170 protein-coding genes and 3 tRNA genes (2 of these 173 only partly in view) are annotated in these 230,686 nt (G+C 46.4%); 85 read left to right on the top strand and 88 right to left on the bottom strand.

Going from position 1 to position 230,686, the window contains the following annotated elements; translation table 11 throughout:
• The 4 genes in view from proB to KOD92_RS13735 are tightly spaced (at most 39 nt apart) and all read left to right on the top strand, a layout consistent with a single transcriptional unit that may run on beyond the window.
• Window positions 1-340, top strand: partial view of a glutamate 5-kinase gene (gene proB / locus KOD92_RS13750; protein ID WP_215234139.1) — the final stretch only. Its footprint begins 692 nt before the window's first position; only the last 340 of its 1,032 coding nucleotides appear in the window; the start codon falls outside the window, past its left edge; its stop codon occupies window positions 338-340.
• Window positions 340-1,587 (top strand): glutamate-5-semialdehyde dehydrogenase, encoded by a 1,248-nt coding sequence (locus KOD92_RS13745; RefSeq protein ID WP_215234138.1) that lies wholly within the window; start codon window positions 340-342, stop codon window positions 1,585-1,587. The genes proB and KOD92_RS13745 overlap by 1 nt, the downstream gene beginning before the upstream one ends.
• Window positions 1,584-2,666 (top strand): M20 family metallo-hydrolase, encoded by a 1,083-nt coding sequence (locus KOD92_RS13740; RefSeq protein WP_215234137.1) that lies wholly within the window; start codon window positions 1,584-1,586, stop codon window positions 2,664-2,666. Before KOD92_RS13745 ends, KOD92_RS13740 begins: the two co-directional genes overlap by 4 nt.
• A 39-nt stretch (window positions 2,667-2,705) precedes the next feature.
• Entirely contained in the window at window positions 2,706-3,533 is an 828-nt protein-coding gene (locus tag KOD92_RS13735) for an enoyl-CoA hydratase/isomerase family protein (protein ID WP_215234136.1), read from the top strand.
• Between the two features lie 50 nt (window positions 3,534-3,583).
• Here the strand turns inward: KOD92_RS13735 and KOD92_RS13730 are convergent, their stop codons facing one another.
• The 3 genes from KOD92_RS13730 to KOD92_RS13720 all read right to left on the bottom strand — a co-directional run bounded on the left by KOD92_RS13730 (window position 3,584) and on the right by KOD92_RS13720 (window position 6,593).
• Window positions 3,584-5,146 (bottom strand): Rne/Rng family ribonuclease, encoded by a 1,563-nt coding sequence (locus KOD92_RS13730; protein ID WP_215234135.1) that lies wholly within the window; start codon window positions 5,144-5,146, stop codon window positions 3,584-3,586.
• A 274-nt stretch (window positions 5,147-5,420) separates the two neighbouring features.
• Window positions 5,421-6,260 carry a tetratricopeptide repeat protein gene (locus KOD92_RS13725; RefSeq protein ID WP_215234134.1) on the bottom strand — a complete coding sequence of 280 codons (840 nt, stop codon included), beginning with the start codon at window positions 6,258-6,260 and terminating at the stop codon, window positions 5,421-5,423.
• Between the two features lie 27 nt (window positions 6,261-6,287).
• Window positions 6,288-6,593, bottom strand: coding sequence for an HU family DNA-binding protein (locus KOD92_RS13720; protein ID WP_026631310.1), 306 nt, complete (start codon window positions 6,591-6,593; stop codon window positions 6,288-6,290).
• Window positions 6,594-6,752: 159 nt separating this feature from the next.
• On the opposite strand from KOD92_RS13720, the gene mutY reads away from it, so the two are divergent.
• The 5 genes from mutY to KOD92_RS13695 all read left to right on the top strand — a co-directional run bounded on the left by mutY (window position 6,753) and on the right by KOD92_RS13695 (window position 12,032).
• Entirely contained in the window at window positions 6,753-7,832 is a 1,080-nt protein-coding gene (gene mutY / locus KOD92_RS13715; protein WP_229254668.1) for an A/G-specific adenine glycosylase, read from the top strand.
• Between the two features lie 19 nt (window positions 7,833-7,851).
• Window positions 7,852-8,709, top strand: coding sequence for a phytanoyl-CoA dioxygenase family protein (locus KOD92_RS13710; protein WP_215234133.1), 858 nt, complete (start codon window positions 7,852-7,854; stop codon window positions 8,707-8,709).
• Window positions 8,710-8,843: 134 nt separating this feature from the next.
• Window positions 8,844-10,049: a Gfo/Idh/MocA family protein gene (locus KOD92_RS13705; RefSeq protein ID WP_215234132.1), complete on the top strand. Its 1,206-nt coding sequence runs from the start codon at window positions 8,844-8,846 to the stop codon at window positions 10,047-10,049.
• 60 nt (window positions 10,050-10,109) lie between these two features.
• Window positions 10,110-10,589, top strand: a complete 480-nt coding sequence (locus KOD92_RS13700; protein WP_215234131.1) for a single-stranded DNA-binding protein — start codon at window positions 10,110-10,112, stop codon at window positions 10,587-10,589.
• 126 nt (window positions 10,590-10,715) lie between these two features.
• Complete coding sequence (locus KOD92_RS13695; protein WP_215234130.1) at window positions 10,716-12,032, top strand: transporter associated domain-containing protein; 1,317 nt, start codon at window positions 10,716-10,718, stop codon at window positions 12,030-12,032.
• Between the two features lie 8 nt (window positions 12,033-12,040).
• Here KOD92_RS13695 and KOD92_RS13690 read toward each other — a convergent pair whose 3' ends face one another.
• From KOD92_RS13690 to KOD92_RS13670, 5 genes are read right to left on the bottom strand one after another with little or no spacing between them, the layout of a single operon-like run.
• A complete protein-coding gene (locus KOD92_RS13690; protein WP_215234129.1) occupies window positions 12,041-12,466 on the bottom strand; it encodes a hypothetical protein in 426 nt (141 codons plus the stop codon).
• A gap of 31 nt (window positions 12,467-12,497) precedes the next feature.
• Complete coding sequence (locus KOD92_RS13685) at window positions 12,498-13,937, bottom strand: RagB/SusD family nutrient uptake outer membrane protein (protein WP_215234128.1); 1,440 nt, start codon at window positions 13,935-13,937, stop codon at window positions 12,498-12,500.
• Between the two features lie 38 nt (window positions 13,938-13,975).
• Window positions 13,976-17,413 carry a TonB-dependent receptor gene (locus KOD92_RS13680; RefSeq protein WP_215234127.1) on the bottom strand — a complete coding sequence of 1,146 codons (3,438 nt, stop codon included), beginning with the start codon at window positions 17,411-17,413 and terminating at the stop codon, window positions 13,976-13,978.
• Between the two features lie 22 nt (window positions 17,414-17,435).
• Window positions 17,436-18,437, bottom strand: a complete 1,002-nt coding sequence (locus tag KOD92_RS13675; RefSeq protein ID WP_215234126.1) for a FecR family protein — start codon at window positions 18,435-18,437, stop codon at window positions 17,436-17,438.
• 15 nt (window positions 18,438-18,452) lie between these two features.
• Window positions 18,453-19,007: an RNA polymerase sigma factor gene (locus KOD92_RS13670; protein WP_215234125.1), complete on the bottom strand. Its 555-nt coding sequence runs from the start codon at window positions 19,005-19,007 to the stop codon at window positions 18,453-18,455.
• Between the two features lie 173 nt (window positions 19,008-19,180).
• Here KOD92_RS13670 and guaB point away from each other — a divergent pair, with 173 nt between their 5' ends.
• Window positions 19,181-20,653, top strand: a complete 1,473-nt coding sequence (gene guaB / locus KOD92_RS13665) for an IMP dehydrogenase (protein ID WP_215234124.1) — start codon at window positions 19,181-19,183, stop codon at window positions 20,651-20,653.
• A 120-nt stretch (window positions 20,654-20,773) separates the two neighbouring features.
• On the opposite strand, the gene KOD92_RS13660 is transcribed toward guaB, so the two are convergent.
• The gene (locus KOD92_RS13660; RefSeq protein ID WP_215234123.1) at window positions 20,774-21,430 is read right to left on the bottom strand and encodes a DedA family protein; all 657 of its coding nucleotides are present in this window, start codon (window positions 21,428-21,430) and stop codon (window positions 20,774-20,776) included.
• Between the two features lie 30 nt (window positions 21,431-21,460).
• Complete coding sequence (locus KOD92_RS13655; protein ID WP_215234122.1) at window positions 21,461-22,258, bottom strand: phosphosulfolactate synthase; 798 nt, start codon at window positions 22,256-22,258, stop codon at window positions 21,461-21,463.
• 165 nt (window positions 22,259-22,423) lie between these two features.
• Between KOD92_RS13655 and KOD92_RS13650 the strand changes: the two genes are divergently transcribed.
• A complete protein-coding gene (locus KOD92_RS13650) occupies window positions 22,424-22,894 on the top strand; it encodes a PaaI family thioesterase (protein WP_229254667.1) in 471 nt (156 codons plus the stop codon).
• Here the strand turns inward: KOD92_RS13650 and KOD92_RS13645 are convergent, their stop codons facing one another.
• On the bottom strand, window positions 22,895-24,742 hold the full coding sequence (locus KOD92_RS13645) for an ABC transporter ATP-binding protein (RefSeq protein WP_215234121.1): 1,848 nt from the start codon (window positions 24,740-24,742) through the stop codon (window positions 22,895-22,897).
• 132 nt (window positions 24,743-24,874) lie between these two features.
• On the opposite strand from KOD92_RS13645, the gene mazG reads away from it, so the two are divergent.
• From mazG to KOD92_RS13630, 3 genes are all read left to right on the top strand, one after another.
• Window positions 24,875-25,708: a nucleoside triphosphate pyrophosphohydrolase gene (gene mazG, locus KOD92_RS13640; protein WP_215234120.1), complete on the top strand. Its 834-nt coding sequence runs from the start codon at window positions 24,875-24,877 to the stop codon at window positions 25,706-25,708.
• A gap of 95 nt (window positions 25,709-25,803) precedes the next feature.
• A complete protein-coding gene (locus KOD92_RS13635; RefSeq protein ID WP_215234119.1) occupies window positions 25,804-26,313 on the top strand; it encodes a coiled-coil domain-containing protein in 510 nt (169 codons plus the stop codon).
• 7 nt (window positions 26,314-26,320) lie between these two features.
• Window positions 26,321-26,983, top strand: a complete 663-nt coding sequence (locus tag KOD92_RS13630; protein WP_215234118.1) for a thiamine diphosphokinase — start codon at window positions 26,321-26,323, stop codon at window positions 26,981-26,983.
• Here the strand turns inward: KOD92_RS13630 and KOD92_RS13625 are convergent, their stop codons facing one another.
• The 7 genes from KOD92_RS13625 to KOD92_RS13595 form a co-directional block, all read right to left on the bottom strand.
• Window positions 26,984-28,627, bottom strand: a complete 1,644-nt coding sequence (locus KOD92_RS13625) for a M1 family metallopeptidase (protein WP_215234117.1) — start codon at window positions 28,625-28,627, stop codon at window positions 26,984-26,986.
• 21 nt (window positions 28,628-28,648) lie between these two features.
• Window positions 28,649-29,629 (bottom strand): Kelch repeat-containing protein, encoded by a 981-nt coding sequence (locus tag KOD92_RS13620; RefSeq protein ID WP_215234116.1) that lies wholly within the window; start codon window positions 29,627-29,629, stop codon window positions 28,649-28,651.
• Between the two features lie 141 nt (window positions 29,630-29,770).
• Window positions 29,771-31,147: a glucoamylase family protein gene (locus KOD92_RS13615; RefSeq protein WP_215234115.1), complete on the bottom strand. Its 1,377-nt coding sequence runs from the start codon at window positions 31,145-31,147 to the stop codon at window positions 29,771-29,773.
• Between the two features lie 21 nt (window positions 31,148-31,168).
• On the bottom strand, window positions 31,169-32,521 hold the full coding sequence (locus KOD92_RS13610; RefSeq protein ID WP_215234114.1) for a glucoamylase family protein: 1,353 nt from the start codon (window positions 32,519-32,521) through the stop codon (window positions 31,169-31,171).
• A 41-nt stretch (window positions 32,522-32,562) separates the two neighbouring features.
• On the bottom strand, window positions 32,563-34,056 hold the full coding sequence (locus KOD92_RS13605; protein ID WP_215234113.1) for a RagB/SusD family nutrient uptake outer membrane protein: 1,494 nt from the start codon (window positions 34,054-34,056) through the stop codon (window positions 32,563-32,565).
• 13 nt (window positions 34,057-34,069) lie between these two features.
• Window positions 34,070-37,102, bottom strand: a complete 3,033-nt coding sequence (locus KOD92_RS13600) for a SusC/RagA family TonB-linked outer membrane protein (RefSeq protein WP_215234112.1) — start codon at window positions 37,100-37,102, stop codon at window positions 34,070-34,072.
• A gap of 167 nt (window positions 37,103-37,269) precedes the next feature.
• Window positions 37,270-40,125, bottom strand: coding sequence for a triple tyrosine motif-containing protein (locus KOD92_RS13595; protein ID WP_215234111.1), 2,856 nt, complete (start codon window positions 40,123-40,125; stop codon window positions 37,270-37,272).
• A gap of 82 nt (window positions 40,126-40,207) precedes the next feature.
• Here KOD92_RS13595 and KOD92_RS13590 point away from each other — a divergent pair, with 82 nt between their 5' ends.
• On the top strand, window positions 40,208-41,584 hold the full coding sequence (locus KOD92_RS13590; RefSeq protein ID WP_215234110.1) for a hypothetical protein: 1,377 nt from the start codon (window positions 40,208-40,210) through the stop codon (window positions 41,582-41,584).
• Window positions 41,585-41,638: 54 nt separating this feature from the next.
• Here the strand turns inward: KOD92_RS13590 and KOD92_RS13585 are convergent, their stop codons facing one another.
• Window positions 41,639-44,431 (bottom strand): TonB-dependent receptor, encoded by a 2,793-nt coding sequence (locus KOD92_RS13585; RefSeq protein ID WP_215234109.1) that lies wholly within the window; start codon window positions 44,429-44,431, stop codon window positions 41,639-41,641.
• A 168-nt stretch (window positions 44,432-44,599) separates the two neighbouring features.
• Entirely contained in the window at window positions 44,600-45,526 is a 927-nt protein-coding gene (mdh, locus tag KOD92_RS13580; protein ID WP_215234108.1) for a malate dehydrogenase, read from the bottom strand.
• A 209-nt stretch (window positions 45,527-45,735) separates the two neighbouring features.
• Here mdh and KOD92_RS13575 point away from each other — a divergent pair, with 209 nt between their 5' ends.
• The 14 genes from KOD92_RS13575 (at window position 45,736) to KOD92_RS13510 (ending at window position 64,745) form a co-directional block, all read left to right on the top strand.
• On the top strand, window positions 45,736-46,152 hold the full coding sequence (locus tag KOD92_RS13575; protein WP_215234107.1) for a YkvA family protein: 417 nt from the start codon (window positions 45,736-45,738) through the stop codon (window positions 46,150-46,152).
• 69 nt (window positions 46,153-46,221) lie between these two features.
• Window positions 46,222-46,422: a Sec-independent protein translocase subunit TatA/TatB gene (locus KOD92_RS13570; RefSeq protein WP_215234106.1), complete on the top strand. Its 201-nt coding sequence runs from the start codon at window positions 46,222-46,224 to the stop codon at window positions 46,420-46,422.
• Between the two features lie 50 nt (window positions 46,423-46,472).
• Window positions 46,473-47,978, top strand: a complete 1,506-nt coding sequence (gene gatA / locus KOD92_RS13565) for an Asp-tRNA(Asn)/Glu-tRNA(Gln) amidotransferase subunit GatA (protein WP_229254666.1) — start codon at window positions 46,473-46,475, stop codon at window positions 47,976-47,978.
• A gap of 220 nt (window positions 47,979-48,198) precedes the next feature.
• Window positions 48,199-49,749: a lytic transglycosylase domain-containing protein gene (locus KOD92_RS13560; protein ID WP_229254665.1), complete on the top strand. Its 1,551-nt coding sequence runs from the start codon at window positions 48,199-48,201 to the stop codon at window positions 49,747-49,749.
• 33 nt (window positions 49,750-49,782) lie between these two features.
• Window positions 49,783-50,373 (top strand): Holliday junction branch migration protein RuvA, encoded by a 591-nt coding sequence (gene ruvA / locus KOD92_RS13555; RefSeq protein WP_215234105.1) that lies wholly within the window; start codon window positions 49,783-49,785, stop codon window positions 50,371-50,373.
• A gap of 99 nt (window positions 50,374-50,472) precedes the next feature.
• The gene (sov, locus tag KOD92_RS13550) at window positions 50,473-57,636 is read left to right on the top strand and encodes a T9SS outer membrane translocon Sov/SprA (protein ID WP_215234104.1); all 7,164 of its coding nucleotides are present in this window, start codon (window positions 50,473-50,475) and stop codon (window positions 57,634-57,636) included.
• Between the two features lie 75 nt (window positions 57,637-57,711).
• Entirely contained in the window at window positions 57,712-58,092 is a 381-nt protein-coding gene (gene gcvH / locus KOD92_RS13545) for a glycine cleavage system protein GcvH (protein ID WP_215234103.1), read from the top strand.
• Window positions 58,093-58,171: 79 nt separating this feature from the next.
• Window positions 58,172-59,455 carry a dihydroorotase gene (locus KOD92_RS13540; RefSeq protein WP_215234102.1) on the top strand — a complete coding sequence of 428 codons (1,284 nt, stop codon included), beginning with the start codon at window positions 58,172-58,174 and terminating at the stop codon, window positions 59,453-59,455.
• The gene (locus KOD92_RS13535; RefSeq protein ID WP_215234101.1) at window positions 59,452-60,015 is read left to right on the top strand and encodes a DUF4199 domain-containing protein; all 564 of its coding nucleotides are present in this window, start codon (window positions 59,452-59,454) and stop codon (window positions 60,013-60,015) included. Before KOD92_RS13540 ends, KOD92_RS13535 begins: the two co-directional genes overlap by 4 nt.
• A gap of 38 nt (window positions 60,016-60,053) precedes the next feature.
• Window positions 60,054-60,569: a DUF4199 domain-containing protein gene (locus tag KOD92_RS13530; protein ID WP_215234100.1), complete on the top strand. Its 516-nt coding sequence runs from the start codon at window positions 60,054-60,056 to the stop codon at window positions 60,567-60,569.
• A gap of 33 nt (window positions 60,570-60,602) precedes the next feature.
• The gene (gene gldF / locus KOD92_RS13525; RefSeq protein ID WP_215234099.1) at window positions 60,603-61,331 is read left to right on the top strand and encodes a gliding motility-associated ABC transporter permease subunit GldF; all 729 of its coding nucleotides are present in this window, start codon (window positions 60,603-60,605) and stop codon (window positions 61,329-61,331) included.
• 240 nt (window positions 61,332-61,571) lie between these two features.
• On the top strand, window positions 61,572-62,117 hold the full coding sequence (locus KOD92_RS13520) for an RNA polymerase sigma factor (protein ID WP_229254664.1): 546 nt from the start codon (window positions 61,572-61,574) through the stop codon (window positions 62,115-62,117).
• Window positions 62,114-63,028 (top strand): anti-sigma factor, encoded by a 915-nt coding sequence (locus KOD92_RS13515; protein WP_215234097.1) that lies wholly within the window; start codon window positions 62,114-62,116, stop codon window positions 63,026-63,028. The genes KOD92_RS13520 and KOD92_RS13515 overlap by 4 nt, the downstream gene beginning before the upstream one ends.
• 16 nt (window positions 63,029-63,044) lie before the next feature.
• Complete coding sequence (locus tag KOD92_RS13510) at window positions 63,045-64,745, top strand: FAD-dependent oxidoreductase (protein WP_215234096.1); 1,701 nt, start codon at window positions 63,045-63,047, stop codon at window positions 64,743-64,745.
• 2 nt (window positions 64,746-64,747) lie between these two features.
• Here the strand turns inward: KOD92_RS13510 and KOD92_RS13505 are convergent, their stop codons facing one another.
• From KOD92_RS13505 to KOD92_RS13490, 4 genes are all read right to left on the bottom strand, one after another.
• Window positions 64,748-65,434: a hypothetical protein gene (locus tag KOD92_RS13505; RefSeq protein WP_215234095.1), complete on the bottom strand. Its 687-nt coding sequence runs from the start codon at window positions 65,432-65,434 to the stop codon at window positions 64,748-64,750.
• On the bottom strand, window positions 65,431-66,351 hold the full coding sequence (locus KOD92_RS13500) for a restriction endonuclease (RefSeq protein WP_215234094.1): 921 nt from the start codon (window positions 66,349-66,351) through the stop codon (window positions 65,431-65,433). The genes KOD92_RS13505 and KOD92_RS13500 overlap by 4 nt, the downstream gene beginning before the upstream one ends.
• A gap of 25 nt (window positions 66,352-66,376) precedes the next feature.
• Window positions 66,377-67,675: a hypothetical protein gene (locus KOD92_RS13495; protein WP_215234093.1), complete on the bottom strand. Its 1,299-nt coding sequence runs from the start codon at window positions 67,673-67,675 to the stop codon at window positions 66,377-66,379.
• A 280-nt stretch (window positions 67,676-67,955) separates the two neighbouring features.
• Window positions 67,956-68,378 (bottom strand): helix-turn-helix domain-containing protein, encoded by a 423-nt coding sequence (locus KOD92_RS13490; RefSeq protein WP_215234092.1) that lies wholly within the window; start codon window positions 68,376-68,378, stop codon window positions 67,956-67,958.
• 172 nt (window positions 68,379-68,550) lie between these two features.
• Between KOD92_RS13490 and KOD92_RS13485 the strand changes: the two genes are divergently transcribed.
• The 3 genes from KOD92_RS13485 (at window position 68,551) to KOD92_RS13475 (ending at window position 70,149) form a co-directional block, all read left to right on the top strand.
• Window positions 68,551-68,808 carry a hypothetical protein gene (locus tag KOD92_RS13485; protein ID WP_215234091.1) on the top strand — a complete coding sequence of 86 codons (258 nt, stop codon included), beginning with the start codon at window positions 68,551-68,553 and terminating at the stop codon, window positions 68,806-68,808.
• A 205-nt stretch (window positions 68,809-69,013) separates the two neighbouring features.
• Entirely contained in the window at window positions 69,014-69,685 is a 672-nt protein-coding gene (locus KOD92_RS13480) for a hypothetical protein (RefSeq protein ID WP_215234090.1), read from the top strand.
• Between the two features lie 29 nt (window positions 69,686-69,714).
• Window positions 69,715-70,149: a DUF7684 family protein gene (locus tag KOD92_RS13475; protein WP_215234089.1), complete on the top strand. Its 435-nt coding sequence runs from the start codon at window positions 69,715-69,717 to the stop codon at window positions 70,147-70,149.
• Window positions 70,150-70,299: 150 nt separating this feature from the next.
• On the opposite strand, the gene KOD92_RS13470 is transcribed toward KOD92_RS13475, so the two are convergent.
• The 12 genes from KOD92_RS13470 to KOD92_RS13415 form a co-directional block, all read right to left on the bottom strand.
• Window positions 70,300-71,682: a putative oxidoreductase C-terminal domain-containing protein gene (locus KOD92_RS13470; protein WP_215234088.1), complete on the bottom strand. Its 1,383-nt coding sequence runs from the start codon at window positions 71,680-71,682 to the stop codon at window positions 70,300-70,302.
• 45 nt (window positions 71,683-71,727) lie between these two features.
• Window positions 71,728-72,504: a glucosamine-6-phosphate deaminase gene (locus tag KOD92_RS13465; protein WP_215234087.1), complete on the bottom strand. Its 777-nt coding sequence runs from the start codon at window positions 72,502-72,504 to the stop codon at window positions 71,728-71,730.
• Between the two features lie 18 nt (window positions 72,505-72,522).
• On the bottom strand, window positions 72,523-73,704 hold the full coding sequence (gene nagA / locus KOD92_RS13460; protein WP_215234086.1) for an N-acetylglucosamine-6-phosphate deacetylase: 1,182 nt from the start codon (window positions 73,702-73,704) through the stop codon (window positions 72,523-72,525).
• A gap of 185 nt (window positions 73,705-73,889) precedes the next feature.
• On the bottom strand, window positions 73,890-75,209 hold the full coding sequence (locus KOD92_RS13455; RefSeq protein WP_215234085.1) for a sugar MFS transporter: 1,320 nt from the start codon (window positions 75,207-75,209) through the stop codon (window positions 73,890-73,892).
• A 200-nt stretch (window positions 75,210-75,409) separates the two neighbouring features.
• Window positions 75,410-76,807 carry a Gfo/Idh/MocA family protein gene (locus KOD92_RS13450; protein ID WP_229254663.1) on the bottom strand — a complete coding sequence of 466 codons (1,398 nt, stop codon included), beginning with the start codon at window positions 76,805-76,807 and terminating at the stop codon, window positions 75,410-75,412.
• A gap of 78 nt (window positions 76,808-76,885) precedes the next feature.
• Window positions 76,886-78,190, bottom strand: coding sequence for a hypothetical protein (locus KOD92_RS13445; protein ID WP_215234084.1), 1,305 nt, complete (start codon window positions 78,188-78,190; stop codon window positions 76,886-76,888).
• Window positions 78,191-78,207: 17 nt separating this feature from the next.
• A complete protein-coding gene (locus KOD92_RS13440) occupies window positions 78,208-79,587 on the bottom strand; it encodes a neutral/alkaline non-lysosomal ceramidase N-terminal domain-containing protein (protein ID WP_215234083.1) in 1,380 nt (459 codons plus the stop codon).
• Window positions 79,584-80,975, bottom strand: coding sequence for a DegT/DnrJ/EryC1/StrS family aminotransferase (locus KOD92_RS13435; RefSeq protein ID WP_215234082.1), 1,392 nt, complete (start codon window positions 80,973-80,975; stop codon window positions 79,584-79,586). Before KOD92_RS13435 ends, KOD92_RS13440 begins: the two co-directional genes overlap by 4 nt.
• A 33-nt stretch (window positions 80,976-81,008) precedes the next feature.
• A complete protein-coding gene (locus tag KOD92_RS13430; RefSeq protein ID WP_215234081.1) occupies window positions 81,009-82,013 on the bottom strand; it encodes a Gfo/Idh/MocA family protein in 1,005 nt (334 codons plus the stop codon).
• 94 nt (window positions 82,014-82,107) lie between these two features.
• Window positions 82,108-83,163 (bottom strand): LacI family DNA-binding transcriptional regulator, encoded by a 1,056-nt coding sequence (locus tag KOD92_RS13425; protein WP_215234080.1) that lies wholly within the window; start codon window positions 83,161-83,163, stop codon window positions 82,108-82,110.
• Between the two features lie 139 nt (window positions 83,164-83,302).
• Window positions 83,303-85,060 carry a RagB/SusD family nutrient uptake outer membrane protein gene (locus KOD92_RS13420; protein WP_215234079.1) on the bottom strand — a complete coding sequence of 586 codons (1,758 nt, stop codon included), beginning with the start codon at window positions 85,058-85,060 and terminating at the stop codon, window positions 83,303-83,305.
• A 27-nt stretch (window positions 85,061-85,087) separates the two neighbouring features.
• Window positions 85,088-88,189 (bottom strand): SusC/RagA family TonB-linked outer membrane protein, encoded by a 3,102-nt coding sequence (locus KOD92_RS13415; protein WP_215234078.1) that lies wholly within the window; start codon window positions 88,187-88,189, stop codon window positions 85,088-85,090.
• Window positions 88,190-88,559: 370 nt separating this feature from the next.
• On the opposite strand from KOD92_RS13415, the gene KOD92_RS13410 reads away from it, so the two are divergent.
• The 5 genes from KOD92_RS13410 to KOD92_RS13390 all read left to right on the top strand — a co-directional run bounded on the left by KOD92_RS13410 (window position 88,560) and on the right by KOD92_RS13390 (window position 92,333).
• A complete protein-coding gene (locus KOD92_RS13410) occupies window positions 88,560-89,996 on the top strand; it encodes a sulfatase family protein (protein WP_215234077.1) in 1,437 nt (478 codons plus the stop codon).
• A 68-nt stretch (window positions 89,997-90,064) separates the two neighbouring features.
• The gene (locus KOD92_RS13405; protein ID WP_215234076.1) at window positions 90,065-91,507 is read left to right on the top strand and encodes an arylsulfatase; all 1,443 of its coding nucleotides are present in this window, start codon (window positions 90,065-90,067) and stop codon (window positions 91,505-91,507) included.
• Between the two features lie 96 nt (window positions 91,508-91,603).
• Entirely contained in the window at window positions 91,604-91,798 is a 195-nt protein-coding gene (locus KOD92_RS13400; RefSeq protein ID WP_215234075.1) for a hypothetical protein, read from the top strand.
• A 5-nt stretch (window positions 91,799-91,803) separates the two neighbouring features.
• Window positions 91,804-92,109 carry a hypothetical protein gene (locus tag KOD92_RS13395; protein WP_215234074.1) on the top strand — a complete coding sequence of 102 codons (306 nt, stop codon included), beginning with the start codon at window positions 91,804-91,806 and terminating at the stop codon, window positions 92,107-92,109.
• A 41-nt stretch (window positions 92,110-92,150) separates the two neighbouring features.
• The gene (locus KOD92_RS13390) at window positions 92,151-92,333 is read left to right on the top strand and encodes a hypothetical protein (protein WP_215234073.1); all 183 of its coding nucleotides are present in this window, start codon (window positions 92,151-92,153) and stop codon (window positions 92,331-92,333) included.
• Between the two features lie 70 nt (window positions 92,334-92,403).
• On the opposite strand, the gene KOD92_RS13385 is transcribed toward KOD92_RS13390, so the two are convergent.
• The 3 genes from KOD92_RS13385 to KOD92_RS13375 form a co-directional block, all read right to left on the bottom strand.
• On the bottom strand, window positions 92,404-93,021 hold the full coding sequence (locus KOD92_RS13385; RefSeq protein WP_215234072.1) for a response regulator: 618 nt from the start codon (window positions 93,019-93,021) through the stop codon (window positions 92,404-92,406).
• 19 nt (window positions 93,022-93,040) lie between these two features.
• On the bottom strand, window positions 93,041-94,969 hold the full coding sequence (locus KOD92_RS13380; RefSeq protein ID WP_215234071.1) for a tetratricopeptide repeat-containing sensor histidine kinase: 1,929 nt from the start codon (window positions 94,967-94,969) through the stop codon (window positions 93,041-93,043).
• A gap of 173 nt (window positions 94,970-95,142) precedes the next feature.
• A complete protein-coding gene (locus tag KOD92_RS13375; protein WP_229254662.1) occupies window positions 95,143-96,330 on the bottom strand; it encodes a M23 family metallopeptidase in 1,188 nt (395 codons plus the stop codon).
• Between the two features lie 225 nt (window positions 96,331-96,555).
• Between KOD92_RS13375 and KOD92_RS13370 the strand changes: the two genes are divergently transcribed.
• Entirely contained in the window at window positions 96,556-97,569 is a 1,014-nt protein-coding gene (locus KOD92_RS13370; protein ID WP_215234070.1) for a GlxA family transcriptional regulator, read from the top strand.
• A 35-nt stretch (window positions 97,570-97,604) separates the two neighbouring features.
• Here the strand turns inward: KOD92_RS13370 and KOD92_RS13365 are convergent, their stop codons facing one another.
• Both KOD92_RS13365 and KOD92_RS13360 read right to left on the bottom strand, forming a co-directional pair.
• A complete protein-coding gene (locus tag KOD92_RS13365; protein WP_229254661.1) occupies window positions 97,605-101,381 on the bottom strand; it encodes a carbohydrate-binding protein in 3,777 nt (1,258 codons plus the stop codon).
• Between the two features lie 251 nt (window positions 101,382-101,632).
• On the bottom strand, window positions 101,633-101,902 hold the full coding sequence (locus KOD92_RS13360; RefSeq protein WP_215234069.1) for a filamentous hemagglutinin: 270 nt from the start codon (window positions 101,900-101,902) through the stop codon (window positions 101,633-101,635).
• 149 nt (window positions 101,903-102,051) lie between these two features.
• Between KOD92_RS13360 and KOD92_RS13355 the strand changes: the two genes are divergently transcribed.
• Both KOD92_RS13355 and KOD92_RS13350 read left to right on the top strand, forming a co-directional pair.
• Window positions 102,052-103,131 carry a M48 family metallopeptidase gene (locus KOD92_RS13355; RefSeq protein WP_215234068.1) on the top strand — a complete coding sequence of 360 codons (1,080 nt, stop codon included), beginning with the start codon at window positions 102,052-102,054 and terminating at the stop codon, window positions 103,129-103,131.
• Between the two features lie 51 nt (window positions 103,132-103,182).
• Window positions 103,183-103,995, top strand: coding sequence for an SHOCT domain-containing protein (locus tag KOD92_RS13350; protein WP_215234067.1), 813 nt, complete (start codon window positions 103,183-103,185; stop codon window positions 103,993-103,995).
• A 108-nt stretch (window positions 103,996-104,103) separates the two neighbouring features.
• Here KOD92_RS13350 and KOD92_RS13345 read toward each other — a convergent pair whose 3' ends face one another.
• Both KOD92_RS13345 and ahcY read right to left on the bottom strand, forming a co-directional pair.
• Window positions 104,104-108,309, bottom strand: a complete 4,206-nt coding sequence (locus KOD92_RS13345) for a M4 family metallopeptidase (RefSeq protein ID WP_215234066.1) — start codon at window positions 108,307-108,309, stop codon at window positions 104,104-104,106.
• A gap of 198 nt (window positions 108,310-108,507) precedes the next feature.
• Complete coding sequence (ahcY, locus tag KOD92_RS13340; protein ID WP_215234065.1) at window positions 108,508-109,824, bottom strand: adenosylhomocysteinase; 1,317 nt, start codon at window positions 109,822-109,824, stop codon at window positions 108,508-108,510.
• A 300-nt stretch (window positions 109,825-110,124) separates the two neighbouring features.
• Between ahcY and KOD92_RS13335 the strand changes: the two genes are divergently transcribed.
• Together KOD92_RS13335 and KOD92_RS13330 are read left to right on the top strand one after the other, a co-directional pair.
• Entirely contained in the window at window positions 110,125-111,222 is a 1,098-nt protein-coding gene (locus KOD92_RS13335; RefSeq protein ID WP_215234064.1) for a sensor histidine kinase, read from the top strand.
• Between the two features lie 6 nt (window positions 111,223-111,228).
• Window positions 111,229-111,951, top strand: a complete 723-nt coding sequence (locus KOD92_RS13330) for a LytR/AlgR family response regulator transcription factor (protein ID WP_215234063.1) — start codon at window positions 111,229-111,231, stop codon at window positions 111,949-111,951.
• A gap of 63 nt (window positions 111,952-112,014) precedes the next feature.
• On the opposite strand, the gene KOD92_RS13325 is transcribed toward KOD92_RS13330, so the two are convergent.
• The gene (locus tag KOD92_RS13325; protein ID WP_215234062.1) at window positions 112,015-112,227 is read right to left on the bottom strand and encodes a hypothetical protein; all 213 of its coding nucleotides are present in this window, start codon (window positions 112,225-112,227) and stop codon (window positions 112,015-112,017) included.
• A 197-nt stretch (window positions 112,228-112,424) separates the two neighbouring features.
• On the opposite strand from KOD92_RS13325, the gene KOD92_RS13320 reads away from it, so the two are divergent.
• The 5 genes from KOD92_RS13320 to KOD92_RS13300 all read left to right on the top strand — a co-directional run bounded on the left by KOD92_RS13320 (window position 112,425) and on the right by KOD92_RS13300 (window position 116,401).
• Window positions 112,425-113,894, top strand: a complete 1,470-nt coding sequence (locus KOD92_RS13320) for a PKD domain-containing protein (protein ID WP_215234061.1) — start codon at window positions 112,425-112,427, stop codon at window positions 113,892-113,894.
• Window positions 113,895-113,961: 67 nt separating this feature from the next.
• Window positions 113,962-114,279 carry a hypothetical protein gene (locus KOD92_RS13315; RefSeq protein WP_215234060.1) on the top strand — a complete coding sequence of 106 codons (318 nt, stop codon included), beginning with the start codon at window positions 113,962-113,964 and terminating at the stop codon, window positions 114,277-114,279.
• Complete coding sequence (locus KOD92_RS13310) at window positions 114,266-114,745, top strand: hypothetical protein (protein WP_215234059.1); 480 nt, start codon at window positions 114,266-114,268, stop codon at window positions 114,743-114,745. Before KOD92_RS13315 ends, KOD92_RS13310 begins: the two co-directional genes overlap by 14 nt.
• A 65-nt stretch (window positions 114,746-114,810) precedes the next feature.
• Complete coding sequence (locus KOD92_RS13305; RefSeq protein WP_215234058.1) at window positions 114,811-115,632, top strand: TapB family protein; 822 nt, start codon at window positions 114,811-114,813, stop codon at window positions 115,630-115,632.
• A 13-nt stretch (window positions 115,633-115,645) separates the two neighbouring features.
• Window positions 115,646-116,401, top strand: coding sequence for a carboxypeptidase-like regulatory domain-containing protein (locus tag KOD92_RS13300; protein WP_215234057.1), 756 nt, complete (start codon window positions 115,646-115,648; stop codon window positions 116,399-116,401).
• 666 nt (window positions 116,402-117,067) lie between these two features.
• Here the strand turns inward: KOD92_RS13300 and KOD92_RS13295 are convergent.
• From KOD92_RS13295 to KOD92_RS13285, 3 genes are all read right to left on the bottom strand, one after another.
• Window positions 117,068-117,658, bottom strand: coding sequence for a carboxymuconolactone decarboxylase family protein (locus KOD92_RS13295; RefSeq protein WP_215234056.1), 591 nt, complete (start codon window positions 117,656-117,658; stop codon window positions 117,068-117,070).
• A 100-nt stretch (window positions 117,659-117,758) separates the two neighbouring features.
• Entirely contained in the window at window positions 117,759-118,310 is a 552-nt protein-coding gene (locus KOD92_RS13290) for a peroxiredoxin (protein WP_215234055.1), read from the bottom strand.
• A 218-nt stretch (window positions 118,311-118,528) separates the two neighbouring features.
• A complete protein-coding gene (locus KOD92_RS13285; RefSeq protein WP_215234054.1) occupies window positions 118,529-119,833 on the bottom strand; it encodes a UDP-N-acetylmuramoyl-tripeptide--D-alanyl-D-alanine ligase in 1,305 nt (434 codons plus the stop codon).
• Window positions 119,834-119,953: 120 nt separating this feature from the next.
• On the opposite strand from KOD92_RS13285, the gene KOD92_RS13280 reads away from it, so the two are divergent.
• The 15 genes from KOD92_RS13280 (at window position 119,954) to KOD92_RS27425 (ending at window position 146,531) form a co-directional block, all read left to right on the top strand.
• On the top strand, window positions 119,954-122,200 hold the full coding sequence (locus KOD92_RS13280) for an FG-GAP-like repeat-containing protein (protein ID WP_215234053.1): 2,247 nt from the start codon (window positions 119,954-119,956) through the stop codon (window positions 122,198-122,200).
• Between the two features lie 41 nt (window positions 122,201-122,241).
• Window positions 122,242-123,324 carry an L-rhamnose/proton symporter RhaT gene (gene rhaT / locus KOD92_RS13275; RefSeq protein WP_215234052.1) on the top strand — a complete coding sequence of 361 codons (1,083 nt, stop codon included), beginning with the start codon at window positions 122,242-122,244 and terminating at the stop codon, window positions 123,322-123,324.
• A 2-nt stretch (window positions 123,325-123,326) separates the two neighbouring features.
• On the top strand, window positions 123,327-124,562 hold the full coding sequence (locus KOD92_RS13270; protein ID WP_215234051.1) for a DUF6786 family protein: 1,236 nt from the start codon (window positions 123,327-123,329) through the stop codon (window positions 124,560-124,562).
• Between the two features lie 120 nt (window positions 124,563-124,682).
• Window positions 124,683-125,282 (top strand): RNA polymerase sigma factor, encoded by a 600-nt coding sequence (locus tag KOD92_RS13265; RefSeq protein WP_215234050.1) that lies wholly within the window; start codon window positions 124,683-124,685, stop codon window positions 125,280-125,282.
• An 86-nt stretch (window positions 125,283-125,368) separates the two neighbouring features.
• Complete coding sequence (locus KOD92_RS13260; protein ID WP_215234049.1) at window positions 125,369-126,451, top strand: FecR family protein; 1,083 nt, start codon at window positions 125,369-125,371, stop codon at window positions 126,449-126,451.
• A 21-nt stretch (window positions 126,452-126,472) separates the two neighbouring features.
• A complete protein-coding gene (locus KOD92_RS13255; protein ID WP_215234048.1) occupies window positions 126,473-129,991 on the top strand; it encodes a TonB-dependent receptor in 3,519 nt (1,172 codons plus the stop codon).
• Window positions 129,992-130,004: 13 nt separating this feature from the next.
• Window positions 130,005-131,894, top strand: coding sequence for a RagB/SusD family nutrient uptake outer membrane protein (locus KOD92_RS13250; protein WP_215234047.1), 1,890 nt, complete (start codon window positions 130,005-130,007; stop codon window positions 131,892-131,894).
• A 36-nt stretch (window positions 131,895-131,930) separates the two neighbouring features.
• Entirely contained in the window at window positions 131,931-135,044 is a 3,114-nt protein-coding gene (locus KOD92_RS13245; protein WP_215234046.1) for a SusC/RagA family TonB-linked outer membrane protein, read from the top strand.
• Between the two features lie 18 nt (window positions 135,045-135,062).
• Entirely contained in the window at window positions 135,063-136,832 is a 1,770-nt protein-coding gene (locus KOD92_RS13240; RefSeq protein WP_215234045.1) for a RagB/SusD family nutrient uptake outer membrane protein, read from the top strand.
• Between the two features lie 62 nt (window positions 136,833-136,894).
• Window positions 136,895-138,616, top strand: a complete 1,722-nt coding sequence (locus tag KOD92_RS13235; protein WP_215234044.1) for a hypothetical protein — start codon at window positions 136,895-136,897, stop codon at window positions 138,614-138,616.
• Window positions 138,617-138,915: 299 nt separating this feature from the next.
• Window positions 138,916-140,691 (top strand): glycoside hydrolase family 71/99 protein, encoded by a 1,776-nt coding sequence (locus tag KOD92_RS13230; RefSeq protein ID WP_215234043.1) that lies wholly within the window; start codon window positions 138,916-138,918, stop codon window positions 140,689-140,691.
• 165 nt (window positions 140,692-140,856) lie between these two features.
• Window positions 140,857-144,441 (top strand): PVC-type heme-binding CxxCH protein, encoded by a 3,585-nt coding sequence (locus KOD92_RS13225; protein ID WP_215234042.1) that lies wholly within the window; start codon window positions 140,857-140,859, stop codon window positions 144,439-144,441.
• 42 nt (window positions 144,442-144,483) lie between these two features.
• The gene (locus KOD92_RS13220) at window positions 144,484-145,680 is read left to right on the top strand and encodes an FG-GAP repeat domain-containing protein (protein WP_215234041.1); all 1,197 of its coding nucleotides are present in this window, start codon (window positions 144,484-144,486) and stop codon (window positions 145,678-145,680) included.
• Window positions 145,681-145,686: 6 nt separating this feature from the next.
• Window positions 145,687-146,268 (top strand): sugar phosphate isomerase/epimerase family protein, encoded by a 582-nt coding sequence (locus KOD92_RS13215; RefSeq protein WP_229254660.1) that lies wholly within the window; start codon window positions 145,687-145,689, stop codon window positions 146,266-146,268.
• A 23-nt stretch (window positions 146,269-146,291) separates the two neighbouring features.
• Window positions 146,292-146,531, top strand: coding sequence for a hypothetical protein (locus KOD92_RS27425; RefSeq protein WP_229254659.1), 240 nt, complete (start codon window positions 146,292-146,294; stop codon window positions 146,529-146,531).
• Window positions 146,532-146,602: 71 nt separating this feature from the next.
• Here the strand turns inward: KOD92_RS27425 and KOD92_RS13210 are convergent, their stop codons facing one another.
• Both KOD92_RS13210 and KOD92_RS13205 read right to left on the bottom strand, forming a co-directional pair.
• Complete coding sequence (locus tag KOD92_RS13210) at window positions 146,603-148,180, bottom strand: malate:quinone oxidoreductase (RefSeq protein WP_255567386.1); 1,578 nt, start codon at window positions 148,178-148,180, stop codon at window positions 146,603-146,605.
• 237 nt (window positions 148,181-148,417) lie between these two features.
• Complete coding sequence (locus KOD92_RS13205; RefSeq protein WP_215234039.1) at window positions 148,418-148,972, bottom strand: collagen-like triple helix repeat-containing protein; 555 nt, start codon at window positions 148,970-148,972, stop codon at window positions 148,418-148,420.
• A 353-nt stretch (window positions 148,973-149,325) separates the two neighbouring features.
• Here KOD92_RS13205 and porU2 (KOD92_RS13200) point away from each other — a divergent pair, with 353 nt between their 5' ends.
• Window positions 149,326-152,301 (top strand): putative type IX secretion system sortase PorU2, encoded by a 2,976-nt coding sequence (gene porU2 / locus KOD92_RS13200; protein ID WP_215234038.1) that lies wholly within the window; start codon window positions 149,326-149,328, stop codon window positions 152,299-152,301.
• Window positions 152,302-152,371: 70 nt separating this feature from the next.
• Window positions 152,372-155,695 (top strand): putative type IX secretion system sortase PorU2, encoded by a 3,324-nt coding sequence (porU2, locus tag KOD92_RS13195; protein ID WP_215234037.1) that lies wholly within the window; start codon window positions 152,372-152,374, stop codon window positions 155,693-155,695.
• A 3-nt stretch (window positions 155,696-155,698) separates the two neighbouring features.
• On the opposite strand, the gene KOD92_RS13190 is transcribed toward porU2 (KOD92_RS13195), so the two are convergent.
• The 8 genes from KOD92_RS13190 to gcvT all read right to left on the bottom strand — a co-directional run bounded on the left by KOD92_RS13190 (window position 155,699) and on the right by gcvT (window position 165,106).
• Entirely contained in the window at window positions 155,699-157,648 is a 1,950-nt protein-coding gene (locus KOD92_RS13190; protein WP_215234036.1) for an asparagine synthase-related protein, read from the bottom strand.
• Window positions 157,649-157,681: 33 nt separating this feature from the next.
• Window positions 157,682-157,834, bottom strand: a complete 153-nt coding sequence (locus KOD92_RS27730) for a lasso RiPP family leader peptide-containing protein (protein ID WP_215234035.1) — start codon at window positions 157,832-157,834, stop codon at window positions 157,682-157,684.
• A gap of 133 nt (window positions 157,835-157,967) precedes the next feature.
• Window positions 157,968-158,684: a hypothetical protein gene (locus tag KOD92_RS13180; RefSeq protein WP_215234034.1), complete on the bottom strand. Its 717-nt coding sequence runs from the start codon at window positions 158,682-158,684 to the stop codon at window positions 157,968-157,970.
• A 42-nt stretch (window positions 158,685-158,726) separates the two neighbouring features.
• Window positions 158,727-159,368, bottom strand: a complete 642-nt coding sequence (locus KOD92_RS13175; RefSeq protein WP_215234033.1) for a uridine kinase family protein — start codon at window positions 159,366-159,368, stop codon at window positions 158,727-158,729.
• A gap of 49 nt (window positions 159,369-159,417) precedes the next feature.
• Window positions 159,418-161,235 carry a PorZ beta-propeller-like domain-containing protein gene (locus tag KOD92_RS13170; protein ID WP_215234032.1) on the bottom strand — a complete coding sequence of 606 codons (1,818 nt, stop codon included), beginning with the start codon at window positions 161,233-161,235 and terminating at the stop codon, window positions 159,418-159,420.
• Between the two features lie 50 nt (window positions 161,236-161,285).
• Window positions 161,286-163,235, bottom strand: coding sequence for a hypothetical protein (locus KOD92_RS13165; RefSeq protein ID WP_229254658.1), 1,950 nt, complete (start codon window positions 163,233-163,235; stop codon window positions 161,286-161,288).
• A gap of 50 nt (window positions 163,236-163,285) precedes the next feature.
• A complete protein-coding gene (locus KOD92_RS13160; protein WP_215234030.1) occupies window positions 163,286-163,996 on the bottom strand; it encodes a 2-phosphosulfolactate phosphatase in 711 nt (236 codons plus the stop codon).
• A 27-nt stretch (window positions 163,997-164,023) separates the two neighbouring features.
• On the bottom strand, window positions 164,024-165,106 hold the full coding sequence (gene gcvT, locus KOD92_RS13155; RefSeq protein WP_215234029.1) for a glycine cleavage system aminomethyltransferase GcvT: 1,083 nt from the start codon (window positions 165,104-165,106) through the stop codon (window positions 164,024-164,026).
• Window positions 165,107-165,265: 159 nt separating this feature from the next.
• Here gcvT and KOD92_RS13150 point away from each other — a divergent pair, with 159 nt between their 5' ends.
• Window positions 165,266-166,435: an FG-GAP repeat domain-containing protein gene (locus tag KOD92_RS13150; RefSeq protein ID WP_215234028.1), complete on the top strand. Its 1,170-nt coding sequence runs from the start codon at window positions 165,266-165,268 to the stop codon at window positions 166,433-166,435.
• Window positions 166,436-166,516: 81 nt separating this feature from the next.
• On the opposite strand, the gene KOD92_RS13145 is transcribed toward KOD92_RS13150, so the two are convergent.
• Genes KOD92_RS13145 through panD form a run of 4 tightly spaced genes read right to left on the bottom strand, consistent with a single transcriptional unit; the run spans window position 166,517 to window position 169,161 of the window.
• Window positions 166,517-167,197 (bottom strand): zinc metallopeptidase, encoded by a 681-nt coding sequence (locus KOD92_RS13145; RefSeq protein ID WP_215234027.1) that lies wholly within the window; start codon window positions 167,195-167,197, stop codon window positions 166,517-166,519.
• Window positions 167,198-167,206: 9 nt separating this feature from the next.
• Window positions 167,207-167,695, bottom strand: coding sequence for a D-glycero-beta-D-manno-heptose 1-phosphate adenylyltransferase (gene rfaE2, locus KOD92_RS13140; protein ID WP_215234026.1), 489 nt, complete (start codon window positions 167,693-167,695; stop codon window positions 167,207-167,209).
• A 47-nt stretch (window positions 167,696-167,742) separates the two neighbouring features.
• Complete coding sequence (locus KOD92_RS13135) at window positions 167,743-168,777, bottom strand: lysylphosphatidylglycerol synthase transmembrane domain-containing protein (RefSeq protein WP_215234025.1); 1,035 nt, start codon at window positions 168,775-168,777, stop codon at window positions 167,743-167,745.
• Window positions 168,778-168,810: 33 nt separating this feature from the next.
• Window positions 168,811-169,161, bottom strand: coding sequence for an aspartate 1-decarboxylase (gene panD / locus KOD92_RS13130; RefSeq protein WP_215234024.1), 351 nt, complete (start codon window positions 169,159-169,161; stop codon window positions 168,811-168,813).
• Between the two features lie 209 nt (window positions 169,162-169,370).
• Between panD and KOD92_RS13125 the strand changes: the two genes are divergently transcribed.
• A complete protein-coding gene (locus KOD92_RS13125) occupies window positions 169,371-170,846 on the top strand; it encodes a Gfo/Idh/MocA family protein (protein ID WP_215234023.1) in 1,476 nt (491 codons plus the stop codon).
• 72 nt (window positions 170,847-170,918) lie between these two features.
• On the opposite strand, the gene panC is transcribed toward KOD92_RS13125, so the two are convergent.
• Window positions 170,919-171,761, bottom strand: a complete 843-nt coding sequence (gene panC, locus KOD92_RS13120) for a pantoate--beta-alanine ligase (protein ID WP_215234022.1) — start codon at window positions 171,759-171,761, stop codon at window positions 170,919-170,921.
• A gap of 209 nt (window positions 171,762-171,970) precedes the next feature.
• On the opposite strand from panC, the gene KOD92_RS13115 reads away from it, so the two are divergent.
• The 4 genes from KOD92_RS13115 (at window position 171,971) to KOD92_RS13100 (ending at window position 176,369) form a co-directional block, all read left to right on the top strand.
• Window positions 171,971-172,777: a glycogen/starch synthase gene (locus KOD92_RS13115; protein ID WP_215234021.1), complete on the top strand. Its 807-nt coding sequence runs from the start codon at window positions 171,971-171,973 to the stop codon at window positions 172,775-172,777.
• A 231-nt stretch (window positions 172,778-173,008) separates the two neighbouring features.
• Window positions 173,009-174,847: a glutamine--fructose-6-phosphate transaminase (isomerizing) gene (gene glmS / locus KOD92_RS13110; RefSeq protein ID WP_215234020.1), complete on the top strand. Its 1,839-nt coding sequence runs from the start codon at window positions 173,009-173,011 to the stop codon at window positions 174,845-174,847.
• Between the two features lie 133 nt (window positions 174,848-174,980).
• Window positions 174,981-175,580: a gliding motility lipoprotein GldD gene (gene gldD, locus KOD92_RS13105; RefSeq protein WP_215234019.1), complete on the top strand. Its 600-nt coding sequence runs from the start codon at window positions 174,981-174,983 to the stop codon at window positions 175,578-175,580.
• Between the two features lie 72 nt (window positions 175,581-175,652).
• On the top strand, window positions 175,653-176,369 hold the full coding sequence (locus tag KOD92_RS13100; RefSeq protein ID WP_215234018.1) for a hypothetical protein: 717 nt from the start codon (window positions 175,653-175,655) through the stop codon (window positions 176,367-176,369).
• A gap of 3 nt (window positions 176,370-176,372) precedes the next feature.
• Here KOD92_RS13100 and KOD92_RS13095 read toward each other — a convergent pair whose 3' ends face one another.
• Together KOD92_RS13095 and KOD92_RS13090 are read right to left on the bottom strand one after the other, a co-directional pair.
• Window positions 176,373-177,170, bottom strand: a complete 798-nt coding sequence (locus KOD92_RS13095) for an SDR family NAD(P)-dependent oxidoreductase (protein WP_215234017.1) — start codon at window positions 177,168-177,170, stop codon at window positions 176,373-176,375.
• Window positions 177,171-177,199: 29 nt separating this feature from the next.
• Window positions 177,200-178,918, bottom strand: coding sequence for an IlvD/Edd family dehydratase (locus KOD92_RS13090; protein ID WP_215234016.1), 1,719 nt, complete (start codon window positions 178,916-178,918; stop codon window positions 177,200-177,202).
• A gap of 149 nt (window positions 178,919-179,067) precedes the next feature.
• Here KOD92_RS13090 and KOD92_RS13085 point away from each other — a divergent pair, with 149 nt between their 5' ends.
• Window positions 179,068-180,282, top strand: a complete 1,215-nt coding sequence (locus KOD92_RS13085) for a serine hydrolase (RefSeq protein ID WP_229254657.1) — start codon at window positions 179,068-179,070, stop codon at window positions 180,280-180,282.
• A 3-nt stretch (window positions 180,283-180,285) separates the two neighbouring features.
• Here KOD92_RS13085 and KOD92_RS13080 read toward each other — a convergent pair whose 3' ends face one another.
• Window positions 180,286-180,678, bottom strand: coding sequence for a MerC domain-containing protein (locus tag KOD92_RS13080; RefSeq protein ID WP_215234014.1), 393 nt, complete (start codon window positions 180,676-180,678; stop codon window positions 180,286-180,288).
• 189 nt (window positions 180,679-180,867) lie between these two features.
• Between KOD92_RS13080 and KOD92_RS13075 the strand changes: the two genes are divergently transcribed.
• On the top strand, window positions 180,868-181,278 hold the full coding sequence (locus tag KOD92_RS13075) for a Fur family transcriptional regulator (protein ID WP_215234013.1): 411 nt from the start codon (window positions 180,868-180,870) through the stop codon (window positions 181,276-181,278).
• Here the strand turns inward: KOD92_RS13075 and KOD92_RS13070 are convergent, their stop codons facing one another.
• The gene (locus KOD92_RS13070) at window positions 181,279-183,609 is read right to left on the bottom strand and encodes a TonB-dependent receptor (protein ID WP_215234012.1); all 2,331 of its coding nucleotides are present in this window, start codon (window positions 183,607-183,609) and stop codon (window positions 181,279-181,281) included.
• Window positions 183,610-183,759: 150 nt separating this feature from the next.
• On the opposite strand from KOD92_RS13070, the gene KOD92_RS13065 reads away from it, so the two are divergent.
• On the top strand, window positions 183,760-184,518 hold the full coding sequence (locus tag KOD92_RS13065; RefSeq protein ID WP_229254656.1) for a hypothetical protein: 759 nt from the start codon (window positions 183,760-183,762) through the stop codon (window positions 184,516-184,518).
• Window positions 184,519-184,539: 21 nt separating this feature from the next.
• On the opposite strand, the gene KOD92_RS13060 is transcribed toward KOD92_RS13065, so the two are convergent.
• The 5 genes from KOD92_RS13060 to KOD92_RS13040 form a co-directional block, all read right to left on the bottom strand.
• On the bottom strand, window positions 184,540-185,601 hold the full coding sequence (locus KOD92_RS13060; RefSeq protein ID WP_215234011.1) for an NHL repeat-containing protein: 1,062 nt from the start codon (window positions 185,599-185,601) through the stop codon (window positions 184,540-184,542).
• 71 nt (window positions 185,602-185,672) lie between these two features.
• Window positions 185,673-186,632, bottom strand: coding sequence for a 1-phosphofructokinase family hexose kinase (locus tag KOD92_RS13055; protein WP_215234010.1), 960 nt, complete (start codon window positions 186,630-186,632; stop codon window positions 185,673-185,675).
• Between the two features lie 105 nt (window positions 186,633-186,737).
• Window positions 186,738-187,511, bottom strand: a complete 774-nt coding sequence (locus KOD92_RS13050; RefSeq protein WP_215234009.1) for an SDR family NAD(P)-dependent oxidoreductase — start codon at window positions 187,509-187,511, stop codon at window positions 186,738-186,740.
• Window positions 187,512-187,613: 102 nt separating this feature from the next.
• Window positions 187,614-188,858 (bottom strand): ATP-dependent Clp protease ATP-binding subunit ClpX, encoded by a 1,245-nt coding sequence (clpX, locus tag KOD92_RS13045; protein WP_215234008.1) that lies wholly within the window; start codon window positions 188,856-188,858, stop codon window positions 187,614-187,616.
• A gap of 132 nt (window positions 188,859-188,990) precedes the next feature.
• Entirely contained in the window at window positions 188,991-189,665 is a 675-nt protein-coding gene (locus KOD92_RS13040; protein ID WP_215234007.1) for a ClpP family protease, read from the bottom strand.
• 249 nt (window positions 189,666-189,914) lie between these two features.
• Between KOD92_RS13040 and KOD92_RS13035 the strand changes: the two genes are divergently transcribed.
• A complete protein-coding gene (locus tag KOD92_RS13035; protein WP_215234006.1) occupies window positions 189,915-190,292 on the top strand; it encodes a helix-turn-helix transcriptional regulator in 378 nt (125 codons plus the stop codon).
• Between the two features lie 60 nt (window positions 190,293-190,352).
• Here the strand turns inward: KOD92_RS13035 and tig are convergent, their stop codons facing one another.
• The gene (gene tig / locus KOD92_RS13030; protein WP_215234005.1) at window positions 190,353-191,702 is read right to left on the bottom strand and encodes a trigger factor; all 1,350 of its coding nucleotides are present in this window, start codon (window positions 191,700-191,702) and stop codon (window positions 190,353-190,355) included.
• A gap of 164 nt (window positions 191,703-191,866) precedes the next feature.
• Window positions 191,867-191,948, bottom strand: a tRNA-Leu gene (locus KOD92_RS13025).
• A gap of 183 nt (window positions 191,949-192,131) precedes the next feature.
• Between KOD92_RS13025 and KOD92_RS13020 the strand changes: the two genes are divergently transcribed.
• The 3 genes from KOD92_RS13020 (at window position 192,132) to KOD92_RS13010 (ending at window position 196,412) form a co-directional block, all read left to right on the top strand.
• A complete protein-coding gene (locus KOD92_RS13020; RefSeq protein ID WP_215234004.1) occupies window positions 192,132-194,417 on the top strand; it encodes a RelA/SpoT family protein in 2,286 nt (761 codons plus the stop codon).
• 122 nt (window positions 194,418-194,539) lie between these two features.
• Complete coding sequence (locus KOD92_RS13015) at window positions 194,540-195,043, top strand: Fur family transcriptional regulator (RefSeq protein ID WP_215234003.1); 504 nt, start codon at window positions 194,540-194,542, stop codon at window positions 195,041-195,043.
• 73 nt (window positions 195,044-195,116) lie between these two features.
• Window positions 195,117-196,412 (top strand): adenylosuccinate synthase, encoded by a 1,296-nt coding sequence (locus KOD92_RS13010; RefSeq protein WP_215234002.1) that lies wholly within the window; start codon window positions 195,117-195,119, stop codon window positions 196,410-196,412.
• A gap of 72 nt (window positions 196,413-196,484) precedes the next feature.
• Here the strand turns inward: KOD92_RS13010 and KOD92_RS13005 are convergent, their stop codons facing one another.
• From KOD92_RS13005 to nirB, 5 genes are all read right to left on the bottom strand, one after another.
• The gene (locus KOD92_RS13005) at window positions 196,485-199,427 is read right to left on the bottom strand and encodes a DEAD/DEAH box helicase (protein ID WP_215234001.1); all 2,943 of its coding nucleotides are present in this window, start codon (window positions 199,425-199,427) and stop codon (window positions 196,485-196,487) included.
• 110 nt (window positions 199,428-199,537) lie between these two features.
• Window positions 199,538-200,203 carry a response regulator gene (locus KOD92_RS13000; RefSeq protein ID WP_215234000.1) on the bottom strand — a complete coding sequence of 222 codons (666 nt, stop codon included), beginning with the start codon at window positions 200,201-200,203 and terminating at the stop codon, window positions 199,538-199,540.
• 18 nt (window positions 200,204-200,221) lie between these two features.
• A complete protein-coding gene (locus KOD92_RS12995; RefSeq protein ID WP_215233999.1) occupies window positions 200,222-201,652 on the bottom strand; it encodes an ATP-binding protein in 1,431 nt (476 codons plus the stop codon).
• Between the two features lie 4 nt (window positions 201,653-201,656).
• Window positions 201,657-202,016: a nitrite reductase small subunit NirD gene (gene nirD / locus KOD92_RS12990; RefSeq protein WP_215233998.1), complete on the bottom strand. Its 360-nt coding sequence runs from the start codon at window positions 202,014-202,016 to the stop codon at window positions 201,657-201,659.
• 197 nt (window positions 202,017-202,213) lie between these two features.
• Window positions 202,214-204,730 carry a nitrite reductase large subunit NirB gene (nirB, locus tag KOD92_RS12985; RefSeq protein WP_215233997.1) on the bottom strand — a complete coding sequence of 839 codons (2,517 nt, stop codon included), beginning with the start codon at window positions 204,728-204,730 and terminating at the stop codon, window positions 202,214-202,216.
• A 276-nt stretch (window positions 204,731-205,006) separates the two neighbouring features.
• Between nirB and cobA the strand changes: the two genes are divergently transcribed.
• The 5 genes from cobA to KOD92_RS12960 all read left to right on the top strand — a co-directional run bounded on the left by cobA (window position 205,007) and on the right by KOD92_RS12960 (window position 213,892).
• Window positions 205,007-205,765 (top strand): uroporphyrinogen-III C-methyltransferase, encoded by a 759-nt coding sequence (gene cobA / locus KOD92_RS12980; RefSeq protein ID WP_215233996.1) that lies wholly within the window; start codon window positions 205,007-205,009, stop codon window positions 205,763-205,765.
• A 23-nt stretch (window positions 205,766-205,788) separates the two neighbouring features.
• Window positions 205,789-207,141 (top strand): alginate export family protein, encoded by a 1,353-nt coding sequence (locus KOD92_RS12975; protein WP_215233995.1) that lies wholly within the window; start codon window positions 205,789-205,791, stop codon window positions 207,139-207,141.
• Window positions 207,142-207,180: 39 nt separating this feature from the next.
• On the top strand, window positions 207,181-208,497 hold the full coding sequence (locus tag KOD92_RS12970) for a NarK family nitrate/nitrite MFS transporter (protein ID WP_215233994.1): 1,317 nt from the start codon (window positions 207,181-207,183) through the stop codon (window positions 208,495-208,497).
• Window positions 208,498-208,871: 374 nt separating this feature from the next.
• Window positions 208,872-212,399, top strand: coding sequence for a nitrate reductase (locus tag KOD92_RS12965; protein WP_215233993.1), 3,528 nt, complete (start codon window positions 208,872-208,874; stop codon window positions 212,397-212,399).
• Between the two features lie 29 nt (window positions 212,400-212,428).
• Window positions 212,429-213,892 (top strand): rubredoxin, encoded by a 1,464-nt coding sequence (locus KOD92_RS12960; RefSeq protein WP_215233992.1) that lies wholly within the window; start codon window positions 212,429-212,431, stop codon window positions 213,890-213,892.
• Window positions 213,893-213,945: 53 nt separating this feature from the next.
• Here KOD92_RS12960 and KOD92_RS12955 read toward each other — a convergent pair.
• Together KOD92_RS12955 and KOD92_RS12950 are read right to left on the bottom strand one after the other, a co-directional pair.
• Window positions 213,946-214,031 (bottom strand) — tRNA-Leu (locus KOD92_RS12955).
• A 70-nt stretch (window positions 214,032-214,101) separates the two neighbouring features.
• Window positions 214,102-214,174 (bottom strand) — tRNA-Gly (locus tag KOD92_RS12950).
• Window positions 214,175-214,530: 356 nt separating this feature from the next.
• Between KOD92_RS12950 and KOD92_RS12945 the strand changes: the two genes are divergently transcribed.
• Window positions 214,531-215,607 carry a TerC/Alx family metal homeostasis membrane protein gene (locus tag KOD92_RS12945; RefSeq protein ID WP_215233991.1) on the top strand — a complete coding sequence of 359 codons (1,077 nt, stop codon included), beginning with the start codon at window positions 214,531-214,533 and terminating at the stop codon, window positions 215,605-215,607.
• A 23-nt stretch (window positions 215,608-215,630) separates the two neighbouring features.
• Window positions 215,631-219,611 (top strand): AAA domain-containing protein, encoded by a 3,981-nt coding sequence (locus KOD92_RS12940; protein ID WP_215233990.1) that lies wholly within the window; start codon window positions 215,631-215,633, stop codon window positions 219,609-219,611.
• On the opposite strand, the gene KOD92_RS12935 is transcribed toward KOD92_RS12940, so the two are convergent.
• A complete protein-coding gene (locus tag KOD92_RS12935) occupies window positions 219,606-220,313 on the bottom strand; it encodes a 3-keto-disaccharide hydrolase (RefSeq protein WP_215233989.1) in 708 nt (235 codons plus the stop codon). The genes KOD92_RS12940 and KOD92_RS12935 overlap by 6 nt on opposite strands.
• 122 nt (window positions 220,314-220,435) lie before the next feature.
• Between KOD92_RS12935 and KOD92_RS12930 the strand changes: the two genes are divergently transcribed.
• The gene (locus tag KOD92_RS12930; protein WP_215233988.1) at window positions 220,436-220,834 is read left to right on the top strand and encodes an HIT family protein; all 399 of its coding nucleotides are present in this window, start codon (window positions 220,436-220,438) and stop codon (window positions 220,832-220,834) included.
• On the opposite strand, the gene KOD92_RS12925 is transcribed toward KOD92_RS12930, so the two are convergent.
• The 7 genes from KOD92_RS12925 to KOD92_RS12895 form a co-directional block, all read right to left on the bottom strand.
• On the bottom strand, window positions 220,828-222,306 hold the full coding sequence (locus KOD92_RS12925; protein ID WP_215233987.1) for a capsule assembly Wzi family protein: 1,479 nt from the start codon (window positions 222,304-222,306) through the stop codon (window positions 220,828-220,830). The two genes, KOD92_RS12930 and KOD92_RS12925, sit on opposite strands and share 7 nt — an antisense overlap.
• A 105-nt stretch (window positions 222,307-222,411) precedes the next feature.
• Complete coding sequence (locus tag KOD92_RS12920; protein ID WP_215233986.1) at window positions 222,412-223,854, bottom strand: capsule assembly Wzi family protein; 1,443 nt, start codon at window positions 223,852-223,854, stop codon at window positions 222,412-222,414.
• Between the two features lie 51 nt (window positions 223,855-223,905).
• Window positions 223,906-225,327: a capsule assembly Wzi family protein gene (locus KOD92_RS12915; RefSeq protein ID WP_215233985.1), complete on the bottom strand. Its 1,422-nt coding sequence runs from the start codon at window positions 225,325-225,327 to the stop codon at window positions 223,906-223,908.
• Between the two features lie 41 nt (window positions 225,328-225,368).
• A complete protein-coding gene (locus KOD92_RS12910; protein ID WP_215233984.1) occupies window positions 225,369-226,370 on the bottom strand; it encodes a sugar transferase in 1,002 nt (333 codons plus the stop codon).
• Window positions 226,371-226,607: 237 nt separating this feature from the next.
• Window positions 226,608-227,630, bottom strand: a complete 1,023-nt coding sequence (locus tag KOD92_RS12905) for an NAD-dependent epimerase/dehydratase family protein (protein WP_215233983.1) — start codon at window positions 227,628-227,630, stop codon at window positions 226,608-226,610.
• The gene (locus KOD92_RS12900) at window positions 227,627-228,754 is read right to left on the bottom strand and encodes a glycosyltransferase family 4 protein (RefSeq protein ID WP_215233982.1); all 1,128 of its coding nucleotides are present in this window, start codon (window positions 228,752-228,754) and stop codon (window positions 227,627-227,629) included. The genes KOD92_RS12905 and KOD92_RS12900 overlap by 4 nt, the downstream gene beginning before the upstream one ends.
• 279 nt (window positions 228,755-229,033) lie before the next feature.
• Window positions 229,034-230,686, bottom strand: the 3' portion of a protein-coding gene (locus KOD92_RS12895) for a glycoside hydrolase family protein (RefSeq protein WP_215233981.1). Its footprint extends 543 nt past the window's final position; the window shows 1,653 of its 2,196 coding nt (coding positions 544-2,196); the start codon falls outside the window, past its right edge; it ends in the stop codon at window positions 229,034-229,036.

Genomic DNA, 230,686 nt, shown 5'->3' with positions numbered 1-230,686 from the left:
GCTGCGGGCTTTGAATGGAGACGCTGGAACTTTAATCACACCTGGAAAAAGCACACTTTCAGCACGGAACAGATGGCTTGGAAGCGGAGGACTTGTTTCGGGACGGTTGCAGATCGATGAAGGTGCATCGAAAGCACTTTCGAAAAGGAAAAGTCTGCTGGCTGTGGGGGTAACCGAAGTTACAGGTGATTTTGAGTCTGGCGAAATCATTGAAATATACTCGGCGGCCGAAGAAATGATCGCCGTGGCGCGCGCCAGAGAAACCTCTACCGCGATTCGCCAGAACCTGAAAACAATGAATTTTGAAGTGGCTCACGCTAACGATATCGTATTGCTCTAATGGACTCGATTTTACCTTTATTACAAGAAACTCAGAAAGCAGCGACGCAAATCCGTAACCTGGAAGATGCGCGCAAATCTGAAATGCTGGAAGATCTGGCGGCGAGAGTACTTGAAAATACTGCCCGGATCATCGCTGAAAATAAAAAGGATCTGGATGTAATGGACGATGCGGATCCTAAAAAGGACCGGCTTTTGCTCAACGAAAAACGCATTCAGGGACTTGCACAAAGTCTTCGTGATGTGGCAGCACTGCCAGACCCGGCCGGGGAGGTATTGTTGGAGCGGACGATCGAGCAGGGGCTTTCTTTGCAAAAAATCGCAGTTCCGCTTGGTGTTGTGGGTGTGATATATGAATCGCGGCCGAATGTGACCCTGGATGTAGCGGCGCTGTGTTTGCGTTCGGGAAATGCGTGCGTGCTGAAAGGTGGAAAGGAAGCCCACTATTCTAATGTACTTCTGGTCGGACTGATACATGAAAGTCTGGCCAAATTTGGCGTACCGACGCCGGCTGTAATGTTGCTGCCAACGGACCGGAAGTTTGTGAGCGAATTGCTGACTGCTACCAAGTACGTTGATATTATTATCCCGAGAGGCTCAGAAGGTCTGATTAAGTTCGTTCGTGAAAATTCGTTGGTACCTACTATCGAAACCGGCGCGGGGGTTTGTCATACTTACGTGGAGAAAACAGGCGACCTCGAAAAAGCCGCTGCGATCGTGGTAAATGCAAAAGTTTCTCGGCCTTCGGTTTGTAATTCGCTGGATACGATTTTGGTGGATCAGGAAGTTGCAAAAGAATTCTTACCGAAACTAAAACAAGAATTCATCAAATGGAATGTTGAAGTTTTCGCTGATGAAATTTCTTATCCCATTTTTGCTGAAATAGAATACCCATTACTGCAACACGCGACTCAGGAGGATTTTGGAAGGGAATTTCTTGACTATAAATGTTCGGTAAAAGTAGTAAATGGGCTGGATGAAGCTCTGGAACATATCCGGGAGCATTCTTCCAGGCACTCAGAAGCTATTATTTCGAAAGACGAAGCTGCGATCAATCGGTTTTTAAAAGAAGTGGACGCTGCTGCGGTTTATGCAAATGCATCGACGCGCTTTACTGACGGTGGCGTATTCGCATTGGGAGCAGAAATTGGTATATCTACACAAAAATTACACGCCCGAGGTCCATTTGCATTGGAAAAGCTGGTGACAGAAAAATGGATCGTGAAAGGGGACGGACAAGTAAGATGATAAATTCAGTGGAACAAATACAAGTGCTGAGCGGCGAAGCGATTGAATTGCTTAAACGCCTGATCGAAACGCCCTCATTTAGTAAAGAAGAAACAAATACGGCACAGTTGCTGGAAGATTTTTTTAACAAAAAGAGCATTCCATTTGAGCGCCTGAAAAATAATATCTGGGCTAAAAACCTGCATTTCGATGAAGCGAAGCCTACTATTCTTCTGAATTCGCATCACGATACTGTCAAGCCAAACAAGTCGTGGACACTGGATCCTTTTAAGGCGATTGAGGAAGACGGTAAGCTTTTTGGATTGGGAAGTAATGATGCCGGCGGTTGTCTGGTTTCCCTCATCGCGACTTTCTGCTACTTTTACGATCGGCAGGATTTGAAATACAACATTATTATTGCGACTACGGCGGAGGAGGAGATTTCCGGTAAAGAAGGTCTTGAAATCGTCGCGCCGCTACTTCCTGAAATCGCCTTCGCGATAGTCGGTGAACCAACGGAAATGCATTTGGCGGTGGCCGAAAAAGGGCTGCTTGTGCTGGATTGTACGGCAAAAGGAAAGTCGGGGCATGCGGCGAGAGAGGAGGGGGACAATGCGATTTACAAGGCACTCAAAGATATTGAATGGATTATCGGGTATCAGTTTCCGAAAGTATCGCCTTCACTGGGACCGATTAAAATGTCGGTTACCATTATCAATGCAGGAACACAGCATAATGTGGTGCCGGATAGTTGTGTGTTTACGGTGGATGTGCGGGTTACCGATCAATATACACTGGAAGAAATTATCAACGAAATTCAGCAGAACATTCATTCTGAGGTAGTTCCAAGATCAATAAGGCTGCGTCCGTCAAGTATTCCGGTCGATCATCCTATCGTATTGGAAGGGCTGAAACTGGGAAGAAATACCTACGGTTCTCCTACGACTTCCGACCAGGCTTTGCTCGATTGTCCCTCACTCAAAATGGGGCCAGGGCACTCTGCAAGGTCCCACAGCGCTGACGAATTTATTTACTTGCACGAAATTGAAGAGGGCATTACGCAATACATTCAAATGCTGGAAGGCGTTGTGACCCAATAATTTGCTATCATTGTCAGGCGAACTTAACCCGCTCAGGCAATGCAATTCTACTCCAAAGAAGATATTCAGGCTTTCGATACCGTCCGGTTTATGTACATCCAAACTACATTGACCGGACATATTTTTACCATCACCCTCAATAGGCCCGAAAAACGGAATGCATTCACGCCGACGATGGCCGAAGAGATCATTTATGCGATCGCTTATGCGCATTACAATCCGGAAGTCAGATGTGTAATTGTCCAGGCAGCCGGTCCTGTTTTCTGTGCAGGCGCCGATTTAAATGCTTTTCACGATTCGTCTGCAAACCAAACAAACGATACTTTACCACAAAGCCGCGAAGAAGCGCGATTAGGTGATGCATTTGAACAGTTGCTAAAACCAAGTATTGCAAAAGTAGAAGGTCCGGTATTAGCCGGTGGTTTCCTGATTATCTGCGGCTGCAATTTCGTGGTTAGCACTCCGAATGCCAATTTCAGTTTACCGGAAGTAAAAAGAGGCATCTGGCCCATGCAGGTAATGGCGTCACTGTCGAAGGTAGTATCTGACAGAAAAGCGCTGGAAATGGCGATTAGCGGGCGCAACTATACAGCCAAAGAAGTCTTAGATTTTGGATTGGTTACCTTTATTGTGGAAAAGGAAAGTATTCATTCCGAGGTAGATAAACTTGCCGATATGATCTGTGAAAACGCTCCGCTGGCAATTACAGCCGGAATGTCAGCATTTCAGCAAATCAAAAATCTTGCTGAACATGAGCAGCATGCTTTTCTAAAAGCTCAATTAGATCATCTACTCCAAAGCGAGGATGCAAAGGAAGGTGTACTGGCTTTCAAAGAAAAGAGGAATCCCGACTGGAAAAACAAATAGCCAGAACTAAAAAACCTAACAGCCAATAGCTAAAAGCTGATAGCTTCCTCTCAATTCACCGGCACAATCTCAATTTCCTCTCCGTAACGGTTATGGAATTTAAAATCTACAACTCCCAAAGAGCTGTCCTTGATAAGCTTAACCCAGGTTTTGTAATGGAAGAACCATTTCATCTGCTCGGACATCAAGCCTTTTGTGAAATAAGAATGCAGGAACGGATGCAGCGAAATAGTAATGCCGCGTTCGTTTTGTTTTGTGAGAATGTAATCCAGGTTATTTGCGATCACATCTGAAACCAGGATACTGGCCTGGATCGTACCGGTACCGCCGCAGGTTGGGCAGGTTTCCCTGGTTACGATATTCATTTCCGGCCGCACGCGCTGACGCGTAATTTGCAGCAAGCCGAATTTTGAAAGTGGAAGAATGGTGTATTTCGACCTATCTCCCTTCATTTCGTCTCGCATCACATCAAAAAGCGTTCTTTTATTTTCCGCTTTTTTCATGTCGATGAAATCGACGACGATAATGCCGCCCATATCACGAAGTCGCAGTTGCCGGGCTATTTCTTTGGCAGCCTCGAGGTTGACACTCAGTGCAGTAGCTTCCTGATCCTCTTCGGAGTTGGATTTGTTACCGCTATTGACGTCGATTACGTGGAGTGCCTCGGTATGCTCAATGATTAGGTAACCTCCGTTCGGCAAACTTACAGATCTCCCGAACAGTGACTTGATCTGCTTTTCAAGACCAAATTGTTCAAAAAGCTTATTCTTGCCGTTGTGCAGCTTGAGTATATTCTCTTTGTCCGGCGCGATATTATGAATATAGGCTTTGATATCCTCGTAAACTTCCTTGGAATCAACCGTAATGCTGTCAAAAGATTCGTTCAGCATGTCACGGATAATAGAGGAAGCACGGTTCATTTCACCGATAATCCGATCGCGGGGTTTAGCGTCGCGCAGTGCTTTGATACCATTTTCCCATTTGTCAAGACAATCTTGTAAATCCCTGTTAAGTTCGTCAACATCTTTACCTGTCGCCACTGTCCGGATAATCACACCGAAGTTGGCGGGCTTAATAGACGACATCAGACGCTGCAGACGATTTCTCTCCTGCTTGTCAGTGATCTTTTTAGATAAATTGACTGAATTAGAAAACGGGACCAGAACGATATACCTGCCTGCTATTGAAATGTCGCAGGACAGACGCGGGCCTTTCGTAGAAATAGGCTCTTTAACGATCTGAACAAGGATGGGCTGATTTTTAGAAAGTACCTTATCAATTTTACCAAGTTTCTCAATTTCAGGCTCCATCTTGAAATTATTGAGCTTGCCTGAATTGGCCTTCTTGGAAATAACTTCCTTGGTGAGCTTATTGAGAGAATTGATATTAGGACCCAGATCAAGGTAATGCAGAAATGCATCCTTTTCAAAACCGACATCTACAAAAGCGGCATTGAGGCCTGCTACCAGTTTTCTGACAGTACCGAGGTAAATATCCCCAACGGTAAAGCTTTGATCCGGTGTTTCGACGTGGTATTCTAAAAGACGTTTATCCTGCAAAAGGGCTATACGTTCTCCCTTTTGAGTAGAATTGATTAGTAATTCGTTACTCAATGTTCAACCAACCAAGTGGCTATATAATGTTGATACTTAACCGCCCGCTTATTTTGAATATAAAAATGAAATAAGGGGTATTGCAAATGTAGCGAAGAAAGTATGACCGGGTCTTATAAAAACCCGGTCATATTAATTATTTCTTCTTATGTCTGTTCTTTCTAAGTCTTTTCTTTCTCTTGTGAGTTGAAATCTTATGTCTCTTTCTTTTCTTTCCGCAAGGCATAATTATGTCGTTTATGAATAAAAATTAATTCCTTTAATCGTTTGTCTGTCAATTGTTCAGGCGGGTTTCCAATTCGCCGATAGCTTGCTGGATCACCGGATCTTTCTCCTCTTTCTTCACTTCTGCCAGTACTTTACGAGCCTGCTCCTTGTCTCCCAGCTCCACTAGTGTAAGACCAAGATAAAACTTTGCCTTGGTGTTTGCCGGGTTATTGGTCAGGATCTGCCTGAACCGGTCAGAGGCCTTCGAGTATTGATTTGATCTCATTGACAGGATCCCCAAATTGAACAGTGCGAGTTCGTTCGTAGGATCTGTGTCTATCACTTCCCTTAACATGAGAATACCCGCCATCGGGTTCTCGGTGTTGACGTAGGTCATAGCCATATTGGCTTTTGCTGCCAGCAGGCCAGGGTTCAGTTTCAGCGCTTTTTCGTAGTATTCGCGGGTTTTAGTGCCCAGGTTTTTTGCTTTCTCATCGTTAACTGCAAATCCATACGCCTCGTAATACCGGTCACCCGTGCGGAGTATGTTTTCAACAGTTGGCGCAAGTATTGCAACCTGTTCAGCGTAAAATCCGGCGCTGTCAAATTTTTGAAGCTCGGCGAATTTGTTCGAAAGCTCAATTCCAGCCGAAGCCTTGTCTTTCGCATTTGCCTGATTGAAGCCGCTTCTCAGCCGATCTATCGTTTTCAATTGATCGGGTGTCAAAGCGGCTCCATCGTGCTTGGTAGCAGCTTCTGGTGCAGCTTCGGTAGAGGCTGCGGCAGGTTGACTACGCTCCTGATCCACTTCCTTACCCTTTGTATTAACAACTACCTTGGGTAAGCTGAATAGCGTTCCAACAAGTGCAACTGCAAGTACGCAAGAAAGAAGAATGGACTTTTTCATAAATTATAACCCGAAGTGGCAGGCAAATTACTTTTCAGCAACCGCCTTAAGTTTGTCACTTTCCTTAACCTGTTCAACAAATACCTTGGCAGGTTTGAAGCTAGGTACAAAGTGCTCGTCAATGATCATTGAAGTTCCCTTCGAGATATTGCGGGCAACTTTACGCGCACGTTTTTTATTAATAAAACTACCAAACCCTCTAACATAAAGGTTCTCGCCCTCAGAAAGGGAATCCTTTACCACGGTGAAAAACGATTCCAGCGTTTGCTGAACGTCGCCTTTGTCAACACCTGTTTTTTCAGAAATCTGTGCGATTACGTCTGCCTTAGTCACTTTGATTGTTTACTTTAAGTGGATATTATTTCATTTATTTACTTACTCCTCTGAATTTTGGGAACACAAAGGTACGGTAATTTTAACAGAATTTAAAAGGATGGCGTTTTCATTTTTTTTCTAATTGATTAAATAACAGTGTTTAATGACGGAAATATATTGATACCAGATACAGAACTGATCGCAGAGTTTAACAAAAAATTAAAATTCTGGTATATAAAAAATCATAGAAAGCTTCTTTGGCGTGAGACGACTGATCCATACAAAATCTGGCTGTCGGAAATCATATTACAACAGACCCGCGTTGCGCAGGGAACCCCCTATTACGAGAAGTTTCTACTGAATTATCCCACCGTTTTTGATCTGGCTGCGGCCGACGAACGCGACGTACTTCGCCTCTGGCAGGGGCTCGGTTATTATTCCAGGGCCCGGAATATGCATTATACGGCCAGACAGGTTGTCAATGAATATGGCGGGAAGTTTCCCGAAACCGCAGCCGGACTTTCAAAGTTGAAAGGCTTGGGAAATTATACGGCGGCTGCGATAGCGTCATTTTCATTTGGAGAAGCTGTCGCTGCAATCGATGGGAATGTGTACCGGGTAATGTCGCGGATTTTTGGCATTCAGTCAGATATGCTGAGTAATCAGGGTAAAAAGGAGTTTGCGTTGATGGCTGGGCAGCTGGTACCGTCCGATGATCCGGCTACCTATAATCAGGCGATGATCGAATTTGGCGCATTACAGTGTGTGCCGGTTTCTCCCGCCTGTCATATTTGTCCTGTTACAGATATGTGTTTTGCCTTCGCTCATAATATGCAGAACCAGCTGCCTGTGAAGGTGAAAAAGTTGAAGGTCAAGCAACGGTTCTTTAATTACATCGTAGTCGAATCAAACGGTCAGCTGGCGATGAAAGAGCGCCCGTCGAAGGATATCTGGCAGGGATTGTATGATTTTTATTTGCTGGAATCCACTGCGCCCATTGAAGATCCCGACGATTTGCAAAGCTTGATTTCTTCGGCCGGTTTGCTGCAACAGGGCATACTGAAAATGACTTCCAAAATTTATACACATATATTAACCCACCAACGATTGCATGTCAGTTTCTGGTGGCTGGAAATTTCGGAAACCAATACAATAGATTTGCCCGCAGGGTTGACTTTTTACACAAAGGAACAGATTGAATCGCTTCCGAAGCCGATTTTGATCGATACCTTTTTAAAAGAAGAGAAATACCTGTAAACGCTTAAAACTGAAAGCTATGGCAAGTTTTAATTTAAATTCCACTCAGGTTGAGGATTATCACCGCGACGGTTATGTCGTAGTAAAGGGCCTCTTTTCCGAAGAAGAAATAGCCAAATTGTATAATACAGCGCTGGAAAATTCGGTCATGCAAAAGAATGCAATGGATCTGAATGATCAGTCTGGAAAGAAGACGAAGCTTTCGCTGTGGTTTACTCCGGGAGATGACGTTTTTGGTTATTTGATAAGAAGCGAGAGAATGGTCAATTCCGTGTGGCAGTTGCTGGGCGAGGAAAGTCAGGTTTGCCATTTCCATACCAAACTCATGCAAAAGGAGCCGAAAGTGGGCGGTGCGTGGGAGTGGCACCAGGATTACGGATATTGGTATAAAAATCAATTCATTTTTCCGGACCAGCTGATGAGCGTGATGATCGCATTGACGTCCGCAAACAAAGAAAATGGCTGTTTGCAGGTAATCAAAGGTTCGCACAAAATGGGCCGAGTCAATCACGGTTTTGCCGGCGAGCAGGTTGGGGCCGATATGGAAATGGTTAACCACGCTTTGAAAACGATGGATCTGGTATACTGCGAAATCGAGCCGGGCGATGCCTTGTTTTTTCATAGTAACCTCTTGCACAGATCGGAAGCTAATTTGTCCGATCACCCGCGCTGGTCGCTGATTTCTTGCTACAACTCTCAATCGAATATAGCCTACGCCGAAACATCCCCATCCTGGAAAGTCCCAGTCTCCATAGTCCCGGACAGGGCACTATTAGAATGGGAAGCCAATTCATTCGGCAATGCCGATTTTCTCAAAAAAGAAGACGACCCGGCTTTGAAAACGACGGGGTGGGAGGCGGAGGTGAAAACTCATTAGGGAAATAGTTGTGTATTGTTCGGTGTTGTTCGGTATTGTCATTCTTGGTTTGATAAGAATTAGAAGCAATCCCGAACAATCCTGACCAATAATAACCACCCTGACCAATTGAACACGATAATGACCAAAATTTTATGCAAAAAATAGCAATGCTAGGCTCCGGCTTTATTGGGCGGTTTTATGCTGAATCTATTCACGGGCAGCGTGGCCGCGACAGGGTTGTGGCTATTTATGCCCGCCGCGACGAAAGTGCTCAAAAGTTTGCTGCCGATTACGGTTGCGACTTCTGGTCTTCCAATATGGAGGAAGTGATCGCACATCCTGATGTGAATATGGTATGTATTGCATTGCCGAATAACATTCACGAGCAGGCGGTAATGCTTTGCGCCAAACATAAAAAGGCGGTTGTTTCGACCAAACCCTTGGGCAGAAATGGCGAAGAGGCTCTGCGCATGATGAAAGCTGTTGAAGAAGCAGGCATTTTTGCAGGTTACCTGGAAGATCTCTGTTATACCCCAAAATTCCTGAAATCGCTGGAAAGTGTCAAAAACGGTTCGCTGGGCCGCATTATTTGGGCGAAGTCGCGCGAGGCGCATCCGGGGCCGCATAGTGAGTGGTTTTGGGATATTGAACAGGCGGGTGGCGGCTGCATCCTGGATCTGGGCTGCCACTGCATTGAGATTTCACGCAATTTTATTGGAAAAGATATCCGGCCGGTGGAAGTAATGTGCTGGGCAGATACGCAGGTGAAACCGATCGATGCGGAAGACCATGCCATTGCATTGGTGAGATATGAAAACGGCGCGATCGGGCAGTTTGAGGTAAGTTGGACTTTCCGTGGGGGAATGGATTTACGCGACGAAGTGATGGGAACTGAAGGCACGATCTGGATCAATAATTTCCTGAGAACGGGTTTTGAAATGTTTACCACCGGGCAAAACTCGGAAGGTTCAGGAGAAGAATATGTAGCTGAAAAGGCTGAAAGCAATACAGGCTGGCTATTCCCGGTGGGAGATGAAGTGAATGATCTGGGCTATAATCACATGTTTACGGATATGTTCAACTCCGCCGAAAAAGGTACCGAGCCGGCTGAGACTTTTTATGACGGATACGTGGTGAATGCGGTGATCGACGCGGCTTATAAATCGGCCAAAACCAAACTATGGGAGAAAGTTGAGCTGCCTGTATGGCGCGGTAAAGAGGGTGTTACAAAACCTTCGAACTACGTTTCCTACAATGAAGATTACTATTTAATTAAAAAAGAAGTAACCCACGACGGGCGCAATAAATTGATTTTGAAAGATAAGATCAGCGGCAGGATAACTGAGCGGGACATTTAGCGGCGCATTTGTTTTTATATTTTTATCTTTAAATCATCATTCAATCCACAACTAAGAATCATGGCAGGAAGTGTTAATAAAGTAATTTTGATCGGTAATCTGGGCAGTGACCCGGAAGTTCGTTACCTGGAAAGCGGCTCGGCAGTTGCCAAATTCAATATCGCTACCACCGAGAGCTATACCAATAAAAGCGGCGAGCGCGTGGACAATACCGAGTGGCACCGCATTGAACTCTGGGAAGGTCTTGCCAAAGTAGCAGAGAAATATCTCAAAAAAGGAAATCAGGTTTATATCGAAGGACGTATCCGCACCGACAGCTGGACGGACAAAGAGGGCCAGCAGCGCACAGGCGTTACCATCCGTGCCAATAGCATGACTTTACTCGGCGGGCCTTCAGGCTCAACGCCAGGCGGGGAAAGCAGCGGTGGATATCAGCAGCAAAACCAGCAGCCACGGGCCGCACAAGCACCACGATCTTCCGACCCAATCCCGCCATCGCTGGCATCAGGCAGTAACGACGACGACGATCTGCCATTCTGATTTTTTTGAGGATTAAATCGTTGGTTCAGCAGAGATAGTGTAATTATTGGGCTGGAAGTACCTTTTTCGAACCATAATAGCTACATTTATCTTATTGAAATTTAAATCAACAATTTACTATATTCCGTGAAGGAGACCGCAGACAGTGACGACCCGCTTGCCCGAACGCGTACGGGGATTTCAATTCCCCAAAAATGTACGCAATCCGTTCTGGCAGGGGCATTTGTACCCGTTGATTTCTTAGCTCCCTACGATTTAATCCTCGTAATTTTTCTATTCCTCTTCTCATTATCCCTTTCCGGAATCCGCGCCGCTTATGCCGCCGCCGGCGCAATGGAAAATCCCTGGGACCGAAAGCCCGACGAAGAAAATCAACTTCCTACCCGCATTCAGCAAACCGCATTATCGCTCGTTCAGCGCGCAATCACACTTTTTGCGTTGTTACTGGCTGTCCGGCTTGTCTGGATTTTTCTGGAAAACCCACAAAACGAGAATTTCCGCTGGCTCGGATTGGCCCTGCTTGCTTTCTGGATCTGGGTTGATGCGATCGTGCGCTATAATGCAGCCCGGCGCGCAAATGAGATTATTCCCCGCATTTCGGGATTGACTCGGTTTTTGATCAAAATCTGTCAGCCGCTCACGCAGCCCGTTTTGAAACTGGGTTACTTCTTCGGCATATTCACGCCGGAAGGCGCGCAGATCACGACCGAAATGCTGGAAGCGAAAGCGGAAAGTGAGGAAGAAACCGACCTGCTCCGCGGCCTGGCCAATTTCAGACAGACGATCGCGAGAAAAGCAATGCAAGCCCGGTTGCATATCACCGCCTTCGATATTGACCTGGATTTCCATGAATTAATGGACAAGATCAATAAGTCGGGCTACTCGCGGGTTCCTATATTCCGCGACGATCTGGATCATGTGGAAGGTATTCTGAATGTAAAAGACCTGCTGCCGCATATTCATCTCGACGAACATTTCAACTGGCAAAAGTTAATCCGGCCAGTCTACTTCATCCCGGAAAGCAAGCGACTGGACGATCTGATGAAGGATTTTCAAAGCAGGCGGGTACATATGGCGATCGTGGTGGACGAATATGGCGGAACCAGCGGGCTGATCACGCTGGAAGATATTATTGAGGAAATATTCGGGGATATTAATGACGAATATGATGAAGACGACGAGGTTAACTACACCCAGGTAGACGAAAATACCTACGTTTTTGAAGCCAAAGTACTGATCAATGACCTGTGCAGATTACTTGGTCTGGAAAGCGACTATTTTGAGGAAGTAAGAGGCAATAGTGAATCGCTGGCCGGTTTGCTGCTCGAATTGTTTTCGAGATTACCGAGAACCGGCGAAGTTGTTACCCACAGAAAAGTGACTTTTAAAGTACAGTCTGCGGATAAGAAGCGGATCAAAAAAGTGAGGGTATTGGTTGGCTAAAAAGCCTGTTATTGATCAGCTGGGAGGTTTTTAGGAGAAGCTTTGGAAAAATACCTGATTTGATACAATTCTTGATTTTTACCGGAAAGATAGGGAGCCTGCGCTTTTTTTAGCACAAGGCTCCTTTCATTTAAATCCAATATCTGATATCCATTGATCACTTTTCCAGTCGAATCCAGGTACACGAGTGAATCTTTTGAGATCAGTTTGTAAGCAGATTTTCTGTATTCTCCTTTGCGCCGCTCGAACAAAGATCCGTCCTTTCTGTATTCAAAATAAGACCAATGCGCGTCTTTGGTATCATTGGTAAAACTGAATCCATTTACAAAATTCGAAATGGAATCAGTTCTCCACAAGCCCACAATATTCTCTTCATGCGACGAGCAACCGCTCAATATCCATGAGAACGCAAGAATGATCAGTGAATTTTTCAATATCCGGCTTGACTTATTTTTTTCTAAAATATCAATAATTGCTATTCTGGACCAAAGTACCATTACTCAAATCCACTTCGCGTTGCGGTAGCGGGAAATAGTAATGTTTTGGTTTTACAAAGTTACGCGCCGGCTTGCTAGGTCCGCGGTCGATCTTGTAATGTGCCGAAATATCGATCAAACCTGCTTTGTCCCAGCGCATCAAATCCTGATGGCGCTCGTTTTCACCCGCCAGTTCCACGCGCCTTTCGTGCATGATATTCTTCATCGTCGCATTCGTGATTGCCGCCAATCCTGCGCGTTTTCTAACTGCATTCAACTCCGCATCGCCATTTGCACCAGAGCGGATCTTCGCTTCTGCCGCCAGCAGGTATACATCGGCAGTTCTCAAAAACGGTGCATTCAGACTTTGGCTCATATCCCCGTTTTCAGCGAACTGAGTGTACTTTTTGAATGCATAGCCCGTTACCCGCGTCATATTTTTTGCAAAAACTTCTTCGCCCTGCGCATTGCGGTCAACCTTGTCGCCCGGACTGAAAATCGAAGAAGACTTACGCGTATCGCCGGTTTCAAATTCTTTAACCAAATCCTCAATAGGCTCATGAAATCCCCAGCCGCCGAAAGCCTGCGGCGTGTGGTAAAAAGTAGGGGAGTTATCTGTTGTCCAGCCGGTTTCGTATTGAAGTGAGAATAATATCTCAGGATTGTTTTCGGTAGCCAGCTCGAAATTCTGGTTAAATCCGGTCGCCAGTTTGTAGGCAGCATTGGAAGTTACCTTCGTGCTCGCTTCGATCGCTTTGGCCCATTGTTCTTCGTAAACATACAATTTGGCCAAAAAACCATTTGCTGAACCTTGCGTTACCCTGCCCGCCTCTGTGGCCGCGTGCGACACGGGAAGCAGAGAAGCTGCTTTCAAAAAGTCCGATTCAGCTTGGGCGCGTACTTCTGCCAAAGTGGATTTCGGTTTATTGAAATTCAATGCCAATGCATCTTCTTCCAATAAAATGGGTACTTCGCCGTAAATCAGCGAAAGTCTCCAATACACAAAGCCACGCAGGAAATAGGCTTCACCCAAGCTGCGGTTTTTCAAAGTTTCGTCCATTTCAACCTTCGGCGCATTGATCAAAACTGCATTGGCCCGCGAGATAACCTCGTATTTCGTTTTCCACGTAGCCAGGATATGCGAGTTGGAAGCGTCGAAAGTGAACATTTCGAGCGAAGTCTCATCCGAGTGGTCGCCGGCGCGGTTCATATCGTCCGAGCAATTGTCGAAAGTATATTCGGTGTGCGCAAAACCGTCTTCGTCGAGCAGCGGCGCGTAAACCGCATTCACGGCAGCAACTACATCGTCGCCATTTCGCCAGTATTGCTGGGAAGTGACCTGTCCGTAAGGTGTGGTTTCAAGCAGATCGTCGCAGCTGGTGAGCATGGCGAGAGCGATGTATGCAGATAGTATTGTTATTTTTTTCATTGTTCTGAAAGTCTTGGGTGTAAATCGAACTTGGGATTTTAGAAACTCAGCGTAGCTCCGACTGTCCACGTGCGGGCTTGCGGATATTGCGCATAATCCACATTCAGCTGGTTGTACGATCCATTGCCAACGTTCCCTACGTAGCCCAGTTCAGGGTTAAGGCCCGAATATTTGGTGAAAGTCAGGATATTCTGGCCGGTTACATAAATCCTCGCCTGCGACATTTTCAGTTTACCGATCGCATCTTTTGGAATTGTGTATCCCAGCGTCAGGTTTTTCAATCGCAGGTAATCGCCTTTTTCAACAAAAAGATCAGAAGGGCGGAAGTTGCGGTTTGCGTTGTCAATGCTCACCCGCGGTACCGTATTGCCGGTTCCAGCTCCGTGCCACCGCTCATTTGCCTCCGCATACAGATTGAAAGAATAGCTCGCGTCGAGTCCCTGCATTCTGTCTGCATTGAAAATCTTAGAACCACCAACCCCTACAAAAAACAGGTTAAGGTCAAATCCTTTCCAATTTGCGCCTGCCGAAAATCCGTAATTTACCTTCGGTTGCGGGCTTCCGATGATCGTGCGGTCGTCGTCGTCGACAATCCCGTCACCATTCAGATCCTGAAATCTGACATCGCCTGGCTTGATCAGCCCGTCGGTGCGGCGCGAATCGTTTGCGATATTCGCATCGGAATCGATTTCTCCCTGGCTTTGGTAAATCCCGTCGGTTTTGTAACCATAGAAAGTACCGTAAGGCTGGCCTTCATATGTTCTTACAATTTCCTGCTGGCCGCGACCGTAAAGCTGCGTCGCCAGGAAACCTCCCGGAGTAGCAAGTCTTGTGATTCTGTTTTGGATAAAAGTGGCATTGCCGCTCAGATTGAACGTAACTGCACCAACTGTGTGGCGGTAGGAAGCTTCCAATTCCAATCCTTTATTTTGCAACTGACCAATATTCTGGTCCGGAATAGTAGCTGACCCGATCGTGCCTATTGAAGGCGGTGCGAGCAGCATATCCTTGGTATTTTTGATGAAATAATTGGCAGAGAAGAACAGGCTGTTTTTAAAAAGCTCCATTTCTAAACCAAAATTGCTCATTTCAGCAGTTTCCCAACCAATATGCAGGTTAGCCAACCTGCTTTGCGCCGCACCTGAAACCTGATTCTGAACACCACCGTTACCAAATGCATAACGGTACGTAGAGTTGATCAATGCGAGATATTGCAGGGAAGCTACATTCTGGTTACCCAGTCTGCCCCAACCGCCGGTCAGCTTGAAGTTGCCAAACATCGGTAATGCATTTTTGAAAAAATCCTCTTCGGAAATCCGCCAGCCTGCCGAGAATGCCGGGAAGTAGCCCCATTGATTTCCGGGAGCAAATTTGGAAGAACCGTCGCTGCGGACTGTTGCAGTAAGTAAATAGCGATCTTTGAACGAATAATTAACCCTCCCGAAAAAGGAAGCAAGTGCATCGTAGCTCCTGCCGCCGTTTCCGCCATTAGCCAGCGGTACTGCCACAATCGTTCCTGCATACTGCATGTATCGCAGCGAAGGATCTTCACTTGGAAAGTCGCGTCCCCACTGATTCGAGAAAATATCATTGAATGTCTGCGAAGTGTAGCCGCCTGTCAATCCAAGAGAATGTTGGCCAAAACGCTTATCATACGAAAGAAAATATTCCTGCAAAAAAGACCAGTTTTTATCATTTCCTACACTTAGCTGGTTGTAAGAATTGGTCCTGAACTGGTCGTTGATCTTCACATCAAAAGTGTGGCTTTGTGAGAAAGTAGCGTCGGTAGCCAGGTTTGCACGCAGTTTCAAACCGTCTGCTATTTCAATCTCACCAAAAACACTACCTAAAAAACGGTTACGCGCATTGTCTTTATCCTGCGTATCTACCGTGAAAACCGGGTTGTTAATATCTCCGAATGCACCCAATCCCTGCGTAGAACCATACGAGCCGTCTGCATTTCTGACCGGCAAACCCGGATGAAAACGGATCGCGCTCCACAGCAGACCTGTTTGAGAAGATTGTGTATCAGGGCCGGTATTATGTGTATTTGTAAACTGGAAATTCTGTCCGATCTTGATTCTCGAACCTATTTTGTGATCCGAATTGATGCGGAATGTGAGTCGCTTGTAGCTAGATTTCCCGACGATCCCGGTTTCTTTATAGTAACCTCCTGAAATCGAAAATGTCGAATACTTGCTTCCGCCACGGATCGACGCGTCGTAATTCTGGGTGGAACCTCGTTGCAAGATCTCGTCCTGCCAGTTGGTAAGTTGGGTTTGGTACTTCGTGTCGTTCCAGATTTCAGGAATCGCGAGTCCGTCGTTGGTGTAAGCTTCCTGCTTCAAAACTGCCAATTCGCGGGCAGTGAGCACGTCCAGTGTTTTAATGCGGTTGGAAACCCCGGCGTATCCGTTTAAAGTAACCGAAAGCGGATTATCGAACTTGCCCCTTTTGGTAGTGACAATGATCACCCCGTTTGCCGCGCGCGTCCCATAAATAGCCGAAGCCGAGGCATCTTTAAGAATTTCAATCGATTCGATATCGTTCGGGTTTACATCATTCATCGTCCCTGAAGGAATTCCATCGATAACAACGAGCGGGGAGGAGTTGTTGACCGTACCAAAACCCCGGATCTGAATAGAGCCTGCATCGCCCGGTGCGCCGCCATTTCTGACAACATTCACACCGGCAGCTCTTCCCTGCAAAGCCTGCTGCGCGCCGCCGGAAGGAAGGTTTTGAAAATCAGCGCCTTTTACAGACGAAACTGCGCCGGTAATATCCTTTTTCTCCTGCGTACCGTAGCCCACTACGACCACTTCCTTCAATGCACTCACGTCGGGAGCCAGCGATATATTGATAATATCCTTATCCACAGCGATTTCCTGACTTACATAACCGATGAAAGAGAATTTCAAAGTCGCGTTCTGATCCGGCACCGTGATGCGGTATTCGCCGTTTTCGTTGGTGGAAGTCCCCTGCTGCGTTCCTACCAGCAGAATATTCACTCCCGGCAATCCGTCGCCTTTTTCGTCGGTCACTTTTCCCGTGATATTCCGGTCAGCTGCATTGGATTGAATGCCACTATCACCGATAGCAGTTTTTAAAACGGGCTTTTTCCGAAGTAGTATCCTCGAAGTGCCCACGACCTCGTAGGAAACGTTGAGTGGCGTGAGAAGTTGATCAAGTACCTTACTCAAAGGGCCTTTCACTTCCTTAACCGTAACGTTCTGTACTTTCTGAATGCTCGATGTACTATATACGAACTTCACATCGGCCTGCTTTTCGATCATTTGCAGGACCTTTTTGATTTCAAGAGACTCCGTTTTCAGGAAAATCTCCTTGTTGAGCAGTTCCTGACCGTAAATAGCATGCGCGAACGATATGCCGCAGCATAATACGGAGATCAGCAGTTGTTTGGCCGTGATTTTCATGGCGCTGTAAACAACCCGGTTGAGGGGTATTTTTTTATGCATAGTTATTTGAGGTTTATCTTTTTTATTCATTAATACATCCGGCTCCCTGAACAAATAGCGCAGTACCGCGTCTTTCATAAGAAATGTTGGCCGACTTACATATCAGGTCAAGTTGCTGGAATAGGGTCAATCCGTTTAAATCACCGGTGAAAAGGCACGAATCCGCAGTGTCGTTTTCGAGTACAATATCAATTCCGTAAGATTTTTCAAGGGAGGCGAATACACTTTTGACAGGTATTTCGGAGAATGTAAAACCGTGATCTGTTTCGCGCGCAGGAATGAGCAGCGATGGATTTTCAACGATCGAGAATTCCATTTTCCTTGATTTTTTGTCAAATATGATCTTCTGGTTCGGCGTGAGTATTACCCCATTTTTGGTTTTGGATCTGGATTCATTTCCTTCATAAACCGAAACGCGCCCGGTTTTCACCCGAACTTCCACTGATGCTGACTTGTCGTAAGATTTTATATTAAAGCTTGTTCCTAAAACCTTGGTTACCAGGTCGCCGGCGTGCACGATAAATGGTTTGGCGGTATTTCTTTTGATCTCAAAAAAAGCTTCTCCGTGGAGGTAAACCTGTCTGTTTTTCTCACCGAAATGCCCAGGAAAGCTCAGGCTGCTATTTTTTTTCAGTGTAACAATACTCCCGTCTTCGAGTGTCACATGTTGTGGTTTATCCGAAGTATTCCTGAATTCCATCAAACCTTTACCCGTGATCAGATCTGCATTAGCTGCTATTTCCGCAGGGTCATTTTGAACAAAAACCCACACACCGATCGCAATTAAAACCGAAGCCGCAGCAGCCAGCCATGGTATTGATCTCAAAATAAGAAGCTTACCGAATGTAGTCCTGAATAGTTTCGCCTGAATGCGCTTTCCGATAACCTCTTTTTCATTTTCAAAAACAGCCGAATCTTCCATCGGATTGTTTTTAAAATATTCCAGAACAAAATCCTCCTCCTCCTGCGTGTGCTGGCCGGAAAGATATTTGTTGAGGGTCTGCTGAAAATCGTACTGGTTCATGGCTTGTTGAAATACTTAATTATCGCTTTGGTAGATCGACAGATTGTCTTTCAAAATTTTGAGGGATCGGGTAATATGGTATTCCACAGCTTTTTCGGAAATGTGAAGTTCTTTGGCAATGTTCTTAACTGATTGATTTTCAAAGCGGCTCAGCTGAAAAACGCGGCTGGTCTTCTCCGGAAGTTTTTTCATCGCCTTGTCGATCGCCTCCGAAAGATCATTAAACTCGATGTTTTCTTCCGTAGAAGATATTTCTTGCATTTTGTTGAGCAGCACATATTCCTGATACCTCCGCCACGTAATTTTTGACTTTACATGATTGGTAATCAGGTACTTCATCGAAATGACCAGGTAGGAACTGAGATGCTTGATATTGCTTTCCGCACGTCTGTTCCATAGACTTTCAAACAGGTCGTGGACCAGTTCTTCGGCTTCTTCTTTGGAAGCTGTCTGGTGGTAGGCAATGCAAAACAACTTATACCAATACCGATTATAGACTTCCTCAAAAGCGCGTTTGCTGCTTTCAGAAAGCTGAATAACCAGTTGCTCATCGGTAAATATTGGCTTCATCAAATGCCAGCAGAAAATGGAATACAAAGGTATAGTCAAACAACAGCTTAATACCCCTAAACCGTTTTACCATTATTTTAATAATTTTTAAAAACGACTTGTTTTCACCTTTTTTTGGTCGACTCCTAACTTATAGCTAATTTTGCCCGGCAAATAACAATCGTTTATTTGCTATGAGCACAGACCCATCCAAAGTCCTCTTCGAGGCCCTCACTTACGACGACGTTCTTCTAATACCAGGTTATTCAGAAATTCTTCCTCGCAACACAACAACTAAAACCAAGCTTACCCGTAACATCGAACTGAACATTCCATTGGTGTCAGCGGCGATGGATACGGTTACCGAATTTGATCTGGCTATTGCGATGGCCCAGGAAGGCGGCATTGGAATAATCCATAAAAACATGAGCCTGGAAGCGCAGGCGGAGCAGGTAAGAAAGGTAAAACGGTCTGAAAGCGGCATGATCCTTGATCCGATAACGCTCAACGATACTGCTACCCTCGGCGATGCGCATCAGATCATGCGTGAGTTCAAAATCGGCGGTATTCCCGTAATTGACAAGGATCACAAGCTGATTGGTATCCTTACTAACCGCGATCTTCGTTTCGAAAGAGAAATGTTGAAGCCGGTTACGGAGATCATGACCAAGGATAAGCTGATCACAGCGACCGACGGTCTGTCACTCGACGATGCAGAGAAGATCTTGCAGGAATACAAAATCGAAAAGCTTCCTATTGTAGATTCAGCATACCGTTTGACAGGTTTGATTACCTACAAAGATATCCTGAAACGCAAATCTCACCCGAATGCATGTAAAGACGAATACGGCCGCCTGCGTGTAGGCGCGGCAGTTGGCGTAACAGCCGATCTTTTGAAAAGGGTAGAGGCATTGGTGAAGGCCGGTGTGGACGTGATCAGTCTGGATACGGCGCACGGTCACTCACTAGGTGTAATTGAAGCATTGAAATCTGTTAAAGCGCAGTTCCCGAAACTGGACGTGATTGCAGGGAATGTAGCCACCGGCGAAGGCGCGAAGGCATTGGCGGATGCAGGTGCGGATGCAGTGAAAGTGGGCGTTGGGCCAGGAAGTATCTGTACTACCCGTATCATTGCAGGTATAGGCGTTCCTCAGCTTACCGCAGTAATGTGGGCAGCGGAGGCATTGAAAGGCACAGATGTTCCGGTGATCGCCGATGGCGGTATCCGTTTCTCAGGTGATATGACCAAAGCACTGGCTGGCGGCGCAAGTACGATCATGATCGGTTCCATGCTCGCAGGTAGCGACGAGGCTCCTGGGGAAATCGTGATTTACGAAGGCCGGAAATTCAAAGCTTATCGTGGAATGGGATCGGTGGAAGCGATGGAGGACGGTTCAAAAGACCGTTATTTCCAGGATGCAGAAGACGATGTTAAAAAGCTGGTTCCGGAAGGTATTGTTGGTCGGGTACCTTTTAAAGGTAAAGTTTCAGAGATCGTTTACCAGATGGTGGGCGGATTGAAAGCGGGAATGGGCTACTGCGGCGCTGGCGACATTGCCGCTCTGCAAAAAGCACAGTTCGTTAAAATCACATCAGCAGGTGTCAAAGAAAGCCACCCGCACGATATCATGATCCAAAAAGAAGCACCGAATTATTCGAGGAGTTGAGTATTGGCTGTTAGCTATTGGCTGTTAGCCTTTAGCTGTTAGCGTAACGAAAAATGCCTTGCGACTTGCAAGGCATTTTTTGTAAAAATATTTTACCAACAGCTAATAGCCAACACCTCTCTACACCACCGTCGGTTTCGCAAACTTGCTTTTGAAATATCCGAAAACCATCGGCAGGACGGACAATCCTATAATTCCGAAAATAACGAGTTCGAAGTTCTTTTTTACGATCTCCATATTTCCGAAGAAGAAACCAAGTAATGTCAGTGCAGGTACCCACAGAAGTGCCCCTGCGATGCAGTAAATGATGTATTTGGAATAATTCATACTACCAGCGCCGGCTACGAAAGGCGCTACGGTGCGCACGATCGGAATGAAACGCGCCATAATTACCGTGCTTCCGCCGTGTTTTTCATAGAATGCTTCTGTTTTTTCAAGATATTCTCTTTTCAAGAATAATATCCTTTCCCTTTTTTTGATCTCTCCGCCCAGTTTTTTTCCTACGAAATAATTGAGGTTATCTCCCAATAATGCGGCAATGATCAGAAGAACGATGATCAGCCAGACATTGAGTCCGGTGGTTTCATTGGCGGCTATTGCGCCTGCTGCAAACAAAAGTGAATCTCCCGGTAGCAGCGGCATGATTACCAGACCGGTTTCGGTGAAAACGATCAGAAACAGGATTAGGTAGGTAAGCGTACCGTACTCCTGCACAATGTCAAAAAGATGCTTGTCGAGGTGGAGGAAAATGTCAATAAACTGCCTTAGGAATTCCATAGCTAATATTAGGTGAGTGATAATGCGTTATTACGATTTCGAATCGATCTTCCATTTCTGCTTGGTTTTAGCATTGAGGAAGTGGTTGAAAGTATCTCCGCGCAGACCGAGGCGGATCGTTTCAAGAGGAATAAGCTCAGTAGGGGCAATATTTCCAAGATTTACATTGGCACCGAGCAGTTTCACAAACCAAACCTGCTGCGATTTCTGGGGTGCTTCCCAAAGCATATCTTCAAATGCAATTTCGGTCAAAATTTCTTCCACCAGTCCCTGGCGCACTTCCCCGCTTGCACGAAACAAACCCACGTTACCAGATTCGCGCGCCTCACCGATCACTTTCCAGGCTCCTGCCTGCAATTCAGATTTGATCAGCTGGATCCATTTGTAGGGAGGAATGATTTTGTTTTCATCCTTAGAACCCACTTCGGATAAAACGGTCACCTGCTGGGCAAGCGTCCTGATATACTCGCACTTAACGTCCTGGTTCATTTCGATAGAACCGTCGGACACTTCTGCGTGTTTGAGGTCGTATTTGTCGAGCAGCTTGCGGTAATCGTCAAATTGATTTCTTACAACAAATGCTTCGAAGAGCGTACCACCGAAATAAACCGGTATGTTGGCATTCTTATAAACCGCAAGTTTTTCGTTGAGATTCGGGCTGACATATGAGGTAGCCCAGCCCAGCTTTACGATATCAATATAATCGGATGAAATCGATAACATATCCTCTGTCTCTCTGATACTGAGCCCTTTATCCATCACCATGGTGATTCCCTTCTGGCGGGGTTTCTGGGAGCGATCAGGAACCTGCGATAACGTAAAATTCATATATGAGTATGCTTTTATCTCTGGCAAAAACTGCGGTAAAGGTAGTAATAACCTTCAAAACATAGCAATTAAATCCACAATAATGACTGTGATTCCTAGATATTTCTACGATAATTACTATTTTTCGTCTTACGTTTCCAATGTTTATTTTATCAGATTTTTGCCATGAGTGAGTCGACAAAACCGGGGATTGACGGAGAAAACCAGCGCCTCGCTTTTTTACAAGCGCACATTGGAAAGCCGATGAGTAAAAGCAAATCGCCGGTCGGGCGGTGGCTCAACGGGAAGCTGACCGGTGTGCGGGAAGGCAGTATGGAAGTTGAATTTACGGTGCGCGAAGACATGACAAATCCGATGGGCAGCCTGCACGGCGGTATTGCCGCGACCATTCTTGACGAAGTAGTAGGAACAATGGTGTACGCGTTAGGGCGGGAATTCGCATGCGTGTCAGTCAACCTGAACTGTGATTTTCTGCATTCCGCCAGGATCGGCGACGTGATCACTGCCAAATCCTGGGTCGTCAGATCGGGCAAGAATATCATTCACGTGGAAGGTAAGATAGTTGACCTGGAAGGCAAGATCATCGCCAAATGTACCAGCAATATGATCCAGACTAACTTCCGGATCCCTTTTTGATCACAAATAGCCCTGCGCTTGAATATTGAACAATTCGGCATATTTGCCGTTCTGCGCAATCAGCTCGCCGTGGGAGCCGAACTCGATCAGTTTTCCTTTTTCCAAAAACAAAATCCGGTCGGCCATTCTCACGGTTGAAAACCGGTGGGAAATGAGCACGGCCATTTTTCCCTCGATCAGGTTAGTAAACCTTTTGAACACCTCGTGTTCTGCGCGAGCATCCAGCGCAGAAGTAGGTTCGTCCAAAACGATGATCTGGGCATCGCGCATGTAAGCCCGCGCGAGTGCGATTTTCTGCCACTGACCGCCCGAAAGTTCCGTGCCGTCTTTAAATCGTTTTCCCAAAACCTGCTCGTAATGATTAGGCAGCCTGTCGATCAGCTCGTGCGCCATACTTTTGTTGGCAGCACTTTCAATTGCATTTTTATCATCAATATGCGCAATGTCCCCGACTGCAATATTATCTGAAACGGTCATTTCGTACCGGATGTAATCCTGAAAAATGATACCAATATTAGCCCTCAGATCGGCGAGCTGGTAGTCCTGAATATCCACTCCGTCGATCAGAATGCGGCCTTCGGTTGGTTTGTAAAGTGAAGCCAGAAGTTTTACCAAAGTCGTTTTTCCCGCTCCGTTTTCTCCCACCAACGCAAGTTTTTCACCTGGCTTAATAGAAAAAGAAAGATTGCGCAATGCCCAAAAATCGTTGTCAGGATATTTGAAACCCACATTTTCGAATATGATCCCTTTCTGGATAGGATGCGGAATGATCTGGCCGTTTTCGTTGGCGGGTATGGTAGGTTGTATTGCAAAAAAGTCAAACAGATCCTGCAAGTACAGCGCATTTTCAGCAATACTCGAAAACCTTCCCATGATATTTTGGAGCATAGCGTGCATTCGCTGGAAAGACCCAGAAAGAAATGTCATGGTGCCGATCGTAATCATGCCGCTGAGCGTTTGCGCAAGCACAAAAACATATGCACCGTAATAGGCCAGCGTCCCAATCGCAGCGAGGACATACCCCCAGCCTGCCCGGGCGACTGCGATCTTTTTATTGGCATTATAATATTTGTCCGAAAGCGATTTGAACTGATTCGCGAGGTAATTTTCCAGCCCGAAAACCTTCACTTCCTTCGCTGTTTCGGCACTTGAACCCAGGTAACGCAGGTAATCCAGCTCGCGCCGCTCTGGCGTCCAACTCCTGGTAAGTGAATAGGTGCGTTCATTAAAATGAGTCTCTCCGATAAAGGAAGGAATCACGGCGACGATCAGAATCAATATCAGCCACGGGTTAAAAATAACCAGCCCAGCCCCCAACGACACCAATGTAAGCACATCCTGCATCTGCGTGAGCGTTTGTGAAAGCAGTACGGTACGCCCGGAAGTTTGTCGCCGCGCACGTTCCAGCTTGTCGTAAAATACCGGATTTTCAAACTGATACAGATCGAGCCGGGCCGCGTGGTGTACCAGATCTACCGAGGTTTTATTGGCTACCAGGTCGCCTAGCAAGCTGTCGAACAGGTTGATACAGCGATTCAGCAGATCAGAAATGATAGTAAGTCCAAGCTCGGCGGCTACCAGAAGCCAGAGATATTGCTGCGAACTCTCGCGGTGATCGATCAGATAGACAACCTGGTCAATGATTTCTTTACCTATATATAAGATAAGGAGCGGAAGTGCCGATTTCAGCAAACGGAACCCAATGTTCGCGATCGTGAGGGTTTTGTTTGTTTGCCAGACCAGTGAAAAAAATCTTGGCAGGTTTTGCAGCGCGGAGAAACGCTTTTTGAAGGATTGGTTAGTTGCGGTAGTCGGATTATCGGGACGTGGCCCGCGGGTTTTGCTCAATGATGAAGTTTTTGGTTAACGTTTTGAATAACATTTTAATAGTGAAAAAGTTCGCTGATCAGACTGTACTCAAAAGCGGGTTAATACACTCCAAAACAAGCCTGAGAAACTTGCATTGCCTATCTTTGTTTTATGGAAAAACACTTTGATTCGCTTCCAAAAGATCGTCAGGACCAACTGATGGCGTTTGATCGCTTGCTTACGATTATGGACGAGCTGCGCGAAAAATGCCCGTGGGACCGGAAGCAAACCCTGGAAAGTCTTCGGCATCTGACGATAGAGGAAACTTACGAACTGTCCGACGCGATCATCGAAAACGACCTGCCCGAAATCAGGAAGGAGTTGGGTGACATCATGCTGCATTTAGTATTTTATGCCAAAATAGCTTCTGAACCTTTGCCTAATAAAACATATCAATTTGATATTCAGGACGTATTAAATGGAGTTTGTGATAAGCTGATTTCCCGTCACCCGCATATTTACGGCGACGCTGTTGCAGATTCGGAGGAGGCAGTGAAGCAAAATTGGGAGAAACTGAAACTGAAAGAGGGAAATAAATCGGTATTGTCGGGCGTGCCGGCTTCGCTGCCTGCCTTGGTAAAAGCAATGCGGATCCAGGAAAAGGCCCGGGGCGCAGGTTTTGACTGGGATGAAAAGCAGCAGGTTTGGGAAAAAGTGCAGGAAGAGCTCGAAGAGTTCAAGCAGAATTTTGATATAGAAACCGGTAATGCAATCGACCAGAGGGAAGCGGAAGGAGAGTTTGGCGACCTTTTATTCTCACTCGTAAACTATTCCAGATTCGTCGATATTAACCCTGAAACTGCGCTCGAACGAACCAATAAAAAATTCATCCGCCGCTTCCAATATCTCGAAGAAGCGTCAAAGGCTGACGGAAAATCATTGTCAGATATGACGCTATCGGAAATGGATACATACTGGAACAAAGCCAAAGAATTGGGAGTCTGACCTGCAAATAAATACTCCTTTTTGGGGTATTGCGCTTGATGGTTTTCGTGAACATATTGCGGACGATTTATTACACATTAATAACACGCACGAGTATGTTTATCGAACAAAGAATTGATCAATTGGAGAATATATGTGTTGAACATGGAAAGCAGATTGATATGATAGCAACAGGACTGGCATCGCTGACAACACTGGTACATACTGGATTTGCAAGTGTCCATAAAGAATTGAACGTGATCAATGATCGACTCGACGATCACGCTATCAGATTTGACAGTCTCGAAGCAAAACTGGAGGTAAGGTTCGAAAAGCTGGAAGACAAGTTCGACCGGCTGGTAATTCGCGTTGACCGGATCGAGGTAAGGCTGGACAAACTTGAAACTCGAATGGATCAGAAATTCGAGGAAATGGATCAAAAATTTGCTGAAATAGATAAGAAATTCGACAAAGTCAATCAGCGCTTTGATGAAATGGATCAGCGATTTGACAAAATGGATCAGCGGTTTAACAAAATGGATCAGCGATTTGACAAAATGGATCAGCGATTCGATGAGATGACTCAGCAATTTAAGGAGCTGGTTACGCTGATAAAAAGTAGATAACTAAATAATGTCATCACACCATATTGTAAGAGAGAAGCAGGAGCCGGCGCTGATTATTGCTAACGGAGAAGCTTGCAGTGAAGAGCTACTCGGGCAGTTGCTCGAATGGAGCCCATTCATTGTCGTACTCGATAATGCAATTTACCGTGTACTGGAACTGGGCATTAAAGTGGATGTCTGGTTGGGCGATTTTGACGATCCGCACGATTTCGACGCAATACTTGCCCGCCAGCAACCCTTAGAAATTGTAAATGCGCCTGATACCGAAAAGACTGACCTTGAAAAAGGGATCGATTTTTTGATAGAAAGAGGATTTCCCGCAGCCAATATCGTGTGGGCAACCGGCCGCCGCGCCGATCATGCAGTGACCAATATCACAAACATGGTGCGGTATAAAGACCAGATCAGGCTCGTAATGTTCGATGATTACTCCAAAATATTCCCGCTTACCGGGACTTTCGAAAAATGGTATGCTGCCGGTACGCCCATTTCACTTGTTCCGATCGGAGCTGTGGAAGGTATTGAAACTTCCGGATTGAAATACAACTTAAAAAACGAAACCCTGACCTTGGGTCACCGCACCGGCAACAGTAATGAAGCCGAGGTGGATGGAATGGTCAGGATTTCTGCTAAAAACGGGGATATGCTGATTATGGAATGCTGGGACTAATTACGAAGTCTTGCTTTCCTTCGCCTCTACGTAAAAATTAGGATCGACGGTCAGTCTCTTTTCTGACTTTGCTTTGATCGTTTTCCACTCGGTAGTAGGGTAAATAAATTCCTCTTTCCCTGCGCCGATCTGCACCTTGACCGGCATTTCAAAACCCGCTACCACATTCGTCCAGCGGTATTGCAGCCCTTTTCCTCCAAAACTATATTCAAGAACCGGAATGCGCGTGTCGCGAAGGTATTGGTCGAAAACCTTGCTCAGATCCTTGCCGGACTCTTTACTTACATATTCTTCAATTTGTGATCCGTCAACTGTCTGGTGGTAAAATGTTTTATTCAAGCCCCGCAGAACCTGCCTCCACTTTTCGTCATCATTCACAACCTGGCGGATCGTGTGCAGCATATTTCCGCCCTTGTAATACATATCTTTCGAGCCTTCCTGATTCACACCGTAAATTCCTACGATCGGTGCTTTATTCTCAATTAGTTTGCGGGTGCCGATCACATACTCAGAACCTGCTTTTTTACCAAAATAATACTCAGTATATAGGTTTTCAGAATAGTTGGTAAAACTCTCATGAACCCACATGTCAGCCACATCTTTGTAAGTGATATTGTTCGCAAACCATTCGTGGCCACTTTCGTGAATGATAATAAAATCCCATTTCAGGCCCCAGCCTGTATTCGAAAGATCGCGGCCGCGGTAACCCATTTTGTAATCATTTCCGTAAGTCACCGAGCTCTGATGCTCCATGCCGAGGTATGGCACTTCCACCAGTTTGTAACCATCTTCATAAAAGGGGTAGGGACCAAACCAATGCTCAAATGCTTTCAGCATCATCGGGACCTGTTTAAAATGTTCTTTCGCTTTATCGAGGTTTTTAGGCAAAACGTAATAGCTAACCGGCAAATCGCCTTTTTCACCCTTGTAAGTTTCGTCCCAGCTCACATAATTCGCCACGTTCATATTCACACCGTAATTATTGATCGGGTTTTTTACCACCCAATTGAAAGTGCGGGTGTTATCGCCGTTTTCAACCATAGAAAGGAGCTTTCCGTTAGAAACGTCAGTCATTTTCTGAGGTACGGTAATGCTGATCTGCATACTGTCGGGCTCGTCGTACATATGGTCTTTGCAAGGCCACCACACACTCGATCCTAAACCCTGGCACGACGTTGAAATGATCGTATTCCCCTGGCCATCAGGTATCCACTGCACGCCACCATCCCATGGCGGGTTCTTCGCAAGCCTCGGTTTACCAGAATAAAACACCTCGATACTCTCTGCCTTTCCTGTTTCCTGTTTCTTTTTCAGGTCAATAAAAAATGCATTGCCGTCGCGCTTAAATTCGAGCGATTCGCCGTCCTGGATCACTTTACTGACCAGCAGCGGCTGCTGCAAATCCACTTGGATACGCTGATTTGGCTGCAATACCTTGTAAATGATCGTGGTACTGCCGCTCAGAGTGCTGTCCTGCGCATTGGGCTTTACCTTCAAATGATAGTAAGTAAGGTCCCACCACGCGCGTTCGGGTGTAATGGAGCCGCGGAGGGTATCGGCGCGGGTGAATTTGTGTTCCTGGGCAAAACCGGAAACCGAAATAGCCGATAGTATCGCGCAAAAAACGGATTGGCGTAAATTCATTCGTGTGTTTTGATAATTCGATTACTTATTAAGGACTTCCATATCGTTCAGCTCCGGCCCGCCGCCGCGATTGGCCGAGCCAGCTGCGATAAATATCTTTTTGTTCAGAGACACAGCCTGCGTTCCATGCCGGCCCTGGTACAGCGAAGGCATTTTCTCCCACTTATTAGTTTGAGGGTCAAATGCTTCTACTTCATTGTGCGCCTCCACATGCGCGTCACTTTCGCCACCTATCACCAGAATTTTATTGTTGTAAACGACAGTCGTATTTCCCGCGCGCAAGGTTGGCAAGTTGTTTTCGGCAGGTAGCGTAGTCCATTTACTAGTTTTAAAGTCAAAAACGTCCACTTCCTTGATCACTGTATTCAAAACCTGATTAATGCGCGCCGTCGAAAGCCGGCCGCCTGCCACATATAATTTGTTGTTTAAAACAGCTACTTGCACGTGATCTCTCGGTCGCGGCGCGTCGGGAAGTGTTTTCCAGGTTTCAGTTGCCGGGTCAAATTCATCGAACCACGTCACCTGTCCGTCCCAGTGCCCATCCTGAATGCCGCAGACAAGATAAATTTTATCATTCATCACAAATGCACCCGCTGCGCCCCTTCTTCGGTTTTCAGGAATGGAAGCACCTTTTCGCCACTCGTTTTTAATCGGATTGAATATATAAATGTCGGGGATCGGTACTTCGTGCGGGTAGCTGCCGGTAAAAGCGCCCAGCACATAAATTTCGTTTTTGTAAGTGACCGCCTGAAAATGGCTCATTTCAAGCGGTGTTTGCGCCAGACTTGTCCATGAGTCTTTCTTGAAATCATATTCGTCGACCGCTTTCAAGCCGCGGCCACCCAGGAGGTACAGCTTACCATTAGCGGTCGCCATCGCATTTTCATGTCTCTTTTGAGGAAGGTTTTCAGGCTCGGACACCTGCCACATCTGCGCCGGGGCAGTCAGGGAAAGCAGGTTGAAAAGCAGGATCGGAAATATTGATTTGTAGTATCTATTCATGATTTTAATGTTTAAATGAGCCGGTAGGGCACTATTTGAGCGTGCCATTTCAAGAAAACACTATCAAGGTACAATTATATTTTATAAAACCGAAAGACCAGCGGCTGGCTGGTCTTTCGGTTAATTTAGGTCAAAAAGTGGTCAATTTTTACTGCTTGTTTCCAGCGCCGGACTTTCAAAACCCAGCTTTTTTAGCCCGGTCTGAACATCCTTATCTTTCATAAACAGGTTCCATAGCAAACCTGTGCGATAGTTCTCGATCATTACGATAATCGGTCCCTGGTCAATAGCAAGATGCGACTTAGCATACCAGTTCTGGGATTCATTGAATGCATCTACAAACCCATATTCACTCCAAATCTTGTCACCCAGGTCGTCATAAAAGTGGCGTAATGCTTTCATGGATTCTCTGGGTGTATAAGGGAAGGAAGAAAGCGCTGCGGTGGGGGTTATCGTGCCGAAATCATTGGTTGGGGAATGCGCATTGTAGCCATTGTAGGTGTCGCTTGCAGTCAGTCCCCAGCTATTTTCTCCGTAGCCTTTAAATTTCCCGGGGTTTGCGACGCAGTGTTTATAGTTGATCAGAGTATGATTAACATTTTGCTCCCAATAGTCTACATACTGGTCTTTCAAATTGCGCGGGTCAAGTCCTACGAATGAATAATGCGCAAAGAAAAGCGGGCCGCCGTAGTCAAAACCAAGCGGCAGTTTGACTCCATGAAATTCTCTTCCATTCTTGAAATGATCACTTTGTGCCCAGCATTTGTGGTAAACTTGCGGAGCGATCGGATAGCGCGGAGAAGATGCTGCCAGAATGTAAGTGATCAGCGTTTCGTTGTAACCCCGCAGTTCGAAGTTCATCGCCCAGCCGTGATTCGGACTCCAATGCCAGTACAGCTGATTCGGGTTTCCCTGCGTGTACCAATCCCACTCCGCCTCGTTCCAGATCCATTGAATGCGGTTTCGCAAATCTCTTTCCAGGTCATTATCCTTATCGAAATACTGGCGTGCGGCCAGTAGGCCCTGGAATAAAAAGGAAGATTCAACCAGATCGCCGCCATCGTCTTTTCGACCAAACGGGATCGTTTTACCCGTTGCGCCATTTAGCCAGTGTGGGAAAATACCGTGGTAGTGATCGGCTTTCGAGAGAAATTTGACCATCTTCAATAAACGCGCCGCAACAGAATCGCGCGGCTGCCACTTTCTTTCAGCGGCAACGATCATCGCCATAATCCCAAAACCAGTACCGCCGGTGGTAACTACCTCGTCACCATAATCGAAAGCTATATTGCTACGCTCGCGTGACATGCCGCTTACCGGGTGCCCAAATTCCCAGAAATAGCGGAAAGTTTGTTTTTGCACCAGTTCCAGCAAGGCAGTATCGGACAGATTTTTCGGCCGATCCGCTGCGTTGAAAGTCGCTGGCTTAGTAGTGGTTGCTTTCTTCTTTTGCGCCTGGCTATCCACTTTTGCAAATAGCAATAGTATTCCCAGGATATAATAGAAGGAAATTTTCATGATTGAGTTTTTAGGTACTACTTAATTAATGTTCGGACTCGAAAATCCGAGCTTTTTCAAACCGATCTTCACTTCGGGGGCGCTCATAAAAAGATTCCACGGCAGCCCGCTGCGGTGATTTTCGATCATAATCACAATCGGTCCCTGGTCGATCGCGAGGTAGGAATCTGCAAACCAGAACTGATCGATAGAGAATGCGTCATGAAATCCGTATTCTCCCCAGAGTTTGTCGCCGAGCTTGTAATAGAAGAATTTTAACGCCTTCATGGATTCAGCCGGCGTGTAAGGAAATGCAGATAAAGCCGCGGTCGGCGTAATCACGCCTTTGTCGTTTGTGGGAGAATTCGCATTGTAACCGTCAGGAATATCGCTCGCCGTCAGTCCCCAGCATTGGTCACTATAACCTTCAAATCCCTGCGGGTTGGCAATACAGTAGTTATAGTTAATTAATGTATGATTTTTGTTTTGGGTAAAATAATCAGTGTACTGATCTGTAAGTCCCGTGGGATTCAATCCTAAAAAAGAATAATGCGAGAAAAACAACGGACCTCCGTAAGCTTCTCCGAGTGGCAGGTTAATGCCGTAATAGCTATTCCCATTTTTCAAATCGCCCGATCTTGCCCAGCCATTATCGTAAACGGCCTTTGAAATACCGTGCGTTGGCGATGAGGCCGCGAGCGCATAAGTGATCAGACATTCGTTCCAGCCACGGATCTGGTGGTTCATTTCCCAGCCAAAATTCGGGCTCCAATGCCAGTAGAGCACATTCTCTTTGTCTTTCTGAAACCAATCCCATTCAACACCTTCCCAAATCGCGTTGATATCAGCACGTAATGCAGTTTCAGCCGGTGTATTCGCGTTAAAATATTGCCTCGCCGTCAGTAATCCCTGCACCAGAAATGCAGTTTCCACCAGATCAGCCCCATTGTCTTTTTCACTAAAAGGGACAACCGCGCCGGTAGCGCCATTCAGCCAGTGTGGAAATGCGCCGTGAAATTTCTGCGTATTGCTTTTCAGAAATCCGGCAATCTTCTGCATTCTTTCCAAACCCTGAGCACGCGTAATGAATTTTCTTTCTACCGCGATAGGGATCGTCATCATGCCAAATCCACTGCCGCCGCTCGTCACTACATCGCCGGAGGTATTACGTTCCCGCGCGAGTCCGCTCACCGGATGCGCAAAATCCCAGAAGTATTTGAAGGTTTGTTGCTGAACCAGGGTAAGCAGCGCTTCATCAGATATAATCGGAAACTTGTTTGTAGTGGTATCCACCTTCGCCGGGGCGGCTGGATTGGGGTCGCTCTCCGTTTTACAGGAAACCCCAAACCAAACCAAAACCCAGAAAAGAAGAATGTCTCTAAAACGCAATATCATTCATTCAATCATTCAGTCATTCAGTCATTCAGTCATTAACCTCAATACCCCGGATTCTGAACCAGAATACCTCCGCTTAGCTCGATCTCATTCTGAGGTATCGGCCAAACTTCATTTTTGTTAGGCTTCCAACCCTTTGGACCAAAAATCTGTTCAGCTCTTCCCTGGCGGATCACATCGAAATAACGGTCGTTTTCCATGGCAAGCTCAACGTGTCTTTCATGCCAGATTGCATTCCGTAAAGCTGCTTTATTTGTCGTTGTAACCTTTGGAAGCACATTTTTCGAAGTACCTCTTGCGCGGGCACGTACCATTTCAAGTGAAGCAAGCGCCTGCGTTGTGTTACCCAGTTCGTTGGCCGCTTCTGCATTCATCAATAAAACGTCTGCATAACGGATCACCCTGATATTCTGCTGGACTCCCTCGTTAAAACCAGAGACGAACATGCTGAACGGAACGTACGATTTTTGATTGTACATCGGGTTGTCACCAATTTTTGGGATCACGTCACCGGAAGGCGTGGTTTCGCCGCGGAAGATAATGGTCGCATCTCTTCTCGGGTCTCCGGTTTCAAAGGAATCAGCCAATGCTTCGGTAGGTACATTAAAACCCCAGCCACCTCCGACTACACCTCTTACCCCTTGAACCTGAGAGTACTGCGAGTTCGATGCGTCTTTATTTGCGGTGAACAGCTCATTTTGGATTTCGAAAATAGATTCGACAGAGTTCTCATTTGGAACCCGGAACAACGCATCATATTGAGGAAACAGCGAATATTGTCCCGACGTCATTACCGCATTAGTCAAATCAAAAACCTGCTGCCACTTAGCCTGGTACATTGCCACTTTTGCATGGAGCGACTGTGCCGCTCCTTTGGTTGCACGACCTACATCAGCTGCGCCGTAGTTCACTGGCAGCGTAGCAGCTGCTTCCGTCAAATCCTGTTCAATCGCAGCGTAAACTTCCGCTTTCGGCGTGCGTGGTAGGTTATATTCAGTCGCATCTTTTGGAATAGCCAATCGAAGCGGTACATCGCCGAATGCTCTCACCAGACGGAAATAGGAATAAGCCCGGACAAATTTTGCCTCCGCGATATAGCGGGCTTTAAGCGTTTCATCCATGCTGATCGCAGGAATGTTTGTAATTACCTGGTTTGCATAGTTGATATTCTGGTATTGACCTTGCCAGAAACCACCCAACTGCGCGTCGTTGGAGCTAACTACAAACCTGTCATAATCATTGAAAAACGTCGCATCAGATGCAGTTGAGCCTTTTTCAGCATCGTCAGAACCGATATTTTCGACTGCGATTGCAGCGAACGCGGTGTTGTTCCAGCCGCGGAGGTTAGCGTACATAGCATTCACAGCCTTGGTCGCGTCGCCTTCATTTTGCCAAAAAACTGCTCCCGCCTGCTTTCCCTGCGGATCAGTGTCCAGGAAGCTTTCGTCACAAGCCGAAGGGATAATCAGCATACCGGCCAGGCCAAGGTATAAGCTGGTTTTCCTGAGATGATTTCTAAAATTTATATAGTTCATGTTGATTCTGATATTAGAAAGTAACATTGATACCGAAGTTATAAGTAGCCGAAAGCGGATAAACGTTCGCGTCAATACCTGCCTGTGTAGGCTTGTTTTCGTTCGCTCTCACTTCCGGTGATAAGCCTTTGTATTTGAAGAAGTTCAAAGCGTTTTGCGCATTTGCATACAACCTTAATTTCCTGATTTTCAACTTCTCATTAAAAGCTTGTGGGAAAGTATAACCTAGCTGGGCATTTCTAACCCGGAAATAGCTGCCGCTCTGAACAAAGAATGTATTCGGGAAATAGTTGGAGCCTCCACCAATGTTTGCAGAAGGATAAGTATTCGAAGTACCTTCTCCGTGCCAGCGGTTATCGAAATAGTCTTTGGTAAAGTTTTCGTTACCATATCTCCATCCCAGGTTCGCATTGTAAACATCTACCCCCGAAACGCCTTGGAAATCGAGCATTAAGTCAAATGCCTTGTAGTTCCAGTTGGTGTTGATACCATAAGTGAATTTAGGGTTTGGATTTCCGATCACCTGCCTGTCAAGCCCTGATATTGCACCGTCGGGTACGCCCGCTGTTCCGCTGATATCTCGGTAGCGGAAGTCGCCGGGTTTAGCAGTTGGCTGCGCTGAGGCAGCGATCTCGTCCTGATTCTGGAAAATACCGTCTACAATATATCCGTAAAATGAACCGATCGGATCACCCACTCTGGTACGGGTAGCCAATGCACCGCCAGTCAATCCAACTCCGCCATCGTAAATCGGATTTGCGCCGGAGGTTACAGCAAGTACCTTGTTATTGTTGATGCCGCCATTGAACCCAATGCTGTAAGTCAGGTCTTTACCGATCTCGTCTCTCCAACTCAATGCGAATTCAAAACCTTTATTCTCAAAAGTAGCCTGGTTACCTACGATCCGACCTGACTCGGTTCCGATTGAGGTAAGTACCGGAATGTCGAAAATAGCGCGTTCTGTTTTCTTGATATAATAATCCAGCTCAACAGTCAATCTAGATTTCAAGAATGCAGCTTCCAGACCTACATCAGTACCAACTCCGCGTTCCCAAAAGGTAGTAGGGGGGATAATGGTATTGATGCTCGCTCCTGTATTCAGCTGTCCCCCGAAAAATGCTGCCAGATTACCGCCAGCCGCAACCGTGAGTGTCGACAAATTAGACGGAACAGATGCATTACCGATCTTACCCCAACTTCCTCTTATTTTCAAGTTATCAACGAAATTCTGGTTCTTCATAAAAGCCTCATTGCTGATCACCCAGCCAGCACCTACCGAAGGGAAGTAGCCCCAGGCATTTCCGCCCTGGAAAAATTTGGAAGAACCATCGGCGCGAAGAGATGCATTAAGTAAATAGCGGTCGCCGAAAGAGTAGTTAACACGACCAAAATAAGAAGCATAAGTGCCCAAATCGCCTTCATCCACTACATTCCGTCCCTCTGTATTTCCAAGCGCCAGGTACAAATCGCCCTCACTAGTGTAAGGCACATTTAATGCAGAAGCAGTTAGCTTGTAAGATTGGTCACGTTGGGCAGACTGGCCCAAAAGTGCTGTGAAGTTATGCTGGCCAAATTCTTTGGTATAAGTCAAGGTATTTTCAAAAATCCAGTAGCGACTTTGCGGACGCGTGAAGCTCAGCTGGCTGGTGTTATTGCGTTGCTTCAAAGTGGCAACGTATTCAGGATTGTAGAAGCGCGTTTCGTCCTGCGAGTACCTTCCACCCAGACTTGTTTTAAAGGTAAGCCCGTCGAAAATTGAAAGTTCGGCGTATGCATTACCTGTCAGCAGCGTTCTTTTGGTGTTTTGATTGAAATAATCAATGGTAACCTGTGGGTTGAAATTGTTCGCGTCACCCAGGTTAAAATCGTTTGGATCTCCGTAAGTACCGTCTGCATTGTAAACAGGAACAACTGGCCCGGCTGCATACAATTGGCGGAAAATGCCGCCCGCTTCATCTTTCGATTTGCTGAAAGAACCAGTTGCAGTATAACCTACTTTCAGGCTTTTCAGAACCTGGAAATCATTTTGCAGACGGGCTGTGTAACGTTTGAAGTTATTTTTTTGAACAACTCCCTCCTGATCCAGATAGCCCAGTGAGAAGTTGAAAGTAGATTTTTCACCGCCGCCGCTGATCGAAAGCTGGTGGTTGGTCACTTTCGCAGTACGCAAAATCTGATCGTACCAGTCGGTACCTTCGCCGAACTGGTTCGGGTCAAGGATATTTTCTTTACCGTTGATATTGCTCAGCTCGTTTACCATGGTAGCGTATTCTTTCGCATTCGCCATTTTAACCTGGTTAGTCACTTTCTGGAAGCCTACAAACCCATTGTAATCCACAACCGCTTTCCCTGACTTCCCTTTTTTGGTGGTGATCAAAACCACACCATTTGCGGCGCGTACCCCGTAAATAGACTGGCTTGAAGCATCTTTCAGAATGTTCATGCTTTCAATATCACCTGAGTTCAAAAAGCTGATATCGTCAAACCAAACACCATCAACCACATAAAGTGGATTGGCACTACCATAGGCGGTACCTACACCACGGATACGTATTTGTGGAGCTTCGCCTGGTTTTCCCGAGTTGTTGATCTGAACACCGGCTACTTTTCCCTGCAAACCGCTTACAGCATTCATAGAGGGCTGTTTGGAAATATCCTCACCTTTGATCTGCACCACTGAGCCAGTCACATCGAGCTTGCGCTGGGTACCATAACCCACCACAACCACTTCATTCAAAGCGCGGGCGTCCTCCTGCAAACCTGCATTGATGACCGTTTGCGTGCCCACCGGAATTTCCTGGGCCACCATACCGATCATTGAGAATACAAGCACAGATTGCCCGGAAGGGACTTTGATCGCATAATTTCCTTCGGCATCGGTCGGGACACCGTTTGTAGTCCCTTTTATCAGAACACTGGCCCCCGGCAATGGTGAGCCGTCTGTCGCAGATGTTACTTTCCCTGTTACATCAATTTCCTGCGCATAGGATAGTGTTCCAAATGCCAGAAACAAGAGCATGTACAGAAGCCGTACAGTAGTTTTCATTTGGTATCAATTAGTTGATTGAACTATTAAAAGAATTAATTGTCTTCAAATTTAAATCCTAAGAATAGCGGAAATCAAAAAATAGACTACATCACCATTACATCACTGAGAATAATGCAAGGAAACTAGACAGCCAATGCTGTTTTGATACGGATTAGTACAATGGGTCAAACGTCCATCATGAACTCGACGAGATTGGCATCCATACCCAATCCCAGTTTTTTGCGAAGCCGGTAGCGCTTTATTTCTACACCACGGACGGAAATTCCCAGCACTGGTGCCATTTCTTTCGTGGATAAATTCATACGCAGACAGGCTGCAAGTCTGAGCTCCGAAGGAGAAATGGTTGGAGAAATTTGTCTTAACCTTTTGAAGAATTGCTCGTGGACTTCATCGAAATTTTGCTCGAATAAAAGCCAGTCATCTTTGCCGGCGACATTGCGTTCAATACTATGAAGGAGTTTCTGATAGTGAATATTTGGAAGTTGTTGTCCGAGTTCTGCTTTCACCTGTTTCAGTTCACTGCTGATCTCTTCCAATATTTCGTTTTTCCTGACCACATTGATCGCGACGTTGCTCAGCTGCTGGCTTTTGCTCTGGATCTCACTTTGCAACTTTTCATTTTGAATCTGCATGATCTGCCTCTCGCTGGACAGCCGCTGTTGCCGCAGTTTCTCTTCCTGCTCTGCAATGAGCCTCCTGCGATGTCTGGCGAGTCTTTTTTCCTGATAAAAAATGAGGCCGATCAGGGCGACTGCGATCAGGAAAGCAAAGAGTATACGGGCAAAGATGGTTTCCCGCCACCGTGGCTGCACACTGAATTGGTAAGAGGTAACCAGGTCATTCAGGCTGCTGCGCACCTCAAACACGTAATCGGCAGATTCCAGATTGGTAAATTCAACAAAACTTTGGTCCGTCCATTCCGACCATTGGTCGGTTAGCCCGCGCAGCCGGTACCGGTATTGCACGCTACGACCATATTCGGGCAATGCATAATTGATCCGCAATGCACGGAATTCGGCAGGTAATGCAGGATTTCCCGAAATGCGAAACGTTTCGCCAAGGTTTCTCAGATTGGATACTTTCCTGACAATAGGGGCCGAGTCGATTGCGCCTGCATCTATGTCGGAGGAACGATCGTAAAGTGCGTAACCATTGTCAAGGCAAAAGAAGTAATGATTATTCGTGAGCGGAATGATCGTTTCAGTGTTCCTGATCAGCTTTAACGACAGCTGTTTTGGGCTTTGGCCTGAGGAATATAGCGTTACCCGGTTCATAAATACCTTAAACCAATCGTCGCCAATGCCTGTGCGGACTTTAAAAGGTTCGTCTTCCGGGGTAAAATCGATACTGTTTTTGAGCGACTGGGCGGGGCCGGGTTCCAGGAATTTATTTCCCGACCGGATATGTATCTTGTTTTTCCATTTGAATATCTCCACTGAAAATTCGCTCGGAATATGATCCGGCGACTTGAATTCCTTCCAGGTCAGGGCCGAATCCAGCCGGGGCGTGAGCTCTGCTGAAAAAAGTCCTTTATATGCATGCGCAAGCCAGAATAGCCCGTTTTCATCGCGAACGATCTGCCGGATAGGTGTAGGCGGCACGCCGCGGACACGATGTGCATAAGTCCAGAGTCCATCCTTATTTTTTTTATAAGCGTGCAAACCGTTGTAGGCGCCTTGCAATAGCAAAGTGTCATTTCCGCTGGCGATCGGCAACATAACCCAGCCGCCGGTGATATTCGAAATCTTGCGTGCACCTTGTTCGTCAATCCTGAAAGTGGCATCGTTGTGCCCGCAGAGGAGCTGGTCGTTGAAAACTTTCAACATCCAAGTCTGGCCTTCGAGTCCCGGCACTGCGCGAAACGGTTCCGAAGACGGCCATTTTTTAACAAAAACACCCTTATTGGAGCCCACATACAGTTTTCCGTGCCAGAGCGCCGCTGCATAAGTTGAACCAAGCGGATTATCATTGGTCTGATAGGAGATAATCGGCGAGGACATTTCGGCCAAACTGATCCCCTGGTCCATTCCAATCCAGAGTTTTTTACGGCTATCCTCCGCAAGTGCGATAACAGTGTTGTTTTGCAGACCGGTTTCTTTGTTAAACTGATATTTGAAGTCACCGTGTTTCGAGATAATGTAAACACCATTTTGAATCGTCCCAATGGCAATACTGCTGTCGCGCGAGAGGATAATGGCCTTGTTGATGATATTCTTTTTGAGCTCCTCCGCCTGGGGAATATTCCAAGGTTGCAGCTCGCCGTTTTCCCAGATCAGCAATCCGTTTTTGGTGGTAGTAATTAAAATTCTCTCGCGCGAAAGTGGCAGTAGGGAAGTGACAATAGTGGAAGAAAGTGCGTCAGTGCCTGGCAAATTCACAAATTTCTCTCCTTTCAATTCATATAGTCCGCGGTCGATCACGTGGATTAGAAGTCTGTTGTGGACATATCTCAGGAACATGAAGTTTCCTTCCGCTTCCATTTCAATCAGGTTTTTCCCGTCGTACCGGTAAATTTTGGCAAAAGACTGGAAGTAGATATAGTCGGGTGTTTTCAATATGTGCCAGATCTCTTCTGTTTTCAAACTTTTGAAATTGGCGCTTTTGCTCAGTGAATAGTATTTAAGCTGCCCGTCGGCTTCTTTTCGCCAGTAGCCGAATTCAGCAAAACCGCCTACATAAATTCGCTGTTCTTTGGCTGATCCGTCGCATAATACTGCCCGCACGATCTGTCCGTCGGGCAATGGATACAGCTTCCAGGATGCACCGTCATATTCCATCAGTCCATCGGAATTGGCTGCATAAATGACTCCGTCGGAGCTTTGGCTGATTGCCCAGTTCTGGTTATGAGCCTTATATTCGGAGGAAAAAAAGTTGATAAGCGGAGGTGTTTCCTGAGCGAATGCCGGGAAGAAAAATAACAGGAATGCAAGTATAGCCCAACCAGAACCTGCCTTATGATTTAGGTTACGGATAGAAAAAGAATAGCGTGCGTAACGGTTTGAAGCCGTGCTTGAAATCATTTTAACTAACTTTTAATATTGTTTTAAGTCTTAGCTGCAAGCTGAAAGCGCTATTCGCCAGTGAAAACAATAACATTTTTAAATGAAAAAAGTACTCTCTTTAATTTTGCTAAGTTCGTCTGTTGCATGGGCGCAGGTTAAACCGTCGGATGATAACACGCGGTCGGATCTCCGCTACAATCTTAACGAATCGGGTTCACATTATGTAAAGGCAACTTTTACAAACCAGGCCTGGTTCCGGTTCAACGAAAACAACCCCGGAACTACTGTTACCGGCGACCCGAAGACTAACACTTTTGACATCGGATTGCGCCGGACGCGCATGCAATTATTTGGCCAGATCACCGACCGGATATTCTTTTATACGCAGTTTGGGATGAATAACTTCAACAAGGTCAGCGCATTTCCTGCTTACAATACGACCGGCACGCCCAGTAACAGAAAAGTGGCTGCTTTTTTTCATGATGCATTAGGTGAATATGAAGTCCAGCGGAAAGGCACCAACTTTATCCGTTTCGGTGGTGGCCTGACGATCATGAACGGTTTGTCGCGTTTTTCACAACCCAGCATCGGTTCGATCATGACACTCGATGTGCCCGTTTTTGCGCAGGCGACTGTCGATCAAACCGATCAGTTTTCGAGAAAACTTGCAGTTTACAGCCGCGGACAGATCGGGAAAATCAACTATCGCGTGGCAGTGGCTGATCCTTTTCCATTGGAAACCAGCGGCTCTGTTCCTCCGGCAATCAATCAGAATGCAGCATTTTCACAGCGAAAAAATCATAAGCAGTTCGACGCATTACTGGTATATAACATTTTTGACACGGAGGATAATACCACGCCCGGCTACATGACCGGTACTTATCTCGGAAAACGCAAGGTGTTCAATATAGAAGCCGGGATTATTACCCAAAAGAATGCGACGTGGCGAAGGGAAGCGACCGATACACTTTACAGCAATATGAATCTCTGGTCGGTGGCCGCTTACCTGGATATGCCGCTCAATACACAAACGGGAAGTGCTGTTTCTGCTTATATGGGCTACTTCGGCACTGATTATGGGAAAGGTTATCTGCGGTACAATGGAATCATGAACCCTGCTACGGGTACTGCCCAGCCAATTGCCGGGGTAGGAGGTACGCATGGAAATGCATATCCGATGTTTGGGACCGGAAGTGTGATCTATTCGCAGGCCGGCTATAAATTTAAAGACGGATTACTGGGTAGTCAGGGGACATTAATGCCTTACGCTTCCTTGCAATATGCAGATTACGAGCGCCTTCGTGACGGTATGAGTGTGTATAATGTCGGTGTAAACTGGCTGATCAAAGGTCACACTGGTAAAATGTCGCTTAACTACGAAAACCGGCCGGTGTACCGCAATAGCAGCAATGCGAATGAGCTGGAAGCGAATGGAAGGCGCGGCGCGTTTACTTTGCAATACCAGATTTCGATATAGTTTTTGTGAAAAACAGGGAGCCGGTTTGTCAGCAGACCGGCTCCTTGTTTTTTGCTAGAAATAAAAATTTAATCTTGCAAAAACATACCGGCCATTTACCCCCATTTGCTGCACGCGGCGAGAGTACACAAAACGGCCCAGACTCACATTTCCGGAATGTAAATGTTTGTCCTGATACACATCAAATACATTATTAGAGCCCAGCGAAATGTTAATTCCCTTGGTCAGATTGTAATTCACTGCAATATCAGTGACGATTTTCGCACCGAAAGTCTGGTCTAACGTTTCCTTTTGTCCGGTTAACGTATTGACAGGCCAGGTGTCCGGCTTGGTCGGATCGATCGTCGGGTCCCAATAAGTTACCTCGCCAAAACGCACTGCACGGAGCATCACGCCCAGTTTTCCAACATTGTAATTAATAGTAAGGCTCTGTTTGTTTTTCGGGCTCGCTATCTCGAAGCGGCTCATATCTTCCCGGTTGAAATACGTATTCACCTGATTGGTTTGTACCAGAATATCGGAAGCATGGATAATCGGCTTTCCGCTCGCGTCTTTCTTTACCTTATTCTGAATGAATGTGCCTGCCAAAACGGCCCGCAAAGATTGGGTTCCGCCGAATTTGGTATTGTAGGATAGCACAGCCTCGATACCTCTTGACCGCGTGTCTACCGCATTCGAGAAGAAATTGGCAGTAGTTGCATTTGCGGCGGTGAGTTGTGCTTTTAATGTCGCATTACCGCCGTCGTTGAAGTTATTTGTTAAAACGATCCTGTTGTCAATATCAATCTGATACGCGTCGATAGTCAGTTCAAACGCATTTGCCAGCTGGATCGTAGTGCCGACTGTAAAGCTCTGCGAAGTTTCCTGTTTAAGTTTAGGTATTCCCAGGATTTCTGCTGGCCGGCTGTCATTTGTGAAAGTTCCGCTTTCCTGTGCGACCTGCTGACCATTTTGGGTTACAAAAAGGGTATTGGTCTTGGCATAATACCGCTGCTGCAAAGAAGGTGCACGAAAACCGCTGCTGGCGGAGGCGCGCAATGCAATCCCGTCGGTAAACTTGTAGCGCGACGAAAGCTTGTAATTGAGGGTATTTCCAAAATCAGAATAATTCTCGAAACGCAGCGCGCCGCTCACGACCCACGCTTTTGTAATGTCCTGTTCCAGATCAAGATAGCCTGCGATACTGCTGCGGGAATGCGAGCCCGCATTTTGAGGAAAAAAACCTGAGAATACCTGCGCGCCCGCGGCTACTCCCGCTGCAACATCGTAGTTTTTATAAGAAGCCTCTTCGCCTGCGGTAATCGTATATTTTTCAGTCCGCTGCTCTGCACCGATCGCCACATTTAAGCCTTCTAAAACCTCAAATTTCCTCCCCAGATCCAGGTTGACAGTATTTTGTGAAAAGCCATTTCCACCTGCATTGAACTCTTTCCGAATGTTCAACGCGGTATTGACCTGGGTATAATTTATGGAATTCGAAATTGTGTAATCGAAGTCGTTCTTCCCAAAGGTATTGCTGAGATCAAACTTCCATTGCCCGAACTTCCCTCTCAAACCGCCCGACGCGGAAATATCGGTGACGTCGCTGTTGATTTCGGGGAGGAAGCCATTTGGATACAATGCAAGAACGTTCGTCCGGACTGCCGCAGGTACCGAATTAGGATACCGGTAAAAGCCGGCCGCGTTCCCTTTCTTGTTGTTATAACCTCCAAATGCATAGAATTCGATATTTGGAGAAAGTGGGATATTTGCATTGAGTACCGCCCCGCCGCCATTTACTTTTGAGTTTCCAATACGCATATCAAAGTCGTTTCGGGTTAACCCTTTCTCGCCAAGTAGTTGATCATCGACCACTTTTCCGTCGACTGCCGGGAAAATCTGTCCGGTGTAAGTGCCTGTCCGGTTGGTAGCTTCCCGGTTGACGTATTCGCCGGTTATATTCAAGAAACCTTTCTGGCCGATTTTCAAGCCATAATTCAAACCTACCTGTGCTGTACCTCCGTCGGAAATATTAACGGATTCATCCTTTCCGTAATTGATCACATAATCTTTATCATAACTCGTTACATTCTGTCCGTAAGAAACATTTCCACTTAATCCTGTCCTCGATTTAAGGATGATATTGATCACGCCGGCGATGGCGTCGGAACCGTATTGTGCGGCCGCACCGTCACGAAGGATCTCGATTTTGTCAACAGCCGTGGCGGGAATTGCATTTAAATCGGTACCTACTGTTCCGCGGTTGACCGTGCCATTTACATTGACAAGTGAAGATTGGTGCCTTCTTTTTCCATTTATCAAAACCAAAACCTGATCCGGCCCTAGTCCGCGCAATTGGGCGGGGTCAATATGGTCGGAACCGTCGGAAATAGTCTGTCTTGAAGATTGGAAGGAGGGCGCGACGTAGGTCAGGATCTGGTTGATATCAACTTGTCCCACGTTATTTGTGATTTGCGAAACGGGAATAATATCCACCGGCACGGGCGAGTCGATGCGGGAGCGGCCACCGCTTCGCGATCCTGTAACCACGATCTCGCTAAGTAGTTCTGACGATTCACTTAGTGTGATTTTCAGGTCAGGTGATTTGCCAGATGTTACCTCGATCGGGACGATTTTCGTTGTGTAGCCGATAAATGAAATCACGAGCTTATAAGAACCGTCGGCTGCATCGAACGAAAAACTTCCATCCGAATCGGTGACTGTACCCATATTGGTTCCCTGGATGAGCAGTGAAACGCCGGGTAGTCCGGTGCCGTTCTTTTCCTCGAAAACAGTCCCCTTTATTGACTGGGAAAATGCGGTGAACGAAGCGAGAAAAGTGAATAATACAAGTAGTGCTGTTTTCATGCGAAAGTGTGTTTAATGTCAAGAAATGAGATAATAGTGTAATTTTATATATAATATTTTATATTATTTGAATTAATTGGTTAGAGAAGAAATAATTTTAAAAAACAAAAAGACAGAAAAAAGCCGGCTCGCAAGGACGGGCCGGCTGGTATGCTAAATCAAGTCTTTTTATAAACTCAAAGCACCATTCATTGAGCGAACGGCTTCTGCTGACTTTTCAAAGGCTGCTTTCTCTGCATCGCTCAAACGGAGGTTGATGATTTTTTCCCAACCGCTTCTGCCCAATACAACAGGTACACCCATACAAATGTCTTTCTGGCCATATTCACCATTCAGGTAAACACTGCATGGCACAATGCGTTTCTGGTTGCGAACGATACTCTCAACCAACATCATGGTAGCCGCTCCCGGTGCATACCAGGCCGAAGTTCCGATCAGTTTAGTCAAAGTCGCTCCGCCCACCATCGTGTCAGCAGCCACTTTTTCAAGTTGTTCCGCATTCAGGAAACGGCTTACCGGGATACCATTGTACGTCGCAAGGCGGGTAAGCGGGATCATGGTCGTGTCGCCGTGGCCACCGATCACCATTCCGTGGATATCAAGCGGGGAAACGTCCATTGTCATTGCCAGATAGGTTTTGAAACGAGCGCTATCCAGCGCGCCGCCCATTCCGATCAGTCTTTTCTTTGGAATACCCGACTCTTTCAATGCGAGGTAAGTCATCGTGTCCATTGGATTCGAAACTACGATGATGATTGCTTTGGGCGAATATTTAAGGATATTTTCAGTAACTCCTTTTACGATTCCCGCATTGATGCCGATCAATTCTTCCCTCGTCATACCCGGCTTACGAGGCAGGCCGGACGTGATCACCACTACATCCGATCCCTTTGTTTTTTCGTAATCGTTTGTTGAGCCGATAGGTTTGGTATTGAACCCGAGTAAAGCTGCTGTTTGATAGATATCCAGGGATTTACCTTCACTCACGCCTTCCTTGATATCGAGCAGTACGACCTCTTCTGCCAGTTCACGACGAATAATATTATCGGCAGTAGTTGCACCGACGGCGCCTGCACCTACAACAGTGATCTTCATAGGGAAATATGGTTAATTGAATAGAAACTAATGCTTTTTAAATTTTCTCCTAAAAGTAGAACACATAATTTGTTAATACCAAGGGGAATGGGATTTTTTGGCAGATAAAGTAAGCGGGGTGATCCAAAATGCAATTTTTTACGTATTTTGATAGTTATATTGCCACAACGAACCACTTTTTTCTGCTTAATATAACGAATGACCAACCCATGATTTCACGTATTTTACAGTCGATTTTCTTTAAAAGTGCAACAGGAAAAGCCGGGCGTTATGCTAAAAATTCCGGCCGTTTATTTCAACTGGCCAAGGAAGTAGTAGGCAAGTTGCAGCGGGTAGGAGTAAAGGGGAACTTGTCCGAATTCCAAAACAGTGTGCAGTTACTGATCAGAATGGTCAGGGCATATGCCTCGGGACAGTACCGTCACCTTCCCTGGAAAAGTTTGCTTTCGGTCGTCGCGGTACTCATCTATTTTGTGTCGCCGCTTGACCTTATACCCGATTTTTTACCGTTTGTTGGTGTCACTGACGACATTGCTTTAGTGGTTTGGCTGATGAAAACTTTGAGTGACGATATCAGCAAATTCGGGGCGTGGGAAAAGCAGGAAAAAACGATTAACATAGGATAAAACAGAACCTTTTAGTAGTTTCTGTAGAAAAGAATTTTTATTTTTGTAAACATTATAAAAGAAACAGATATGGAATCAGCAACCGTTTTGGCATTTATGGGATTAGGTGGACAGGAAATATTTTTCGTTGCCTTGTTCGTTCTACTCTTCTTCGGTGCGAAGAAAATTCCTGAATTGATGCGCGGTTTGGGGCAGGGTATCAATGAATTCAAAAACGCTTCAAAAGACGTTAAGGAGAATATTGAAAAAAGCATGGAAGACCCCAAATAACGCTTCCATCATATCGAAGGTATAACCAGAGCCTTTAAGCTAATCCCTTAATGGCTCTGATTATTTATTTACAACCCCACAAATATTTTACATTGAAAGAGTATCTGACGCTAGCCGAGATTCAGGAAGATTTGCGTGAAGACGGTTTGACCTGCGTCAAGTTAGTGGAGCATTATTTACAGAAGATAGAGTCCAGTTCCCACCTGAATGCTTTCGTCGAAGTGTACGCGGACGAGGCAAGATCAACAGCCGCCGTTGTAGATGCTAAACTGGTTAACGGAACCGCCGGCAGATTGGCAGGAATGGTAATCGGGATCAAGGATGTCCTTTCTCATAAAGGTCACGGTTTACAGGCCGCAAGTCAGATTCTCGACTCTTATCAGGCGCCATTTACAGCAACCGCTGTGCAAAGGCTCATCGATGAAGACGCAATTATAATAGGGCGTCAGAACTGCGATGAGTTTGCGATGGGTTCTTCCAATGAAAATTCATCTTTCGGTCCGGCTTTGAATGCGGCTGATAATTCCAAAGTCCCCGGTGGATCTTCGGGTGGCTCTGCAGTTGCGGTTCAGGCTGGATTGTGCCACGCTTCATTGGGAAGCGATACCGGCGGATCTGTCCGTCAGCCAGCAGCATTTTGCGGCGTGGTCGGAGTTAAACCTTCGTATGGAAGAATATCGCGATACGGACTAATCGCCTATGCATCTTCATTCGATTGCATCGGCCCGATCACAAAAAGCGTTTCAGATGCAGCATTGTTACTGGAAATTATGTCCGGCGACGATGATTATGATAGTACAGTTTCTACAAAAGAAGTGCCTGCCTATTCAGCATCATTGAATTGGGAAGGGAAAGCCAGAATCGGATATATTCAGGATACGCTTGAAAATGAGGCTATTTCTGTTGATATTCGCCAGCGGACAAAAGCTGTTCTCGATCGCCTGCGGGCAGAGGGGCATGAAGTTGTGCCGGTGGAAATTCCGCTGCTTGATTCTCTTTTACCAACTTATTATATCCTGACCACCGCTGAGGCAAGTTCTAACTTGTCAAGGTTCGACGGGGTAAGATATGGTCACAGGAGCGCAGAATCGACGGATTTGGAAAGCATGTACAAGAAAACGCGTACAGAAGCTTTCGGGCCGGAAGTGAGGAGAAGGATTTTGCTGGGTACATTTGTATTGAGCGCAAATTACTACGACGCATACTATACCAAGGCGCAACGCGTTAGAAGATTGGTGCGGGAGGAAACGAACAGGTTTTTTGAGCAGTTCGATTTCTTTATTTCCCCGGTCACTCCTACAACAGCTTTTACAATAGGTGAGAAAACAGAAGATCCGTTACAAATGTATCTTGCTGACGTTTTCACTGTGCAGGCGAATGTGGTGGGGAATCCGGCAATTGCCGTTCCAAATGGTTTCGATCAACAGGGAATGCCAATTGGAATTCAAATAATGGCTCCTTATTTTGGTGAGGAAAAAATGCTGGCTTTCGCCGACTACCTGACCAGGCTAAATCAAAAGGTTGCCAAAAAATACAGTGAGAACCAGGAAGTTTAGTTTTTTTAAACCGTTGCCTGAGCAGTAAAGGCTGTATTTCATCAAGTGTTACAAGAAAATAATCGTGCCAGAATAAGAGGCGGTTACCCGAAATTATTCTGATGAGTGAATTTTTGTGATTATATAATAGAATGTATTAAAGATTATTCCGATTCATCAGGAAAACAGGTAATAGCCATTGAAACCGTGAATTGATTAACCTTCAAAAAACATTTAATTAATGAGGCTTTCTAAAAAAGTATTATGGCTCGGAGCCATGTGTGCAGGATTCTGGAATACGCCTTCCAAGGCTGAAAATCCACAGGAGAAATCATTCGAGCCAGATACACTTAAGACAGAGACCGCGGCGGAAGCGACGCTTTTGCCCTACCTGCCGGAAGTAGAGGAAATCGGACCCAACCCGTCGGTTCCTCAGGAGTTGCTCAAAAAACGTTTTGCCAAGCTGGAAAAGTCGATTCCGCTTACTTATCATAAGTCTTCCCACGAGTTCGTAGAGTATTTTATCTACCGCAAAGCTGAGTTTACGCAGACCATGATGGAGAAAATGCCTTTGTATTTTCCCATGTTTGAGAAAGCACTCGCGAAGCACGGACTTCCTACCGAACTGAAATACCTTTCCATGATAGAGTCGGGCCTAAATCCGACCGTAATTTCCCACGCAAGAGCAGGTGGCTTGTGGCAGTTTATGCCGGCTACCGGACGTGAGTTTGGGTTATATCAGGATAAATATATTGACGAGCGCTTCGAGCCGGTGAAAGCTACCGAGGCCGCTTGTATGTATCTCAAACAACTTTACCGCATATTTGGAGATTGGGAACTTGCATTAGCTTCCTATAATACCGGCCCGGGAAATGTAAAGCGCGCAATGCGCCGGTCGAGAGGTACCACTTTCTGGACTATTTATAATGTACTGCCAAGAGAAACAAGGTCTTACGTGCCGCAATATGTAGCGATGAACTACATGATGAACTACGGGAACGATCACGGCATTTTCCCTAAAAACACCGAGTTCCAGATCCCAAATGATACGATACATGTAAACGGCTATCTTGATCTGGTAGCGCTTTGCGAGCAAAGCAATATGAGATTCGAGGAACTCAAAAAGCTTAATCCGCAAATCACTAAAACTTCATTGCCTCAGCAAACGCGCGATTTTGTGCTTAAAGTGCCGAGTGTACAATATACCTACTTCCTCAGCAACAGGGATTCTATCATGGTTGCCTGCACAGGCGGAAAAGTTCTGGATGGTACCCTGCTTGCAAAAGCGGATAGCAACAGAACCGATTCATTGGGAGTTAATAAAACTTTCCCGTATGCACTGGTAAGCAACGATACTTCTTCGGATGAAGAGGAAGAGGCGGAAGCAGAACAGACTGTGTCGAGGAACAAAACCCGGAAAACCACACATACCGTTCGTCGGGGAGAAACTTTGTCTACTATCTCCCGCAAATACCGGGTGAGCGTGGCTGATCTGAGAAAATGGAACCACATCCGGAGATCTGCGATCGGAAGAGGACAGCGCCTGGTGGTTTACAAGACCATGAAGGAAACTGCTCCCGCAGCAAAAGTCGCAGTTGCTACTTACCGTGCGGAAGAGCAGGCTGCAAATCCGGCACGGCATACCAGAAAGCGTTACCATACAGTTCAAAGAGGGGATACGCTCTGGATCATATCTCAGCGTTACGGACTGGAAATCGGCCAGCTTAAAAAACGTAACAATATTCGCGGAAACTCCATTAAGCCTGGTCAAAAACTGATCATTTCGACCTAAAAATCAACACTACCAAGTACACATACTATTTCTATGATTGCCTACGTTAACGGAACTGTAGTTTACAAAGATCCAGCATATGCTATTATTGATGTGAATGGATTAGGCTACGAGGTTCGAATATCCTTACAAACCTATACCTCACTTCCCGATCTGGGCGAACGTTGCAAACTTGTGACGTTTTTGAGTATACGGGAGGATGCGCACCTTTTATACGGGTTTTGGGGAAGTGATGAAAAAAAGCTGTTTCTTGATTTGATTACGATCTCAGGAATAGGGCCTTCGACAGCCCTGGTAATGCTTTCGTCCCTTTCATCGTCCGAAATCCGGCAAGGTATCATAGATGAAGATCTCCGATTGATCCAATCTATCAAGGGAATAGGATCTAAAACTGCTCAACGCGTAATTCTGGAATTAAAAGATAAGATACGCAAGGAAGAGCTGGTAACAACAGGTCCGAAATCATCAGACACGTCTTCCGGAACTTTAAGAAGTGAGGCACTCGCAGCATTGGTTACTTTAGGAATACCGAAGGCAACCGCCGAGAAAAGTGTCGACACGATCATGAAAAGGGAAGGGTCTGAAATTACTGTTGAAAACTTGATAAAACTGGCGCTTCGATAATAGGAACCGCAATGCTATTTGGTAAAAAATTTTACGCTGGTAAAATCGTCTTGATGGATTTGTTTATAGGTATAACCTTCTCTAAATAAGTATATTACCTTGTCATCAACGATTTACTCTCTTTTATTCAAAATACTTAGTATCTCAGCTGCAGGCGCCTTAATGGCCAACTTGTCGGTTGACAGGGACGAGCCATATTCGCAGCCAGAGCAGGAATGGACAGTCGAGGCAGATACGATTCCTGAAGATACCAGCAGGCGGGCATTGGACAGGTCGGGAAGCCAGCTGATCATGCGCTGGAAAGACTTCTATTCCAACCGCGTTGCCGAGCCAAGACCGCGGTCGCCGTTCTACCTGCGCGACCCGGGCAATATCTCTACCAATATTACTCTCGATAGTGCAGGGAAAATAGCCGTAACCGAAAAGGTTAAAACACCGGCTGGCGACCTCAATTTCCGTGCGCCGGAACGAATGGATCTCGATGCTTATGACAAGATCCAGGAAGACCGTGCATTCAAAAGTCTGTTACGCGAATATGCGGGCAGACAGGATGGAAACAGTGCGATGGGCGCGCGCGGACTCTTACCCAAACTGGATATCCCGCCGGCACTTTCCAAGTTACTGGGCGACGATTTTATCAACTTCAAACCAACCGGTTTCGTTTCGCTGGATCTGGGGTTAATGCACCAGTTTTTAGACAATCCCGCTATTCCGATCCGTCAGCGGAGGAATACCCAATTTATTTTCAACGAACAGATCAGTATCAATTTTGATGCAAAACTGGGCGATCAGCTGGGTTTTCAAACGAATTTTGATACAAAGGCAAACTTCAATTTCGAGAATGCGATCAAGCTGAACTATAAAAATCCGGAGGAAAGCTTTATCCGGAAACTAGAAGCGGGAAATATCAACTGGGCGATCAATAGTCAGCTCATTCCGGGTGTTCAAAATCTTTTCGGTTTGAAAACGGATTTCCAGTTCGGCAGGTTGAGCGCGACTTTTGTGGCTTCACAGCAAAAATCAAGCAAGGAAAGAATCGTATTGCGCGGCGGTGCTCAGAATCGGGATTTCGAGCTGCGTGCCGATACTTATGACGAAAACCGTAACTTTTTCCTTTCCCAGTATTTCAGGAATATTTACGAAAGTTCACTTCGAAACACGCCCACGATCACTTCGGGCGTCACTGTAACCCGGATCGAGGTATATGTGACCAACCGTACAACCACCACGGAATCACTCAGGAATGTGGTCGGTTTTGCCGATCTGGGCGAACCTGCTCCTTACAAATCTGCCAACCCCAGCTTACAACCGATCCGCTCTACTTCGCCCGCCGATAATGCAGCAAATGGGCTTTATAACACATTAAAAAACAATGCGGGATTCAGGCAGGTAGATAATACCAACAGCTCGATCACTTCACTTGGACTGGAAAAAACGATCGATTATGAGTTGCTGCGCGGCGCAAAACGACTTGCCGCTGACCGCGATTATACGTTTCATCCCCAACTCGGATATATATCCCTGACGAATGCACTCAGAAACGACGAAGTGCTGGCCGTTTCCTATGAATACACCCTCAACGGACGTTCCTTCAAAGTAGGGGAGCTGACTGAGGATTATCAGGCGAGGAGGGACAATGAAGTAATTGCATTGAAACTCTTGAAATCATCGACTATCCGGAACAATACCAAGCTTCCGATGTGGGACCTGATGATGAAAAACATCTATTCCCTCGGAACAAGCCAGATCGACAAGCAGGGATTTCAGTTGCGGGTTATTTATAAAGATGACCAAACTGGTATTGATAACCCCAATTTACAGGAAAGCAGCATTGCCAATGTGCCTCTGATCCGACTTTCAGGACTTGACAGGTTGAACCCGGTCAACGATCTGCAACCCGACGGAAATTTTGACTTTGTGGAAGGTATTACGGTGGACAGCAAGTCGGGGCGCATTATTTTCCCGGTGCTGGAACCGTTTGGTACCAACCTTTCGCGCAAGTTTGGTGCGGGCGAAGATGCATTCAGAAACAAATATGTTTTCAACGAACTGTACCGCACGACGATGATCGACGCGCAGCAGGTTACGGAGCGAAACAAATTCTTTATTAAAGGTTCATATCAGTCGAGTGGTGGCGCTGAGGTGCAGCTGCCTTTTGGTGTGCTCGAAACTTCAGTTACCGTGACTTCCGGTGGCGTTCCGCTTTCTCCGGGCTCCGATTATATTGTGGAAGCTCAGATAGGTCGCGTCAGGCTGATCAATAGCAGCGTACTGAATTCGGGCAGGGAGATTGTGATCGAATATGAGAGACCGGATATGTTCCAAAACCAGGTTCGTTCACTGCTGGGTACCAGGCTGGATTATGTGGTGAACCGGGATATGAGTATTGGTTTGACAGCGATCAAATACCGCGAGCGGCCAGCGGGCTTTTTGTCGCGGGTCTCGATCGGGAACGAGCCTGTAAATAATACCATGCTTGGTTTTGATATCAAATTCCGTAAAGATGTTCCGTTCCTGACCAAGCTCCTCGATGCATTGCCTTTGATCCAGACCAAGGAAATGTCAACCATTCAGTTCAAAGGGGAGTTTGCCAAATTATTGCCGGGTGTTTCAAAGGATGTGAATAACCGTTCGCTGGTCGATGATTTTGAAGCCGCGAGAACGATTTACGACCTTGCCCGCCAGCCACAGAAATGGCGGCTTGCGTCGGTACCCGCCAAATTCAGGCAGGGACTGGACGGAAAAACGCTGAACTACGGATATAAGCGGGCTAAAATCTCAGCTTATACCGTCGATAATATTTTCGGTGGTGACCAGGGACTTGGTGGAGGATACCAGCCGCCAGCCAATATCACGGAGGAAGACAGAGCCAATTTTTACGAAAGGTTATTCCTCCCAAGAGACATATTCCCTAACCGCGCGATCGCCGGGCTGGTAACTTACCCGCAGCAGGTGCTGGATATTGCCTATTACCCCAGCGAAAGGGGAATGTATAACTACAATACCGATCTGGCGACGGACGGTCGGTTGAAAACGCCGCGCCAGAATTTTGGTGCGATCAGCCGGGCGATTACTTCTGACAATGATTTTGATAATGCGAATATTGAAAGCATTGAGTTCTGGATGTTGGATCCATTTATAAACGATCCTGTGAAAGGTGCTGTGCGCGATGGTTTTGAGGGTAGACCCAATACAACAGGCGGAAAACTGGTTTTCAATCTGGGTGATATTTCGGAAGACGTAATTCCTGACGAGCGATACAATTTTGAGAACGGGCTGCCGATCGTTCCAAAGCAGGTAGGAGTGAATGTAGATTCAACTGCCTGGGGCTATGCTACGAAATCACAATATCTGATCAATGCATTCAGCAACGAAGATGGTGCGCGTGAGAAGCAGGATGTTGGTTTGGATGGTTTGACAAACCAGGAAGAACAGGCTTTTTTCAAACAATACATTGATCGTCTGCCTGCCAACCTTTCCGCAGCTGCGCGGCAGCAAATTATAGCTGACCCTTCTGGTGATGACTTCAAGTTTTTCCTCGGCGCCGAACAGGATAGCGCCGATCTGAAAATCCTTCAACGCTACAAAAATTACCTGGGGATGGAGAATAACTCTCCTGAAAGCGTGGGCAGAACCGCAGACGTGACACCAGCTTCTACCAACGTTCCGGACGGGGAGGATATGAATGTCGACAACACGATCAACGACAACGAATCTTTTTACGAATATGAAATCGACCTGAAACCCAATCAGCTCGCAGTTGGTAAGGGTTATGTCGTTGATAAAACGGAAACCGAGGATGGTCAGAATTGGTATCTGTTCCGGGTTCCGATTAAAGAGTTTTCTGGGATCGTCGGTAATATGAGCGGTTTCAAATCGATTCGTTTTATGCGGATGTACCTGACTGACTTCCAGCAGCCTGTTGTATTGCGTTTTGCACAGCTGCAAATGGTTGGTCAGCAATACCGGAAATATACTTCTAACCTGGACGCACCAGGTTTACAGGAAGTACCTGAACCTTACGACGCGAAATTTACGGTCGGAACGGTGAGTATTGAAGAGAATAGCAACCGCTCTGCCGGTGCTGATAAATACCAATATGCCATTCCGCCGGGCTGGAAACGCGACCAGGACAATACCCAGCGGCCTCCGCTTTTGCTGAACGAACAATCGATGAGCTTGTGTGTGACGGACTTGCGCGACGGCGATTCCAGGGCTGTTTTCAAAAATGTCAATCTTGATCTGTTGTTCCGCAAAAGGCTCCGAATGTATGTACACATGCAAAACGAGCAGAACGAGAGCGGGATGGTCGGTACTTTCATGCGGATCGGGACCGATTTGACACAAAACTATTATGAAATTGATCTGTCGGGATTACAGGCAACGCCGCCTTCGGCTTCGCAACCGCAAGAGGTCTGGCCGGAAGGAAATGAATTAAACATTGCGCTGGCGGATTTGGTAGAAGCAAAAGCGCAGCGGAATCGTCAGATTGATAAAAATCTGAGTGTACCTTATACAATTTTGACTGCCGACGGAAGATATCGTTTATCGGTTGTAGGTAACCCCGACCTGAGCTCGGTGCGGGTTATGATGATCGGAATGCGAAATCCAAAGTCTAGCGACGAGCGCCCGAAATCGTTCTGTTTGTGGGTAGACGAAATGCACGTGGAAGGTTTCGACGACCGGGGAGGTGTAGCTGCGATTGCGCAACTCGATGCCAAGCTGGCAGATTTTGCTACCCTGACTGCTTCCGGCCGGGTTGAGACTTTCGGCTTCGGAAGTGTACAGCAAAGGATCGGAGAGCGTTCCCGGAACCTGACGCAGGAATATGGATTTTCTTCCAATATTGCATTGGATAAATTGCTGCCTGCAAACTGGGGTTTCAGTATCCCGCTGTTCTTAAGCTACGACAGGCGAAATGTAAAACCACACTTCAATCCGCTCGACCCGGATACACCGCTGAATACCTCGCTCGGGAATTTGCAGACCGATGAAGAACGCGACGGCTACCGGCGCATGGTGGAAGAAAATGCAGTTAGGCGGGGTATCAACTTCTCCAATGTCAGGAAAATTAAAACGAAACCTGGGGCCAGGAATCATTTTTATGATTTCGAGAATTTCTCATTCACCTATGCTTTCAGCGACGACCAGCGGCGCAATGTACTGACTCAGGAATATAACCAGCGGATGTACAAAGGCGGTATTTCCTATGTGTACAGCAGCCAGCCGAAGGCGATAGAGCCGTTTAAAAAGTGGACAGCGACCAACAGGTGGGCGGAGTTTATCAAGGATTTCAACCTAACACTTCTTCCAAACATGGTACAGTTGCGTACCGACGTGGACAGGCGTTTCCTGAAAACACAGTTGCGCAATGCAGATCTGACCACAGAAGGAATACAGCCGCTATTTGAAAAGTATTTCTGGTTTAACAGATATTACGATTTCGGCTGGAACCTGACCCGGAACGCGACCCTTACTTACCGCTCGTCGGCAAGCTCGATCATTGACGAACCGATGGGAGATATTAATACAGCTGCGAAGAAGGATTCACTTTGGTCTAACTTCAAAAAGCTGGGCAGGATCAAGAATTTTGATCAGGCAATTGACTTTACTTACCGTTTGCCGCTGGATAAAATCCCGCTGACAGACTGGCTGAGCGCGGATTATAAACACTCGGTAGCGTATCAATATCAGGCAAATGCATTGGGGTTGAGAGATACCACGGGTCTTCCTTTTGGTGATATTATCCGAAACAGCCGCGAAAGAGGCGTGACGGGGAAAGTGGATTTTGTGCTGCTTTACAACAAGCTTCGCTATCTGAAATTTGCAAATACACCTTCGGCCGGTAGAAAGAATTTTGCGCGCAGCCCGGGTGATATCGAGGATATCGATATGCGGACAACCGATGTGCTCAAGAACCTGACTCGCGTTCTGATGACGGTGAGGGGTATTAATGTAAGTTATAGTGTTCTGGAAACAACTGCTTTGCCTGGCTACCTGCGGGCACCGAAATATTTTGGTATTGATAATGCAAATGCGCCGGGACTACCTTTCGTACTCGGCCAGCAGGACAGGAATTTTCAGAAAAAGGCGGCGGAAAAAGGATGGATCACGACGAGCCAGCAGCAGAATATGCCTTTCCAGCAAACTATTGCAAAGAATTTCTCGGCTAATACCACACTTGAACCTTTTAAGGATTTCAGGCTGATCATTGAAGCGCGGCTTACGCGCCAGGATGCTTATCAGGAATTTTATCGTCCTGATTCGAGCGGCGCATTCGCTTCCCAGAGTCCATTGCGTAACGGGCAATTCAGTATGTCATTTATGTCTTTCCGGACTGCATTCGCGAAAATGAGAAGGGATAACTCATCGCCGGTATTCGATAAATTTCGGGCGTACCGCGCCATTATCCGTGACAGGTTGAACCAGGAAAATAACAGCGGAGGCGAATACAACGAAACTTCGCAGGATGTACTGATTTCTTCATTCTTTGCAGCTTATACCGGCAAAGATCCGAATACGGTGCGGACGAATCCATTCCTGAAATTCCCGATGCCAAACTGGGATTTCAGCTATAATGGATTGTCTCAATTGCCTTCGTTTAAAAGGCTGTTCAGCTCATTTACATTGCGGCACAAGTATATGTCCAATTACAGCGTAGGTAACTTCACTTCTTCATTGGATTACGAGGCGCTTTATGTGAATTTAGCTGTGACTGGATATCCATTGTCGTCGCGGCTGAATGATCTGGGGCAATATGTGCCTGTTTTCGCGATGAGCACGATCACTATGTCCGAGAAATTCCAGCCGCTGGTGGGTGTCGAGTTCAGGACGCAGAGCCGCATTACGGCGAGAATGGAATATAACCGAGACAGGACGATCGCATTGAACCTTTCAAATTCACAGGTTGCGGAGTTGTTCAATCAGGATGTGACGGTTAATATTGGTTTTACCAAAAACAATGTACCGCTGCCGTTTAAGATCAACGGGGTGAAAAGGAAGCTGAAAAATGATATGACGATGCAGCTCGGTCTTACTTTCCGGGATACGCGTTCTATCCAGCGCAAGTTTGACGGTGAGAATATCCCGATTGCGGGTAATATCAACTTCCAGCTACGCCCGACTGTCAACTATATGGTAAATAACCGGTTGAGTCTGCAATTTTACTTCGACCGTACATTCAACGACCCGCTTGTTTCCAACTCGTTTTACCGGGCCAGCACTTCGGGCGGTGTGCAGTTGAAGTTCAATTTGGCTGAATAAATTTTTGATTTGGAAAATACACGCCACATCATGTAATTTGCGGCACAAAGTCATTCAAAACTTACCTATTTAATCATGAATTTCCCGTCAGAACTTAAGTATACAGAGGATCACGAATGGATTCTAATAGAAGGCGATACGGCAACAATTGGGATCACGGAACATGCGCAGAATGAATTGGGTGATATCGTATACGTGGACATCAACACAGTAGGGGATGCACTTGAAAAAGGGGAGGTTTTTGGCTCTGTGGAAGCGGTAAAAACGGTCTCGGATTTGTTTATACCCGTTGCAGGTACTGTACTTGAAGTGAACGAAGAACTGGACGGAGAACCTGAGCTTGTAAATACTGACCCTTACGGCCGCGGCTGGATGGTGAAAATAAGCTTGTCGGGCCCCGCTGATGGAGAGGGGTTACTTTCCGCAGAAGACTACCAGAAATTTATAGGTGCCTGATAACAGGTTTAAGCTCCATTCAGGAGCTTTTTTTTTGAAACCGGATTAGCAAATAACGTCCGGCTACCAGATTACGAATATGAAATTGTTGATCAAATCAGTCCGTATTGTTGATAAAAAATCACCTGCAAATGGTCAGGTGAGAGATATATTGATCGAGGACGGGAAAATTAAGGAAATAGGAGAAAACCTTTCTTCAAATGACATTGAGGTAAAAGACCTGAGCGGGCTCTGCGTTTCTGCCGGCTGGGTAGATATGCGGGTTGGGTCACGCGATCCGGGTTTTGAGCATAAGGAAGATCTCTATTCGGTAAGCGCAGCTGCGGCTCACGGTGGCTTTACGGAAATTGTGCTGTTGCCCAATACCAATCCTGTTGTCCACAGCAAGGATACTTTAAACTATATAAGACAATCGGCTGCGGGCGGAGTGGTAACGCTGCACCCGGCGGCGGCGGTCACAAAAAAAGCGGAGGGCGTTGACTTCACCGAAATGATCGACCTGCACCACGCAGGAGCGATTGCATTTACGGACGGCGAACACGCGGTGCAGAGTGCCGATCTTTTACTAAAAACGATCCTGTACCTGCGCCCACTTAATGCATTGCTGATGAACCGCCCGGAAGAAGCACAGCTGTCGCTTTACGGACAAATGCATGAAGGGATCACAAGTACCCTCACCGGAATGAAGGGAATACCGTCGCTGGCAGAAGAAATGATGCTAACGCGCGACCTGAAATTGCTGGAATATGCATTGGAAAAAAGCATGTATGATACATCTGATCCGGTGTTACATATTTCGCTGCTTTCTACGGCAATAGGCGTGGAGATTGTGCGGGAGGCGAAGCAAAAAGGACTACCGATTTCCTGCGACGTCGCAGTGCATCAGCTGGTGTTTGAAGATTCAGACCTCATCAATTTTGACACTAATCTGAAAGTAAATCCGCCATTCCGCTCCCAGGCGGACCAGGAAGCTTTGCGGCAGGGACTGGCCGACGGTACTATCGACGCGATCGTTTCTGACCACAACCCGCAGGATGAAGAAAGTAAGAACCTTGAATTCGATCACGCGGATTTCGGTATCACGGGACTGGAAACGGTATTTTCGCTCGCTGTAATGCACAGCGGCTTGTCTCTCGAAACGATCGTTGAGAAAATCACAACTGCGCCGCGGGCTATATTAAGACTTCCGGAAATCAGCATTGAGCAGGGCGCAATAGCCAATCTAACTTTCTTCGATCCGGAAGCAGATTGGACATTTGGAAAAAGCTACTCCAAATCAAAAAATACGCCGTTTTTGGGACAGCAGCTGAAAGGAAAAGTGAGAGGGGTAATCAACAACGGAAAACAGGAGTGGTACGCATGAAATCGATTTTAGCATATTTTGACAAACCTCTTTTAAAAGTCTCACTGGTTTTCGGGCTGGTGACGGGGATATTGGTTTTTATATTTTTCCTGGGCTTGTATATGATCGGCATTGTGCCGCTGGGAAATAACAAGGTGATGGATTTCGGTATCCACATTATCATGATAGCTGGTGCGTGCTGGTATTTCAGGAAAAAGGTGGGAAACGGGTTTTTACACCTTTGGGAAGCATTGACGATCGGGTATGTCGTGAATACGATCGGTGCGCTGATCGCTGGCTGGTTGATCTATTTTTTTGTAACCTATGTCGATCCGGCAGTATTTACCAATTACATCGCGGAAATGAAGTCGCTGATGATGGAAGGGAAGGCGGAACTGGTCAAGAATATCGGTGAGGCGGAATTTATGAAAATGTATAATGGGGTAGGGAGCATGCAAACCTCTGAAATTATCATGGACGAGGTAAGCAAGAAAACGGTAATGGGCATTATCCCGATCCTGATCATTTCCCTCATCTTCAGAAAGCAGGATTACGGTGTATTTCATAATAATAAATCTTAAATTTATTGACTTACCTGAAACGATAAAACGCTATCTAAATGGAAGAACAAACCTCTACTGCCCGTGTTGCCTTGAAGTATGGTGTACTTGGTTCGGTTGTGATCATGGTCTATACAACGATCATCAATGTTTCGGGGCTGTCGCAGAACAAGCTTTTGTCTTCGCTTTCCTTTGTGTTGATGATCGTGGCTATTGTATTGGCTATGAAGAACTTCCGGGAGCAGAATAAGGGTTTTATGAGCTACGGGGAAGGGCTGGCTGTCGGCTCGCTGGCTTCGGCGATCATGGGGCTGCTCAGTTCTGCGTTCACGATGTTCTATATCCAGTTTATCGACAATACTTTACTGACCCAGGGAATGGACCAGGTGCGGGAGGATATGGAACGCAGAGGGATGGACGATTCTCAAATTGATCAGGCGATGGAGCTTTCCCAAAAATTTATGTCGCCCGGCGTCGTTTTTATTATGGGCGTGCTGGGATACCTGTTGACCGGCTTTATCATTTCACTGATCGTAGCTGCGGTTATTCGCCGCGAAAAGCCTGTTTTTGAGTGATTTGTCAATTGTTGAGTTTATAAAAATTACATTGTGTTTGCAATCTTCCGGAAAGAAATTGGCAGCTTTTTTAATTCACTGATCGCCTATATGGTGATGGTCGTATTTCTGACCGCGATCGGGCTGATCGTCTGGGTTTTCCCGGATTCCAATATCCTTGACTACGGTTATGCAGATATGGGCTCATTCTTTCGTTTGGCCCCCTACGTGCTTATATTTCTGATCCCGGCAATTACCATGCGTTCCCTTGCGGAGGAAACAAGGACAGGGACACTGGAACTGCTGCTTACCAAGCCGATTACCAATATTGATCTGGTACTGGGTAAGTTTTTTGCAAACTGGAGCCTGGTGTTGCTTACCCTGCTGCCGACCCTGATCTACTATTACAGCATTTACCAGCTTGGTAACCCCGTCGGGAATATCGACTCAGCTGCGGTTGCCGGCTCTTACGTTGGTCTGCTGCTGTTCAGCGGGGCTGTTGTATCAATGGGGCTATTTGCTTCCTCCCTGAACGAAAACCAGATCGTTGCATTTATTCTGGGTGTTTTCTTTGCCTTTATATGGTACGTCGGCTTCGGCGCGCTGTCACAATTACTGGGTACCGGAACCGGCTCACAGCTGCTTCTCTGGATCGCGCTCGACGAGCAATATATCTCCCTCGGCAAAGGGCTGGTGGATTCAAGGAACATCGTTTACCTGCTGAGCCTCATTGCCTTTTTCCTGATTTTGACCCTTTTGAAAGTCGAAAAGCTCAGAAAATGAACACTTTGCAATTCAGGTAGATAGATTTGATCTAATACAGTGTGTTTGGTCGTATATGCATTAAAACACACTAAGATGGTAGCCTTCTATATCAGATCGGATTTTCCTTTGATTCAAAGGAACTTAGGAAATACAAGAGAGCGGAACAGAGGGGCAATAATTTATGCACCTGCTGACTGGTTCTTGGGAAATTTCGCTAGATTGCCAGTACGTAATTTACAATTAACTGTTAAGCGACTCTTGGCGACAAGCAAGGTAAAATACTCGGAAGAGGAACTCGTGCTGGCTCTCAAAAGGAATGAGCGGGTGGCATTTGATTTCCTGTACGACCATTACTCAGGAGCTTTGTTTAATATCATTTCAAAAACGTTGAGGGACGAGGAGAAAGCCGCAGATGTGTTGCAGGAATCTTTTTTGAAAATCTGGAAAAATATAGCTTCATATAATCCGGAAAAAGGAAGATTGTTTACCTGGATCATGAATATTGCGCGGAACGGCGCAATTGATGCGGTGAGAGTGGAAGGAAGAAAACCAATAATGGGTGATATAGACGACATGGCGGTCCGGAATGAGAAAGACTCGTACGAAGATTTGCAGACGACCAGCTCGGATATGAAAGCGATCATTGATATGCTTCGCCCCGAACGGAAGATTTTGATTGATATGGCTTATTTCCAGGGTTATACGCACGAAGAGATCTCCGAAGAGTTAAGCATACCGTTGGGTACCGTGAAATCCAGGATCCGCACGGCGTTACAAGAGTTAAAACAATACTTTGCAGTATGAACATCCAAGCATACATAGAGTCCGGCATATTGGAAGAATATGTATTGGGCACTGTCTCTCCTCAGGAAAAACAGGAGGTTGAGTGTATGTCTCATATTTACCCGGAGATCAAGGAAGAGTTGCTGAGAACTGAGAATGCTTTGGAAGAATATGCATTAAAACATCAGACTCCTCCTCCGGCTTCATTGAAAGAATCGATTTTCGCAAGATTGGAATTTGATTCTGAGATTGAAACAAATCATGAAACGAATAGCGCGCAAGCAGCTGGCACTCAGGAAGAAATAAGATTAAACGATGGTGTTGAACACGTTAGGCCGGTTAACACAGATAACGGAAAGGTAATAGCCGACGTTTTTGAGCGGCCGGAGGTAGAAACCCGTGAGGTAACCCCGATCTGGGCGAAAATTGCAGTCGCTGCCGCTATATTGCTGGCAGTGTTTGCAGGCTGGTCTGCTATGCAGATGAGCGAATACAGGCGGGGCAACGAACAGCTGGCTGCTGAGCTAGGTAGCTTGAAAGGCGAGGTTGCCGGGATGAAAAGCAGTCTTGCGTATAGTGAGGCACTTGCAGGAATGTACCGCGACCCAAGTTATAAAGTGGTAAAACTAGCCGGAATGCCGAAATCGCCTGAAAGCGCAGTAGCTGCATTCTGGAACCAGCAAACGAATGAGGTAATGCTCGACGTACAAAACCTTCCGGCACCTCCGGCAGGCAAGCAATACCAGCTTTGGACGATTGTAGATAACAAGCCGGTGGATGTAGGAGTACTGGATAATGAATTTTCAGGTAAAGTTTTGAGAATGAAAAACACCAAACCCGGCGCAGTAGCATTCGCGATTACATTGGAAAAAGAAGGTGGGGTACCAAGTCCTACGATGGAGGAGATGTATGTAATGGGAAAGGTGAGTTGAGAAGAACTATTTAAATATGAAGCGTAGAAATTTTCTAGCAAACATCGCCGTTACAGGCGCATTAATCAATACCACAACAGAAGGTCCGGCTGCAAAGTCCGGGCCTTTTTTGCGTGAAGACAAATCCAAAGAAACCCTCAAAGCCGACCTGGTAATCGCAGGTGGTGGGCTTGGCGGCTGTGCAGCTGCATTGGCTGCATTGCGAAATGGACTTACAGTAATCCTCACCGAAGAAACCGACTGGATCGGCGGACAGATATCGCAGCAAGGCGTGCCGCCCGACGAGCATCAATGGATAGAAACCCACGGCGCTCCGAAGGCTTACCGCGATTTCCGCAATGCGATCCGCGAGTACTATATCAAAAATTACCCGCTTACCGACGAAGCCAAGAGCCGCAAGCACCTCAATCCCGGCGATGGCGCAGTTTCGCGCATTTGCTGCGAGCCTATGGTTGCAGTAGCGATTTTGAATGATATGTTCGCCCCTTACCTCAGTACCGGAAAATTGACTTTACTTACTGAGCACAAGGCTGTGTCCGCCGAAGTGCAGGGTAACCGCGTGACTTCGCTGGAAGTGAAAAGTAGCCGCTCTGGTAAGCATTTCACATTGACTGCTCCCTATTTTGTGGACGCTACCGAGTTAGGTGACTTGCTGCCGATGACAGGCACGGAGTTCGTCACAGGTACCGAATCCAAAGCTGAAACCAATGAGCTGCACGCTCCTGAAAAAGGCAATCCCGACAATGTGCAGGCATTTACGATGTGCTTCGCGATCGACTACCAGCCGGGCGAAAACCACGTGATCGAAAAGCCTGCCGAATATGATTTTTGGAAAAACCATGTTCCGAAGATGAACAAACCGTGGTCGGGCAGGCTGCTTGACTTGTCGTATTCCAATCCCAAAACGCTGGAACCTAAAATACTCGGTTTCCACCCGGAAGGCATTAAAACTGGTGACGCACTCAACCTCTGGGTGTACCGCCGCATCATCAGCCGCCAGAACTTTGTGCCCGGAACTTACGCAGGCGACATTACGATTGTCAACTGGCCGCAAAATGATTATATGCTCGGCAACCTAATCGGTACCAGCGAAAAGGATTTCAAAAAGCACGTCGACCGCGCCAAGCAGCTCAGCCTTTCGCTACTCTACTGGCTGCAAACCGAAGCTCCACGCCCCGACGGCGGCAAAGGCTGGCGCGGCATCCGCCTCAGGAAAGACATTATGGGCACCGAAGACGGCCTCGCCAAATACCCCTACGTCCGCGAATCCCGCCGCATTAAGGCACTATTCACGATCAAAGAAGAACACGTAGGAGCAGAAAACAGGGCAAATGCAGCGAATGGCAGTAAAAGCGCGGCCACTTTCCCGGACAGCGTCGGAATAGGCTACTACCACATCGACCTACACCCGAGCAGCGCCGGCGACAATTACATAGATTTCGCATCCCTCCCATTCCAGATCCCACTAGGCGCCCTCATCCCCATACGCATGGAAAATCTGCTTCCCGCAAACAAGAACATTGGCACCACGCACATCACAAACGGCTGCTACCGACTACATCCGGTAGAATGGAGCATCGGGGAGGCTGTGGGGTTGCTGGTGAAGTTTGCTTCTGGGAAAAATGTTACTCCGCGGGTTGTTCGGGAGAGGAAGGAGTTGTTGGCGGGGTTTCAGGAGTTTTTGAAGGGGGAAGGGGTTGAGTTGGCGTGGCGGTGATGTTAAGGATTCAGCTGTAGAGGTTCTAACAATTTGAAATCGTCCTTATACAAACAAGCCAGATTTTCTACTTCATACATTTTTAGCCCTTCTTGAAACTGTATAGGCAATTCGTCTTTACGCAGATATTTTTTTCTAGACATACCAGTTTTTAAATATCCTTTGCTTTCTAATATTTCAAAGCCAGTCCTAGCACCGGCATGTAGATATACTTTATCTGGCTCCAAGCTCCTAAATGATGCTATTCGTAGAGATGTATCATAAACCGACAATTCGCCAAATCCTGGAATTTTGCATTCGTTAACAATCTGTAATATTTCATCAAAGTTACCTGTACTTGCCAAATCGTTTATCCTCATAATCAGGTTGTTCCTAACTTGGCGGCTAATGCTTTTGGATATTCCGCGAATGTTTCCATTCCGATCTTCAAAGACATCTTGATGATTGTGCCTAATAAAATACGCAATACCATTGTTCGTTACCTTAAAAGTGCCATCAGAAGCCAAAACAATTAGTTCGGTAAAATTAGGTAAGCTTTTGTAAAATGATAGGTATTTGTCTAGATAGTCTGCCTGCGAATCAAAGACAAATGCAACTTTTATAGAGTTTCCTTCGCTATCGTTATACTTAAATAACTTATAGGCGGTTCCTTTATATTTGGAAATAATATCTTCTAAAAGCATAATCATATAATTCCTGTTGTCCTGTAAAATATTTCGCCGGTATCTGACGCATGTCGCCGTTTGATAAATATTAAATCATCAAGCCGCATTCTTCCATCCAGAACAGTCATTAGGTCTTGACCATCCATAAGAATCATAGAATTTGCTATTGGACTTTTTGTTTCGGTACACTCGGAAGAAAATCCATCCATTGAGATGAAGAGACCTAGGGTGTTTTTTAGTTTTCCAGAAATTTTACCCCCAAACGCATACAAGTCAGCGGCATTTACGAGAGATTTCTGCCATTTTGCTTCAAGTAAATAATCAATACTCTGGAATGTGAATGACCCATCTATTTGCTCGCCGACGATTTTAAAGGATGCCTTCGGTAGTAAATCAAAAAGATGAAACAATTCGTTTAAAAGTTTCTCTAATTCAAAGCCCCTTTTCTGAGGGTTTGTTTCCATTGCGATGTTAAAAAACTTTTCTTTTAGTCCATTCAGTTTTTCAGAAAATGATATCGTCTGCTTAATTTTTTCAATATTTTCAGCCCTTTTCTCAGCTGCGATATTTAACTCATTTAGTGCGTCAAAATATCCTGATGTTTGAAGCCGCAGCTTTTTAACACTTTCCTTCGCTCGTTCAATGATATCACCTTTCTTATCCCAATATTTCAAATGACTAAAATCTTGAAAATTGGATGTCTCTTGAAGTAATTTCAACAGATCATTTTGATAAATATCTGGCCTAGCATTCATTCTGTCAATGAGTTGAGATATACTTTCGTACTTAACATTCTCCTCCCAATTGATAGTGGAAACGATTAGCGAATTTTCGATAGTCAATTCTAAGAACTGCCTTAAATCCTTTTTTCGCCAATAAATATTTGAAAGAGCATCTTTAAGAGCTATAAGGGCCTGTGTCGAAATTTTTTGAAGTTTCATATTGATTATTAGTTTTCTTCATGCATTACTTTAATATACTATATGCAAGATTATTCCACTTTGTCAAATCACTGGAAGTTTTGCTGCCAGATAAACCTTTGAAAAGCTCGTCATAGTCTTGATCATTAACATATATTAATCGACGATAGTTGGCTCCTATTCCAGAGAAAGCAATGGGGAAGAAATTGTGCCAATTAATTGAGGTATTTGGGATTTTAAAAAACCAACCATTTTGTTTTGGAAATAATTTATTGAATGCGTTAAATGCGTTTGGAATTTCTGCTTCTGGAATGCCAGTTTTTTTAGCAAGTAGAGCGTATTCTTTTGATTCAATATCTGTTAGTATAAATCCGCCAAATACATATGTGAAAAACTGCCAGAATCTTGGATAAAGAAAAAAGTAGGAATCGTTACTTATTTCTAATAACCCCGACTTAATTGTTCCTGGTAAGGATAGATAGTTTAATATATTTGTGATATCCGTCGCGTTATAATTACCTTTTGATTTCTCTATGATATGCTCGATGGCGCATTTTAAAATGGTAACTCGCGCTAAATGCTCAATGTAAAGTGATACTTGTATAATAGTATTTGAAGGATTATAGAAGGTCTCTTCAAAACATTTTTTTGACAGGTCTACAATCTCATCATCATAAAAGTCACCTCCGTTCAGCTCGTGACATATTTTTGCTGTAATGTTTCTATATTCTATAAAGTAGTTGAATAGCTGATTAATACGTTTTATCGGATTTCTAACAAAGAATGACCCAGAATTAATTTTGTAAAAGTAGTCGTCTAGCCGATGGTAACTAACAATAGCAGGATCGCTTTTCTTCAATTTCTTTATAAGTGCAAGTTGTTTCCTTTCCAATAGGTATGAAAAGCGGATAGTTTCTATATCTTCCTTGGTTGGATTTATATGAAGAAATGATTGCAATGTTTCGTGAGTGTTAGACAGATCCGAATTATCGATTAGATCGATTTTCAGTTCTTTGGCTTTGTCTCTAAAGAATGTTATGCTAGGCCTAGTCTTTTGCACTATGAAGCATGCTTTCTCATAATTTAGATATGTCATCCATCCACAAATTTTGAACAGGTCACTAAATCCCCAATCGCCACCTTTAATTTCAACTAGATTATTTGCGGCAGAATCAGTCTGGAAGTCCGTAGTTAGTATATCAAGTTCTAATAGTTCCTCTACCTCTCTGTGGATAATACTCCTCTCGACATATAATCCTCCGGCTTGCATAAATGCACAAACATAATCTTCATAATCCTTGTCTTTCGGGATTGCTGGTAACTCTATCGCGGTTGATTTACTCATTTATATAGTCGCTGAGTAGTAATAATATTTTTATGCGAATGAAGTGTTAGTACTCGCATAAAAATATAAGTAACTCTTGGAATTATTCAAGCTTATGGAAGAATAACTTAGTTAACGGTCGACTTCTGTGTTAAGGAAGTTAACGATTAAATCTATATAACTCTCATCGCTGATTTTTTGGTCAGAACTGACCCTAATGCATATAGGCTCTTTACTTTGTAAGTTTCACAAAGCGTTTCAATTTCGGCTCGATACTTTTCCAGCCGTTCCACATTTTACATTATTTCCCCCCAATCAACCGCTCCAACCGCCCCATCATCTCATCCTTCTCCTTCAACATCCGCTCATAAAGCTCCATTTTCTCATCGTGTAATCTTCTTATTTCGGTAATTGAATTGACGGTGAAAGTTGAATGCGGATTTCCAAGATATGCCTGATCGTGGAATGTATTGGAGATAATGTTAATGGCTTGATCCTCATCAAAATTCCGAATCGCCTCAGCCGGGATTTTAAGTATCGCCGAAACCTGCTCCAAAATATCGGAATCGATCTTTTCTTTTTGTTCTAGGAGTGAAATCTTTTGCTGGTTCCATTCTTCGCCGAGCTCGAAGGCGAGAAAATCTTGTTTGATCCCGAGCATTTCGCGGAAGCGTTTCAGGTTGCGGCCCTCGTGGATCTTCGGGTTGGAGGTAGTGGGTGTCATGCGGAGTGGTGTTTGGTTAAAGAGGCAATTTATATAAATCCGGCGGTAAATTTTTGGGTAAGTTACATGCATTTCGGCGTAAGTCACGAGTTGCAAATGTTGGGTATGTTTTGAGAGAATGTGAGGTTTGTGACGAGGTACAAGCTAGTTTCACACATTAACCAACAAACAAATGGACACAAGGACACACATTAGCGAGCCTTCGGAGGCGGTTTTGCTGGCTTATGGTAGGGAGGTAGAGACATTGCTGAGCAGCAGCACCCCTGAGCGTTGGAGGATGCATGTTTGGGATATGTTCGGGGGCTACATCCTCGCACAGAAGGATTTAGGTTACACGCCGGAGCTGAGCAATACTTTTTGGTCTTTTAAAGAATTGGTGGAGTTTTTTGAGGTGGTAGAGCGGGTTCGGGATGGAAATATGGTGGGGTAACTGGTTGTGATTTGGAATTGGTTTTGAGAGTGTTCCATCGACTGAAGTCGGCGGGAATGGATTGGGTTGGTAATCTATGTCAGTCTGCTCCAACCCCCAGCATCTATAGCCGTCGGTTTCAACCGACGGGAAAAGATTTTATTTAATAATTTTGATTATATAGCATTCAAAATCAATGTGTTTAGCCATATTTTAATAAATGTATATGAAAAAGTATTTTACGATTTTGGCAGCGGCGCTTGTTAGCCTTTCATTTTCCGCAAAAGCCCAGAAAGTGGCAGGTTGGGAAATCGGCATTCAGGGCGAGTTTGGGCGCGATTGGTATCATAAAAGTTATGCGCCCGAAGTAATCTATGGAGATGAAATCCTAAACTTTTCTTCAAATCGCTCGTGGGGTGCGGGGTTCTATTTTGAAAAGCCGCTGAATACACGCTTGTCGCTGCTGGCGCAGGGGGGCTACGCGCAGAAGAAAATTCACCCGCAGCTTTTTTATTATCCCAGCCAAACAGCGGCGCAATCCTATACGAGAGAATTGCATCACAGGGTTGAGGCGGATGCTGGCATGCGGCTTTATCTGAATCCTGAGAGTCGGTTGAAGTTTTTTGTAGAAGGCAAACTAGGCGGAAATATCTTCCTCTCGATCGTTCAGCACGAAACCACCTATGGTGATATAGTGGTCAAAGATGTCTTTGGCTTTCAGCGCGTCGCGCCGGTTGCATCAGCCTCAGCCGGTCTCAAATGGTCAAGACTCACGATTTCGGCAGAGTACAGGGACGATCTGATGGTTTCGAAACGAAGCGATGAAATGAGCGGGGTTGCTGGAAAGGGGTTGTTTGGGAAGGTTGGTTTTGCGTTTTTGGGGGGGAAGGGTAGGTAGGAGTTTATATCACACTAAACTATAAGCAGATGCCAGATTTGCATCTAAACAACCGACGAATCGATATAATTGAATATAACACGTATACGAACTGGGCAAGTCAGTTGCCAAATTCGAATTGGTTGTGCATCCTTGTGAGTGATGATCGGGAACGGCGCTATTTAGACGAAGTAATCAATAAGATTATTGCAAGGGATGTCTGTTGGGTAGCCGCGATCGGTAACCAGTGCGAACTTTTACATGATCTGGTCGATGAAGAAGTTGCTTTCCGTGGGGTTGATATAGACTCCTTATATCTCCCGAAACATGATATTATGACAACCTTTCATCGGGATTTTCAAGAGGGAATTTGGTTTTCTATTTACGCTGCCCACGATGAAGAATTCGAGATAGAGACAATAACTATTTTGGATTTGACGAGTGGCAAGAGGAAGAAGGAAATAGAACTTGCTCTTGAAAACTAGTGTGTAAACCTTTCTGGCAGACGTTTGTCCATGATTAATTCATAAAAAAAGCGAGCAGCGTCCAGCGCTACTCGCTCCAATAAATCCATTTCCGTCGGTTTCAACCGACGGGCACCGGGCATAGGGCAAGGGCATGGAATATCGCCAGCCCTACCTCTTCGCGCTCTTCAGCGCCTCCGTTGTCAGCCAGTACTTCGCAATAATATTCGGTACCTCCCACTCTGGCAACTTACCCGCTTTCAAATACTCCATATATTTATTCGCAACCTGCGCAAAATGCGCTTCGTGGCCGTTGTCGTATTTTTGCGGGATTGTTACTTCCCAGCCCGCTGCATTCTTTTTCAATTCAATGCCAGGATATTTGTCCTGGGCAGCTTTGAAACCTGCTGTAACTGCGTCTTCGTAAGCTTTGCTTTTGTCCTTGGTTTCAACGTAAAGCACCGGCTTGTATTTCTGGTCTTTACCCTGACGAACAATCAAGTTCGCCTTTGAACCTTTCATGATCGAGTAATGCGTATCGCCTGTTCCTTCCGGCGCCTGGAAATTCCATAGTACCGAAACTTTCGCGTGCACACCTTTCAAAGTATAAGTCATTTCTCCATTCGAATACACATTCAAAAGGCTGTCTTTCACATCTTTGCCCAAAAAGTCAGGATACTTTTCACTTTTGGTAACCAGCTTGAATTGCGATGGCGTAAGTTGTGTCGCAGTACGTTTTGCATTCAGCAGCTTCATATCTTTTTGATAATCCAGAGTCACATCCGGGAAAGCGCTCCATTGAACCAGATCTACCAAATGCGTCGTCACATCCACCATTCCTTCACCTTGCTGGTTCACGTCAAAAAACCATGTCGGACGAACAAGCGGCTCACCGGAAATGTATTTGAAAAAGTGATGCACACTTTCCTTCATCACAGCCGGGTCAGACGCAGTTCCTTTTTGTAACTCTCCAAAAATCTCAGGAACCGCAGCCAGCTCGCGCTGCAAGGCATTGGTGATCTCATAACGCTCCGTCATGATATCATAAAGCAACACCTTATTTTTATCCGCACTCGCAAAAGCTTCTTTCAGCTTGTCAAAACCAGCTGCGTCGATCGCCATTGGTTTGTCGGCCAACACGTTCAGACCTGCGTCCACAGAACGTTTGATATAATCGGTTTTCTTCTGGTTATTTCCAGCCAAAACCACCACGTTACCCTTTTTCTCAGACAGCATTTTGTCCATGAAATCGGTGCCCGTGTACACTTCCTCTTTCCATTTCGTAGGATCCTCGGCGCGGGTGTTGTACTTCTCAACCTTGTCCAGGTAAGCTTTCACATCCGGACCTTCGGACGCATACACATGCACCACAGAGTCAACATCTGCGTACATGGATTTCTGAACAAGCGCCGCGTGGAAGTGACCGGGCTCCACCACGATCAGGCTCAACGGTTTTTTCGACGTCTCATCCTTAGCCTCTTCCTTTTTCGTATTACATGCCTGATTTAATGCCATTGCGCTCAATAAAGCGGTAGTCAAGAGTTGTTTTCTCATTTGAATGGGTTGATGTAACAGGTGCAAGATAGTCCCAAAACGAAACTATGCCTGACTGTAAGACGAAATTTCTTTGAGCATCCCTGAACTCGCTTTATCGATAAAAAGAATTGCATTCGGGTGGGTGCGCAGGATCGTCGACGGGTACAATTCCTGAACATCTTCCTCAACGGTATGGGCAATCGCCTCCGCCTTTTTCTCTCCCGGAACAATGCAAAACGCATAAGTCGCCTTCATCAAAGTAGGGATCGTGAGCGTCAATGCAGTGGCCGGTACCTCGTCGAAAGAATCAAAGCATGCATCATTAACCTGCTGCTGGCGGCAAGCATCGTCGAGCTCAACCTGCTTTACCACCAAAGGATCATCAAAAAACGCCACGTGCGGATCATTAAATGCCAAATGCCCGTTTTCACCAATTCCCAGACAAACGATATCAGTCGGGTTATCGAGTAATAACTGCGTGTAGCGTGCACATTCCGCATCAAGATCAGCCGCATTTCCGTCGAGGTAATTGACAGAATTCAATGGTTTGAAATCGAATAACCGCACTTTCAGAAAGTTGCCGAAATTCTGTGGTGCATCGGCCGGGATACCCACATATTCGTCCATGTGAAATGCATTGATCTTCTCCCAGGCAATCCCTTTTTCTTCTTTCAAAACTTCCAAAAACTCGTTTTGCGAAGGCGCGGAGGCAAAAATGATATTGATGAACTCTTTTGAATCCTGCAATTCACGGATCTTGTCGGCCACAGCCTGCGCTGCATTTGCACCCATTTCCTGTCTTGTATTGAAGATCTGTATTTCCAAATTGTCGACTTTCATCTTTCGTGTTTTTAATACTTATATAGCGTTATTGTAAATTACTTTTCCTTTCACGATGGTTTTTTGTACTGATATATTTTGGTCAAAAATCACAATATCAGCATCTTTCCCAGCCACTAGGGAGCCTTTTCGCTGGTCAACTCCCATGATTCTCGCAGGTGTCAAACTCGCCATTCTCACCGCGTCGAGCAGCGAAACGTCTGCGATTTGTACCATCGTCCGCACCAGTCTGTCGGCTGTGGAAACACTTCCTGCAAACGAAGTACGATCGGGCAGCTTGGCCACGCCGTCTTCCACGATTACTTTCAACCCGTTTTTGAGCGAACCCAGCGTACTTTCTCCTTCGGGCATTCCGGCGGCGCGCATGGCGTCGGTAATCAATGCAATGCGATCGGCTCCTTTTATTTTATAGATCAGCTTTAAAAGCGGCGCAGGCAAATGCACCCCGTCGGCGATAATCTCCACATCCATATCCAGCAAAAAAGCACTTTCAATGGTCCCCGCATATCTAAATGCATTCCGCCGCGTCACACCCGACATCGCCGAATACAAATGCGTGGCCAGGGTATAACCATTTTCAAATGCATCCAAAACCTCCTCGTAAATAGCGTCAGTATGCGCCACTGCTGCCAGAATGCCTTTTTGTCTTAATCTTTTACCAAAATCAATAGCCCCCGGCAACTCCGGCGCCGCACTCCATCGCGTGATCGACGAAGAGTAGGCGAGTACTGCCTCATACTCCGCCGGATCAGGATTCCGGATATAACGCGGGTCCTGGGCACCCCGCTGGCTCAATGCAAAATAGGGACCTTCCAAATGCATCCCGAGAAACTGCGCACCGTTTGCATTCAATGCATTCGCTTTTTCATACAGATCTAAAGTTTCCAGCAAATCAGCCTTTTCACTCGTCAAAGTGGTCGGTACCAAAGCAGTAGTACCATATTTCGCATGCGTTTCCGCAATCCCCAAAAACGCCTCCACACTCCCATCCATAAAATCATGGCCGCCACCACCGTGAATGTGAATGTCAATGAAGCCAGGCGCCACATAATGTCCACCAGCGTCGATCACCTCCGCATCCGGAAAATCCACATCCCGAGCCTCAATCCCAACAATGATTCCATTCTCAATCAATATAGTCCCATTGCGGATGTAGCGGTAAGGAGTTAGAAGTGTGCCGTTTATGATTTTAAGTTTCATTTGTTTTTAGTTGTATGTCACATTGCTTCTTGTATTGTCATGCTGAGCGGAGTCGAAGCACGTTACTGCTCGTGAGTAGCGCCCTTCGACTCCGCTCAGGTTGACAAAGGTCGCCTTCCCTTGGACTGCGCTCAGGGTGACAAAAGTTATTCACTCATTCAGTCATTCAATCATTCAATCATTCCCTAACTCCACCTCCTAAACCGATGCCCCTTCACCGCATAAAACACCAGGTACAAATAACAAGGAATCAATACCCAGTACGCCTGCCGCACGTCAAACTGATCGGCGAAGTAGCCATAGAAAAGGGGCATGATCGCGTTTCCGCATAGTCCCATGATCATGATCGAGGCGCCTAGTTTGGTGAAACGGCCGAGGTCGTCGAGTGCCAGCGGCCATATTCCGGCCCAAACGAGCGAGTTGGCCAAACCGAGCAAAACCACAAACCAGATCGATATGTCAGCTTCGTGACCGAGGAAGTTAACCTGGCCTTTTGTGAAAATAATGAGTAGTGAAAAGACAGTTCCGAGAACCGTGCAAACGCGCAATGCATTCACCTGACTGATAAATTTCGGAATCAATGTGATCCCGATCAGGTACCCGCAAATCGTACAAAACAGCGTATAGGAAGGAAAAACCTTCGCTTCCAGCAGATCAATGCCCATTGAATTGGCATAACCAATAATGGTATCGATTGCGATCACCTGCGTTCCTACATGCAGGAAGATCGCCAGTGCGCCAAGGATCAGGTGCGGGAATTGGAAAATGCTCGTTTTACCCGCATTGGCAGTAGCAATTTCCTGACTTTCATGCTCGGTGTCAATCTCCGGCAAAGGCGATTTGAAAACCAGGATCCCCAGCACAAACAGAAAAGTACCCAGCGCAATATAAGGATTGATCACCCGGCGGATCAGCTCGTCCAAAGCCGTACTTCTTTCAAGATCGGTCATCGAACTGAGCTGTGCAAAAAGATCGGTATCAGTAGGTTTCAGGATAACCGCAGCAAAAACAATAGGAGAAAGTATCCCCGCCGCTTTATTGCAAATCCCCATCATACTGATCCGCTGAGCCGCTCTTTCTTTGGCTCCCAAAATCGTAATGTACGGATTAGCAGCAGTTTGCAGAATAGCGAGTCCAATACCGATCGTAAATAGACCGAGCAGAAAAATCTCGTAAGTCCGCGTTAGTGCAGCCGGTACAAAAATGAATGCACCCAGCGCCATCGCCCAGAAACCGAACATCATACCCTTCTTGAAACCAACCTTTTTCAACAAAAAGGAGGAAGGTACCGACATCACGAAATAGGCAATGTAAAATGCAAATGCGACCAGATAAGCCTGGAAACTGGTGAGCTCGCAGGCGATTTTGAAATAAGGAATAAGGATGGAATTCACCCAGGAAATGAATCCGAAAATGAAAAACATCACCCCGATCAGAAAAATCGAGATAGTTGTCTCTCTCCTGGAAAGATCTTCCACTTTAATTGCCATTGCTCCTGTTTTCATATCTTTTGTTCCGGCGACTGAAGTCGCCGGCAATTGATTTTTTTGTTTGGCTTTTGCCTGCGGCTTAGCCTTTTTTATTGTTACTTATTGTGATCTAATGATTGATTAGTTGATTTTAGTAATGAATTAGAATTAACAGAAACTCACTCATTCACTCATTCAATCATTCAATCATTCAATCATTCAATCATTTAATCATTCTAAACCGTCGGCTCCCAGCCTTTCTGGTATTCCCGTTTCCAGAATTTCTCAGCAGCCTTATTCCCTTTAATATGCCCATTAGTAGGATCAATATTCAATGTATCTCCCGTACGTATCGCGATATTCCCCAGCTGCGCGAGCAATGTACTTTGGTGTCCGCCGACGATTTCTGCATTCAATGCAGTGCCTTTTTTGATACCGTTAAAGAAGTTCTGAATGTGCAGTGCATCGAGTCCTTGCGATGGGTTCATTTTATTGAGCGGGTCGATTACGAAATCGTTTTTCGCTTCTTTTACCAGCTTGTTTTTCAGGTCGAAAATCTGGTAAGTGTTGCCTTCGCCTATTTGCAGCGAACCATTATCTCCATAAAACACAACTCCCACGCTCGCGCCTTCGATCGTGCGACCGTTGCAGCTCCTGCCTTCCCACGTCATCGCGGTGTTATTGGCAAATTCGAGGTTGATAACCTGTGTATCCGGCGTTTCCCAATCGTCTTTGTAGCGGTAGCGGCCGCCTGAGGAAGTTACGCGTGTTGGATAGTCAACCTGCAAGCCCCAACGCATTAAATCCAGCATGTGGGTACCATTGTTGAGTGCCTCGCCCGTGCCCCAGTTCCAGAACCAGTGCCAGTTGTAATGCACTACATTATCTTTATAAGCTTTGCGCGGCGCCGGCCCCTGCCACAAATCGTAGTCAAGCCACGAAGGCACAGCCACTTCCTTCCCGATTCCGATCGACGCGCGGTTGTTGGTATACCAGCCTTTTGCAAAGTAAACCCGACCAATCACGCCCTCGTGAATTGCCTTTATCGCGCCAGCCACATTCGGCCACGAGCGGCGCTGGTTGCCCATTTGAATGATATTCTTGTATTTCTTCGCAGCCGCGATCAGCAGCTCGCCTTCGTGCGGGTTGTGGCTGCAAGGTTTTTCGAGGTACACGTGCTTGCCAGCTTTCGAAGCCAGTATCGCTGCGGGCGCATGCCAGTGATCGGGAGCCGCAACTACCAGCGCGTCCATATCCTTATTTTCCAGCGCTTTTCTGAAATCAGGTACGTTCGCTGGTTTGCTTTTTGAGATTTCTGAAACGGTACTGATCGCCTTTTCAGCAGCACGCGAGTCTACATCAGAGATGGAAACGACCTCGCAATTGGGCTGTAAAGCGTAATTGGAAGACAATGCAAGCCCGCGGCTATTCACGCCCATCATACCCACCCGCACTTTCTCATTGGCGCCGATGATTTTCGCGTAACTTTTTGGGGAAAAACCAGGTAAAACGCCGCCGAATGCCAGCAAGGCGCTTCCTGTGATTGATTTCTTTATAAAATCCCGTCTGTTCTCATCGCCGCCCGACAGGCCAGCAGATGCATTGGTGTTGCTATCTTTTGAATTGGTTGACATAATGGTCAGGTTTAATAGTATCAGATAAAAAAAGCATTGAAACACAATTCATACTGGTAATTGGCAGCAATGCGCGTTTCAGTTTTTGGTAAATGGATTAGGTATTTTGACAAGATCCTGGATCGTTTTTCCATTGTGTTCAAAACGGGCAAGCGTGTAAACATCGCCATTCGCGCCCACTGCAATCGAATTGACATAAGTGGGCCGCTCGCCGTCTTCGTAAAAGACAGGACCGTGGTCAATGTAAGTTTGGGACGGAATGTGGAAGGTGATCAAGTGCAGGTTTTCCAAACCTTTCGCCGCGCCCTTCGCAATCTGGCTTTCACCTTTCAAGCGTTTTCCATCGACGTAAATCGGCCCGCCGGTGAGGTAATAAATCGTTTCCTGATCGGGGCCGAGCTGAAAACCGAGGTACCCGTAGCTGAACTGATCAAACATCCCGCTCCTTTTCGAAGGAGTGGAAGTAATGCGCTCCACGATCTCGATCTGCTCTTTTCTTGGATCAAAACGAAATAGATAACCCGAGTTACCGTGTACGCCGTACGCCACTTTTTCTTCCGGATGCCAAAATATCTTCCGCCAGTTGTACGACATACTGCCTGGCCGGGTAGGATCATATTTGCCAAAATAATCAAGGCGCAAGTCCACATTCTGCAACTTCCTGACGGCTCCTACTTCTGGATTATAGGTAAAAATATCACCCTCAGCCACCGAGAAATACACATCGCCCAACTCTGCGTCCACAAAAAGTGACCTGCAAAGTGAGCGGAAATCGTCGCCCGGCGTTCCTGCTTCCCCATCACCAGAAATCGGCCCCAGATTTTTCAGGCGGTTTTGATCCAGATCAAAATGAATGAAATTTCCATGCGGCCACGTAATCCCGTACAAATGCCCGCGCTCGCGATCCATTGTCATCGAAACCATTCCTTCTCCAGTCGGTACAATCGCCAGATCTTCAAACTCACCCGTTTTCAGATCATAGGACAGAAAATGTCCGCCGGGATAAAGTCCGTAACCCGCCGGTGGCGTTTCGGGCAGCCTGTCCATTCCGTCAATTAGTTGGTAAAAACCGACGTGCGTTGAGAAATACAGCTTGCCATTTCTTTCATAAAAGCGCACGTGACTTTTTCCCTGCGGAATCGCATTCAGGTCTTTTTCGCCACAAACTTCCGTCAGATCGGCAATGAAAGAAACCTGGTCGGTGTCGGGATCGAATGCAAACATTTGTCCGCCGATCTCGTGGTTATCAGAAGAAAGTACATAGTAAATCTTCCCGTCGCTGGCCGCGGAAATCGCATTATAAGTATCGTGCGCCCGCTCAAAACCGGAGTAATACCGTTTTGCGGTCAGCGTAGTTGTATCGGTCAAGGCTTCAAAAGCCATATAATGATCGTTATTGGTCACTTTTTGTCAGTTTTAATAACCCTGGATTCAGGTTTGGTCACGCCCGCTTCTTTGGCCAGCTGCACCAATCCGTTCAGAATTTGAATTTCAACATCGGAAGCCCAGGTCGCGGGCAAACCGTACACAATCGCAGCCGCCTCGCCTTCATAGCCGCCTTCACGCAGAATAGTGGCACTTGGAATGTAGGTCATCACGTCATTGGAATAGCCCATCACGAAAGTTTCCTGGCCGAATATCTTTTTGAGATTGATCGCGTAATCCACCACCAGCTCGCCGCCGAGGGTCATAATCGCCTGGTCACCCAGCTTCCAAACTTGCAGTGGAAAAGGGTAGGAGGTAGCAAAAGACTCCTTCTTTTCGATTTTTTCGAGCATCCTGTTCGCCCACTTTTGCTGATAACCCTTCGTATTCTTGGCTAATGCAGTGAATTGTTCTTTGGTAGGGGCAGTAGTAAGCGATAGCCCCACTTCCGAATAGGCAGTCGATAATGTCGGTTCCAAAGTCTTCATATCTTCACTCAAAACGCGCTCTACGGCAGCTGCGAGCGTTTTTCCATATTGAATAGCAAGTGGAACCGTGTGGCGTGGCAATGGATTCTGGTCCGCGCCGGCGCCCTGGAAAAACAATGCAGTAGTGCCGGAATACAATTTTTCAAGCTCGATCTGCGCATAACCCGGATAATCGCCCGACCATTTATACAAATCCAAAACAGTGGGGTGACAAGCGTAGCCGAATGCAACCGCCAGCATTTTTCCTTTTGCGTCAGACACTTTCAATACCGGTACCGCCGCGTCGCCCGGGCCGGTGATTTCGGTCAGCCTTTCCAGCGTAGCTGCATTGTTATTTCGCCGGTTTACCTGAAACCGCGCCACGCCATTTTGCGATTGCAAAGTAGCAGGTTGCAAAGCTTTCAATGCATTGCCCGCCAGCGTCACGATCTGGGTTACGAGCGACGAAGAATAGGCGTCAATTTTCTTCTGGTCTACGGCTTGCAGTGGATAAATATCTGACAATGCACTTCCCAAAACCGGACCTGAATGCGTATGCGAGCTGTTGAGAATTATTTGAGCTTTGGAGAGTTTGTATTTTGCCAAAAGCTGGTTCCTGATCTCGTCTGACATACTTTTCGGGAAACCGAGCAGATCCGTCGTGATCAGAATTGCCTGCTTTCCCTCTGCATCTTCCAGCGCCAAAGCTTTCGCCCACAAATCGTGCAGCTTACCTTCGGAAGGGTGCGTGCGAATTGCGAATCCCGCCATCCAAAGCGGACCTTCGGGCGTGATCGCCACTTTGGCCACGCCTGCTTTCCACCCTTTGTTTTGAGCAAAAGTCAGCGAATGCAGCATTACCAGCGAAATCAGCAGAAATGCTCTCATTTTTTCGCAGCTGTTTTGATCTGATCCGCGTGGGCGTATACTTTTTCGATCGCCGTCGCAATGGATTTCATGTCTTCTCGGGTCCCCAAAAGCATGTTCTGCGTAAACCAGACAGCTTCTTCGTTGCAGATTTGATCATTCACCGGACACTTATTCCGCTCGTTATATTGATTGATATCGAGCATTTCCTTTGGGTACATTCTCTTATAGTTCTTCGACTCAAATGTATCTTTCAGGTAAGGCTGCGTGTTCAAAGTCGCATAGCCGCTCGCGCAGGGTACACCTTCCGATTGCAATGCTTTCAAGAACAAATCTCGGCTCAGATTCTTGAAACCCGCTTTTTGAAACCGGAATGGAAAAAGGTGAAATGCGCCTTTGGTCACATTATCGTACAGTTTGTAAGGCACAATTCCGGGAATATCCTTGATCTGAGATTTAAGATATTCTGCATTCTCGTGGCGGGTAGTAGTCTGCGCATCAAGTCGTTTCAGCTGCGCCAGCCCGATAGCAGCCTGGTATTCGGTGAAACGCAGCTTGGTACCCTGCATTATACTCCCGGTACCCACCGAGCCCACAGCTGTTCCGTACGGATTTCCAAAGTTGGTATAGGAAAAACAACGATCCATGAACTTGTCATTGTTACTCACAATCGCGCCACCTTCACCGATAGGAAGGTTTTTTGAGTTTTGAAAACTAAAACAGCCCGCGTCACCAATCGTGCCTACTTTCTGTTTATTATATTCTGCCAAATGCGCCTGGCACGCATCTTCGATCACTAGTAACTTATGCTTTTTTGCAATCGCCATAATCCGGTCCATATCTGCTGGCAGGCCGAGAATATGCACGGCGATGATCGCTTTGGTGCGCGGCGTGATCTTCGCTTCAATTTTTGCCGGGTCAATCTGAAAAGTTTCCGGGTCAATATCAACAAAAACGGGCATCGCGCCATTTGACAAAACCGCGGAAACGGTAGCTATAAACGTATAAGGCGGCACCAGTACCTCGTCGCCTCCTTTGATGTCCATTTGATTGATCGTCGCCACCAATGCATTGGTACCATTTACAACAGCCAGCGCCCTTTTCGCGCCCAGCGCCGCAGCCCATTCTTTTTCAAACTGGGTTACTACCTGCGCCCGCGACCAAACGCCGCTTCTTAATACTTCCAAAACCTGCTTTTCATCCGTTTCCGGGTTCCATTGCGGCCAGGTAGGCCACTTTGTAGCACTCCAAGCCGAGGGACCGCCGAGTATAGCCGGTTTTTGGGCTGCATTATTATTTATTGAAAATGCACTGGAAGCACCAGCTGAGGCAAGTACGAGCCCCGCGCCAGCCAGCGAATTTTGTTTAATAAAGCTCCTTCTCGAAAGCTTGTTTAGGAATTGTTTCATGAGATTTCCGGGTTTAGGTGACGGAACAGATTCTTATTTTTTGCGGGCCTTCGCCAGCACTGTTTCAAGCAATACACTTTTGCCGCCCTGTCTTTTACTCTCGTCAGCGGCTTCCATGAATGCAAATATCTCGATCGTTTCTTCGGGTGTCACCGGCACTTCGCCAGTCTGGAAATATTTGATAATATCCTTTAACAAAGGCTCATAGCCTCCATACGGACCCAATACTTTGTTTCCATCCTGAGTGAAAACTGTCCCGCCGTAATCGTGCTTTCCCGAGCGCGTACCGCGGAATGTACCCGTGCGGCCATCTTCCCAAATCCCCACTACAATATCGGTATTCAGCGTATTCACGCGGGTTACGCTTTTGCAGCCTGTGCCCATTACCGTGTACAAAGTTTCCACGCCGTGTATGCCGTACCAGTAGAAATCAGGGTGTGTTTTCTCCAAAACAGCCGGACTGAATGTATCTGCGCCCAATACTTTGGCTTTATCAATTGCCTCAATGCCTTTGATATACCTCAGCGAAGAGGCTGAGAATATCGGCATTTTATACTTTTTGGAAGCTTCGTAAATAGCCAGTGTATCACTTAAAGATCCTGCAACCGGCTTGTCAATAAACATCCTCTTGCCCGATTTAAAAACTTCGAGCGCCTGCGGCAAATGCAGCCTGCCGTCGTTCGTTTCCAGCAGGATCACATCTGTTTTGCTCAGCAAATCCTTGATAGAATCGACGATCTCTACGCCCAATTTTTTTACTTCTTCAATATATCCCGGAATGCGTTTCGCGCTGGATTCAATGTCTTTGCTGCCGTAAGGATAGGCAGCCGTGACTTTGTAGCCGTCAAAAACAGGATCTGGCTGGGCGGCGTTCAGCGCTTTGGTGAAAGCAATGCTGTGGGAAGTGTCAAGACCAATAATGCCTACCCGCTTTCCGTCCGCCGGTTTGGCTGATAAAGATTGGAAATCGAGCAAACTAAGCCCGGCGCCTGCTACGGCTGATTGTAAAATGAATGTTCTTCTGCTAAGCGAATGCATAGAGATGTCAGGAAAAGTGTTTAGGAATAGTAAGTACGTAACGAGCTCGGGTACGTACCCGTAAATATACTAACATATTTGAATTTGCAAAAAATCAGTTCTGATAAAATGCCTGGTTCTCCCTGGTAATGATGTCAATAGGCATAAAATGCACCTTTTCGACGGGAGCGCCCAGCACCAGTTTCTGATAAAGCGCCATTAACCCGCGGTAACCCTGTTCTTCGGGTTTGTGGCAGATCAGGAAATCGATCAAACCTTCGTTCAGGTAATTGATATTTTCCTTTAAAAAGTCAAAACCGATCAGTGAAATATCAGTCCGCTTGCTTTTCTTCAAAAACGAGGCAACTGCAAAAACCCTCGAATTGGTCACGAAAATCGCTTCCAGATCTTCATGTTCGTGTAAAACGCGTGTCAATGCATTGGTAACCGATAAGTTATCGGTATCAGCAATGTCAATCCGCACGATTTCGCAGGGCTGATTGTGGTCCGTAAAATAGGAGCGGAAGCCTTTTTCGATTTGCTGGTAATTATAGTCGATCTCCTTGGAAATATTGACAACCAGCACTTTGTGGTTTTCCTTCAAACGGTAAGTCAGCAATTTGGCACTTACATAACCGCTGTGAAACAAATGCGGCCCGATGTAGCAAAGGTTATCCTGGCCGGGTAAGTCAGAATCTATGAATGCAAGCGGGATCTTTTTGGTGTGACAAGCCTGTACAAATTCCTTTGACTCTTCAATAAATGAAGGGGACAACAGCACACCTTGTACATCTTCCTTCAAAAGTTTGCGCGCCTGCTCTTCAAATGAATTTTTATCATTCAAATCAAAAAAGAAATGGAGTATTTCAATGCCGTACTTTTTTATCTCTGATTCAGCCCGCTTGATACCGCGCAAAGGCGCTTCCCAGAAATCTGTTTCTTCCGAAACCCGCGGGATCAGGACAGCCAGCGTAATAATTTTTCTGGAAGCGAGCCTGCTTGCTAGTATATTGGGTTGATAGTCAAGCTCTTTAATAATATCGTTGATCTTCCGCTTGGTCTTTTCCGAAACGCCCGTCCGGTTATGAATGACCCTGTCGACCGTGGCGATAGAAACATTGGCCCGTCGCGCAATCTCCTTCACGCCGTAGTAAGTGGTATCTTTTTTCATCCGGTATTATCTGAAAGGCATTGAATGCCCAATATAAAGAGCGTTTTCCCAAAAATAGTAAAGCACTGCCAGCATATTTGCTATTTGTAAAAGGCTGCATCCAAGTTGCTTTTACTTTGATGCAGCCTCATAAGAGCGGCTATTCGATCGTTTCCAGCGGCGCAATGTTTCGCTCCGAACCTTCGTAACCTGTATTCTGATTGATCACAGCGAGGGTATTGGCTGTAATCACGATAGAAGGAATGGGCCAGAGTACGTGGAAAGGCGCTATTGCGGCTATGTTTCCAATATACGAGACCTTTTTTTCGTAAAAGTTATTGCGTGAATAAACGCGGTCATAATAGTAATTTTTGGTACTGAAATTAGGCAGATCATAACCTCCTTTGTTCAGTTTGGCTGTGATATACGAAGCACGTACCAGCTCCGAGTGGCGCGGTTCTTCGGCAAAAAGCTCGCGTGCGCGCTCATCGAATATGAAATCGAGCGTCACTTGTCCCGCAGCAACCGGCAATGCTTTTGCCCGCTCGCGTACTACATTCAGGTCGGCAGCGGCGGCGGCAAGGTTATTTTTCCAGAAATGCGCCTCAGCACGCAGTAAGTAAGTTTCAGCCAGCCGGAAAATATACCAGTCGCCGTTTCCGCCCATCGGGGCAGCTTTCGGATCGTCCTGCGGCACGAATGTAATGTAATGCGGCATCGCGTAAAGGGAATAGAAAGTGTCCGCGAGTACCGCCATATTCTGCGGTTTGATCGGTTTTCCAAAGTCGACAGACGCAGGATTATTATAAAGCAGCTCGTCGAGATCAACCCAGTTGATATTGCTTCTCCTCAGATCCGTCGTGTTTTTCCAGTTTGCATTGCCGAATTTCCAGAGATCATATTGGTAAAATGGCGTGAGCCTCACATTTCCATTTCCGCGACCAAGCGAATCGTACATCGGCCCCGAAGCAAGCGTACCCGCCTTACCCTGACTATCCCGCACCACCGCATTCCACCACGCACTATTATAATGCCGCATGGTGTAAAGACCAACTGATTTCGCCCCCGGAGGCGCTTCAAAACGGTCTACAACCGCAAGGATCGTCTCCGTATTCTGAGTTGTATTGAAATTTTTCGGGCGGTGTAAATCCCAGATCACATTACGTTTCGCATCTGCGGCAGATACGCCAAACCGCGTTTTCATCAATGCATAAGGACCATTGATCACCGCGGACGCTGCTTCGATCGCTTTGTCAAATTGCAGGTTCGCCAGACATATCTTCGCCAGCAAATGGTTACCCGCGCCTTTCGAGATCGCCCCGGCCGGAGCAGTCGCCGGCAGCCATTGAACCGCGAATTCCATATCTGCCTGGATCTTGTTCAAAATAGTCCAGCGGCTGTGCGTTTGGAAATCCAGCTTGGCGCCTATTAGTTCTTTTCCGATAAATGGCACATCGCCATAAGTGTTCACGAGCCGGTAATACCAATATGCGCGGTGCCAGTAAGCTTCGCCCAGAAGCCGGTTACGATCTTCTTCACTGCTCCATTTGATATTATCAATTCTGGAAATCAGCACATTGGCGTTTTTAATTGCGCTATATGCTGAATTGAACATCGCCAGAAACTTATAGTATCTGTCGGTATTCGGGGTGAGCTTGTAAAAGTCAAGCTGCACGCTGGCCGCGCCCAGGTCGGAGGCGGCGAATTCGTTGATCATAAAGCTGATATTGCCCGTATTCTCATTTTTCAGGTCTTTCCGCATCGTGATCAGCAGCGATTCAAAGCCCGCTTTATCCGTGTACACATTTTCAGGCGTGAAGAAGGAAAGGGGTTTTGGTTCAAGCCATTTTTCGGTACAGGAAAGCGCGACAGCAGCCAGTATCGTAATCGTAAATAATATGTTCGGTATCCTTTTCATGATTTCAGAATTTTGGATTGCAATGCATTAAAGTGAGACGGAAACGCCGAAAGTATAAGTACGCGGCATCGGGCTGTAACCCGACTCAGGATCCCAGCCCGGCCATTTATCGAAAGTGTACAGGTTGCGCACGGAGGCAAAAAGGCGCGCATTGTTCAGCCTGATCTTTTCGGAAATGCTCGAAGGCAAGTTGTAACCCAGCGAAAGATCCTGGATCCGCACAAATGAACGTGGCTTGTAGATCATCACGCCGCCGCCGAATGCATTTTCATTCACATTCAACCGCGCATAATCGTTGATCGGATTGTCGGGCGTCCAATAAGGAATCGCCCAGGTATTCCGGCGATCGTACGTTTCAGAGCCGCGGTGCAAAGCTTCAGCAAACGAACCAATATGCCCCAGATCGGCGCGTACGAATATAGAAGCGGTGAAATATTTCAGGAAATTAACATCGTTGCGAAGCCCCAAACGGAATCTCGGACGCTCCCAGCCGATGAACTTTTTATCAGATAATGCCTCGTAAACCCCATTGTTATTCACATCTTCCGCTTTGAAATCGCCCGGCTCCATACGGTACACTGCGGCTGCATCTTTCTCAGCAGTTTGCCAAACTCCGGTGATATTGTAATTCCAAACCCGGTCGATCGCCTGGCCCGGGAACCACTCGTTAGAATAGTCGGGCAGCTCGCGGGTTACCTGTCTTCCGTCCACCTCAACTGTCTCATAATCACCAAATAGCTCTTTGATTTTGTTTCGGTTCAATGAAAAAACAAAGCTCGACCGCCAGCTTAGTTTCGAGCGGTTCATATTCACGGTATTGACCGTCATTTCAAAACCCCGGTTTCCTAACCTGCCCAAATTCGAAGTCACACTCTGAAAGCCTGTCAGCTGCGGAAGTAGCCGGTTCATGAGCAAATTTGTCGTCGTCATATCGTAGTATTCCGCGCTGAAATCGATCTTATTTTTGAATAAACTGAGATCAGTACCAATATTGATAGACTGCGTACGCTCCCAAACCAGATCGTGGTTCGCTAACGTACTGTTGTATACGCCCACTTGCACATTGGTACCATCGTAATACAAATTCTGCTGCATTTGCGCGAGCGCCGAATATGCCCCGATCTCCCGGTTTCCATTTATTCCCCATGATACACGCAGCTTCATCTGGCTCACCCAGTCGAGGTCGAAAAATTCCTCTTCCGAAATGCGCCAAGCCAGTGCGGCCGCCGGGAAAACCGCCCTTGGGTTTTTAATCCCAAAAGCTGAGTAACCATCGCGGCGCACCGAGCCCGTAAACAGGTACTTATCATTAAAAGTATAATTCAACCGCGCCATCACCGCATCGCCGGTAATGATCGAATCCGCGTTCATTAATGCAGGATTGGTACCGTATTGCAGCCCGTTAAAGCCCAGGTTCTGGTTCGGGACAAATATTTCGTTGCTGATCTGCGTGTACCATTTCCGGTTTCTCTCGGTGCTGTAAAGCAGGGTTACGTCAAAGCTGTGTTTCCCGAATTGTTTGTTCCAATGCAAAAGGTTATCTAAAATAAATTCATAATTGGAAGATTCCTGGCGCGTTCCGTATCCATTTGAATGGTCATTTCCACCGACGATCGTTTGCGACGACCAGAAGTTGTAGTCTTTCAAAAACTGAAAACGCGGCTGGTAGGAGAGCTTGTAATCAATACCAAAAGGTAGTTTTATTTTGGCAAACATACTGGCAAACAAGCTGTTGATCTTTCGGTATTTATCCTGACCATAATAATTGATCAAAGGATTGATACCTCCGGGATAATCGTGCGGGTACCAGTTCACATTTCCCTGCGCATCAAATTCGGAACCGTACGGACTGGTATTGAACATACCCGAAAGATTGGCAGGTACCGCACTTTCATCCCGGTCGGAGAACTGCGTGTTTACACCCACATTCAGCCAATCCGTTACAGTGAAATCCACGTTCAGGCGCGTTCTCAATGCAGAAAACTTGTCGCCGATCACCACACCTTCATTGTTGGTGTAACCCAGTGAATAGTAGTAATTAAACTTATCAGAGCCGCCCGCGACGCTCAGATCATAATTCTGGCGCAGACCGGGCTGCATTACCTTATTGTACCAATCCACCGACTTGCCGGCCTTGTAATTTTCAAGTTCGGTAGGGAAAAGTCTCAATCTGCCCAGCCACTCGTCGGTATTGTCGGGCTGCGGATTATTGCTGGCTTTTCTCCATTGGTCTACGGTTACGCCGGCAGGAAGGTTTTGTGGGTTAAAATAATAGTAGCCGGGATTTCCTGAGTTGGTCACGCGCAATATGTCCCTTCTGAAATCAAGGTAATTGTCGGCACCGAAAGGCCTGAAATCATTGGCCACTTCTGTAATCCCCAGCTCACTTGAAAAGTTGATCGTCGTTTTGCCTTTGGTTCCCTTTTTAGTAGTGATCATCAAAACCCCGGCCGCCGCCCGCGCTCCGAAAACGGCTGTGGAACTGGCGTCTTTCAAAATGTCAATCGTCTCAATATCAGATGGATTAATGTCCCTGATACTGCCATTGAAAATCACCCCGTCGAGCACGATCATTGGCTCGGTGGATGCATTCAGCGATTTAGGCCCGCGTATTTCAAGCGACCCGCCACCAGCTGCGGTGGTAGATTGATTGGCATAAAAACCAGCCACAGTGCCCGTCAGCATATCCGTCAGCTGCGTCATCGACTGGTTTTGATAAGCTTCTTTATTCACCCGCATCACCGCGCCGGTCAGGTCACTTTTCTTCATCGTACCATAACCCACCACTACGAGCTCTTCCAGGTTGGTCAGTGAAGGTTGCAAAATTACATCGATCGCAGATTGGCTGCCGACGGTAACTTCCTGTTTATCATACCCAATAAATGAAAATACCAGAACAGATTCTTTGGCGGCATTGATGGTGAAATTGCCTTCCGCATCCGTGCTTATCCCTTTGTCTGTCCCTTTCACGACCACATTTACGCCAGGGAGGCCGATTTGAGCTTGTTTGTCTATCACTTTTCCTTTGACAGGAATCTCCGTTTGCGCCTGCACAGTAGCTGGTGACGCTTGTACGAGAATTAGTAAACACGCGAATACCTTAAAATAGTAGAGTTTGATCTTGTTCATTTTGAAATGGGTTAAAGGCTGGAACAGTGAGCGGGTACGTACCCGTAATTTTCGAAAACGTTTAGGCCATATAGATTTTTTAGTTTAAAAAAATAAGAAACGGATAGCCCAATGCGCCGCGCGGAGACGCATTGATAAGATATGTATCGGGTACGTACCCGCAAGATATAAATGTGAATTTAATTTTCCAAAAGCATTATTTAAATTTTGCAAAAAATATAAATGAAAGAATATAATAGTGACAAAGCTGCCAATCATAAATAACAGCCTTGTGGACGAAAGAGGTAGAATATCTAACAAAATCATACTTAGGACCTCAAAACAAAGATTATTTGATAAATTCCCTTTCCGTCATAATCTGCATATCCTTATGTTCCGAATCGTTTTAGCTTCTGCTGTTTTTTTTAGTATCTGTTTTTTGGTCGGGTTCCAATCCGCGAAGCCGGCTGCAAAGTCGCCGAATATCGTACTCTTTTTCATTGACGACCTCGGATATGGCGACCTCTCGGTGACCGGGGCGCTGGGTTATCAAACGCCAAACCTCGATAAGCTGGCCGCGGAGGGTACACGTTTTACCAATTTTATGGCAGCTCAGGCAGTTTGCAGTGCGTCAAGAGCTGCATTGATGACGGGCTGTTATCCGAACAGGATCGGTATTTCAGGCGCATTCGGCCCCGGGTCGAAAGTAGGACTCAATCCAAAAGAGGAGACAATTGCGGAGTTGGTGAAGGCGCGGGGATATGCGACGGGGATTTTTGGTAAATGGCATTTGGGCAGCGAGCAGGAATTTTTGCCGTTGCAGCAAGGATTTGATGAATATTTCGGGGTACCATATTCGCACGATATGTGGCCGCTCCATCCGTGGCAGGAACGCGCGAAATATCCTCCATTGCATTGGATCGAGGGTAATAAGCCAGGAAAAGAGATCAAGAACCTGGAAGACGCCAGTGAACTGACGCCGAAAATTACCGAGCGCGCTGTTTCATTTATACGTAAAAATAAAAACAAGCCGTTCTTTTTGTATATCCCGCATCCGCTCCCGCACGTTCCCCTTGCTGCCTCACAGCGATTTCGGGGGAAGAGTGAAAGAGGGATTTTCGGAGATGTTTTAATGGAGCTTGACTGGTCGGTGGGAGAGGTGATGAAAGAGTTGAAAAGTCAGGGAATTGATGAGAATACACTGATCATTTTTACCAGCGATAATGGTCCCTGGCTCAATTACGGCGATCACGCAGGTTCGTCCGGCGGGTTTCGTGAGGGAAAAGGGACTTCGTTTGAAGGCGGGCAGCGCGAGCCTTGCATTATCCGCTGGCCCGGCGTGGTACCTGCCGGCAAAGTTTCCAACAAGCTGCTTTCCACCCTCGATGTGCTGCCTACTATTGCCCGCCTGACCGGAGCCAGCCTGCCGAAAGAGAAAATCGACGGTATCGACTTTACAGATTTACTTAAAGGGGACGAGACCAAAACACCCCGTGAGCAACTATTGTATTATTACCGGAAAAACAACCTCGAAGCAGTCAGAAAGCATAATTGGAAGCTGGTTTTCGCACATCCAGGCAGAACTTATGAAGGTTCAGCTCCCGGAACAAATGGCCAGCCCGGCCTAAGTCCCGAAGACCACGCATTTCCCAAAGCACTCTATGACCTCACCCGCGACCCTGGGGAGAGATACAATGTACTTGACCAGCATCCGGCTATTGTGGCCGATCTGGAAAAGATCGCGGAAAATGCGCGCGAAGATTTGGGAGACGATCTGCAACAGCGGACGGGGAAAAATGTGAGACCGGCAGGTCAGGTAATGCGTTAAAATTGTTAATCAAGTATTACTGCGGTCACAATGTCTTTTTTAATGAATTAAGTGCTTTTTGAGATTCTATGAAGGTTACCTTCTTTAAATTGTGTTTTGCTTTTAGTTTGCTGTCGCCGGCGTTATGGGCACAGTCAGGTAAACCTGCGCGTCCGAATATTGTTTTCATACTTGCCGACGATCTGGGTTACGGCGATGTGGGTTTTAATGGTCAGAAGCTAATCAAAACACCGAATATCAACCGGCTAGCGAGTGAGGGGATGATATTTACGCAGTTTTATGCAGGTACTTCTGTCTGCGCGCCGTCGCGGTCTTCCTTACTGACCGGGCAGCATACCGGCCACACCTATATTCGTGGAAACAAGGCTGTGCAGCCTGAGGGACAGCATCCTATCCCAGATTCAGTGACGACAGTTGCGGAAATCTTGAAAAAATCGGGGTATAAAACGGCGGCTTTCGGTAAATGGGGGCTGGGGCCGGTGGGTTCGGAAGGAGAGCCTGGCAAGCAGGGTTTTGATAAATTTTACGGATATAATTGTCAGAGTCTGGCCCATCGCTATTATCCCAATCACCTTTGGGACAACGATCGCAAAATTGTGCTGGAAGCGAATCAGAACCTTAGGTTTCAAAAAGAATACGCACCTGATCTGATCCAGAAACAGGCACTTCAATTTGTAGACGAACAGGATTCCCGCCAGCCATTTTTTCTGTTCTTACCTTATATATTGCCCCATGCCGAGCTGCTGGTCCCCGACGATAGTTTGTTTCAGCAATACAAAGGAAAGTTTGAAGAGAAATTTCACCGCGGCGCTGATTATGGCGCGAATGCGACAAATGGCGGATATACATCACAGGAATATCCGCGGGCTACCTTTGCGGCAATGGTCGCGCGGCTGGATATGTATGTGGGGCAGGTGGTCAATAAGTTGAAAGAGAAGGGTTTGGATAAAAATACGCTGATCATTTTTACCAGCGACAATGGTCCGCACGTTGAAGGTGGCGCTGATCCGAAGTTTTTCAATAGCAGCGGCGGTTTCAGAGGCGTGAAGCGCGATTTGTACGAAGGTGGCATTCGCGAACCGTTTGCGGCGCGCTGGCCGGGTACGATCAAGCCGGGTTCTAAAAGTGATTATATAGGTGCATTCTGGGATATACTCCCCACTTTCGCAGAGCTCGCACAAGCGGCATCACCACGGGGTATCGACGGGATTTCATTTACAGATGCATTAAAAGGCAAACCGACCCAGAAGAAGCATGACTACCTATACTGGGAATTCCACGAACAAGGCGGGCGGCAGGCTGTGCGGCAGGGTAACTGGAAGGCTGTCAGGCTAAAAGCAGCCGGAAATCCCGACGCGTTGGTTGAGCTCTACGATCTCGCTAAAGACCCGGCCGAAACAACGAACCTCACGCCACAATTCCCAGAAAAAGCCAAAGAACTCGGCCAGATCATGAACCGCGCCCACGTGACCTCAGCGATTTTCCCGTTTGGGAGTCTGGCGACGAATTGAAAAATTTAGCTACCGCAGGATAATTCGAGGAAGTCTATGTTATTTGATTTGTGTAAATCGAATTTCGTAAATTTCATATAAGCATTTGAAAACCTGATGAAAGCGATTACACATATAAATTGGGCATCGGTAATTACCGCAGCACTTTCAGGGATTGGAGGAGGAGCAATGTTGGGCGGCTCGTTGTTCGGATTTTCCGGTGCCGTGACCGGCGGCCTGGTCGGGGCGACCGTTTGTGGCCTGGCTGAGGTCAACAGCGAAAAGCGGATCCGTGGCGAGCAAAATATGTAATGCCAATGGAAGTAACTCCGTTTTTTACCGCCTGCTGGACCGGATTCGGCGGTATAGTATATGTGACAGTTCTAGTATATCAATGCCGAAATGAACAAATCAATTCGTTAGATTTCGGGGCTTCCTGTTTTCAGTTTTTATCTCTCCTCAATGGTTCAAAACAGATCATAGGTGTTTATCAATACTACTATTCCTATGCAAAAACCTTCGAGCTGGATCGCCTCTATCTTGCGTATGGCGGGCTTTGTGTGATGTGGATTGCGTACATCGGTTTAAAGAAAAGATTTGCACTTGCACCGATTGTCGATTAGAGTCAGGAAAATGAGATTGATTTTCTAAAACCTCGCAACGTATGGCCAAAAAGATGGAGCGAATTCCAAAAAACTCGAGCAAGTCTGTTACTATCAATCATGACGCTACCCAATACCTGCTAAGTACGGAAGCCAACAGGAACGAGCTCCTCGAGTCGATTAATCAAGTGAAGGAAGGAAAAACGCGCAAAGTAAAGGTTTCCGATATATATTTCGCTGGGTAATGTAGAGAGCCTTTTCCAGGTCCCGACCCGATTGGAAATATCGCCGAGGCTCAAAAAAAATGCTAATGCATCAAATCAACCCCAATCCAGCTGCAAGCTTGATCAGCGACGCGGTATTGGATACTTCAAACTTCATTAACAGGTTCTGACGATGGGTATTTACGGTTGTGACGCTGATGAAAAGCTGCTCGGCGATCTGGGGGTTAGTAAGTCCTTCTGCGATCAATATCAATACCTCCTTTTCACGTCTGGTTAAAAACGGGACGGTTTTGGGTGGGGCGGAAGAAGTAGCCTGGTCGAAATTTACATTCATAAAATAACCCCCAGCCTGCACCTGCCGGATCGCTTCGAGGATATCTTCTTTTCCCGAACTTTTGATCAAATACCCCGATGCGCCGTTCTGGATCATGCGTGAAACGTAAGCCCGCTCATTAAATGTGCTCAGCGCCAGCGTTTTGACAGTCGGATGTTGCTCTTTGATCTTCTTGCAAAGCTCTATTCCACTGATATCGGGCAGGTTAATATCCAGAAAAGCAATATCTACTTCGTTCGTTTTGAGAAATGAAATAGCGTCGATCGCATTGGAGGCAGTTCCGACTACTTCAAGACCTTCACAGTCAGTCAGTAATGATTTCAAACCTTCCAGTACCAGCGGGTGGTCGTCTACGATCAGGATCTTGATACTCATGGTAAAAGTTTTACTTCAATTAGATTTCAATTTCAACCAATATAGAAGTGCCCTCGCCCGGAGCGGACTGAATATCAAGCCGCCCGTTCAGATAATCTACCCTGGCCTGCACATTCCGGAAACCGGCACCTTTGTTTTGTTCCAGCGCAGCCAGGTCAAATCCCTTGCCATTATCTTCCACAGTAAGGCTCACAACGTGATCGGCTTTGGTGAGCTGCACCTGTACTTCGGTAGCTTCCGCATATTTCAAAACATTGTTCAAAAGCTCCTGAACAATCCGGTAGAGTACGATCTCCACCGAAGAATCCAGCCGTTTTTCCAACCCGAAATGCTGCATGGTCACTTTCAGCGTGCCCGAGGTACTGATACCGTCGCAAAAATCGGTGAGCGCGTCAATCAGTCCGAAGCGGACGAGCGTTTCGGGCATCATACTGTGTGCCACCCGGCGCATTTCACCAATCGCGCCGTCGAGCTGGTTGAGCGCCCGCGTAAACGTCAGCGCGCTTTCCTCTGGCAGAATTACATTTCCTTTCACGGAATTGAGCGTTAATTTGATACCTGACAATAACCCGCCCAGCCCGTCGTGCAGGTCGCGGGCCACGCGCGTTCGTTCTTCTTCCTGACCTTTTAGAATAGAGTTGGTAGCAACAAGTTGCTTTTCCTGTTGCAGCTGCGTAACCTCGTTTTCCGCGATCCGTTTCCTGATCACAATGTTCCTGTAAATGAGCACTGCGATCACCAGAAGTACGATCAGACCGGCGATCAGACCATATATCAGCGTATTTCGGGTTTGCTTTTCATTTTCAAGAATGACGATCTGCTTTTCCTTTTGGGCCGTTTCATATTTGGTATCCAGTTCCTGAAGTTGCTTCTGCACATCGGCTCCCTGTATGGAATCGTTGAGCTGAACATACTTCAATAAATAATCATAAGCCGATCGGTGCCTGTTTTGCCGGTAGAGGTCGGTCGCGTAATCTTCATAGAGCTCGATCAGATGGTCTGTCATACCATTCTCCTCGGCGATTTTGAGCGCCTGCCCGGTATATTCGGCGGATAAATCTGTCTGGTTACTGTCCTCGGCTACAAACATCAGCGCCCGCAAAGCTTCCATTTCCAGAAATACATTTCCTGCTTTTCTGGCCAGTGTCAATGCTTTTTCACCGTAATTCCTGGCTTCATCGAGCTTCTTGCGCGCTCTATTAATTCTGCACAACCCTGTATATCCCTGAATGACAAACATATCCGCGCCAATTTTGCCGGAGATCGCAAGCCCTTCCTTTAAGTGTGTTTCTGCTTCCTTGTACCGTTTCAGATTGAAGTAGGTATTGCCGATATTAGTGATCAGATCGGCGAGTTGCAGACTATCTTTCTGCTGCCTCGCAAGCGAAACGGCCTTTTGCTTGTAAGTCAGCGATTTTTCAAACAGGTTGGCGTGTTCGAAAGCCGAGCCGATATTTACGTAAAGTCGCGGGAGATATTGTGTCGCTCCGAGCTTTTCGAGATTACCAGCGGCCTGCTGGTAGTATTTTACAGCCTCTCTGAAATTGCCGAGATAGGTATAGCTTGCCGCGATATTGGCCTGGCTTTTTGCCATATTTAGCTGGCTTTTCATCTTCCTGGCGATCACCAGACTTTCCTTATTAAGTTTCAGTGCCTGCTCAAATTTCCCTTTGAGGTTAAGAACATAAGTGTAATAGGTAATGTACTTGAAGCTCCCAGCCGGGTAGTCCAGCTTTTTGCTCAATTGGCCTGCGAGAAGATAATACTTGGCTGCGCTGTCCAGATTTTCATTTTCAAGAACCTGTCCATAGTCAATATAAGCGAGAACGCGGTTGGTATCTTCCCGACTGGATTGAATGCGTTTCAAAATCGCTTTTGCGTCACTCTCTTGCGCGGCTGCATCCAGGCATAGCAGGACGAAAAATGCGACTTGCAAAACTGATTTCATAGATTATTCGGAGGAGTTGAGCTGGAAATAACGCTTGCAAAATTCCGAAATAAATCACTTCAATAAAATCGTATAAAAGCATGATTTTTCAAGTCTCCTGCTTTTATACGATTGATTGACAAAAAGATGCGGGTATTACCTTTGCATCTTCAAACAGGGAATAATTGCTGGTATCAATCCGAAATCGCCGCAGTACTTTCTGTACGCTGCCTCTGATAGGCTTGCAGCGGGACAGTGGGAATATAGCCTTTTGTTCCATCTTCCAGCTGCACGCGGAATCCTTTGGACATTTCTCCAATAACCCGCAGAACGGTATTTTGGGGCAGCGACCGGATCAATTCCGTTTTTTGAAATTGTGCTGATGTGAACAAGTTGACCTTTCTTTTTAGTGTAACAGTATCTCCCAACCATTTGGACATTTCGGGCAAGCCGGGCACTTTCTCCGGCCTGTCGTTGATAAACGGCAAAGGGTTCACCGCACCCTGCCCGCGCTGATATATCCCAAAATGCAGATGAGGCGCAGTAGTGATCGCATTGCCGGTATTTCCGACGAGTCCCAATGTATCTCCCAAAGTGACGCGCTGGCCGGTGGATACCAGCTGGCTGTCCAGATGTGCGTAATACAACGAATAAGGGCTGGAAAGAGACGAAAGGAAAACTACTTTTCCGCCAAGATTGTTAGTACCTGTCTGCGTAATAAAGCCACTTTCAGACGCCACAACCGGCGTTCCTTTTTTTGCCCGGATATCAATGCCTTCATGCGAACGTACTCCGCCGTCGCGGTCGGCGCCCCAAAAGCTCATTACGTCGCCCATGCCACGGCTCGCGACGGGGAATGCGAGTGAAGGTAAAGTGGTGAGGGATAGCGATACCGCAATGTGCTCATTCAGACCTGTTTGCAGGCGCAATAGCAAAGTATCCTTGTCGTAATTCGTGTAAGTGAGTGATTGTCCATCCTGGCGCAGGTAGTCCAGTCGCTGCGTTTTGCCGTTTTGTTTCACTTTATATAATTCCACAAAAAGGCGGCTGCTTGAATCACTATCTGCCCGATTCGGCGTAATGATCAGCTTTCTTCCATCTGGAATATGCAATCGGATCGCCTGCGCCGGTACCGAGTCGCCCAGGAAAAAACGCTCCTGATACGGAGCGACGGAAAATACCGAGTCACGCAATACCGCCTCGCCCACGCGGAACCAGGTTTGTCCGGCTGCTGTCTTTTCCATTTTGGCCTTCAACAAATCGCGCTCATAATGCTCCTGAGGCGTAACCGGAAACCAATGCGAAACCGGCACCGGCTTACAACCCACCAGCACAGCCAACACAAACAAAATCAGCAAACTACTATTTAATATCTTCATCATTTCATCACAAGTTCGGTGGAACTCCTAACAAATCCATGCCATAAATGGCAGAGAGACATTCGTGTAAATTCGTGCATTCGTGGCCAGAATAATCCAATCTATTCTCCATTAAATAAAAACTTAACGCGAAATAGTAACTTAACAGGGGTATTTAGGACAAATTTTTTCTATATTGACAGCCACTTCATTTCCCATCATACTTTTTTAAATCCGTATTTGACAGCCATGGTACAACTAGGTCTTTTGATTACGAATAGGCACCGCTTGCTCAGTGTGGCGGCTATTCTGGATGTTTTTGAATCTGTAAATACGTTTTGTAAAGAAGCAGGGCAGGAGCCGGCGTTTAATATAACGCTGTTCTCTCCCGAAAAAGAACCGGCCCCATTTTATGGGTCGTATTCCATGCAATCCATTGAAAATGCGTCGGCACAGAACCTGATTCTGGTGCCTGCATTCGGCGCGGGTGATGTCAAAGCCTCGATTATGGCAAACCAGATGTGTATTTCCTGGCTTTCTGAGCAACATAAGAACGGCGCCGAACTCGCAAGTTTTTGTACCGGCGCATTCCTGCTGGCTGCCGGTGGTTTGCTGAATGGCCGCGAAGCCACCACGCATATTGACTCGGCCCAGGCGCTGGCAACCAACTTTCCGGATGTGATCATGAAAAGCGACGCCGTGGTGACCGACGATAGAGGTATATACACAAGCGGCGGGGCAACCAGCAGTTTTCATCTGATGCTTTATCTCATTCAGCATTACTGCGGGAAGGAGCTCACTTTGCGGACTGCCAAAATGTTTGCGATTGATATGGATCGTGAGCAGCAGACATATTTCGGGACTTTTAGCCCGTCCCTCAATCACGGCGACGGACTGGTTAATCTTGCCCAGCAAAAAATCGAAAAGGAATATCAGGAAGGAAGTACCATTGAAACGCTTATTCAGGATATTCCCGCGAGCAGGCGAAATGTAGTGAGAAGATTCAAACAGGCGATTGGCGTAACTCCGATCGAATATTTGCAGCGTACGAGGATTGAGGCGGCCAAAAAGCTGCTCGCGCAAACAGACCAAAGTGTGTTGGAAGTAATGCTGAATTCGGGTTATAACGATCTGAAATCGTTCAGGCAACTATTCAAGAAAAGCACCGGCGTGACGCCTAAAGAATATCGTGACAAATTCAATATCGCCCGGCTTGAAAGCAGCGCGCGACTTGAAAGGCGCATTGCCGGAACAGCATATTAACAAGAAAATGGCCTGATTCGTCAGGCCATTTTCGTTTAGTTTATTTTCGCTACTTTTCGGAACGCGTGTTCCTGTTCCTGGCTGACTTCTACAATGTACATGCTCGCCGGGAAGTGTGCGATATTGATCCGGTGTGAAAACTTGTTACCAGGCTTATTCACCTTCGAAGTATGGTGGAGGCGGCCGGTCGCAGCTTCGAATATCTTGATCTCTACCTGTGAGTTTTTTTCGTTGGCCAGATCAATGCTGATAAAATCAGTGGTAGGATTGGGGAAGATATTAACTTCCGCGTGCAGCACTTCTTCAACTATTGGTGCCGCGATTTCAACCGGGGCCATTCTTGCATTTGAATTGTCGGCTATTACGAAAATCGGCGTTTCGCCAGCTGTAACGGTAACTTGTCCGTCTATAATCGGCAGTTGCTGTGAGCTCATATTGTTACTTCCAACCTGCGGGGTGAAGATTTTCGCTACGCCCGCTTCATTAAGATTCAGGGTATATTCAGCTGTGCGGCCAACTTCATCCGGCACGGTCAGAACGTACATTGATTTTCCATCCAACTCGTAGCGATCCACAATAGGATCCGAGTTCAGGGTTTCCTTGTAGCGGTAGTTCCCAAATTGTTTATTAACCTGAAAAAGATAATCCGCAGCCGGGCGACGGGTCTGATCGGAGTTGAGCAGGCCGGAAGTTCCGAACATACCTGAACCGTTGTTATCGTCATACATCTGATAGTAAAATACCTTCTCAATCCCTGATCTTGCCGAAACAAGAGAAGTTCTCAATATCCAGTCAGCCTGGGTAACCAGCTCTGATTTGCTACCGATCGCGATCGCTTTCAAAGGACTTCCCTGATTGATATCATAACCCGTTTCGGTGATCCAAACCGGCATATCCTGAGAAACTTCGTGAGATGTTTTTACATAATCATCAATAATTCTCTTTGCATTGACATTCTCTGGCGCGCTACCACGCGTGGAAGTGCCGCTCTGGGTCATAGTCGAATTGTCGATATACAAATGGAAATTGACAATATCCCAGCACAGATTCACGCTTCCGTCAGACTTATAACCACGGAATTCCCTGCACCAATCCACCATTCCTTTGATATAATCCGACCCGGTTACCAATCCCGCGATCACGACTTTCATATTCGGATCAGCATTTTTTACACCAACACCAGCTCCCAATGTGTTTTTATGACCATCATAAAATGCAGATAAATTAGCAGCATATTCCCGCGCAGTCTGGTACGCTTTGCGGCCTTTCCACCATTTGTCACGCTCGTTATCACACTCAATGTATTTGACAAGATTCAAACCGATCTTAACCGAATTTGGAACGTCATTATACCACCTCGGCGTGCTGTGCGTGCTCAGCAATGCAGGATCCACGGCTGTGTTACTGCCATATCTGGCCGCATATTGAAAGCCCATTTTTGCCTGTTCAATATAAGATGCAGGCGCAGCAAAGTCCATTCCAAAACGTACAGGCGTATTTTCATTGTCGCGCTCGCCCGCAGGGTAGCTGTCCAGCATCCAGCCGGGAAGCGTTTTCAGACAAGCCAATACTTCAATATTCTCAGCTTTGCAGCGCTCGTAGATCGCATCGTAATTCCAGCCGCCGGACATAGTTGGGTTGTAGGAATAGACACCCTCCTGCGATTCCAGTTTTTCCCAGTCCATATAGTGACGGAAGCCGGAAAAGCTTTTAGCCGCATTCATCAGCGGCTCGTTGATCACCTGAGGATTGTTACCTACCTCAAAATTCCACTCATAACCATTTACACCAAAAGTATCACCCAATCGAACCGATTTGTGAGGGACCGGCGAAGCGCCTTGTGTAGGTGGCGTGTAAGTGCCGTAAAATTCTATTTCCGTAGGCATTACACCTTGTATCCTCAGTACCAGGTATTTAATATTGCCGACAACTGAATTGAGCTTAAACTTTTCTTCCTCCGAAAGCTGCGCATCCGGGTAAGGCCCAACCCAGCTATTGTATTCATATCCTTTAAAAGAAGCGATTTCAATGCGTTCCCAATTGCTTGTGATCACGGATAAAGTCATCGGAGCCTGTGCCGCCGAGCCTTCGTGATCGAAGAATTTAATGCTTTGCAAACTCATTTGCTCACCTTCCAGCAACGGATAATAGGCTTCATAATCATTCACAACTTTCCCCCAGCCGGTATTCACACTTACTTGTGTGTTACCGTCGAAGAGCGGTTCCAGTGAACTGGACGCATTTGTAAGTTGGTACCACCGCTTGCCGTCGATCGTGATCTTGTTGGAAGGAGTAGAGGGAGAATTGGGATGAACCTCTTGCGTACGTGAAACGGGAGAGGCTGCGGAAAAGGAAGTACTCTCAGTTTGTGAAGCAGTAATAACCGCGCTGCCCTCGCCGACGACGCTGGCCTGCCAGTTCGATCCCGCATTGGAAACGGTGATCACAGCTGTATTGGAAGAAGAAAACGTGATCGGAACCTCGGTATTGGTACTTGTGGCTGTTAATGTAAATGGCCCGCTTGTAACGCTTTTGGCGGGCAGCGCGTCAAACGAAATCACGCCGGCTGGTTTCTGCACATTTACAGTTTGTACCTCAAACCAGTTAAAATTAAAACCGCCCCTGTTTGCATATAAACGCAGTACCTGATGTCCCGCCGGCAGGTTCAATGTGTCGCCGAACGTTGCATAACTTTGCCAGCCACCGGTCCAGGGGATATTCACCGCGCCCAATACGTTTCCAGCTTCGTTTTTAATTTCAAATAATCCATTCCCCTGTGCGCTTGCCACACGAAGATTGAATGCATACGGTCCGGCGGCGGGAACATTGACATGATAATCCATCCAGTCGCCATTATCAATACCACTCACATTCATCGTCCCATCCGAATCATTCGAATTTTCGGTCTGTACACTATAAATGTTGTGAAACTCTTCGGCCTGTATTTTTCCCGGGATATTGTGGGTCAAAAGGGGCACAGTACCTGCTACTTCAAACCAGTCAAAATTAAATGCGCCTCTTGTGGCTTGCAGTCTGATAATGTGGCTTCCGGCTGTGAGCGTCGCGGTTGTGCTTACCGTAATATAGTTTTGCCAGCCGCCTGTTCTCGGAATGCTCACCTGTCCGAGCGAAGGCCCGCTGCCATCTTTGATCTCAATTAACCCGTCGCCCCACGCATTGGCTACCCGAAAGAAAAACGAGTACGTACCCGCAGCGGACACATTTACATTGTAATCCAGCCAGTCATTGTCGTCAATATCAGTAACATTCGCTCCACCACTGGCACCCTGCGCAGACTCATTTCTCACATTACTTGCCAGCTCGAAATTCTCACTTTCCACTTTACCGGGCAGGGATATTGCAGACGGAGCTGCCTCGAACCAGTTGAGTGCAAAAACGCCGCGCTCTGCATAAAAACGAATGGTCTGATCTCCGTGGGGCAGTAGTGCGAACATATTCACAGTTGTCCAGCCTTGCATACCACCGGTACGTGGGAGTGTTCTCTGGCCTAAAACAGTACCGTTTGCCCCTTTGATCTGCAAAGACGCATTGTCACTAAAACCATTGGCAATACGAACTTTGAAAGTATAAAATCCTGCGGAAGAAGTATTTACGTGGTAATCTACGTAGCTGCTGTCGTTCATCCAGCCAACATCCAGTCCGCCGCCAGCGTCTTCTGTGGCTTCTGTTCCTACACCGGAAATAGCGTCGTAATTTTCAGCTTCGATTTTTCCCGAGAGGGCGCGGTAAGTTTGCGAGAAGCCATTGACGCCCGTCACGAACATGACGATGATAAGTAAAAGATGTTTCATGCGAGGAGAGGTAAAACTTACTGTGAATATAGTATTTGTTCGTAATGATAGCTAGGTGGGTTTTGTAAAAAAATCAAAAGTTAGTGTGAATAGTATCGAAAAATAGAACTTTGCTATTATTGTAAATAATAATACCCATTTTTGGGTGTGGCGGCGCTTCTCTCTTATGTAGAAGGTTTTTAGGGAACGGTAAATGAAGGTTCGGGAGTTCCGTGAGAGATATGGCCAAAAAAATGACCTTCGTTGGAAGGTCAGTTGAATGCTGGAATATCTGGTTCGCCGCCTGGCTCTCTGATTGGCTCCACTTCTGGTATCCCCGGCTCGACCGGCGGAATTCCAGGATTTGGTTCGATAGGCGGCGTTTCTGGCTCTCTCTCGAAAGGCGGGGTTTCTTCCGGAACGTCGGGAGATGGTACCTCGGGCCTCGGGTCAAAAGGCGGGGTCTCTGGCAGGCCCGCAGGGTCACCGCCCCCGTTGTTCGGAGCGTCCCAATAGTTAGCTGCCATTTGATAAATATCCATGATCTTGTTGTTGAAGTGTAACTTGACGAAGAGGTTTTTAAAACAATTGTGCCTGATTTGTTGAACCGGGAAAATTAAGCGGACTTAATTCTGGGTTTTTTGCCGATATACTCGATATTAGACTGGCACAGCGACGAATCGACACAACTATGCAAAATTTCAATGTCCGGTACCACGATGGAAAAAGTGCGATTGTAAACGATGCAACACTCACATTGATGCCCGACCACTGGCTGATCCGGTTTACCGGGCCGAACGGAGAGTCGCGGACAGTTCGATGGGAGATAAATCGCATTGTTACTGAGCAGGGTTTTACCAATCTGTGTATTTTCAGGTACCACGATTTTTCCGAACAAACGGTTGAATGCAAGGAGGAAAAGCTTCCTCAGATTCTCAGGGAGAAATATCCGGGAACCACCTTTTTCAAGAAAAAGGTCTCCAATACGATCTTGAAAAGTCCGCTGACACTTGTCGGATTTTTTGTTCTGCTAATCGGATTACTGGTCGGAATATACTTCATCATCCTGCCTTTTGCAGCGGAGAAAATTGCTGCACGTATTCCTCGGTCGATGGAAATCAAGCTGGGTGAAACGTTATATCAAAATGTCATTTCAGGGTATAAAAAGAATGAGCTGCTTTCCCAAAAGGTAAATCATTTTGCCAAAGCGATAGATTTTCAAACTACTTACCCGATCCGGATCTCGGTAGTTAACAAGAAAGAAATAAATGCATTTGCGCTTCCGGGAGGGCATATTGTTGTTTTTGATGAGATTATTAAAAAGATGAAAACAAAAGAGGAACTGGCTGCACTGCTCGCTCACGAAGTTTCTCACGTCCACTATCAGCATTCGCTGAAAAGCATATTTCGCAGTATGGGTGGCTATTTGTTCATATCGCTACTATTCAGCGACGTTTCGGCGATCGTTGCGATGGTAGCCGAAAATTCGAATATGCTGCTTAACCTTACTTACTCCCGCGCATTGGAAACCGAAGCTGATATGAATGCCGGTAAAATTTTCAAGGCACAGGGTATTGGTATGAAAGGATTGGTCGATCTGTTTAAGGTGCTGCAAACCGGCGGGCAGGAAGAAACCAACCGCTTGCTCAGCACACACCCGCTCACCGACGAGCGGATGCGAAATGCAATGGCACTGGCGCGGGAGCAAACCGATATTCGCGACCAGTCGGAACTGCAAAATCGCTGGATAGAACTGAAAGCCACCAAATAAACCGCTCAATGGCACTGTTTTTGTGGTTATCGATAAAAGAAATGACTAACTATGAAAGCGTTAACCAAAGAAGGACAGCAACACATTTCAGAAATTGCTGAAAAATATAATTTAAGAACGGAGTCTGTGGAAAGCCTGCTGAAAGCAGTTATCAATGGCGGCGGGGCAATGGCGCAATTCGATATTGCCGAGCTCGGCGGACAGGGACAATGGATGCGCGGCGGCATGACGATGGTAGGGGATATGTTCAACACTTCGCTGCGCACTACTGTCGACAAGGTCTGCAACGAGGTTTCTAATCTGGTCACTTCCAAGGTTTTGTTCGAAGAATCAGCTGATCTGTCCAACGGATCGCATGGGCAGCGCGACGGTTACCAATCGCAGGGAAGTAATACCTGGCCGTCGGTTTTTGGGAACCCAACTTCAAGCGGCTCGCAAAACAACTTCCGGTACGCCTATTTTTCGCCGGTACACAGACTGGTGATCGACGAGAATGGCAAAAGGACGATTTACGATACCAAGCATCATCTGATCACGGGCGTATCCCAGCAACAGGGTCCGGGCAACTCGCACAGATTCACAAGCCAGGACGGTCCCGTCGACTTGTCCAGCTTGCCTGTCATTTCAGATCGCGGGGACGAATCCTCACCTGGCAGTTCATTGCAGGATAAACCTTCGCAACCAACGCCGGAAATCGCTTACGACGTTACGTCCACGGCCGATTTACGATCGGACCAATCGGCAGCCAGCCCGCAAGATATTATCATTGCCACGATCGAAAGGATCAACGTATTGTTTGAAAGAGGGCAGATCACGGAAGAGGAATTTAAGGCGAAGAAGCAGGAGTTGCTGGCGCGGCTGTAAGAGTTTTCTTGTTCAAAAGGCAACAGCGGCCGGGAGTTTTCCTGGCCGCTGCTGTTTTAATACACATATGGTTTGATAAAAAAATACGGGAAACAGAGCTCAAAGATGTTATGGAGCTTTAATTATAGATAAACTGTATTTGCACGCTTGGGTTAAAACTATAACTTGATAGATCCCTGTCGGCAAGTTTGACACATTCGCAATTATTTTTCCGTTCTGTGATTTAACTTCTTTATCGTCTATGACAATTTGGCCAGCTGAATTCACCACGGTCAAGTGACATACTTCGGTATCTTCAGGGATTTCGAGAGATAAAGTTGTCTGTACGGGATTTGGAAAGAATTTGACGCCGTTTATTTCAGAGGACTTAATCGCAATTATTCGGCTGTAAGCAAATGTATTATCCTTGTCTACCTGCTTCAATCGATAATAATTCAGTTCCTTTGTAAAGCTGCGATCTGTGAAGGAATATTTATTTGTAATTCTTGAACTTCCAATACCTTCCACCTTTGATATTTCATTAAATCCCTTCCCGTCAGTTGATCGTTCAATTATAAAGTAATCATTATTAACTTCTGAGGATGTTTCCCAAAAAAGAACATTCCCCTCATCAGTATTATTTCCCTCGAATTTTGATAAAGTTACCGGCAAAGCTCCACCTGCGGGGGCGTCCGTAAGGCCAAATCCACTAAAACCGCCTTTAAAACTTGCTGTGTACGCAAAGTCGGAGTTTATCATAGTTAGGCTTACAGCCGCGGAGGTACTGTTCGTCAAAGTTGCCTCTGCTACGCTGCCTTCGCTCTTGCCCATCGACTTTATTTTATTGCCATTGAAAGTGACCAATTCCGAGGCTTTGTAGTAGAGGGTAATCTCATAATTTCCGCTCGGATCATTGTTGGTCGGGGTGACTTTGAAAGTCTTGTTGGTTATATTGTACCCGCCAACCCAGGCTGTTTTGTCTACTCCCGCCCGATCGACTTCTACCGAAGTACAGCCGTAATCGTGGGTGGTGAGGTTTTTGACTTTGGCTATAACGTCGCCGGATTGCGGGTCGCGAAAGTAGATGGTTGAGTTTGGGCCGAGGTATTGGGAGTCGGGGATTGTAGATACTGAGCTTTGGATGCCTGGTTTATAAGTCGCCGTTACTTGAACATTGTCGATCATCCACCAGTAGTCGAAGTTGGCAATATATCTAAATCGTATTTTCATTGCGGGATTAGCATATGCGATTGGAATAGATATATTGATGTTGGATGGCAATTTCCAATATCCTAATGTTCCGGAAGCTTGGTCTTGTGTGAGAAGATTATGCCAGGATGCTCCGTCCCAAACCTCTACAAGTGCCTGTTCAAGAAAGTCGTTGGGAGAGATTTCCAGGTATTGCGAAAAAGAAAGAGTTATCGATGTCATTTCAATTGAGTTGAAGGCAGCCGTTTCTACATTCCGATCCGTAACGATATTCCAGTCCGTACTAGACACAGCAAGCATCGGAGGGCCAGCAGGATATATTGAATACTGAGGCCCCCAGTCAACTATACCCCATATTTCCGGGTATCCATTACAACATCCCGAAGCCTTCCATCCGGCGGGAAGCAAATGACTATCAAAATTTTCGGAAATTATGATGCTTTGTATAGTTCCTGGTACTATATCATCATCTGCAATTGTCAAGATATGCTGTTGGTTAAAGCTTTCCGGTATAGCATTGCCGCCTTCTGGACTAGATATGGTATAACTTAGAATGATTGATTCATTTCCCTCAACATAAGCGTCATTATAAATTCTCACAAGGACATCTTTTGATAATTCGCCGGCCTGTAATACGAACGAATCGGGTGTGACACTGTAATCTGCTGTGACCCCTTTAATTGCGGTTCCACTCGGGGCATTAAATGTTACGGTTACGGGCTGTGAGGGGGCTTTGTTGACTCTGACAGTAATTGCCTTTTCAAAGAAAGGTAAACACGTATTAAGTTCGGAGTTAGAAATATTGGCTTCTCCTTCATTGACGTATGAGCTGGTTTCTGCAAATTGAACAGATGGAATTGTACAGGAATAAACGCGAATATCGTCGACAAACCATCCATCCCAGCCATCGCACCCGTCAGTATGTACCTCCCATTGAAGTTGAATGGATTGGCCGGCAGTTAGTCCAAGAGTACTCAGATTGATCCTGCTTTGGCCCCAATCTGAGGTTACAGACCCCTCGTTCCCATAAGAAAATACTTCCTGTCCTGTAATCCACAGCGACATATTGTATCCGTTATCAATGAACGCCGACTTTGGGATAGTTTGCCATGCCCCTGCGCCAATTTTGTAACTAACAATTCCTCCGTCCCAACCCGGCTCGAGGGATACGTAGTGATCAAATGCAAGTAGAAATGGACCAACAGCTTCTGCCGGGATATCGATCTCGGGACTAGTAATTCTGGTTGCCCCTCTTTGGAAATTATTCTTGCAATTACTGTTAATATTCCTCAAAAAAATAACTTTACCATTTTTCCCGTCGGGGGGGGTATTTGTTATCTTCCAAAGATTTGAGGTCCAACCTCCATATGCACTGGCAGTGCTGAGTGTCCATGCCCCGATCCCATTTTCAAATCCTTCGTAGAAGAAGGCATTTTCAGGTAGGGCACCGCTGCAAAGCTCGTCCACTTGTTTAAATAATGTTTCGAAGCCGCATCCATTTTGAGCTCGCATTTCCACGGCAGCAATTACATTAGACAATTCCACTAGATCTGTTGCAGTAATTTTGATACCTGAAAGACCACCGCTAGCAAGCTCTGTTGAAAGTTTAGGTAGATCAATATCGATCAGTTCAGTTGCAGAGGCTTCTAAGATATCTGCCTGCGCTGCAAAATTTGTTGTCGCAATCAGGTAGCTTTCCTGGGCATGCCAGAAAATATGAGCTGCTTTGGTCAAGCCAAGACCCTGAATAATCTGTCCATTGTAAACACCCCCATCAACCAATAATGCGTAAGCGTGATTCAATATTCCGGAATTGACATGTACTCCGCCTGCATCCTCATCACTACACCAAAATTGAGAATCCGAAACTTTACCAGGATCACCACTACAAGTAGGATCCCACATATCTCGTATTACTCCACCAAATGCATTAGCCTGCTCACCAATTTGCCATTTTTGTGAGCTTGCACAAGCGTTCCGCAGCAAATTACTTTCGGCGTTATCAAAGTAGGTATTCAGTTGATCAACTGTTTCTCCCCAGATGTCTGAATACGCTTCATTAATGGCTCCTGCTTGCCAGGCATATATCAGTCCGCTCGTATACTCTGTATAAGCATGTGCCCATTCATGAGCTACCACATCGTCAGCAGCAACATCTGTGCAGAAATTAGCCGTTACACCATTCCAATTAGCATTTGGACAATTAATAGTCGGATTGTTGTGAACAGTGACCATCGATGCACCGGCGCCGTTGTAAGAATTATAGCCAAACGAATTCTTCATCAAATTATAAATGTGCCCTGCCACATCAATCTCTGATTTTTGCCATTGATCCAATGCATTGTATTTCGCGCCACCAATTCCATCTGTTTCTTTCCATTTCAAATTAGGATCCGAAACAGAGATTTCATAAAGCTTCCTGTCAATGCTGTGCATTCCAGTGAACTGCTCAACCAATTTCTTTGTGTGCGCATCTATGAAAAGAAATTCTCTCACATCCGCATCATTACGCACTTCAACTTCATAAACCAGACTTAGAGGCCCCTTATAACCTTGCGCTAAACCTTTCTGAAATACAAATAGTGTAGTTTTATTAATCTTCAACGGTGCAGTAAACTTGCCCATTTTCTGTCCGGTGACCAGCTTGACAGCAGTCTGCCTGGCTTCCTCCGCTGATATGGATGGGGTTACATCTAATCTGTCAGCAATGATGAAATTGCCATTCAGGGACGTTAAATCGCCATTTTTATCAAAATGGAATTTCAAAACACCATCATAAACGGGTACCCGGTCATGGAATTGCTGCAATACAACATGGTCGAGTCCATAATTATCTCTTTTAGACTCTTTGACCTTATAGGAACCCTCAACAGGGTTTATCTCAAATAAAGTCGAATACTTCGTAAGGAAAAACAAAGCCTTTTGTTCAGGCGTAGCGCCTTCGAGATTCAGCGCCTTTCCAATTGGAAACCTTAGATAGTTGAGGGAGTTGGTGGCTTTGTCTGTTGTCGCAATGGCGCCTGTCTGACTAATAAATGCTTCTATGTCTCTTTGTTTGCTATTTTGAGCAGAAGCGAATTGAAGGCAAAACAACAAGAATGGAATGAGAAGGATAGGGTGTTTCATGGTAGGCTATCTAAATGGTTTATAGAAGCATTTACCAGGGAATATCCCTAATCTTTATTATTTAGGGGGAAGCAATTAGTAAGTGGATCATTACAATAATTAGCCGGTATATTGATTACTTTGGTGATATTAAATAACACAAAACAAAAGCCCCCGCTACAAATGCAGCGAGGGCTTTAAACTGAACCTTAACTAATATTAATATCTGTAAGTCTCTGCTTTGTATGGGCCTTCCAGGGAAACGCCGATGTAGGCAGCTTGTTCGTCTGAAAGTCTTTCCAACTTCGCGCCTACGTGGGCAAGGTGGAATGCAGCAACTTTTTCGTCCAGTGCTTTTGGAAGTACGTATACTTTTTTCTCGTAAGCAGCTGTGTTGGTCCAAAGTTCGATCTGAGCCAAAGTCTGGTTAGAGAATGAGCAGGACATTACAAATGAAGGGTGTCCCATTGCGCATCCAAGGTTAACCAAACGACCTTCCGCAAGGATGATAATGTCTTTTCCTTCAACAGAATAGATATCAACCTGTGGTTTGATCTGAGATTTTGTATTACCGTAAGAGCTGTTCAACCAAGCCATATCGATTTCGTTATCGAAGTGACCGATGTTACAAACTACGGCTTTGTCACGCATTGCAAGGAAGTGACGATCTGTGATGATCTTGTAGTTTCCGGTTGCAGTAACGAAAATGTTCGCACGCGTTGCAGCTTCGTCCATTGTTACTACTTCAAAACCGTCCATTGCAGCTTGAAGCGCACAAATCGGGTCAATTTCAGTAACCAATACACGGCAGCCTGCACCACGAAGTGACTCCGCAGAACCTTTACCTACATCACCGTAACCAGCTACAACAGCTACTTTACCGGCAAGCATCAAGTCAGTTGCGCGACGGATTGAATCTACCAATGATTCGCGGCAACCGTATTTGTTATCGAATTTAGATTTCGTAACTGAGTCATTTACATTAATTGCAGGCAAATGAAGCGTTCCGTTTTTCAGGCGGTCGTACAAACGAAGTACACCTGTTGTAGTTTCTTCTGAAAGTCCTTTGATACCAGCGATCAGCTCAGGATATTCGTCGAAAACCATATTGGTAAGGTCACCGCCGTCATCAAGGATCATATTCAAAGGCTTACGATCTTCTCCGAAGAACAACGTTTGCTCAATGCACCAGTTGAATTCTTCTTCGTTCATTCCTTTCCACGCGTAAACCGGGATACCTGCTGCTGCGATAGCCGCCGCTGCGTGATCCTGCGTAGAGAAGATGTTACATGAAGACCAGGTAACTTCTGCACCCAAAGCCGTCAAAGTTTCGATCAGAACCGCAGTCTGGATCGTCATGTGCAGACAGCCTGCCACGCGGGCACCTGCCAATGGTTGTGACGGACCGTATTCTGCGCGGATCGACATCAAACCTGGCATTTCAGCTTCTGCCAATGTAATTTCTTTGCGTCCCCACTCAGCCAGTGAGATGTCTTTCACCTTGTAAGGAATGTACGTTTCTGTTGACGTTGCCATTATCTGGTTATGTTAATTGAAAATCTATTGGAAGCCACAAAATTAAATATAAATACCACCGGAATGAACTTTGGTAGATGATAATTGTCGTTTTGAGTCGGAATTTGGATTTTTTATCTGTTTGAAGCTCTTATAGTTGTGCATCGTGGAAATATCAGCCGCGTTGGGCAGGTCAGAAAGATATTTTGTCTGCCTTGGGGTAAATGACTTAAATCGCTGCCGTTTGTCGATAATTTCCCGGCGTATGTCGACCCTCGTTTTTGCCAAAATGTTTGGATTATGAATTAATTATATTTGTACATGCGCCCAAACGTCCCGATACTTTCTGATCCGGTCAATAAAAGAATTTTTTTGCACGTAATGTTCTGGCTGGCTATACTAGTAGTCCTGACATTTATTTACGGGGCGGGAATGCCGGATTACTGGTTGACGATAGGTATCGTGGGGATGTTTCTGCCTATTCACATCCTATATTTTTACTGCATTGCCTACGTACTGATCCCCCGATTTTTTAACCGAAAGAAATACCTCGCTTTCAGTTTGTGTATGATTTTGTGCGTCATCGTTTCGACGCTCCTTTTCCGGCTCATGGAAATTCTCGTCGCCGACCCGATCATATTCGCGGTAGTGAAAAAGAATGACCCGACTTTCGACTGGATCAAATTGCACGGCACGTTTACCGAGCAGCTTTTCAAGCCGGTATATCTCATCAGCGCATTTGAGCAGACCAATATTTTCGTCTGGATCGCATTATCCATTAAATTTTTCAAGATGTGGTTCGAAAGAAGGCAGGCTGCTATTGAAGCAGAGCTTAACTTTCTCAAAGGGCAGTTGCACCCCCATTTTCTTTTTAATACCCTCAATAATCTTTACGCACTGACACTTACCCAATCCCCTCAATCGCCTGCTGTGGTGATGGGGCTCGCGGAGATATTGCGTTATATGTTGTACGAGGCAAATACCGATGTGGTAGAACTGGAAAGGGATATTCGCATCGTGGAGAGTTATATCAAGCTTGAAAAGATCAGGTATGAGGAGCGCCTGGACATTAATTTCAGCATCAACGGACTTGTGCCCGGACAGAAAATAGCACCTTTATTGATACTTCCGCTGGTCGAAAACGCATTCAAGCACGGAGCAAGTGAGCAGATAGGGCAGGCGTGGATTAATATCGACCTGCGGATTAAAAACAATATCCTTAAATTTAAAATCTCGAACAGCAAACCGGAGGATACCATTAAGGAAGACAAAAAACACCACGTGAGCATCGGTCTGGCCAACGTGAGGAAACGAATGGATATTTTGTATCCATCTGCTTATCAGCTGCGTATCCTGGAAGAGGAAGATGTATTCGCCGTCATCCTCGAAATTGAACTCGACAAGCGTCTTGAACTCTGAACCGCCATGAAGATAACCACGATCCTGGTAGACGATGAGCCGCATGCGATTGAAGTGCTGGATAATTATCTGGCTAATTTCAATGAAATAGAGATTGTTGCACGCTGCCAGGATGCTATTCAGGCTTTCCAGGTTTTGCAGCAGCAGAAGGTGGATCTGATGTTTCTGGATGTAAAAATGCCGGGGCTGAAAGGTACCGATTTGCTGAGAAGTCTGAAAAATCCACCCAAAGTCATTTTTACCACCGCCTACCAGGATTACGCAGTGGAAGGTTTTGACCTGAATGCGGTCGATTACCTGCTGAAACCTATTCCGTTCGAGCGATTCCTGCGCGCGATCGATAAGGTTTTTACGGGCTTGAATATGAGTAACCAATCTGTGTCGGTTGCGGAGAAAAACCTCGTCAGCAATAAGGATATTTACCTCTACCTGAAAGTCGACCGGAAAATGGTGAAGGTGAATGTGAACGACATTTACTGGATCGAAAGTCTGCGCGATTATATTAAGGTTGTTTTAAAAGATAAGGTGCTGATCTCCAAGCAAAAGATCAGTTTGCTGGAAGAGCTGCTTCCCGAGGATAGCTTCATCCGCATTCACCGTTCATTCATTGTTTCGGTGGAAAAAGTAGAAAGCTATCATTCCCACAAGATCGAGATCGAAGGCAAAGAACTCCCCATCGGCCGCAATTTCAGAAATGACTGCCAGCGCCGCTTCAAATTAATTTTCTAATTATTATCTATTTGTCTATATCTATTTATCTAGATCTATTTATCTAGATCTATTTATCTAGATCTATTTATCTAGATCTATTATTGATCTATATCTATTTATCCCCGGGCTGAAGCCCAGGGCAATTGATTTTCCTTCTTCTTCATCCCCGGGCTGAAGCCTAGGGCAATTGATTTTCTTTTTCTTTATCCCCGGGCTGAAGCCCAGGGCAATTGATTTTTTTTCTTCTTCATCCCCGGGCTGAGGCCCAGGGCAATTGATTTTTTTCTTCTTCATCCCAGGGCTGAAGCCCAGGGCAATTGATTTTCCTTCCTCCCTTTCCTCCCTTCCCCCTTACAAACGCCATTCGTCGACAAACGAAGTTGTTGATCGACAGTCGCCCGCGAGCCTTCTCTTACCTCGCTTTTTCAACTTAAAATTGCAGCGCCATTAAAAGATGGTTGAAACAATTTCAAGTTAATAGCCAGTTAGCCATGTTGAAAAGTAAAAGAATCCTGCTCGCAGTCCTTTCTGTGGGACTGCTGATTGCGGGATGTAAAGACAAGGAAGATGTGAAACCTGCCGCATCCCTCACCGCCCGCGCAGGCGCCGATCAGAATGTGAAAGTCGGAGATGTAGTGACACTCGACGGAAGCGGTTCTACGGATTCGGAAAACAAAACGTTTACGTACAGCTGGACATTTTCAAAAAAGCCGGCAGGAAGTACGGTAGCGCTGGCCAAACCAGCCGAAAGCAAAACAACCTTCACGCCCGACCTGCCCGGGGACTACGAGGTTGAAATCAAGATCAGTAACGAGCATGGACAAAGTACCGACAAGGTGGTTGTGACCGCTACCATGATCGAACCGATCGTTCTCGAAGTGAATATCAAGGACAAAAAAGTGCTGGAAGACCGGGTCGCCAATCCGGATATACCAGATTACATTGTCAATGCAAACGTTCAGGTGAATTCTGAGCTGACGATCAAACCAGGGGTGGTAATCGCTTTTGCCCGGGATACAAGGATAGAAGTGAATGATACGGGAGGTGTCCTGCTGGCAAAAGGCGATTCGGCCAAACCGATCAGGCTGATCGGTAAAGAAACCAGCAAGGGATTCTGGGGTGGAATTGTTTTCAGATCTGCCAACGGAGCCAATGAACTGGAATATGTCGAGGTCTCCCATGCAGGCAGTAAGCCGCTGATCAATACCATAAAAGCAGGTATGGCGATAATAGGATCGTCGCGGGCCAATATCAGCATTAAGCACTGCTTGTTCCAGAAAAATGACGGTTACGGACTGTTTATTGAAGAAAGGGTCGTATTGACGGGCTTCGAAAAAAACACATTCAGCGAAAATACAGAGGCCGGGATCCGGCTCAATGCGGACAATGTCGCCGAGCTTGATGCCAACTCCATATTTTCAAAAGCAAATGGGCGGAATATTGTCGAGATCTATGCTTCCACACTTTCGAAAAACTTGAATACCGAAATAATCTGGGCTGGTTTTAAAGACAAAACTCCCTACCGGATCCTGGAAGGACTGGGTTCAGACGCCAACTGGAAACTGATGCCCGGCGTGATATTGGAAATGGGCCGCGGTGCGAGGTTGTCGATCGACGATGGTTACTTTAATGCCAAAGGCACTGCTGATTCCAAGATTATCATTAAGCCAGCCGAAAATGAACGCGCATATTGGAGGGGAATGATCTGCTATTCGCAAAACACAAAGAACCTGATGGAGCACGTGGATTTTTACGGCGGAGGAAGTATTGCACTTGTTTCGGGTAAAAAGACAAATATCGCAATCTATGGGGGCGGTGCGCGGATGGAGATCCGGAATTCCCGGATCGCGGGCAGCGGCGGCTACGGCATTTACGTGAATTACCAGGCGACTGTGAATGAAGATATTGAAACTGCAAATGTGTTTGCCGACAATGTAGAGGCTAAGTTGTTGCAGGAATAGCCGAATGGACGATCTTCTGATCCTCCTTATCGACTAAATCAACTCATAATCAAGACTTGATCCAGCGATGCAAGACACAGGGATTATGCTTCTGGCAGTGATTTTAGCTATTACAAGTTTGCAAATAGACAACAGCAGAGAAAGGTCTTCAAGTCAGCCGCTACCAGAAAGAGGATTTTGGGTAACTGAAATATCACCGGAGAGGGAGGTAACGATTGTGCGCTATTATGCGACGAGTATTGATCTCGTATCAGAAAAAACAGAGAAGGGGAAACTGAATATTAAAAAACGGTCGACCCGAAGATACCTTAACAAAAAACTGAGCGAGGAACTTGCAAAAGACTCGCTCAGCCAATCCATACCAAAACTTTATGAAATCAACTGAGCTGGTTCCTTTTATCAGGATCATCGGAATAGTGCTCTATTTTTTCATTGCAGCGCAGGGCGCATTCTATCATTTTGGGTTCGGTAAGGCGCTTTACCAGATCCCGTCGGAACATTTCATTGAGCTTCGTAAAGTGGTCGATCCGGTGGTCAGAAGCAAGTTCAAAGTGCTGTATCTCTCGGCGCTCGCGGTGATGTTTTTATGGTTTTTGCTTTCGGATAAAACTGCGGGGTTTTGGTCCTATGGCTTTGTACTGATCGCATTTGTGCTGTTGATCGCCGATATGGTGCTGATACTGAAATTTAGTGAGCCGGTCAACGAGCTGATCAACAGTGACCTTTTGAATACCGAAAAAGAGTACACTAATGCAAGGTCCGAGTGGCTGAAATTCATCCTCATCCGAGGATACCTGTCACTGGCAGGCTTCTCAATGCTGATCGTCCACCTGGCATTTAAGCCGCGCTGACAATCCAAATCTCAGGCGTATAGTAGTCAGGGTTAAAGTTTGTTATTGCTTAAAATCCGCATGTCATGAAACAAATAACTGATTCATTGTCAAACCTATATAAGATCAAAGGTTTGTACTTATTCCTTTTCGCAGCGATGTTACTGGTCGCTTGTGATACTGAAAAAGCGGTGCTTCCGGATGAGCATAACGACGTGCCCGATCTGTCGGCCATTATTCCGGCCAAAGACCAGCGTTTCACGTATAAACTTGTGGATAGCGATGGTGCGGAGACGCGGCTGGTAACGCGCGTTACAGCAGTGAACGATTCAGCTGGGATCGATGTGTTTAGTATAGAAAATAACTTTCAGTACGAAGAAGGCCCGCTGGTTTTGAAATACAAAGCTTTCAGTAAAAGCGGATTGACGACGAACGAAATCTCTACTTCGGCAGGTCTCAATGCAATGATCGAATTTGTTAAAGGGTTTGCGACCATCAAAAGCTCCGAACTGACTGGTTTCCCTCAGCGGCAGATTTTTGACAACAAAGGGACGGTAGATAGCAAAGTGACTTTCAGTAAAGACCCAATCCGGCAATATATGCAGCTCGAAATCCCTACCGAGGATGGGATAGTTGCTGCCGGGATCCGGAATGTAGTTACCTATCACGACGGAGAAGTGATTAAAGAAGAAAGCATTACTACGCCCGCCGGAACGTTCAAATGCAGCAAATGGGAATATAGCTACGATCTTAAAACTACCCTTACCTCTGAGCGTTTCCCTCCAGAGGAAACGGCAGTTGTGTACACGGTGCACCTGTGGACAGCCCCGGGTATCGGTATCGTGAAATCAATTGAGGCCTCAGGGAAAGATGTGACGAAGACAGAATTACAAAAAATAGACAAGTAACACTGCCATTCAAATGAAAAAGTCCAAACTGATTTTATACCTGGCAGGATTGATCTTGCTTGGGAATGCGTGCACAAACGATAAAAATCCGTCCCCCGACGAAGTGCGACCTGAGGAAGGTTACATCACCGGGAAAGTTACCAATACCGACGGAACTCCGTTGAAAGGCGCCAAGATCGTTGCAGATAACACGATGATCTACGCTTCTTACTCGCTCGGTACTTCGGATGAAAATGGGAATTACAAGATCCAGCTTCCCAAAGTAGGTACTTTTATGACTTCTGCTCAGATTGTAAAGGAGTATAACGGTCAGCGGTACGAGCTGGACCTGGACCCGGACAAGTACGAGGAGCTAAGTATTGATGGAGGTGTGAGGAATTTTAAATTTAAACTAACCGGCCCGCGCCCCGAAGGAGTAGGGCATTACGGCGCGACTATCGAAGTTAATAAGGCGATCATGACCGCGATCCAGGATTCGGAGAATATTGAATTCACACTGCAACCGGTCGGTAACCTGATCGATGGTTCGAAGGGAAAGACGCTGAAACTGAAACACGGCGCGCCTTTCAGTCAGGATTACGGCCGGATCGTCGATGTTCCACTTGGAAGATATGTGATGACAGCTTATTATAATGGAGATGAAGGTAAAATGCCGCTTAAACTGCGAAAGCATTTTTCGGAAGATGATTATGTAAGCGAGCTCACCATCGATTTTGAGCCGTCGAATATGTGGGGGAGAAATATTGCTATTATCAGCTATTCGGAATGAAATCAATTGATCAGATTAATAACTGATCAGATATTAATGAATCAAATACTAAATCGATCAAAATATCTGATCAATATCAATAACTAAATATCTCAAAGGTCCCCGGGCTGAAGCCCGGGGCAATTGATTTTTCTTTTTGGCTTTGCCAAATTCGTGATGTAGGGAGACTGAAAGTCTCCAAAAATCAATTGCCGGGGACTTCAGTCCCCGGAACAAAGATTAATATTTAGGCGAAGCCAAATTCGAGCTAGCAGAGACTGAAAGTCTCCAAAAATCAATTGCCGGGGACTTCAGTCCCCGGAACAAAGAATATAATATTTAGGCGAAGCCAAATTTGAGCTAGCAGAGACTGAAAGTCTCCAAATCAATTGCCGGGGACTTCAGTCCCCGGAACAAGATTATAATATTTAGGCGAAGCCAAATTTGAGCCAGCAGAGACTGAAAGTCTCCAAAATCAATTGCCGGGGACTTCAGTCCCCGGAACAAAGAATAATATTTAGGCGAAGCCAGATTTGAGCTGCAGAGATTGAAAGTCTCCAAAAATCAATTGCCGGGGACTTCAGTCCCCGGAACAAAGAATAATATTTTGGCAAAGCCAAATTTGAGCTAGCAGAGACTGAAAGTCTCCAAAATCAATTGCCGGGGACTTCAGTCCCGGAACAAGGATTATAAGAGGACTGAGAAGCTTTTGAAGATGGCGCCGACTCTTACTGCGTCGAATATGCGGGCTTGAGTGCCGCCGTGGTTCAATACAGATTGTTCGTGAGAAGTTACACACATTTCGCAACCATTCAGGGCGGAAACTACCAGACTCAGCAATTCAAAAAACTCTTTGCCCAAAACCGGATTCACCATAATGCTCATCTTGATTCCGGCAGGTGCATTGTCATAAAACTCCTTGTGCATGAAGTGTCTGAAACGGTAGAACACATTATTTGCATTCATCAAAGAAACGCAGGCCGTGACTTCTGCAATCTCTTTGTCCTCAGCTCCTTCGGTCTTGAGAAGTTCTTCTAAAGCCGATATCAATGCACTATTCTTTTCATTAACTGCAACCGAAAGAGCGATGAGAAGCGCTTCTTTACGGCTCAATGTGCCGGATTTCAATGCATTACTCACATTTACTTTCAAGTCTTTCAAATAGCGGTGATCCAGCGCAGCTAGTTTGCTTATCAGCACGCTTTCAAACTCTGCGGGGAGATTTACCTCCTTATAAAGGGAATCTTTGGTATTCCCTGTTGCTGCAAATGGGTACATGTAGGAAAGTTTGAGTGAAGAGTAGGAATAAGTTAAAAGTTCATGAGTTCAGAGTCGCCCTATGTAGCACTCATAAACTCATAAACTTTTAACACCTCAGTTATGCAAGCGTAGCCTCGCCTTTTTGCCAGTTGCAAGGGCAAAGTTCGTCAGTTTGCAAAGCATCCAAAACACGGATCACCTCGCCAACGTTACGGCCAACTGAAAGGTCGTTAACACTTACCCAGCGAATAATTCCTTGTGGATCAACGATGTAAGTTACGCGGTAAGCGATTTTCTCGTTTTCTTCAAGGATACCAAGTTCTTCTGCAAGAGACTTGGAAGTGTCCGCCAGCATAGGGAATTGCAGATCACGCAGATCGTCGTGGTTTTTTCTCCATGCAAGGTGAACGTACTCGCTGTCAGTGGAAGCGCCGATCAGGATCGTGTCGCGATCAGCGAAGTCGCCTACGTGCTTTCCAAATTCAGCGATCTCGGTTGGGCAAACAAAAGTGAAGTCTTTTGGCCACCAGAACATCACCATCCACTTGTCAGCGTTTTTGTGATCTTCCGAGGTAATATCGTAGAATTCATTTCCTTTTTCAAGAGATACTACCGAAGTTTTTTTGAATTCAGGGAATGCAGATCCCACTGATAACAGTCTATTTGCCATAATTAATTGCGTGATTGTAAATTGTATTTTTTAGTGTTACAAACTTACAACCGCCCGCCCGGCAAGTCAAGAATCGGCCTTGTACTATCTCAGGAAAGAGTTGTTAAAATCAAATGAATTTGATTTTATTGATAGAAAATAGAATGTAATAGATTTTGCCAATGATATCATTGATATTAGCAATATAATTTTACCGATATGGAGTTTCAATATCTCGGTTAGCCGGGCAGCAGGTTCAGCACGGTTTCCAGTGACATTCCCCTTGATCCTTTAATCAGAATATTTGTATTTTCCTGCGGGTTGTCCATCACCCAGTTATGCAGTGAAAACTTGTCGGGGAAGTAGTAGGCTTTTGGTAAAGCGGGCAATGCGTGCTGCATTAATGCGCCCGCCAGGATCACGATATCGAAGCTCTCACCTGCAATCTGTTTACCCAATGCAAGGTGCTCGTCAGCAGCGGCGTCGCCCAGTTCAAACATATCGCCTAGGATCAGCATTTTACGCGGTGCGTCCAGCCTGGCAAAGTTGGCGATCGCAGCCGACATTGACGATGGATTTGCATTGTAAGCGTCCATGATCACCGTATTTGAGCCTTTTTTCACGATTTGCGAGCGGTTATTGTCCGGCTGGTAAGTGGCCACAGCTTCCAATGCATCCGCATCTTCCACTCCAAAGTGCTTCCCGACAGCCAGCGCGGCATTTATATTGTCAAAATTATAGCTGCCTGGTAAATGCGTCGACACTGTCTTGCCTGCATATTGAAACGTAACAACCGGATTATCAGACAATAGGGTCGGATTTACAGCGCTGCTTTCAGAACCATAAAAAACAATTTCCCCGAAAGCGCGCCGCTTGCTGACCATCTCCATGATCACGTCATTTTGAGAGTTTACAAATACGATCCCTTTTTTCTTTGACAGAAAATCAAAAAGCTCACCTTTTCCTTTTTTCACGCCTTCCTGTCCGCCGAAACCTTCCAAATGCGCCTTACCGATATTCGTGATCAATCCGTGCGTGGGAAGTGCGATCGAACACAGTAGCGCAATTTCCTGCTGGTGGTTTGCGCCCATTTCTATAACCGCCATTTCGTTTTTAGCAGTGTCGACAGCCAGCAGTGTGAGCGGAACGCCGATGTGGTTATTGAGGTTTCCGGACGTGGCGTAGGTATTGTATTTCATTGACAATACCTTGGCAATCAGTTCTTTGGAGGTCGTTTTCCCGTTTGAACCGGTTAATGCGATCACGGGAAATGCAAATGTCTTCCGATGAAATCTGGCCAGATCCTGCAAAGCCAGCAACGTATCTTCGACGAGCAGAAAACGCGGGTCCGTTACCACCGTTTCGTCGCTGACCACCGCGTAAGCTGCCCCTTTTTTCAAAGCTTCGGCAGCATATTGGTTACCGTCAAATTTATCTCCCTTTAAAGCAAAGAATATACAACCTTCGCTGACCTGCCGGGTGTCAGTTGAAACACGCGAACTTTTCTTGAAATGTTGATAAAGCGTTTCGGTGGTAGTAAACATGGAAAAATATGGTCGTTATAAAGTTATGAGGCCTTATTTCGTTAGGTTTGAGAAGCCTGAAACATGAGCTCAGCGGGGCGGCCGCGGAAAGCTGCAAAACTAATAGAATATTCGTCAACGATGCGAACCAAATATACCTCCCTCATACTTCTGATCTTCACTTTTTGCCTGCCGCCTGCCGCATTTTCGCAACAGGTCTGGTTTAAAATGGATACGGTCACCTCGGTTACTTCAAAGGGAGCGAAACTTGCAAATCCGTGGGCTGGCGGGATCAATGCCCCGCAGTTCCTGAAATTGCATTTGAATGACGATTCAGAAGAAGATCTGGTCATATTTGATCGCACCAATAGCAAAGTCACCACGTTCATAGCGGGCACTCATCCCGCTAATCCTGCACAAAAAGCATTCATTCACGCACCCTATTACGAAACACTTTTCCCGAAAGCTGATAACTGGATGATTTTAGCCGATTACAATGGCGACGGAAACAAGGATCTTTTTGCAAGTACTTCGCTGGGAATCAGCGTTTATCAGCAAATAAAATCGGGTAATGCATGGTCGTGGAAGCTGATGCAGGAAGTGCTTTTTACCAAAGGTTTTTCTGGAAATATCAATTTACAGGTCTCAGGAACAGATATTCCCGGCATTACGGATATTGACGACGACGGAGATCTCGACCTGCTGACCTTTGATTTCTCAGGTACTTATATTGAATTGCACCAAAACCTGAGCATGGAGAAATTCGGTGTGCCCGATAGTTTGGGTAACTCCAAAAATCCCGTTTTCCAGCGGAATGGCGATTGTTGGGGCAATTTCAGCAAAGGAGCAACGGAAGGTTTTGATTTTGGTCTGGACTGCGGCGTGGTGGAGATCGAGGCGGGGCGGATCATGCACGCAGGTAACTCTATCCTGTTGCAGGATTTGAATGGGGATGGTAAAAAAGATTTGCTGGTAGGTCACGTCAGTAACGAGCACATTTCCTTTTTAACTAACTCGGCCAGTGGATTGATCGGCAACTTTACAGCCTATTCAAATGCGTATCCCACCAAAGATCCGGTATTAATGCACATTTTTCCTGCGGCATTTTACGAGGATATGGATTTCGACGGAACGCCCGATTTGCTGATAGCTCCGAATTTGCCTTCAAACGACCTTAATCTTACCGATTTCAAATCGTCGGGCTGGCTGTACCACAATGCAGGTACCGCTTCAAAACCGGATTTTCAACTCAAACAAAAGAATATCCTGCAAGACCAAATGCTCGATGTAGGCGAGAATGCGGCGCCGGCGTTTTTTGATATGGACGGCGACGGGGACCAGGATATGCTGATAGGAACCGGCGGCGTGCCTGGCACCAACGGTTTTCGGGGAGGTTTCTGGTTGTTGAAAAATGAAGGGACAGCGGCCGCGCCGGCATTTGTGGTCGAGTCCGAAAATTATCTTAACCTGCCAGCCACACTCGGATTGTTCAATATCAAGCCGCAGTGGGCCGATTTCAATGGCGACGGGGTGGCTGATCTCGGTTTTTCGGGCGTTTCGCTCAGTAACCTTCGGATAGAATACCGGTACATTGCGAACAAAGCCGCGGCTGGCGCGCCGGTTCAGCTTAACCTCGCCGAGGCAGTCACAATCGCATTGCCCGCCGAACTGTCGAGCAGCGACTCGCCTTACTTTTTCGATGCGGATGGGGACGGAGACCTGGATTTACTGGCAGGAAAAGGGCAGGGGAATTTATTCTATTTCACCAATACAGGCAATAGCAAACAGTTCGCATTCAGACTGGAAACCGACGCATTTGCCGGAGTAGGGATCAATTTTGCAGGCCGCTCGCCGCAGGTAGCCGCAGCAGATTTCGATCTCGATGGATTCATGGATCTCGCGACAGTTGATCACACCGGTAACCTCCGCATTTTTCACGGCGCCGAGTGGGGCAAATGGGCCGAACGCGAAAACCAGCTCATCAGCATTAACAATAAGCCCGGCGCACCAAATTTCGGCTCCTACCTTTCGCTTTCCGTAGCCGATTTGAACGGAGACAAAAAGCCAGATCTCGCGATAGGGAACAACGCTGGCGGTATCAGGTTGCTTACCAATGTGTTACCGGTTGAAATTACATCGGTCGAGCCCGGATTTTTACCGGAAATATCCGTATTTCCCAATCCCGCCACAGCGTATCTTAAAATCTCTTCAAACCAAACCGGAACCCTCAATATCCTCACTTCCGGCGGCCGCCAAATCCTGCGGGACGTACCTGTACGGGCAAATGCAGAACGAGAAATTTCTACCCAAAACTGGCCTGCTGGGCTCTATTTGGTGGAATTGAAAAGCGGTGACAAACGCGTTGTAAAAAAGGTAATCGTTGAGTAGATACCCGCTGGACAGCTCTTACATGATAAAATCCTAAATTCATGCAGGCTCTTCTTGGTGTTATCTTTCACTTTATCGGAGGCTTCGCTTCCGGCAGTTTTTATATTCCATACAAACAAGTCAAAGGCTGGGCCTGGGAATCCTATTGGATTGTCGGCGGCCTTTTTTCTTGGATGATCGTCCCGCCGGTCGCGGCTTACCTGACCATCCCCGGCTTCTCCGAAATCATCGCACATACCGATAGCAGTACGTTGATGTACACTTACATTTTTGGGTTGCTCTGGGGAATCGGCGGACTTACTTACGGGCTGGGCGTACGATACCTTGGCGTGTCGCTGGGCAGCTCGATCATTCTCGGACTTACCGCCGTTTTCGGAGCACTGATACCTTCCATTTACTATCAATTTCAACCAACACCCGGGAAAGACACCATTTCTGATCTTTTCTCAAACACCTGGGGACAAATGGTGTTGCTGGGTTTGCTGATATGCATCATCGGAATTATCCTTTGTGGCAAAGCCGGTTCCATGAAAGATAAAGACCTTGTAAGAAGCGGGTTTGTGCCCGACGCGAAAAATGAATTCAAAATCGGTCTTGGATTAACAGTTTCTATCATTTCCGGTGTATTGAGCGCGTGTTTTGCATTCGGTATCGACGCAGGAAAGATCATGGCAGAAGAGGCCAATGCGATCTGGAAAGCGGCTAATCCGGGTGAAGGCGAGTTTTTGTTCCAAAACAACGTGACCTACGTCGTGATCCTCTGGGGCGGGCTTACTACCAATTTTATCTGGTGTATGATCCTGAATGCGCGCAACCGGACTTTCGGCGACTACACCAATTCCGCTACTCCGCTGGTTTCCAATTACATATTCTCTGCCCTGGCCGGTGCTACGTGGTTTATGCAGTTCTTCTTCTACGGAATGGGGGAAAGCAAGCTCGGTAACGGACCGAGTTCCTGGATCCTGCACATGGCATTCATTATCCTGGTCGCCAACTCGTGGGGACTTGCTTTGAAGGAGTGGAAAGGAGTGAGCAAAAAGACGATCACAACCGTCATAGCGGGTATTTTGGTGATCATACTTGCCGTGCTGGTTGTAGGTTATGGCAATTATCTGAGAGAATAGCCATGAAAAAGCTTTTCGCAGTAATTCTGGTGGCGGTGGCGGTAACGGTATCCTGCCAGAATAAAAACAATAGCAGCGAAAACGAAAAAATGGAAACACCAGCAGCAGGGACTTTTGGTTACGATCAGGAGTTTTTAAAAAAATACAAAGAGATTGTCGTACTTACCGCGCCTGACAATCCCCATTCAAAAGCGATCATTATCCCGGCTTACCAGGGTCGGGTGATGACGAGTACTGCTAACGGAAGCGATGGGAACAGTTACGGCTGGATCAACTATAAACTCATCGAAAGTGGCGTTTACCAGCCACATATCAATGCATTTGGTGGCGAGGAACGTTTCTGGCTTTCGCCGGAAGGCGGGCAGTTTTCGGTGTATTTCAAGAGAGGCGCGAAGTTTGATTTTCAAAACTGGCAGACTCCGCCGCTGATCGACACAGTCGCTTATCCTGTCACCGGATCGGACAGTTCGTCCGTCACATTTCAGGTGAATGCATTTATCGAAAATTATTCAGGGCAGGTATTTGTGGTTGAGATTAATAGAAAAGTCACGATGCTCAGCCAGCGTGATATGCTTGAAAACCTCGATCTGAAAACGCTCGGACAATGCAAAAGTGTGGGTTATGAATCTGTCAACTCGATCGTAAACAAGGATTCTGAATGGAAACCGGAGACTGGAATGCTGGGAATCTGGCTGCTCGGTATGTTCAAACCTTCGGACCAAACGGTAATTATCACACCTTTTTTACCAAAAGATCCTGAAAAACTTGCGATTACCGATAACTATTTCGGAGCAATTCCTGCTGACAGATTTGTAGTCAAAGATTCGGTCGCTTTCCTGAAAGCCGACGGGAAATTCAGAAGCAAAATAGGTATTGCACCCAGATCGGCCAGGAATATTGCGGGGAGTTACGACGCAGCAAATGGCATTCTGACGATCATACAATTCAACCTGGACCGCGAAGGTAAGTATCTGAAATCGACCTGGGAGATCCATAAAGACCCTTTTGACGGTGATGCGCTGAATGCATACAACGATGGTAAGCTGGAAGACGGGACACAAATGGGACCATTTTACGAGCTTGAATCGAGTTCACCGGCAAGAGCCTTGAAGGAAGGTGAAAAAGTGACGCACCGCCAGCGTACTTACCATTTTGAAGGGGACAAAACAGCGCTGAATGCAATCTCCATGAAAGTGCTTGGAGTAAGTATTGACCAAATCGGAGAAATTTTTAAATAAAAGCATGATAGCGCAGGATAGTTGAGGCAAAGTCATCATTGATATTTACATACCGATTACAAGATTTAGTTGGATGTATTGAAGTGGAAGGTTTATCAATGAATTTTGTCCCTGATTCCTGTGAAGCATTCAGAAATTTTACCCGAAGCCTATCTGGTCACGCGCTGGCGACAATTCTGTACCGGAGACAAAAGTGCGTTTGCCGAGATTACCGAGCTTAATTATGCTTCATTGTATCATTACGGCACGCGTTTCACGGCAGATCGTGATTTGATCAAGGATTGTTTGCAGGATCTTTTTCTGGCGATCTGGGAAAAGCGCGAGTCTCTGTCTGACGTCGCGGCAATCCGGCCTTACCTTTTTCAGTCACTGCGGAATAATCTGGTAAGAAGAAACCGGAGGCAATCGGTGTTTTCTGAAATCAGCGGGAATGAACCTTTCGACGACATTTCGCCAGAATCTGACTGGATCATTAATGAGACGGACCAGCTCACCAGCAGCCGGTTGCGCCAGGCAATAGATTCTCTTCCAAAAAGGCAGAAAGAAGCGCTGTACCTCAAATACTACGAAAATCTTTCCTATGATGAGATAGCCGTGGTAATGGGCCTGCAACGTCAGGCTGTGGCCAATTACCTGCAATATGGTATTCAAAAATTAAGAGAGCAATGGCACCACGCGGCCGTTTTCCTGACATTTCTTTCCGGTTTTTCCTGCTTCTGAAAATATTTAAAATAAATACGAGCTCACATGGGTACTATTTGCTGACCCGATACTCATCGTAGTATAGCAAATAATTTCATTAATCCATGAATAACTATAAGGACTTTGAGGTCAAAGACTGGCTGGAAGATCTGAAATTCCGGCGTTGGGTTTACCAGGGCGAGTCCGATTTGTTCTTTAAAAATATAATAGAAAACAACCCGCACCAGATTCCGGTGATGGACCAGGCGAGGGAAATACTCCTGTCGGTGCGGGGCGAACTGGATATACTCACTGAAACGGAAGTCGGGACCAGGGTTAGTGAAATCATGGAATCGCTTCCCGGGGCCGATCTGCCGCATTTTCAATGGTGGAAAGGCAACTGGCTCAGGATCGCCGCTATGCTGATCCTCGCCCTGGGTATTGGGTTTGGTTTGTATAAAAAACGTGGTGCATTCGAAGATATCAGGTTCAGTCTTGCCGAAAAGGTGAAGCCGAGAAAGGTGAAACACATGCGGATCACCAATCAAACGGACGGGATCCAGTTAGTGAATTTGCCCGACGGCAGTTCGGTAGTGCTCAAACCCAATGCGCGAATTACCTATCCTGATCGATTTGAAAATAACAAAAGGGAAGTTACCATGGCAGGAGAAGCTTTTTTTGAAGTTGTCAAAAATCCATCCCGGCCATTTTTCGTGTATGCGGGATCTATGGTAACAAAAGTGAAAGGAACCAGTTTCAGTATCCGCGCCAATGAAGGGGACGATGAGGTGAAGCTGGTTGTAAAAAGCGGGATCGTGGAAGTCTCGGCAATTGAAACAAAAGATATTAAAACAGGGCGGGAGCCGAAAAAGCTTTTGCTGAAACGAAACGAGCAGGTCACATTCAATCAGAAAAACAAAAGTATGACGGCCCGCGTATTGTCCAAACCTGTATTGCTCGACCTGCCTGTCGAAAAGCAGGATTTCGAGTTCAAGCGCACGCCACTTTCCGATGTATTTATATTGCTTGAACAAACCTACGGCGTAGTGATCCGATTTGACATAAACGCGATTTCCAATTGTACCCTCACCGCCAAGCTGGGCGACGAGCCGGTGGCTGAGAAAATGGATATGATCTGTTCGGTTGTCAATGCAAAATATGTACTCAGAGACGGAGCAATTACCGTCATATCCCAGGGATGCGACTAAAATCTTTAAACCCAATCACCTATGAGAAGACTTCGACTTTTAAATGAGATCATATCGCCGGTTATGAGATTTACCGTCGGCCAGTGCATCCTGCTGCTGCTGTTTATGCAGATCACATCTGCCGACGACCTCCGTGCGCAGGAGATTTTAAATCAACGTATATCCATAACAGTTAATGATATGGATATCGAAAGAGTGCTTGAAAAAATTGAGACGCAGACCAAGATCCGCTTCGTATATAGTGCGGAGGTAATAGGCGCAGAGCGTAAAGTTACCTTTGAAGGTGCAAACCAGCGGTTGGATGCAGTACTTGAATCGCTGCTGGTTCCGCTGGGAATTGAGTACAAGGTTTCCAAGAAGACGATTCTGTTAAAGAGGATTTCAGACAAAAAAACCTCTGAACTGCAACCTGCGAAAGCTACGGAAAGCAGCGCAATTATGGACCGTGACGTTACCGGTAAGGTAACCGACGAGAAAGGCGCGGGAATTCCGGGGGTAAGCGTAGTAGTGAAGGGTACAACACAAGGTACCTCCACCAATATCGATGGAGAATACCAGATTCTGGTTCCGGAGGTTAATACGGTATTGATATTCAGTTTTGTAGGGTATATCAGCCAGGAAATTCCACTCGGGTCGGCTACTACGCTGAATGTGAGCCTGAAAGTAGATGAGAAGGCGCTGGAAGAAGTCGTGATCGTAGGTTTTGGAGAACAAAAGAAAGTGTCAGTTACGGGCGCGGTTTCGACCGTGAGCTCAGAGATATTGCAGCAAAGTTCATCAGCAAGTTTAGCGAATTCCTTGTCGGGGCGCTTACCGGGCCTGACCTCCATTCAATCGGGTGGGGGCCAGCCGGGACGCGATGATGCGACAATGTACCTGCGCGGCGCGGCTACTACAAATGGTAAAAGCCCGCTGATCCTGATCGACGGCGTGCCCAGGGACAACATCAGAACACTGGACGCTAATGAAGTAGCTTCGGTATCCATTCTGAAAGACGCCTCCGCGACAGCGGTTTTTGGTGTTCGCGGTGCAAACGGGGTTATTCTGATCACCACCAAACGTGGTAGCGCAGGAAAAACGGAGTTGACGATCAATACAGAGCAAAGCTATTCTTCATTTACCCGCGAGCCGGAGCGCCTGCATTCGCTGGAATATATGAACCTGCGCAATGAGGCTTCTAAAAATGACGGCATTACAACCTTGCCTTTTTCACAGGAACAAATGGATAAATATGCCAACCCACTGGCGGGCCTCGATCCAAGCGACCCTGAATACGCTCAAAAGGCAATGGTAAGAAACTACATGTACCCCGATCACGACTATTATCGGGAGTACATTTCGCGGTATGCGCCGCAAACGAGGGTAAATATGAACGTAACAGGAGGAACCGACAAGGTTTCTTATTTCGTGAACGGCGCTTACCTGCACCAGGGCGGTAACCTGAATACAGAGCCAAAATCGGTGCTGGGTTACGATCCTTCCTCTAAAATGGACCGGTACAACTTTCGCGCCAACCTAGACTATAAGGTGACCAACTCACTTAAAGCCTTTCTGAATATCGGTACCTACATTGAGCAGGTGAATATGCCGGCCGCGTGGCTTTACGGCGACGATACCAACTGGATGATGCGCGATCTGCTTTATCAGGCACAAACAATTTTACCTATTACGCCCGGCCCGACTACGATAGACGGTTTTGGCGTGGCACCGGGGCAGATCGTCGATCCCGGGTATATGGATCGTTCTGCTTATGAAATTATGAACAGAATGGGTTACCGTAATGAAATTCGCTCGAACCTCAATGCTTCTTTCGGAATGGAATGGGATCTGGGCAATACGGTTACCAAAGGTTTGAGCATCAAAGGGATGGTTTCCTACGATTCAAAAGCGACGACTGCGATGCAGGGCGATAAATCGGAAAGGCTGTTTCTTGCAGAAGTTAACCCCACAACAAATGAGCTGACCTACGCGATCAAAAGAAATGATGAACGCCTTTTATCACTTCGCAAAGGTGCCGATTCGCGCTATAATATCAACATGCAGGGCTCGATCAACTACCAGCGGCTGTTTGGAGAAAAGCATGATATCGGCGGAATGGTCCTGGCGCAGCGCGATACCTGGGAGACCGCCGGCGGCGAAATTCCGTATAATGTATTAGGTGTTGCGGCAAGGGCTACTTATGGTTACGACGACAGGTATCTGGCTGAATTCAATATGGGATACAATGGATCGGAGCAATTTGCACCCGGCAAGCGTTTCGGTTTCTTCCCGGCGGCTTCTGTTGGCTGGGTTTTGAGTAATGAGAATTTCCTGAAAAATAACCGGTATATCACCAACCTTAAATTCAGGGCTTCTTATGGTAAGGTAGGTAACGACATTCTGGGCGCATCACGTGAGGTGAGCCCGCGGTTTTTGTACCAGAGCAATATCGTAGTTGGTGGCGGTGGCCCGATGAGCAGCCTCGGATTGGGGCAGCAGATCAATCTGGGATTACTGGGAAATCCGGGCATTACCTGGGAAGTGGCTGAGAAACAGAACTACGGTATGGATTTCCAGTTGCTGGGTGACCTGAGCCTTACAGTCGATTATTTCAAAGAAAAGAGAAGCAATATCCTGATCACCAGAGGTACTGTTCCTGAATTTCAGGGTGTCCCGCTGGGGAATATCCCGAAAGTAAATATGGGTTTGGTAGATAATAAAGGCTACGAGATCGAGCTGACCTACAACAAAGCTTTTTCCAAGGATTTCAATATCATGGTATCAGGTAATTATGGATATAACCACAATACTGTGAAGTTCATGGACGAATCGATCCGGGATGAAAGCTACGCGCACAGGTACCGCTCGGCAGGATATTCATTGAACCAGTCGTGGGGATATAAGATCGATTACGCCAATGGAAACGGGTTTTTTAATTCAAAAGAAGAACTGGACAGCTACCTCGCAAACACCAAATACGGATTTGGAGAGCCGCGGGTCGGCGACTTCAAATATGTGGACCTGAACGGCGACGGCACCATCGACGATAAAGATCAGTCGCCTATTGGCTATTCCAGTATTCCAAGGGTCACTTACGGACTGTCGCTGACCTTGAATTACAAAGGATTTGATTTCACCACATTCTTTCAGGGTGTAGGGAAATATACCAGCAACTATTCGCAACAGGGTGTTTATGAATACATTATCCGGGGTACTTATTTCGATTATCACAAATCGGCGTGGACACCGGAACGCTACGCAGCAGGAGAAGAGATCACTTACCCTGCGCTGAGCACGCACAGTACCACTAACCACGTGGCGAACGACTTCTTCATTATGAACAGGTCATTTACCCGTCTGAAAAATCTCACACTGGGTTACACGCTGCCGTCGGGTTCGTTGAAAGCGATCGGGATCAGCAAGTTTAGGGTGTATGTAAGCGCGCAGAACTATTTCACCTGGGATAAGCTGAGAATGAACCACCTGGATCCTGAAAACGACGATTCGCTGGGGTATCCGGTAACAAAAATGGCTAACCTTGGTCTGAACGTAACCTTCTAATTGGAGAAAAAATATGAAAAAGATATTTCGCTTTTTACTTCTTACACTCGCATTTACTTCCTGTAAAGGTGTCCTCGATATGGCGCCGGACGGGAAGCTGACCATGGACGAAATCTTCGCGGATAACGACAAGGTAGGCGCTTTTCTGAATACCTGTTACGTCAATATCCCCGCCAAAGGCACCCGCTACTTCTTCTGGAGCCGTGGACCTGTGAACTGGAGTGACGAATCGTGGGATACCGATGCCGAGGCTGAATCCTGGATTATGTCGGGCAGAATGTACAATGGAGATGCTTCCGCGGGAAATCATCCGATCACCAATATCAGTACCGAAGCTGGAAACGGAGAATACTGGGGACGCTACTGGACTTCGATCCGTAACTGTACCGAGTTCATCAGCCGCATTGACGAAGCGACCGTGCGTGTTCCTTCCGACCGCGCACGCTGGAAAGCAGAGGCGCATTTGCTGCGGGCCTATTATTATTCCGAACTTTTGAAATGGTTTGGACCTGCATTGCCTATCGAAAGAGAACCTTACGACTTTCAGCAGGATTTCTCTACGGTGACGAAAGCGAGCTATTATGAAGTGGTCAAATTCATCATTGAAGATTGCGACGTAGCATTGGCTACTGCTGAACTTCCCTGGCGCGTGACCACAGGCAGCGAAGGCGGCCGGGTACATAAAGGATTGGCCGAGGCTATTAAATCTAAAATGATCCTTTTCGCCGCAAGTCCGCTGAACAATGGCGGACAAAATATCTGGCAGGAAGCATACGAGATCAATAAAAAGTCGCTCGAAAACCTGAGAACCAACGGATACGAACTGTACAACCGCGTAAACCTGCCACAAACCTACCTGTCGGACGTAGCGTTTCTCGGCCCGAACAAAAACGAAAAAACAGCTATTTACAACGAATATTTCACCCAAACCATGAACTACTCGGCTGCGCCGGTCGACCGTGAAACGATATACCAAAGCCGGGACGGGCAGGGTAATATCTGGAATATCGACGGGATCGGTTCGCAGGACGGATACAAGTCAGGCACTTGCCCCACCCAGGAATTGGTGGATGCTTATGAAACAATAGACGGAGAGCCGATTTTGGATCTGGATAAACCCTATCTTGACGATCAGCATTTGCAGCCGAACTATAATAAGGCCAACAAATTGTATGATCCGGCCAATCCGTACGTCAATCGTGACCCGCGCTTTTATGCTTCCATTTATTATAATGGTTCAAAAAGAAAGGCAATGTGGAATTTCGCAGAAGCGCCTGAGTCCGTAGAAAACTATCCGGCGCCGATCGGAAACCGCACGCGGATCATCGCTACTTATGCCGGCGAGCCGCAGACGGGTATTCACCCAACCACCCGCCGGGCAACGCGCACCGGGTATTACGAACGCAAATTTTTACATCCGAATTCTGGCGGCGATAACCCGATTGCCGGTGCAAACTGGAAGCTGTTCAGGCTCGGAGAAACGATCCTGAACTTCGCCGAAGCAGCAGCGGAAGCCGGCCAGGTTGCAGAAGCCGCCAAAGCTGTGAACGAAATCCGTGCGCGTGCAGGAATGCCCGCATTGCCCGCCGGCCTCGCCAAAGAAGCGTTGATCAAAAGGATCAGGGCGGAGCGGCGCGTGGAGCTGGCAATGGAGGAAAACAGGTATTTCGATTTGCGCCGCTGGTCTAAACCAACCGACGATCTGGCCAAAACCGACCGCTGGATCACAGCCATGGAGATTACCCGTAATGCAAACGGAACTTTCACTTACAAGCGCAGGAATGTGCGCGGTACGGAGCGGAAAAATTATACCAATAAGTTTCTGTGGGTGCCGATACCGCTTAACGAAGCGAACAGGCTAAGATCGATTACAGGCACAGATTGGCAGAATGCAGGCTGGTAGTATTCATAGTTTTTAAAGATTTAGACGATCATTTTTATGATAACATATATAAAATCCGGCATTGCGTCAACCCTTGCATTCCTGCTGTTTTGTACGGTGGCAATTGCGCAGGACCTGACAGAAACGATCAACGGGCTTGTGCTTGACGAATTTGGAAAACCGCTGGGAGGCGTAGCAATACAGTCCGAAAACGGTAGGAATGGTACCGCTACCAATAGCAAAGGCGAGTTTGCGATGAGTATTGACGACGGCAGCGAGGCTATCGTATTCTCACTTTACGGGTATGCCAACCAAAAAGTGGCGGTGGCCGACAAGCAGGAATTCGAAGTAAGGCTTAAATGGGACGCGCATAAAAAGGATGAAGTGATCCAGCTGGGTTACACAGCACAATACAGAAATGACATATCAGGCTCTGTGGCGACCGTGAAAGGCGAAGAACTGGAAAAAGCGCCGGTTGCTAACCTGACGCAGACTTTGGCAGGCCGGTTGCCGGGACTTACTACCCAGGAAACGTTTTCGGAGCTGTCGAGAGCCAATACCAATTTGTATATCAGAGGTTTAGCTGCCGGAAGGGACGGCGGGCCGCTGGTGATCATCGACGGTATTATTTGCGCTTACAATAGCAACCAGACGCTCGAATACATTACAGCCAACGAAATTGAGAATATTACCATATTAAGGGACGCATCGACCCAGGCGCTTTACGGGATCCAGGGAGCAAATGGATTATTGGTAATCAATACAAAAAGGGGCAGAAAAGGACCGTTGCAAATCAAAACGCGTTTCGACCAATCTGTGCAGCAGGTGACAACGAAACCGCCTTTCTACAACTCCGCAGATTATGCCGAAATGCGCAACCAGGCCGCATTCAATGATGGGCTGGGCGCAAATTACCTGTTCACTCCGCAGCAGATCGAAGGTTATCGCTCAGGTCAGGATCCTGTGAAATACCCGAATAACAACTGGTATAAGCATTATGTAAAAGACTTGGCGAACATGCAGCGCGCGAGCGTCAATGTGACCGGAGGAAATGATAAAGTGCAGTTCTTCTCGAACATCAACTTTATGCACCAGGGTGGTTATTTCAAAACAGACCAGACCAATTACAATTCGAATGCGAACAATATCTGGGTCAATTACCGCTCCAATATTGATATGAACCTGAACCGCTATCTGAAAGCATTTGTGCGCCTGAGCGGCAATGTGAAAAGAGAGCGTACACCCGGTGTGGGCAATTCGGAAGTGTATTCAAGCATATTCCAGATCCCGTCGACCATGTACGGACCTGTGACGCAGCCGGTGGTGGATGCTTCCGGAGAAGTGATCAGCGAAGGCGGCCAGGTTATTACAACCGAGCGCGTGGAGTCGCCGACTTATGGAATGCTCAATCGTACCGGCTACGTGCGCCACACGGTTACGAATATCACCTCGCAGTTCGGCCTCGACCTGGATATGGGATTTCTTACAAAAGGTTTAAACCTGACAGGCAAACTGGCTTACCAGACTAATTCGGTTGGAAGCCTGGCAACGCGGCAGGATTACGAGCGCTGGGTACAGGCAAGTGATTCTCTGGGAGGAGGTTATATTAAAAAAGGCGCACAAAATAATACGCCGCTCGGCTATTCAAAAGGGCATTCATATTACTACCACCTGACCTACAATGTGGCGATGAACTACCAGCGTGACTTTGGAAGACACCGGGTGGGCGCAATGGCATATATGTTCTATCAGAATTTGACAAGAGCTGAAAACGACTCTGCGCGCATGTTACCTTACAATAGGGTGAGTTCAGGGTTTGAGGTCAACTATGGTTTTGATAACAGGTACCTGCTGAAATTGGACCTGGGATATTCAGGATCAGAACAATATGCAAGAAGTGTGCGCTACACAACTACGCCCGCTATTTCGGCTGCGTGGGTGATTTCAAATGAAGCCTTTTTGAAAGACAATACATTTTTGACCTACCTGAAACTGCGCGCATCCTATGGTAAAACCGCCAACGATGAGAGCGGACTTGCGAGGTATGCTTACCTGGATAATGTAACTGTAGCAGGTGGCGGCCCGATCGGTTCGCTGCAATATGTGGTGAACGAAGGCCAGGTGGGTAACCCAAACATTGCCGCGGAAGTCTCTAAAAAGCAGAACTTTGGCATCGACCTCGGATTTTTGAATGCATTTAACCTGTCGGTGGATGTATTCCAGGAAAAGATGGACAATATGATCGTCAGCGCGCTTTCGACCATTCCGCTTTACCAGGGTGTGCAGCTTGTGAATTACCCTAAACTGAACTCGGGTAGTTTTGAAAATAAAGGTGCAGATATCAATCTTGGCTACCACAAAGCATTGAGCCGCGACTTTTCTGTTTTCGGAAATCTGATATTAAGCTATGCTAAGAACAAGATTATCAACCAGAACGAGGCGCTGAAAACAGCGGATTACGCCTACCGGAAATGGCAGGAAGGTTATTCTTTTGGTCAAAAGTTCGGTTACCTGGTTGATTACAGCAACGGAAATGGTTTTTTTAACTCCCAAACAGAAATTGACCAGAGCAATTTAGAATATGGTTTTGGAACACCCCGCCTAGGCGATTTGAAATACCAGGATTTGAATGGAGATTCAAAAATCGATGAAAGGGACAAAGCGCCGATCGGAACGGGAATGCTGCCCAGCACGATCTATTCACTTTCGGCAGGACTTACCTATAAAAACTTTGACCTGAGCTTTCTCTTCCAGGGTGTAGGTGATTATTCAAGCATCGAAACGGGAAGCTCTTTCGGATTGTGGGAAACTGATTTTGATGGTGTATTCGGCTCTCTGCACCGCAATGCCTGGACCCCGGAAAGATATGCGAGTGGTCAGGAAATCACTTCCCCCGCTTTATCTCTTGGTAAAAGTGTGAATCACGAATCCAGCGATTACTACGTGAACAACCGCTCTTACCTGCGCCTTAAAAATGTGGAGATCGGCTATAATCTGCCTGCCACTTTATCCCGTGCCATTATGGCGGATAAAATCCGGATCCTGGTGAGCGGCCAAAACCTGATTACCTGGGATAAAATGAGGTCCAAGGATTTCGGGCCCGAAGGCGGCGGCTTTGCAGGTTTCCCAGTTTACCGCGTGTTCAATGCAGGTATCAGCGTCATTTTCTAAGTCAATCCATTTATTGAGATGAAAAAATATAAAATACTTCTGCTAACAATGTCCGTGGTGACCATGCTGGTTTCGTGCAACGAAAAGCTGGACCTGCCTACCGACGGCCGCATTACAATGGACCAGGTTTTCAGTGACTATAACCGGACAAGAGGGTACCTCAACTCCTGCTACGGTTTCACTCCAAAACCTTATATGGACCGGGCTTCGTTCACCGACGAAGCGCAGGATGCCGACGATATCACGCCGGGATCGAGATATATTGTGTGGTACGGCGGGAATGTAACTTCACTCACTTATCCAGGCAATTCTGCGGATGGAAGTCCTTGGGGAAAGCTTTATGAGGGAATCAGGAAATGCAATGTTTTTATTGAAAATATCAAAACTGCGACCGTTTACGCCAGCGAAGGCGAAAAGAATTCCTGGACTGCCCAGGCGCACACTTTGCGCGCATTGTACTATCTGCAACTGATCAAACGCTACGGCGGAGTACCTATTTTCGACAAGCCGCTGGCCATCGATCACGATTTTTCGCAGGATAAAAGGGCGACTTTCGCAGAGGTAGTCACATTTATCCTGGCTGATTGTGATAAAGCATTGTCTTACCCGGCCACGAGGGAGGGTTTGTCCTGGGATGTTTTTGATAATCAATATGGTATCATGACGAGAGCGGTTGCGTATGCGATCAAATCGCAGGCTGTGACCTACGCAGCGAGCCCGCTCTGGACAGACGGAACTTACACCTGGCAAACGGCTACTACCATTACAGCAGAAGCTTTGGGGCAATGTCTGGCGAACGGATACCGCCTTTTTGACGAAAAACCGGCTGCAAACATTGCGCAAAATCCTTACGCACTGTATTTCTTCACGAGCTCAAACGATCAGCGCGCGACCGACAAGGAGACCATTTACCACGCAGGTGACGCCATGCAGGTTTGGCGCTACGCAGGTATGCCAACGAACCCCGGTATGGAAAGAACAGGCCCATGCCCGACGCAAGACCTGGTCGATAGTTATGAAATGGCGAACGGACAAGCGCCCGTAACCGGATATTCCGATGCCAACCGCACAACACCGATCATCAATGCGGCTTCGGGTTACAAGGAAACGGACCCTTACACAGGTCGCGACCCGCGTTTTTATGCCTCAATTTACTACAACGGCGCTGTCAGAAACCTGGATCAGCCGGCTGGTAAAAAGGTAGAGACTTTTGTGGGCGGCGCAGAGGAAATCTCTGATATCAACCGCAAGCATACGCGCACGGGCTATTATCTGCGGAAATTCAATAATTACAGATCCGGGCAGAACAATGATGCTGACGGGGCGATACGCCTTTTCAGGCTTGCTGAACTGTACCTCAACTTTGCGGAAGCGGCCAACCAATCGGTGGGGCCGGAAGCGGCGGTGAATGTCGGTACGCAAAGTATGTCGGCACGCCAGGCAGTGAATGTGGTGCGGACACGGGCAGGAATGCCTGGTTTTCCGGCCGGACTGACGAAGGATGCTTTTGACAAAAAATACAGAAACGAGCGCCGCGTCGAACTTGCATTTGAAGAACACCGCTTTTTCGACGTGCGCCGCTGGAAGATACTGGCCGAAACAGACCGATTTGTGACCGGAATGCGGATCACAAGAAGCGGTACCAACCTTGTTTACCGCAGGTTCAAATTCACCAATCGCAATGCATTTTCTGATAAATACCTGATGTACCCAATTGATCAGCAGGAAGTTGACAAAATAATCGGTCTGTCCGGCGTCGACTGGCAGAACCCGGGCTGGCTGGATTAACCAGCAATGAATACCCGGCGTTGATCGACTATATCAATGCCGGTTGCACTAAACCCATAAAAATGAAAAAAGCGATTTTAGTATTGATGCTGGCCGGGGCGAAAGTCCTGGCGCAGCCGCTGGCCGGTACCGATGATCTCGGCCGCACGATCCCGCAGAACAACACGGTCGGCGATCCCAAAAGCAACCGGCAGGTAGGTATGTTTTACTTTCTGTGGCACGATGTAGCGCCGGCCCGGCATTGGGATTTGAATGAGATTGTTTCAAAAAATCCGGCTGTACTGGAAGATTTCGATCACCCCGACTGGGGCGGCGACCCGAAAAACGGGACCGGCATGTATTACTGGGGACAGCCTATTTATGGATATTACAAAGGTGATGATTACTGGGTGCATTTGCGGAGTGTCCAGCTTTTGACAGACGCAGGAGTCGATTTTCTGGTGATGGATGCTACAAACCGACTTACTTATGCCAAGCAGGCCGATGCATTGATGAAAGCAATGGACGCGGTTCGTGCTCAGGGAAGAAAGGCGCCGAAAATTGTTTTTTATACCAATACCCTCTCCGGCGAAACGATGCAGGAAGCGTATGATCTCTTTTACAAGGAAGGAGCTCCCTACCGCCACCCCGACTGCTGGTACATGCTCGACGGGAAGCCGCTGATCATCGGGATCAGCAAAGAAGCCGAGGGTAAAAATTTCAAATCATTCTTCACATTCCGCGAATCGCAGTGGCCGACCGAAGCACAGAAATCGAACGGCTGGCCGTGGATATCATTTACCAGACCTCAAAAAGTACATTATAACAATGCTGGCGAGGCGGAAATTATCAACGTATCAGTCGCGCAGCACCCCAACCCGACTGCCGGAATGGGTGGCTCTGCATTCTACGGCAACAAAGACAATTGGGGCAGAAGCTACCGGAACGGTTCTCCCGGAGATCCGAAAAAGGATATTGCTTATGGTTATAATGTACAGGAGCAATGGGATTTCGCGATCAAACAAAACACGCCATTTGTATATGTGACTGGCTGGAATGAGTGGATTGCGGGCAAATTTCCGAGCCACGACAACAATCCTGAACATTCGTGGTTTTGCGATCAGGCCAGTCCGGAATATAGCCGGGATATCGAACCTTCGCTTACCGCTGGTCTGAAAGATCATTATTATATGCAGCTGGTCGCGAATGTGCGCAGATACAAAGGTGTGGAGGCAAATCCTGTGTTAGGTACTGAAAAAAGTGTCAGGAATTTTGATGACTGGAAAGGCTTAGAGACGGTTTACAAAGACTACACCGGCGATACCCAGGCGCGCAATCATCCAGGCGCCCAAACGGAGCCCGCGATGGTTTATGTGAATAAAACAGGCAGAAATGATTTTGATGAAATGAAGGTGGCGACAGATGAAAAGAACCTTTATTTCTACGTAAAAACGGTAGCTGAGATCACGCCCAACTCCGGTGACAACTGGATGCGCCTCTACCTCGATATTGACCGAAAAGCAGCCACTGGCTGGAAGGGTTACGATTACCGCATTGTTTCGGGGAATACTTTGCAACAGTACAAAGCCGGAAATTGGCACGATGTGAAGAAAGTGACTTACCAGACGAGCGGTAATCAAATGATGGTAACTATTCCTAAATCCTTTTTAACTAATCTGAAATCCCCGCTGAATATGGAATTCAAATGGTCGGATAACATGCAGGAAGACGACAACCCGCTCGACTGGTATGTAAACGGCGACGCGGCCCCCGGCGGGAGATTCAATTTTATCATCAGCCAATAATCTGATCAATTAATAGATCATTCTATCAATCTAATCAATGTCCCGTCGGCTGAAGCCGACGGCAATTGATGCTGATGTGATTGATCTTTTTTTGAAATCAATCAATACCCGCCGGCTTCAGCCGACGGAATCTATCCCCAACCCCCTTAGAGGGGGCTATTTCTCTAAAAGTGCCTCGGATGTATTCTTAATAATTAATCTGAATCCCACTCCCGGCCCAGGTGTGCTTTCCCTATGCAAGTAAGCACAGGTAGCCCGTCCCAGGGGGTTTGGGGGTAAAACCAGCTTATCCTAACCCTATGAAAATCAAACTCCAAGTCCTGTTATTACTTCTTGCATCATCTGCATTCGCACAAAATTATAGTCCGCTGGTTACCGCTACTGACGCCGTCGGGCGGAGGCTGCCTGACCAGAAGGAAGCGGGCGATTTTAAGAAGGAAAAGTTTGTGGGGCTGTTTTACTGGACCTGGCACACGCAGCAGGCGAAGAACAACCCTGCATTGAATGTAACTGAATACCTCTCGCGCAACCCGAAAGCGATCCACGACTACAACGATCCGATCTGGCCGAAGCGAAAAAGTCCGTGGTTTTGGGCGGAGCCGCTTTTTGGGTATTATGTGGATACCGACGCGTGGCTGCTGCGCAAACATGCAGAAATGCTCGCCGACGCAGGTGTGGATATGATCATTTTTGATTGTACCAATGGAAACCTGACCTGGAAAGAATCCTACATGAAGCTCTGCGAGGTATTCACGCAGGCGCGAAAAGACGGAGTCAAAACGCCGCAAATATGCTTTATGCTGCCCTTTTGGACAACCGACGGCGGAAAAGAGATCATCAGGGAAATTTACACAGATCTTTACAAACCCGAAAAATACAAAGACCTCTGGTTTATGTGGAAGGGAAAGCCTTTCATTATGGCTTCCCCTGAATTTACAGAAACTATTAAAGGAAAAACCGCGGAACCTGCGCTTGAAAAGGAATTGCGCGAGTTTTTTACATTCCGTCCTGGTCAGCCTGTGTATAATAAAGGTCCTGAAAAAGCAGATCACTGGGGCTGGCTTGAAATATTTCCGCAGCACGGATATAAGAAAAATGCAGACGGGACCTTCGAGCAGGCGACGGTGGGTGTAGCGCAAAACTGGACCAAAGCACGCGGCCTGACCGCATTGAATGCAACCGGCTCTTTCGGAAGAAGTTATACGCATACAAACGGGCAGATCACGACACGCGACGCGGTGAATTACGGTTTTAATTTCCAGGAACAGTTTGACAAGGCGCTGGAAATCAATCCCGAGCTGATATTCATTACCGGCTGGAATGAATGGATCGCGGGCCGGTACGATGTATGGCAGGAGCAAACAAACGCATTCCCAGACGAATTCGACCAGGAAGGCAGCCGCGATATTGAGCCGATGAAAGGCGGGCACGGAGATAATTACTATTACCAAATGGTAGCGAATATCAGGAAATTCAAAGGCTTACCTGCTCGTGAGCCGGTTTCCGCAAATGTTACCGTGGCGATAGACGGGAAGTTTACCGAGTGGGATAAAGTAACCCCTTCATTTACTGCGCACAAAGGCAATACGATTCACCGGGATAGTCCGGGGTGGGGAAGTTTAGTTTATAAAAATACAACCGGCCGGAATGACATTGTGCTTTCGAAGGTAGCTCGTGATCAGGAGTTTGTGTATTTCTATGTGGAAACCGCGCAGCCGCTTTCTCCCAAAGAGGATCCCGGCTGGATGCGGCTTTTTATTAATATTGATAAAGACAAAAACACGGGCTGGGAGGGATATGATGTTGTGATCAATCGCATTAATCCCGATAAAAAAGCAATTGTAGAGAAAACGGACGCAGCCTGGAACTGGACAAAAGCAGGTGAAGTCGATTTTGTTGTCAGTAAAAACAAAATGGAGATTAAAGTCCCGAAATCGATGCTCGGTATCACTGGCGAGCCGGCTTTTGAGTTCAAATGGAGCGATAATATGCAGGAACAAGGCAATGTAATGGATTTCTGGATAAATGGCGACGCAGCTCCGTCGGGCAGGGCTAATTACATTTATCAGCCTTAGTTCTCTACCCCCTAACCCCCTAAAAGGGGGCTTTACTCGATAATTACCCCCAACACCCTAAAGGGGCTTAATAGAAAATGAAAAGCCCCCTTTAGGGGGTTGGGGGTAATTTTTTCGACTCAATGCCCTTTATCCTAAACTCAACCTTCAAAACAGCATTCCGGAATGAATGATCGATTCAAGAAGTCCCGGCTTGGCAGCACTATTGTTTTATCCGCAGTACTTATTTTGTACGCGCAAAGTTGCAGCACCCCCAAAAGCAAGTCTGGCCCAAGCGCCAAAATTTCCCAAAACGGACAACCTTCTCCGGAGCTTTTTGCCGAGCATATTCGTACTACCAAATTCCAGACGCCGGAAGAGGAACGTAAAAGTTTCGTGCTGCCGCCTGGGTTTGAAATAACCCTTTTTGCGTCCGAGCCCGATATTACCAAGCCTATTAATATGGAATTCGACGACCGGGGCCGGCTTTGGGTTACGCAAAGTTCCGAATATCCTGTTGCTGCCGGGCAGAGCGACGGAAAAGATCGCATCACGATTCTGGAAGACAAAAACGGCGACGGAAAGGCAGATACCTTTACCAATTTTGACAATAACCTGAATATCCCCATCGGCATTATGCCCGTAGCCGACGGTGCTATTGCTTACAGCATTCCCAATTTGTATTATTTCAAAGACGAAAACAATGACGGGAAAGCAGACAGTAAAAAGGTATTACTGGGTCCGTTTGGTCACAAAGACACGCATGGAATGGTGAATAACCTCATGCGTGGCTACGACGGCTGGCTGCACGTTTGTCACGGGTTTTCAAATACCTCCCATGTAGCCGGCGCCGATGGGGATACTATCAAAATGACGTCGGGAAATACATTCCGCGTGAAACTGGACGGAAGCCGCGTGGAGCAAACCACTTTCGGTCGGGTAAATCCGTTTGGTTACGCTTACGATGAAAAAGGGTATTTGTATTCGGTGGACTGTCACACGAAGCCGATTACGCAGCTGATTGCCGGCGGAGAATATCCGCATTTTGGTAAGAAAGCCCCGGCGGGACTTGGGTTCGCGCCGGCTATGATGGACTACGATCTGGGCTCTACTGCATTGGCTGGCCTGGTTTACTACACAGGTACACAATTTCCCGAACAGTATCGAAACAGTTTTTATACGGGCGATGTGGTTACCTGCCGCATTGACCGCAATAAGATCACTTACAAAGGTTCCACGCCGGTTTCCAAAAAGGAGGAGCCGCTTTTGGTAAGTAAAGACCCATGGTTCAGGCCGGTGGATGTGAAGCTTGGGCCCGACGGCGCGATCTATATTGCTGACTTTTATAACCGCATTATCGGACATTATGAAGTGGCATTGAACCACCCGGGCCGCGACAGGCTGAGCGGGCGCATCTGGAAAATTACTTATAAGGGCAGCGAGCCACATCAGGATATGAAGGTGACCGATTGGTCTAATGCGACGCTGGACCAGTTGATGGAGGGATTGAAACATCCGCAGCTGAATACGCGGTTGAAAGTTGCGGATCGGATTGTGGATACCTGGGGGGAGCAGGCAATGAAGCCTTTGGAAAAGTTGATTTACGCAAGCGAAAAAGCAACTGATAAAACCGCAGCTGTGCACGCATTGTGGGCTCTAAACAGATTAAATATTCTGAATCCTGAATTACTGATAGATGCCCTGAAAAGCAGTGATGCTAATCTCCGGGTGCATGCCCTACGTATTGTAGAGGAAGATTTGGGTGGATTTGATGTTATTAATGCTCTGGTTGTTAATGCGTTAAGGTCAGATACCGACCCTTCCGTTCGCAGAGTTGCGGCAGAGGTTCTGGGCAAGTTTCCGCGTATTGATAACCTGCCGCTTTTGCTTGCATTGTACGATCAGACTGACGCGGAAGACACGCATTTGAAATACACGGCAATGCTCGCGATCAGGGATAATTTAAAAGATAATCGCATTGTATGGCGCATTCCCGGCATGAAATGGACGGATAAACAGGCAGGACTTCTGACGAGGGCAATGCTGGATGTTCCTTCGAGCGAGGCGGCTGCATTTGTATTGGATTATACATTAACACACGATCTTCCGACTGATGATCTCATTAAAAATCTGGAATATATAGCCAGGTACGTATCTCCCTACCAGCTGGAAAAAGCGATTGATCTGATCAACAAAAGGTTTGCAAACGATCCGGAATCGCAGCTTTCTCTATACAATACCATCCAGGCAGGGGTGAAACAGAGCGGCTTGGCGCCGGGGGAGAAGATGGAAGCTTGGGGTACTAGTCTGGCTACAAAATTTCTTGGCGGCATTTCAGAAAACGCGGAAACCTGGAAGAGCAAACCGGTACTGAAAACAGCTGAGCCAGGTAATCCGTGGGTTGTTACGGAGCAGTTCCTCACTGATATCACGCCTGCTTTTCGTATTATTTTGAGTGAAAAAAATGGCTATATCCCGACTGCTGCGCTGTATTCGGTTCCTTTCAAATTGCCGGCTACGCTGAAAATGAATGTATTTGACAACGATATTCACAACCTGCCCGATAAAAAAGGTCTTTCAAGGAATGCGGTTCGGGTAAGACTGGCGGGAAGCGGAAAAGTGATTTCAGAATATAGATTGAACCAGAAAGAAACGAGTCAATGGAAAGATTTGATCAAAAACACAACTTTTGATCTGAGTACCTATGCCGGACAAATGGGTTATATCGAGGCAGTTGACAGTTCGCAAACCGGCTCCATCGGCTTTGGGAAACTGGAACCTGCCGTACTCGAAATTCCTGCAAAAGCACCGGGTATTATTTCTGATCAGCGGGTAGCAGCCGCTGACATCGCGGGTGAGTTCAGGCTCAAATCGCTGGAACCGAAGTTGCAGGAAATGTTGAAAGCCAAATGGCTCGATTACCCGGTGCGCAGCGCGGCGGCGAATGCATTGATGAATATTGATCCAAAGGCGAATGTAAATGTGCTTGCGCAGGTATTCGATGATCCTGCGGAGCTACCCGTATTGCGCGAAAAGCTGGCAGCTTCGATGGGCCAGGCGCCTTCTGTTTCTATTTATGAAATGCTGAAAAAGCAGCTGGCGGGTGGTGCACGGAATTTACAGGTTGCGATCGCTACGGTACTTGCCAATACTTCGCAGGGTATTGATTATTTGCTGAGTGCATTTAAAGAGGAGGCTGCAAGTCCGGATATCGCTAATGAAATTCCGGTAAAAGAGCGATTGGATCTGAATGCGAATGCAGGTCAGCGGGAGCAAATGCAAAAATTCCTTGCGGCAGGGGCGAATGAGCGGGAAGAAAGACAAAAATTGATAGATACACGCATAGCTAATTTTAAACCGTCAACCGGCCTTACCGATGCAGGGAAGGCTATTTTCGTTCAGAATTGCAGCGCCTGTCACCAGGTTTTAGGTCAGGGTGGAATGGTGGGCCCGCAGCTGGACGGCATCGGAAACTGGGGACACAAAGCATTGACCCAAAAGATTCTTGACCCCAACAGGAATATAACCGAGGCATTTCGTACTTATAATATCACATTGAAAAATGACCAGACGCTGACGGGCCTTTATCGCAGGACAGAAGGTGAAACGATGGTTTTTGCAGATATGACCGGAAAAGAATTTGCGGTAGCCAAAAATGATATGAAAGAATACCGCGCTTCCAAGTACACATTAATGCCCGATCAGTTCAGGAACATCATCCCGGAAAAAGATTTTTATGCTTTGATGGATTATTTGCTGAGTGTGAAATAAGCAGTACTTTGAGAAAACGAGTGAAAAACAATTGACATATATATGTGCAAAAACATCAAACTCCTTTGCATCCTGGCAGTATTCATCTCCAGCTATGCCCAGGCTCAGACCAAAGGGAAAAAAGGGGCGGATATTAAGTATAAAAAAACGGAGCTGACCAAAAGGTTTATTTCCGAAGGAGCCGCGATGGGCGATGTGAATAAGGATGGGAAAAAGGATGTGCTGGCTGGCGCGTACTGGTTTGAAGCGCCTTCCTGGAAAGCGCACGAAATCATGAAGCCGGATACTTTTCAGGTAAATGGCGGGTACAGCAACTCATTTCTGGACTATGCGATGGACGTGAACCAGGATGGTTGGATCGATCTGATTCGAATAGACTGGCCGGGAAAAGCCGCATATTGGCACGAAAACCCGAAAGGGAAAACGGGACACTGGCCTGCCCATGAGATACACGGATCGGTTGGAAACGAGTCGCCGATGATGGTAGATATTGACGGCGATGGTAGATTGGACCTGCTTTGCAATGATCCTACTGCCAAAAAAGTGATCTGGCTGAAATCTCCTTCCAAAAAAGGAGATGTTGCCTGGGAGAAATTCGTGATCAGCAACGATCCGAACAACTCGACGCACATGTATACCCACGGAATCGGTTACGGAGATATTAATGGCGACGGCCGAAAGGATGTGCTTGTGAAAGCAGGCTGGTGGGAAGGCCCGGCGGAGGGGCCGGCCAAGCATGGGAAAGAGGAAGACTGGAAATTTCATCCGGCCGATTTGGGTAAGGATTGTTCACAAATGTATGTGCTGGACTTAAATGGTGACGGACTGAATGATGTGCTGAGTGCATCTGCTCATGATTATGGCGTGTGGTGGCACGAGCAGCAGAAAGACACGCAGGGCAACGCGATCTGGCGTCATCACACGATCGACGATTCGTTCTCACAGACGCACGGATTGGAAATGAAGGATATTAATGGCGACGGGCATATCGATTTTATAACAGGAAAAAGGTATTTTGCCCACCATGGAAATGATCCGGGCGAGTTCGAGCCGGCCGTTGTATATTGGTTTGAATATAAACCCGGCAAAACGCCAACGTGGATCCGGCACGAAGTGGATAACAATTCAGGTGTGGGATTGCACGTGACTGTTGAGGATATTAATAATGACGGGCTGCTTGATATTGTGACGGGTAACAAGAAAGGGGTGCGGGTTTTTACGCAGCAAAAGGGTAAATAAAACAGGATGAAATTCGGGATCAACACATATTTGTTCGCTTCGCCTTTTACAAATGACGGTGTTTCCTGGTTTCCAAAATTTAAGGAATGGGGTTTTGACTTTGTCGAAATAGCGGTTGAAGATCCGGCTAACATAGATCCGGTGTTTGTAAAAATGGCATTGGACGCTGCCGGGTTGGAATGTCGCTCGGTATGCGCTGCAACTGGTCCGGGGCGCGATTTGAGGGGGAATCGGAAAGAGCAGGTTACTTCTATGGAATATGTGCAGGCGCTCGTTGATCTTGCGCCGATACTCGGGAGTAAGCTGGTAGCCGGGCCGATTTATTCTTCGGTAGGTCGGGCTGATCTTTTTGATGAAGAACAAAAGGTACAACAATGGCAGACTGCGGTTTCATACCTTCGGAAGCTCGCAGCGTATGCGGCGGAGAAAGACGTGAAGCTGGCGATCGAACCGCTCAATAGATATGAGACGGATATGGTCAATACCTGCGACCAGGCACTGCGCATGATCGCGGACGTTGGAAGTGATAATTTGCTCGTTCACCTGGATTCATTTCACATGAACCTGGAAGAAAAGATCCTGCATTAGCAATCAGGAATGCCGGGAATAAGTTGGGACTGCTACATGCGTCGGGCAGTGATCGCGGCACGCCAGGTGGGGACCAGATCAACTGGGACCGCATATTCGCTGCGCTGGATCATATTCATTACCAGGGAGATATTGTGATAGAGTCGTTTACGCCCGATGTAAAGATCATCGCCAAAGCCGCTTCGATCTGGCGGGTTATTGAGCCTTCGAAAGAAAGCATTGCAGTGGACGGACTGCACTTTTTGAAGTCACTTGCATTTTAAATCTTGACAAATCCGGGCATAAAAAAATCCCCGTTTTAAGCGGCGATTTTTTTATGATATATATTAAATAATCAGGCTGTAAGCTCCGCTTCTAAATGAGAAGTATTCAAATGCAAAACGTCAGTTGTCCAGGCTCTGGTTTTAGCTGCGAGTTCTTCATTCTTGGCAAGAGACTGACCGTAGGAAGGGATCATTTTCTTAAACTCATTTTGCCACTCGGCTGATTTCGCTTCCGGAAAACAGCGCGCGATCAGTTCCAGCATAATGGATACCGAAGTAGAAGCGCCAGGAGAAGCTCCAAGCAATGCAGCAAGCGAACCGTCCGCGGCAGTTACCATTTCGGTACCAAATTCGAGAACACCACCTTCTTTCTCATCTTTTTTAATCACCTGCACACGCTGACCGGCTTTTAAGAGATCCCAATCTTCCAGCTTTGCATCCGGCAGGTAATCCCTCAATGCTTCCACGCGATCCTCCGGCGACTGGCGCACCTGATCGATCAGGTATTTGGTGAGCGGAATATTGTGTATTCCCGCCGCCAGCATTGGTTTTATATTATTGAGTTTGATTGATAAAGGCAGATCCAGGTACGAACCGTTTTTCAGGAACTTGGTGGAAAAACCGGCATAAGGTCCGAAAAGCAGCGCTTTTTGTCCGTCGATCATCCGGGTATCCAGGTGAGGTACCGACATCGGCGGTGAACCTACGGATGCTTTACCATATACTTTTGCCTGGTGTTTTTCAATGATCTCGGGTTTGTTGCAAACCAGCCACTGGCCGCTCACCGGAAATCCTCCAAAACCTTTCCCTTCCGGAATGCGCGATTTTTCCAGCAACGGCAAAGAACCTCCGCCCGCACCGATGAATACAAATTTGGTCTGAACATAACGCGATGCACGGCTGTCGCGTTCTTTCACTTCAATCATCCACGATCCGTCTTTTTTCCGGGTAAGATCGTCGACTTCATGATTGAGGTGAAGCTCGACGCCTTCCTGCTCTTCAAGGTAATTGAACATTGCCCGGGTGAGCGTACCGAAGTTTACATCGGTACCAAGCTGCATTCTGGTTGCAGCAACTTTTTCATTTTTATCGCGTCCTTTCATAACCAGTGGAATCCAGGATCTGATCTCCTCCTGGTCCTCGGTATATTCCATTCCACGAAAAAGGTGGTGACTTGTCAATGCAGTGTAGCGTTTGTGCAGGTAATCTACATTTTCATTTCCCCAGACGAAGCTCATGTGTGGAATATTGTAGATAAATGTGGCAGGCGATTCGATCACCCCGGTTTCCACAAGGTGAGCCCAAAACTCTTTCGAAACTTCAAAAGACTCGGCAATTTTCACAGCCTTTTTAGTTTCAACTGAACCGTCGGGAAGCTGCGGTGTATAATTGAGTTCGCAAAATGCAGAGTGGCCGGTACCGGCATTATTCCATGCATCTGAGCTCTCGGCGGTTACCCGGTCCAGTCTTTCGAATATCGATATGGTAATAGCAGGATTCAACTTTTTGAGCAGGACGCCCAAAGTCGCACTCATGATGCCGGCTCCGATGAGAACAACGTCAGGCGTGCTCGTTTTTGAAGACTTTTTGGTATTCATAACGAATAAAGTATAATATGTTAGCGGGCGGCAAAACCCGGAAAAGTACAAAAGCTATTCTATAACAATCAACGCAATACCTTTCGTTTCGAAAATAGTATAAATCAAAAAAATAAAGTTATAGCAGGTTACAAGTTCTTGATTGGGGGCAATTAAAACTTTTTTAGTTGCAAAAACTGGAAGAAATCACTGCGTCCAAATCTTAGCGTGGTACAAAAACAAAGAAGCCGCTCCATTCAATGGCGCGGCTTCCGGAAAATTTCTATATAAAAACAATACCAGGTGCTGTTACTCTTTTAGTCCGAGCGCAGCCATAGCTTGCTTATAATTTGTCCAATCAACTTCTGCGCTTTGTCTTAGCTTATCTGCTGGGATAAATACAGCGCGAATCGCTTCAAACTGACGCTCGGGAGCAGCTTCCTGATCTTCCGACCAAGACAATGGACGAATGTCAACAAATATTGTATTGCCTCTCAGAAGCGTTACGAAATGATAGTTAGTCGATTTGTTGTCCGCAAATCTTACGACACCCGGCTGCGCCCACCAGAATCCCTGGCTTTTGATAAATACGACAATAGCGCTTTTGTTAATCATTGCAGTGTCGGCAGCAGTCAAATTTGCTTTTCCAAGCGTGTATCCACCTTTTGTTGTAGTAACAGCTCCTGTTAAAATTTCTTTCGCTCCCATGCCATCGGCGCCAGCTTCACCTGGCTCACCTTTTTCCCCGGCAGCTCCTGGATCACCTTTTGGTCCGGCCGGGCCGACTTCTCCCTGAGGGCCGTCGCAACCAAATCCAACACCGATCAATCCAATCCATGCAATGAACATTAGCTTTTTAATCATAATCGTATAAGTTTAGTTAAAGAGTTGTTGGTACTTGAGTAGAAATGTTGAAAACAAATAAAACAGGAAATGTTACAAATACCTAGGATGCGCATCCACATAGGCCGCAAAATTAGGCTCTTTACCCTGTTTTTTGTTGAATTGATACAAAAATTGTACCACCTGCGAGGAGTACGCGTCGCAAATTAGCTACGATGAAAAACTTCGCCCAACCTTATAGTAAATTTGCTTCAATATTGAAGTTATTGTAGCTTTATTAATATTTTCATATATATTAAGTGTAGTAGGAAATTTCGGGCGCGTCACCCGGTCATGCTGTGCAAAATTTATAACACTATCATAATCCAAGATTTATGAACACAAAAAATTTTACAAAATTTTTTTTCCTTCTCTCGTTCGGCCTCACACTATTTGGAGTTCAGCTACACGCGCAGACACCCTGGAGTGGCAAGTATGGGAATGAGTGGCTTACCGGGAAATACGGCCAGTCTTGGTTGAGGATAGGGGTTAGCAAAAGTGGTCTGTACAAAGTTGCATTGCCCGCCAACTTTCAGAATAAGCCCGGAAAACTGCATTTGTATCGTCGGGGCGTTGAGGTTGCTCTTGTAAGTGCCTCCAATACGGAGATCGAATTTTACGGTATCCCCAATGACGGAGCTTCCGACGCGCTGCTTTATCGCATGCCGACTTCCCGGAAAAATATGAATTTTAGTATTTATTCTGATGAAAGTTCCTATTTTCTGACTTTCGATGACACCGACCGTACGCCGGCAGTTCAGGAATCGCTGGCTCCGGATGCAGGGATTACGCCGCAGGAATCGCACAAATTTACTTTCTATAAAGAATTTGTGATCGAGAACTCACACATGACTTCTTATCCGAGCAGACCTACAACGCTGAACAGCTATTTTGAAGAAGGTAAAGCAGGAACTGGTACCAGATTAGGTAATAACCGTCCTCTGGCTACTTCAAATCCGAAGCCCACCGTTTTTACATCAAGCTATGTTGCCGAACCTTTCGCTTATGAAGTGAAAGCCCGGCACGGTTCTGCGGCACCCAAGCTCAACGTTCGTTTGAAGGGACGTGGATATCTTTTCAGCGCTAATTCAACTGTTCAGGTTTGGGCAGGGAAGGATGCAGCCTCAACAGAATTGAGAGGATCAACTACGGTTACCGGGTTTTTGGATAAAGATTTTAATGCGGACCTGCTTGATAAGGATATTGAAAACGGGAAGGGTATTCTTGGATTTATGTCCACCGGGGGAGCAACAGACGGTTTCTCGGTATCTTATTACTCTGTTACCTACGACCAGAAGATCGATATGCAGACACTGGGTTCATACGAATTCAATTTTCCGGCATCTGCTTCGAACACCCGGTTCACAATCCTGAACCCGCCAGCTGGAACTCTCAGGTTCCTGGATATCACGAACCCGGATCAGCCAAGAGTGATTACCGGGGACGCTGCCAATATGATGATATCGCGGAATGGTAATGCACTCACGTTATTTGTAACCAAGGACGTTACGACGGTCGCTGCTACTTCGGTTACTTTCCCGGTTATCACGCCTGCCAGCTCCGATTATCTGATCATCACAAATGAATTGCTGGCAACGGCAGCTGGCGAATATGCGGAATACCGGAAGGATGATTCGCCGGGTAAAAAGTATAAGCCGCTGGTAATGAAAATCAAGGATATATATAATCAGTTCAACTACGGAGAGCCTAGTCCGGTTGCGATCAGACGCTTTGTGGACTTTATGGTATCGGATAATAACAAGGATAAATATTTGCTCCTGCTGGGTAAGTCGATCACCTTTTACGAACGTACTGTGCGGGAAATTCCTGAAGAAATCCCGACAATAGGCTTTCCAGGCTCGGATCTGCTGCTGGTTGACGGGCTGGGCGGCGCTCCTGACGACGTACCTGTGATTCCCTACGGTCGGATCGCGGCTGTTACGGAGCAACAAGTACGTGATTATCTTGAAAAAGTTAAGACCTATGAAAGTCAGTCGGAAAATGTAGGCTGGCGGAAAAATATCCTGCATGTAAATGGAGGAAAAGGCGAGGACCAGATTACAGAGTTTCAAGAAAACCTGTCGTTTATTGCAACAAGTGCGAAAATTGCAAGTGCTCCTTTTGAAGGTAAAGTTTATCCAAAAGTGAAGGATAAGACATTGGCAGCTAATGCTATTCAAAGTATCACACTCGCGCCGGAAGTGAACGGAACTGCACCGGGGATATCAGGTGTAGGGATGATTACTTATTTTGGTCACGGTGGAGTTGATCAAACCGACCTTGATTTCGGGTATGCAATGGATGGTGCCAAAAATTATAATAATACCGGAAAGTATCCCGTGCTTTTCTACAATGGTTGTGGGGTGAATAATTTGTTCAATAACAGATTTAACCTTTTCTCCCAGCCCCTTACAAGTCCTTCTTTCAGAAGACCCATGTCACTTGACTGGCTGTTGGCACCTAACAAAGGAGCGATCGTGGTATTTGGAAATGACTGGGATGCGTATGCAAGTACTTCCAATGAATATCTGGACAGACTTTATCTTGAAATTTTCCCAAAATCGGATGCAGACAGAAAAACGATCGGAGGTATTATTCAGGAAGTTGCCCTGAAAACCAAACTTGAAATGGGCTATTCTTACAGTGATGCTGTGAATGGAAGAACTGCTTCTTATTATGATTTCGACCGGGCCAATGTGCATCAGATCATTTTGCAAGGCGACCCGGCATTGCGTATTCTGATCACCTCGGGTCCACTACCGGTAGAGCTCGCGTCTTTTGAGGCTAAATTGGTAGAACCTAAAAGAGTGGAGCTAAAATGGAGAACGGTTTCGGAAACCAACAACAGTCACTTTTTATTGGAAAGAAGTTATAATGGCAAGAATTTCACGGAAATCGGAATGGTTGAAGGTAAAGGCACTATCGATGAAGTTTCGGATTACCATTTCTTCGACACAAAGCCATTTCCGGGAACAAGCTACTACCGTTTGAAGCAGGTTGATAAAATTTCTATAAAGGATGGCGAAACAATAGAAGGTAAAGCGACTTACTCACAAATTGTGTCGGTGACAAGAGAGAATACCAGCTTGCTTGTTCTTTCGCCAAATCCAACCAGAGATTTTATTAATATTGACCTGGATGCTCCTGTAAACATTGCACACTGGGACGTTTTGGATCAAAATGGCCGTGTTTACAAAAGAAACGGAAAAGGAACAAGGGTTGACTTGTCAAACCTGACCAGCGGCGAATACATCATTAAAATTCAAACAGAAAATAATGATGTTTATTTCAGAAAGATTTTAAAGCAATAATAAAAGAAAAACACGGATAATGACGTATATGTATTATCCGTGTTTTTTTGTTTAATCCTGTCGAATATTAATGCACACGACTTTGAAAAATTTTACCTTCTCCATTCTTTTCTGTCTCCTTACCTCGGTTCCTGTTGTTGCCCAATGGGGCGCTCCCTACGCAAACAGCTGGATTTCTTACGGTAAACCTTACGTTAAGATTGCTATTTCGCAACGAGGAATACACAAGGTTCCGTTGACTTCACTACCTGCAAGCTTTCCAAAAAATCAGCCGGCCCAATTCCAAATCTGGCACAGGGGGAAACAGGTTTCTATTATTAGTGCTGATAATAATGAGATTACATTTTTCGGAGTGCCCAACGACGGATCCTCTGATTCACTGTTGTACCGTCCAATGAGCAGCCGGTTAAATCCCTATTACAGCTTTTATTCTGACGAGAGCGCCTACTTCCTCACCGTTGGAGATGCAGCCGGAGCCCGCGCTGAAAAAATTTCGAAGGCTCCCGATGCAGCGATAAGTCCATTAGCCGCACACAATGCAATTTTGCTGAATGTCTTCAAGAATGAATATTCATACAGCACAGAAAGTCCTATACGCGCACCACTATATAATAGTTTTTTTGAACAGGGAGCAAGCCACACAAGTAAGCCAATCCTTCGCGGAACACAGGGGACCTATCCATTTGAACTAACTAATAAAACCAAGTCGTCGGCCCAAAAAGTAGCGGTTAAGATGCTGATGCAGGGCCGCAGTAATAACAGTCGTGCCATTGAAATTTACATAGGAAAAGACGCGCAGTCGCTCAGGCTTGTGAAAACAGTCAATAGCTCTGGCTTCGGCGCAAGTGAGGCTGCATTCGACATTGAAGCGACTGATCTGGACGCAAATAATAAGGGGGTACTAGCTGTAAAATCTCCCAGTACTGAAACACTCGAAAGATTCTCACTGGCTTATTACAGATTGATCTATCCTTCCGCATTTGTCTGGAAAAGTCCTGCTACCAGTTTTTCTCTACCGGGAATTGCTGGTCAATTTGGGCGAATCGCTATTTCCGGCGCACCCGATAATGCTACTGTATTAGATATTACTGATCTTGATAAAGTGAAAGTGATTACGGGGGACCCTGAAAATTTAATGGTGCCTGGCAACAGCTCCAAAACCTCCGAGCTCTTTGTTACGAGCGAGACATTTACCGTTCCTGCGGCCAAGATTACTCCGGTTGAATTTAAGAGCATAGACATTAAGACAATCAACTATTTTATCGTTTCCAGCGCGAACCTGAAAGATGGAGCTGAGCAATACGCGGCTTATCGGTCAAGTTCAGCGGGTGGTAAGTATAGTACCAGCGTTATTTATATTCAGGATATCTATAATCAATTCAATTACGGAGAGCCTAGCCCGGTTGCGATTCGCAGATTCGTAGATTTTGCATTATCTACCACTGATAAAAATAAGTACCTGCTCCTGCTCGGTAAGTCGAACACGCACAATGAGAGAATGAAACGAGAGCTTCCCGACGAAGTTCCAACCGTTGGTTTTCCGGGATCGGATTTCTTGCTGGTGGAAGGACTTGGCGGGGCTAAGCAGGACGTTGCGCCGATATCGGTTGGCCGAATTTCAGCAATGTCCAATCAGAATGTTTTGGACTACCTGGAAAAGGTAAAAGATTACGAAGCAAACGAATCAGGCGACTTTGGCTGGCGCAAAACGGTTCTGCATTTGAATGGAGGTAAATCGACGTCGGAAGTCAGCCAGCTTAAAAGCCAGCTCAATTCTCTCACTCCGTTTGTGACTGACGGATTTGTTGGCGGCAATGTAAAAGCATTTGCAAAACAACAAGGCGTGCCGGGTGTTGAAGCTGTCAATATCACACCCGAGGTAAACGAAGGAGCCGGACTGATTACCTATTTCGGTCACGGATCGATCACGGTGACCGACCTTGATATGGGCTATATTACTGATGTGGGCAGAGGATATAATAATACTCATAAATACCCGATGATGTATTTTAATGGCTGCGGAGTCGGTAACATCTTCAGTGCGAGATTTAATACCAGCCCGACCGCCGGTGACCGGTATCCCCTTTCGCTGGACTGGCTTTTGGCACCCAAAAAAGGAGCAGTAGCTATTATTGCCAATTCATTTGAAAGCTTTGTGTCGCCTTCTGCAAAATATCTGGAAACACTTTATAGGACGATGTTCACAGATCCTGCCTCGATCAATATGTCGATTGGTAAGGTGATGCAATCCGTTGCCGAAAAGGTAATTGCAAGTGATGCAGGCGCTTATACGATTTCAAATGTACACCAGTCCCTATTACAAGGCGACCCGGCCTTGAAGCTTGTCACTGTGGCCCAGCCCGATTACTCGCTGGATCCGGACGAGAGCTTGATGCTGTATTCGCTAAGTGCAGACAAAAAGATCGGGGCTTCTGATTCTGTAAAGTTGTCGATCGCAATGCATAACCAGGGTCGCTATATTCAAAGTGAAAAGGTTTTGGTTAAAATCATCTCATATACCAAAGCGGGAGAACGGTCGATTGAAAGAACAATACCAGCCTTTCCTTTGCAGGATACACTTACGGTCACATTACCGCGCGACCGTAACATTCAAAGGATCGAGGTTCGCATAGACCCGCTCAATACGATTGCAGAGCTGGAAGAGACCAACAATATTGCTGAGCTGGTGGTCGACTGGGACGTTGCAGATAATGAAAATCGCTATCCTTTGACGAAGGTAAAAGATCTGATCGCTCCGATTCTGGAAGTGCAGTTTAATTACGCTACTTTGAAGAATGGAGCTACGGTTTCACCCAATCCTGTATTGACATTCACGCTCGAAGACAACAGGCTGATTTCACCGGATACATCGTTCATCGACATTTTCGTGAAGTCCTGCTGGGATGACAATTGTGAATACCGCCCTATTAAATACACAGCCGGCGAATTTAGAATGGACACTTTATCCAGTAGAGCATTTATGATCACTTTACTCAAAACGGATCTGCCCGAGGGAGAATATGAGCTGCTGGTGAATGTTTCTGATATGGCGGGAAATGTAAGTGTGCAGCCTTACGGTATCCGATTCAAAGTAGAAAATCCGGCAGATTCAAGAATGAGCGTTGTGGTTAGCCCAAATCCTGCTACCACTTACATTAATTTGCAAGCAAAGCTCGACAACTTTGAAGATGTGAAATCCCTGAAATACACGATATACGATCTCAATGGCCGGATAGTGGCCGAGGAATTAAAAGAAAATAAGGGAACGAATATTCAGAACTGGTACTGGCAGCCAAAAGCCGGGCACGCGGGTCTTTTTATTTACAAAGTGACGAAGACGAATGATGAAAACCAGGTCGAGGAAGTGAGAGGCAAGTTTGTAATTCTAAGATAGCTTTTAAACAGCCTGGTTTTTGGTTTCGGCGAGCCATTCAAGCCAGGATGCAAGTGTAATAGTCCGGGTAACGTGAAACCAGGTCCTGACCTTTTCGGGGTAGGGGATCTTGTCGTTTTTCAGAATACTGACCTGTTCATCAAATTTTCTTCTGTCTACATATTCCCAAACCAATTTCGAATCGTTTAGAAAGCTTTTTGCCTGTTCATAGAGCCGCAACGTGATTTTCTGTCCGTGAGAAGAAGCGAGGGTCGCTTTGCTGCTTCTTTCCATTACCTCATCAGACAGCAGCCCGCGCATCGCTTCCCGGAAGTGCTCTCGGCCTTTTCCTGATCCGTATTTGATAGAATCCGGAACCATCATGCAAATCTCAAATAGCTGCTTATCTAAAAACGGAGCACGGTTTTTCACACCGTAATATTCACCTAAAACAAATTGCTGCTCAGTAGCAGTAACAGCTCGTGGCGTGAATACATCCTCAAAATATTCCTGATGTCTTGGATCCAGATCGCCTCTGAGTGAGCGCGGAAGAACGATACCTGACTCTTCGGACTGAGGAAGTTGTAAGTATTCGTCTCTTAATATGGATTGCGGCGCCGCAACACTTGTCTGCATCCAGCGCTTCACGATATTCCCGAAAGCCCGCTTCATAAAGTAGCTTTTCGATACGCCCAATGCATTATTTACTTCGTTATATAGTGCGAAAAGCGCTCCGGCTGGCTTATTTCTCGATTCTGAAAAACGGTGGTAAAGGAAATTTTGAAGTACCAGGTCAAACTGCCGCTCAAAAGAATAATTGTCCCAGTCAGGGTAGTTCTTTGCCAATGAAAAATGCGGGACTCTTTTTTCGAGATAGTATTTCAGGTCCGCCCACTTTTTCTCCCGGAAAGAATTATTCAAAATCTCCATTCCGCTACCTATCACAGAATCACCTGCGCTACCGCGTAACAAAATGCTGCATCCCAGGTTACGGGCGTACGGCATGAGGGAAGTAATGAGAGAAGGAGAGAGCGTCGAAACCTCAGGCTCGCCGAATAGCGAAGTATGCAGCTGGATCAAATCAAAATCATCTTCCGACTGGCGCACTTCATGGTGAATAGAACCTATCTTGGAAACCACACTTCGGGAATAGAGGCTTTCATCCATTTCCTTGCTGTCATTCCTATGGTAGATCGTGTGCAGTGGACGGGACGGATAAATGTGCTTGAACATCGTGCTTACCGACGAAGAGTCCAATCCCCCACTTAAATGCGATGCTACCAGCAAGGATTCATCACTGGCAGATGCGGAGACCGACTGACTGAAAATATCACGGATAGCAGGTGAAAAATCCTCAGGCCTGGAGTACCCGGCCCACTTTTCATTATTGAACGAGATATGCCGCTCTATCGATTCGCCCGCTTGCGAGACAGACAAAATATGTCCCGGCGCCAGATTTTGCACTTGCGAATAGAAAGTTCTTGAATAGTCGCTATTTCGCAGATCCATTCGGAATCTGTGATAAGTTACTATCATGGATTCATTTGGATCCAGATAGCCTTGCAGCGCTTTATTCCCTGCTATTGAAGAAAGACTAGTTGAGAAAAAAAGAAATTCACCTGGAATGTGAATATAATACAGTGGGATTGTTCCAAAAAGCTCCCGCGCAAGATGAAGTTTGCGGTTAGCTTCATCGTACCAGATCGCAAGCCTTAGCTTGTTATCGGACGCACTCAGGATTTGCTTATATATATCAAAAGAGAACACTTCGACATGTAAAAAATTACATATCGAAGTGTTCTCTTTTGCCTTTTTGGTACTAGATAAAAGAAACTGCTCGTAAGCATCATTTCCAATATCCTTTGTTCCCAGAAAAAAATGCTCTAACTCAATTGACTTATCGAAAGTTGACTTTGAAAGTCTGAACCTGTCTTTTAAATTTTCCTGAAAGACAACTACACCTTCGATTAACAATATCGAGCATTTTAATGTGTTACAGACGTAATCTTAAGCGTCCGGTGCGAAATCGTCCGGAGGAGTAAGATCAGGTAGGCTTCCCAGTTTACCTTTTGTTAAGTTCCGTACAGAACCCATTTTCGAAAGAACCGGCTTACGATAAGACTTTTTCGTCTGTGTAGAGTGCGATGTCACTGTTCTCATTTTGTTTTGATTAGATGATTATATACCAGTATCCGACGTAAAATTAGGCACATAAATTTAATATCCAAATTTTAGAGGTATTAAATATAAGAAAAGCAAGTTTCCGCCGGATATTTAAATGTGGGTAAACACCCTATTCAATCCCGTAGTCAACGATTACTCGTGCTTTCCGGGTGCCCGAATCAATTTTTCCCGACCCGATACAAGCGTCGTCCTGGCAATACTCAAAGGATGTCTGGTTGTCTGACAGCAAACCAACGCCCAGTCCATATTGCTTTATTCCAATATACCGGTTGATGATCGAGCTGTCATTCCGCTCCACCACGCGCAGTGTCCTGTCAAAACTTTCAGCACCAACTTTCCCGGGGACATTCACATTCTCGTAATGATATTCTTCCTCATCGCGGTTATTGTAGGTATTTCCGTTCCAGGTCATTTTAGTATCAACAGGAAAAGCCATTGAAAAAAACGTCTGATTATCAATATTGGTCAAAATCTTGTCGGGATACTTCTGCACTTTGTATTCCTTGATCTTGGTCCAGTATTCCGTTTCGCTGCTCCTGGTCGACCGTGAAACGATATAAGTAAACACGCCCGCTTCATCGTCGCTTACACTTTCTACCTTGTCTTTTTCCTGCCAGTTTTTGATCACAGGATTCGCCTGCCCGGTCGAATAGATTTCCTCTTTTACATTGTACACAGTATATCTGCCGATTTCGAGCGGGAAATACCCGTACACATCAACAGGCTCTGTATTTTTCGGATCACAAGCTTCCAGGGCGAAAAGCAATAGACTTGCAGCAATTAACTTGGCTGTCAGGGATTTGTAAATGTGTGTAGCGATTTTCATGCTGTGCTTTTTTGTTTGATAGGTAGGAATTTCAATTCTGAATTAATGCGCCCGTTCTGCCAGCTTGCTTTTTAAGAAACCTATTAAAACCTGCAATCCTGTGTCAAAACGAGAATTATTATTAATAATCACATCCGCTTCCGAACGCAGGGGCAGTATAAACTTATCATAGGTTGGCGCCACGTGATGCTCCCAGCGATAAAGTACATCGTCGAGATCGTAACCTCTTTCATTATTATCACGAATGATCCGCCTTTTTATTTTAACGTGCTCCTTCGCGTCGACAAAAATTTTAAGGTCGATCAGCCTCGCTATCTCAGGGAAGTAAAAAACAAATATCCCCTCAACAATTATAATAGGCCGCGGCTCGAAGATCAGGATCTCAGGCTTGATCAGCGGGTTATTAAATGTGTATTCCTTCTGATGTACTTCCCTGCCGGCGCGCAATACTGCAATATGCTCAGCAAAAAGGTGATGATCGATCGTTTCCGGAAGGTCAAAATTCTCGACGCCATTTTCGTCTCTTGGAATCTCATGAATAGGGCGGTAGTAGTTGTCCTGAGATATCCGGGTAATATCATCTTTATCGAAAGAGTCGATCAGGCTCTTCATGAAATAAGTTTTTCCCGACGCGCTGCCGCCAGTTATGCCTACAATATAAGGTGCTGTTTCGTTAGGTATCATTTATTCACTTTGCGAGACTTTACGAGAAAGCCTGTTTTAAAATATAACATTAATCAATAACTGCCAACTTTCCTGCCAATTTCTCGGTGCGGTCTCCCGACACAATTAATACCAAGTAAATTCCTCCTCTCGCCCGCTTGCCCGTGTAATCGAGCAGGTTCCAGGATGCGGTGCCTCCCTGGGATTTTGTTTCGAAGATTAATCTGCCGGAGAGCGTTGCGATTTTTACCGTAGACTGGTCTTTCAACCCTTTGAACCCTATTATGCCGCTGTAATTCGGCCTGACCGGGTTTGGGAAAATAGTAACGTTATCCAGTTTTTCCGCAGGAGCCGACGAGCCGGTTTGGTAAGAAACCATTCCGTTGGGTGTATCAATAAATAGCAAACCCGTTTCCGCTTCCATTTTTAATGCTAAAATATCATTGGAAGGAAGGGGGCTATTATTTGTGTCAAATTTTACAAGCAACTCGGTTCCGTCTCCACTAAAAAGGTAAAGGCCGGTTCTCGTGGCCAGCCACTTTCTGTTACCGGGCTCTACCGCAATTGCAGTGCACTTTTCATTACTAAAAAGCCTGCGCTGGCCGTAAATGGGCAGTATCGCATCTATCCGACTTCCGTCCAGCACGTCAGCAGCATTGAAATACCCGGCTCCCCTTTCGCTCGCAAACCAGATATATCCGTCGGTATCAATCGCGAGGCTATTAACAGAATTAGAAGGAAGCGAACCTCCGCCGACATTACTGGACAAAATCCGCTGCTGCCCACTCTCATTTTTTACAGAAATACCTCCACCCAGATAGTCGGGTATTTTAGCCCAGGTTAAACCTTGCAGGTCAGTAACGATCGAGTCAGGTCGCGGCGAGATCGTTGTATCAGAGTTTGGAAATTTAATGGATTGAAAATCAGCTCCCTGGTTCGTAAGCGCGCCGCGTTTTCTGTCTGCAACCCAGTATTTGCCCGGCACTGTTTCAATAGCGGAAGACAGCATTTGAAATGCCGGGCTATTAACAGAGCTGGTTTTGTTATCTGGCCCAACTAACCTGAGCCGGTCGGTCTCCACAACAAGTAAGCCGGTTTCTGATTTATAGGTATTGAAATAGTCGCTTTGCGAGTTGAAGACTTCGGTCCATGTATTATTATTTCTTTGGAAAAACCCTTTTTTACTAAAACCTCCATACAGTTTGTTGTCTGAAAAAGCAATGCTGACTGGTTGACCAGGTGTGACTATTGTTTTCCAGTTTGCAAAATACTGGCGGTTTACCTCCGGTAGTAGCGAAGCGGCCAGCAAGCCTGCGGAAGTAATTGCATAGATAGAATCGGAAGTGAAAGCAATATCCCTGACCGAAACCTGTGCGCCTTGCGGACCAATGTAGCGATAAGTTTCATCTACCTGCCGCAGCTCAATATCCAATTTAACGATCCCGAAATCCGTGCATAAATAAGCAAGCTGATCACGAAAAACGATTTTATTAATTGCTTTGCTTGTGGTAATGCCGGCAGTTTGGTTCAAAACGGTCCAAGCTTCGATTTGGTCTGGGAGGGATTCATTGTTTAAATAAACGAAGTCAAGCAAGCCGCTGCGGTAACCTACGAGTAAGAGACTTTTCTCTTTGCTGAATGCAAGCGAGCTGATTCCAATATCGTTAAATCCGTCAGACTTTGACCAGCTTTTTACTTCAATTGTCTCCTGATCAATGCTAAAAAGCCCGTTGTGCGTGGAATAGTAAATTTTCCCATTTGACTGGATAATATTCTTACCGGAAAGCGGACTGAAATGGGTTTGCCATTTACCCAAAGCCAGCGACTGGCCCTGCACATGCTGGAACGCAAGAATAAAAACGAATGCAAGGGGCAGAAACGGTTTCATCTTCTAACACGATTTGCTATAAAGGATAATCATTTCTGACCCGGCGCGCATTAATTATCGACCGTTACCACAGCGGAACCTTTGCCGGTACCCGAGCCGCAGCCACTTTTCAATGTGCTGATTTTGTATTCGGTAGTTGCTGTTGGGGATACCGAAATCAGGTAAGGATTCAGGAAGGTACCATTGATCGCAGTGCCGTCGGAAAGTGTAAATGACCAGGGTGGAAGTCCATTTTTAAATTTCAGCTGAATTCTTGTAGACCTGCCCGCGGTTATAGTCCCTTTTCCGGAAATCTCTCCGATAGCCTGGTCAGGGGATATTACGTCGAGTTCTTCAATCGCGCTGGACACGGCCGGTGACGACGATATAATCCTGATTTTCTGTGTTTTGATCGAGTCGCCCGCAGCTGCATTGGAGATTTTCACCTTCATCGTATTAGGAGTGATCGTAGTCGGAAGACTTACAAAACGACCCGATTTGTCCGTCATTTGAACCGTAAACTTATTACCCGCATTGTAGCGACCCTCTATTTTGTAAGGAATTTCTATCGTTGTTCCGGCGCAGACCATATTCTGTGGCAGTTTTTCTAGGGTAATGCTCGCCGGCGGGCTTTTTACCGAAACTTTTGCGCTTCCAGAAAATTTACCTACACCACAAAGTCCACCCGCAGAGGTGATCTGATAATTGGTGTCATAAATAGGCTTCACCTTTATTTTATGCGGCGATTCCTGGATATTGTTTTCATAAGTGCCGTCAGAAAGCAATACGAACCACGGTCCGCCGCCTGTGAATTTCACTGTCAGCTCACCCGTTTCATTCTCTCCCAAGCGAAGTGAATCCTTTTGCAGGGTAGTAACTGTGGTCGATACAATAGAAACATTTGCGGTTTGTGTAACCAGATAAGGTGCAGAAGAAACTACGCGCAGCTTGTATTCACCGGGTTTGTAATTCGCTGGTATCTCAGCATTTATATATCCAGTGCTGTCCGGTGGGGATATTGTTTTAAAAGCACCTGTCCGCTCCGCAATCTGTACCACAAACTTGTTTCCTTCCTTGAATTTACCAGTCGCATTAAATGGTACCTGAAAAGGTATTCCACTACACAATTTGGCAATTTTCTCAACTTCTTTCAATTCCAGTTTGGGCTCAGGGTTACTGTTTACATTCACGATCGCTTCTCCCGAAGTAGTACCGCTCCCGCACGCATTGGCCACACCCGCAATTTTGTAAGCTTTTACGTCTGCCGGTTTCACGATCAGATAATGCGGATTCGAAAGTGTTTGCGTAACAATAGTGCTGTCTGAAAGTCGGAAAGACCACGGCGCAGTTCCAGTCAGGCTAACCCTAAGTTGTACTTCCTGCCCGGGCATTGTCCTGGTCGACTGCGTTCCGTCCATGAACTCAATGCGCGCCGCCGGTGCCTGCAACAGGCGAATAGGTACTTCCTGACTTCTGATCACCGGGATCGAGCTAACTATTTGTATCCTGTAAACTTCGCCACCTATTTTGTAAGAAGGAATAACCGCCTTCACGGGACTTTTACTAACAGGCAGGGAAATAGGAATTGTTTTGCCGGAAGCGTCGATTAGCTGTGCAATGAAGGTATTGCCGTCGTCGAAAGGTCCGTTGGTGGTGAATGGAATTGTGATATTCGTGCCCGGACAAACGGTCAGGTAAGAAATATCATCAACTGTTATTTTATAGGAATGCAGGCTGTCCGCCGGTTTTTCTGTTTTTGCCAGCTTCTCTTCTGCCGCTCTTTCAGTCAGGCTGTCCGGGGTTACTTCGGTGCCTCCGCTTGTGGTGTCCACTACTGCCTGACCCGCATTCTGTGTTGTATCTGCCGCCGGAGTTGCCACAGGAGCAGCTTTGCGCAATGTATCGGGTTGAGTGACCGCCGGTTTCGTTGGGGTAGTCGCAGCCTTTTTCTTGGGAGCAAGTATTGTTTTCCGTGGCGGCGTGGTTTTTCGCTGCGCATCCACTTGATTGCAAATCAGCATTAACCCACAAAATAATAGAACAAGAAATCGCAGCATGTATAGTTTTTATATTAATTCATTGATACTAATGTGTTTCCGCGAAGTACGGGCACAATATCGTAAAGGTCTTTTTGTAAACAATAGGAAATATCCTTTTGGATACCCAGTCGCTGCAAGCGGCGTACGTGCGAAGAGTTTGAGACACTGGCAAGTAAATTTCCCTTACCCTGTTCATATAATCTGTGCGCCATCAAAGTACCGTCTTCCAGCAGCATAAACTGGTCTTTCAATGCATCGGCCAGCGCGCCGGCAAATAGTGTGTCTTCCAGATTGGGCCTGCCTTTCCAGCCCGCGCAAAGTACGAGCACATCGTAAGGTTCGCTTTTAAGAAGATTGGCCAGTGCGCCGAGGTTCAGGAAAGATCCGATCATTACTTTTACCGCAGAAGATTTCGCCTTCGCAATCGATAACGTTCCATTGGTCGTCGTCATTGCGATCTGTGACCCGATCAGCCGCTCATTCATATAGCTGAAAGGCGAATTATCAAGATCAAAACCTTCCACTTTCCGCGCGTCGCGCTCGGCTGCGGCGATGAATCCTTTATCCTGCAAAAACTTACATTCTTCGATACTAGCCACTGGCGTAATGCTTTTGACACCATAAGCAAGGCCGGTAACCATGCAGGAAGTGGCGCGAAATATATCCGCTACTACTACGATTGAATTATCAAGTTTGTGTAAATGAAGCAGATCGGGGGTAAGACAAACGTCAAGTTGTTTCATTCTGAAAAGCGGTACTGATTAGAGATATTAATTTTTTACAAAAGGCAGTTTCACAATCTTAGCTTTTAAAAGCCTGTCCCTGACTTTTATAAATATTTCTGAATCAGCTTTGCTGTGTGCGACGGGCACATAGCCCATTCCAATCCCTTTTTGCAAAGTAGGGGATTGGGTGCCGGAAGTTACCTCGCCGAGCTTGTTGCCTTCTGCGTCGCAAAGTTCGTAATGTCCGCGGGGAATACCTCTGTCGATCATTTCAAAACCAACCAGCTTCTTATTTAAACCGGCTTCTTTCTGTGCTTTCAGGGAATCTGAGTTATTAAAGTTTTTGGTGAACTTCGTAACCCAGCCTAATCCTGCTTCCAGCGGCGAGGTATTGTCGTCAACATCATTTCCGTAAAGACAAAATCCTTTTTCCAGTCTCAATGTGTCTCTCGCGCCAAGACCAATAGGTTTAATGCCAAATTCTTCACCAGCTTCGAAAATTGTATTCCACATTCTCTCTGCGTGCTGATTTGGTACATATATCTCAAATCCGCCGGAGCCTGTATAGCCGGTAGCTGAAATAAATACATCAGGAATTCCAGCCATTTCGCCGATCTGAAACGTATAATATTCCATGGAAGTCAGATCCACGGTGGTCAGTTTCTGTAAAGTAGCTGTTGCATTCGGTCCCTGAACTGCGAAAAGGCAGGTAGCGTCAGAAATGTTTTCCATCTGCGCACCCTCGCTGTTTTTGCTCTGGATCCAGTTCCAGTCTTTCTCGATATTCGACGCATTCACAACGAGCAAATATTCATCTTCCCTGATTCTGTAAACCAGCAGATCGTCCACAACTCCGCCTGTATCATTGGGTAAATAGCTATACTGGACCTTTCCGTCAAACAATGCCGAAGCATCGTTGGCTGACACTTTTTGGATCAGATCCAGCGCTTTTGGCCCCTTCACGAGGAACTCGCCCATGTGCGAAACATCAAATACACCTACATTATTTCTCACAGCGTGGTGCTCGTCCAGATCCGAAGAATAGCGTACAGGCATTTCAAAACCAGCAAACGGGACAATTTTGGCGCCGAGAGCGACGTGGACTTGGTGTAAAGGGACAGTTTTCATGAAGGACAAATTGATTCACTTTAATTCACAAAAGTATGCAAAGCAGGTCAAAGCCGCACAAAAAAGTCTTTTTTCAGGGACTGTACTGTGGGTTTTGAAGTATATTGTGAAAAAATAGGTTAAAAGTTTTACAGCCCGATTTGATAATATTTACTCAAAATGAAGAAAAAACTACTGCTATATACCGCATTGCTGACAACCGGAAGTGTATTCGGGCAAACTGCTACTTTCAAAGGCGAGGTGATAGACGATAAGATCAGTATCGGCTACGGGGTTGCCTCCGGCGATGTGGACGGGGACGGGAAAATTGATATTCTGCTGGCTGACAAAAAGGAAATTGTCTGGTATAAAAATCCGGGTAAAAAGGACGGTTCCTGGACAAAGCATATTATCGCAAAAGACCTTACCGAGCAGGATAATGTATGCATTGCCGCGCGGGATATTGACGGAGACGGAAAAGTGGAAGTTGCCGTAGGCGCGCAGTGGAATCCTTCTGAAACAAAAAATCCTAAATTGTCTGGAGCGGTATTCTATCTGGCTGCCCCGGAAGACCGGACCCAGCTTTGGGAACCTGTAAAGCTGCATCACGAAGTTACCATTCACAGAATGCAGTGGGTTAAGAAAGCGGAGGGCGATTTCCAGCTGGCAGTTTTACCGCTGCACGGGGAAGGAAATGAGGGAGGCGTGGGCGCGGGGGTGAAGATGATTTTGTTTGATATTCCTGAAAATAGAAAAGGCATCTGGGGATTTGATCTGCTGGAAACCAATATGCACATGACACACAATATGAATGCTATGGAAGTCCCTGGCCGCATTTTGGGGTTGTCGGTTGCTGGAAAAGAAGGAGTTCAAGTGTTCCTGAATGGCGCCGACGGCTGGGCAGCTTCGGGCAACTGGATGGTAGACGGCAAAGCAGTAGGGGAGATCAGGACAGGAAGTTTGGGAGGAAATAAGCTCTTCACTGCGACCATCGAACCCATGCACGGAAACGAACTGGTAGTGTATTCGAAAGACAACCGCGCGGTATTGACCAACAATATGAAAGAAGGCCACGCGCTGGCCTGTGCCGATTTTTTCGGGCAGGGCAGGGATCAGGTCGTAATGGGTTGGCGAAATCCGAATGCGGCGGGAGAAACTGGTGTAAGGATTTTCGTGGGCTCTGATCCGGAGGGTAAAACCTGGAAAGAATTTGTACTCGACGATAAGATCAAAATCGCCTGCGAAGATCTCATCATCGCCGACCTCGACGGCGACGGCGATAAGGATGTGATCGCCTCCGGAAGAGCGACGCACAATGTAGTAGTATATTGGAATCAGCTGATAAAATAGAAAAAGGCTGGGAAACAATCGTTTCCCAGCCTTTTCAAAAGTGATTGACCACTTGACTGTCCAGCTGAACGCAGTCGAAGCCTAGTCTCTGCGGCCCATCAGAAGGCTTACATAGTAAAGTAATGTAGCCAGAGAACCGATTGCTGCAACTAAGTATGTTCTAGCAGCCCATTTCAGAGCGTCGCTCGACATAACATATTCTCTTTCGTTCACAATTCTGTTTTTCTGGATCCAGGCCAGTGCTCTGTTACTTGCGTCGTATTCTACCGGCAAAGTGATAAAGCTGAAAAGCGTGGTTGCTGCAAAAAGCGCTACACCGATTGTTAATGGAAGTACGGTAGTATTAATCAGCACGATACCCAGCAAAATGATCCATTGCATGTAGCGGGAAGCAATGCTCAGGAACGGTACCATCTGCGATCTGAACTGCAACCATTTATAAGCAGTTGCATGCTGAACCGCGTGGCCGCATTCGTGGGAAGCAACCGCAGCAGCAGCTACACTTCTGCCGTAAAAAACGTCCGGACTCAGGTTAACTGTTTTATCCTGAGGATTATAATGGTCAGTCAGCTTGCCTTCCACAGAAAGTACCCGCACATCGTAAATGCCACTTTCGCGCAACATTGTTTCTGCGATTTCTTTTCCGCTCATTCCATTACTCAGGCCAACCTGAGAATATTCTTCAAATTTACTTTTGAGTCTCCACTGTACGTAAAAGCTCAAAAGCATTACTATACCCATAATCACATACGCTCCCGTCATAGCTATTTCCTATTTATATCCTTGTTTTATTTTTTCAATCAGCGCGGTAGTTGAGTAACCCTGTACAAGTGCTATCGTTTTTACCTCACCTCCTTTACTTAAAACAAAATCTGCGCCAGCAATAGTTTCAACCGTATAATCGTCTCCTTTGACCAAAATGTCAGGTTTTACTGCCTCAATCAACTGACTAGGCGTCGGTTCGTCGAACAAAATGACAGCATCTACGAAAGACAGTGCCGCCATTAAACGAGCGCGGGCATATTCATTTACAACCGGCCGGAGCGGGCCTTTCAGTCTGCTGACGGAGGCATCGGTATTCAAACCCAAAACCAGCCGGTCGCCCAGTGCGTGCGCTTTTTCGAGGTAATCAATATGCCCCAAATGGACAATATCAAAGCAGCCATTAGTGAACACAACTTTCTGTCCGCCACGTTGCCAATCTTCGATGGTCGGGATCGCTTCTTCCAGTCTCAGTATTTTACTTTCTGTTAAATTCATATTGATCATACTAGCTTTCCAATGTGTAGGACTATTGTGCTTCCTGTTTAACGTTCGGCAGGTATTGATTCAGGTTCGCCCACTGATTTATTGTTTTTTACCAAAACAAACAAAAAGGCCAGCGCACCTATTGCCAGCATAAACACCATTTGCGCGCCGTGAATAAAAGTGGCCAGTGTGATACCATCGCTTTTTGTTAATCCATACAATACCAGCACATTACCTACCAAAAGGTGGTACGCGCCGATCCCTCCTTGCGTGGGAGCTGTCATACCGATCGCGCCTACTACCAGCAACGTCAATCCTGCAAGCGGGCCTAGATCGGAGGTTTCCGGAATGCAGAAAAATAATACGTAAGAAACCAGGTAATATAGTACCCAGATCATCAGGCTACTCAGGATAAACAACCCCGGGCTGCGTAGTTTGCGAACGCTCAGCAAACCTTCCAGCATTCCTTTCGCGAAATCAGTAATCTTGGCGACCAATGCATTTTGTTGCAGGCGCGAGCGGAAAGCAAGGTTTTTGTATAAATAAAAACCAACCAATGCTACCAGTAAAAGTCCGCCTATCAAAATATAAAGTAGTATCCCACTACCCGAGCCGCTTGATTCGCCGCCGACTTTACTTTGGAAAAAATCAGTGAAAAAAGTGCTGAGGCGATCGAATTCAAGGATAAAATTCAAGCCGATCATCAGTACCAGCACGATCACATCGAAAATACGTTCAGCTACTACCGTTCCGAAACTTAAATTTACAGGAATCTTTTCAAGTCGGTATAAAGTACCGCAGCGGGTCACCTCGCCCATTCTCGGCACAATGTAATTGGCAAAATAACCGGTTAATACTGCTACCGAGCTATTGACAAGACTGGGCTTGTGTCCGAGCGGCTCCATGAGCATTGCCCAGCGCCAGGCTCTCGTTACGTGCGCACACATCAGAAAGAAGCACGAAACTGCAATCCACCGCCAGTCAGATTTGGCGAAGCGGTCGAGCATTTCACTCAGATTAATATCTTTGAATACAAACCATAATAATCCACCTGCCAAGATCAGCGAAATGGCATAACGTAAAATGTTTTTCATAAATAATGCGGGTAAGTGTATGGAGAGGGATTGCTAGCCAACCAGATGATTATTATGGTCTGGAAAAACTACCATTGGCTTGAAGGTTTTGGCTTCCTCCTGGCTCATCGATCCGTAAGCGATAATGATAATAATGTCGCCGATCTGCACGCGACGCGCAGCCGCTCCGTTCAGACAGATCATTCCTGAGCCTCTTTCGCCCTTAATTACATAGGTAACAAAGCGCTCGCCATTGTTATTATTGACGATATGAACCTGTTCATTTTCAACCAGTCCGGCCGCATCGATCAGGTCTTCGTCAATCGTGATGCTGCCTACATAATTCAGTTCCGCCTGAGTCACCTTAACGCGGTGAATCTTCGATTTCATTACTGTTATTTGCATTACCCGGTAAAATAAGTCGAGATAAAAAAGGAACGTATTATTGCCCAAAGTTACAGGAATAATACCCAGTCATCAAAACATAAGGCCCTGCTTAACGGTTCCAGGCGAGTGGAATGTGCCCGGTGAGGGCCTTTTTTATGGGGTGTGAAGTAATATTAATAAGCGTCATGCTTTACCTATATTATCCACTTATTTTTCTAATTAATCCGATGAGTAGAGAAAATAAACCAAAAGATGTGAACCGCCGGGACTTTCTGCAAAAGACTACGGCAGCAGCAATTGGTAGCTTTTTTATTGTCCCGCGACATGTATTGGGTAAAGGCTACCGCGCGCCAAGCGATAAATTGAATATAGCAGGAATAGGGGTTGGGGGAAAGGGTTTTTCTGATACTAATAATGCGTGGAATAAAGGAGCTGAAAACCTGGTAGCACTTTGCGACGTGGACTGGGGACAGGCTAAAAAGAACTTCGAACTGCATCCGACAGCAAAGAAATACAAGGATTTCAGGAAGATGTTCGACGAAATGGAAAAGGATATTGATGCCGTAACCGTTTCGACAACCGACCACATGCACGCGATTATCGCGATGGCGGCCATGCAGCGTGGAAAGCACGTATACGTTCAGAAACCACTTACGCACGATATTTACGAGGCGCGTATGCTCACTGAGGCTGCCCGGAAATATAAGGTTGTAACGCAGATGGGAAACCAGGGTGCATCTAACCCTGCACAAAACCAGATGAAGGAATGGTTTAACAAAGGAGTAATCGGCAATGTACACGAAGCGCACGTCTGGACCAATCGTCCCGTGTGGCCGCAGGGTATCCCGGTGCCGACAGGCAAGTTCGACGTGCCTTCGGATATTGACTGGGAACTGTGGGTAGGCTGTGCGGAATGGGTAGATTACAATCCAGCGTGGCATCCTTTCAAATGGCGCGGCTGGTGGAACTTCGGTACCGGTGCATTGGGAGATATGGGTTGTCACCTGATCGACCCGGCTTTCCGTACACTAGGTTTGGGTTATCCAACGGAGTTGGAATGCAGTGTCGGCCAGGTTTTCATTAAAGATTGGACACCTGAATATATTCCGGAAGGCTGCCCGCCATCATCAAGGGTACAGTTGAAATTCCCGGCTAATAAAGTAAACAAATCGGAAGTGACATTGACGTGGCACGACGGTGGTCTCCGTCCATTCCACCCGGACCTGATCCCTGCTAACGATCCGCTGGGCGAGCCTGATAGCAGTAATGGAGTAATGTTAATCGGCGAAAAAGGGGTGATGACCTGCGGTACTTATGGTGTTGACCCCAAAGTTTACCTAAAAGACGGTACGAAGCTGGAATACAAGCAGGGTGATTTTGGAAACAAATACACGCCTATGCCGGAATTCGGTCACCACGTTTCCTGGTCTGATGCTTGTAAAGCAGGTTTTAATAGCAAAGAACACAAAGCGTTAACTTCTTCATTTGATTACGCTGGTCCGTTGACCGAAACTGTGATCATGGGTAATCTCGGAATTCGCAGCTATAATCTGCGCAAGCAAAGAGCCGACGGTAAAGGTTTTGATTATCCTGGCCGCAAGAAATTGCTATGGGATGGTAACAATATGAAAATCACCAACTTCGACGACGCAAACCAATTCGTAAAACGCCAATACCGCGGAGATTGGAAATTGAACAGTTAAAAGAGTGAGCATTATATAAATGAAAAAAGGCGTCACGGAAATATCGTGACGCCTTTTTTCATTTATGAGAATCTAGAACACGATATTATCAATCAACCTGACAGGTCCCAGAAACGCGGCAACGCAAATTGCATTCTCGCCAGCCGGCATTATTGATGTAGTCGGTTGTAAAGTATTGATATCTACAATCTCGAAATAGTCAAGTTTAAATGCCGTGATTCCGGCGAATGCAGCAGTTGCCTGCCTGATTACTTTTTCAACCGGCTCACCTTTTAAAAGCGCATTTTTAGCGGATTCCAGGATTTGGAATATATGCGGAGCAATGTGTCTTTCTTCTTCGTTCAACCTGCGATTTCGTGATGACATCGCGAGTCCATCTTCTTCGCGGATCGTGGGCGCTGTAATCAGTTCTAATCCGAAACTGAGATCTCCGACGAGTTTTGTAACGATTGCAACCTGCTGCAAATCCTTTTGTCCGAAATAGGCGCGATTGGGTTTTACGATATTAAACAGTTTGGAAACCACGATCCCGACCCCATTGAAATGCCCGGGCCGCGACGCACCCTCCATCACCCGCTCTAATGCACCGAAATCAAATTTCATAACCGGCTGCTCCGGATACATTTCTTCGACCGAAGGCGCAAAGATCGCGTCACAACCTGCTTCTTCAAGCATTTTCGAATCTGCATCGAGTGTTCGGGGGTATTTGAGCAGATCTTCGGGATTGTTGAATTGTGCAGGGTTTACGAAAATGCTGCAAACTGTAATATCGTTGTCAGTTTTTGAAGCCTGGATCAGCGAAATGTGGCCTTCGTGCAGGGCGCCCATTGTGGGGACCAAACCAATTGTCTTATGCTGATAAACTAGATGATCGAGGAACTGCCGGAGGGCGGAAACTGAAGTAAATACTTCCATGGGAGAACTAAAAATCTGAGAGGAGTAGCCCGAATCACAAAAGTGCTTTTTATATCTCCGAAAACCTCAGCGAGCGGGTAAGTCAAATATTTGGAATGAGTTATCCCAAACTGAGCGCAATATGACAATTAGTTTGGAATATCTTTTGAAAATGAGATTTTTTTTGTATAATTTTGCAAAACTTTTTTTCACAAACTGCTTAAAGATCTATGGAGAAACTACGAATTTTATATGTAGCCAGTGAAATCAATCCCTTCCTCCAAACCACTGACGTTGCCGATTACGTAAGAAAGCTTCCTCAGGCAATGCAGGAAAGAGGTGCAGAAATCAGAATTCTAGTTCCGCGTTTTGGTCTTATCAATGAACGCAAAAACAGGCTTCATGAAGTAGTTCGACTGTCAGGAATAAATATTACCGTAGGAGATGAAGAAAAGCCCCTGATCATCAAGGTTGCATCTATACCTAATGCTAAATTGCAGGTATATTTTATTGACAATGACGATTATTTTCACCGCAAATCGGTGTTTTTCGATAAGGAGAATAACTTCTTCGATGATAATGACGAGCGTGCGATCTTCTTTTGCAAGGGTGTTCTGGAAACAGTAAAAAAATTGGGCTGGGCGCCGGATGTGGTGCACTGTAATGACTGGATGACAGCCCTGATCCCGCTGTACCTCAAAACCACTTACCGTAATGATCCTATGTTCAAGGATACGAAAAGTGTGTTCACCGTACACAACAACGCTTTTGACTACAAGTTTGATGCGGATCTAATGAGCAAGGCGAAGGCGATGGATGTGAGTGATGAGGCCCTGGCCCATTTGCATTCAGCGGATTTTGAAGGATTCGTTAAAATCGGTTGTGCTTATGCGGATGCTGTTATTAAGGCAGACGATCATTTCAGCGACAGCCTTAACCAAATCTTCAATGATGCACCGAAACGTGTAGAAATGAACGAACAGGACGAGAACTTCTCAGAATCTTACTACAATTTGTATACGGATTTGATGAACTAGTGATTTATAGATCAGTTGAAAAAAGCCGGCAACTTTCTGAGTTGCCGGCTTTTTTGTGCCCCATAGTCAAGCTTGTAGTGTGTTCAAAATATTTTTTGCGATGTGTTCGAACACTCCCATTAAATTGGACAATTTTTAGTATTTAATTAGAAATAAGCTTGTTATGAATACGTGATTGCTCTTTATTTGGTTTTTTGTTAAACATACACTCAAACCAAATTTACAGAAAATATGTGCGGAATTGTGGCTTACGTTGGAAGCAGGAAGGCTTATCCTTTAATATTGAAAGGTCTGAAAAGGCTGGAATACCGGGGATACGACAGTTCGGGAATAGCATTGCTGAAAAGTGATGAATTGAATATTTACAAGAAAAAAGGAAAAGTTACTGATCTCGAAGCAGAGCTCGCCGGCAGACATTTAACAGCGACAATCGGAATAGGACACACCCGGTGGGCAACTCACGGCGAACCAAACGATATCAACGCGCACCCGCACTTTTCGAACAATCGGAAGCTTGCGATCATTCATAACGGGATTATCGAAAATTACGCCTCGATCAAGAAAAACCTGATTCAAAAAGGTCACAAGTTCCAGAGCGAAACAGATACTGAGGTACTTATTCATTTTATCGAGGATATTCAATCTGAAACCGGCGGCTCGCTGGAATCCGCTCTGAAGCTGGCTTTGAAGGAAGTAGTAGGAGCTTATGCAATTGTTGTGATGTCGGTAGACCATCCCGGGCAACTAATTGCGGCGCGCAAAGGAAGCCCGCTGGTGATCGGGATTGGGGAAGATGAATATTTCTTCGCTTCCGACGCCACGCCCATTATTGAGTATACCAAAGATGTTGTTTATCTGGACGATTATGAGGTGGCGGTTGTAAAAGACGGAAAGCTGAGTATCCAGAATCTGGACAATACAGAAACCATTCCCTACATCCAAAAGCTGGAAATGGAGCTCGAAACGATCGAAAAGGGTGGTTACGACCATTTCATGATCAAAGAAATTTTTGAACAGCCCCGCTCAATAGGTGACAGTATGCGCGGCAGGTTGCGCGCTGACGACGTACATTTGCAACTGGGCGGACTGAGCAACTATATGGATAAGCTGGCAGAAGCAGAACGGATCGTGATCGTGGCATGCGGTACTTCCTGGCACGCTGGCCTGGTTGCCGAATATTTATTTGAGGAACTGGCCAGGATCAATGTGGAAGTCGAATATGCTTCTGAATTCAGGTATCGGAACCCGGTTATCAAGGAAAATGACATTGTGATCGCTATTTCACAGTCAGGCGAAACAGCTGACACGCTGGCGGCGATTGAGCTGGCCAAGTCCAAGGGAGCGACGATATTTGGCGTTTGTAATGTCGTGGGCTCTTCCATTGCGAGGGCCACGCATGCAGGTGCATATACACACGCGGGACCGGAGATTGGCGTGGCGAGTACGAAAGCATTTACCGCGCAGGTCACGGTTTTGACATTGATCGCAATTGCTACTGCGAAACGAAAAGGCACTATCTCAGAAGAAACTTACCGGCAGCTGCTGATCGAGCTGGAAAATATTCCCGCCAAAGTGGAGAAGATGTTTGAGAACGCCGACAAGATCAAGGAGATCGCATTTATTTTCACCTATGCACGCAACTTTATTTACCTGGGACGCGGATTGAATTTCCCTGTGGCTCTAGAAGGCGCATTGAAACTGAAAGAAATTTCGTACATCCATGCCGAAGGTTACCCCGCCGCCGAAATGAAACACGGCCCGATAGCGCTGATCGATGAGGATATGCCGGTGGTGTTTCTGGCGACCAGAGACAGTTCTTACGAAAAGATCGTATCTAATATTCAGGAGGTTAAGGCAAGAAAAGGAAGGGTGATTGCGATCGTCACGGAAGGCGACACGCTGATTCCGGGCATGGTGGATTTTGTGATTGAAGTACCCAATACCCACGAAATTTTAACGCCGCTGGTATCTGTTATTCCTTTACAATTACTGTCTTACTACATCGCTGTCATGCGTGGCCGGAATGTGGATCAGCCGAGAAATCTGGCCAAATCTGTAACCGTTGAATAGAATTTATTAGCCCGAAAAGAATGCGGAGCCAGTTGACCGGTTTCGCATTCGTGTTTTTCAGGGATTTAATTTTGCGGAAATAATATAAACCGGTTTTCGTTAGTTTTGCGCTAATGCAATTATCTGTCGGATTATGTTGAAACGGTTTCTATTACTGATCGCATTTGGTTTGAATGTGCTTTTGCTCTCCTGCGGGGACAAAGAAAAAGGCGCGGAAACCTTCGCACCACGCCCCAAAGGCTTCAACCGGATCGCCCTTCCTTCTCATACTTACCAGCAGCTTTCAGAAGAACATCCCTATACTTTTCAGGTTTCCAGATTCGCCAAAGTAGAGCCTGATACATTTTCGATGGCAGAGAAACACTGGATTTTTATTAATTACCCAGCATTAAAAGCCAATATTCAGATCACTTACAAGGCTATTAACAACGATCCCAACAGACTGAAATCTTTCATTGACGACAGTTACAAACTCGCCGGCAAACACCAGATCCGCGCTTCTTCTATTCAGGAGCAGCGGCTTTTGAGCAAGAGCGGTCGCACTGCGATGATGTTCAAGATCGAAGGCGACGTGCCTAGCCCGTACCAGTTTTACACCACAGACAGTTCAAAAAACTTTCTGAGAGGTGCTATCTATTTTCCCTCTGCATCCAAAAACGACTCCTTGGCGCCCGTAATTGATTATCTTCAAAAAGATATGATCCAGCTCTTGAATACGCTTCAATGGAGATAAAATTCAAGTTGTTATTGCGGTGAAAAATGGAAGGGTGTATCTTTGAAGTTCTCACCTCAACAAGATCAGCACATGCCTAAAAAGCAACCTAAAAACCAACTTTTGCTAGACTTCTCGGTCAGGGGAAACCGGATCGTGCTTCACCTCGGACAAGTCGAAAGTCAACGGTTGGGAGATCAGCTCTTTGAAGGTTTGATCAATGGGGATTGGATGATCGAGCCGGCTGGTGAAGTGGCTGATATCTCTTATGCACAGGATATTGTTCATCAGATAGGTCACAAACTTCCTTATCCTGAGGGTATTAAGATCGCACAACTGCATAAAGCCGATCCCGGTTTTAAAGGTTTCTCGGCGATTTACCGTCAGAAAGGTTGGGTATTCGTCAATGCAAAATCTGACATCAACGAACGGAACTACCATATTCACCTGCTTACCGTTTCGCTGGGACTGCATACTTTATATACCAACACAGCATCCCTCGCCGCCCGCTCGGAGCAGCTGATATTTGAGGCGCTTTTGCCTTATAAGGAAGTGGAAAGTTTTTTCAGGAATGACATTTTCAAAATCCCTGACGCGCTCGCTTCTGATATTGCCGGTTTCTTCAAAGTGCCTTATCCAATGGTTTTAAAAAGAGCATTGGCACTAAAAATCATCACCGACGAGCAATACCGGAATTTTATGACGGCCAACCCAGCCGCTGCTTCCAAACCGCGCGAATTGTTTATTTCCAAAGACGGCAGCATCGACGATCTGGAAGCACAGCTTTTTTCAGGGAGTCTCGAAGATTAGTTTTTAATCTTTATTTACGGCCATATTACTCAGGTCGGGGAGTGGGCTTACCGAAGTCCAGCCTCCGTCGACTACCAAACTTTGTCCGGTAATATGCCCTGAATGCGGCGAAAGCAGGAATAGGGCCGCATTCGCAATATCTTCACAAATAGCAGGCCGGCCCATTGGCGTGATCGCCGACCATGTTTTAGGGTAAGTTGGGTCTTCGGCCAAAGTTCGCTCGGTCAATGTAGCACCCGGCGCGACTGTATTGATAGTGATTCCATGCGGGGAAAGTTCGATAACCAGGTTTTTTGCCAGCATTTCCAAGCCAGCTTTCGTCATAGCATAAGCGCCCAGAAACTTGTGCGCCTGGTGTCCCACAACCGAAGACATTAGCAGTACCCGACCGCCAGATTTTTGCTTTCGCATTTGTCTCGCCGCAGCCTGGGTCAGCATAAAAGAACCCATTAAGTTCACTTCCAAAACCTGCCGAAGCTTCTCGGCAGGATATTCAAAAAAGTCGCCAAACAGAGTGATACCTGCATTGGCGACACAAATAGTTAGTTTTCCAAAGCATTTCACAGCTTCTTCCACCATTCCGTCGATGATTTCCTGACTGGATGCATCACCGGCAAATGCAATGCATTCCCCCCCTAAGTCGCGGATTCTCCTAGCAGCTTCGGCAGCTAAATCCTGGTCAGCGTCGTTGAGGATAACCCCCGCGCCTTGCAGGGCCAGCTGTCGCGCAATCTCAAATCCTATTCCCTGGCCGGCGCCGGTGATGATAGCTACCTGATTATCAAATGGTGTATTATTCATTTCACTCAAATTCATAGGTGTAAAGGGCGTTAATGCGAGTCCCTTGTCACTTTATCTCCCGATCCGCCTACAAGGAAGTCGAGATCAGCGCCTTCGTGGGCTTGAAGAACATGGTTTATATGCAGATTTACATAACCTCGCTTGTAACCCAGATCCAGCGGTTTCCAGTCACATTTTCTTGTTTCTAGTTCCTCTGGGGATACTTCCAGGTTCAGTCTCCGGTTTGCAACATCCAGCTCGATAAAGTCACCGTCGCGCACCAATGCGAGCGTGCCGCACACCGCGGCTTCCGGGGAAATATGCAAAACAACCGTTCCAAATCCGGTACCGCTCATCCTGCCGTCGGAAATCCGTACCATATCGATCACACCTTTTGCGAGCAGCTTTTTAGGCAGGGACATATTGCCCACTTCCGGCATTCCCGGGTATCCTTTCGGTCCTACATTCTTTAAAACGAGAATGCTATTTTCATCCACATCCAGTTCAGGATCGTCGAGTCTGGCTTTGTAATCGTCAATATCTTCAAAAACAACCGCTCTGCCCCTGTGCTGCATAAGATCGGGATTTAGTGAAGCAGAAGGTTTGATAACCGCCCCGTTCTCACACAAATTCCCCCTCAAAACCGCCAGTCCAGTCAGGTCTTTAATAGGCTCTGCGAGTGTACCGATTACTTCCGGGTCAAAGCATTCCGCCGTCGCGCAGTTCTCGCCCATTGTTTTTCCATTGGCCGTAATTACGCCGTCGTGTAGCCTGCCGATCAATTCTTTGATCACAACCGGTAAGCCGCCCGCGTAATAGAAATCTTCCATAAAATATCCGCCGGAAGGTTGCAGATTGAGCAGGAGAGGCACTTTGGCGCATATTTCGTTGAAATCATCCAGCGTCAGATCCACGCCAATCCTACCTGCAATGGCCAATAGGTGGATCACAAAGTTGGTCGATCCGCCGATCGCCGCATTGATCATAATCGCATTCTCAAATGCTTCTTTGGTCAAGATCTGGGATAGTCTCAAATCTTCATGTACCATCTGCACGATCCTTCTTCCCGACAAATGCGCTAACACTTTCCGACGCGAATCAGCGGCAGGAATCGCGGCATTTTCGGGGAGGGTCAAGCCCAGCGATTCGACCATGCAGGCCATCGTGGAAGCTGTTCCCATTACGGCACAATGTCCGGCGCTGCGGCACATGCATGCTTCCGAAGTTGTGAATTCTTCCTGTGACATTTCACCTTTCCGGTATAGCTCGCTGAATCGCCACACGTCGCTGGTACCTACGGTTTTTCCGCGGTAGCGGCCGGTAAGCATTGGTCCGCCGGAAACGACGATGGTAGGAATATCTACGCTCGCTGCGCCCATTACCAGTGAAGGTGTCGTTTTATCACAACCGCAAAGCAATACCACGCCGTCGATCGGATTGGCCCGGATCGATTCTTCCACGTCCATGCTCGCCAGGTTGCGGTAAAGCATTGCGGTAGGTTTCATCAGCGTTTCACCCAGCGACATGACGGGGAATTCGAGCGGAAAACCGCCTGCTTCCCAAACGCCCCTTTTGACCGATTCAGCCAGCTCGCGGAAATGCCCGTTACAGGGCGTTAATTCTGAAAAAGTATTGCAGATTCCGATCACGGGCCGCCCCTCAAATTCATCCGCTGGGTAGCCCTGGTTTTTCATCCAAGCCCTGTATATGAACCCGTCCTTTCCCGATTTTCCAAACCAGCCGCGGCTGCGTAACTTATTTTCTTCCATTGTCGCCATTGTTTACAGATAATAAGTAAAGCCTCTTCTCAGTAAAATATAATTCCGCCGACCCTTTAAAATAAAAATTGTATATTCGTTTTACACGTGCTACTGGTTGAAAGATGATTTCCGGAAGAAGTTATAAATTGTTGCTTTTCTTGCTCTTACCCCTGTTTGCATCACCTTCATTTGCGCAAATACAATCCGATGCTTTTATCGAAAAACTACTGAAAAAGCACCCGGAACGCTTCTCTGAAATCCTGCGGAATCCTGAGAAATACCAGATTCAGATCCTGTACACCCGCATTGACCGGAACAAAAAGAACGAGCCGCATTTCACGACCCACGCTTACCGACTCAATCAGGATCAATATTTCTATCCGGCAAGTACAGTTAAGCTCCCTGCTGTTGCATTGGCTTTTGAGAAGCTGAATAAGTTGGGTATTGATAAATACACCCCCATGCTAACCGGCGCCGATCGGCCGGAACAAACTGCCGTAACGAAAGACTCTACGTCTGAAAATGGATTGCCATCCGTCGCGCATTACGCCAAGAAGATCCTTCTGGCCAGCGATAATGATGCATTCAACAGGCTTTATGAGTTCATCGGACAGCAGGAGTTGAATGATAGTTTGCACAAAAAAGGTTACAAAAACACGCGGATTATGCACCGGCTCGAATCCAATATTGGTCTGGAAAATAATCGCTATACTAATCCTGTACGGTTTGAAAAGGATGGAAAGCTGGTTTACGAACAACCGGCAAATTACAGCAGCAAGGAATTCCAGGCGCCTGCTCCGGTATTAGCGGGTAAAGGATTTATGAAAGATGGTCAGCTGGTGAATGAGCCTTTTGATTTTACCGCAAAAAACAATTTCCCGCTGGAAGAACAGCACAGAATGCTTAAATCCCTGTTTTTCCCCGATCAGGTTCCTGCCAATCAGCGTTTCAATTTGACCGAGGATGATTATCAGTTTATGTACCGGTATATGTCTCAATTTCCGGTCGAGACCGATTTTCCTGCTAATTATACAGAGGATTACTACGACGGATATGTAAAATTCCTGATGTTTGGAGCTACGAAAACGCGTTTGCCAAGACATATCCGACTATTCAATAAGAGCGGCGACGCTTACGGTTTTCTGCTCGACAATGCTTATATAGCTGATTTTGAGAAAGGTATTGAATTTATGCTGACCGCAGTAATATATTGTAATGAAGATGGGATCTTCAATGACGATCAATATGAATATGATACGGTGGGCTTGCCGTTTATGGCAAATCTGGGCAAGACGATCTTTGATTATGAACTAACCAGGAAGCGTTCTGTAAGGCCGGACCTGAACCGATTTGAAGTGGAATACGATAAGTAGTAATCAGGAAATCCGCATTTTAAATCTCGGCGCAATCTGGCAAATGTACAGATTGATCAAGTGACCGACGATCAGCAGCGCAGAACCTGCGTAGCTCAGCCACGAGAAAATCGCATGTTTTCCTTCAAAAAGCAGGGAAACTGAAAACAGCGCCAGGGCTCCCCAAAGTAAGATCCGGAGTGGAAGAGATTTGTGGTGACGGGTTGCGTAGTAAACTGCAACACCGTTGATGAGGATAAACAAAAAGTCAAGATAACGCAGTCCGTCATGCGAGTGATGTGACGCAACGCTCGAACCAAATGCCAGCGCAGGAACAAGGATGCAATGGATAATGCAAAGTACAGAACCCAGAATTCCTATGTAATCGGCTTTGTTATGTGAGTGTACTGACTTCATATCTAAATACATGATGTTGCAAAAATAGCACATTGAATACTTACATGCAACCGCGTTGCAAAATATTTTCAACGTTGACCTGGTACCGGAGGCAACTGCCGGTTGGTAATTGTAAGTGATAGAACTTAACTTTGGTGTGAAAGGTTTTATAGATATCAACTTTTGTGAAGTAATAAATTATTGGAAAAGATGGATCAATTGAAGGAAACATTGAAAGGGCACCACCTTCGTACAACAACTTGCCGGGAAGATGTACTTTCAACTTTCATTACCAAGAAAAATGCACTCTCACACGGTGACCTCGAAGGTGCGCTCGGTGAGAATTATGACCGCGTGACGATTTACCGTACGTTAAAAACTTTCCTGGAAAAAGGGATTATCCACAAAGTGCTGGATGATGAAGGTTTGCGCTATGCATTATGTTCGCACAATTGTTCGGAGGAGCAACATCAGCACGATCATATTCACTTCAAATGCAATGCATGCGGAGAAACAAATTGTCTTGAAAATCTGAGCATTCCCGCGGTTCAGTTACCGGCTGGTTATAAGCCGCAAAATTTCAATCTGCTCATTCAGGGTACCTGCCCCAAATGCAATTAATTAGCTTCCAAACTTCCATTTAAGGCGCAGCGAGGCATTTCTACCCATTTCGTCTGCATAGTACCGGAACCGGTTGAGGTAATCCCGATAAGCGGTATTGAAGATATTCTGAATACTTACGCCGATTTCCAGCTCCTGTTTTTCTGAAAAGCGCAGTGAAGTGCCCGCTTGCAGGTTCCAGAGGCTGTATGCTTTTGGCGGCGGGAGGAAATCGCTGTTCGCAGGTACCCATTTTTGCCGCGCTACAAGTAAATTTCCAACAGAAACGAAGGTATTGTGCCACTTTTCGTCTATTCCCGGTATTTCATATTTGAATTCATTGTCCAGTCTGTTCGGCGGGATCATGACCAGATAAGTGTCATTCCGCTGATCGTAAACGCGCAGATAGCTGAGCTTGCTCGCAATCGTTGTGTTTTTGACAAATTTCCAGCTTGCGGAAAGGTCGATCCCGGTAAAGGAAGCGTCGGTCTGGGTGTATTTGAAATAGGGAAAAGCGCCTCTGATTGTAAGAATGGGCTCAGGCTGGGGTTTTAAATAAATGTAATCGGAAATGTAATTGTAGTAGCCGCCGATCTCGACTGACCATTTTTCGTCTGCATATTTCAAACTTGCTGTAGTATTCAGCGCCTTTTCAGATTGAAGCGTCGCGTCGCCTTTCTCAAAAGCGGCGGCGCCGTGGTGCACACCGTCGCTGAAAAGCTCACTTACATTGGGCGCGCGCCAGGCTGAACCTACATTCAGCCGCGCAGAAAACCGTTCCGAGAAATTGCGGGTCGCACCGATCGTTCCTGAGAAATTAGCAAACTGAAAATCATTGGCGATTGTCTCCCGATTCACGATCCGGTAAGTTTTCAATGTCCGGTAATCGTATCGCACGCCCGCTTCCAGCTCCCATTTATTAGTAACATAACGTTCCAGCCAAAACAAGCCAATATTGAATTGGTTGAAATTGGGTATCAGCGGACGTCCGTCCATTAAATTATATTGATACAAAGTACTGATCCCGACCTGTCCGGCCAGCTTACCAGCGATCGGTTTATGGTCCCAGACAACGTCGTTGGTCAGCGTCGACAATTTGAAAGTGAGTTCCGGCCGGTTGAGCGCCGCTATCGAATCGTTTCTCGGCCGGTGCAAATCATATTCGTTCCGGTCATTCAGTTGCCTTGCAAATGTCCATTGAATGCCGCTGCCGTTTTTAAAATGGTAATGTGTTTCTGCTTTAATTAGCTCGTGGGCAACATTCTGATTCGGCCGGGCGATATTGTAGCTGAATCCGGATTTAATAAGCGGCTCACCATTTTTGATCACATTCAGAAGATCCGTAACGCTGCCAATATGAGAGCCTGAAAAAATACCGATCTTCGTCGCGAACCGGCTGTAAAACACATCTATACCAAAACCCTGATTGCGATAGCCCGCACCCAGCGAAAAGTTCTTCTCACTGATCCCGGTATTATCCAGGAAATAGCGGGGAGTACGGATATTCCCCCCACGCTTGATCGTACCCTGCGCCCGCCAGGCGAAGCCTTTTAAACCTTTGATACCGCCTTGCAAGGTAGCAGAACCAACACCCTGCCTTCCATTCGAAAAGCCGACCGCATTCACTTCCCCGCTCAACTGCTTGTTGTAAGGAAGCTCCTCCGTTTCCACCAAAATAACCCCGCCTATTGCATCAGAACCATAACGGACACCCGCGGCACCCTTCACAACTGATAATCGTGTCGCAATAAATGGATCAATTTCCGGCGCGTGCTCCGAGCCCCACTGTTGCCCTTCCTGGCGCACACCATTGTTCATGATCAATATCCGGTTACTATGGAGCCCGTGGATAACGGGTTTTGAGATCGAAGAACCAGTTTGCAGCGTAGTCACGCCAGTCACACCTTTCAAGCTTTCGCCTAAATTCTGTCCACGCGTTTTTTCCAGATCGACGCCAGAAATGGTTGTTAATGGTTGGGAAGAAAGCGCTTCCGAGCGGTGAGCGGTAATTTCTACATCCTGTAAATGCACTTCCTGCTCTTCCAGATTGAAGTTTTCCTCGTGACCAGCAGTCAGATCCAGCTTGTGCTGAAATGACGCATAGCCCACGATGCGGCATTCCATGGTGTAGGAACCCGGACAAAGATCCCGCAATTCGTACCGGCCGGAAGCGTCCGTGAAAACGCCCTTATTCTGGCCAAGTATCTGAACAGTAGCCCCCACAACCGGCTGACCGGAATGTTTGTCCCGCACAATACCTTTTACAAAACACGCGCAGCCCTGATTCTGACCATAAGACAAAACAGACAGCAAGCTGAAAATAACGAGAAAAATATGGCGCTTATAGGGCATCAGAAACTGACAGAGGTGTGCTATTGTTAATAAATACAAAAATAGTATTAGTGCAACTTTGTTGCAACTTTAACAGTCAAGTATTTTGGGAATCTTGCCACTGATTCAATGCGGGAAATGTAAATTTGCGCTTTTAAATCGCTACGAAAGTTGTCTTATCTGCTAATTTCCAAAATACTATTGATGCCGCCGCTCATCGCCGGCGTGACGCTCGCTGTGAGAAAATGGGGAGAAGGTTTTGGGGGATGGATTGGCGGTTTTCCATGGGTCGCGGGACCAATATCATTTTACATTGCCCTGGAACACGGTTCTGCATTCGCCGCTTCCACGATCACTTCGGCGCTGCTAGGGTCGATCGGTACCATATTGTTCGCGCTGGTTTACTCCGTTTTATCCCCGCGGTTATCCTGGCTGCCAACGGTTCTGATCAGCTATTCGGTATATTTCGTTGTGGCGCTGTTGTCACTCGGCCGGGACATATCTTTGCTCGGGGCTACTATCCTCAATATCAGCGTACTCACATTTGTATTATATTTTTTTCCAAAACCAAAAGCGAAGACAGACTTCCGCAAACAGCCTTCGTATGATATTCCGCTGCGGATGATCGTAGCGACGTTTTTTGTGGTAGTACTTACTCAGGCGGCAGATTACCTCGGGCCTACTTGGAGCGGCATCCTCACTCCATTTCCTATTATGACGTCCACGCTGGCGGTGTTTACGCATTCGCAGCAAGGTGCAAATGCGGCGATCAGGATATTGTATGGATTAATGCTGGCCGGATATGGATTTATCGCGTTCCTGGTGGGAGTGGCCTGGCTTGTCCCGCAAATGCCAATTGCCTCGGCTTACGGGATCTTGATGGTGGGGACAATGGTAATCAATGGAATTACAGTCAGGCTGGTCCGCTGAGGAACCAGCCCGACTGTAATTTTAAACTCTTTCCAGCTTTACAGGATAAGTTTTCTTGGCATTCCATTGACAGACATAAATATTCTGATCGCCGTCAATGCAAACGTCGTGGCAATGCATGAAAATCGGTTTTTCCTGCACCATCATCTGCAATTCACCATTTTTATATTCCGGCTTGGTTCCGCCCGGATTTGAAATTACCTTATTATTCTTGTCCAGAATCGTCACAAAACCTGAGTTAGGTGTTTGGTTCAAATAGCGTAACCGCGACCAGCAAACGCCTGCAAATAGGTTCTCACCCTGAAAAACGGGACGGCAAACGAATGCACCCGGCAAAAACAATGTGCTGAGGTACTTACCATCCAATGTAAATCTCTTGAATGAGTTATGCGCGCGGGAAGTGACGAGCAGGGTAGGGTTGGCTTTGTCGCGATAATCGACTGCAACGCCGTGTGCGGTCGAAAACTGAGCGTCACCGTCGCCGGTTCCGCCGAATTTGTCCATAAACTCTCCTTTTTGATTGTATCTCAAAATGAAGTTAGAACCGTAACCGTCAGCGACGTAGATCGTTCCGTCAGGTCCTATTGCTGTTTCTGTGGGTTTAAAAGGGTCGGTTTCTTTGTATGCGCCTACTTTGGAAGGATGTTCAATGGTGAGCAAAACTTTGCCTTTCAGGTCTGTTTTAGTCACTTTTCCTGTGTTAGGATCGGTGATGAAGAGAAATTCTTCGCCATTTGCGTTCCACAATGTCAGCCCGTGTCCGCCTGGATATTCGTGTCCCCAGCTTTCCAGCAACTTGCCCGACCGGTCGTAAATGAGGATATTGTTTTTGATCTCGTCCGTCACCATGATCAGCCTGCCTTTGCTGTCCTGGACCATTTCGTGGCAGTTATTAACAGGGAATTTGGAGGAATCAAGGTTTCCCCAGCCCTGGTTGACTTTGTACTTATGCGTCCCGTGCCCAATGGTTTCCCCATCGAGTTTCGGTTTCGCATTCAGAATGTAAAAAGGTTTAAAAGTAAGGGTTGCGGCGGCTGCGGCAGTTATTTTTGCAAACTGGCGGCGTGATTGTATTTCTGACATGACAAGTCTTTTATTTCAAAAAAGACAGTGTCAATAATTTCTTACTATGATTATAAATTAATCGGAAATGCTCAGCTAGCAGAATAACGTTTTCCGTAACGGTTCAGCCAGTCCATCAGGTGGTTTACATCCTGCATTTTGAACAGCTCGCTACCTGCATTCATGGTAGCTGCGGTGCCGCAGGCCACGCCCATTCTCACGGCTTCCCGATACGATTTTCCTTGTGATAAGGTCCAAACAATGCCTGCAAGCATACTATCTCCCGCTCCCACTGTACTTTTGGGCTGCACAGGCGGAGCCGGAATATGTTCTACCTGGTCTTCCGTCACCAGCATCGCACCCATTGCGCCCATCGAAACCACCACAATTTCACATTGGCCCCTGATAATCAACGCACGCGCCGCATCATCGACCTCGTCCATTTCCAATTTATCGACACCTACCAGCTCGCTGAGCTCGATAATGTTTGGTTTGAGTAAATAAACGCCGGCTTCGGTAGCATATCTTAATGCGTCGCCGGAAGTATCGGCTATAAATTTGGCGCCTTGGTTGTGCGCTATCTTGGCTATTTGTCCGTAAAAATCATTCGGAACTCCCGGAGGCAAACTGCCGCTGGCGATGATATAGGAAGGTTTTGGGTCAAATTCTTCGAGCATTTCGAGAATCGAACGCACTTCTGTCGGCATCATTTCCGTTCCCGGCATCCCGAAACGGTACTGAAAACCGGTGCTGGTTTCGAGTACGTGAAAGTTCTCGCGTGTCCATTGTTTGGTTTCGATCACCATCGTCTCCACACCCTCATTCTTCACAAGTTTGTGCAGGCGCTGTCCGGTTGGTCCTCCAATCGTGAAAATAGCGATCGGATTTCCGCCCAGCCGGTGAACTGCCTTGGCTACATTGATCCCGCCACCGCCAGCCTCAAAGTTAGGCGCATCGCAACGCAGCTTATTATCAGGAACAATGCGGGCTACGTTCGAACTTTTATCAAGAGCAGGATTGATTGTAAGGGTTACAATTGGTCCGGTTGCCATAGGAGTGGGGTTATCTGTTTATCACGCTAATTTATGCGAATAAAAACAAAAAACTGATCCACGCCGCGCCCTTCTTGAATTGTTCACATTGTGCAGACATTTAATTCAGTACTGGCCGTCGCTTACTTCCCAGCCGCCGTCCACACTAAAATTCTGTCCGGTAGTAAATTTGGCGTAGTCCGACATAAAGTAAACGGCCGCTCCGTCCAGGTCGCCAGGCAGCCCGTAGCGGCCTCCGTCGAGCGCCTGTTTGGTAGTAACAAATCCGGCGGAATCCTTTTGCTGACCGTCAATTCCTTCAATAATACCCGGAGTAAGCACATTGACACGGATATTCTGGGCCGCGTAAGATGCTGCAATGGATTTTGAAAAGCCGATCACGGCAGATTTAGCAGTAGCATAAGCATGATTCGAGAAATGCCGCGCAGGCGAAAAGCCCAGAACCGAGCTCATATTCAGGATACTACCCCCTTTATTCATACCAATAAAAGTGCGGATCGCCGCCTGGTTCGATAACATCAGGGAAGTGAGGTTCCAGTCGAGCGTTTTGTTCCAGCCTTCCAGGGAAAGTTCGTGCAAAGGTCCGTCGCCAAGACTTTTGCCGCCTCCGCCTGCCACGTGGTACAGTCCGTCGAAACTTCCGAATTCACGGATACACAGCTGGATCGCGTCCATCGCGGTTTGCGGGTGTGTGGCGTCACCTTGCTTTGCGCGCGCGGTACTTCCGAGCTGCAACTCCGCCACCAGGCAGTTTTCAGGGTTACGCCCTACTACAACCACATTCGCCCCATTTCTTACGAAAGCTTTGGCCGCTGAAAAACCGAGCCCCGTCGTACCTCCAATGATTACTATCGATTTGTTTCCCAGCCAGGTTTCCATGCTACTATTTTATTTTTGTTTGCAAAATAGGACTATTGCCATAAAAAATAAAACGCCTGACATCGTTTGATATGCCAGGCGTTTCAAATAAGCTTGCTATTACTATGCTACTGAGCGCAGTATAGACATTGAAGATTTTTCAAATTTATCTTTTGCGTAATCCAGCGAAAGCGTGAATTCATTCACATCCTTCTGAGACGGAAGATCAAACATCGCGTCTGTCATGATCGATTCGCAAATCGCGCGGAGACCACGTGCACCTAGTTTGTAGGTCATCGCCTGATCCACAATGAAGTCAAGTACCGCCTCTTCGAAGTGAAGTGTAATACCCTCCATCGCAAATAGTTTGCTGTATTGTTTCACCAGAGCATTCTTCGGCTCGGTCAGGATACGTCGCAAAGTTTCACGATCCAATGGATTCAAATGCGTCAATACCGGCAAACGACCGATCAGCTCGGGGATCAATCCGAAAGATTTAAGGTCCATTGCAGTTACGTAGCGCATCAGATTACCTTTATCAAAGATCTCGATGATCCTGTTGTCGCCTGAAAAACCGATCGGACGTGTATTGATACGTTTTCCAATATGTCTTTCAATACCATCGAATGCGCCGCCGCAAATGAAAAGGATATTTTCAGTATTAAGCGTGATCATTTTCTGATCAGGATGCTTGCGTCCGCCTTGTGGTGGCACATTCACGGTAGATCCTTCTAGTAATTTCAAAAGTGCCTGCTGCACACCTTCACCACTTACATCGCGGGTAATAGACGGATTGTCCGACTTCCGTGCGATTTTATCAATCTCATCAATGTAAACAATCCCGCGCTCGGCCGCTTCCACATTGTAGTCAGCAGCCTGCAACAGTCTTGTCAAGATTGTTTCAACATCTTCACCCACATAACCAGCCTCAGTTACTACCGTCGCATCGGCCACGCAAAAAGGTACCTGCAAGATTCTGGCGATAGATTTAGCCAGGTAAGTCTTACCGGTTCCGGTTTCGCCCACCATAATGATATTCGATTTTTCAATCACAACATCATCTTCGGTAGTCGTCTGGTTAAGCCTTTTGTAATGATTATATACAGCAACAGCCAGCGAACGTTTTGCTTCGTCCTGACCGATTACATATTGTTCAAGAAAATGTTTGATTTCCGTTGGTGGTATTGGTTTCAGCTTGGGAAGCTTGCCTTTTTTCTCTTTTTTATCCTCCTTCGCCCCTAATTCTTCCGTAATCACCTGGTGGCCTTGGGCTATGCAGTGATTACATATATGTGCATCTATTCCGGAAAGCAATAAATCGACTTCGTTTTTCTTACGTCCGCAAAACGAACAACTTACTTGTGCCATTGGGTAAATTTAAACAGTTAGTAATACAAATTTCCGGTTTTTTGATCGGCTTACCAAATAGAAATCGGCCTTACAATAAAAAGCACCCGGACAGACTGGCTCTCCGGGCGCTCGCATTCATTTTTTGATATTTTATTTATCTCTGGTCAAAACTTCGTCGATCAGACCATATTCCTTCGCTTCTCCGGCTTTCAGCCATTTATCGCGATCCGAATCAATTGCGATCTGTTCCGCAGTTTGTCCGGTATGATTAGCCAGGATTTCGTAAAGTTCGTGGCGCAGTTTTACTATTTCACGGGTTGTGATCTCGATATCGACCGAAGTTCCCTGTGCACCTCCCGAAGGCTGGTGGATCATTACACGTGCGTGAGGTAATGCAGCCCGTTTACCGGCAGCACCGCCAGCCAGTAATACAGCGCCCATTGAAGCAGCAAGACTGGTACAAACTGTCGCTACATCAGGTCTTACATATTGCATGGTGTCATAAATTCCCAACCCTGCGTATACCGAGCCGCCGGGGCTGTTGATATACATCAGAATGTCTTTTTTAGGATCAGCAGATTCAAGGAACAATAGCTGTGCAACGATGATATTCGCGATATTATCGTCCACACCAGTTCCCATGAATATAATGCGGTCGGCCATCAAACGGGAGAAAACGTCCACCTCGCGGAAGTTCATCGGACGCTCTTCAATAACCGAGCGGGTCATATTTTCAACTGTGTGGTTCATGTAACCGTCCACTGTAAGGCCGTTCACGCCAAGGTGATGGACAGCATATTTTCTAAATTCATTTCCGTGGTTCATCGATAAACTTAAATTTTAATTGAATTTATATTTAAAGGGCAAATTCATTATAGAACAAAAAGCAATATATGTTAGTTTCTGTTTATAAAACTGCTTGCTGATTAATTCACCTGTCACAAATTTGACCATTTCATTGAATAATCCTTGTCAATTACTGCGATAATTTGTCGGAATTTGCGAGGATCAGATATTGGCGGCGGTCACTACATTGCATTGTAAACGATTTTGAAAAAGATAAATACAGCGACTATGAGCGCAGCATCTAACTTATCGGAAAAGATCCGCCTGATCAGATTGCAAAAAGGCCTTTCCCAGGAAAATATGGCCGATATGCTCGGCTTGTCTACCACTGCCTACGGCGATTTGGAGCGTGGGAGAACGGAGCTTTCAGTTTCAAGGCTCGAAAATATTGCGAAACTACTCGACGTGCCTTTACAGGAAATGCTCGGTTTTGATTCTTTGTCGATGTCCGAAACGGACTGGCTTCGGCAGGAAAATACGCGGCTCCTGGCTGAAAACCGCAGAATGCAGAACGAGCTGGATCAATGGAAACTGAAATTCAGGCAATGGTTTGGCGAAGGGATTGTGCGCGAGATCGGCCAGCAGCGGGAAAGGATCGGCTTCTAAAAAAAACACCGTTCTACGCCTTGGCGTGGAACGGTGAAAAATATTTATTGCGAATTAAAATCAGGCGGCTACTTCTTCGCCTTTCGCCAGTTTCTCAAATTCACTTATTTCAATCGTCTGCTCGTCGGTACTAACCTGGTTGCGGATGACGTCTAATACTTTATTGTCAAATACCTGATTGAATATGCTTGTGTAGTTATCACGCTCTTTGTCAGCCAGGTAACCTTGTGCCACGCGGTCAATCGTTTCTTTCATATTGTCATCGTCACCGTAGATGCCGAACTGACCTTTTACCATATTACGGGTAAATTCCATGATCTCAGGATATTCAACTTTAATGCTTTCTCTGTCTGCTACCCTGTTTTTAATCAGGCTCAGTTTCAATGATTTTTTGAAATCTTCAAACTGCTCCTCGATCTGCTCGCGGCTAAATTTGCCTTCGTTAGAGCGTTCCAGCCAATCTTTCAAAAACTCCTCAGGAACGTCGATCGAGATATTATCAAGCAATGCAAACTCGATATCGCGGCGAAGCAATGCTTCTGTTTCACGCTCGTAGTTTCCTTTGATAATTTCAAGAACCTTTTCTTTGAATTGCTCTTCGCTGTCAGCCTGACCTGGTCCCAGTACTTTATCAAAAAACTCCTGGTTGAATTCTGCCGGAGCCTGGCGTGTGATATCTTCAACAGTCAAAACAAAATCGCCTGAAAGTGAACCAATATCTTCTTTTTTCTTGCCGGTAACGTGCGCAATCGCCGATTCGTCGGAGAATGTATCCTGAATGTCGAAAGTGACCACGTCATCTTTTTTCACTCCGATAAATTTCGCAACCGCTTCTTCCTTCACTTGTTTGGTAGGAATAGCGGTGCGGGTTGTGAATTCGCTTGACTCCTGTTTCAGTTCGCCGAAAATCATATCACCGGCTTCACTTACTTCCGGGTGAACGCTATCTGCAAAACGCTCGCGCAGACTGTCCAATGTTTTGTTCAATTCATTGTCATCTACATTGATCGTATATCTTTTCACCGCAGGCAGTTCCGAAAGATTTACTTCAAAATCAGAAGCAACACCCAGTTCGTAAACGAACTCGAATTCAGTTGCTTTGTCCCAGTTTACCTCAGCCGCTTTGTCGCGATCGGGAACGGGGTCACCTACAACCTGCAATTTGTTTTCTCTGATATAATTGCTCACCGCAGTGCTCAGCAAATTGTTGACCTCGTCAACCAAAATGCTTTTTCCGTACATGCGCTGGATCACGTGGGAAGGTACTTTTCCTGGGCGGAACCCTTTCAGGTTTACCTTTTTAGAATAGTCCTTTATCGTTTTATCGACCTTGGGCTGGTAATCTTCTTTGGTTAACGTTACTTTCAATGAAGCCAACGTTGGTGAGCTTTTTTCTAACAGAACTTCCATATTTCGCTTATGCTAATGGTAACACCTTGGGTATAAAACAGAAATGAAAAATAAAAATGCCCTCAAAACGAAGTCCTGAGGGCATTTGACGGGTCTTACTACGGAGCAGCACATCTTTCCAAATTGGGATAGGAATCTGATGCCCCGTCATTCCCTTGTAATCGTACGGGCGGAGGGAATCGAACCCCCACGCCTTGCGGCACTAGATCCTAAGTCTAGCACGTCTACCAGTTCCGCCACGCCCGCTCACTTTTCCAGATTCAATAGGGGTTAATATTGCTGCCCTTTCTCGAATTGGGAGTGCAAAGGTATTTCTATTTTTTAGATAGATGCAAGCTTTTTTGAAAATTTTATCTTTTGGTAACAGGATATTGAAAAATGTCGCCGGAATTTGTTATTTTGGTGAAGCATACCAATTAAAAAACAGCAGTGGAGCAACTCGTTGAGGCCCTCAATATTGATCTTGAACAGGAGCGGAAGGATATTCTTAAAAAGTATCGGAGGTTATTACGCACAGCCAAGCCATTCTTAAAGGATAATGATGCCAAATTAATCAAAAAGGCCTTTTATACTTCGGTTGAGGCCCATAAAGATATGCGCAGGCGGTCGGGTGAACCTTACATTTACCACCCGCTTGCAGTAGCACAGATCGTTGTTGAAGAGATCGGTTTAGGTACCACCGGTATTGTCGCGGCATTGCTGCACGATGTCGTAGAGGATACCGATATGCGGATCGTGGATATTGAGCGGCTTTTTGGCAAAAAGGTAGCCAAGATCATCGACGGACTTACCAAAATCTCAGGCAAGTTTGAATATGGATCTTCCCAGCAGGCGGAAAATTTCCGGAAAATGCTGCTCACGCTGTCGGATGATGTGCGGGTGATTTTGGTTAAACTGGCTGACAGGCTGCACAATATGCGGACGCTTGACAGTATGCCGCGCGACAAGCAGCTTAAAATAGCTTCGGAAACGATATTCATTTACGCGCCGCTCGCGCACCGGCTTGGGCTTTACAGCATTAAATCCGAGCTGGAAGAACTTTATCTTAAATACACAGAACCGCAGGAATACCGCGCAATTGCCAGAAAACTGAGAGAAACGAAAGGGATCCGTGACCGCTTTATCGCGAAATTCATGGAGCCGATCGCCCAGGACCTCGAATCTGCCGGTTTGAATTTTATCCTCAAAGGGCGCCCCAAGTCGATTTATTCGATCTGGAACAAAATGCGCAAGCAGAGTAAGCCATTCGAGGAAATATATGATCTTTTCGCAATTCGGATTGTGCTCGAATCTTCGGCGGAAAATGATCGGGAAAAAGCGATCTGCTGGCAGGCATATTCCATTGTAACTGACCACTATAAGCCCAACCCGGACCGGTTGAAAGACTTTTTGAGTACGCCACGGGCAAACGGTTACCAGTCGCTGCACTCTACTGTAATGAGCAAAAGCGGCCAGTGGGTAGAAGTCCAGATCCGCACGACGCGCATGGACGAAATCGCTGAAAAGGGGTATGCGGCTCACTGGAAATACAAAGGAAATGATACCAAAGTGCGCGGCAATATTGAACAGTGGATCACGCAGGTGCGCGAGACGCTGGAAAATGGGTTTGGCGATAAAACAGCCGCAATAGAGTTCCTGGACGAATTCAGGAGCAATTTGTTCAATGAAGAGGTTTTTGTTTTTACACCAAAAGGTGAACTGAAAGTACTGCAAAGCGGCGCCACCGCACTTGATTTTGCATTTGATATACATTCAGAAGTGGGCGCGCATTGTATGGCGGCGAAAGTGGGCGGGATATTGGTCCCGATCAGTTATGTGCTCAATAATGGCGACCAGATCGAGATCATTACTTCCGGCAAGCAGAAGCCGAATGAAGACTGGCTGCGGATCGTAGTTACCTCGAAAGCCAGGGCGAGGATTAAGGATTTCTTGAAAGAAGATAACCGCCGCTATGAAACCGACGGGCGGCAGATGGTGGAGAAAAAACTCAAAATTCTGGGTATCGATCTCACCGCCGAAGTTGTAAACCAGCTGCGCGCGTTTTTTGAATGCAAAACTTCCACCGACTTTTTTTACAGGATCGGGAAAGGCTACATTCATCTTGACGAACTGAAAAGGTTCAAGCGGGATAAAGAATCGAAAGAGCGTAAAGCCGCAGATGCGGTTACTCCGGCTCCCGCAAACGGTTCGAGCGACGGGAAAACGCTTACGAAATTCCTCAAACAAATCCACGGCGACCGTGCAGACAGCGATACGCTCCTAATCGGCGACGATATGGACAAGATCGACTACAAGCTCGCAGCCTGCTGTAACCCAATCGCGGGAGATGACGTTTTCGGTTTTGTGACGATCAACGAAGGCATTAAAATCCACCGTACCACCTGCCCGAATGCAGCCGAGCTGATGTCCAAACACGGGAACAGGATCATCAAGGCAAAGTGGGAATCCAATAAGGATGAAGCTTTCCTGGCCGGACTATATTTGTCGGGAACAGACCGCGTAGGATTGGTGAACGATGTGACCAGAATTATCTCTAACGAGCTGCATATCAATATGCGGGGACTCACGATCGATACCAAAGACGGGGTTTTTAATGGGGATATTAAACTCTATGTACAGGATACCCGACATTTGGATATTCTCATAAATAAACTCGAACAGGTAGAGGGAGTTTACAACGTTCAGCGCTTCGACACCAACCTCAGTCACACATAATTGGGTGAACGATTATCAATATGCAGTGTTATTAAATGTGGTTGGTCCCGGTGGTGTTAAATTGCCAGACTGACTATGATTTACTGTAAAAAAGCGTATTTTCGCGCAAGAATATCACAGATATGCCACAAGCCAGCAAACCAAATTTCGAAGCCGCCAAGAAAATTCTGACGGCTTACCTGGAAAATAAAGGACTTCGTAAAACACCCGAGCGTTTTGCGATATTGGAAGAGATCTACACCAGGGAAGATCATTTTGACGTCGATGAGCTTTATATCAGTATGAAGAACAAGCGTTATCGGGTCAGCCGCGCTACTGTTTACAACACGTTGGACGTACTGGTAGACTGCGATCTGGTTACCAAGCACCAGTTTGGCAAAAACCTGGCGCAGTTTGAAAAATCGTACGGAAACAAGCAGCACGATCACCTGATCTGCACCGATTGCCACAAAGTGATGGAGTTTTGCGATCCAAGGATCCAGTCCATTCAGAACATGGTGGGAGAAATGCTCAATTTTAGTGTGATGCACCATTCCCTGATCTTTTACGGCAATTGTACCAAAGAGAATTGCCAGAACCGCAACGAAATCCCGCGGGAGACCTCGGCAGCTTACGAGGATAGATAGTTTAGACAGATCGGGCAGCCGGTAATTCGACTGCCCGCCTTACACCATATTAGTTTCAGTAATCAAAAATTGAATGAAAGTTGACGTACTACTTGGGCTCCAATGGGGAGACGAGGGAAAAGGTAAAATTGTGGACGTTCTTGCGCCGCGATATCAGGTTGTAGCCCGTTTTCAAGGTGGCCCGAATGCCGGACATACTTTGGAATTTGACGGTATCAAACACGTTTTACACCAAATTCCGTCAGGGATTTTCCGCAGCGATATTCAGAATATTATCGGAAACGGTGTTGTATTGGATCCGATCGTTTTCAGAAGAGAGATTGAAAACCTGGGAAAATACAACCTGGACCTGATCAGCAATCTGTATGTTTCCAAGAAAGCATCCATCATTGTCCCAACCCATTCCCTGCTCGACGCAGCTTACGAGAAGTCAAAAGGTGATTCCAAAATCGGTTCTACGCTAAGAGGAATTGGCCCGGCTTATCAGGACAAAACAGCCAGATTGGGTCTGCGGGTAGGTGATGTGCTTTCACCGAATTTTGCTCAGAAATATAAGAAACTGGTTGACGCGCATAAAGTTATCCTTGATTTCTATCAGTTTGACTACGCCGAAGCTTTGCCGAAAGCAGAAGAAAACTTCTTCGCTGCGGTCGAATTCATGAAGCAATTCACGCTGGTCAATAGCGAATACCTTGTGAATGATGCATTGGTACAAAACAAAACCGTTTTGGCCGAGGGTGCGCAGGGTTCCTTGCTGGATATTGATTTCGGTTCTTATCCATTCGTGACGAGCTCGACTACGATGGCCGCAGGCGCGTGCACAGGCTTGGGTATTGCTCCAAGTCAGATAGGAGAGGTTTTCGGTATTTTCAAAGCATACTGTACCCGTGTTGGCAGCGGCCCATTTCCTACTGAACTATCAGATGAAATTGGTGAGAAAATGCGTCAGGAAGGTCGCGAATTCGGTGCTACTACCGGTCGCCCGCGCCGCTGCGGCTGGCTCGATCTGCCTGCATTGAAATATGCGATCATGATCAACGGCGTTACGCAGCTGATCATGATGAAAGTCGATGTATTGACGATTTTTGATTCTATCAAAGTTTGTACACAATATAAACTGGCTGACGGTACCTTAACTGAACAGCTTCCTTACGATTTGTGTGACGAGACGGTTGAGCCTATCTATAAAGAATTCAAAGGCTGGCAGCAGTCGCTTGACGGAATCCACGATTTCGACTCAATTCCGGAAGAACTGCTTGCTTATGTGAAGTATTTGGAAGAAGAATTAAAGTTGCCGATCACATTCATTTCCACCGGCCCCGATCGCGAAGCGCTGATCAGCCGCGAAACGTCTGCGATATCTTTCTAAGCGGTAATTACTATAAACGCCGTCACCGATTCAGTTCGGTGACGGCGTTTTGAATTTCTGCCTCATTATACTTTACGCCAGCAGATTCAGCACATCCTCCCTGCTCAGCGACTTGATAAATCCTTCCTCATTGGAAATCAGATCATCCGCCAATTGCTTCTTGGTGCGCTGCAAAGCAAGTATCTTCTCCTCAACCGAATTTTTGGTAATGAACTTATAGGTGAATACCGTACGATCCTGACCGATTCGGTGGGCACGGTCAACTGCCTGGGCTTCAATGGCAGGGTTCCACCAGGGATCGAGGATGAAAACATAGTCGGCGGCGGTGAGGTTGAGGCCGAGGCCGCCGGCTTTTAGCGAGATCAAAAATATTTTAATATCCTCCCTTCCCTGAAAAGTTTCAACCTGCTCCTGCCGGTTTTTTGTCGAACCGTCGAGGTAGGCATATTGCGTTTTATTTTCGTCGAGAAAATGTCTGAACAGGTCCAGGTGTTTGATGTATTGGCTGAAAATCAGAATCTTATGATCCTCGCCCATCGCAGTTTGCATTTTGTGCAATACATCTTCAAATTTCCCCGAACCATATTGGTATTCAGGATCGACCATTACCGGGTGATTCGCAAGTTGCCGAAGTTTCGTCAAGCCTTGCAGAACGACCAGCTGCGATTTTGAAATACCTTCTTTGTCAATACTTTGCAGGATCAGATTGCGGTAATAGGCCTTTGCTTCTTCATAAGCTTTCTCCTGCTCCTCGGACATATCGCAATACTGGATACTCTCCACTTTCTCAGGAAGGTCCGTTGCAACCTGCGATTTCAACCTCCTTAAAATGAATGGTTTAATAAGATTGTAAAGCCGTTTCGTTTTTTCTTCGTCTCCCTTTTTCTCGATAGGAATCTGAAATTCATCCCTGAAAAAAGCCTGGCTGCCCAGCAAGCCCGGATTCACAAAAGACATTTGCGACCATAAATCAAGGGTATTATTCTCAACCGGCGTACCTGTCAATACTAATCTATGCGTCGAATTGAGCTTTCTGACTGCCTTGGTAATGATCGACGCCGGATTTTTGATCGCCTGCGATTCGTCGAGAATAATGTAATTGAAACGGTAATTTTCAATGATATCAATATCCAGTCGGACAATTCCGTAGGAAGTCAGGATCAGGTCATAATTGTCAAACTGGGAAGTATCTTTCTCCCGGTTGGTACCGGTATATAAAAACACTTTCAGGTCGGGTGTAAACCGCTTCGCTTCCAGCTGCCAGTTGTAAAGCAGGGAAGTCGGCATAATGAGCATCGAAGGCTGTCCCGCGCCATTTTCTTTTTCCGATTGTAGCAATGCGAGCGTCTGAACCGTTTTTCCCAAACCCATATCATCTGCCAGACAACCTCCCAGGCGATATTGTTTCAGAAATTGCAGCCAATCGTAACCCGTTTTTTGATAGGGGCGAAGCGTTCCTTTGAAGTTCAGAGGAGGAGCGGCAGGTTCTATTTGCTGGAAATTCCGCAGGTTTTCAAGCTTGCGGCTGATCACCGCGGTCGCCAGATTTTCTTCCTGCAATTCCTGTACAAGTGCCAAATGGTGCATGCGAAGCCGCAGCTCGTCCTCGTTTTCAGAATGCTCGGTAAATGAGAAGAACTCTGAATATTTGGTAAACCACCACTCGGGAATAACTGCTACCTCGCCATTTGGCAATAAAAACTCTTTCTTCCTATTTAATATGTAGTTTCTGAGCTCGATAAAAGGAATCTCAAACTCTCCAAACCTGACTTTTGCATTGATATCAAACCAATCGCGGCCTTCCTGAATCGAAATATCTAGCGAAGAATAACCCAGGAAATAGCGCTTACTGTCATTCGTATTTTGTCTGACGATAATGCCGTTTTCCTGCAATATACCCGCATTGCTTTGCAGCCAGCCAAAAGCCTGCGCCTTGGGCATCTGCACATTCCCGCTCCGCATATTAAGCCCCCATTCTTTCAGCAAACGCACATTTTCACCTTCCACATCAATGCTGCGCCTTACTTTATTGAAAAAATAGTCATTGCCCTTTTTCTCCATATGCACGCTCGAAGGATGTGCAAAACTGTCGTAATGGAAGGAAAAGCCGGCATATTGGAATGAAAGATCAAATGCTACGTCGTGGTCTTCTTCTTCCAAAACAGCTACATCCTCCGAATCCTGAAAAAGTACAGGTGTTTTTTTAGGTGAAGATGAATATTCTGAAATAGTAAGGATCGTTTTGGGCGCGGAAGACACATTTCTGATCTCAAAACCCCGCGCGACCACATCATAGGAAGCAATCAGCGGGGCAACAAATCGACCGTAATATTGCTCCTCAACCTGACCGGGAATAGCAATGAATTTTTTGTTCAAAAACGGTTTGATCTTCTTACCATCCACATTTCCTTCAAAGCTGTACAAACGACCGTCTACGATAAGCCAAGCAGGGTCTTCGCAAACCAGGAATGCGTTTTTGTATTGAAATTCAAGCTTTTGGTACTTATGTCTGATCGTCGGAAAATAGTGGGTATTGTCTTCATTTCTGATAAAGTGAAAACGGATCGACGCTTTTTCGGGCTCAGTTTCGACTGATTTCCAAAGCGGGTTACCGTCGCTTCCCATGATAAAAATGTCTTTTCCGGACAGCTTTTCTAAAATTCGGGCTTTACAGTTTTCGAGATAACCGGCAATCGCTTCCTGAATGGACTTGTCACCTTTCTGAGGATCGTAAATTTTCAGGAAATAGTCTACTGCATTCAGTTTTTTGGTATTGAATTTTCTCAACACCTGGTCCTGCTGAATATCGTCGATCAGCTTGACGAGTTCGAGATCCCGGCTATCCAGCCCGCTCATGAACTCCTTTACATTCTTAGAGGAAATATTCTGGATCTGAAAGGTAAACTCTCCGTGCGCATTCAGTTGAACAGCAAATGCTTCAAAAATATACCCTAAATACTCATGGTTCAGAATCGAATAAACAATCTTAAACGGCTCAGCAGGAGATACTTTCATTATCTGATTTGCTTCAAAGGGTAAGTGTTGACGAAAAGCCTATCAAGGTTTGGATTAACCTCTTTTGGAAATTGATAAACTTCAAATATAGATTAATTCGCCCCTAAATCCTACTTCTTCAAAGCCAGACTAACCAGCTCGGCGGTGTTCTTGACATTCGTTTTTTTCATGATACTCGCGCGCTGATTGGCGACGGTATTGGAGCTGATCTCGAATTTTTCGGCAATATCCTTGCTGCTCATTCCTTCGATCAGACATTTCAGGATTTGCTGCTCGCGGGGTGTCAGGATATTCCAGATTGATTTACCCTCCATTTCAGCCGGCTCCACTTCCGGCTCAGGCGTGATCAGGACTTGTTTAAGCAATTTTTTAATGATAATAGAAGAAGCATAAGGCGGAAAGTACAGCTCACCTTTTGCAATAGCACGTATCGCACGCAGCATTTCGTCGCGGCTGGTATCCTTTTGCAGGTAGCCCGACGCGCCGCTCAGTGCAGAAGTAAGAATATAGTCTGCATTGTTATGCATACTGAAAACCAGGATCTTGACATTCGGAAATGCAGGTACGATCTGCCTGATCACATCCATTCCCGACACCCGCGGCATCGTCAAATCAAGCAATATCAGGTCGGGGTTTACTTTCTCAACCATATCCCACACTTCATCCCCATCGGAAGCCTCGCCCGCAATGCGCAGGTCTTCCTCATCTTCCAGCAAAGTGATAATCCCCTGTCTCACAACCGAATGGTCGTCCACAACTAAAATCCGTATCGGCATTCCTGTTCAGGTATCAGTTCATAATTCGACTTCCAGAACCAGTTTGGTACCCCCGTCAATTTTGGAAATAATCTCAATTTTTCCATTTAGGAGCTGGCTTCTGGTGCGGATGTTTTCCATTCCGTTGCCGGATGTAACCGGGAAGTTTTCAGTTTTGAGATCATCTACCGAAAACCCTTTTCCATCGTCCGCGATCTCCAAAATAACACGATTCCGGGTGTGTTCCAACTTAATCTTGATCCGGCTGGCCTGCGCGTGCTTCACGGCATTGTTCAATGCTTCCTGCGCAATCCGGTAAAGACTGGTTTCCATTAAGTTGCTCATCGGGATCCGCTCGCTGGTATCTCCTTCAAAATCAACCTGTGCGCGGGACACCTCGGTAGTTTGTTCGCAGAGCAGTTTCAGGGCAGAGGTGAGGCCGAAATCATTCAATACCGACGGCATTAAGTTGAAAGAAATCTGGCGGGTGGTCTGGATAATATCCTGAATGAGCGAAACGAGCTGCTCAAATCGCTTCTGGTTTTTTTCGTCGTGAAATTGTACGGATTTTAACTTTTCTGCATGCAGTTTCAGGCCGGTCAGCATTTGTCCGATCCCGTCGTGCAGTTCCAGTGCAAATCTTTTCCGTTCCTCTTCCTGCCCTTCGATCAGTGAGGCCGCGCGGATCCGGTCTTCGGCGAGCTGCAGTTCGTATTTTTCTTCTTCAACTACCAGTAATTCTTTTTGAATATCAAGTAGTTGCAGGTTTGTTTCTTTTAATTTTTGGTTAGATAGCTGCAATGCAACCTCCGATTCCGTCAGCATGCGCACAACCCGCCTGGTAGTATTCACGACGGGCCTGAAAATGAGCAAACCTTCTGCCAGCAAAACCAGGATCGTCATAATGCCGAGGATCCATTCAATTCGTTCCAGATTTTCCAGGCGCTGAAAACTTTCCTTGTCAAACTGGAAAACGATCTTGTCCATCTGGTCCAGGTACAGCGGCTCATTTTTCAGAATAACCTGCAATGCATCCTGCATTTCGGTTGATGAAATACTATCGGAATCGACTGCCAGAAACTGGCTGTGCATTTCGTCGAATACAGGTTCCAGCTCGCTAAACATCGTATCCAGCGCCGCGCTTTTCCACGTTACCACGCCATCTTCAATAGGTAACCTTCTGCTGGCAAGCTGTTCGTGACTGGTTCTCCACTGGTTTAAAAGAACAGAAAACCGAACACTGTCCGAAGCCGGTGTTTTATTGACTTTGAGTAATGCAAGCTTGGTGAGCCGCTGGCTGAGCATTCGCTGCCGGCCAGCCACATTCACGACCCGACTATCGTGGTTCAGGCTGCTGATAGTTCTTCTGATCAGAAATAACCCGCTGATAGTCAGCATGGCGACTACACAGAGTGCTACTACATAAAACCTCGTCAGACTTCCTGCTACCCGCTTATCGAGTCTCTCCATTTGCTCATAATCCGATATACACCAGGTTTTCCCTGACCATCACCGGGAAAGTTTTGATTTGATAGGCATCGTCATTGAAACACTGCCCGGTTTTTAATGAAAATGTCTTTTTGTGAAACGGACAAGCCACTTTCGGTTCTCCTTCGTGGCTGCCTATCATCCCGCGCGAAACCGCCATTTGCTGTCTGTGCGGACATTCATTGTCTGTCGCGTACCATTCGCCGCGTCGGGCAAAGTTAAATATAGCGATTTGTTTGCCGTCAATAAACGCGCAGCCGCCGCCATCTTCGGGAATATCGCTCACCGCGCAGGCAATATGCCAGGTAACTTGGGTGTCTGTCGGGATTTGGGTTTCTGTGTTCATAGGAGTTCAATGAGTTAATGAGCCGACGGGGAATGATTGAATGATTGAATGATTGAATGATTGAATGATTGAATGATTGAATGAGTGAATGAGTGAATGAGTGAATGAGTGAATTTCTTTGGGTGTGATTCATGAATCCAACAATGAATGACAATGACTGACCACAAATGACAATTAGTGACTCAAAATAACCATCCCTACGCCCACTCCTTTGCCCTTTTCTGTTCCCGCATTTCTTCAAATTGAATCGAAGGATCTTTGGCTGGGGTATTGACAAAATGGGAGAACCGTTTCCTTAGCTCCGGATTGTCCACTACTTCTTTCCATTCGCATTGGTACACGTCGATCAGCTGCTGTAAATCGCTTTCCAGTTCCGCCGCAATGCCCAGCACATCATCTACGACCACGGCTTTCAGGTACGACATGCCGCCTTCCATTTTGTTCAGCCAGGTGGCGGTCCGCGCCAGTGGGTCGGCGGTTTTAATGTAAAACATCAGGAAACGGTCGATCAGGCGGAGGCAGGTTTCTTTGTCCACGTCGGTAGCCAAAAGTTGCGCGTGCTGGGGTTTGGAGCCGCCATTTCCGCACACATACAGATTCCAGCCTTTTTCCGTAGCAATAATCCCAAAATCCTTGCTTTGGGCCTCGGCACATTCGCGGATACAGCCCGATACCGCAGATTTGAGCTTATGCGGCGAGCGCAAACCTTTATACCTATTCTCGACCTCAATCGCAAAACTCACCGAGTCTTGCACACCAAACCGGCACCAGGTGGATCCTACGCAGCTTTTTACAGTCCGCAAAGATTTTCCATACGCGTGGCCGCTCTCGAAACCTGCGTTGATCAGTGCTTCCCAGATTTCCGGTAAATCGCCCAAATGTGCACCGAACAAATCAATGCGCTGGCCGCCGGTAATCTTAGTATACAATCCATATCGCTGCGCTACCTGGCCGATCACGATCAGTTTTTCAGGGGTAACCTCGCCGCCTGGTATTCTCGGGACAACCGAGTAAGTGCCTCCTTTTTGAATATTAGCAAGATATCTGTCGTTTGAATCCTGAATAGGCGCGCGGTCTTTTTGCAAAATGCTTTCATTCCACAAACTCGCAAGCAGCGAAGCCACAAGCGGTTTACAAGTCTCGCAGCCGTCACCTTTTCCAAAGGTATCAAGTACATTTCCATACGTTTTCAATCCATTCATTTTTACCAGATCCAGCAATTCCTGGCGGGAGTAGTCAAAATGCTCGCAGACCACATTCCGGACGTAAACGCCGTTTTGTTTCAATGTGCCCGTGATAATGTCTTTCACCATCGGAATGCAGCCGCCGCAGCCCGTACCCGCTTTGCAGGATTTTTTAATGGTATCAATAGTATGGTTGCCTTTTTCGCTCACTTCGTGGCAGAGCATTCCTTTGGTAACCGCTTCACAGGAGCAGATCAGCGCATCGTCGGGGAAGCTCATCACGCCTGCGCCCGCTTCTTCGCCGCCTCTCGATCCTAATATCAGATCTTCCGAATCGGGCGGCAGGATCGTTTTGTTCTTGCACGTTTGCAGCAGCATATTGTATTGCTCGGCGTCGCCCACGAGGATCCCGCCGAGCAGCGTTTTTCCATCGGGACTTACATTAATGCGTTTGTAAATTCCTTTGGCTTTATTTTCGTAACGAACTGTGGTACAAGCCGGCTCTTCGATAAACGGATCTCCAAAACTAGCGACGTCAGTATCGATCAGTTTGAGTTTGGTTGACATATCAAAAGGAAGAAATTCCTTTTCTCCACCGGTCAGTTTCGCAGCAACTACATCGGCCATTTCGTAGCCTGGCGCGATCAGCCCGTAGATCATGTGGTGTGCCAACGCGCATTCTCCTATTGCAAAAATGCTGGGATCGGAAGTTTGCAGCTGGTTATCGACGATAATACCGCCTCTTGGGTGCGTTTCCAGTCCCGCGATTTTAGCAAGCTCGTCGCGCGGCCGGATACCCGCAGATATGACCAGCATATCTACTTCCAGGAAAGACTGGTCGGCGAACTGCATTCCCTCAATACAATCGCCGCCTTTGATTTCCTGCGTATTTTTGGAAAGATGAATATGCAGTCCCAAGCTTTCCAGCTGACTTTGCAGCATTCTGGAACCGGCCTCGTCGATCTGTCTTGGCATTAACCTGGTAGCGAATTCCACCACGTGCGCTTCTTCCAGACCGAGGTCGAGCAGTGCTTTTGCGGCTTCCAATCCCAGCAACCCGCCACCGATCACCGCACCCTTTTTAGCTTTCCGTGCATAGGACTGGATCAGTTCGAGGTCTTCAATAGTCCGGTACACGAACACACCGTCTTTTTCAACCCCTGGAATAGTAGGGACAAACGCCCCTGAGCCGGTGGCCATGATCAGGTAGTCATATTGTACTACAATACCATGATGAGAACGAACCAGTTTGTGTTCCCGGTCAATATCGACGACAGGATCGGACAAATAGATCTTTATACCATTATCCGCATACCAGTCTTCACTAGCCAGCGTCAAATCGTCGGCCGTTTTGCCGGCAAAGTATTCGCTTAAATGTACGCGATCGTACGCCACACGCGGCTCTTCACCAAATACAGTAATGCTGATCTGCTGGCTTGCCTGCCGCTTCGCCAGAAGTTTTTCACAAAACTTAAAACCGACCATTCCATTGCCAATCACTACAATTCTGATGTCTGAGATATGTTTCATAGTATATAGTAACTATTAGTTTGTAAATCAATTATTATTTTATTGGATTATTCTTATTTTATGATATTTCTCACCGTACTTATTGCACTCAAAACTAAATGGCAAATAGTCATTTTCCTAATTTTATATTCTTAAATATGGTCAATTGTAAATATATATTTTGGTCAAAAGGTTGTTTTGTAAAATTTAGCTTCTAATTTTGATGCCGTAGTAATGATGGTTATTAACTACTATACATAGTACATTTTCAATATTCACTCCTGTATTACGAAACAAATGGAAGCTAAACTAACATTGGTTGGTGCCGGGCCGGGAGACGGAGAGCTGATTACCTTAAAAGGGATCAGGGCACTGGAAAAAGCGGACGTCGTACTGTATGATGAACTCGCCTGTCATGAATTGTTGGACTTCGCGCCGGCGCATTCCATGAAGATCTACGTAGGAAAAAAAGTGGGTGAACCTTCATTTTCACAGGAGGAAATCAACGGTCTGATCGTGCGGCTTGCCCGGAAGAAAGGTCACGTGGTGCGTTTGAAAGGTGGCGATCCATTTGTATTCGGCCGCGGACACGAGGAAATGCAATATGCCAGGGACTGTGGTGTGACGGTGGAGGTTGTGCCGGGCGTTTCAAGCTGTATCTCGGTGCCTGCGTCGATGGAAATTCCGGTTACCCGCCGGGGTGTGAGCGAAAGCTTTTGGGTGATCACCGGTACTACCCGCGACGGTTCACTTTCAGACGATATGCAGCTTGCGGTTCAATCGAAAGCTACTGTGGTAGTATTAATGGGATTGGGCAAACTGGAAGAGATATGCGCATTGTACAAGCGTTTCGGTCGTGGACATTTGCCGATGGCAGTGATTCAAAATGGAACGCGGCCTGACGAAAAAAGTGTGATCGGTCAAGTTTGGGAAATGCCCCAGCTCGTGCGTGAACAAAATATCGGAACGCCCGCCATTATGATCATGGGCGAAGTAGTGGCCCTGCATCCTTCTTACGCACTGGAATATCTGCATAGTAACGGTTTGGCCTGCTAACTCTTCTACCCCGAAAATATAATATGAAAACAGCTATACGCATCGTAATAGCGGGTTTATCAGCATTGCTGGTAGGTTCGGAAGCATTTGCCCAGTTCAGTTTATCGGGTCAGCTGCGAACGCGCACTGAGCTACTTCACGGGCAGGGATCTCCTTTGTCCAAAACTGATAAGCCGGCGTTTTTCACTTCCCAGCGTACCCGGCTGAATGCGGTCTACAAAGGTTACCGGATGCAGTTTTTTACGGCTTTGCAGGATGTACGCGTTTGGGGACAGGATGCTTCTACCAATAATAGGGTTACAAATCAGCCTCAAAACGGTCTGATGCTGCACGAAGCGTGGGGCGAGATCAGTTTGCTGGATACCAACAAAACCAGGCTGGGTAAAGTGTTTTCGGTTAAAATAGGAAGGCAAGAACTGCTTTACGACGACAGCCGGTTGCTGGGAAATCTGGACTGGCTCCAACAGGCAAGGCGACACGACGGTGTTTTGCTTAAATTTGAAAACAACGGATTTCTCGCACATATTGGCGCTGCGTATAATCAAAACCGTGAGGCGAGGAGCGGGGTGTTATACGATGGAGTGCCAATAGGTTACCCGGCCGGGACTAATGGAATAGGTACCATGTACAAATCCATGCAGTTTGGTTATTTAGGTAAAAAACTGAAAAAGGGTAATGCTTCTTTTCTATTGTTCAAAGATGATTTCCAGAAGTATAAGTTAGATTCAGCGGGTGCCAAAAACCTGCGCCCCGGCACGTGGAAGCGCATTACTGCCGGTCCTTACGTGCAAACTGCATTGGGTAAATTCTGGAACGTGACAGCCAGCGCCTATTACCAGACTGGAAAAGACAGAGACGGAAAGTTGCTGAGCGCGTGGATGTATTCTGTTCGCGGCTTGTATAAGATGACGCGCAACTTTTCAATTGGACCAGGTTTCGACTATACCTCCGGCTCGGCGGCAGGATCTGCCAAAAATCACACATTTGATCCATTATACGGTACTCCGCACAAGTTTTGGGGACAAATGGACTACTTCTATGCAGCCAACGGTTTTGGTCGGGGCGGTCTGGCTGATTTTTATATTAACACACTCATAAAACCTTCCTCAAAACTGACTATACAGGCTGATCTGCACCAATTTTCCAGTGCAGCGACGGTCCGGAATGCGCAGGACCAAAGGCTGTCCTCCAACTTCGGCAGCGAGCTGGACGTGATCGCAACCTACAATCTCACCAATATGATCAGCTTCCAGGGCGGGTATTGCACTTTCCTTCCTACGAGTAGCCTGGCGGCTGTTAAGAATGTAAAAGATCCGCAGAAAATGGCCAACTGGGCTTATCTGATGATCAATATCAAACCCGATTTTTTGAAGTAAGTCCCGACGTAAAATCATCATTTCAAAACTCTTATTACAATGGAAACGACTCAGAAGCCCCTTGAAAAGTTGAACATTTTTAGTTTCAAAGGCGTACAGATGCGTACCTTTCATTTGACGTGGATGGCGTTTTTTCTATGTTTTTTCGGCTGGTTCGGCCTGGCCCCGCTGATGACGATCATTAAAAAAGACCTCGGGCTGAGCAAGGAACAGATCGGCAATATCATCATTGCTTCTGTCGCTGCCACGGTGGTCGCCAGGATTTTAATCGGCAAACTTTGCGATTCGTGGGGGCCAAGAAAGACTTATGCGGCTTTAATGGGCGTTTGCTCGATTCCGGTTATGTCTGTCGGGCTCGTGCATTCGTATGAAGCATTCCTGCTTTTCCGCCTGGCGATCGGCGTGATCGGGGCATCGTTTGTGATCACGCAATACCATACTTCGGTGATGTTCGACCAGAAAATCGTCGGCACGGCCAATGCCGTCGCGGGCGGCTGGGGTAACCTCGGCGGCGGGATCACAAATATGGTAATGCCGCTTGTTTTCGGATTTTTCATTAGTATGGGCTACCTGCCTGAGTCGGCGTGGCGCGTGGCGATGATCATCCCGGGCGTATTCCTTTTCATCTTCGCATTCGTTTATTACCGTTTTACAAAAGATACCCCTGCGGGAAACTTTGAGGACCTGGCAATTGCCAATCCGAAAGCTGTCAAGACAAAAGGTGCATTGGCGAAAGCTGCGAAAGATCCGCGTACCTGGGCATTGTTTCTGGCTTATGGTGCATGTTTTGGGATAGAAATTACTTTTGATAATGTAGCGGCACTTTACTTTTTTGAAAACTACGAAACTTCGCTGGCTACCGCCGGGATACTCGCAGGTACTTTTGGTTTTATGAACATTTTCGCCCGTGCGATCGGCGGTATTCTGGCTGACAAGGTGGGTAACAAATATGGTATGGTAGGAAAAGGCAGGTTGCTCGCCACGCTATTGTGCCTGGAAGGGATCGGTATTGCACTTTTTGCGCAAAGCGGCAGTCTGACGATGGCAGTAGTGACGATGCTGGGCTTCGCGATGTTTCTCAAAATGGCAAATGGGGTTACTTATGCAATCGTGCCCTTCATTAATAGAAAGGCGATCGGCTCGGTGAGCGGGATTGTCGGCGCGGGCGGGAATGTAGGCGCGGTGCTGGCTGGGTTTCTATTTAAATCGAGCTCTATTTCCTATTCAGAGGCATTTATGTACATCGGGGGGGCTATTGCTTGTATTGCTGCGGTGGTGGCATTAGTGAATTTTGAGAAGACACAAAACATCATGGCCGAGCGCCTATCTCCGTCGGCTGAGGCCGTGGGGAGTTGAGTGCTAGCGGTGTCGCACTTTCCGTCGGCTGAAGCCGTGGGGCTTGGGTACTACCGGTGTCGCACCTTCCGTCGGCTGAAGCCGTGGGGACTTCAGTACTAGCGGTGTCGCACTTTCCGTCGGCTGAAGCCGTGGGGCTTGGGTACTAGCGGTGTCGCCCTTTCCGTCGGCTGAAGCCGTGGGGCTTGAGTACTACCGGTGTCGCACTTTCCGTCGGCTGAAGCCAACGGTTATTGATAAGGGCGGGGCGTTTCACTGCCGCCGATTGCATCATCGCCCCATTCGGTCATTCAATCATTCGGTCATTCAATCATTCGATCATTCAATCATTCAATCATTCAGCGCATCGGCGCCCGCTCATTCAATCATTGAACATGAAACCAACATCATTCAAATCGACCTGCTGTTACTGTGGCGTGGGCTGCGGGGTGGTGGTGACGAAAGAAAGTAATGGTCAGCTGAGCCTCGAAGGTGACAAAGAACATCCTTCCAATAAGGGTATGCTTTGCTCCAAGGGGATGAACCTGCATTATACCGTCATGGACCAGTCGGACAGGCTGTTGTATCCCCAAATGCGGATGAACCGGTCAATGCCGATGCAGCGGGTTAGCTGGGACGATGCGTTGGAAAGAACTGCTGCGGTTTTTAAAACATTCATTAAAAAGTTTGGCCCCGATTCAGTTGCATTTTACGTTTCGGGACAATGCCTTACGGAAGAGTATTATCTTGTTAATAAGCTGATTAAGGGTTTTATAGGTTCTAATAATATAGATACCAACTCGCGGCTCTGCATGAGCTCGGCGGTAATGGGCTACAAGCTGGCACTGGGCGAGGATAGTGTGCCTGTGTGCTATGATGATATCGAGGCGGCCGATGTTATGTATGTGACAGGCGCCAATCCTGCCTGGTGCCACCCGATTATTTGGCGTCGGATCGAGGCGCATAAAGCGGCCAATCCCAATGTAAAGATCATTTGCGTGGACCCGCGCCGCACCGATACTGCGCGTTCTTCCGACCTCCATTTGCAGATTATTCCGGGTACTGATATTGTGCTCAATCACGCAATAGGAAGGTTATTGATTGAAAACGGGTACGTTGATAATGAATTTATTCTCGACCATACCGACGGTTTTCAGGCGTATTGTGAAAAAGTAATGCAGCGTACGATTGCGGAGGCGGCGGAATTATGTGGTGTTGCAAAAGCGGATATTGAACTGGCTGCCGATTGGATCGGACAGTCGCGCGGATTTCTATCCTTTTGGACAATGGGGCTGAACCAGTCCGTGATCGGCGTCAATAAAAATCTTTCTCTCATCAATCTGCATTTGATCACCGGCAGAATTGGCACCCCGGGAAACGGACCTTTTTCACTGACAGGCCAGCCGAATGCAATGGGAGGCCGCGAAACGGGCGGGTTAGCGAATATTTTGCCTGGTCACCGGGAAGTAGCGAATGCAGCTCACCGTCGGGAAATGGAAGATTTTTGGGGTAGTCCGGTGGAAATTGGCAGCAAGCCGGGACTCACGGCGACTGAGATGTTCGAGGCACTGGCGGACGATAAGCTGAAAGCGATCTGGATCATTAATACCAATCCGCTGGTGAGTATGCCGGATATGAATGCGGTGGAAAGTGCGCTGAAAAAAGCGCGTTTTGTGGTAGTGCAGGATGTTTCGAACCGGGCCGATACCGTGCATTTTGCCGATGTTGTATTACCCGCGTCAGCCTGGCTGGAAAAAGAAGGTACAATGACGAACGCCGAGCGGCGCATCACGCATTTACCCAAAGTAGTGAATGCACCCGGTGAGGCCTTGCCAGACGCGGAAATTATCTGGCGGTTTGCGGCGAAAATGGGTTTTGGAGATTCATTTAATTATAGTAGCGCTTCGGAGGTTTATGATGAATATGTCAAAGTCACAGCAGGTACCAGTATTGACGTTACCGGCGTAAGTCACGCTGTTTTGCAACAAAAAAGAAGTGTACAGTGGCCATTTCCTGCGGAGGCAGACACATTTGACCAAAAAAATAACAACGCCCGGCTTTTCACAGACCACCAGTTTTACACTCCCAACAAAAGAGCGCAGATCCACGTGGTCGACGATGAAAACAGGTCGGAGCCGGTGGATGAAGATTTTCCGTTGATATTAACTACAGGCCGGATCAGGGACCAGTGGCATACGATGACCAAAACAGGCCGGGTCGCGCGACTAAACAAACATATTCCGCAGCCTTTTTTGCAAATTCACCCAACCGACGCAGCGAAGCGAAATATAAGCGACGGTCAGCTGGTCACTGTGCGGGGCAGGAGAGGAGAAGTTCGGGTAAAAGCACAGGTTACCGAAGATGTGCGCCCGGGATTGTGTTTTCTGCCAATGCATTGGGGTAAAATATTGGGTAGCAACGGCGTGAGGGCCAATAATATCACAAGTTCGCTGGTGGACCCACGTTCCAAAGAGCCGGATTTCAAGTTCTCGGCGGTGGAGGTTAGTCTCTATCAAAAACCGGTTGAAAAAATCATTATCATAGGGGCAGGCTCCGCGGGACTGGCCTTTATCAATGCATACCGCGCATTAAATCAGGAAGATCAAATTCACGTTTTTTCCAAAGAGGTCAATCCATTCTACAACCGAGTCATGCTGCCCGACTATATCAGCGGGGCGCAGCGCTGGGAGCAGTTAGTCAGGTTGCGTGAAGATCAGTTTGAAGAGCATAATATAATAGTACACAAAGGATTAGGTATCGCGCATATTGACAGAAAAAACAAAATTGTAATTGACAGCGATGGCCAGGAACATACTTACGACCAGCTGATCCTGGGTACGGGCAGCCGCGCATTTATGCCAAAAGGAGTGCCGCGGCTCAAAGGGATCTTTAATATGCGCTCGCGTCCCGATGCAGACGCATTACTGCCGTTTTTAACCCCAAAAAACCCACACGCTGTGATCGTCGGCGGTGGTATCCTGGGTTTGGAACTGGCGGCTTCATTTAGGGAAATGAATGTAAAAGTGACCGTGATCCAGCGCAGCGGCCGTTTTATGGAGCGACAACTCGATACGCTCGCGAGCGAATTGTTATACCAGGAATTGCTCGACCGGGGAGTTGAAGTGTTTTTTAATGATGAGGTAGCAACATTTTCCGGCACGGACAAGGTGGAAGGCATTCGCCTGAAATCGGGAAGGAAGCTGGATTGTCAGGTGGTGGTGATGACGATGGGAACGGTGCCGAATATTGAGCTGGCCCGGGAGGCGGAGCTGGACTGCAAGCGGGGCGTGGTGGTGAACGATTATATGCAGACTTCGGATCCTTCCATTTACGCAGCCGGCGAGATCGCGGAATGGAACGGGAAAATGTGGGGGATTACTATGGGGGCGGAGGAGCAGGCGGCCGCGATCGCCAGCTATCTGGCAGGCGATATTTCGCAACCCTATAAAGGCAGTATTTCGATGAATATCCTGAAAATGGAAGGTTTGCACCTGTGCAGCATCGGACTTACCGAAGTGCCGGCGAACGATCCTTCTTACGAGCAGATCATTTTCACGGACCAATCAAAAAGATATTATAAGAAGTGCATTGTTCACCGCGATCGGCTGGTGGGCGCGATTATGATTGGGGATAAGAATGAGTTTGCCGAGTTCCGCGACCTGATCGCCAGCGGCACGGAGCTTTCGGAAAAACGCTTGCAATTGTTGCGCGCCAGCAAACCTGCCGAGCCGCTGATTGGAAAGCTGGTTTGCTCATGTAACAATGTTGGAGAAGGGAATCTGGAAAAGGAAATTACCGGCGGCTGTGCAGATTTTCAGCAGTTGTGCCAGAAAACGGGCGCGGGAACTGGCTGCGGATCTTGCCGGCCCGAAGTGAAAGCGATTTTGAAAAAAGTATTGGAGGGAAATCTGGTGGCTGTTTAGCAAATGCTATTCGATAAACTGACGAAACCGTGAGAGACTATTATACCGTAAAGATCAATCTGCCGGGCGGCATTGCGTCGCCGGGATTTTTGAAAGAAGTGTTACTGGCTGCGTGGGAGGCGAATGTGAGGAAAGTTCGGTTTGGATCGAGGCAGCAAATGCTGATGACGGTTCATTACGAGGTGATGCGGTTTTTGGAAAAAGATCTGAAAAACAGGGGGATAAGTTATGAAGTAAATGGCGATCAGGCACCTAATATACTGAGTTCGTATTGCGGCGAGGACGTTTTCAGAACTGGCCAGTGGCTGGTTGCCAATGAATACCATTCCGTGCTCGACAGCATTGACTATGCGCCCAGATTGAAGATCAATATCTCCGATTCTAATCAGAGCTTCACGCCGTTTTTTACTGGTAACCTCAACTTTATCACCTCTCCTGACCCGCATTTCTGGTACTTATATGTGCGCCCGAAGCAGAGCAATGCTGTATTCCGGTGGCGGGAGCTGATTTATACCAACGAGATCGGGAAAGTGGCGAAGGCGGTGGAGGAATGTATGTTGGATGAAAATTTGACAGAAGAAAGAGCTTTGTACCAGGGAGTTAGCGAGCGTATTCACTATATATCGCAGCCTGCGGTGCAGGAACTGGAATTGCCTTCTTTTTCACTTCCTTATTATGAAGGTTTCAACAGGTACGAATCGCGGACCTGGCTGGGGTTGTACCGGCGGGACGAGCTGTTTTCGGTAGAGTTCTTGCTGGATATCTGTACGCTTTGCCTCAAAACCAAGATCGGGGAAATATGCGTTACGCCCTGGAAATCGATGATTATCAAGGGTATTGAAGATCAGTACCGGAACCAGTGGAGTGGTATTTTGGGAAAACACAATATCAATGTCCGCCACGCCGCAAATGAGCTTGCCTGGCAAACGGAAGATCACCACGATGAAGGAACGATCCTGAAAAATGACCTGATCCGCTATTTTGAAAAACACGATACACGCACTTTCGGACTTTGTTTCGGTATTCAAACGCGGCCGAAATCGGAAGTTTTCAGTTCGGTACTGATAAAAAAGCGTCCTGTTCTGCGGATCGGGCAGCTGGCTGTTTTTAGTCAGTACGATATTTATTACACTGAAAACTTTAATCCTAATAGTCGCCGGTTACTGCTTTTTGAAAAAGGACTTTATAAAATGCAGCTGGCGGTACAGCTGGAAAGGTTGTGCCGGCGGTTTAATAACAAGCGTTTGAAGGAGGAAATGCAGATTGCGCCTTCCGAGCCAGAAGAAGTTGACACATTTACGCCAACCCGGTACATTCACCAATGCCCGGACTGTCTGACAGTATATGATGAAAATTTCGGCGACCCAGTTCAGAATATTCCGGCGGGAACTTCCTTTGACCAGCTGCCACAGGATTACTGCTGCTCGATGTGCGGGACGGGAAAATCGGAAATGATATTGGTGGAGGAAGCGATCGTGGCGGCAGACTTCTGAAAAAATACTTACAAATAAAAAAAGCTCCTGATTTTTGATCGGGAGCTTTTCTGTACCGGGGACGGGAATCGAACCCGTACGAGCGTTTCGGCTCACAGGATTTTAAGTCCTGCGTGTCTACCAGTTCCACCACCCCGGCATCAGCCATTGATTGAAACTTTGGCACTTTTATGAGAAAAAAAGCACCGTCTCCGGTGCTTTTATCTCTGAGCGAAAGACGGGGTTCGAACCCGCGACCTCGACCTTGGCAAGGTCGCGCTCTACCAGCTGAGCTACTTTCGCAATACCCGATGCGATTATCGTGGTGCAAATGTATGTAGCCGCTTTTTTTGACGCAAGCTTTTATGATAAATATTTAGCAAAAAAAGTCCAGGCGAGGATTAACAAATTGTAAATCAAGCGCAGAAGCTGATGAAATTTTTTCTCAGTACACTTTTATAAACAGTATGAAGGTCGCATTTGGTTTGATCTGGAAGCATTTCGAATCCAGGCATGAAAATTACCGTCCGTCCCAATTCAGTTATCCATTTTATATTTTGATTACCTTTATCGTTGCAGAATATTTCTGTGGACGAGCGTGAAGTACTTTTGCAATTCACTGTTCCATTTGAATTGAATTTTTTAAATTAGCTTTTTCCATGTTTTCGAACGAAGTATTGTTTTTTGGAGGCTTCATAGTGATGATCACCATTATGCTCCTTCTGGACCTTGGCGTTTTTTTTAAGACGAAGGATCATATAGTGAAATTTAAAGAAGCGGCTGCCTGGACGGTGGCGTGGATTGCATTGGCGATGATCTTTTACGTTATCATCAGGACGCACGGGGACCTTATTCATGGAATGGAGAATTATGCGCAGCTGGAAGGTATTGCACAGAAATATGCGCCGCACCTGAAACTGATACCTGGGGATTTCGAGGCAAGTCTGGAAATCTATCGCAAGAACATGTCGCTGGAATTTATCACAGGTTACCTGCTGGAATACGCGCTGTCCGTAGATAATATCTTTGTTATTATCCTGATTTTCGCATCTTTTGGAGTAAGGCCCAAATACTATAAAAAAGTGCTCCTATGGGGCGTTTTAGGCGCAATCGTGATGCGTTTTGTATTCATTTTTGTTGGATCTGCCTTAATGCAGCGATTTGAATGGATTATTTACATTTTCGGTCTGCTGCTGGTTTATCAGGGAGGCAAGATATTCTTTGAAGGCGGAGAAGATGAGAAAATTGATCCTGCGAAGCACCCGGTCGTGAAGTTTGCATCCAAGTACCTGCCCGTTTTTCCAAGGTACGTCAGAGAACACTTCTTTGTATTGAAGAAAGGAAAATGGATGATCACGCCGCTTTTTGTGGTGGTTCTGATTATTGAATTTACCGATTTGATCTTTGCAGTTGACTCTGTTCCGGCCGTTTTCTCGGTCACAAAAGATCCTTATGTAGTTTTCTTTTCAAACATTTTTGCGATTATGGGGCTTCGTTCCATGTTCTTTTTCCTGAGCAATATCATGGGGCTCTTCCGATTCCTGAAATATGGGCTTGGTGTCTTGCTGGTATTTATCGGAGGAAAAATGCTGGCACACGCGCCACTCGAAAGAATGGGTTTCGAAACCGTTTATTCGCTTTATGTGATCCTCGGGATCCTTGCGATAAGTATACTCGCATCGGTACTTATTCCTGAAAAAAAGATTGCAGAGAACAAGGCATTGCCCAATAGTTGACCCCCAGGATCGTTTTGGTAGCTATGCACAGGATTCTGAAAGCCTATTTAAAGCGACTTACCAATCTTAGTACCCGAAATAAATCGCTCCTGCTGACACATTTGTCAGCGGAGCAATTTATTGATCTGCACGAAACGGACTTTCTGCTAGGCAAATCTTCCATTGAATTGATCAGTCAGCTGGTGCAGGCGAAAGCGCGCGTGGCAGTTTGCGATGTGGCGGATTCTCGGTATGAAAAGGTCAATCTGATTAGCAAAAGGCTTCGCAAGATCAGTCGTACCGAGCAGTTTATCCAGGAAGAGCGCGGCTCTCGCGACTTATTTGTCGGTTACCCGTTTATAAAAGGCAAGCTAGCCGACGGAACGCCTATTCATGCACCTTTCCTGTTTTTTCCTGTACACCTGAAAATGGATCGGGAACAGTGGTGCCTTTACCCGCGGGAGGATAGCAATATCGTGCTCAATCAGAGCTTTGCGCTGGCTTATGCGCATTTCAACGAAACTGCTGTTGCAGATGAAATTCTCGAAAAATCGTTTGAAGAGTTTTCTGATAACTTTTTGGAATTCAGAACGGAGTTGTATGAATGGCTGAAAACGACGCCGTTTAAAATCAATTTCAATCAGGCACTTTTTGAAGATAAGCTGATCTCTTTCACAGCTGAGAAATCTGCCGAGCTGGATGTAAATGAGCGGAACGGCGAACTCAAACTCTATCCCGAAGCAGTACTGGGCATTTTTCCGCAGGCAGGATCCTACCTGGTGCCGGATTATAATGTATTGATCGAAAGTCAGGAGCAGGAGCCGAAGCCGCTTCCTTTAATTTCTATCGAGGCTGATACAGAAGCAGTTTTATCTGAAAACACAAATGCTGCCAGGGTAAAAGAGGAGGAGATACTTACCCCTTTTCCGGTTGACGAGGCACAGGAGGAAATCATATTAAATGTCAAATCCGGGAAATCAGTTGTTGTGCAGGGGCCGCCGGGAAGCGGTAAATCGCAGCTGATATGTAACCTGACTGCCGACTTTGCTTCGAGAGGCAAGCGGGTATTGGTAGTTTGTCAGAAGCGGGCGGCGCTGGATGTGGTTTACCAGCGTTTGCAAACGATCGGAATGAGCGATTTCGTCGCATTAATTCACGATTTCAAGAACGACAGAGCAGAACTTTACCGGCAAATTGCAGCTCAGATCGAGAAAGTAGATACTTTCCGGAAGCAGAATTACAGCCTGGACGCAGTTTTTCTGGAAAGGCAATTTACCCAGAAAAGCCGGGAGATCGACCGGATCGTGTTGGAACTGAATGCATTCCGGGAGGCGCTTTTTGACGAAAAAGAATCTGGGGTAAGTATAAAAGAACTGTATTTGACGAGCAGCTTGCAGTCGCCGCATGTACAGCTTCAAGCGTATTACAGGCACTTTCGGCTTGATACCTGGGACGATTTCAGGCGAAGGTTGAAAACATATTTCGATTACAGCCGCCACATTCAGCCTCAGCATGAATGGTACCAGAGACGAAGCTTCGCGCAATTCGGTATTACGGAGCTGCGAAATATGGAAAGTATGTTGCGGGACTGGCCGGATGCGTTTTTTAAACAAAAAGAAAAATTTGAAAACCTGACCGGAGAAGATTTTGCCATTCAGTATCTTGACAAAAGGGCGGAAATACTGGAAAGGATAACGGATATTTTGCAGCTGGTTTCCGAAGGTAATTCGTGGCATTTATTCAGGAATTATGTCGGTTCAAATGCCAACTGTCACGAAAGGCTGGCATTTATCCGGCAAACTACCGATACGTTAGAAGGATTTTTGCAGGAAGACGGTATTGAATTTTCACTGACATCTTCCGGGTTGAATGCATTTGCATTAAGTCTGAAAAAGGCGGTAGAAACAAACGAATCGGCTGTGTCAGGTTTTTTCTGGGGATTTTTTAGCAAAGAAAAGAAGGCGATTGAACAGGTAGCGATTGAAAACCGGCTTACTGTTTCCCTGGAAGATTTGAAAAAATTGCAGCTTAAATTACGAAACCGGCAGGAGTTGGAAAGCTGGCTGTCGCATGAAAGTTTGAGTTTACAGCGTGTAAATGCTGATTTGAGTACTATCCGGTCTGCGGAAGGTTATCTTCAACTATTCAGGCAGGCAGAATCGGCTGCGGATGCGGCGGTGAGAGCTAATTTCCAGCCATGGAGTGATATTTTAAAAAGAATCGCGGCGCAATCTTCGGATTTCTTTGCCTTTGAGTCTACACTGAATGCGCTCAAAAAATGGCTGGAGACCTGGGATCGAATGGAAAAGGGAATGCTGCCCTATCTGTTGCCGCAGCAGATCAGGAAGCTTATTCAGGAGCCTCAGGATTATTCGGGCAAACTTCTCGTTTCGCTGACTAAAGATTTTGATTCGCTGGCGGATATGGACCGGATTTATGCAGAAATGCCCGCGATCGAGCAGAATGTCACGTCACTGGTTTTGCAGGAAAGTCGTAAAGTTGAGTTGAAAGCCCCAGAGGAAATGGTTGCGCTTTTTGAAAATAGCGTCAAATTATCCTGGATCGAGCACATTGAGACGAAATATCCGCAGCTGCGTTCTGTTACTTCATTGAAAATGAGTCAGTGGGACGCTGATCTTCAAGGTAGTATCAGCTCAAAACAGAAATTGAGTATTGATATCAATGCGATAAAACTGCGCGAAGGAACCTATGAGCATATTGAGAAGAACCGTCTCGGTAATACGGTAACATATCGGGAACTAGGACATCAGGTGACCAAAAAGCGGAAAATCTGGCCGATCCGGAAAATGATGGAAAGTTATTCCGAAGAGGTTTTTTCACTGATACCTTGCTGGATGGCGTCTCCCGAGGCCGTTTCTGCCATTTTCCCGATGGTGGAAAATCTGTTTGACCTGGTCATTTTTGACGAAGCCTCGCAGTGTTACGCGGAATATGGGCTGCCGGCGGCTTTCAGGGGTAAGCAGCTTGTGGTGACGGGTGACAGCAAGCAGTTGCCGCCCAGTGACTTGTATAAAGTCAGGTACGAGGATAGGAGCGAGGAAGATGATTTTAATGCTGCGATAGAAATAGAATCGCTGCTCGATCTTGCCGCCCAGTCGCTCGACCAATTTCAGTTAACCGGACATTATCGCAGCCAGTCACTGGATCTGATCGACTTTTCTAACAAAAGCTTTTATAAAGGCACGCTCCGGCTTTTACCCGAATTTAGCGATATTAATGAGCATCAGCCTGGTATTCAGTATATTAAAACGGAGGGAATCTGGAAGAACAATACGAATTTAATTGAGGTTGAAAAGGTAGTTGGTCTGGTAAAGGAACTGGCTGTCAGCGGAAAAACGCTGGGTATTGTTACCTTCAACTTCTACCAGCAGGCGGCTATTCTTGACAGTCTCGAAAAGGAAAATATCAACGTTCCGGACCTTTTTGTAAAGAATATCGAGAACGTGCAGGGAGATGAACGTGACATCATTATTTTTTCGATGGGTTATGCACCCGATGAGCGCGGCAAGCTTTCCATGCAGTTTGGTAGCCTGAATATGCAGGGTGGTGAAAACCGGTTGAATGTGGCAGTAACACGCGCAAGGGAGCGGATTTATTTTGTGACCAGTTTGTGGCCGTCACAATTGCAGACGGAACAAACTGCCAATGCAGGTCCTAAAATGTTAAAAGCTTATTTAGAATATGCGCTGGATGTGTCAGAAGGGCGATTCAAGCCAACTCCCGCACCAGTGCAGCATTTCAGGTCTGACTGGCTTTTGAAAGAGCGTATCGCCGGATTCAGTGCGAATTACGAGAAGGAACTTCCGTTTGGGGATATTACCGTAAAATCAAAAGGGGCTTACAAGGGTCTGATTTTGACGGACGATGATCTCTATCACGAGAGCAAAACATCCAAAGAACCACACGCTTATCTGCCCCTTCTGCTACGATTAAAAAACTGGCCTTTCAAACGGGTTTACAGCCGTGAATATTGGTCTGGAACCCTTGATAAGGATATTCTATAATTCTTTAATGCGGATATTTCTGTAAGACACTTTATCTCCGTGATCTTGCAAAGCAATTTTACCTTTTGGCGAAGCACCGAAACCTTCCCAGGTTTTGAACTTGCTGTTAGCTACCAATTTCTCCCAATCAGCACCCTGAGTAGGGAAATCAACTACTTTTTTCCCATTCAGCCAGCTCTCGCCGCGACCGCCTTTGATCACTACTTTCGCCTTATTCCATTGTCCGGCAGGTTTTACCGTCTTAAAATCATTCGGTGGCAGCATATCGTACAGGGAACCGGATTTGTGGTTACCGGCTTTACCAGCCTTTGCATCAGGGTGATTTACATCGTCGAGTACCTGGATTTCCGGGCCGGTTGAATAGGGGCAGCAGTATTTTTTATCTTCGATCACGTGATAGATAATGCCGCTATTGCCGCCTTCCGCTATTTTCCATTCCAATTCGAGTTCGAAATCCCCATATTCCTTGTCAGTAACGAGATCCTTTCCGCCTTTTTCAGTCAGTACGATTGCATTATCCTGCACTTTCCATTGCGGTAATACTTCATCCGACTGCCAGCTGTGCCAACCGTTCAACGTTTTGCCGTCGAAAAGCGTAACCCACTTTCCTTTTTGTGCTTCCGCGTCGTTGGATGAAAAAGCCAATGCGAATATCGCCACCAGTGATGCTCTGCTGAAAGCTTTCCAATTCGTGTAATTCATGTTCTCTTTGTTAAAAATTTGGATCACAATATTAAGTACTTTTGAGTTTTTAAATACTTATTTCGGGCGAAAGTTCAGCAGGTACGGTATTGTTACGCGCCCTTTAAAACAAACTTCTCAAAATGGCTTCTATATTTTCAAAGATCGTAAACGGAGAAATTCCTTCGCATAAAATTGCTGAAAGCGACGATTTCCTGGCTTTTCTCGACGCATTTCCCATCGCATTCGGACATACTCTGGTAATTCCCAAAAAGGAGGTCGATTACCTGTTCGATCTCGATGATGATACCTATTCCAGGTTGTTGTTGTTTGCCAAAAGCATTGTTCCGGCCCTTGAAAAAACGGTTCCGTGTATCAGAATAGGAGTCAGTGTGATCGGTTTGGAAGTGCCTCATGCGCACATTCATCTGTTGCCGCTAAATAGCATGGGCGATGCAGATTTTAGCAAAAAGATCAAAATTTCGCAGGAAGAATTGGCTGCGCTGGCTATTCAGATCCGTGAAAATTTACAGGGTCAGTAAAAGAAGAAGTCTTTTCTGATACCGAGCATGAAACCGTGGGTTTGACGGTAAAGATCTCCGATATCAGTAGCGTAAGAGCCTTTTACGGTCAATCCGCCGAGCACATCAACCTTGGTTTGTAATCCGAATATTCCCGAGAACTGTTTGGGAACGCTCAGGTATTTTTCCAGATAGGTTCCGTAATTAAGCGAATATGACAATTTCGTTTGCCACTCCAATTTCCTGAAAAGTGTTCCTTTGAGCCCAAGGTGGTAGAGCAGCACGCGATTATTGCTCGTGAAGTTGTCCGCATACAAAGGCCATTTCCAGCTGGTTTGTGAAGCGGGTGGAATAAAAGGCGTTCCGATCGTTCTCCCAAAATAGGACCAGCCGTCGCGTACCTGCTGATTGTTGAAATAGTTGTCGTGGCCGCGGTATTTACCATCTCCAAGTACAAAAATATCGCCGCCCTGGTTTTTTGTATAGAGAATTTCAAAGACACCTTCCGTAATCTCAAAATTGGCGCCGTAAGAGTTTTTCTTTTTAATTCTCGCCCCGTACAATCCGTCGTTCAGGGTGGTCAAATAAAACAGAGAACCATCTTCGTAAACGAACTGACGATAAAGGAATATGCTCATTCCATAAGTTTCGATTTCGATTGCCGCGTCAATAGAACCCAGGTGATTTCCAATGCGGCTGGTACTATCAAAATGCGTGATATTGTCGCCGGAACCGCCGATTGCGCCGGTTATTGCATTGATATAGTTAGAAAATCCGTCAGGCAGTTTTCCATCCTCAGCTGTCAGGTAGGGAGATTTTCCGCCCCACTGGACCTGGTGGTTGAAGCCTCCGTATAGTTTGAGTATGGAGTTGGGCTTTCCAATGCGGAGGTAAAACGCTTTTTCATGAAATTTCAATCCGCTCGTGATAGGCCGGTCTCTTTCAAAAATACCATCTGAATAGAATGCCTGGAATGAGATCCACTTTTTAGTGAAAGGTACCGGGACAAAACGGGTAGTTCCAAGATGAATTTTCGGAATAGGAAGCGCATTTCCGGACCAGGCATAAGAACCTGAGCCTATTGTAGAATCCGCCAGTCCAACCCACTGTTTTTTTCTGCCCACATAAAGCTCCCAATTCTTATATCTGATCGTCGCATGTAGCTGAGGAATAAGTACTTTGGAAAATTCTCCCACATTAGCGACCGCCTCAACGCCGGCTCCGACTCGGAACACATTTCTGTTTTGATTATCAGCAACTGGCCAGTATCCTTCAATTCCCGCGCGCGCAGACCCAAACGGACCAATAGTTGGCACTGTCCCGAATTGGTTGGCCTGTTGCCAGAACGGAATGTAGCCATTCGTGGTACCCGCTCCCAGCAATTCAATATAGTTCGTGGTGGAATCTGTGTAAATCTCAGGTTGCTTACTATCGGATTGGGGAAAACCGATGAGTGGTAACAGTAATAAAAAAAGTAGATAATGATATCTCATATAAATACCCTCATGCTTTTCCGCGATGTGTATAATGGTGCCATTCTGGTAAAAATAGGTATTACTTTTCGGTTTTCATATTGCATTCAGGCCAGAAAACAGGCGTTAATCAATAAATCCGCTCTTTCGAAAGCCGATCATTATGCCGGTTGAATTCTCGTACAGATCACCAAAATCAGAAGATATACTCGTGAAAACTGTACTTCCTTTTAAAACCTTTATATTTTTTTCAACATTCAAAATCACCGAAGCCTGCTGTTTAACCGAACCGAAGTCACTTATAAAAGTCCCTGAATTCCGGGAATATGTGCCTTTGAATGCGAGCCTCAAATTCATCCAGGTGGCGGTTATACCAGTATGAAACGCCCACAGCCGATTATTATTGGTGAACTCCGACTTACTCCACGGTAATTCTTCCCTCGTATTTCCTGCATTCGGTATCAAAGGAGTGCCAATGCCACTTCCGTAATATGACCAGCCCCGGTTGAATAGGTAACTGTTGTAATAGTTGCCACTTTCAAAAATTGCCAGTCCGGAAAGTGGATTCTTGTTGATCTGATTCTGAGTTCCAAGTACTTCAAGCAGAAAGGATTGAAATGCAAAATAGGTCTTACTTTTCGGAAGCGGCTTGAGTCTTTTAACACTTACTCCATTCAACCCGTCAGTATAATTAATGATCTTGAAAAGAGAACCCGTTTCGTAAATATTTTGCCTGTATATGAAATACGACCAGTTCTTTCCTTTCCATTCTCCCCCTATATCTACGGTACCGAAGTGATTTCCGATTTTTCTGTAATCGACAGTCTTGCCAATGATCGTGTACAAATAGGCAGTCGGCGGGTCAAGCTTCCGTAGCGGAGTAGTCTCTGCCTCGCCTCCCCAAACTGCCTGATGGTTAACTCCTGCATATATTTTATAGTGATCCTGCTTTCCTCCGATCCTGAAATACAGACTCTTATGGTGAAAATAGGAGTTTGGTATCCAATTTACGCTGCCATAATTAATCCTGCTCGAGCCAAGGTAACCGTCGGAATAGGAAAACTTGAATGCGACGAAATTATTAGTGAAAAAAAGTGGGAAGTATTTGGGAATTGCGATTTGTACCCGTGGGAATGGGCGCGAATTGCCAGCCATCGATAAGGAGCCGGAAGTCATCGTCGTATCCATCAACCCGGTAACCATTCTCTTCTGCCCCGCCAGAATTTCAAACACGTTTATTTTGGCAGCAAGATATGCGTCTGACAAAAATGCATTACCCGATTTACCATAGCTGCCTATTCCTTGAATCCCGCCACTCCACTGAAATGTTCTCGGGTTATTAGGGTTGTAAATTTTGTAAATACCTACATCTGCCAGCCCGAAGTTACCGTCCAGCGGTACGCTACCGTGCTGATTGGCATATTGCCAGAAAGGTGTTCGGCCAGTGGCGCCTGCCGCTGTGATCGAACCTTTATAATAAAGCGTTGAGTCCTGAGAGAAAGCAGTAAAAGCAAAGCAGGAAATGCAGAGGATTAGACAGAATCGAATCTGGCAGACGGGAAAGGGCATTTAAGTATAAAGAAGTTATTCCTCCGTTGATCAATTGATATTTTGCCAAAGTTATCGGATAAAACCGGATTTTTTCCATCCAACCATCAGCGCGGCGCTATTAGGGAACAACTTGCCAAAATCTGTGGCCAAATCGATTGTCAGCCGGTCATTTTTCCTGGCAGATAAAGGGGTATTGATAGAAAACAAAAGTGAGGTCTGTCTTACAGTCCGGGGGAATTCGGTGGAGTAGGAGCCAAAGTTGAATGAGTGACTGCCTTTGAAGATAAAATTCGCCCTTCCATACGATACGGCGAGGCCGAGGTGATAGGCGAACAATCTGTTATTGGGTGTAAAAAGTGCTGGTGATGTTTGTAAATTTTTGCGGATTAAATGCTGCGGTGCGATAAATGGCGTGCCCAGGCTTCGGCCGCGGTAAGACCAGCCCTGGTTGTAGACGTAATGGTTGAAATAATTGTCTCGTCCGAAAGTGCCGGTCGCAAAGTCAAATACATTTCCTCCCTGGTTTTTTGTATAGAGAAATTCAAGTAGCATTGTATTGAGTCGAACAGAGCGGACTATCTCATTTGTTGAATTTCGCTTGATCCTGAATCCGTTCAGACCATCTGCCAGATTACTCAGGTTGCTTAGTGAACCATCTTCATAAACATTTTGCCGGTATAAAAAGGACGTCCATTGATCACCCTTCCATTCAGCGGCTACGTCAATCGTTCCAAAATGATTGCCCACCCGACTCGCCGCCCAGGGTTTCCCAAAAACAATGTAACTGTACGCTTGTTCCATTTTCAGCCCGCCGCTGAAAATCTGGTCTTCGCTTCCCCACATTACCTGGTGATTGAACCCGGCGAAAAGATTTAACCGGTGCCGGTACCTGCCAAGCTTAATATAAATCGATTTTTGATGGAAGTAAGTCTCGCTTACACGATCAATGTTGCCGTAATGCACATTTGCCGGACCCAAAAGCCCATCGGAATACGAAAATTTGAAAGAGATAATATCATTCAGCGGAAGCAAACTAACGAAACGAACCGTGCTGAGCTCAATTTTGGGATACGGGCGAAAATTGGCCGACATCGCAAACGAACCGCTCGTCAGCATGGAATCTGCCAGGCCCATTGCCCGGTTTCGTTGTCCGACACTTAATTCAAACGGGCCGGCTTTTCCTGCTATAAATAAGTCTGAGAAAAATGCGGTTGATTTTTTTCCGGCATTTGCAACCAGCTCAGCGCCGGCAGCCCATTGAAAAAACCTGGGGTTGTTGGGGTTATATACCCTGTGCAGGGTGGCCTCAAAAAGAGCGAAGGAACTTCGGGTGGGAACTGATCCGTTTCTGTTGGCATGCAGCCAGAAAGGTACAGCCGGAGACGACCCGGTTGCGGCGGCCCTGAGCGAATAATAAAAGGTGGAATCTTGCGAAAAGATATTCGAGGCACTGGTTACTGCGAGCAGCAACGTTAGAAAAGTAACCCTCATTCATCAGCGTGTTATACCTGTAAAGCATTATAGTGAAAACACTACCTGCCTCTTTTGCGTAGGATAACAACGGCGGTCAGCAGGATGATTTTAAGCTCTAAATAAAGGCTCCAATTTTTGATGTAATATAGATCATACATCAATTTGTGCCGCGCATCGAAAACTCCTGCCCCGTAAGAATACATAACCTGGGCATATCCGGTGATTCCGGGTTTGATATTATGCCGCATGTTATAATAGGGAATCGTTTCGTCGAAGGTTTCAGTAAAAACCTGCCTTTCCGGACGCGGACCGATCAGCGAAAGGTCTCTTCTGAAAATATTGATCAGCTGAGGAAGTTCGTCAATACGGGTTTGCCGCATGAAAGAACCGTAAGAAAAAGTTCTGCTATCGTTCTTCTTCGAAAATGAGGCTCCGTTCTGCTCTGCATCGAGCCGCATAGAACGGAACTTAATGCATTTAAACGCTTCGTTATTCATTCCCACCCTTTCCTGGTAGTAAAATATAGGCCCGGGCGATTGCATTTTTATTCTGAAATAACTGAGTATCCAGAGCGGGAACGTGCAAAGGAAAAGAATGATAGAAATGCAGACGTCAATAATTTTCTTTGGATATCTAACTCTCTTTCCGAATGATGGCAGGGAAAGCAGATTGGGATTTATTTCTGAAACGTCGTCAGGGATGTAAACTTTTTTAAGGATCTTTTCGCAAAAGTCGTAAACGGTATTAATCCGGATCGATTTGTTTTTGCGGACAACCAGCTCGTATATAACCCGGTTTCTGCGATCGTATTGGGGATTTGTGACTAAGTGGATCTTCTCGAACTTGTCCAGCATCGGCCTTACCGTGTGGTTGAGAAGATAATCGTCATCAGAACTGTGGGGTATCAGAATGATCTCCTTATATTTTTTCAGAAGCAGAGCGAGATCATATTTCTGCAAAAAGTAATCATAACTTGTGACAATCAGTACCTCTTCAGAAACGGAATTTTTACTTAATAAGCGATGAATATACCGTTTCTCAGATACGTATGTATTGCTCATATGTGTGTATTTTTAATGAGAGAGATAGTGTTGTGTTAACTTTTGTGTGTTCGGAACACAAGTTTAGTTATAAACTTTCTAAAAAGGAAATTATGTTTTTGTAAATAAATATAATTTTTTGATGATGCCGGAAACAAAAAGGCTTACTAATGAGGCAGTAAGCATAATGTTTTAAAAACTATTGAATTATTTTGATTATCAGCCTCCACTTGTTTCTATAAATAAAGTTCGTTTCAATTATTCTGCGGAAACTGTCGACCCAACTCTATTGTAAGTTTTGAACCAGGATACGAACGCTGCAACTCCATCTTCAATATCTATTTTTGGTGCGTAGCCCGTCGAGTTCCGGAGTGTTTCCGTGTCCGCCCATGTCGAAACGATATCACCGGGAGCCATTTCACGCATATTTTTCACCGCTTCTTGTCCGAATGCATTTTCCAGGCAGGTTATGAAATGGAGCAGATCCACTGGCTTGCCGTTTCCAATATTGAAAACCTGGTATTTGGCAGACAAATCAGTATCTAAGACACTAACGATGCCGTCCACAATATCATCTATGTAGGTAAAATCGCGTTTCATCAGCCCGTTGTTGTAAACGGTAATGGGGTTCCCTTTGGTAATGGCGTCGGCGAATAGGAAAGGGGCCATATCCGGCCGGCCCCAGGGCCCGTAAACCGTAAAGAATCGCAGGCCGACGGTCGTAAAATCGTATAAGTGACTGTAAGCGTGCGCCATCAGCTCGTTCGCCTTTTTCGAGGCCGCGTATATATTGATCGGCGTTTCTGACTTCTGTTCAATCGCAAACGGTTGTTCCGTGTTCAGGCCGTAAACACTTGAACTACTCGCGTAAACCAGCTTTCGCGGTGGGAAAAGCCTGCAACATTCCAGGATATTGAAGAAGCCCTCGACGTTGGATTTGAGATAGCTGCGCGGGTTTTCCATACTGTAACGAATGCCAGCCTGGGCGGCCAGATTGACAACGTAGTCAAACCGATTGGCTTCAAAAAGTTGCGATAGCTCGTCCATTTCTGTGAGATCGAGCTTATGAAAAACGTAGCTGCTCTTTGAACTTGAATATTCTTTTCCGTCAATAGCGTCATCGATCTCTATTCCGCATTCACGCAACCGGTCCAGTTTCAGATCGACCGAATAATAATCGTTGATATTATCGATTCCAACAACACTATGTCCATTTTCAACCAGTTTTTGGACCAGGTGAAAACCAATGAAACCTGCCGCACCAGTAACCAGTACTTTCATGATCGATATAACTTAACTATTTGACTGTAAACGGTTTCTTCTGAGAATTCTTCCAATGCAAGTTGCCGGCTTGCCTCACCCATTGCTTTCCATTCCGACTGTTTCGACAACATTTTTATCACCGCATTTTTGATCTCAGTTGCGGAACGGGGTTTGATAATATATCCGTTCTTGTCCTGGATTACGGTCAGATTGCAGCCTGGGACATTGGTGGTGATAACAGGCAGGCCGCAGGCAAGTGCTTCCAAAATACTCCTGGGAATGCCTTCCCGGTAATAGCTGGGAAGTATAAAAACGTCCGACGCGTTGAGGAATTGTGAAATGTTATTTTGTCGGCCCAGAAAACGAATTAAGCTATTTGTCTGAAACTTGTCAATAAAATCGCGGGTCACAGTGCGCGGGTTTTTATCGTCAGGTTCTCCTATGATGAGCAGTTGGAGGTTCTCTTTCAGGTTTGCCGGCAGGGATTCAAAAGCCTCTACCATTTCAGCAATTCCCTTTTCCCAGATAAGCCGGGTAGTGCACAAAAAGGTCACTTTCGAGCTTTTAATTACATTTTCAGTTCTGTCGGGCGCAAATTTTTCAATATCAACCCCACTTCCTTTTACTACTTTGATCTTATTCCTGAAAGATCTTTTGAACAGAAAATCATCGTAATCGTCCGGATTTTGAATAATGACAAGATTCGCCCGAAGAAACTGGATCAGAAAGAGTATCTGCTGGACAAGTTTCAAGAAACGGTATTTCAATCCGGTATTCGCAAATGCAATTCCCAGACCGGCAATGTGCAATACGACGCGCCTGGACGTGAAGATATTGGAGAAAGAATTGATCAGGTTGGGGACGAATTTGAAGGAATGCACCAGATCTATCTTATTCTGATGTGCAAATTCACGTACCTCGAAAATCGTTTTGACAAGGTTTAGCGGATTGGTATTGTCTCTCTCTAAACTGGAATTCTGAACAGTAAATCCGTGCTCATTGATGAGGTCGGTATATTTGTCCTGCGGAAGCATGACGAACACCTGATATCCCTGCTGCCTGAGATATTTTGCAAAAGAGATTCTGGCTTTGAAAAAATCTTCCCCGTCATGGGCGAGAAGAAGGATGTTTTTACCGGTCATTTCTGAAAATACAAGTCAAAAATGCCTGATCAAGAATAAGAGGAGAATCCATTTGATGGAATTCTGAATCGCCTTTGGTGAAGCAAGGCTGTCTTAAAGCTGCTGCTGAGTACATAAAGTCGCTAGTGTGGTATTAAACATTTTCAAAAATACTTTTAAATGTCAAAACTACCAGTCTCGCGTTGCAAAAAGTAGAGTGGTAAATTTTCTAAGGGCTATGAAAACAGATCAGCCGGTAAACTTTTGATTTACCGGCTGATTAATTACCTGCATATTGGCTTACGGTTGAACTGTCCAGGTTCCAGTCATTTCGACAATCGTCCAGGTATTATCAAGTGTCTTTCGAAGGCGCATTCTGCTGCCTACGACCTTGCTGGTAATCCACTTTCCGTTTGTTGGAGCAAGCGGCATAATATTGTCAGTTGCGTTCGGCACAATGTAAATATTATAAGGAGATCTCACTTCGATGGTGACTTCCGGCCATCCTGCATTAACTTTTCCAAGAACCACATTCCGCCCGCTTGTCGACGTTTGGTTGATGTATAACGGTCTGTAATAAGTATGATCTGCCATTGTTCCTGCATTGCCTATCTCATGGACCATCGTTTTGTTTGAGTCCGACAGCGTTAATTCAGCATTGACGATCATATTATTCTGGGGGAAGTAGTCTCCTGATTTAACCGGGTTAAGAATGCTGCAATTCAAAATCTTGTTTGAGCTGTTCCAATCTTTGAAACTAAATGCCCGGGTGCTAAGCTTGGTAGCTCTGGTATCCGATATTCTTGGGCTGATAATGTGAATGTTACCAATATGCGTATCTCCATTATCTGCCGCTTCCCGATGAACGTAAAAGGCTGCGCTCGCGGTGGGAGAGGTACTTGCGGCAGTATTGCAGTTGATTACAGAAGGATTGATAACCATCACCGCACACGCCCGGTATCCCCAGTTTCTGGCAACAAAACCATTGAGCTTCGCATTCTTCCAGATCGGGTTTTGTATCGTTACTGATCCTCCCAGCGTGTTTTTTACTGAAATTGCCAATAAGCCGAACTGACTTCCGTCATCAATATGGTTTGTGATATTAATATCGATCAGATATCCGGTTCCGGCCAATACTCCCGGGCTGATTACAATTCCCGGGCCTTTGTTACCACCTGTTACAGGATTTTGAATTCTGATACCTTCCAGGCGCTGCAAAGTATTACTGGCTTCAATATCAATTCCGGACTGAGGTCCCTCACCGATCGTGTTGGTAAAAGTGGAATTAATTACATCAATGTTGCGGATGGAAGTGATAGAAAGCCCCTGTCTTCTGTTATTATTGGCCGAAACGTTGATAAGCTTGATGTTCTCACTGATCTTCCTTACACTCGCGGAGCCGACATAAAATCCATCTCCGCCACTATCATTTGCTGCCATTCCCTCCAGAATAACATTCGCAACTCCTTCCATAGAAAAGATATGCCGCTGCTGACCGGAGGTATAGGACGCTTTTTTGTCTTTAAATACAACTCCGTTGGCCTTGATATTAATGTTCGAAACATCGTACATGTACATCATTTTCTGAGCTGCCGACAGTGTCCCCATTCCTTCCACAACGGTACCCTCTTCAAAAGTCAGAGTTGAATTACTCCAGATACGGATGGTTTTTATGCGGTATGAGGCAGTTCCTTTGGGGAAAAACACATTTCGGTATTTCGCGTTGTCCAGCATTTTCTGGATGGCAGCAGACTGATCATTAGTTCCGTCAGCAACTATTCCAAACCATCTTACATTAACAGCACCCTCATAAACGCGTTCGTATCTTCGGCCAGGGGCGACCAATGTCATCGCTCCGTCATCGGCGCCTGCGGAAGAAGAATTATATCTGAATAGGCCATATCTTCCCTCATCCGTGATGAAAACTGCCGACGCGGTATCAGCTACGCCTGC

This window comes from Dyadobacter linearis (assembly GCF_907165045.1).
In the GTDB taxonomy this organism is placed as follows: domain Bacteria; phylum Bacteroidota; class Bacteroidia; order Cytophagales; family Spirosomataceae; genus Dyadobacter; species Dyadobacter linearis.
The sequence above is the reverse complement of the archived record's forward strand: the minus strand, read 5'-3'. Positions and strand labels throughout refer to the sequence as shown.

Coding starts and splice junctions, on each gene's coding strand:
- KOD92_RS13380 (WP_215234071.1), bottom strand. CDS start 94,969: ATGAAATCAGTTTTGCAAGTCGCATTTTTCGTCCTGCTATGCCTGGAT.
- cobA (WP_215233996.1), top strand. CDS start 205,007: ATGGAAGCTAAACTAACATTGGTTGGTGCCGGGCCGGGAGACGGAGAG.
- KOD92_RS13330 (WP_215234063.1), top strand. CDS start 111,229: ATGAAGATAACCACGATCCTGGTAGACGATGAGCCGCATGCGATTGAA.
- KOD92_RS13125 (WP_215234023.1), top strand. CDS start 169,371: ATGAGTAGAGAAAATAAACCAAAAGATGTGAACCGCCGGGACTTTCTG.
- KOD92_RS13250 (WP_215234047.1), top strand. CDS start 130,005: ATGAAAAAGATATTTCGCTTTTTACTTCTTACACTCGCATTTACTTCC.
- KOD92_RS12930 (WP_215233988.1), top strand. CDS start 220,436: ATGGCTTCTATATTTTCAAAGATCGTAAACGGAGAAATTCCTTCGCAT.
- KOD92_RS13615 (WP_215234115.1), bottom strand. CDS start 31,147: ATGAAAATTTCCTTCTATTATATCCTGGGAATACTATTGCTATTTGCA.
- KOD92_RS13485 (WP_215234091.1), top strand. CDS start 68,551: ATGGACACAAGGACACACATTAGCGAGCCTTCGGAGGCGGTTTTGCTG.
- porU2 (WP_215234037.1), top strand. CDS start 152,372: ATGCACACGACTTTGAAAAATTTTACCTTCTCCATTCTTTTCTGTCTC.
- KOD92_RS13240 (WP_215234045.1), top strand. CDS start 135,063: ATGAAAAAATATAAAATACTTCTGCTAACAATGTCCGTGGTGACCATG.
- KOD92_RS12945 (WP_215233991.1), top strand. CDS start 214,531: ATGTTTTCGAACGAAGTATTGTTTTTTGGAGGCTTCATAGTGATGATC.
- KOD92_RS13655 (WP_215234122.1), bottom strand. CDS start 22,258: ATGAATTTTACGTTATCGCAGGTTCCTGATCGCTCCCAGAAACCCCGC.
- KOD92_RS13435 (WP_215234082.1), bottom strand. CDS start 80,975: ATGAAACAATTCCTAAACAAGCTTTCGAGAAGGAGCTTTATTAAACAA.
- KOD92_RS13165 (WP_229254658.1), bottom strand. CDS start 163,235: ATGCTGATTTGCAATCAAGTGGATGCGCAGCGAAAAACCACGCCGCCA.
- nirD (WP_215233998.1), bottom strand. CDS start 202,016: ATGAACACAGAAACCCAAATCCCGACAGACACCCAAGTTACCTGGCAT.
- KOD92_RS13015 (WP_215234003.1), top strand. CDS start 194,540: ATGCCACAAGCCAGCAAACCAAATTTCGAAGCCGCCAAGAAAATTCTG.
- KOD92_RS13355 (WP_215234068.1), top strand. CDS start 102,052: ATGCAAAATTTCAATGTCCGGTACCACGATGGAAAAAGTGCGATTGTA.
- KOD92_RS13095 (WP_215234017.1), bottom strand. CDS start 177,170: ATGAATAATACACCATTTGATAATCAGGTAGCTATCATCACCGGCGCC.
- gatA (WP_229254666.1), top strand. CDS start 46,473: ATGGCTCTGATTATTTATTTACAACCCCACAAATATTTTACATTGAAA.
- KOD92_RS13465 (WP_215234087.1), bottom strand. CDS start 72,504: ATGAAAGTCGACAATTTGGAAATACAGATCTTCAATACAAGACAGGAA.
- KOD92_RS13415 (WP_215234078.1), bottom strand. CDS start 88,189: ATGAACAAGATCAAACTCTACTATTTTAAGGTATTCGCGTGTTTACTA.
- KOD92_RS13585 (WP_215234109.1), bottom strand. CDS start 44,431: ATGAAAACAGCACTACTTGTATTATTCACTTTTCTCGCTTCGTTCACC.
- KOD92_RS13170 (WP_215234032.1), bottom strand. CDS start 161,235: ATGAAACCGTTTCTGCCCCTTGCATTCGTTTTTATTCTTGCGTTCCAG.
- KOD92_RS13685 (WP_215234128.1), bottom strand. CDS start 13,937: ATGAAAAAAATAACAATACTATCTGCATACATCGCTCTCGCCATGCTC.
- mazG (WP_215234120.1), top strand. CDS start 24,875: ATGGAAAAACACTTTGATTCGCTTCCAAAAGATCGTCAGGACCAACTG.
- KOD92_RS13255 (WP_215234048.1), top strand. CDS start 126,473: ATGAGAAGACTTCGACTTTTAAATGAGATCATATCGCCGGTTATGAGA.
- KOD92_RS13610 (WP_215234114.1), bottom strand. CDS start 32,521: ATGATATTGCGTTTTAGAGACATTCTTCTTTTCTGGGTTTTGGTTTGG.
- KOD92_RS13055 (WP_215234010.1), bottom strand. CDS start 186,632: ATGGCAACCGGACCAATTGTAACCCTTACAATCAATCCTGCTCTTGAT.
- KOD92_RS13135 (WP_215234025.1), bottom strand. CDS start 168,777: ATGAAAAACATTTTACGTTATGCCATTTCGCTGATCTTGGCAGGTGGA.
- KOD92_RS13575 (WP_215234107.1), top strand. CDS start 45,736: ATGATTTCACGTATTTTACAGTCGATTTTCTTTAAAAGTGCAACAGGA.
- KOD92_RS13605 (WP_215234113.1), bottom strand. CDS start 34,056: ATGAACTATATAAATTTTAGAAATCATCTCAGGAAAACCAGCTTATAC.
- KOD92_RS13315 (WP_215234060.1), top strand. CDS start 113,962: ATGCAAGACACAGGGATTATGCTTCTGGCAGTGATTTTAGCTATTACA.
- KOD92_RS13705 (WP_215234132.1), top strand. CDS start 8,844: ATGCAAAAAATAGCAATGCTAGGCTCCGGCTTTATTGGGCGGTTTTAT.
- KOD92_RS13205 (WP_215234039.1), bottom strand. CDS start 148,972: ATGATTAAAAAGCTAATGTTCATTGCATGGATTGGATTGATCGGTGTT.
- KOD92_RS13350 (WP_215234067.1), top strand. CDS start 103,183: ATGAAAGCGTTAACCAAAGAAGGACAGCAACACATTTCAGAAATTGCT.
- KOD92_RS13220 (WP_215234041.1), top strand. CDS start 144,484: ATGTGCAAAAACATCAAACTCCTTTGCATCCTGGCAGTATTCATCTCC.
- KOD92_RS13675 (WP_215234126.1), bottom strand. CDS start 18,437: ATGAACCAGTACGATTTTCAGCAGACCCTCAACAAATATCTTTCCGGC.
- KOD92_RS13180 (WP_215234034.1), bottom strand. CDS start 158,684: ATGAAAATCGCTACACACATTTACAAATCCCTGACAGCCAAGTTAATT.
- KOD92_RS13495 (WP_215234093.1), bottom strand. CDS start 67,675: ATGAGTAAATCAACCGCGATAGAGTTACCAGCAATCCCGAAAGACAAG.
- gcvH (WP_215234103.1), top strand. CDS start 57,712: ATGAATTTCCCGTCAGAACTTAAGTATACAGAGGATCACGAATGGATT.
- KOD92_RS13450 (WP_229254663.1), bottom strand. CDS start 76,807: ATGTCAACCAATTCAAAAGATAGCAACACCAATGCATCTGCTGGCCTG.
- KOD92_RS13500 (WP_215234094.1), bottom strand. CDS start 66,351: ATGAAACTTCAAAAAATTTCGACACAGGCCCTTATAGCTCTTAAAGAT.
- ahcY (WP_215234065.1), bottom strand. CDS start 109,824: ATGGCAACGTCAACAGAAACGTACATTCCTTACAAGGTGAAAGACATC.
- KOD92_RS13175 (WP_215234033.1), bottom strand. CDS start 159,368: ATGATACCTAACGAAACAGCACCTTATATTGTAGGCATAACTGGCGGC.
- KOD92_RS13150 (WP_215234028.1), top strand. CDS start 165,266: ATGAAGAAAAAACTACTGCTATATACCGCATTGCTGACAACCGGAAGT.
- KOD92_RS13270 (WP_215234051.1), top strand. CDS start 123,327: ATGAAAAAGCTTTTCGCAGTAATTCTGGTGGCGGTGGCGGTAACGGTA.
- KOD92_RS13445 (WP_215234084.1), bottom strand. CDS start 78,190: ATGGCTTTTGAAGCCTTGACCGATACAACTACGCTGACCGCAAAACGG.
- glmS (WP_215234020.1), top strand. CDS start 173,009: ATGTGCGGAATTGTGGCTTACGTTGGAAGCAGGAAGGCTTATCCTTTA.
- KOD92_RS13160 (WP_215234030.1), bottom strand. CDS start 163,996: ATGAAACAACTTGACGTTTGTCTTACCCCCGATCTGCTTCATTTACAC.
- KOD92_RS13405 (WP_215234076.1), top strand. CDS start 90,065: ATGAAGGTTACCTTCTTTAAATTGTGTTTTGCTTTTAGTTTGCTGTCG.
- KOD92_RS13710 (WP_215234133.1), top strand. CDS start 7,852: ATGGCAAGTTTTAATTTAAATTCCACTCAGGTTGAGGATTATCACCGC.
- gldD (WP_215234019.1), top strand. CDS start 174,981: ATGTTGAAACGGTTTCTATTACTGATCGCATTTGGTTTGAATGTGCTT.
- KOD92_RS12995 (WP_215233999.1), bottom strand. CDS start 201,652: ATGGAGAGACTCGATAAGCGGGTAGCAGGAAGTCTGACGAGGTTTTAT.
- KOD92_RS12940 (WP_215233990.1), top strand. CDS start 215,631: ATGCACAGGATTCTGAAAGCCTATTTAAAGCGACTTACCAATCTTAGT.
- KOD92_RS13100 (WP_215234018.1), top strand. CDS start 175,653: ATGCCTAAAAAGCAACCTAAAAACCAACTTTTGCTAGACTTCTCGGTC.
- KOD92_RS13075 (WP_215234013.1), top strand. CDS start 180,868: ATGGATCAATTGAAGGAAACATTGAAAGGGCACCACCTTCGTACAACA.
- KOD92_RS13420 (WP_215234079.1), bottom strand. CDS start 85,060: ATGAAAAGGATACCGAACATATTATTTACGATTACGATACTGGCTGCT.
- porU2 (WP_215234038.1), top strand. CDS start 149,326: ATGAACACAAAAAATTTTACAAAATTTTTTTTCCTTCTCTCGTTCGGC.
- KOD92_RS13660 (WP_215234123.1), bottom strand. CDS start 21,430: ATGGAATTCCTAAGGCAGTTTATTGACATTTTCCTCCACCTCGACAAG.
- gcvT (WP_215234029.1), bottom strand. CDS start 165,106: ATGAAAACTGTCCCTTTACACCAAGTCCACGTCGCTCTCGGCGCCAAA.
- KOD92_RS13390 (WP_215234073.1), top strand. CDS start 92,151: ATGGCCAAAAAGATGGAGCGAATTCCAAAAAACTCGAGCAAGTCTGTT.
- KOD92_RS13590 (WP_215234110.1), top strand. CDS start 40,208: ATGAAAAAAGTACTCTCTTTAATTTTGCTAAGTTCGTCTGTTGCATGG.
- KOD92_RS13050 (WP_215234009.1), bottom strand. CDS start 187,511: ATGGAAACCTGGCTGGGAAACAAATCGATAGTAATCATTGGAGGTACG.
- KOD92_RS13735 (WP_215234136.1), top strand. CDS start 2,706: ATGCAATTCTACTCCAAAGAAGATATTCAGGCTTTCGATACCGTCCGG.
- KOD92_RS13300 (WP_215234057.1), top strand. CDS start 115,646: ATGAAAAAGTCCAAACTGATTTTATACCTGGCAGGATTGATCTTGCTT.
- KOD92_RS13470 (WP_215234088.1), bottom strand. CDS start 71,682: ATGAGAAAACAACTCTTGACTACCGCTTTATTGAGCGCAATGGCATTA.
- KOD92_RS13290 (WP_215234055.1), bottom strand. CDS start 118,310: ATGGCAAATAGACTGTTATCAGTGGGATCTGCATTCCCTGAATTCAAA.
- KOD92_RS13345 (WP_215234066.1), bottom strand. CDS start 108,309: ATGAAACACCCTATCCTTCTCATTCCATTCTTGTTGTTTTGCCTTCAA.
- KOD92_RS13620 (WP_215234116.1), bottom strand. CDS start 29,629: ATGAATAGATACTACAAATCAATATTTCCGATCCTGCTTTTCAACCTG.
- KOD92_RS13320 (WP_215234061.1), top strand. CDS start 112,425: ATGTTGAAAAGTAAAAGAATCCTGCTCGCAGTCCTTTCTGTGGGACTG.
- KOD92_RS13335 (WP_215234064.1), top strand. CDS start 110,125: ATGCGCCCAAACGTCCCGATACTTTCTGATCCGGTCAATAAAAGAATT.
- KOD92_RS13635 (WP_215234119.1), top strand. CDS start 25,804: ATGTTTATCGAACAAAGAATTGATCAATTGGAGAATATATGTGTTGAA.
- KOD92_RS13230 (WP_215234043.1), top strand. CDS start 138,916: ATGAAAATCAAACTCCAAGTCCTGTTATTACTTCTTGCATCATCTGCA.
- KOD92_RS13430 (WP_215234081.1), bottom strand. CDS start 82,013: ATGCATTCGCTTAGCAGAAGAACATTCATTTTACAATCAGCCGTAGCA.
- KOD92_RS13005 (WP_215234001.1), bottom strand. CDS start 199,427: ATGAAAGTATCTCCTGCTGAGCCGTTTAAGATTGTTTATTCGATTCTG.
- KOD92_RS13365 (WP_229254661.1), bottom strand. CDS start 101,381: ATGAAACATCTTTTACTTATCATCGTCATGTTCGTGACGGGCGTCAAT.
- KOD92_RS12975 (WP_215233995.1), top strand. CDS start 205,789: ATGAAAACAGCTATACGCATCGTAATAGCGGGTTTATCAGCATTGCTG.
- KOD92_RS13700 (WP_215234131.1), top strand. CDS start 10,110: ATGGCAGGAAGTGTTAATAAAGTAATTTTGATCGGTAATCTGGGCAGT.
- KOD92_RS12935 (WP_215233989.1), bottom strand. CDS start 220,313: ATGAATTACACGAATTGGAAAGCTTTCAGCAGAGCATCACTGGTGGCG.
- KOD92_RS13625 (WP_215234117.1), bottom strand. CDS start 28,627: ATGAATTTACGCCAATCCGTTTTTTGCGCGATACTATCGGCTATTTCG.
- KOD92_RS13035 (WP_215234006.1), top strand. CDS start 189,915: ATGAGCGCAGCATCTAACTTATCGGAAAAGATCCGCCTGATCAGATTG.
- KOD92_RS13410 (WP_215234077.1), top strand. CDS start 88,560: ATGTTCCGAATCGTTTTAGCTTCTGCTGTTTTTTTTAGTATCTGTTTT.
- KOD92_RS13560 (WP_229254665.1), top strand. CDS start 48,199: ATGAGGCTTTCTAAAAAAGTATTATGGCTCGGAGCCATGTGTGCAGGA.
- mdh (WP_215234108.1), bottom strand. CDS start 45,526: ATGAAGATCACTGTTGTAGGTGCAGGCGCCGTCGGTGCAACTACTGCC.
- KOD92_RS13670 (WP_215234125.1), bottom strand. CDS start 19,007: ATGAAGCCAATATTTACCGATGAGCAACTGGTTATTCAGCTTTCTGAA.
- tig (WP_215234005.1), bottom strand. CDS start 191,702: ATGGAAGTTCTGTTAGAAAAAAGCTCACCAACGTTGGCTTCATTGAAA.
- KOD92_RS13570 (WP_215234106.1), top strand. CDS start 46,222: ATGGAATCAGCAACCGTTTTGGCATTTATGGGATTAGGTGGACAGGAA.
- KOD92_RS13235 (WP_215234044.1), top strand. CDS start 136,895: ATGAAAAAAGCGATTTTAGTATTGATGCTGGCCGGGGCGAAAGTCCTG.
- KOD92_RS12925 (WP_215233987.1), bottom strand. CDS start 222,306: ATGAGATATCATTATCTACTTTTTTTATTACTGTTACCACTCATCGGT.
- KOD92_RS13650 (WP_229254667.1), top strand. CDS start 22,424: ATGAGTGAGTCGACAAAACCGGGGATTGACGGAGAAAACCAGCGCCTC.
- KOD92_RS13535 (WP_215234101.1), top strand. CDS start 59,452: ATGAAATCGATTTTAGCATATTTTGACAAACCTCTTTTAAAAGTCTCA.
- KOD92_RS13490 (WP_215234092.1), bottom strand. CDS start 68,378: ATGACACCCACTACCTCCAACCCGAAGATCCACGAGGGCCGCAACCTG.
- KOD92_RS13745 (WP_215234138.1), top strand. CDS start 340: ATGGACTCGATTTTACCTTTATTACAAGAAACTCAGAAAGCAGCGACG.
- panC (WP_215234022.1), bottom strand. CDS start 171,761: ATGGAAGTATTTACTTCAGTTTCCGCCCTCCGGCAGTTCCTCGATCAT.
- KOD92_RS13600 (WP_215234112.1), bottom strand. CDS start 37,102: ATGAAAACTACTGTACGGCTTCTGTACATGCTCTTGTTTCTGGCATTT.
- KOD92_RS13115 (WP_215234021.1), top strand. CDS start 171,971: ATGGAGAAACTACGAATTTTATATGTAGCCAGTGAAATCAATCCCTTC.
- KOD92_RS13285 (WP_215234054.1), bottom strand. CDS start 119,833: ATGTTTACTACCACCGAAACGCTTTATCAACATTTCAAGAAAAGTTCG.
- clpX (WP_215234008.1), bottom strand. CDS start 188,858: ATGGCACAAGTAAGTTGTTCGTTTTGCGGACGTAAGAAAAACGAAGTC.
- KOD92_RS13295 (WP_215234056.1), bottom strand. CDS start 117,658: ATGTACCCATTTGCAGCAACAGGGAATACCAAAGATTCCCTTTATAAG.
- guaB (WP_215234124.1), top strand. CDS start 19,181: ATGAGCACAGACCCATCCAAAGTCCTCTTCGAGGCCCTCACTTACGAC.
- KOD92_RS13385 (WP_215234072.1), bottom strand. CDS start 93,021: ATGAGTATCAAGATCCTGATCGTAGACGACCACCCGCTGGTACTGGAA.
- KOD92_RS13090 (WP_215234016.1), bottom strand. CDS start 178,918: ATGGAAGAAAATAAGTTACGCAGCCGCGGCTGGTTTGGAAAATCGGGA.
- panD (WP_215234024.1), bottom strand. CDS start 169,161: ATGCAAATAACAGTAATGAAATCGAAGATTCACCGCGTTAAGGTGACT.
- nagA (WP_215234086.1), bottom strand. CDS start 73,704: ATGAAACTTAAAATCATAAACGGCACACTTCTAACTCCTTACCGCTAC.
- KOD92_RS13725 (WP_215234134.1), bottom strand. CDS start 6,260: ATGAAAAAGTCCATTCTTCTTTCTTGCGTACTTGCAGTTGCACTTGTT.
- KOD92_RS12965 (WP_215233993.1), top strand. CDS start 208,872: ATGAAACCAACATCATTCAAATCGACCTGCTGTTACTGTGGCGTGGGC.
- KOD92_RS13425 (WP_215234080.1), bottom strand. CDS start 83,163: ATGAAAAAAGATACCACTTACTACGGCGTGAAGGAGATTGCGCGACGG.
- KOD92_RS13245 (WP_215234046.1), top strand. CDS start 131,931: ATGATAACATATATAAAATCCGGCATTGCGTCAACCCTTGCATTCCTG.
- KOD92_RS12910 (WP_215233984.1), bottom strand. CDS start 226,370: ATGAGCAATACATACGTATCTGAGAAACGGTATATTCATCGCTTATTA.
- KOD92_RS13000 (WP_215234000.1), bottom strand. CDS start 200,203: ATGCCGATACGGATTTTAGTTGTGGACGACCATTCGGTTGTGAGACAG.
- KOD92_RS13070 (WP_215234012.1), bottom strand. CDS start 183,609: ATGCCCTATAAGCGCCATATTTTTCTCGTTATTTTCAGCTTGCTGTCT.
- rhaT (WP_215234052.1), top strand. CDS start 122,242: ATGCAGGCTCTTCTTGGTGTTATCTTTCACTTTATCGGAGGCTTCGCT.
- KOD92_RS13395 (WP_215234074.1), top strand. CDS start 91,804: ATGGAAGTAACTCCGTTTTTTACCGCCTGCTGGACCGGATTCGGCGGT.
- KOD92_RS13455 (WP_215234085.1), bottom strand. CDS start 75,209: ATGAAAACAGGAGCAATGGCAATTAAAGTGGAAGATCTTTCCAGGAGA.
- KOD92_RS13680 (WP_215234127.1), bottom strand. CDS start 17,413: ATGCATAAAAAAATACCCCTCAACCGGGTTGTTTACAGCGCCATGAAA.
- KOD92_RS13505 (WP_215234095.1), bottom strand. CDS start 65,434: ATGATTATGCTTTTAGAAGATATTATTTCCAAATATAAAGGAACCGCC.
- ruvA (WP_215234105.1), top strand. CDS start 49,783: ATGATTGCCTACGTTAACGGAACTGTAGTTTACAAAGATCCAGCATAT.
- KOD92_RS13215 (WP_229254660.1), top strand. CDS start 145,687: ATGAAATTCGGGATCAACACATATTTGTTCGCTTCGCCTTTTACAAAT.
- KOD92_RS13225 (WP_215234042.1), top strand. CDS start 140,857: ATGAATGATCGATTCAAGAAGTCCCGGCTTGGCAGCACTATTGTTTTA.
- KOD92_RS13630 (WP_215234118.1), top strand. CDS start 26,321: ATGTCATCACACCATATTGTAAGAGAGAAGCAGGAGCCGGCGCTGATT.
- KOD92_RS13400 (WP_215234075.1), top strand. CDS start 91,604: ATGAAAGCGATTACACATATAAATTGGGCATCGGTAATTACCGCAGCA.
- KOD92_RS13040 (WP_215234007.1), bottom strand. CDS start 189,665: ATGAACCACGGAAATGAATTTAGAAAATATGCTGTCCATCACCTTGGC.
- KOD92_RS12915 (WP_215233985.1), bottom strand. CDS start 225,327: ATGAGGGTTACTTTTCTAACGTTGCTGCTCGCAGTAACCAGTGCCTCG.
- KOD92_RS13475 (WP_215234089.1), top strand. CDS start 69,715: ATGCCAGATTTGCATCTAAACAACCGACGAATCGATATAATTGAATAT.
- KOD92_RS13260 (WP_215234049.1), top strand. CDS start 125,369: ATGAATAACTATAAGGACTTTGAGGTCAAAGACTGGCTGGAAGATCTG.
- KOD92_RS13595 (WP_215234111.1), bottom strand. CDS start 40,125: ATGATTTCAAGCACGGCTTCAAACCGTTACGCACGCTATTCTTTTTCT.
- KOD92_RS13510 (WP_215234096.1), top strand. CDS start 63,045: ATGAAGCGTAGAAATTTTCTAGCAAACATCGCCGTTACAGGCGCATTA.
- KOD92_RS12920 (WP_215233986.1), bottom strand. CDS start 223,854: ATGCCCTTTCCCGTCTGCCAGATTCGATTCTGTCTAATCCTCTGCATT.
- KOD92_RS13480 (WP_215234090.1), top strand. CDS start 69,014: ATGAAAAAGTATTTTACGATTTTGGCAGCGGCGCTTGTTAGCCTTTCA.
- KOD92_RS13530 (WP_215234100.1), top strand. CDS start 60,054: ATGGAAGAACAAACCTCTACTGCCCGTGTTGCCTTGAAGTATGGTGTA.
- KOD92_RS13740 (WP_215234137.1), top strand. CDS start 1,584: ATGATAAATTCAGTGGAACAAATACAAGTGCTGAGCGGCGAAGCGATT.
- KOD92_RS13375 (WP_229254662.1), bottom strand. CDS start 96,330: ATGATGAAGATATTAAATAGTAGTTTGCTGATTTTGTTTGTGTTGGCT.
- KOD92_RS13440 (WP_215234083.1), bottom strand. CDS start 79,587: ATGAGAGCATTTCTGCTGATTTCGCTGGTAATGCTGCATTCGCTGACT.
- KOD92_RS12905 (WP_215233983.1), bottom strand. CDS start 227,630: ATGAAAGTACTGGTTACTGGTGCGGCAGGTTTCATTGGTTTTCACCTG.
- KOD92_RS13280 (WP_215234053.1), top strand. CDS start 119,954: ATGCGAACCAAATATACCTCCCTCATACTTCTGATCTTCACTTTTTGC.
- rfaE2 (WP_215234026.1), bottom strand. CDS start 167,695: ATGAATTTAACAGAAAGTAAAATACTGAGACTGGAAGAAGCGATCCCG.
- KOD92_RS13370 (WP_215234070.1), top strand. CDS start 96,556: ATGGTACAACTAGGTCTTTTGATTACGAATAGGCACCGCTTGCTCAGT.
- KOD92_RS13515 (WP_215234097.1), top strand. CDS start 62,114: ATGAACATCCAAGCATACATAGAGTCCGGCATATTGGAAGAATATGTA.
- KOD92_RS13060 (WP_215234011.1), bottom strand. CDS start 185,601: ATGTCAGAAATACAATCACGCCGCCAGTTTGCAAAAATAACTGCCGCA.
- KOD92_RS13310 (WP_215234059.1), top strand. CDS start 114,266: ATGAAATCAACTGAGCTGGTTCCTTTTATCAGGATCATCGGAATAGTG.
- KOD92_RS13325 (WP_215234062.1), bottom strand. CDS start 112,227: ATGAAGAAGAAAAAAATCAATTGCCCTGGGCCTCAGCCCGGGGATGAA.
- nirB (WP_215233997.1), bottom strand. CDS start 204,730: ATGAAACATATCTCAGACATCAGAATTGTAGTGATTGGCAATGGAATG.
- KOD92_RS12970 (WP_215233994.1), top strand. CDS start 207,181: ATGGAAACGACTCAGAAGCCCCTTGAAAAGTTGAACATTTTTAGTTTC.
- KOD92_RS13010 (WP_215234002.1), top strand. CDS start 195,117: ATGAAAGTTGACGTACTACTTGGGCTCCAATGGGGAGACGAGGGAAAA.
- KOD92_RS27730 (WP_215234035.1), bottom strand. CDS start 157,834: ATGAGAACAGTGACATCGCACTCTACACAGACGAAAAAGTCTTATCGT.
- KOD92_RS13360 (WP_215234069.1), bottom strand. CDS start 101,902: ATGGATATTTATCAAATGGCAGCTAACTATTGGGACGCTCCGAACAAC.
- KOD92_RS13080 (WP_215234014.1), bottom strand. CDS start 180,678: ATGAAGTCAGTACACTCACATAACAAAGCCGATTACATAGGAATTCTG.
- KOD92_RS13305 (WP_215234058.1), top strand. CDS start 114,811: ATGAAACAAATAACTGATTCATTGTCAAACCTATATAAGATCAAAGGT.
- KOD92_RS12900 (WP_215233982.1), bottom strand. CDS start 228,754: ATGACCGGTAAAAACATCCTTCTTCTCGCCCATGACGGGGAAGATTTT.
- KOD92_RS13540 (WP_215234102.1), top strand. CDS start 58,172: ATGAAATTGTTGATCAAATCAGTCCGTATTGTTGATAAAAAATCACCT.
- KOD92_RS13145 (WP_215234027.1), bottom strand. CDS start 167,197: ATGACGGGAGCGTATGTGATTATGGGTATAGTAATGCTTTTGAGCTTT.